Consider the following 202286-nt stretch of genomic DNA (forward strand, 5'->3'; position numbering starts at 1 on the left):
ACCGCGATCTGCACCGGTTGGCCGAGGGCCAGCTTCGGTGCCGACTGCTCCGGGACATAGAAGTCGGCGTAGAGGCTGCTCAGGTCCTGCAGGGTGGCGATCTTGGTGCCGCTGGCGAGGTAGTCGCCGACGTCGACCTGGCGGATGCCGATGGTGCCGCTGAACGGCGCGGCGATGCGTTTCTTCGCCAGCGCCGCGTTGAGCTGGTTGACCGTGGCCTTGTTCTTTTGCAGTTGCGCCGAGAGCCGGTCGTATTCGCCCTTGGAGATGGCGCTGCTGCCGACCAGCTGGCTGCCGCGGCCGAAGTCCAGCTGCGCCAGGCCCAGATCGGCCTTGGCGGTTTCGAGCAGGGCGGACTCCACCGCGCTGTCGAGCTGCAGCAGCGGCTGTCCGGCCTTGACCTTCTGCCCGGACTCGAACTTGAGCTCGGTGACGGTGCCGTTGGTCTCCAGCCTCAGTTCGACGCCCTGCAGCGCCTTGAGCGTGCCGACGGTGGGCAGGCGCATCTGCCACGGGCGCTCGGCGGCGGTGGCGACGGCGACGCTGATCGGCGGTTTCGGCTTGGCGAAACCCTGGATCATCGTGTAGATGGTGAAGGCCTTGTAGCCGGCCAGCGCCAGGACGATCAGCAGTACGACACCCAACATCTTCAGCATGCGGCGACGCAGCATATTCCAGTTCCTTGGAGAAAATCAGGCGAGACAGGCGGGCACATTACTCCGAGTCCGGCAGGGATTCCAACTGCCAGTTTTTACAGGGTATGAGGGGAGAGGAGGCAACGGGGAAGCGCCGCCGGCGGGGCCGGCGGCGGCAGGCTTCATGCCATCAGGTGCAGATGGTTGTCCCAGAGCCCCGCGGGCAGATCCAGCGGTTTGGCCAGGAGTTCGTCCTGGCGGCAATCGTAGTAGCGGCAGCGTCCCTGACCCGAGGTCACGACGAAGCCGTCCTTCACCGCGCCGACCCCGGCGCAGTCCGGCAGCGGCGCGTCGAGGCGCACCTCGCCGCTGTCCAGATCCCAGATGAAGAAGCGGTTGCCGCGCGGGGCGGTCAGCGCCACCAGCCGCAAGTCGCTGTGCACGGCGACGCTGGCGGTGTAATGGCCCATGGACTGCAACTGGTGGTCCGGCACCGGGAACGCCACGAACGGCTGGCCCGGACGCTTGATCGCCAACAGTTCCGAGCGCTCCTGCGAGGGGCCCATGAACTGCTGGCCGGCGACGATGGTGCCGTCGCTGGCGATGCCCAGGTGACGCACGCTGTTCATTTGCTGGGCGAGGGTTTCCTTGCTCAGCAGCGTGCCGTCGCGGCGCATCAGCACCAGGCTCGGCTCCATGGCGTCGAGGTTCATGTCCACCCGGCTTTCGGCCTCGGTGCGGATGCCGCCGTTGGCCACCACCAGGGTTTCGCCGTCGGGCATCCAGGACACCTGATGCGGCCCCAGGCCATGGGTGGAGATCTCGCCGCTGTGCACCAGCCGTTCGCCCTCGAACCGGTACACCCCCAACAGGCCGCGGCCCGGGTCGGTGGTGTCGTTTTCGGTGGCGTAGAGGTAGTCGCCGCTGTGGTGGATCACCGCGTGGCCGTAGAAATGCCGGTTCGGCTGCGAGGTCACGGTCTGCAGCAACGCACCGTCGCGCAGGTCGATCAGGTAGCTCTCGGTGCCCGGGCGGCGGGCGACGAACAGCGCGATCGGCAGCGTCGGGTGGTTGATGATGTCGTGGCAGCGCTGGCCGACTTCGGTGGCGAACAGCCGGGTGCCGTCCAGGCGGTAGCCGACGGCGTAGTGGCGGCCGTCGGCGTCGTCCCGGGCCGACAGCAGCAGGGGGCTTTGCTCCTTGCGCTTGAACAGCGTCCAGCCGCCCAGCGTCACTGCTCCCAGCAGCAAACTACCTAAAGTCAGAGCCTGGCGTCGCAGCATGGCACGTGCCCTCATCAGTCACCGTCGTTGGCGTTGAAGCCCAGTTGGATACCCAGCGCCTTGGCCAGTTCGCCTTCGTGCAGGCGATGGACGACGTTGAGGCTGTCGTAGATGTCGTTGAGCTGCTGGCGGCCGGCGTCGTCGCCGAGCATTTCGGTCAGCGAGCGCTGGGTGCTGCCGAACAGCTTGAGCGAGGCGGCGTAGGCGGCGTCGATCTTGTCCGCCAACGGCTTCTGCTCGGCCGGCAACAGGCCGCGCAGGCCTTTGTTGTCGACGCCTTCCCAGACGGTCTTGGCGGCGGCGAGGCTGGCTTCCATCGCCGTCAGCGACGACTGGCTGCGCCACGCATCGGCCTGGAACGGCTGCGGTACGCCCTTGGTCTGGCGGCCCATCGGCGTGCCGAGCTTTTTCTTCAGGGTGTCGAGGGCGGTGACCTGCACCCGCAGCAGATCGGCGATCGCTTCGTGGGAGTCGGCGTAGCGCTGGTTGGGGAACTTGCTCATCTGCGCGAGCATGCCGTCGGTGTTGTTCCAGGTCTGCAGGATCTCTTCGGCCAGTTGCTTCTGGCGCTCGCCGATGGCCACCAGCAGCGGGCAGTACTTGGCTTTCTGGGCGGCGTCGGCCACGTCAGGCTTGCTGTCGAACAGGATGTACTCGTAGGCCGACAGGCCCTGCACCACGACGCTGGACTTGGCCAGGGCGGCGGCGTCGATCTGCGGCTGGGCGGCGACGAGCTGCTCGACCTGGCGGCCGACGAGGTTCTTCTTGTCCGGCCAGAACTGCACCTGCCATGCGCGGTTGCCCTCGGCCAGCGGGCCGATCAGCAGCGGCTGCAGCTCGGCCCAGGCCTTCTGCGCGTGGAGGAAGTCGGCGCGGGCGGTGTCCAGGGTCTCTTTGCCCTGGCAGTAGGCGAGGGCGCTGATGGCGAGTTGCTTGTCGGCCTCGACCCAGCGGGTGTAGGTCGGCAGGATCACCGATTTGGCGATGGCCGCCGAAGTGACCGCTTGCGGATCCTGCGGCGAGCACGCGCCCAGGGCCAGGGCGGCAAGGCTGGTGAACAACAGCTTGGGACGGAACATGTCGGGCTCCCGATTCTTTTAAGTGTTTAAAGTGAGTTCAGAAACGCCAGCAGCGCGGCGCGCTGCTCGGCGTTGAAAGACAAAACCTGTTGCTGCGCCTTCTGCGCTTCGCCGCCGTGCCAGAGCACGGCTTCGAGCAGGTCGCGGGCGCGGCCGTCGTGCAGGAACCGGGTGTGGCCGCTGACCGTCTGCGTCAGGCCGATGCCCCACAGCGGCGGGGTGCGCCATTCGCGGCCGCTGGCCTGGAATTCGGTACGGTGGTCGGCCAGGCCTTCGCCCATGTCATGCAGCAGCAGATCGCTGTAGGGGCGGATCACCTGATTGGCCAGCTCAGGTTCCGCCGCATCGGCAGCGGTGGTGTATTTCGGTGTGTGGCAGGACTGGCAGCTGGCCTGGAAGAACAGGCTCTTGCCGGCCAGCACTTGCGGGTCGTCGACGCCGCGCCGCGCCGGGACGGCCAGGTTGCGGCTGTAGAACAGCACCAGGCGCAGGATGTTGTCGCTGACTTCCGGCTCGCCGTCCGGGCCGTTGCCGTTCGGCGCCTGTTTGCAGGCGGCTTGCGCGTCGGTGCAGTCATCGAAGGGTCTCAGGCTAGTGGTGAGGCCCATGTCACCCGAGAACGCGTGAACGTTTTGTTGATTGAGGCTCGGTTGCCCGGCTTTCCAGCCGAAGCGGCCCAGGACGGTCTTTTGCTGCGCGTCGTCCCAGACCCGGTTCGGCCGGCCGCTGATGCCGTTGCCTTCTTTGGCCTGGGCGGCGGCGTTGGCGAGGATCGCGTCCTCGGGGATCGCTTCGAGCAGGCCGAGACCGATCATCGGCGGGGCGACCCGGGCCGAGAAGCGGGTGTCGGGGTGCATCGGGCCGTAGCCGAGCTGGGTGAGCTGCAGGACGGGCTGCTGCAGTTCGACTTCGGTGCCGTCCGCAAAGCGCACCGGCACCGGGGTGTATTCGACCCGCACCTTGCCTTCCGGCGCGACGCCGGGCACGGCCATGTCCTGGAACTGGCCGCCGTAGACCGGCTCCGGCACCACGCCGGTCTGTTCGATGACCTTGGCGAATTCCGGCGCATCGGGGATCGACAGGCGCACCAGCATCGACACCGCATTGACCGCGTCGGGCGCAGGCGGGTGGCCGCGGCCGTCCTTGATGTGGCAACCCTGGCAGGCATTGGTGTTGAACAGCGGGCCGAGGCCGTCGCGGGCGGTGGTGGTCGACGGCGCGATCACCCAGGGGCTGCGGAAGAAGCTGTTGCCGACGCTGAAGTCCACCCGGCGCGACGGCGGCAGGTTGGCCGACGGCAGGGAAAACGCGTTCCGGTCGCTCTTGTTCACGGTAGCGCTGCCGCCCGAGCGGGCCTCGCCCGGTTCGGCCTTGGTGAAGCGCGGGGCGTCATCGCAGGCACTCAGGCCCAGGGCCAGACACAGTGCGGACAAGCGAAGAGGCAGCGAGGGCATCAGACTTCCTGCGGCAGCGGCAATTTTGAAGGCGCAAAGTCTAACAGGGCGAGGGGGATTGAATAAGAGGAATTATCGTTTGCTTGATGTGGGGCAAACAAAAAAAGGCGACCCGAAGGTCGCCTCTTTCATTCGTGCAACGCGGATCAGAACTCGTGGTCGGCGTTGTCCGGGTTCAGGTCGCTGATGCCCAGTTTGCCGGCGGCGGCCTCGATCGAACCGGTCTGCTTGACCAGGGATGCGATGGCGTCACGCACGATCTGGTTGCCGGCGGTGTTGCCGGCGGCGATCAACTGGTCGTAGTGCTCGCCCTTGTTGGCGTGATCGACCATGACCTGGATCTTGGCTTCGGTGGCGGCCAGATCGTTCTTCAGGGCGGTGTCGGCGGCCGGGTCGGCCTTGGCCACCAGGGACGACAGGCTCGGGCCGGTCATCTTGGTGCCGTCGACGCGGGTGTACTCGCCCAGGTAGACGTTGCGCACGCCCTTGGCGTCGTAGAAGTGCGAGTTGTGGGTGTTGTCGCTGAAGCAGTCCTGCTCGTCTTCAGGAGAGTTGGCCTCCAGGGACACCTTCATGCGCTCGCCCGCCAGTTCGCCGAGGGACAGGCTGCCCATGCCGAACAGCATCTTGCGCAGGCCGGCTTCGGCCGGTTCGGCTTCCAGGGTGGCGCGGTAGTTGTCGGCCACGTTCGGCTTCCAGTTGCCGACCATTTCTTCCAGGTCGCTGACCAGCAGTTGGGTCACGGCCTTCAGGTAGGCGCGGCGACGGTCATTGTGGCCGCCGGTGGCGCCGGCGCCTTCCAGGTAGTCCGAGGCCGGACGGTTGCCGGCGCCCGGGCCGGTGCCGTTCAGATCCTGGCCCCACAGCAGGAATTCGATGGCGTGGTAGCCGGTGGCGACGTTGGCTTCGGAGCCGCCCAGCTCGTTCAGGCTGGCGAGCTTCTCCGGGGTGATGTCCTTGACGTCGACCTTGTCTTCGCCGATCTGGATCTCGGTATTGGCGATGATGTTGGCGGTGGCGCCCGGGTTGCCCAGAGCGTGCTCGTAGGACTTGTCGACGTAGTCGATCAGGCCTTCGTCCAGGGGCCAGGAGTTCACCTGGCCTTCCCAGTCGTCGATGATGGTGTTGCCGAAGCGGAACACTTCACTCTGCAGGTAAGGCACGCGGGCGGCGACCCAGGCGGCCTTGGCGGCTTTGAGGGTGTCGGCGTTCGGCTTGGCCAGGAAGGCGTCGATGGCGGTCTGCAGGGTCTTGGCGGTGGATTCGGCATCGCTGTAGACGGCGTAGACGATGTCGGCGTAGTGCGAGACGACCGCTTTGCCTGCGGCTTCGTCGACTTTGCCGGTGACGGCCGGAGCAGGAGCGGCGGCAGTGCTGGCGGCCGGAACCGGCGCCTGGGCGGCCGCCTTTTCTTTGTCTTTGCCTTCGCCGCAACCGGCGAGGGAAATAGCGATGGCCAGCAGACTGGCGGTAGCCAGAGGCATACGAATCATGGCAAACATCCTGCTTCGGTGATTGAGTGGACTGGCGCGGAGCGCGCGCAAAACTGCGACATAATGCAAATCTTTCGCATTATGTGTAAAGGGCCGTGACTGGAAATATTTCTTGTTTGCGCAGGGTTTTCGCAGGATCTGTCGCTGGGGGCGGCACGGCCGCCTCGGCGCCGGGTTTCAGAGGATGGCCGCGTTGCTGCGCTGGGCTTGCTTGAGGTAGACGCCCAGTTCCCGGGCCGGCAGCGGCTTGCTGTAGTGGTAGCCCTGGCCTTCGTGGCAGCCCTCGGAAATGATGTAGGTCTCCTGCTCGGCGGTCTCCACGCCCTCGGCGATCACCTGCATGCCCAGGCTTTTGCCCAGCTGGATGATGGCGCGCACGATGGTCGCGTCATCGTCGTCGTCCAGCAGGTCCTGCACGAAGCTCTTGTCGATCTTGATCTTGTCCAGCGGCAGGCTCTTGAGATAGCTCAGCGAGGAGTAGCCGGTGCCGAAGTCGTCGATGGCGATCAGCGCCCCGGAGCGGCGCAGGCTCAGCAGGTGCTGGGCGGCGGTGCTGATGTCTTCCATCAGGCCGGTCTCGGTGACTTCCAGCTCCAGGCTGCGCGGCGGCAGGCGGTAGATCTGCAGCAGGTTGTTGACCACCCGCGGCAGCTCGGCGTGGTGCAGTTGCACGGTGGACAGGTTGACCGCCATGCGCAGGTCGGCGAAGCCCTGGTCATGCCATTCGCGCAGCTGCTTGCAGGCCTGGTCCAGCACCCATTCGCCGATGGCGATGATGGTGCCGTTCTGCTCGGCCAGCGGAATGAACAGGTCCGGCGGCACCAGCCCGTGTTCGGGGTGCTGCCAGCGGATCAGCGCTTCGACGCCGACCACACGGTGGTCGCGGTAGCTGATCTGCGGCTGGTAGACGAGGTGGAACTGGCCGCGCAGCAAGGCGTCGCGCAGGTCCTTTTCCAGTTCGCGGCGCCGGCGCATTTCGCTGTCGACGCTGGCGATGTAGAACTGATAGCGGTTGCGCGAGCGGGTCTTGGCCAGGGTCATGGTCTGCTCGGCTTTCTGCAGCAGCTTCTCGGTGCTGTCGCCGTCCTCGGGGAACAGGGTGATGCCGATGGTCGCCCGCAGGCGGATTTCCTGATGGTCGAGGGCGAACGGCGCTTCGAGGTCGTCGAGGATGCTTTGCGCCAGCTCCGCCGCCTCATAGGGCTGCTCGATGTCGGCCTGCACCAGGGCGAACTGGTCGCCGCCCAGGCGGGCGAGGGCGCCGAGGCGTCCGCTGTGGCCGCGCAGGCGGTCGGCCAGGGCCAGCAGCAACTGGTCGCCGGTCTGGTAGCTGAACTGCTCGTTGATGCCCTTGAAGTCGTCCAGGCCTACGCACAGCACCGCGACCCGGCGCTGCAGCTTGCCGGCGTCGACGAGGATCTTGTCCAGTTGCTGCTGCAGTTGCTGGCGGTTCGGCAGGCCGGTGAGGAAGTCGTACTGGGCCATGCGCAACAGGCTGTTTTCCGCTTCGTGGCGCAGGTGGGTGTTGCGTTCGATGGATTCGAGCAACTGGTTGGCGGTGTTGATCCAGATGCCCAGTTCGTTCTTCTCGTGGCCCTTGAGCTGCGGGATCTTGTGTTCGCTGGGGCGGTCGGGGTTGATTTCGGTCAGGTGCTCGATGATCCGCGACAGCGGCTTGGTCAGCAGCCAGTGATAGACCAGGTACAGCACCAGGCCCATGGCGAGGGCGCGCAGCACGCCGGAAATGAAGATGATCACCGAACTGACGATGAAGCCCTGCCCGTAGGTGGCGGTGTCGAGGGTGATGCTCAGGTCGCCGTAGTACTCGCTGTAGGGCCCGCGTCCCACCAGTTGGGTGGTGAACGTGCGTTCCTGGCCGAGGATCAGGTCGGTCAGCCAGCGGCTGTTGGACTGCTGCAGCTCCCGGGACTTCTGCGCGAGCATGGCTTCGTTGGGATGGCCGATGGACGCCTGACGCACGGCATCGTCCTGGAACAGGCCTTCGATCACCTGCATGCCCATCTCCTTGTCCAGGCTGTAGACCGCCTGGGTGGAAGGATCGCGGAACATGTCGAGGATGCGCTCGGCATCGCCGGCGACGGCCTGGCGTGTCTTATAGGCATCGAAGACGATCTGCGCGCAGCTCAAGACCACGCCGACGATCAATGCCGACAGAAGCACGACCCGGAGCAACTTCACCGACAAGCTGTTCTTGAGTTCCAGCTTCAAAGGGTTATTCCTTGTTCCGTGCGGGTAGCGTCAAGTTGCCATGAGTATTGGCAATCCGTTGTTGGCAGTCAAAGGGACAATCGGGCCGCGGGACATTTGTCCGTGGGCTTGGCCGGAATGCTGCCGTCTGGAGTCTTTGCCCTAGTGACACTGTGTCGGTTGGTACGACCTCCAACTTGAGGAACGGCGGTACAAATTTTCCTCTGTCTGATGTTAGTCCTCCGTGGCTTCGGGGCAAGGGGGCAGGGGCGGGTTTCATGGCGGGAAACGGCACCGGCTGTGACGCAGTGCCCGTTGCAGGCATAAAAAAACCCGGCGTGGCCGGGTTCTTTCTGTCTGGCGTGCAGCTTAAGCGGTGAAGGTCTTGCCTTCGAACTGCTCGGCCACGAACTTCCAGTTGACCAGGTTCCAGAACGCCTCGACGTACTTGGGACGCAGGTTGCGGTAGTCGATGTAGTAGGCGTGTTCCCAGACGTCGCAGGTCAGCAGCGGGGTGTCGCCGTTGGTCAGCGGGTTGCCGGCGCCGATGGTGCTGGCCAGGGCCAGGGAACCGTCAGCCTTCTTCACCAGCCAGCCCCAGCCGGAGCCGAAGGTGCCGATCGAGGTCTTGCTGAACTCTTCCTTGAACTTGTCGAACGAACCGAAAGCGGCGTTGATCGCTTCGGCCAGCGCGCCGGTCGGTTGACCGCCGGCGTTTGGCGCCAGGCAGTTCCAGTAGAAGGTGTGGTTCCAGACCTGGGCTGCGTTGTTGAAGATGCCGCCCGAGGAAGTCTTGACGATCTCTTCCAGGGTCTTGCCTTCGAACTCGGTGCCCGGCACCAGGTTGTTCAGGTTCACGACGTAGGTGTTGTGGTGCTTGTCGTGGTGGAACTCCAGGGTTTCCTTGGAAATGTGCGGCTGCAGGGCATCGTGGGCGTAAGGCAGCGGCGGCAATTCGAAAGCCATGATGATTCTCCTAATCAGGTCTGTTGCGGTGAGCGCAAGGCCGATCACGGGCGGCCGGAAATGCACCGGCGAGTTTTTACTCTTTGCGGCGCAGGGTTCGGATCATAGCACCGGGGGTGCGGCTTAACCACGCAACAACTGTGTGGGATAGAGGTTCCAGAGCCTTTCGCTATAAATCACGAAGCCAGGATCAGTTGTCCCGCCACCGCGAACATCATGACCGCCACCGTCAGGTCGAGGATCCGCCAGGTGCCGGGCCGCGCCAGCCACGGCGCCAGCCATGCCGCACCCAGCGCCAGGGCGAAGAACCACAGCAGCGAAGCGCTGGCGGCGCCGACCACGTAAGCGCCCGGCACCGATTGCTGGGCGCCGAGGGAGCCGATCAGCAGCACCGTGTCCAGGTAGACGTGGGGGTTGAGCAGCGTCACCGCCAGCGCGCTGAGCATCACCGCCCGCAGCGAACGCACGGTCTGGTTCTCGCCCTGTTGCAGGCTCTGTTTCGAACAGGCCCGGCGCAGCGCCTGGCTGCCGTACCAGATCAGGAAGGTTGCGCCGCCCCAGCGGGCGACGGCGAGCAGCGTCGGGTTCTGCGCCAGGATCGTGGCCAGGCCGAACACGCCGGCGGCCACCAGGATGGCATCGCAGGCCACGCACAGCGCCGCCACCGGCAGGTGATGCTCACGCCGCAAGCTCTGGGCGAGCACGAAGGCGTTCTGGGTGCCGATCGCCATGATCAGGCCGAAGGCCACCAGCAGGCCGTTCACATAGCTTTGCCACATATCGGGTCACTCCGCGTTGGCTGCGAGGTCGCGCAGGGTCTGCATGGCGCGCTCGGCGTCGGCCTGGCCGACGAACAAATGGTCGTGGTAATAGCCGGCGATCACGTTGCAGCTGATGCCGGCCTTGCCCAGCGCCGTGGCGAAGGCGGCGGTGAGGCCGACGGCTTCGAGCGCCGAGTGCACGTTGAGGGTGATCCACGCGGCGACGTAGTCGAAGCTCAAACCGGCCCGCACCGCGTGGGAACGTTCCAGGATCACCGTCAGGCCTTCCTGCTCGCGGAAACTGCCGACGATCTCCAGGCCGCTGGGCAAGCGGCCGTCACGCAGGGTGCAGAACACGTATTCGCCGGGGTTGAGCTGCGGGCTCATGCTGCGCAGCAGGGTGGTCAACGAGGTTTCGCCCGCCATGGATAGGATCCTTGATAAAGAGTGCTTGCTGGCTATTCTCCCGGCTGACGCTGTATAAGAAAAACCAATAGTGCTGATCGCTCATTAGGAAAACTGATGTTCGACTACAAATTGCTTTCTGCGTTGGCGGCGGTGGTGGAACAGGCCGGATTCGAACGGGCGGCTCAGGTGCTGGGCCTGTCACAGTCGGCGATTTCCCAACGGATCAAACTGCTGGAGGCCCGGGTCGGGCAGCCGGTGCTGGTGCGCGGCACGCCGCCCTCGCCGACGGAGATCGGCCGGCGCCTGCTCAACCATGTGCAGCAGGTACGTTTGCTGGAGCGCGACCTGCAGAGCCTGGTGCCGGCGCTGGACGAAGAAGGCCTGCCGGAGCGCCTGCGCATCGCCCTGAACGCCGACAGCCTGGCCACCTGGTGGGCCGAGGCGGTCGGCGACTTCTGCGCCGAGCAGCATCTGTTGCTGGACCTGGTGGTGGAGGACCAGACCGTCGGCCTCAAGCGCATGCGCGCCGGGGAAGTGGCGGCCTGCGTGTGCGCCAGCGAACGGCCCGTGGCGGGCGCCCGCAGTGTGCTGCTCGGTGCGATGCGCTACCGTGCGCTGGCCAGCCCGGCGTTCATCGAGCGTCACTTCCCGGACGGCGTGCGCGCCGAGCAATTGCCGCGCACCCCGGCGCTGGTGTTCGGCCCGGACGATTTCCTGCAGCACCGTTACCTCGCGTCCCTCGGCGTGGACGGCGGTTTCGAGCATCATTTGTGCCCCTCGTCCGAAGGCTTCATCCGCCTGACCGAGGCGGGCCTGGGCTGGGGGCTGGTGCCGGAACTGCAAGTACGCGAGCAACTGGAGCGCGGCACATTGCGCGAACTGTTGCCGGATAAACCGATCGATGTGCCGTTGTACTGGCATCATTGGCGCAACGGCGGCCAACTGCTCGGGCTTCTGACCGACCAACTGGTGCGCTCGTCGCCCAAATGGCTGGTGCCGTCGGGCTGACGGGCAGCGTCAAGACACACGAATCAGGCAAAACGAAAGACAGCGGAGCTCTACATGAAAATTCTGGTCACCGGCGCAAGCGGCTTCATCGGCGGGCGCTTTGCGCGGTTCGCCCTGGAGCAGGGCCTGGACGTGCGGGTCAACGGCCGCCGGGCCGAAGGCGTCGAGCATCTGGTGCGCCGGGGCGCCGAATTCGTCCAGGGCGACCTGAACGATCCTGAACTGGTGCGCGAACTGTGCGCCGACGTCGAAGCCGTGGTGCATTGCGCAGGCTCTGTCGGACTGTGGGGGCGCTACCAGGATTTCCACCAGGGCAACGTGCAGGTCACCGAAAACGTGGTCGAGGCCTGTCTCAAGCAGCGGGTGCGGCGCCTGGTGCACCTGTCCTCGCCATCGATCTATTTCGACGGCCGCGACCATCTCGGGCTGACCGAAGAGCAAGTGCCCAAACGCTTGCGGCACCCCTATGCCGCGACCAAGTTCCTGGCCGAGCAGAAAGTGTTCGGCGCCCAGGAATTCGGCCTCGAAACCATCGCCCTGCGCCCGCGCTTCGTGACCGGCGCCGGCGACATGAGCATCTTTCCACGTCTGTTGAACATGCAGCGCAAGGGCCGCCTGGCGATCATCGGCAACGGCCTGAACAAGGTCGACTTCACCAGTGTGCAGAACCTCAACGAAGCCCTGCTCAGCAGCCTGCTGGCCGCCGGCTCCGCGCTGGGCAAGGCCTACAACATCAGCAACGGCACGCCCGTGCCGCTGTGGGACGTGGTCAATTACGTGATGCGCAAGATGGAAGTCCCGCAGGTCACCAAGTACCGTTCCTACGGCCTGGCCTACAGCGTGGCGGCGCTCAACGAGGGCGTCTGCAAGCTGTGGCCGGGGCGCCCGGAGCCCACGCTGTCGCGCCTGGGCATGCAGGTGATGAACAAAAATTTCACCCTCGACATCAGCCGCGCCCGGCATTATCTGGACTACGATCCGAAAGTCAGCCTGTGGACCGCCCTCGATGAGTTCTGCACCTGGTGGAAGGCCCAGGACATCCGCTGACGTCACGGGCGGCACTGAACCGCGCCGCGGGTTGAGGGTCAATCCCTGCGGCTGCGGGGGTTATACTGCGCAGCAATCTGCTATTACCGCGTTTCACAAAGGTTGCCTCAATGTCCATGCGTAACGATGTCCACGACGACGATTTCGACGATGTCCCGAGCCTGCGCGCCGACACCCTCGATGACGACGACTTTCCGGCCACCGCCCGCACCTCCGTGCATTCGCGCTCGCCGCAGGCGGTCAAGGTCAAGGCCGCCAGCACCGGCCCGCTGTGGGCGCTGGTCGGCGCGCTGTTCTTCGCCTTCATTGGCCTGGCCTGGTGGAGCTTCCAGCAGATTTCGCTGATGGAGCAGCAACTGGTGGCCACCCAGGAAAGCTTCGCCCGCATCAGCGAGGAAGCGGCGGGACGCCTGCAGGACATTTCCGGCAAGGTCGTCGCCAGCCAGACCAACGTCACCACCGACAGCGAAGCCCTGAAGCTGCAGATCAAGCAACTTGAAAACCGGCTGCAGGATCAGGGCCGTCAGCAGCAGGGCGTGGCCGGCCAGGCCACGGACCTGGACAAGCGCCTGGCGCAGATCAGCGCCCAGGCAACCGAGCAGCAGAACGCCAATGCCCAATTGCAGGCCCAGGTCAAAGCCTTGGGCAGCGAGTTGGCCGCAGTCAAGAGCGCACCGGCCGACACCGGGAGGGTCGATGCCCAGCTAAAAGGCCTCGATGCCCAGATCAAGGGGTTCGACGCCCAGTTCAAGAGCCTCGGCGCCGACATCACGGCCCTGAAGAAGCAGGGCAACCCGAGCGCGGCCATCGACCGTCTGGAGCAGGATATCGTCGTGCTCAAGAGCCAGCAGGACAACCGTCCGGCCGGCGGGCAGGGTGGCGGCAACACCGCCGAGTTCGACGCCTTCCGCGGGCAGATGACCCGCAACCTCAACACCCTTCAGGCGCAGATCCAGAACCTGCAGCAGCAGATCAACGCCCGGCCCTGACAGGCGCTTCTTTGTGGCGAGGGAGGTCGTTCCCTCGCCACAAGCGTCCCGCAACATCCAGAACGATTGTGAATGTCCGTGCATGGGCCCAACCCGTCTACGCTCTTGAAACACCAACAAGAACGGGGGACGCGTCATGGGGATACTGCACAGGCTGGCCTGGTTCGGCGCGGTGCTGCTGTTGGGCGTCGGTCAGGCCGGCGCCGCCGCGCCGAAGGATGACGGCCAGGCTGCGAAGGCCTTGCTGGAAAAGGCCCTGGCCTATTACCACGACCACGGGGACAAGGCGTTTGCGGCCTTCAGCCGTCAAGGCGAGTTCGTCGACAAGGACCGTTACGTGTTCGTGGTCGACACCCAGGGCGTAATGCTCGCCAGCGGCGGTCCGTCGTCGGCGCTGATCGGCCGGGACGTGTCCGAAGTGCTGGGCCCGGATCTGCAGAAGGCCTTCAAGGACGCTTTGAAAGTACCGGAGGCCAATGGCATCCAACAGGCCGAGTACCGCTGGCAGAACTGGAGCGACGGCAAGGTCGAGCGCAAGCATGTGTTCTATCAGCGCATCGGCCAAAGGATCCTGGCGGTCGGCTATTACCTGCCCAGGGCTTCGGCGCAGCAAGCCCAGGCCCTGCTCGACAAGGCCGCCACGGACCTTGCGCAGAACGAGAAGGGCACGCTGACGGCGATCAATTCGCTCAAGGGCGGCTACCTGCAGGATGACCTGTACGTGTTCGTGGTCAACCTGGACAACCGACGCTATGTCGCCCACGGCACCAACCTGCGGTTGATCAACACCGACTTCGCCAAGGTCAAGGATCCGGAAGGCAAACCGGTGGGCGAACCGATCCTGGCCCTGATCGGCAAGCAGGACGAAGGCGAATACGAATACCGCTGGAAGAACCCGGTGACCGGCAAGGTCGAGGACAAGCACGCTTACCTTAAGAAGGTCGGGCCGTATCTGGTGGCGGTGGGTTACTACAGCCCTTGAGCGGGTGGCCGCGGCGCCTCCACTGACGCTATCGCCAGCAGGCTGGCTCCCTCAGGGATCGGCGGCGCCGAGGAATCTGTGGGAGCCAGCCTGCTGGCGATGACGTCAGTCAAGTCACCGCAGGTCAGGCGGATCTCAGCGGGCGCCATGCTCACGCCCGCGCAGCAACCGGTTGGGCATGGCCAGCGCCGCCGCCAGCCCCAGCAGCGAAACCCCGGCGCTGACCGTCAGCAAATGCCGGAACGTCACCAGCAGCTCGGCCCGCAGCGCATCCTGGGCGGCGCCGGGCGCCGCGTTCAGGCCGTCGAGCAGCGCATTGCCGGACTGCCCTTCGCCGATCAGCGAACCGCCGGCCAGGTGAGCGAAGCTGGAGTCCTGCAGCAGCGCCAGCAGCAACGCCGACATCAGCGCCACCCCCACCGCGCCGCCCAGGGAACGGAACAGGTTGGTGGTGCTGGTGGCGACGCCGATGTCCTTTTGCTCCACCGAGTTCTGCGTGCCCACCAGCGAGGTCGGGAACTGCATGCCGCCGGCGATGCCGCTGAGCAGCATGAACAGGCCGCTCAGCAGGGCGTCGGCCGGCGGGGTGAAGGCCATGCCGAGGATGGAGACCGGCATCAGCAGGGCGCCGGCCAGGATCTGCGGTTTGTAGCGCCCGGTCACCGAGGTGCGGCGGCCGGCGAAGTACGCACCGACGGGCAACCCCATCGCCAGCGGCAGCAGGTGCAGCGCCGCGCTGTCGGCGCCGGCGCCGGTGACGCTCTGAAAGCGCAGCGGCATCAGCACGATCAGGGAAATCGCCTGGAAGCTGCAGAAGAAGATCGTGCACCAGCACAGCAGGGCGCTGCGGTTGGCGAACAGGTGCATCGGCAGCAGGGGCTCACGGGCGCGGCGCTCATGCCAAGCGAACACCGCCAGCACCGCCACGGCGCCGGCGAACAGGCCGAGGACTTCGCGGCTGTGCCACAGGTGCCCCTGGCCGACCTGGGTGATGGCCAGCAGCAGGGCGGTCAGGCCGACGATCATCAGCAGCGTGCCCAGGTAATCGATGACCGGTTTGCGCTGCGGCACCGGCAGCCCCCGCAGGTTGCGTCGGGCCACCCACCAGGCGCCGAGCCCCAGCGGCAGGTTGATCAGGAACACCCAGCGCCATGACAGGTATTCGGTCATGTAGCCGCCGAGCACGGGGCCGGCCACGCTGGCCACCGCGTACATGCTGCTGAAGTAGCCCTGATAGCGCCCGCGCTCCCGGGGCGGCACGATGTCGCCGATGATTGCCTGGCTCACCGAGATCATCCCGCCGGCGCCGATGCCTTGGAAGATCCGCGCCAGCACCAGTTGCTCCATGCTCTGGGCCATGGCGCAAAACAGCGAGGCCAGGGTGAACAGGCCCATGCCGAACAGCATCAGTTTGCGTCGCCCGTACAGGTCGCCGAGCTTGCCGTAGATCGGCACCGCCACGGTCATCGCCACCATGTAGCCGGAGATCACCCAGGCGAGCAGGCTCACGTCCTTGAACTGCGCGGAGATGGCCGGCATCGACACGGCGACGATGGTCTGATCCAGCGCGCCGAGGAAGATCGCCATCATCAGCGCGACCAGCACGCTGCGGATGGCCGGTTTAGGCGTTTCGGGATGATTGAGGTTGGTCACGGGCGAAACCTGCGGGCAGTGAGGATCCCGCAGGCCGTGAAGCGAGCGGGGATGTTCGCCAGTGTAAGTCGGTAGGAAGCTATTCGATAGCCTCATAAGGAAGTCCGACGTAATTTTCTGCAATGGTTTTTCGGCCCGCTTCCGAGCTGACGAAGTAGTCCAGTTCCGACGCGCTGATGCGCTGGCTGAACGCATCGTGTTCGTCGAAGCGGTGCAGCATCGAGGTCATCCACCAAGAGAAACGCTCAGCCTTCCAGACCCGGCGCAGGCAGATGGCCGAGTACTTCTCCAGCAGGTCGGTGCGCTGCTCGCGGTAGACCTTCAGCAAAATGTCGAACAGGGTGCTGACGTCGCTGGCCGCCAGGTTCAGGCCCTTGGCCCCGGTCGGCGGCACGATGTGCGCGGCGTCGCCGACCAGGAACATCCGGCCGTACTGCATCGGTTCGACCACGAAGCTGCGCAGCGGCGCGATGCTTTTCTCCAGGGACGGGCCGGTCACCAGCTTCTGCGCAAGCGCCTGGGGCAGCCGGGTTTTCAGTTCCTCCCAGAAGCGTCGGTCCGACCAGTCCTCGACGCGTTCTTCGGCCGGCACCTGCAGGTAATAGCGGGTGCGGGTGGCCGAGCGCATGCTGCACAGGGCGAAGCCGCGTTCGTGGCGGGCGTAGATCAGTTCGTCGTGCACCGGCGGGGTGTCGGCCAGGATCCCCAGCCAGCCGAACGGGTAGACCCGCTCGAAGACCTTCAGGCATTCGGCGGGAATCGACTGCCGGGCTACGCCATGGTAGCCGTCGCAACCGGCGATGTAATCGCAGTCGACGCGCCAGGTTTCGCCGTCCTTTTCGAAGGTCACGAAAGGCGTGTCGCTTTTCATGCCGCCGGGAGCGACATGGGCGGCCCCGTAGATCGTCTGGCCGCCGGTCTCCCGACGAGCGGCCATGAGGTCGCGGGTGACCTCGGTCTGGCCGTAGACCGTCACGGTCTTGCCGCCGGTCAGGGCCTTCAGGTCGATGTGCACGCGGCGTCCGTCCAGGGCCAGTTCGAAGCCGTCGTGCACCAGGCCTTCGGCGTCCATCCGCTGGCCCACCCCGGCCCGGCGCAACAGCTCTGCCATGCCTTGTTCAAGCACGCCGGCGCGGATTCGGCCGAGCACGTAATCGGGTGTCTGGCGTTCGAGGATCAGGGTGTCGATGCCGGCGTTGTGCAGCAACTGGCCGAGCAGCAGACCGGAGGGGCCGGCGCCGATGATGGCGACCTGGGTTTTGCGCGTCTTCATTGTTTTTGTCGCTCGCAAGCTTCACGCGGCCTGGGCCGGTGAGTGATTTTTATGGTTCGGGCGCTTGCATTTTTCCCTTGCGGGTCTGTCAATTGAAGGTGAAAACTGAGCCGATGCCTGTACATTCTGCCAATCGGTGCGATTATCGCCCGCAACCTTCGAGGCCTGGATTGAAGTGATGAACAAGCCTGACCTGCCTTCGATTCCGGTGTTCAAGCTCTACGGTGAAAGCCTGGACTGGCCGACCCCCGACTTGCTGCACTGCGAAACCATTTCCAAACGCAGCCGCGAACACCAATGGGAAATCAAACCCCACCGCCACGCCGATCTGTGCCAGTTGCTCTTCGTATTCAAAGGTCAGGCAGAGCTTGAAATCGAAGGTCAGCGCACGCAACTCAACGAAGCCGCGATCCAGATCCTGCCGCCCCTGTCGGTGCACGGCTTTCGCTTTTCCGAGGACGTCGAAGGGTTCGTCGTCACGTTGGCCAAACCGCTGATCAACCATTTGCAGGCGCAACTGGGCAACTCGGTGCAGGCCCTGGCCCAGGCCGACAGCTACCCGGCTGGGCAGGACGCGGACTACCTCAACAGCCTGTTCGCCGCGTTGCAGGCCGAATACAACGGCCATGAGCCGGCGCGGGAAATGCTCATGCATTCGCTCGCCAGCGTGATCATGGTCTGGGTCAGCCGTCAGGCGATCCGGCGCCACACCGCCACGCAACGTCCGCAACGCCAGCGCGAATACCTCAACGGGTTCATTCAGTTGGTGGAGGAGACGTACCGCCAGCACGTCAAGGTCGAAGACCTGGCCCATCGCCTGGGCATTTCGGTGTCGCACCTCAACGGCACCTGCCGCGAGCTGGCGGGGCAGCCGGCGCTGCAGATCATGCACGAGCGGCAATTGCTGGAGGCCAAGCGCCTGCTGACCTACACCAGCATGACCATCTATGAGATGTCCGACTTGTTGGGGTTTTCCGACCCGACCAACTTCACGCGCCTGTTCCGGCGTCGGGTGGGGATTTCGCCGAAGGCTTTCCGCGACCGCCTGAAATCCGAACCGTAAACCTGTGCAGGAGCCAGCCTGCTGGCGATAGCGACCTGTCAGCCGACATCGACGGCGGCTCAGTCAGCAATCGCCAGCAGGCTGGCTCCTACAAAGGGAGTCGGGCTCAGCGCAGCGCGTTGAGGGTGGCGTTGTGCGGAATGCAGCGCTCGAAGTTGCAGCTGGCGTAGTCCCGGGGCAGTTGCCGCAACTGCTCCACCCGCCAGGCCGCGGTGCCGTACAGCGCCAGCGTGGCCGCACAGGTGATGAAAATCGCGAGGTATCTTCGTGTCCTGGTGTTCATGGCGGTGACCTCTGAACGAATACCCGGGGGGTACTGTTTTCAGCATAGGTCAGCGGTGGTGAGTTGCCACTGCGTTGGAAACGCCGCTGTCTGCGGCGCCTGGACGGACGCCATCGCCAGCAGGCTGGCTCCCGCAAGGACGGGCGGGGGTTACAGGCCTTCGTCCCAGGCGGGGTTCTCGGGAAAGCGCTGCACCAGGAAGTCCAGCATGCAGCGCAGCGCCGCCGGCATGTGCTTGCGCGAGGCGTAGACCGCGTAAATGTTCATCCGCCGCGGTTCGGCGTGGGGCAGCAGGCGCACCAGTTCGCCGCTGTGGATGTGCACCCCGGCCTGATAGGTCGGCAGCATCGCCACCCCCGCGCCGGCCAGGGTCGCCCGCAGCAGGGTGCTGGCCTCGTTGGCGCTGATGTTGCCCTGCACCGGCACCGACACCGGTTCGCCGTGCTCCTCGAAATGCCACAGGCTTTTGCCGAAGTAGGAATGGGTCAGGCAGTTGTGCCGGCTCAGTTCTTCCACCCGCTGCGGCCGCGGCCGGTCGTGCAGGTACGACGGCGCGGCGCAGACCACCGAACGGCACACGGTCAGGCGCCGGGCGATCAGGTTCGGGTCGAGGTCGTTGCTGGTGCGGATCGCCAGGTCGATGCGTTCGTCCACCAGGTTCACCGTGCGGTCGAGCATCTGCAGGTCGATGTTCACGCCCGGATAGCGCTTGACGAACGCCGCCATGGCATCGGCCAGCTGCGCCTGGCCGAACGAGGTGCTGACGCTGATGCGCAGCAGCCCGCGCGGGGCGTCGTCGGGCTCGCTGACGGCGGCCTGCATGTCGCTGGACAGTTCGAGCATCTGCCGGCAGCGCGGCAGGATTTCGTTGCCGGCGGCGGTCAGGCTCAACTTGCGTGTGGTGCGGTGCATCAGGCGTGCGCCGACCCAGTCCTCCAGTTCCGCCAGATACCGCGACACCACCGGCCGCGACAGCTCCAGGTGATCGGCCGCCGCCGACTGGCTGCCCAGATCCACCACCGTGACAAACACCCGCATTGCTTGGAGACGATCCATGATTTGCCCGCTTTCAGAAACAAACTATGTTCAAGCATCGCATTTTTTGTACCGACTCTGGCAACTAAGCTCTCTCCCATCGCCAAGCCTGGCATTTGAACAGCGGAGCAACCGATGATCGGCTTCACCACCCTCAAGCGTGTCCTACTCGCCACCGCCACCCTCGGCTTCGCCGCGCACGCCGCCGCAGCCAACCTGACCCTCGACGTCTACAACCCCGGCACCCACGCCATCTTCCCGGTGACCTCGGTGCTGGTCAGCGGCGAGAAGGACGCGATCCTGGTCGATGCCCAGTTCGGCAAGTCCCAGGCCGAGCAGGTGGTGGAAAAGATCCGCGCCAGCGGCAAGCACCTGACCGCCATCTACATCAGCCACGGTGACCCGGACTACTACTTCGGCCTCGACACCCTGACCAAGGCCTTCCCGGACGCCAAGGTGCTGGCCTCGCAGCCGACCGTCGATCACATCAAGCAGACCGTGGACGGCAAGCTCGCGTTCTGGGGCCCGAAAATGGGCGACGATGTGCCGGCCAAGACCATCGTGCCGGGTGTGCTTGAAGGCGACAGCCTGATCCTCGAAGGGCAGAAGCTGCAAGTGGTCGGCCTGGAAGGCAAGCAGCCGGACCGCAGCTTCGTGTGGATCCCTTCGCTCAAGGCCGTGGTCGGCGGCGTGGTGGTGGCCGAGAACATCCATGTGTGGATGGCCGACACCCAGACCGCGCAATCCCACGCCGACTGGCTGGAGACCCTGCACTCGATCGAGACCCTGAAGCCGAAGACCGTGGTGCCGGGCCATTACCTGGGCGACAGCGGCCGCTCGCTGGCCTCGGTGCGGTTCACCGCCGACTACATCAAGGCTTTCGACGAAGAGACCGCCAAGGCCAAGGACTCCGCCGCCCTGATCGCCGCGATGAAGAAGCGCTACCCGAAACTGGGCGAGGAAAGCTCCCTGGAGCTGAGCGCCAAGGTCGCCAAGGGCGAAATGAAGTGGTGAGCCGTTCCTGAACTTAGCAACACTCTCAAGCCAATTGGAGAATGTCATGAGCAAGATCGCAATCATCGGAGCCACCGGCCGGGCCGGCAGCCAATTGCTGGAAGAGGCCCTGCGCCGCGGCCACAGCGTCACCGCCATCGCCCGGGACACGTCGAAGATCGGCGCCCGTGCCGGCGTGACGGCCAAGTCCCTCGACGTGCTGGACGCCGCTGCGCTGCAAGCGGCGGTGGCCGGCCACGACGCGGTGATCAGCGCCGCGCATTTCGCCACCGTGCCGGCCGCTGCCGTGACCGGTCCGGTCAAGCGGGCCGGAGTCAAGCGTCTGCTGGTGGTGGGCGGCGCCGGTTCGCTGTTGCTGCCGGACGGCACCCGGGTGATCGACAGCGCGGGTTTCCCGGCCGAGTACAAGGCCGAGGCCAGCGCCGGTGCCGCGTTCCTCGAAGCGTTGCGTCAGGAGAAAGAACTGGACTGGACGTTCCTGTCGCCGTCCGCGGAGTTCGTCGAAGGCGAGCGCAGCGGTAAGTTCCGGGTGGGCAAGGACGATCTGCTGGTCAGCGCCGAAGGCCGCAGCTGGATCACCTTCGCCGACTACGCCATCGCCCTGATCGACGAGGTACAGACACCGAAGCATTCGCGCCAGCGTTTCACCGTCGGCTACTGATCCATCCCGCGTTGTGGGAGCCACTGTCCGGCTCCCGCTTCTGCGCTGCATTCACTTTCGCCATCGCCAGCAGGCTGGCTCCCACAGGGGCCGGCGGGGAGCCCGCTCGCGAAGGTGTCAGTTCAGAATGCTCAACGCTGAATGTTCCTCCGCCATCGCCAGCAACGGGTTCCCACAGACTTCTCGGCGCCGCCGATCCTTGTGGGAGCCAGCCTGCTGGCGATGGCGTCACTGAAGACGCCGCAAAACCCAGCGGCTCAGCGGGTATGCGCCTGCTCCACCAGCCACACCATCAGTTCCCGCAGCTTCGCCGACGGCTCTGGCCTGTCCGGCGCCACCACGTAGTAGCCAAGCCCTGTCTTGACCTTCAGATCGAACGGCGTCACCAGCCGTCCGGCGTTCAGGTCATCGCCGATCAACGACCAGTCACCGATCGCCACACCCGTGCCGTGGGAGGCCATCGACATGGCCTGGTCCAGCGTCTCGAAGTGCTGACCGCTGCCGATGTTGTTCAGCCGCAGGTCGGCGGCCTTCAGCCAGAGCGTCCAGTCCTGGTCGTCATGGGTGGGGTGCAGCAGCAAGTGTTGTTGCAGATCGGCCGGAGAGTTCAGGCCCGGTGCGCCCTTGAGCAGCACCGGCGAGCAGACCGGCGTCAGCTGTTCGTCGAACATGTGCAGCGCGGCCGGCAGATCGTGGGGCGCGGTGCCGTAGATCACCGCCGCGTCGAACTGTTCACGCTGGAAGTCCACCCCGTGCTGGAGCGAGGCGGTCAGCTTCACCGGCGCGTCCGGGCGTTCGCGCTGCCACTGCATCAGGCGCGGCAACAGCCAGCGCATCACGCAGCTCGGTGCCTTGAGTTGCAGGGTCTCGCGCTTGGCGCCGATCTGCTCCACCGAATCGCCGATCAGGTCGAACACCTGCTGCACCTTCGGCAGCCATTCGCGGCCTTCGGCGGTCAGTTCCAGCCCCCGGGCCAGGCGGATGAACAGCTCATAGCCCAAATGATCCTCGAGCCCTGCGATCTGTCGGCTCACCGCGCCCTGGGTGATGTGCAACTGCTCGGCGGCCCGGGTGAAGTTGCAGCACTGCGCGGTGACCAGAAACGTGTGCAGGGCGGGCAGGGGAGGCAGTCGTTTCATGTGGATCCAAGGTATGACGTGAGGACATGGCTAGTATGAGCTTTTATCGATTGTTGCGGCTATGGGGCGCCCGTTTCAATGAGGCCATTCCCGGACTCCCACAAAAGGAGGCCGGAGTCTCAATCGAACAAGAAGGGCATAACCATGGCGACATGCGGCGAAGTACTGGTCAAGTTACTCGAGGATTACGGAGTCGAGCAGGTGTTCGGCATCCCGGGGGTGCACACCGTGGAGCTGTATCGCGGGCTGGCCCGTTCGAGCATCAACCACGTCACCCCGCGCCATGAGCAGGGCGCCGGCTTCATGGCCGACGGCTATGCCCGCACCAGCGGCAAGCCGGGCGTGTGCTTCATCATCACCGGTCCCGGCATGACCAACATCACCACCGCCATGGGCCAGGCCTACGCCGACTCGATCCCGATGCTGGTGATCTCCAGCGTGCAGTCGCGCAGCCAATTGGGCGGCGGCCGCGGCAAGCTCCACGAACTGCCGAACCAGAGCGCGCTGGTCGGCGGTGTGGCGGCGTTCTCCCACACCTTGATGTCCGCCGCGGAACTGCCGGCGGTGCTGGCCCGGGCGTTCGCGCTGTTCCAAGCCGGGCGTCCGCGTCCGGTGCACATCGAGATCCCGCTGGACGTGCTGGTGGAAGACGCCGATGACCTGCTCGCCAGCGTGCCGGTGCACATCGACCGCGCCGGTGCCGCACCGTCTGCCGTGAACCGCATGGCCGAACTGTTGGCGGGTGCAGAGCGTCCGCTGATCCTCGCCGGCGGCGGCGCCATCGACGCGGCCGCCGAACTCACCGAACTGGCCGAACGGCTGGACGCGCCGGTGGCGCTGACCATCAACGCCAAAGGCATGTTGCCGTCGGGCCATCCGCTGCTGATCGGTTCGACCCAGAGCCTGGTCGCCACCCGTGCGCTGGTGGCCGATGCCGATGTGGTGCTGGCCATCGGCACCGAGCTGGCGGAAACCGACTACGACGTCACCTTCGCCGGCGGCTTCGAGATTCCCGGCCAACTGCTGCGCGTCGACATCGACCCGGACCAGACCGTGCGCAACTACCCGCCTCACGTGGCGCTGGTGGCCGACTCACGCAACGCGGCCCAGGCGCTGCTCAGCGCGATGGCCCATCACCCCCTGGCCGAGCGCCGCAACGATTGGGGCCAGGTGCGCGCCGCCCGCCTGCGCGAGGAACTGGCCGCCGGCTGGGACGCGCCGGCCCTGGCCCAGACCCGCTTCCTGGAAACCGTTCTGCACGAGTTGCCGCAAGCGGTGTTCGTCGGTGACTCCACGCAACCGGTGTACACCGGCAACCTCACCTTCAACCCCGACCATCCGCGCCGCTGGTTCAACGCCTCCACCGGCTACGGCACCCTCGGCTACGCCTTGCCGGCGGCCATCGGCGCCTGGCTGGGCGGCCGCCTGGAGCAAGGCGCGCGCCCGCCGGTGGTGTGCCTGATCGGCGACGGCGGCCTGCAGTTCACCCTGCCGGAACTGGCCAGCGCCGTGGAGGCGCGGGTGCCGGTGATCGTCCTGTTGTGGAACAACCAGGGCTACGAAGAGATCAAGCGCTACATGGTCAACCGCGCCATCGAACCGGTGGGCGTGGACATCTACACCCCGGACTTCATCGGCGTGGCTCAGGCCCTGGGCTGTGCGGCCCACTCGGCCGGCTCCGTCGAGCAACTGCGCGGCGCGCTGCGGGCGGCCACGGACCGTCAGGGCCCGACCCTGATCGAAATCGACCAGACACAATGGATGAAGGCGGTGGCGCAATGAGTTCGGCCCTGAATTTCCCGACGACCCTCGACGGTCTCTACATCAATGGCCAATGGTCGTCCGGCGGCGAACACCTGCGGGTGATCAACCCGGCCACCGAAGCGCTGCTGACCACGGTCAACGGCGGCGACGAGCGCGCGGTCGACCGGGCGGTGGCGGCAGCGGCCGAAGCCTTCAAGGCCTGGTCGAAGACCACCGGCGCCGAGCGTGCGGCGATCCTGCGCAACATCGCCAACGGCGTGCGCAACGGCCGCGAACACCTGATGAAGCTGCAGTCGAGCAACAACGGCAAGCCGCTGTTCGAGGCGGTCATCGACGTCGATGACGTGATCGCGACGTTCGAGTACTACGCCGGGCTGGCCGACAGCCTGGACGCCAAGAACGACGCGGAGGTGCCGCTGCCCAGCGACGACTTCAGCGCCCGCGTGCGCCGCGAGCCCTGCGGTGTGGTCGGGCTGATCGTGCCGTGGAACTTCCCGATGGTCACCACCGCGTGGAAGCTCGCCCCGGCCCTGGCCGCCGGCTGCTGCGTGGTGCTCAAGCCGTCGGAGGTCACGCCGCTGGCGGAGCTGGAGCTGGCAGCGATCATCGCCGAGTCCGGCCTGCCTGACGGCGTGTTCAACCTGGTCTGCGGCACTGGGCTGGCGGTGGGGGCGCCGCTGGCGGCGGATCCGCGCATCGCCAAGGTGTCGTTCACCGGCAGCAACGCGGTGGGGGTGCAGGTGATGCAGCGCGCCGCCGAGACCGTGAAGGGCGTGAGCCTGGAGCTGGGCGGCAAATCCTCGCTGCTGGTGCTGGCCGACGCCGACCTCGACCTGGCGGTGGAACTGGCCTGCGGCGGTGCCTTCTTCAACGCCGGGCAAATGTGCTCGGCCACCAGCCGGGTGCTGGTCGCCGATGAGCTGGCCGACGAATTCCTCACGCGGCTCAAGGCCCGCGCCGAGAGGATCCGCGTGGCCGACCCGTTCGACCCAGACGTGGAGATGGGCGCGCTGGTCAACCAGGCGCAGTACCAGCGGGTGCTCGGCCACATCGACCGCGGCCTGAGCGCCGGGGCGAAGCTGGTGTGCGGCGGCAACCGTCCCGCCGACCTCGCCCGCGGCTACTTCTTGCAGCCGACGGTGTTCACCGAAGTGCCCCTGGACAGTGCGCTGTGGTGCGAGGAGATCTTCGGGCCGGTGGTGTGCGTGCGCAGTTTCGCCACCGAGGCCGAGGCGATCGCCCTGGCCAACGACAGCCGGTTCGGCCTGGTGGCCAGTGTGGTCACCCGTGACGCCGAAGCCGCGGACCGGGTCGCCGACGCCCTGCAGGCGGGGCTTGTGTGGCTGAACGCGCCGCAGGTGATCTTCCCGCAGACGGCGTGGGGCGGCTACAAGCAGAGCAGCCTGGGCCGTGAGCTGGGGCCGTGGGGACTGGCCGCGTTCCAGGAGATCAAGCACGTGGTGCGGGCGCTCTGAACGCCCGAAAAAAGTGAACGCATGCCTCGCAATGAGGCATGCGCCGGCGTCATGGCTCCAATGAGTTTTTATCGATGGTCAGCGCTTGCGCCCGACCTCAGGATGAATCCGCCGACCTCGCCCAAGCCCTTTGAAACCGGGGCTTTGGCGGTTCCGGACGGTCAGCGCAAGGGTTGCGGTCAATCTCATACTTACAAGAACAAAGGGAGTCCTTCATGGGCGAGCACGATCTGAACAGGCGTCAATTCATCAAGACCGTCGGCGTGGCCTCGGTGGCTGCGGCGGCGTTGAGCATGCCCTTTATCCGGGCGAGCGCCAGCGACACCCGTTTCGCCGGCAAGACCCTGCGCCTGCTGACCTGGTCGGATGACACCGGCCTGGCCGCGTTGCGCAACATCGCCGCGACCTTCGAGGCCAAGACCGGCGCCAAGGTGATCGCCGACCGCACCGGCAGCACCTCGGAAATGGTCGCCAAGCTCAAGGCCGGCGGCGACCGTCCGCAGTACGACATCATCACCCTGGCCGGCGTCGGCGCCGAAGGCCTGGCCGCCGCCGGGCTGCTGGAAAAGCCCGACCTGAACCGCATCCCCAACCTGATCGACGTGCCGGAAAAGTACCGCACCGGCGCCAACGGCCACGGCATCGGTTACCTGCTGTGGTGCAACAGCCTGGTCTACAGCACCCGCACCCAAAGCACGGCGCCGGACAGCTACGCCGCACTGTGGGACGCTGACCTGGCGCCGAACATCTTCCTGCCGCCGCCGAACTGGACCGAGGCGATGGACCTGATCATCATCGCCGCCAAACTGGCCGGCGGCGACGAGCACAACATCGAGCCGGGCTTCAAGAAACTGGCCGAGCTCAAGGACCGCGTGGTGACCTTGGGCGAGAACCCCAACCAGATCGCCGAACTGTTCCGCACCGGCTCCCTGGACATGGGCGGGCTCTACGCCCCGGCGTTCTTCCCCAAGCAGATCCGCGACGCGAACTACGGCCTGGGCGCCACGTTCGGCATGAAGGAAGGGTTCTACACCGACCTGATGCTGTCGGTAATGCCCAAGAACCGTCCCGGCGACACCGACCTGGCCTACGCCTTCATCGATCACTCCCTCGACCCGCTGGTGCAGGGCAAGATGGCCGAAGACATCTTCAACGGCCCGGTCAACGCCAAGGCGATCATCTCCGCCGAGGCGCGCAAGAGCCCGTACATCCTGACGCCGGAGCAGATCGCCGAGAAGGCGATCATGCACGACAACGCCTTCCTGGCCACCGTGCATGACCAGTGGATCCGTCGCTACACGGAAATCTTTTCTTCCTGAGCCGAACGCAACCTTCAGAACACCGCAACCCCCTGTGGGAGCTGGCTTGCCAGCGATAGCAATCTGTCAGTGAGTTCATTTCGACAGGTCGGCCGTCATCGCTGGCAAGCCAGCTCCCGCAGGGTTCGCGGGGGTTTGGAAATCTGTGTTTGTCAGTTGTTTTTCCATTGACGAGATCATTGCCATGGAACATCAATCCCTGACCCACCCGGTCGGCGCGGCCGACGTGCGCCCGGCGCGCGGCGTTTCGCCCACCGTCCGGGCGTGGTTTTTCCTCACGCCGTCGATGCTGTTCCTCGGCGTGCTGATCGCCGCGAGCCTGCTGGTGCTGCGCATGAGCATCGGCACCAAGGGCGCGGAGTGGACGGGCTTCAGCCTGGCCAGCTACGCGCAGCTGCTCGAACCGTACTACCTCAAGTCGTTGCTGCTGACCCTGCGCCTGGCGCTGATCAGCGCGGTGATCGCCGTGCTGCTGGCGATCCCGGTGGCGTACACCATGTCGCGCCTGACGTCGCCGTTCGTGCGGCGGATCTTCCTGGCGGCGGTGCTGCTGCCGCTGTTGGTCAACCTGCTGCTGCAGAGCTACGGCTGGCTGGTGATCCTCGGCCCCGGCGGCATGCTCAACCAGACCCTGATGGGGCTGGGCCTGATCAAGCGGCCGATCATGCTGCTGTACAACCAGAACGGCGTGCTGATGGGGCTGGTGCAGACCGCGTTCCCGCTGGCCGTGCTGCCGATCGCCAGCGCCATGCGCGGCGTGTCCCGCAGCTTCGAAGAGGCCGCCGCGACCCTGGGCGCCAGCCGCTGGCAGGTGTTCCGCCAGGTGGTGCTGCCGATGAGCCTGCCGGGAATCATCACCGGCGCGACGCTGGTGTTCGCCTACAACGCCAGCAGCTTCGTGGTGCCGCTGCTGCTGGGCGGGCGGCGGGTGCCGATGCTGGCGGTGATGGTGCACGACCAGATCGCCCCGCTGATGAACTGGCCCGCCGCGTCCGCCGCAGGCGTGGTGCTGATCGCCACCACCCTGGCGATCATGACCCTGTCCGAATACGTCACCGGCCGCCGTCGCCGGTTGCTGGAGGCTTCGCAATGACTGCCCTGACCAAGAAGCGCCACGCGCTGCTGCCCGGCGACACGGGCAAGTTCGCCGGGATCCTGTCCGGTGTGATCCTGCTGCTGGCGGTGCTGCCGATCCTGACCATGATCGTGATGTCGTTCAGCGGCGCGTCGAACCTCGACTTCCCGCCGGCCAGCTACAGCCTGCAATGGTACAAGGCCGCGTGGCACACCTTCGTCTCGCCGGACGCCAGCGACGTGCTGAGCCTCGGTCAGGCCATGGCCACCAGCCTGCTGGTGTCGTGCCTGACCATGGTCTTCGCCACCCTGATCGCAGTGCCGGCGGCCTACGCGCTGACCCGCTGCGAGTTCCGCGGCAAGGCCGTGGCGCTGCAACTGATGTCGCTGCCGCTGGTGTTCCCGATGGTGGTGCTGGGCCTGGCGATGCTGTTGGTGTTCGACAGCCTGCCGTTCCACATGACCACCTCGCGGCTGGTGATCGCCCACGTGATCCTGGCGCTGCCGTTCGTGGTCAAGAACTGCACGGCGGCCATGCTCTCCATCGGCAGCGAGGTCGAGGAGGCGGCGCAGATGCTCGGCGCCTCGCCGCTGCGGGCGATCGTCGATGTGGTGGTGCCGCTGATGAAGTCGGGGATCCTGGCGGGCATGCTGCTGGCGTTCATCGTCTCGTTCAACGAATTCACCGTCACCTATTTCCTCTACACCATCGACGTCATGACCGTGCCGATCTGGATGTACAGCCGCACCGTGTCCTCGCTCGACCCCACCGTATTCTCGTTTGCCGTGCTGATCGTGCTGATCGACTTCGTCCTGATCTGGGCGCTGGAGAAGCTGGTGGGCGAGGGCGGCGTTTCCTTCTGATTTGAGGTGCAACATGTCTGGACTGATTCTGGAAAACGTCGAGAAGCATTACGGCTCGGCCTGCGCGGTGAAAGACGTCAACCTGCATTTGCCCCAGGGCAAGCTGGTGTGTTTCCTGGGGCCGTCGGGCTGCGGCAAGACCACCTTGCTGCGCATGATCGCCGGGCTTGAGACCCTCACCGGCGGCGAGATCCGCCTGGACGGCGAGGACATCGGCCACACCCCGGCGCACCTGCGTAACTTCGGCATGGTGTTCCAGTCGCTGGCGCTGTTCCCGCACATGACCGTGGGCGAGAACATCGCCTATCCGTTGAAGCTGCGCGGCGTGGGCAAGGCCGAGCAGCGGGCGCGGGTGGTGGAGCTGCTGGAGATGATCCAGCTGCAGGCGATGATCGACCGTCCGGTGGCCAAGCTCTCCGGCGGCCAGCGCCAACGGGTGGCGATCGCCCGGGCGATTGCCTCGCACCCCAAGATCCTGCTGCTCGACGAGCCGCTGTCGGCGCTGGACGCCAAGCTGCGCGAATCGATGCAGGTGGAGATCCGCCAACTGCAGCAGCGGCTGAACATCACCACCATCATGGTCACCCATGACCAGCGCGAGGCCATGACCATGGCCGACATCGTGGTGGTGCTGGGCGAGCACCGGGTGCAGCAGGTGGGCACGCCCATCGAGATCTACCGGCACCCGGCGAACGAATTCGTCGCGGACTTCATCGGCTCGGGCAACATTTTCCCGGCCACGGCGCTGGGCGACGGCAAGGTCGTGCTGCCGGGCGGCGATGCGCTTCAAGTGCCGATCTGCAGCAGCATCGTGGTGGGCCAGAAGGTGAAGATGCTGATCCGCCCCGAAGACCTGCAACTGTCGGCGCCCCAGGCGACGGCGGGCAACCGGCTGCTGGGCACGGTGACGTTCGTGCGCGACATCGGCGCGACCATCGAGACCACGGTGGAGTGTTCCGGGGTGACGTTCACCGCATTGAGCACGCCGTGCCAGGACATCGGCCTGGGGATCGGGCATCCGGTGTCGGTGACGCTGCCGTCCGAGGCGTGCCGGGTGCTGGGGGCTTGATCCGGCCGTGATGCCGGCAGCGCCGCCCCCATCGCCAGCAGGCTGGCTCCCACATGGAATCCGTGATCAACACACATCCTCTGTGGGAGCCAGCCTGCTGGCGATTGGGCCAGACGCAGCACCAAAAAACATGGATCAGACCGTGAGCCGCAACCGCGCCAGATCCCGCAGCGGCGGCGCGCCGAACAGCCGGCTGTACTCGCGGCTGAACTGCGACGGACTTTCATAGCCCACCCGATACCCCGCCGCCGAGGCCTCCAGCCCTTCGGTCAGCATCAGCCGCCGGGCCTCTTGCAGGCGCAGTTGCTTCTGGTACTGCAGCGGGCTCATCGCTGTCATCGCCTTGAAGCGGTGATGCAAGGTGGAGACGCTCAGGTTCACTTCCTTGGCCAGGTCATCGATGCGCAACGGCTGCTCGAAGTTGCCGTTTAGCCATTTGATCGCCTGGCTGATGCGGTGGCTCTGGCTGTTGGCGATGGCGATCTCGTACAGCCGGTGGCCCTGGGGGCTGCGCAGCAGGCGATAGAGGATCTCCCGGCGGATCAGCGGCGCGAGCATGGCGATGTCTTTGGGCGTGTCGAGCAGGCGCGCCAGGCGCAGCACCGCGTCGAGCATGGCGCTGTCGATCCGTTCGACGTACAGGCCGCGCCCGGTCGGCCGGGTCGGCACGCCCATGGGGCCGGCGTCGGCGATCAGCGCGGTGATTTCCGCCGGGTCGATGTCCAGGCGCACGGCCAGGATCGGCTCGTCGGGCGAGACGTTCACCACCCGCCCGCTCAGCGGCATCGAGACCGACACCACCAGGTAGTTCAAAGGATCGTAGTTGAAGTACTCGTCCGCCAGCCGCACCTCCTTGCGTCCCTGGGCCATGATGCACAGCGCCGGTTGCGCCAGCACCGGGGCGAAGTCATGGGACTGGGTGTGGCGGGACATGAACAGCGAACCGATGGCCGTGGCGTAGCTGCCGTCTTCCGAGGTGTTGCGGCGGATGAGCGTCGCCAGTTCCGCGCGCTGCTTTTCCATGTCGGCGTCCAGCGGGGCTGGGAAATGTTCGGGTGACGTCATGCACGACCTCCTCGGCAAGGGCGGTGAAGTGGGGCAGAGCATAAGTTTGTGCAAGCGTGAGCGGTAGACACATCCTGTCAAATGCTTGCCTGATCCTGCACGGGGTTGCCTCGGCCCCCAGACATGACAGGACGCAGGCGGGCAAACTTGCTCGAAACCTGTGTGACAGCACCGTGACAGGCCTTCACACTTTTTTACAGGGCCTTGAGGCAGTTTCGCAGGATCGTGCAAGGCAACGGCAGGAATCGACTAACGGCGCCCGGCAGGCAGCCCGTAACCTTGGATCCTGTCGCAGCCCGTCCCCGGCTGCCACGCGACTCCCTGGGAGGGATTGAACATGTCCAAGCAAATTCCCGTCAGTCATATGGCCTTCATCCGGGCGCGCGCCGGGCGCTCGGAAGAGTTGGGCGTGCGCCTGAGCGCGCTGATCGAGCCGTCCCGCGCCGCCCCCGGTTGCCTGAACTTCGCCTTGCAGCATTCGCAGTGCGATCCGCAGCTGTGGCTGGTGTCCGGCTTCTGGAGCAGCCAGCAGGCGATGACCGCCTATTTCGCCAGTCCGTCGATGGAGGTGTTCGGCGAGCTGGTGCAGGACCTGGTGGTCAACCAAGTGGATTTCCACACGTTCAAGGAAGTGTCGGCCGCCCAGGCGCTCGGCGCCTGCGGTGCACCGGTACACAAACTCGCCGGTTGAGGGTTTAATGGCCGGCCTATTTGACTGAGCCGGAACCTGAGACATGGCACGTAAAGAGTTCGCACACTTCGAAGCGGTTTCCGCTGTGGTCCCCGTCGAGCTGGGCGGCAACAAGGGCTATTACGCCGCCATTGCGGTCAAGGCCCTGGTCGATGGCGGCGCCCCGCGTTTCCACAAACTGCTGGATGAACAGGTGTTCCCCGGCGCCATCGCGGCCGACGACGCCGCGACCCGCGAGCTGAAACGCCTTCAGGGCGTCAGCGACGACGCCGAACTCATCTGGTGAGCCTCACTTGACCGCACCCGGTCGCCACATCTTGAACAACGCTTGCGGCCCCAGCTGGAAATAGTCCGCCGGCCCGCCGCCGCGCAGAATCGGTTCTGCGGCGGCGGTGTCGTAGATCCCGTCCTTGAGCAGCCATTTGGCGATGTGCACGGCGACCACTTCGCCGAGGATCAGCCAGCTCGGCACTGTCTCGCCATTCGCCCGTTGCAGCTGAATGATCTGAGTGACCTTGCATTCGAAGGACACCGGGCTTTCGGCCACCCGCGGCACCGCAATCACTTTCGACGCCACGGTGGTCAAGCCCGCCAGTTCGAACTCGTCGACCTCAGGCCCAACCGCCGCGCAGCTCTGGTTCATCTGCTCGGCCAGCGGCCGGGTGGCGAGGTTCCAGGCGAATTCGCCGGTCTGCTCGATGTTGTTCAGGCTGTCTTTGCGGCCCACGCTGGAGAACCCGATGATTGGCGGGATGTAGTTGAAGGCGTTGAAGAAGCTGTACGGCGCCAGGTTCAGCCGGCCTTCGGCATCCTGCGACGAGATCCAGCCGATGGGGCGCGGACCGACGATGGCGTTGAACGGATCGTGGGGCAGGCCGTGGCCGTTGGCGGGTTCGTAGAAGTGGATGTCGTCGGGCATGGTGGGGGTGTTCCTGGAAGGCTGTGTTCTGAGGGGGGCCATAGTGCAAGCGCGGGGCGCTGATTGCCAGTCCGGTGCAGGCGCCTGTGGGGCAACTGTCTTGATTCTGTCTCGTGGTGACTGGGCTGGCGCCATCGCCAGCAGGCTGGCTCCCACAGGGTTTTGCTTGGGACCTCGCAGCTGTGTCGCTGCAGAAATGAACAAGCCCGGCATTGGCCGGGCTTTGGTGTTTGCATCCGCGGTTCAGCTGATGGCAGCGGCGGTGCCGGTCTTGTCGAAGCCGTCGGCGGCGATGGCGTTGGCGGTGCCGGTCTTGTCGAAGCCGTCGGCGGCGATGGCGTTGGCGGTGCCGGTCTTGTCGAAGCCGTCGGCGGCGATGGCGTTGGCGGTGCCGGTCTTGTCGAAACCGTCAGCGGCGTAGGCGCCGGAGGTGCTGTGTTCGACCGAGGCGCTGGCGCCGGAGATGAAGTCGGCGGATTTGGTCTTGTCCGAACCGTCGGCGGCGAAAGTGTTGGCGGCCAGGAGGGACAGGGTCAGGGCGAGGATCAGTTTGGTGTTCATGGTCGTTTCTCCGTGTTCGTTGGCGTTGTGTCTTGCTTGAGTTGAATGCTACGCCAATAAAATTGATTAAAAAGCGCAAATTAATGCTGATAACAATCGATTAACTAGATGTTAAGGGCGACGCATCGGATTCGCTTCCGTCCTCGGGCGAACGTCGCGCAGTCAATCGATCAGGTGAGTGCAGGATGGGGCAGCGGCATTAACCGGTGATTAATCGCTGTTTTGGCCCGTGTGACAGATTTTTCATGGAACGCCGACCGGTTTTTCACCCCTCGGACGCCAGTCTGCCGGCGGCCAGAAATCGAACAACCGGCCGTCACACACGGGAGCTCTTGCGTTCATGAATAAACTGCCTCAAATCACCCTGGCGTTCTGGGTGATGAAAATCTGCGCGACGACCCTGGGGGAAACGGCGGGGGATCTGCTGTCGATGACCCTCGACGTCGGTTACGCGATCAGCTCGCTGATCCTGATCAGCGTGTTCGTCCTGACGCTGGTCACGCAACTGAAGGCCAAGACCTACAAGCCGCTGCTGTACTGGATCGTGATCCTGTCCACCAGCACCGCCGGCACCACCCTGTCCGATTTCATGGACCGCACCCTGGGCCTGGGCTATGCCGCGGGCTCGATGATCCTGATCTCGATCCTGCTGGCGATCTTTGCGGCCTGGCGCCTGAGCGGCGACTCGCTCAACGTCAACAAGGTGCAGACCTTTCGCGGCGAGATGTTCTACTGGATGGCGATCCTGTTCTCCAACACTCTGGGCACCGCGCTGGGCGATTACCTGGCCGACGACTCGGGCCTGGGCTTTGCCGGCGGCGCGCTGCTGATCGGCTCGGCGATCGCGTTGGTGGTGCTGCTCAGGTATTTCACCAAGATCTCGTCGGTGGCGCTGTTCTGGGTGGCGTTCGTGCTGACCCGGCCGTTCGGCGCGACACTGGGTGACCTGATGACCAAATCCCATGAGAAGGGCGGCCTGGACTTCGGCACCGTCGGCTCGTCGGCGGTGCTGGCGGGGATCCTGGTGGTGATGATCGCCGGGGCGGCGTTTGCGCAGAAGCGGTACGGCAGCCGGCAGCAGGTGGCCGAGTCCGCTTGATGCCGGGGTGATCCCCATCGCCAGCAGGCTGGCTCCCACAAGGATTGGCGGTGAACACGGGGTTGGTGGACACCGCCGACCCCCTGTGGGGCCACCCTGCTGGCGATGGGGCCATTGCAGTCACCCTTGCGGTGACTGCACGGACAGCTGTCAGTCAGTCAGTCACGATCCGCGAGTGCTTCTGGGTGTCCTTCATGGTGATGTACACCAGCAGCGACACGGCGATGCACGCGGTCACGTACCAGTAGTAGCCGGTCTCCATGCCGATGCTCTTGAACCACAGCGCGATGTACTCGGCGGTGCCGCCGAAGATCGACACGGTCAGCGCGTACGGCAGGCCGACGCCCAGGGCGCGGATTTCGGTCGGGAACAGTTCGGCCTTCACCACCGCGTTGATCGAGGTGTAGCCGCTGACGATGATCAGCGCCGCCATGATCAGGAAGAACGCGCCCCACCAGCTCTGGATGGTGTGCAGGGTCATCAGGATCGGCACGGTGAAGATCGTGCCCAGCACGCCGAAGGCGATCAGGATCGGACGCCGGCCGATCTTGTCCGACAGGCCGCCGATGACCGGTTGCAGGCACATGAACAGGAACAGCGTCGCCGCCGAGATGGTGGTGGAGTCGGAGATGCTCATGCCGACGGTGTTCACCAGGTACTTCTGCATGTAGGTGGTGTAGGTGTAGAAGGCCAGGGTGCCGCCCATGGTCAGGCCGACCACGGTCAGCAGTTCCTTCGGATGGCGGAGCAAGGTGCGCATGGCGCTTTCCTTGGACTTTTCCTTCTTCACGAACGACTCGGTCTCTTCCATGCCGCGGCGCAGGTACAGCGCGACGATCGCGCACAGGGCGCCGATGGCGAACGGGATGCGCCAGCCCCACGCGTACAGCTGTTCGGTGGTGAGGAACTGCTGCAGCACGATCAGCACGCCCAGCGCGATGAGCTGGCCGGAAATCAAAGTCACGTACTGGAAGCTGGAGAAGAAGCCGCGACGCTCCTTGGTGGCCATTTCCGACAGGTAGGTGGCCGAGGTGCCGTACTCGCCGCCGACCGACAGGCCCTGCAGCAGGCGGGCGAACACCAGCAGGATCGGCGCGCCGATGCCGATGGTTTCGTAGTTCGGGCTCAGGGCGATGATCAGCGAGCCGAAGCACATCAGGTACACCGATGCCATCAGCGCGGCCTTGCGGCCCTTGCGGTCGGCGTACAGGCCCATCAGCCAGCCGCCGATGGGGCGCATCAGGAAGCCCACGGCGAAGATCGCGGCGGTGTTCATCAGTTGCGCGGTGGTGGAGCCGGCGGGGAAGAAGGTCTTGGCGAAGTACAGCGAGAAGGCGGCGTAGACGTACCAGTCGTACCACTCGACCATGTTGCCGACGGAACCGCTGAAGATCGACTTGATCCGGCTGGCGGTGGTTCTTTCCTTGGCCGGCGCGGCAGTTGCCCCAAGCGGCAGGATGTTGGAGTTATCCATTGAAGGATCCTTCGGTTAATTGTTTTTGTGGAGCGCGTCGAAACGCAGCCTGCGGGGGCTATAGCAGGAGGTGTGCCAAGGGGCGGAGGGCCGGTTTAGAGGGGGTAGGCGCGGTTGTTGAGCGGAAATCCGCTTGTCGTGCGGCGGGTGATGAGCGGAAATCCGCCTATCTTGGCGCCCGCATGGAGGGCGTGTGCCCCGCTATCTGTGGGAGCCAGCCAGCCTGCTGGCGATGACGCCGGCAAGGGCACAATCTTGTTTGAGCCCTGCGGCGCCTCCACGGACGCCATCGCCAGCAGGCTGGCTCCTACAGTTTTGCCTGAGCCACAAATCCTGCAGTCGCCGGGCAATCAGCTGTCCTGCACAAACATCTCCCGGCTCAACCCATGCCGCTGCATCTTTTCGTTGAAGGTGCGCCGCGGCAGCTGCAGTTCTTCGAGCACCGCCTTCACGTCGCCCTTGTGCCGGGTCAGGGCGATGCGCAGGCACTGGGCCTCGAACGCCTCTTGCTGCGCCGCCAGCGATTGCCCCGGGTCGATTCCCGGCACCGGTTCGTCCAGCCCCAGCACCTGACGCTCGGCGACGTTGGCCAGTTCGCGCACGTTGCCCGGCCAGTCGTGGCTGAGCAGGTGGCTCAGCTGGGCGCCGCCCAGCGGCGGGAACGTCCGCCCGAGCCGTTCGGCGGCCTGGCGGGCGAAGGCGTCGAACAGCAGCGGGATGTCTTCGCGGCGCTCGCGCAGGGGCGGCAGGCGCAGCTCGGCCACGTTCAGCCGATAGGCCAGGTCTTCGCGAAAACGCCCGGCCCGGGCCTCGTCGAGCAGGTCGGGCTTGGTGGCGGCGACGATGCGCAGATCCACGCGGATGCTCTGGTTCGAGCCCAGCCGTTCCAGCTTCTGCTCCTGGATCACCCGCAGCAGCTTCACCTGCTGGGCCAGGGGCATGCTTTCGATCTCATCGAGAAACAGCGTGCCGCCGTCGGCGTATTCCAGCTTGCCGATGCGCTTGCCGGACGCCCCGGTGAACGCGCCGCTCTCATGGCCGAACAGTTCGGCCTCGAACAGTTGCTCCGGGATCGCCGCGCAGTTGAGCGCCACGAACGGTTTGTCCGCGCGCGGGCCGAAGTCGTGCAGGCAACGGGCGACCATTTCCTTGCCGCTGCCGGTCTCGCCGCGGATCAGCACGTTGACCGGCAGCGCGGCCAGGTCCAGCACCTGCCGGCGCAAGGTCTGCATGCCGCGGGACACGCCGAGCAGCGTGGCGTCGAGCCTGGCGCGGTTGTCGGCCTGCTCGTGCAGGGTACGGTTCTCCAGCACCAGCCGGCGCTTGTCCAGCGCCCGGCGCAGGCTGCCGAGCAGGATCTCGGGGCTGAACGGCTTTTCCAGGAAGTCGTAGGCGCCGTCGCGCATCGCTTCGACGGCCATCGGCACATCGCCGTGGCCGGTCAACAGGATCACCGGCAGGTCGGCGTCCCGGCGCTGCACTTCGGCCAGCAGTTCCAGGCCGCTCTGGCCGGGCATGCGCACGTCGCTGAGGATCACTCCGGCAAAGTGCCGGGGCAATGCGGCCAGGCAGTCCTCGGCGCGGCTGAACAGTTGCACCTCGAAACCCGACAGGCTCAGCCATTGTTCGACGGCGCTGCGGATGCTGCTTTCGTCGTCGACCACCATCACCGAATTGAGCATCAGATGTGCGCCTCCAGATCGATCGGCAAGGTCAAGGTGAACACCGCGCCGCCTTCGCCGTTCTCGGCGCTCAGGCGCCCGCCGGACTCGTGGGCGATGGCGAACGACACCGCCAGCCCCAGGCCCAGGCCGTCACCCACAGGCTTGGTGGTGAAGAACGGGTCGAACACCTGGCCAAGGTGCTCCTCGGCGATGCCGCCGCCGCTGTCGCTGACGCTCAGGTGCCACAGCTGCTGGTCGGCCTCCAGGCGGATCAGCAGGCGCTTGCACGGTTTGCCGTGCATGGCGTCGAGGGCGTTGCGCAGCAGGTTGATCAGCACCTGTTCCAGGCGGATCGCATCGCCGCGCACCCAGGCCGGGCGGGTCAGGTGCAGCACCAGGCTGACCTGCTCGTCGCGCAGGCGGGTGTCGAGCAATTGCAGGGCCTGATCGACCACGGTCGCCAGGTCGAGCCGTTCGCGCAGGCCGCTGGGGCTCTTGCGGGCGAAGGTCTTCAGGTGGCCGGTGAGGGCGGCCATGCGGGTGAGCATGTCGTCCACCGGCTTGAGCGCCTTGTAGGCCTCATCGACGCGGCCATGATCGAGCAGCAGGCGCAAGGTGGCCAGTTGCATGCGCTGGGCGGTCAGCGGCTGGTTGATCTCGTGGGCCAGCGCGGCGGACATCTGCCCCAGCGCCGCCAGTTTGGCCGACTGCACCAGGCCGTCCTGGGCGGTGCGCAGCTCGCGGGTGCGTTCTTCCACCAGCCGCTTGAGCTCGGCGCGGCTGCGCTGGCGCATCTTGCCCAGGCGCCAGCGCTGGTTGAGGAACAGCAGCAGGAACACCAGCGCCAGCCACACCCCGGCGGCGGCGAGCCCGGCGTTGCGCAGGTCCTCGAACGCCACCTGCGGGCGGCGCAGCAGGTGCAGCGTCCAGCCTTCGGCGGTCAGCGGCAGGGATTCCCACAGGTAGTCGGCGGTGCCCTGCGGGCCTTCGACCCGGCGCAGGTCGCTGGTGTCGTCGAAGCGGCGCAGCGACAGGTGCGTGAGCGGCACCAGCGCCTGTTTGTCGTATTGGCGCGTGGCCTTGATGTCGGCCAGGTCGGCGGCATCCAGCGGCCGCAGCGCGCGGTAGCGCCAGCCCGGCTGGTTGGCGATGAAGATGATGCCCCGCGCATCGCTGACCAGCAGGGTGTCGCTGCCCTGGCTCCATTCGCGTTCAAGCTCGGGGAATTCGAGCTTGACCACCATCGCCCCGAGGAATTCGTCCTGTTCGCCGAGCACGGCGCTGGAGAGGAAGTAGCCGGGAATCCCGCTGGTCACGCCCACGGCGTAGAAGCGTCCGCTGCCTTGGGTGCGGGTCTGGCTGAAGTATGGGCGGAACCCGTAATTGTGGCCGACGTAGCTGCTGGGCAGGCGCCAGTTGCTGGCGGCCACCGCCAGGCCGGTGTGGTCGAGCAGTTCGAGGGTCGAGGACTGCGCCGCGCCGTTGATCTTCTCCAGCTTCAGGTTGAGCGCCGCCTGCTGCTCGGCGCTCACCGGGCCGCCCAGGGCCGCGCGCAGCTGCGGGTCGAGCGCCAGCACGGCGGGCAGGGCGCGGTAGCGGTCGATCAGGGTGTGAAGGGAATTGGCGTACAGCGCCAGTTGCTGGCTGGCGCGGGCCGCGTCCTCCTCCAGGGCCTGGCGTTCGGCGTGGCGGATCGCCAGGGTCGCGGCCAGGACGGCGCCGGCGATGATCAGCAGGGTGTACAGCGACAGACGCAGGGTACGGGAAGTCGGCAGCATGCTGGGGCGAACGGATGGGGGACGGGCGGGCACGATAGCACGGGGCTGCGTGTCGTTCTCGCTTTGCACGTAACCTGATCCGACACCAAGAGACTCCGATTGAATGCGACGGTGCTCGGTCGCACGAACCGGCCGGCAATGCACAGTGCGGATAGGTGACAGGCCCCCCCGCGGGATCAATGCCTTTTGACGCTTTTCGAGGTTCGGCGCTCTTGTGCCAGCAGGAACTGATTGTCGGTGGTGCCTTGAATTTTGTATGCGCTCATCAGTTTCTGTGCACGGTCGATGATTGCATGGATGTCTTTGGTTCTTCCTTGCAGGTCTGCTTGTCGGATCGGTGCCAAGTCTTCCCGGGAGGTCATGTTGTTGACATTGGGCAGCACATCGCCAGGGTGGACGGTAGTCCTTTGCAGCACTGCATAGGCTTGCTGGACAGAGTCCCAGCGCTCGTCCAGCGCACTCCGCCAGTCGGCTAGCATGGTTTCGATTTTGTTGATCTTCACCGGACTCAGTCGGTTTTTGATGTCTTCGGCTTCCTGACTTCTGGAGCCCATGTTCAAGAACACATTCATGGCGGGAACCACGGTACCGACGACTCTGTTCAGGAAAAGGTTTGCGGTGTCGGTCGGGGACAAGCGGGCCTTGTCCGGCGTGAAACCCAGCCTGCGGTCGATGGCGGCGACCGACATGGCCGATGTCTGCGGAATGAGCGGCCGGATCCAGCGGGGGCTGGGAGTAGAAGCGTTTTGGGTATCTGTAGCGACGTCACCGCCGGCATTGCCGGTGATGATGCCGCCCACAAAGGGGATGGCGTTCACTTCAGGCGCCAGTGCACCGAAAATCTCGCCTGCGCCGAAGCCGCCATAAAATCCGGCCAACCCTGCAACGGATTCGCCGAGGAGGTTTTTCAGCATTTCCTTGCCCGTGCCGGACTGAGTGAACACGTTATAGATCTGATCCAGCGCGGTGGCGGCTTCGGTGCCGAGTTCGGTTATGAACTGCGAATATCTGATGATCTGCCATTCTTCCTTGCTCTGCCCGGCTGCATCGATGAACCGCAACGGATTGTTCTCGACAAACCCGTAGAGGTTCAGCCCGTCCACGCTCCCGGCAGGATCGGCGGCGACCCAGCGCTGCAGCCACGGTGCGTACTGGCGGGCGCCATAGTCGTACAACCCGCTCACGTCCATTTCCTTGCCCGAATAGCGGATCGTTCTGTAACCGACCTCAAGGCTTGAGCGGGCGGCCATCCAGGCGGTGGCGCCGAACGGGTAATAGCCTTCGTGGCTGATCAGCTGCGCTCGGGCGTCCAGTTCCATGACGCAGGAGCCCAGGTGGTCGCTCAAGGTGTAGCGCAATTGGTCGGCGTCGATGCCGGGCGGCTGACCGCTCTCCCAATGCAGGCAGCGCACGTTGCCTATGCCTGTGGCGAGGGTGATGACGTGCAGCGTTTCGCCGTTGTCCTTCGTGCGGATCTCCAGCCCCGGCAGGTAGCGCACCTCATGGAAGTGAAGGTTGGCGGCGTTGTGGAACTCATGGCGCTTGAAGACCCGCACGCCCTGGCTATAACGGTAGCGTTCCTCGTCGTCGGGCCCGGACGGGCGCTGCACCAAGGTGACCGTGTCCAGGCGGTCGCGGGCGTTCCATCGCAGCGGCTGGCCGGGTTGCAGCGCCAGCAGGTTGCCGTGGCGGTCGAACAGGCTGCCGATGGCCGGCTCAGGGTCGCCTTCGGCCCAGCGCACGCCGCGGTTGCTGGCGGGGTCGATGAACATTCGGCGGGTGTGGTTGGCGCCGTCGCGCACGTGGCGCAGCCGGATCAGGTTGTTGCCGTGATCGTAGTCGTAGGTCTGCACGTAAGGGCGCCGGTCGGCGGGGTCGGTCGGTTGCGGCAGGCCGGGAATGTCCGAGGGCGGTGCGTCGTCGTGACCGCTGGCGGTGTGCAGGCGGTACAGCGAGTCATAGGTGAAGGCGCGGTGGCCGTCGACCCGACGGTTGGCGAAGTGGCTGGGCGTGAAGGCGTGGTCGAGGAGGCGGGTGAGGTTGCCCGCCGGATCGTATTCGTATCCGAAGTCCTGCAGCGGAGCCTGCCCGCCGGCTTGTGCCTGCTGACGGATCAGGCGTCCGTCCGCCGGGTCGTAGGTCCAATGGGCTGCCGTTCCGTTGTCGGCCTGCTGTTCGACGATCTGCCCGGCGGCGTTGTACCGGGCATCGAGCAGCACCGTCTGCCAGGCGGTCTGGCCGTTGAGTCGCAGGCGCATCCGCCGCGGTTGGCCGGCGAGGTCGAAGTCCGTCTGTTGCCGGTGCCCGCCGGCGTCGGTCTGTTCCAGCCGGGCGCCCAGCGGGCCGTGGCGCCAGCGGGTGACGAAGGCGTTGTCGTCGCCGAAGGTGCGCGATTGCTCCAACGTCTCGCCGAGCAGGCCGAAGCTCGGCCATTGCACGGTGCCGGCCTGGTCGGTCTGTTCGACGGTCCTGCCGCGCAGGTTATGGCTGGCGTCGGCCGACGCATCGGCATGGACGAAGGTCTCGGCATCGGCGCCGTGGGTCTCTTCGTCTTTGACCAGACGCAGCTGCGGATCATAGGCGCTGCGCCAGTGAAAGCCGCGCGCATCCCAGCGCTGCAGAACCTGGCCGGCGGTCCCCGGCAGGATCAGGCGCCAGCCGGCGTCGACGCTGTCGGTCTTCACGGGGGCATCGTTCAGTCCGTACACGTGGACGAGGTTGGGCACCGCCAGGCGCGGATCCCTTTGCGCGATCACCCGTCCCGCCGCGTCGTACCCCAGGCGAGTCACCAGGCCAAGCGGCGTGTCTTCGGCCAGCGTGCGCAGGTAAGCCACCTGGCGAACCGCCAGGCCGCGGCTGTCGTTCACCGTGACGGCGGGCGTACGCCGATGCACATTCATGGCTGCGGCCCCGGCTCGTCGGTGTCGTTGAAGTCTTCGCTGATGTGATACCAGGGGTGATAGGTCTCACGGGAGAAATGGCCCTTGGCGTTGACCAGCCGGACCGGACGCCCGAGCACGTCATAGAACAGCTGATCGAAAAAACCGTGCTCGCGCAGCGACGCATCGTTGACGTAGCGGTGGGTGTCGGCGAAGAACGGCCGGAACCGTCTCACGGCCAGTCCTTTGTTGTTGTATTCGACCCGCTCGCTGATGCGCCAGCGCGGGTCGGCCGGCACCTCGACCGGTTGGCCGTCCTCGATGATCAGCGAGCCGTCGGCGTCCACCGCGTACGCGGATCCCGGCTCCACAAGCTGTTGGGTCTGCAAGGGGCGGCCGAAGCCGTCGACGCAGGTCTTGATGATCTGGATCTGCGCCGGCACCGGGTCATCGGGGTAGCGGTCGGCCCGGAGCAGGACGCTGTGCACCGGCTCTCGGGGGACAAGGGCGATGGCTTCGCCCAACGCGTGCTCCGCCGGCGTCAGTGCGGTGGCTTGCGCCAGACGTCGGCGGGCGCTGGCGCGGATGTGGCCGTCGGGCAGGATCAGGCCGCCGTCGACCCATCGGGCAAAGCGCTCGGCGTCAGCGGTCGCGGTCGGCGGCAACTGGCCCATCCAGCTGAACAGATCCTTGCGCAGGGTGCTGGCGGCTTGCTGCACGGCGCCCTCGGGATCTCCGATGGCGGGGGCCGGTCGGTGATCCTCCGGCCGCACGTAGTCGCTCAACGGGCTGAAGCCTGCCGGCAAGCCGTTCTCCGTGCCGTGGAAACTCAGGGCCAACGGCTGGCCGGAGGGTTCGTAGAGCGCCTCCTGCACGTTGTCGTTGGCGTCGACGATGCGCAGCGGCTGCAGGGCGTGGTAGTCGTATTCGATCCGGGTGGTGCAGCCGTCGGGCAACACCACGCGCTCCACCGCCAGGCGGTAAGGGTCGTAGGTGGCCCGGGTGATGCCGTGGCTCGCGGTTTCGTGGTAGTCGAGCACCCGGTGGAACCCTTCGCCGGCAGCATAGGCCGCGAACCCGTAACGGGCCGACCACAGGTTTTCCTCCGCATCGGCCAAGGGCGCTCCCTCGAACAGCAGCGGCATCGGGGCGTAGCCGATGGCGGCCAGTTCGGCACGGATGTCGAACGGCGGCGGCACGTCCGCATAGGCCTCCAGGGCGGTCTTGTCCATCTGCGCCAGTTCCAGGGGCGCGGCCAGGGCCTCGAAGTCCGCCTGACCGTCGGGCAGGAGCGTCTGGCCATCGGTCTTGAGGTAGCGTTGCACGGTCTGGCGGGTCAGGGTGCGCCGGGTGTTCCACTCGGGCGAGTCCTGATGCTGCAGCAGTCGTTCGAACGACACCTGCTCAGGCGTCAGCCCACCGGGCAACGGGCCCTTGGGCAGCGCCAGCGCATCGCCGCGCTGCTGATAGGGCAGGCCGAGGCGCCAGTGCTGCGGGTCGCCGTCCAGGTCGATGAAGCGCGCGCGGGTCTCGCTGAGGTAGAACGATTGCTGGGCCGGGTCATGGGCGTCGCGCCACCACTGTTGCTCATCGGGGTCGGTGAACGGCGGCGGGTCGGCCTCGGTGCGGCGACGGGCGTAATGCACGGTCAGGGCATGCAGCGGGGCGCCGTAGGCGTTGTGGCGCAGGGTCAGTTCGTGGCGGCTCAGCGGGTCTTCGATCACTTGCTCGTAGGCATGGTCGAGCTGTTCCAGCGTCAGCGGCAACAGCACCGCGTAGGCATCGTGGGAACCTTTGGCCCGGACCTCGCGCACCCGGTAACGGTGCTCGGTCACGGCAAAGGGCCGCGCCGTGGCCGGGTCGTCCGCCTCGGCATAGGTTTCGCTGCGGACCGGCAAACCGGCGAGCGCCCGGGCGATGGCGTGTTCGGTGTCGGCGTCGGGCGGTGCGACGGGCTCGTCGAACTCGTCGCCTTGGTGGAAACGGCTGAACACGGTGGGGCCCAGCGGCACGGCTTCGGGGTCGCGGTCGAAATAGCCTTCGCGCGGCCGGTCGATGGTTCGCCCGGTGTGGAACCAGGTGTGCAGTCGCACCGGTGCGGTGAAGCCTGCATCGTCGTCGGCGCCGGCCGACTCGCTGTCGCACTGCTGCAGGTGGCCGAACCCGCGGAACTCACGGTCTTCGCCGTCATAGAAACCCTCGCGGTAAGTGAACGCTTGGGTCAGGCGATTGCCGGTGACTTCGTCCAGCTGAAGCTGGCGGCTGACCGCTTGAACGGGGAAGGGCAGATGGCAGGCGGGAGGGACGGCCGGGTGCGCACCGAGCCGGTCGCGCTTTTCGTCCAGCCATTCCTGGGCGCTGCTGCGGTAGGTCACACGGGTGCTGCAGCCCATGTTGTTGTTGCTGGCCGTCAGCAGGTACGGCTTGGCGGACACGAAGTCATAGCGCCAGTGCCGGGGCGTCATGTGCGGCACAGTCAGGATCAGGCTGGCGCAGCCCAGGCCCTGAAGGTCCGCCAGCGTCACCTGGCACAAGGCGTCGTAACGCACGCCTTCGGGCCACGGCACCGTGACGGGCGTTTGCTCCAGTCCCCGGCCGCCGCGGTTGAGGTAGATCTCGAAGGCGTCGGACTTCAGGTAGACCAGCGCCGGCGCGCCGGAGCCGTCGAGGTCGGCGATGCGCACGTGCGCCACGTCGAACGAATCATGGGCAAAGGGCAACGCGCTGATGACCCGGCCTGCGCCGAACCGGCCGTGGCCCAGGTTCGGCCAGCATTTGATTTCGTTATGGCGGATGCGGCACAGCTCGGGCATGTCGCTGCCCAGCAGGTTGCCCAATAGCACCAGTTCGTCCGGCGCCGGGCCGAACAGCGGCAAGCGGTCGTCGTCCGGCAGGTGAGCGACGTCTTCGCCGGGGGCGAAGCCTGCCTCCCGCCGGTTGGCGTACAGACGCACCGAGCGGGGGCCGATCAGGGCCAGTGAGGCGAGGCCGTCCCCGGACAGGTCGCCCAATTGCGTCAGCGTATGGAAGAACTCCGCCGGGAAGGCGTTGAACGCAATGAAGGGGGCGAACGTGCGGTCGGCGTTCAGCGTACGGAAGCCGTTCATGCCTGGTCGGGCGGTGATCCAGTCCAGCCGTCCGTCGCCGGTCAGGTCGGTGAGCAGTTGACGTGCCGCGCTCCCGCCATCGGCCACGGGCGTGCTGTCCAGCAACGTCCAGGGGCCGTAGGCGATGGCCTGCGGGTCCGACTCGCCGCGCAGCGGTTCGCGATAGTGCCAGGCCTGATCGTAGCGGCAGAGGAACCCCGGCACGCCTTCGCCGTACAGATCGACGCACTGGTAGGCGCGGCCGTCCTCGATGCCGGGCTGGGGGCCTTGCATCGGCAGCGGCCTGGGCGTCTTGTCGAGGGTGAACGGTGAATGTTCGAACTCCACCGGCGGGGTGTGCTCGACCGCGCCGCTGGCGTCCCAGGCCTGGTAGTGGGCGGCGCTGATCTGGCTGTAGGACCAGGCGGGCGTGTCCGGGGTGTATTCGAGCAGCAGGCGGCGGACTAGCACGGGCGCAGCGCCCGTTTCCTCGGGAAAATGATGGAACATCAGCACTTGGCGGCACAGTCGCCGGGTGCCCAGTTCGAACCCCTGGGCGAAGGTCGAGAACGGATCCGGCCGCAGCGGCCAGGGCTGCAGCGAGGGATCGTCGTAAGGTGGCCTTTGCGTCAGGTCCCGGGTGCGCTCGCCGTAGTCGAACAGCAGGCGGAAATGCCAGTCCAGGGTTGCCGGATCGTCCGTGCGCCAGAGGTACAGGTCCTTGCTGGCGGTGACGTTGCCGTAGAGCACTTGATGCACGTAACGCTGGGCTCGGTAGTCGTGCAAGGGATCCGGATCCTGGTCGTCGGCCTTCCAGGTGACGCAGAGGTGTTCGCCCAGCGGGTTCATGCTTTCGCACAGCAGCCAGGCGCTCACCCGCGCCGGGTCGTCTGCGTCCGCTCGGCGCGACGCCGCGGTTTTGCCGTACATCTGCAGCGAGCCGTCGGCGCCGTGGATCAGCCAGAACGGCGGGCGGCCGTCGTCCGGCTGCCAGCGCTCGCGCAGGGCAAAATCGCTTTCGACCCGGGGCCAGAAACGCACGACGCTGTGCGGGCCGATGTCCAGGCCGTTGTAGCGGCGCTCGCTGCGCGATCGGATTCGGCCTTGCTCGTCGCGCTCCGGCATCCACACTTCGCCGTCGTGGCCGACGATCTCGTCGTGGTCGGTGTAGCGCGGCGTGCCCTTGTGGGTGCGTCGGGCGATCTGCAGGCCGGCCAGGCTCCAGCCGATGCCGAACGGGCCGTTGCCGGCCTGGCTGCTGTAGCTCAGCGTCAGTTGCGGGTCGAAGCCACGTCCGGCGGACAGCGGCAGCGGCAGTTCGAACGAGGCCGCCCCGGTGGGGCCGACGGCTCCCCAGCTCTTGCCGATCGTGGCGATCGAGGCGCTCTGGGCGATGGAGGGGGTAACGATGCTCAGGTCTTGATCGGCCATGATCCAGCGTTTCCTGGCGGGGAATGAACCGACGCTATCAGGAAAACGGATGGCCGTGACCTGTCAGGTCTGACAGTTGTGTGTTCACCCCGAATCCCTGTAGGGGCTTGCCTGCAAGCGATGAGGCCAGTACGGCCGGCATCTCAGTTGCCTGACCCACCGCCATCGCTGGCAAGCCAGCTCCCACAGGGGATCCCGGCTGCCCGCAAGATCCCGACACACCACAAAACCTGTGGGAGCTGGCTTGCCAGCGATGAGGCCTTCACTGCCATCATCCCTGTTGCCTGACCCGCCGCCATCGCCAGCAGGCTGGCTCTCACATTTTCAGCGGGACAAAAAAAGGCCGGCCCGTCATGCGACGGGCCGGCCTTCTCATGCAGCGGCGAAGCGCTTACTGCACTTCCACCGCCAGGCTTTCGCTGATCTTCTGCTGCCAGATCGCAGGCCCGGTGATGTGCACCGACTCACCCTTGCTGTCCACCGCGACGGTGACCGGCATGTCCTTGACCTCGAACTCGTAGATCGCTTCCATGCCCAGCTCGGCGAACGCCAGCACCTTGGACTTCTTGATCGCCTGGGCCACCAGGTAGGCGGCGCCGCCGACGGCCATCAGGTACACGGCCTTGCTGTCCTTGATCGCGTCGATGGCGGTCGGGCCGCGCTCGGACTTGCCGATCATGCCCAAAAGACCGGTCTGCTCAAGGATCTGACGGGTGAACTTGTCCATCCGCGTGGCGGTGGTCGGACCTGCTGGGCCCACCACTTCGTCGCCGACCGGATCGACCGGGCCGACGTAGTAGATGAAGCGGCCCTTCAGGTCCACCGGCAGGGTCTCGCCCTTGTTCAGCATCTCGACCATGCGCTTGTGCGCCGCGTCGCGGCCGGTGAGCATCTTGCCGTTGAGCAGGACGGTCTCGCCCGGCTTCCAGCTCTGCACCTCTTCCGGGGTCAGGGTGTCGAGGTTGACGCGACGGGCCGAAGGACCTGCTTCCCAGACGATTTCCGGGTAGGCGTCCAACGGCGGCGCCTCCAGTGCGGCAGGGCCCGAGCCGTCGAGCACGAAGTGCGCGTGGCGGGTGGCGGCGCAGTTCGGGATCATGCACACCGGCAAGGAGGCGGCGTGGGTCGGGTAGTCCATGATCTTCACGTCGAGCACGGTGGTCAGGCCGCCCAGGCCCTGGGCGCCGATGCCCAGCTGGTTGACCTTCTCGAACAGCTCAAGGCGCATTTCCTCGATGCGGTTCTGCGGGCCGCGGGCCTTCAGCTCGTGGATGTCGATGGATTCCATCAACACTTCCTTGGCCATGACCGCAGCCTTCTCGGCGGTGCCGCCGATGCCGATGCCCAGCATGCCCGGCGGGCACCAGCCGGCGCCCATGGTCGGAACGGTCTTGAGCACCCAGTCGACGATCGAGTCGGACGGGTTGAGCATGGCCATCTTCGACTTGTTCTCGGAGCCGCCGCCCTTGGCCGCCACGTCCACTTCCACGGTGTTGCCCGGGACGATGGAGTAGTGGATGACCGCCGGGGTGTTGTCCTTGGTGTTCTTGCGGCTGCCGGCCGGGTCGGCCAGGATCGAGGCGCGCAGGACGTTTTCCGGCAGGTTGTAGGCGCGGCGCACGCCTTCGTTGATCATGTCGTCCAGGCTCATGGTCGCGCCGTCCCAACGCACGTCCATGCCCACGCGCACGAACACGGTCACGATGCCGGTGTCCTGGCAGATCGGCCGGTGGCCGGTGGCGCACATGCGCGAGTTGATCAGGATCTGCGCCATGGAGTCACGGGCCGCCGGCGATTCTTCGCGCAGGTAGGCTTCGTGCATCGCCTGGATGAAATCCACGGGGTGGTAGTAGGAAATGAATTGCAGGGCGTCGGCAACGCTCTGAATCAGGTCGTCTTGCTTGATCACGGTCATGAGTCGCGCTCCTCTAAAAGTCGGGAACATTCAATAAGGTGCCTGCGGCTTGGGTGCATCGGTCGGTCGCAGACACCTTTCAAGGCACGCCGGGGCTGCTGGCGCGACGCTAAAAAGGCGCGGCAGTATACCGCGCCTCCCGGGAGCTGACACGCGCCGGCAGTCATTCGTTGGTCGCATGCCGTGGCGAGGGCGGATGCCGGGCCGGCGTGCCGGTCAGTTAGTGAATGTCAGGTTTCGCGTCTTGCCGCGCAGCCGGGCGGGAGCGAGCTTGCCCGCCGCAGGGCAGGGGGCGGGACACGCTTTTGACGCCAATTATCCGGCCCGAAAATCAATGGTCATTTATCGGCCGCGCCACTAAAGTGGCAGCCGGTCTGTAGAGTAGGACACTCGGTCAGCCTTCCATCGCACGGTGAGTCAACGATTGACCCATAACGCCATTCAACGTCTTTTGCTCAAACGCTTCGCCCTCGCCGCAGCCACCTACGGATTGGCTTTGCTGCTGCTGTGGCTGGCGTATTTCAGCGGTCTCTACGACGACTCCCTGACCGGCGTCGCCGTCGGCAGCGCCCTGGTGGTGATCAGCCAGGCGAGCCTGTTCGCCGTGTTCTTTTCCGGCTGCAACCTGCGCTTTCCCGACCCCAGCCTGACCGAGGCGCAGGTGCTGATCGGCCTCGGCTGGCAGACGTGGCTGATCGCCCACCTGAACCAGGCCCGGGGTTCGTTCCTGGTGTTCTATGTGCTGATCCTGCTGTTCGGCCTGTTCCACCTGTCGCGCCGGGCCTTCATCCGCTGCACGGCGTTCGTCTTCTTCAGCTTCTGCGCCATCACCCTGTGGGACGGCTATCACTTCCGCCTGCCGGATCCGGCGCTGGCGGCCCTGCAGGTGTGCGTGCTGCTGATGGTGCTGGTGTGGCTGGTGATCTATGCGCGGTTCGTCCAGACCTCCCGCCAGCGCATGCGCCAGCGGCGGTTCGCCTTGCAGGCGCACCAGGACACCCTGCGCGGGATGATGCGCCAGCTCGAGGACCTGGTGGCCACCGACGAACTGACCGGGCTGTTCAACCGCCGGCACTTCCTGCGCCTGGCCTCCCGCGAGCTGAACGCGATGGAGGCCGGGGTGGTGCATGGCCTGGCGCTGATCGACCTTGATCACTTCAAGCGCATCAACGACCTGCACGGCCACGCTGCCGGCGACCAGGTGCTGCAGGCGTTCGCCGGGGTGGCCGGGGCCTGCCTGCGCGACGGTGACGTGCTGGCCCGCTACGGTGGTGAAGAATTCGTGGTGCTGTTGCCCGACTGCAACGCCGAACGCCTGACCGCCTGCTGCGAGCGGCTGCGCCTCGCCTTCATGGACGTCGAGCTGGTGGGCCTGAGCGTGAAGAGCCTCAGCCTGTCGGCGGGCATGACCTTGCTGGAACTGGGCGACGACCTGGACGACGCCTTGCAGCGCGCCGACCAGGCGCTGTACCGGGCCAAGCGCGACGGGCGCAACCGCTGCGCGGCGGCATGGGAGAACGTCGATGCCTGAATTGCGGGTGGGAGAGCGGCAGTGGTCGGTGCCGGCGGGCAGCAACCTGCTCGATGCCTTGAACGGCAACGGCGTGGCGGTGCCCTACAGTTGCCGTGCCGGCAGTTGCCATGCGTGCCTGGTGCAATGCGTGCAGGGCCTGCCCGCCGACAGCCGCCCGGACGCGTTGAGCGCTGATCAGCGCCGCGAGGGCTGGCGCCTGGCTTGCCAATGCCAGGTGGTCGAGGACTTGCAGGTGCACGCGTTCGATCCTGTGGTGGACGGTCGCCCGGCGGTCGTCGAAGCGCTGGACTGGCTCAGCGACAGCGTCCTGCGCCTGCGCCTGACCCCGCAACAGCCGCTGCGCTACCGCGCCGGTCAGCATCTGGTGCTGTGGGCAGGGCCGGTGGCGCGGCCGTATTCGCTGGCGAGCCTGCCCCAGGAAGACCGCTTTCTGGAGTTCCACCTCGATTGCCGGCTGCCGGGCGCGTTCAGCGACGCGGCCCGCCGCCTGCGCCTCGGCGATCCGCTGCGCCTGGGCGAGCTGCGCGGCGGCGCGCTGCACTACGACCCGGACTGGCAGGCGCGCCCGTTGTGGCTGCTGGCCGCCGGCACCGGGCTGGCGCCGTTGTTCGGCATCCTGCGCGAGGCGCTGCGCCAGGATCACCAGGGCGCCATCCGCGTCATTCACCTGGCCCATGACGCGACCCAGCACTACCTCGCCAAACCGTTGCAGGCCCTGGCCGCGCAGCGGGAAAACCTGTCCGTCGAACTGTGGACGGCGACCGAGGCGCCCGCCGCTTTGGCGCAACTGCGGCTTGTTTCCCGGCAAACCCTGGCCTTAGTCTGCGGTTCGAGCGCCAGCGTCGATGCGTTTTCCAAGCGTCTGTTCCTGGCCGGACTGCCGCGCAACCAACTGCTGGCCGACGTCTTCCTCGGCCACGCTTGAGCGCGAGCCACAAGGATCCTCACCGACCGGGAGTCGCCATGACCGAAGCCGTCCTGCTGCAGCGCGAGTGCGGTTTGCTCACCCTGCGCCTCAACCGCCCCGACAAGAAGAACGCCCTGACCCGGGCCATGTACAGCTGCTTGGCCGAAGCGCTGAAGCAGGCGGACAGCGACCCGGAAATCAACGCCGTGCTGATCGCCGGCAGCGCCGAATGCTTCACGGCCGGCAACGACATCGCCGACTTCATCCAGCAGCCGCCGAACGACCTCGACAGCCCGGTGTTCCACTTCATGCTCAGCCTGCTGGAGTGCCGCAAACCGGTGGTCGCCGCCGTGGCCGGACCGGCGGTGGGCATCGGCACCACACTGCTGCTGCACTGCGATCTGGTGTACGTCAGCCGCGATGCGCGCTTGCGCATGCCGTTCGTCAACCTCGGCCTGTGCCCGGAGTTCGGTTCCAGCCTGATCCTGCCGCGTCTGCTCGGGCACGCCAAGGCGGCCGAACTGTTGCTGCTCGGCGAAGGCTTCACCGGTGAGCAGGCGGCGCAGTGGGGCATCGCCTGCGAGGCGTTGGGCAGCGGCGAAGCGGCGTTGGCCAAGGCACGGGAGATGGCCTTGCGGTTTGACGAGTTGCCGGCGGAAGCGGTGCGCATCAGCAAGCGGTTGATGAAGGCACCGGACCGCGAACGGATCCGCCAGGTGATCGAGGAGGAGGGTGCGCTGTTCACCCAACGGCTGCGCTCGCCGGAGGCCTTGGCGGCGTTGACCGGGTTCATCAAACGGCATTGAAATGTTGATCAGGGCATCCGGCCTCATCGCCAGCAGGCTGGCTCCCACAGGGGAACGCATTCCAACTGTAGGAGCCAGCCTGCTGGCGATAGGGTGGGTACAGCCAACACACCTTCCGGACCGGAAAACAAAAAGCCCCGGCACTCAGAGGCCGGGGCTTTTTGTTTTCAGCGAGCGGTCACTCAGACCTGCGGGTCGCCGACATGCAGGATCTTCATGCCGTTGGTGCCGCCGGTGGTGTGGTAGCTGTCGCCCTTGGTCAGGATGACCCAGTCGCCTTTCTCCACCACGCCGCGCTTGGTCAGCTCGTCGATGGCTTTCTGGCTGACTTCGCTCGGCGGCAGGGAGGCCGGGTCGAACGGGATGGTGTACACGCCACGGAACATCGCTGCGCGGGCCTGGGCTTCGCGGTGTGGGGTGAACGCGTAGATCGGCACCGACGAGCGGATGCGAGACATGATCAGCGGGGTGTAGCCGCTCTCGGTCAACGCGATGATCGCCTTCACGCCCGGGAAATGGTTGGCGGTGTACATGGTCGCCAGCGCGATGCTTTCGTCGCAGCGCTCGAACTCCTTGCCGATGCGGTGGCTGGAGGTCTTGCCGGTCGGGTGCTTCTCGGCGCCGACGCAGATGCGCGCCATCGCCTGCACGGCTTCCAGCGGGTACTGGCCGGCGGCGGATTCGGCCGAGAGCATCACGGCGTCGGTGTAGTCGAGCACGGCGTTGGCCACGTCGGACACTTCGGCGCGGGTCGGCATCGGGTTCTGGATCATCGACTCCATCATCTGGGTGGCGACGATCACGGCCTTGTTGTGGCGGCGTGCGTGCAGAATGATCTTCTTCTGGATGCCCACCAGCTCGGCGTCGCCGATCTCCACGCCGAGGTCGCCACGGGCGACCATCACCGCATCGGAGGCCTTGATCAGGCCGTCGAGGGTTTCGTCGTCGGCCACGGCTTCGGCGCGTTCGATCTTGGCCACCAGCCAGGCGGTGCCGCCGGCTTCGTCACGCAGCTGACGGGCGTATTCCATGTCGGCGGCGTCACGTGGGAAGGACACGGCGAGGTAGTCGACTTCCATTTCGGCGGCGAGCTTGATGTCGGCCTTGTCCTTGTCCGTCAGGGCCGGAGCGGTCAGGCCGCCGCCGCGACGGTTGATGCCTTTGTGGTCGGACAGCGGGCCGCCGATGGTCACCACGCAGTGCAGTTCGGTGGCGGTGGCGGTTTCGACGCGCATCACCACGCGGCCGTCGTCGAGCAGCAGCTCGTCGCCCACGCCGCAGTCCTTGACCAGGTCCGGGTAGTCGATGCCGACCACCTGCTGGTTGCCTTCGGTCAGCGGATGGCTGGTGGAGAAGGTAAAGGTGTCACCGATCTTCAGCTCGATGCGCTTGTTGGCGAATTTGGCGATACGGATCTTCGGGCCTTGCAGGTCACCCAGCAGCGCCACGAAGCGGCCGTGCTTGGCGGCCAGGTCGCGCACCAGCTTGGCGCGAGCCTTGTGCTCGTCGGGGGTGCCGTGGGAGAAGTTCAGGCGGGCGACGTCCAGGCCAGCCAGAATCAGCTGTTCGAGAACTTCCGGCGAGTGACTGGCCGGGCCAAGGGTAGCGACGATTTTGGTACGACGGACGGACATGCAAAGACTCCTCAGGTTCAAGCGCCAGCGAAGGCTACTATGCTCTTGGGGTGTAGTCATTGTTCGTTTGCACTACTTAACGTTTTCTTTTTTGAACGCGACAATCGGCACAAACGGTTCTGAAGATTTCCCGCCCCGGGTCGATACAGAGCTCAAGACAGGAGAACCCCCATGCGATTGTTGCCCATTGCCGCCCTTGCCCTCAGCGTCCTCGCCGTGACGGGCTGCACCCGTTGGTCGATGAACCACCACCTGAACAACGCCTACAGCGCCTACGACCGGGGCAACTGCGAGCAGGTGATGCTCGAGCTGTCCAAGGTCGAGCGCGCCAGCCGTGCCCGGCCTTACGTGTGGCCGGAAGTGTCGATGATGCGCGGCCAGTGCCTGGAACGGCAGAAGATGTTCATCGACGCGGCCCAGACCTACCAGTTCATCATCGCCTCGTACCCCAACAGCGAATACGCCTACCGCGCCCGCGCGCGCCTGGAGACCCTGCAGAGCCTGGGCCATTACCCGACCCGCAGCGCCGCTGCGCCGGTGCGTCCGACCCGCTTCTGATGGCGGTTGTCATACAAAAGCTGTCGGCGTGTACAACCTGAGCTATAGTCGAATCATTCCGGTCCGGCCATGGACCTGACCGGAGCAACACCTGCGACTGGCCGTAGTCAGGTGACGGCGATGCAGCGACCGTCACACCGGAAGCGGGGAGAGCGGGCCTTGGGCAGTGACCCGTTCCGAAGCACAGTGCGGCCCGGGCACAGGGCCTTGCGTGGCGATACGCTCATGTTTACCGAACGTCGGATCGAACGGCACCAATTGCCGTATTTCTTGCGGGTGTTCAACAGCGTCACCGACCGGCCCCTCGGCTTCCTCGGTAACGTCTCCGAAGACGGGCTGATGCTCATCAGCCAGTTGCCGATGATGATCGGGGCGGAATTCAGCCTGCGCCTGAAGATTCCCGCGGGCGACGGTTGCCAGCAGGTGATCGACCTCACGGGGTGTTGCCTGTGGTGCCATGAGGACGCCACCCCCCGGCACTACGACGCCGGCTTCAGCCTGCACCGGCCGCCGCCGGAGTACGGGCAACTGATCGAGGCCTTGAAGCAGTACTTCAGTTTTCAGCCGTTGCCGGCTTCGGTTTGATTCGCATCCCTTACTGAAAAGCTTCGCGGGCAAGCCCGCGAAGTCGTCAGCACACGACGCCTTTTCCATTCAACATCCCATTTCCTTCACTTTCTCATTCGGCATTGGAATTAGATCCATCGTCTTTTATGCGATTTTGATCTCAATTACTGTCACGTTTGACAGTAGTGATCGAGTCGGCTCGACCCTAGGCTTTGGGTAAACCCCAACAGTCCCTGAGTCGAGAACATCTGAAATGAGTGACGACAATGATGGTGCAAGAGGCAAAGGCTGGTTGGACGAGGGCGTTCAGACTATCAGCTATGCGCATGTCACAGAACTCGAAAAGGGTTCATTTCGCGAACATGGCGAAGGCGAGCAGTATTCCGAGATTTTTTGGGCGGATGCGGTCGAGACAACGCTTCATCAAACCCATCCGCGCGTGTCCACGCTAAAGACTCAGTTGGTGTGCCAGTACAAGTTCGAAAACGGCCGTATTTATGTGAAGACATTGCGTTACCACATGACGTCCCGTCCTGCAGATAAGTATTGGTACAGGGCCAATATCGATGTAGGGCTTCAGGCAGGACAATGGGTTCGCAAGAATTCCCAAGACTCAATGTCGCAAGACAACCAATGGCACAATTACGAGATCTATCTGGATTCGCCGTTGGGTGTTCCGGATTTCGGTGTAAGTCTGGCAATACGCGTTGACTACGACGGCACCAACAATGATGTCGAACCTCACGAGGGTTGGGGCATTAACATATATCCTTCACGAAAGCCGATCATTGAATTGCCAGCCTCCAATGCGGTGGTCGAAATGCCTTTTGCCGTCTCCGGAATAAACGGGTTGGTATGGCCCTTCCCCCCCACGGTTTATGGAAAGGTCAATTTGCTGTGCATCTACAACGGTCAAGTGATTCCACTCGGCTCCGGAACTGTGGGGAGAGACGGGCGCTGGGGGGCTTACATCAGTCTCCCTCCTGATGTCACCTCTTTTTATGCAGAACAGCTCATTGGTGACCAAAACTCCGGGCGGTCAGAATCCGTGTCCATTCGCAGGGCTGTCGCAGCACCTGTAATCACAGTCCCAACGCCGAATTCAACGGTATCCGTCCGGCGGCCTTATGTTGAGGGCACAGGTACTGCAAGTGCACTTGTCCGTATTTATCAGGCCGGATCCGATGCGATTCTTTATGGTCAGACAGTAGTCAGGCTAGACGGTGTCTGGTCGTTGATGTTGCAACATGACTTGCCCGACGGGGTCTTTACATTCACCGCCAAACAGTCACTTGGTGGTGTCGATTCTCCTTGGGCACGCTATGTCCCCGTCACCGTAAGGGTGCTGCCCAAGACACCGGCGATCACCAGCCCAACAGCCAACACTTTGCAGAGTTCAACGTTCACGGTTTCAGGTTCGGGTGGCGAGGCCGGTGCGAAGGTTGACGTCCTGCTCGATATCGCCGGCACTAGGGTCGGCCAAAGCGCGACGCTGACAGGGGATGCATGGAGCGCCTCGGTGACCGTCAGCCCTGGGCCCGTTTCGCTGGTGGCCAAGCAGATAAAAGGTCAGTTGGAGTCATTGCTCAGCGCCCCCCGCGCCTTCAAGGTCCGCCCCCCAGCCTTGACCGCCGTCTCCGCCACCCCCATCGGCACCCACGTCAAACTCACCGGCAGCGGCCACACCGGCGCTACGGTGCAGATCACTGTGGTCGACGGCGGAGCCGCCGCGCCGCCCGCCGTGCAAGTGACCAACGGCCGATGGGAAACCACCGCCGCCAACTGGCCCTTCGGCACCTACCGACTCAGGGCTATCCAGAAAGTCTCGGACAACGCCGGCGGTTGGATCGAATCCCAGCCCTATACCTTCACCGTCAATCATACGTTCCCGAATCCGTCCGATGTCGCGTTCACGGCGGACTATCAGCCGACCTGCTCGGGCAAGGGGCTGAACGGCGCGACGGTGAGGCTCTTTGACGTGGGCGGCACCGTGCCGTTGGCGCCCGATGCCGTTGTCGGCGGTGGCCAATGGTCGGTGCGGGTGTCGCAGGTGTGGGGACCGACCTGGGAGCGCTCCGTGCAGGTCAAGCAGTTCCTCGGCGGACAGGCATCCAGCGGGGTCACGGTCAAAGTCACCGTCCCGCCCAAGGCGCCGACGCTTGATGCTCCGGTCGAGGACGGCCTGTCGCCGCAATGGAACGGTACCTGCTGGCCCGGTGCGCAAGTGAACATCGAGTTCAGTGACAGCACCACTGTCCACACGGTGACCGGCGCCGGGGGCGTCTGGTCTTTCCGTCGCGCCACCGACTTCGCGCCGGGCATCACCTATACCGTCAAGGTCACCCAGACCGCCGCCAGTCAGACGTCGGCGATCGTGTCGCGCACGTTCACCGTCGATGCCCCCTTGCCCAAACCTGTCATCACCTTCCCGGCCCAGAACGCCGAGGTGGGGACTGAGGTGACCGTGCGCGGGGAAAGCGGCGTGGCCGGCGCGACGATGCAGTTGCGCGACGCCCAGTTCGGCAGACCGCTGGGGACGCCCAAAACGCTGACAAGCGACGGCGCGTGGTCCATCGACCTGACGGCGCTGGAGTTTCGCCAGTACACCCTCGACGCCAGGCAGGCGCGCAACGGCCGGGAGTCCGAGCGCAGTGACTTGCACATCTTCCGGGTGGTGGTGCTGCCGCCGGTCTTCGAGGCGCCGGAGCAGGGCGGCACGTTGCCGCGCACCGCGATTCTGTCGGGCACGGCCATGCCCGGCGGGAAGGTTGAGGTGCTGCTGGAGGGCGACAGCGCCCCCCTGCTCAAGGACATCACCGTGGATGCCGAAGGCCGCTGGCAAGGCGAGGTGAGCTTGCCCATCGGCCCCAAGACCCTGCGGGCCCGGCAAACGTTCGAGTCCCTGACGTCCCGGGACAGCCCGCCGCTGGCGTTCAGCGTCGTGCCCGCCGCGCCGTTCATCGAGACCCCGGTGACGGGCGAGCCCGTCGGGCGGCGGGCGGTGGTCTCCGGCTTCGGGGTGCCGGGCGATACGGTGTCGGTGAGCTTGGCCGGCGCCAACCGCTCGGTGTCGGCACAGGCCCCGGTGCTGGGGGATCGCACCTGGTCGGTGACCTTGCTCAGTGACCTGCCCGGCGGTGACGGCGAGGTGACGGCGGTGGCGTCGTTCGACGGTTTCGAGTCGGCGGGGGCCCGGCGCCGGGTGGTGCTGGCGACGTTCCTGCCGGGGATCGATCTGCCGGCGCCGGGGCAGTGGGTCGTTCATCCGGTTCTCTTCAAGGGCCAGGGGCAGCCGGGCAGCGGGCAGGTGACGAGCTGGTTCGACCCGGAGCAGGCCTGGACAGCGGTCATGCCGGTGACCGCCGCCGGCTGGCAGGGCAGTGCCGCTCAGGCCGTGCCGCCAGGAGGCCAATGGTGCCGGTTCAGGCAGACCCTCACCGGTGGCGCCGCCGGGCCGACGATGTCCGACTGGCAGGAGAGCGAGCGCTTCGAAGCGCTGCCCCCGCAGGCGACCCGCTCCTGATGCCAGCGAACCGATGAATGGCCTAAAGAGCTGTCATTTATGACAGTAGACGGTCGGCGATTCTTGGCGCCAAATCTCATCAAGCCCATGTTCAGCCTGGCGTGTTCGCCAGGCTGCTGCGGACAGTCCCTGCCAGAGGAGCCGGAAGATGCGCGACGCTGCCGAACGCCCCGCCCTGCAACTGTTTCAACAGGTCTTCAAGGAGCAGGGCGCTGCCGGTCTTGAGGATTACCTCAAAGCCGGCGGCTCGGTCTTCGCGCTGGTGGAAAAGGGTGCCCGGGCCCTGACCGTCGAGTACGGCATGAGCGACGAGTCGGCCCGGGCCTTCATGCGCAGGGCCAACAGCCTGGTCACCTATGTCCGGCGCCGCTACATCGAGGGCCGGTTGACCGGCGAGGGACAAGCGGCGGCGGGCGCCTCCAGCGGCTTGCTGTCGATGGTGACCGGGCCCACCTACGAGCGCCTGTTCAACACGCCGTTCGACGCGCTCTGCCCGGCGGATGCCCTGGAGTCCCTCGCCTCGCCGGTGGCGTACCTGATCGAACTGCTGCGCTGGATACGCGACCGCATCGAACCCCATGGCGTGGACACCTATCCGCTGCACGAGCGCCGGGCCGACCTGAAACGGCTGTCGGTGGATTTCAATGCCGTGCACCGGTCGGTGTCTTCGGTGGACATCATCGTGGCGGTACTGGAGACCTTCATCGCCGAACACGGTTCGGGTCAGCCGATAGAGCAAGCCCTGATCGAGTCGCGCTACCCCAACGGGCTGCCCTTTTACCAGCACTGGGCTTCGCTGGACGCCGTCGCCCGACGCAACGGCTTGCTGGTGGGCGACTTTGCGCACACGGTCGACCTGTCGTTTCCGTATTTCCTCAGCCCCCAGGCCTGGAGCACCGATGCCGGCCGTGCGCTGGCCCATGCCTCGCGGTTGGGGCCTTATCAGCGGCGGTTGCTGATGGAGCCTGCAGTGAAGTTCGAGGATCGGGAAGACTTCTACGCACGGAATTTCGGTGCCGAAGGCCTTTCCTGGCAGAACCTCAATCAGTTGCTGTTTTTCGGTGAGCGGACAAAGCTGGACACGCCGGGCGTCGAGGCCTTGCTCTCGACCCGCGGGTTTGCGCCTGTACGCTCCGCCAATGTGACCTACGCCGATGCGGCACCGGCCGCGGACGAAAGCGAACGCTCAGGCTCCGTCTACCTCAATGCCAACACGGCACCGGCCGTGAGCCTCACCAGGGCCGCAAACGGCTCCTCGTTCCTGCACCGCTTGTCCGCCAACCCGACGGACGCGGCCGGGCTGGCCCGTTACGACCGCATGAACCGCAAAGTGCGCCTGGACGCCTGGCTGGGGCTGCCCTGCGATCAGGTGGACGCCTTGCTGGTGGCCGCGATCAATGCCCAAGTGCGTGGGGGCGGCAAGGACGACCCCTGGTGGATCTCGGAAAACGTGGTGCATGCGCTGGGGCTGTTTCAGTCGTTGCGTGAGCGCTATGGCTGTACGGCGCCGGACTTTGCGGCGTTCATCGATGCGATGGGGATCTATGGCCGGGGAGAGGCCGCCTCTCACTTCGATCAGGTGTTCAATCGCCAGAGCGACTACCGCCGGCCCCTGCAGCTCGATGGCTTGCCCTTTGCGGTGCTGCCCGTCGAGGGGGGCACCGATTTGACGGTCAGCCAACTGTGCAACGGATTGGGCATCGATCCGCTGACCTACGGCTATCTGGCCGTGGCCATTGCCCAGGCCCGCGGGGCGGGCGATACCCTGGCGCGCAGCCCGGCGGTCGTGTCGGCGTTCTACCGTCTGGTGAGGCTGCCCAGGCTGTTGGGCATCACGCCGGTCGAAGGTCTGCTGATGCTGAACGCGCTGGGCGGCGAGGAATGGGTCAACGGCCTGGCGGGCGATCCCTGGATCAGCACGGGGGGGGAGGCGCCGAGCGTGCTGAACCTCATCCACGCCTTGCATGCCTGTGTGCAGTGGTGCCGTGACCGCGACCTGCCGGTGCTGTGGATGCTGCAGCAGGCTGCTGCGCCGCAGCCGTCGAGCGCGGTGTCCGATGCGCAGCGGCAACTGTTCGACAAGGTGGTCAGCCTGCTGCCGGCAGCCCTGTTTTCCAACAACGGGCTCTTGATGGCCGGCGTGCCGCCGCTGCCGGCGGCCGACTGGCTCGGATTGCTGGGGGCGCTGGCGGACGGCGACGGTCTGGTGCTGCCATTCCCGGGAACGGAGGAGGAGTACCTTACAAAGGCCCGCGAGGCGTTGGACCATGCGGTCACCGACGGTCTGGGCGAGATCGGAGCCGACGCCCGGGCGGTCATCGTCGAGCAGATGCTGGGGGTTCTCCTGCAGGCCAGGCAGGCGCAGGTGGCGCTGGTTCAGCATGCGGTGGCGGTGTACGCCACGCTTGAGGAGGCGCAGGTCCTGCCGGTGCTGGAATGGGCGGACGTCTCGGTTCACGGGTTTCTGCGCCAGGTGCGCGACCGGATCGCGGTGATGGAGGATCCGGTGCGCGGACTCAATGAGTCGCCGGATCCCTTGCTCGCCCTGCTGGCCGACATCCAGCGCCGCAGCGAGGTCGTGGCGAAGCTGGGCCTGAGTGTCGCCCTGCTGCGCGATTATCTGGCATACGGCCACAAGGCCTGGCTCAACCAGGACGACCGGCACGTGCTTTCGGTCAGGACGCTCTATTACCTCACATTGCTCAGCCGGGCCTTTGCGATGGGCGAGCAGCCTGAACAGAAGCTGCTCGACTATCTGTGGCAGGTCAATCATTTGCCTGACGTTACGGGCGATGCGTTGTGGCTGGCGCAGCAGGCCGCGTCGATCAGGCTGGCCGAGTTCTTTGGCTGGAGCCTTCAGGACGTTCGCGAGTGCGTCAGTCGAATCGATCCGTCGGGCCTCAAGGTGCTCAAGAATCTGGTTCAGCTGGATGTGCTGATGCGGGTGCGTGCGCTGTCGGCCGACAGCGGTATGGACGCCTTGACCATCTTTATGATCGGACGCCTGCCCGAAGAGTTGGACACCCAGGCCTATGCCGATGCCGCCGAACACGCGTTGCTGAGCCTCACGGAGAGCCGTGCCCCGGCGGGGCGCGTCGCCGGAGGGGTGAAGGAACTCGTGCAGATGAGCTGCGTCGCCGACAAGACTGAGGCCGTCGCCAACAAGCCGGGCGAAAGGATCAGGTTCACGGTGACGCTCAAGAGGGCCGACGGCCGGCCCTTGAGCGGGGTCATGGTGCACTGGCGGGCGGCCTTGGGCAGCGTGGCCGCACAAGCCACCGGAACGGACGGGACGGTCAAGGCGGACTATCTGCCGGGCAAGGTGACGGGCACCGATACGCCGGCCTATTGGCTGGACCTGTTCGACGAACAGCTGGCCCCCACCGTCCAGGTCACGTTCGAGACGGCCTCGCTGCAGTTCCCGGCCCCGCTCAAGTCACCGGTGCCGTTGGACACTGTGGAGCCCGGCGGTGAAGCGCAACTGTATGCCGTGCTCATGGACGCCTACGGCAATCCGGGCGCCAACAGCCTGGTGCAGTGGTTCGCTGAGCCGCAGGAAGAGGGCGGTCAAGCCGTCATCCGGCCCCGGCAGACCTTCACCGATCCGCAGGGGCTTGTGCGGGTGTTCGTCGCCAGCCCGACCGGCGGCACCTTCACCTTCAGCGTGCTCAGCGAGGCCAGCGAAAAGAGAACCTACTTCGACCCCATCACGTTTGCCGCCCCGACGGGCTCTGCATGACTTGGCCGGTCGAGCGAGTGTGTCTGGACGGATCATCGCTGCAGGAGAATGGCTCATGGAACAGGACACGATGGCTGCGTTGCAGGAAAAACGGCGTGCTGCGCTGGTGGAGTACTGCATCGGCCAGGTCAACGGCGCCGACGGGCGGGATTACGGCTTTCTGCGCACGCCGGCCGACCTGTTCGAGCTGCTGCGCATGGATCCGCTGGACAGCTATGCGGTACAGAGTTCCTGGGTGGCCGAAGCGACCAGTTGCGCCCAGCAGTACATCCATGCGGTGTACCGCAAGCTGGAGCCCGGGTTCAGCGAGCATCAGTTCGACAAGGACGATGTGGCGACCTGGGCGCTCTACGGCAACTACCCGGACTGGGCGGCGCTGCAGTTGATCGAGCTTTATCCGGAGAACTTCATCAACCCGTTCGTGCGCCGGCGCAAGACCAGCCTGTTCAAGACCCTGGAAAACGACCTCAACCAGACGCGCCTGGGCACCGACAGCGTGCAGGCGGCGCTGCGCGATTACCTGCAGGCCTTCGAGCAGACCTGCAACCTCGATGTCGTCAGCGGTTACATGGACTACAGGGCCGGCGGTTCCCCCGCGAAAGCGGACTACTACTTCATCGGCCGTCAGAGAACGGCGCCGTTCCAGTATTTCTGGCGCAAGGCGCAGGTCGAGCTGTCGCCGAGCTGCACCGCCATCAATCCGGCCGCGTGGGGGGAATGGCAACCGGTGGACATTCCCGTCGAGGCCAAGGTGCTGGATATGCGCCCGGTGTTCTGGAGCGGGCGCCTGTGCCTGGTCTGGGCCCAGTGGCGCGACAAGGTCGAGGGGCGGACGGCGGACGAGTACCTGCCGCACAGGCTGGACATCCGATTGGCCTTCATGACGCAGAACGGCCAGTGGACGGCGCCGATGGGCCTGGCCGGGCGCGAATTCGATGAGGACCTGTCCGCGGACTGCCGGCTGGTGGTGACCGTGTGGGCCGACCGTCACCACCCCAAGGGCAAGCTGGGGGGGCTGCTGACGAACGGGAAGAGCGACGCGGACTCGTTGCGGGAGGCCGCCGTGCGTGACGTGCTGATGCGGCCCGTGGCGGGCGATGACGCCAGTTGGCTGGAGCATGCGGCCAATCATCGGTTCTCGGATGCCCGGGTGGTGCAGCACCCGTTGCTGAACCAGCCGACCGTGGTGCCCACCGTGGTAACGGCCACCGACCTGACGCCCTTTCTGGACGTGCAGGCGCTGGCGTTCCGCGTCGGCGAAGCGGACTGGCTGGTGATCCAGGGGCTTTGCCGGGCGACGGGGCTGAGCGGGAATCCGGTGACGCTGAAGTTCGATCTGGTCAATGAAGCGGCGGGCGATCCTGCGCCTATCGAAAAGAGCTTTCCGCTCGCCGGAGGCTGGAGCACGGACTGGCAGGTCTTCAAACGCGCCAAGGGCTCGTTCGCCCAACCGGTGACCTTCACTTGGGGGGCCGGCACGGTCATCCACAAGAAATTTGATCTGACCCTCCTCAACGTTACGGGCTTCATGCCGGCGATCCTGCTGAAAAACACCTTGGATGCCGCGCAGTTCCTCTCCCTGCGGCAACCGGAGCTGGCCCTCAAGTTCGCCCGCCTGAACTCGCTGTTCGGGCCTGAGCTGGTGCAGCGTTCCAATGTGTCCGTCGATGCGGTGCTGGACTGGGACACGCAGTTTCTCGACGAGCCGCCGCCCGAGTCGGGCCCGATCACTGAGCTCAACGGCGCGTTCGACGGCGCCAATGGCCTGTTCTTCTGGGAGCTGTTCTTCCATCTGCCGCACCTGGTGGCGACGCGGCTGCGCGCCGAGGACCGGTTCAGCCAGGCGCAGGACTGGCTGCATTACCTGTTCGATCCGCAGGCAGCGGCCGACCCTGAGGATCCGCCGCCGGCCAATCCCAAGCCGCAGTATTGGCGTTGCCGGCCTTTGGTGAAGCCCGGCAACCCGGGGTGCGAGAGCCTGGATCCGACCGACCCCGACGCCATCGGTTACGCGGCGCCCAGGCACTTTCAGATTCTGGTGTTCACCGAGTACGTCAGCAACCTGATGGCCTGGGGCGACTGGCACTACCGCCAGCTCACCCGTGACAGCCTGGTGGCGGCGAAGCTGTGCTACGTGCAGGCCGAGTTCCTGATGGGCAAGGCGCCTTCGGCGCGTACGACGAACCAATGGCGGACCGACACGGTCGCCAACCTGTTGGGCAGGAGCGCATCGCGCCCGGCGCTCGAGCGGTTCGAGCGGGAACTGGACTTCAGCCTCGCCCAGATCCCTGCCGGCAGCGATGCCGTGCCCCGGCTCGGGCTGCTGGCCAATGAGCCTTTCGAGACGCCGATCAATCAGCCGTTGCTCGACTTGTTCGCCTTGCCGGGCCAGCGGCTGTTCAACCTGCGCAACAACTTGACCCTCGACGGCAAGCCGCTGCAGATCCCGCTGTTCAGCCCGCCCACGGATCCGAACCAGTTGCTGCGTGACCTGGCGAATGGGGGCGCCGGAGCGCCGCGGCCCATGGGCGGACGGCTGGCGGTGGGGGCGTTCCGCTGGCGGGTGACCTTCGAGGCCGCCCTGCGTGCCGTGCAGACCTTGCAGGAGTTCGGCAATCAGGTGCTGCGTTTCCTTGAGCAGCGCGACCGCTGCGAGCAAGAGGACCTGCAGCAAAGCCATCTGATCGAACTGGGCGCCTATGCCCAGACCGTGCAGGAACAGAGCATCAGCCAACAGGAGGCTGGCGTTGCCGCCCTGGTCCGCAGCCGGGCCGTCGCCCAGGAGCGGGCCGACGCCTATGCGCAACGGCACGCCGAGAACGTCACGGCGGTCGAGTACGACGTCATGGAAAGCCTGCATCTCTCGAAAGTCCTGGCGTTGGCCTCGTCGAGCATCAAGCCTGCCGCGGCGGCCGTGGCGGCCGTTCCCAACATCTTCGGCCTGGCCAATGGCGGGCACCGCGCCGATGCGTTGCTCGATGCCGTGAGTTTCGGGCTGGGCGTCGCCGCCCAGGTGAGGCAGATCGACGCCGACAAGCAGGCGGCCACCGAAGGCTACCGCCGCCGCCGTGAGGAGTGGGCGCTGCTGCGGGATCAGGCGTTGGCGGAAGTGCTCGCCATCGATGAGCAGATCACCGCGCAGACCCACGCCGTGCAGGCGGCGAAGGCCGGCCTGCAACAGACGCTGCGGGCCAACGGCCAGGCCCGGACGGTCTATGACTTCCTGAAAAAGCGCGCGGGCAACGCCGAGCTGTACGGCTGGCTGCTCGGCCAGCTCAAGGCCTTGCACTACCAGGCCTACGACGCTGTGGTCAGCCTGTGCCTCAACGCCCAGGCGTCGCTCAGCGCCGAAACCGGCGATTACGACTCGGTCATTCCCTTGCCGCAGGTCTGGCTCGACAACCGTCACGGTCTGACGGCGGGCGAGCACTTGCGCGGTCACCTGTTGCGCATGGAGCGCGAATACCTGCAACGGCACGAGCGCCGGCTGGAGTTGGTCAAGACGGTCTCTCTGCGCAGACTGTTCGACGACCGCGTCGAGCCCCAACAGGGACTCGACGGCTGGCAGGCCGCGCTGCAGCAACTGCTGGACACCGGGACGCTGGAGTTCCGACTCACCCAATTGCTGTTCGACCGCGACCACCCGGGGCATTACTGCCGGCAGATCGGTTCGCTTGAGGTGGATCTGCCGGTGCTGGCCGGGCCTTACGAAGACGTCCGTGCCACGTTGCTGCAGGTCGGCAGCATGACCGCGACCAAGGCCAACGTCCAGTCGGTGAAGTATCTGCACAATCCCCAGCAAGGCGTCGCGCCCGCCGATGTGCAGGTCAACCTGCGCAGCGGCCAGCAGATCGCCCTGTCGCTGGGCATCGCGGCCAACGGCATGCACGGAACCAAGGCGGACGAGGGCTTGCTCAACCCCTTCGAGTGCACGGGTGCGGTGTCCGCCTGGCGCCTGACGTTCCCGTGGCCGAAAAAGGAACCGCAGGTGTCCATGCTCGGTTCGCTGACCGACATCATCGTGCGCATCCGCTACACCGCCAGGGCAGGGGAACCGACGTTCCTGCGTACCGTGCAGGACATGGTGACCCAGCTCGAAGGCGCCACCGGCAACATCACTGCCGAAGAGGCACGCGGCCATGAATGAGTCAGGCGTTCAGGCGAACCAGAGCCTGGTGCTCAACGGGGCGTTCACCGAAGCGTTCACCCATTGGCGCAAAGGGTCGCTCAACCCGGACTGGCTGGCGATTGAAGCGGAGGCGTATCAGGAAGACGTGATCCGTCTCCTGGCGGCCGGCAACCAGTCGTCGGTGAGCCAGACCCTGTCGGTGCCCAAGACGCCTTCCCCCGGCGCACGCTATGTCTTGAGCTTTCTGTGCGAGACGCGGCACGCCGAAGCCGGGTGGCTGCGGGTCGGCATTCAGGGGCGTCCTGAGCGACTGGAGATTGCGCTGTTGCCGGGTGCGTCGCGCGACATCGAGGCGGATCGGGCGCGCCTGGCCGCCGGACAGCCGCTGGAGTTCCGGCCGCGCGAGTACCGCGAGGAACTGGCGCTGCCGTTCAGCGGCCAGGACACGCTGGTGGTCGAGGTGCAGAGTCCGGCCAACGCGCCCGGCGACTACCTGTCGAAAATCTGCATCACCCGTATCCGGCTTGAGGTGCACCTGGAGCCGGCGACGATGGTTTCGCTGATCCTCGATGAACAACCGCTGGCGCCTCTGCAAACAGTCTATCTGTGCAAGGGCGCCACGGCGGGCCTGGCCCACCGATTGGGCTTCAACGTGGCGCCGGACAGTGCCTGGCACACCACCCGGGCGGCGCTGACCAGCGACGACAATCCGCAGCAAGCGGTCGTGGCCTGGCCCGTCTGGGGTGAGGACCAACCGCTGGACCTGCCCTGGATCCTCGATTGCCCGGTGATCGGCGAAGACGGGGTCGAGTTGTTCACCGTCAACCTGGTCAACCAGTACACCGCCGATCCCTATCCGCTCACGGTGTCGCTGGGGCATCACCGCCTGGTGTTCCTCGGCAAGCTGGAGGCGGCCCATTTCCCGGTGCTGGCGCTCAAGCAGAGCGTCCGGCTGGGTGTGCAGGTGGCGTCGCACTACACCGGCCAGCCATTGAGCGGGCGGACGGTGACCTGGCGGGTGGCGGGGCAGACGCTTGCGGCCGCGGACTCGGATCCGCAGGGCTGGGCCTGGTTCGATTACCTGCCCACCGCCGCGGGGGATTTCACCGTAGCGGCCTCGGTGGACAGCCCCTACTACGCCAGCGGTGCGATCAGCGCCCTGTTTGAGGTGCGGGTGCTGGCGACGGATCCGTGGAGCGATGCATTGGTAGTGGTCGAAGACGCGGCGCTGCCCTGGGCGCAGAGCACCGGCTATCCCAACCGAGGTACGGATTATCCGCTCAGGGTGCGGTTGCCTGCGGGGAGCCCGATGCTCGGGACAGAGGTTTCATTGCATTGGAGCGGAGATTCGCACGAACAGCTGGGTGTGGGCGTCAGCCCGGCGCTCGGACAGCCGCAGCCCGTCGAAAGCACACACATCGACTGGACGCTGTCGAGCGAAGACCGGCTGGACGGGCAGTTCAGCCTGACACTGGCCTGCTCGAAGCTGCTGCACCCTTCACCGGCCAAACCCATGTCGCTGGCGCGCAATGTGGTGCGGATCGGCGAGGTGCGCGAAGCCGACCGGTTTCCGGTGGTGGACGAGGGCGAAAGCGTGCTGCTGCGGGTCCAGGTGATTCACGTGGTCGCCAGCGGCGACGGTGACCCGGTGAGCAATGCGCAGGTGGATTGGGTGACGCCCGAAGGCACGGTTTCGACCCGCTCGGGGGCGGGAGGCTGGGCGAGCGTGCTGTACCGTCCGGCGGGGGCCGGCGACCTGGTGGTGACGGCCCGGGTCAGGGCCCACGCCGAAGCCGTTGCCGTGGAGCGGCCGTTTGCCGTGAAGGCACTGGCGACCAGCCCGTGGAAAGACCGGATCAGGATCCTGTTCGATGAGCGCGACGTGGATCTGGTCGGCACGGGGTTGCTGTGCCGGCGCGGCGGTGAGCATGTGCTGAAGATCCTGCCGGTGGCGGGCAGTCCGTTCATCGGGCAATCCGTCACGCTGGACTGGCGCGCGGGCGATCCTGGCATCGGGCTGAGCGTCAGCGGGCTCGGCAGCGGCAGGATCCTGACCGCCGCGGGGCTCGAATGGACGTTCAGTTCCTCGGCGCCGCAGAGCTTCAGCGCATTGTTTGCCCTGCAACTGTCCACCGGCATCGCCGCGTCGCCCAGGGAACTGATCGGGCGACTGATCGCGGCGGACCTGGCGGACGAACTGACGGTGATGCTCGATCAGGTGACGCAACCGCCGGCGGGGCAACCTTTCTATCCGTGCCTGGGGGCCCGGCATGCCGTCAGGTATTTGCCCAATCCCCTGAGCCCGCTGGTGGGCCTGCAGGGCCGGCTGGTGTGGCTGGGAACCCCCGCCGACGACTTGCAGGCCGGGGTCGAGCCGCCCCCGGACCGTGCGCAGCCGATCGAGGACGGCGGTGTGGCCTGGACGCTGGACTTCACGTCGAGCCCGACGGCCGGGGACTTTTCCCTGGCCCTGGCGCTGCCGGCGTTGGGCGTGGCATTGCAGGCGGACGCGATGCATCTGGGGCACAACCGGCTGCGTATCGCAAACCGTCGTGATACGGCCGTCGATCCGGTGGTCGGCCAGGATCGGGCCTGGCTCTGGGTGCAGGTCGAATCGGTGTTCACCGGCCAGCCTGTGGCGCAGGCCCCCGTGGACTGGAGCGCTCAGGGTGAGGTGGCCAGCCGGACCTGCGACGAGACCGGCTGGAGCGGGTTCGGGTTCGCGCCGGTCCTGGCCGGCGAGCACACGGTCGAGGCGCAGGTGCTGAGCCGTTTCGACGGTTTTCAGGAGCGGCGTCCGTTCCCGGTGACGGCATTGGCGGACGATCCTTGGCGCAGCGTGCAGGTTCGCTTCGATGGCCAGCCTGCCAGCCGTTGGGGCGAGCAGACGTTCTTCCCGCGGCGCAAGGGCGAGCACCGGATCGAAGTGCTGGCCGAGGCGGGCAGCCCGTTGCTGGAGCGCAGCCTGACCCTGGGCCTGACGGGCACCGGTCCCGCCGAACTGGGCCTGCAGTTCCAGGCACCGGGGCTCGGGGCGCCGCGCCTGTTCTCCGGCATCGGCCTGCATTACCTGCTCAGGTGCGGCGACCTCAAGGACGGTGGCTTCGCCTTGCGCCTTGGGGCCGAGCGCTTGGCGAGCCTGTCGCCGGCCAATGCGATGTCGTTGGGGGAGGGCGCGCAGGTCATGGAGATCGAGGGGACGGGCCGTACCCGTCAGGTGCTCGACTGGGGAGAGGAACTGGTCGAGCAGGTGAGGGTGATTGCGTCTACCACGGGCAAGCCGATGGTCGGGGCGACGGTTGCCTGGGAACATCCGGACCTGGAGGGCGTGACCAGTCAGACTGATTTCTACGGAGTGGCCAAGGTTCGTTTCAGGCCGCATACGACAGGCACATCCGTGTTGGTGGCAACGGTGGGCAGCGAGCCGTTTTCAGTGTCTGTCGAGCTGGCGTTCACGCTCAATGAGCCCCGTGAAATCAGTGAGCTGTATGAGCCGGACGGCCCGCAACCGCTACCCGACAGATCCGGAGTCCTTGCCCGAGCCGTGGTGCTTTCGGCGTTTACGGGGTTGCCGCTGGCTGGGGTCGAGGTTTGGTGGGACTTCTCGGGGCACTTTGTTTCAACGTCGCTGACCGATGCTGAAGGCATTGCGCAACTGGCCTTTACGTATCCCGAACAAGGTGTATTGGGCGCTACCGTGAAGGGTGGACTGGGAGGCTGGGACTACACGCATATTCTGTTCGACAGAAAGGTGCCGACGATCACGTCGTTGACCAGTCCGGATCAGAATGTCGGGTTGGGCAGGAAGGCGCTGGCGCAAGTGACGGTGGCTTCCGCCCTGGACGGGCTACCCATCGGCGGCGTCAACGTGGAATGGAGCTTCCCGGGAGTGACGCTGCCGTCCACCTTCACGAACCCGGACGGACGATCACTGATCGAGTTCGTCCCTCCAGCGCTCGGCAAGTATTCTTTGCAGGCAACGATTGACGTGACCAAGCCTCATTCGCTGGATTTCAACATTGTCGAATCGGCTACGTTGCCTCAGATCTACACCATCGGAAAACTGCACGGACAGAGCCTGATCGGTGCGCAAGCGCATTGCTATGTCCTCGTCCGAAATCCCGCAGGTCTGCCCGTAGAGGGAGAGGAAGTCTTCTGGAGTTTTCCGAAGGCCAGAGTGGTTTCCACGATTGCCGATTCATCAGGACGTGCTGAGGTGAAGTTCGTTCTGCATAACCGGGGAACGTTAGTCGCACGTGTTCGGGGAGGCTCCGATCTCGCCCTTCCGTTGTAACGTTACTCAGCCCTGTCGTTGAGCCGGGTCAAAACGACCCGGCGCGCTTGTACTTCAAGTAGCGGGTCACCAGATCGGTTCCCAGCTCCTCAGGCCGTAGGTTCAGCATCGCCACCCCATGAGCCCCCAACCGCTCATGACATTCTGCCCGTGCATTGAGAAAGTCCACCGTGCCGCAGTAGGCCAACGCTTCATCCAGGGTCTGCACCGGCGAGCTGCGTATCCGATCAAGCGTTGCCTCGCGCAAGCTGGCCACCAGCACCTGATGTTGTTGGCTCAAATGTTTGACCGCCACGAGCAGATCATCGTCATCCTCATCGCGCAGGTTGGTCACCAGCACCACCAGGGCCCGACGCTTCTGCCGTGTCAGCAGTTTCCGGGCAGCGCTCTGGTAATCCGCCGAGCGCTGACCGCTTTCAAGGTCATAGGCGGCGTTGAGCAACACATTGAGTTGTCCGGGCCCCTTGATCGGCGCGAGGTAGTGTTCCTGATCGCCTGCAAACGTGCACAACCCCACCGCATCCCCCTGGCGCAACGCCACATAGCTGAGCAGCAGGCACGCATTCAACGCATGGTCGAAATGTGACAGCTCATCATCCTGGCTGCGCATGCGCCGCCCGCAGTCGAGCAGGAGCATGATCTGCTGGTCACGCTCATCCTGGTACTCGCGGGCGATCGGCGTGCGCTGGCGGGCGGTGGCTTTCCAGTCGATCTGGCGCAGGCTGTCGCCTTCGCGGAATTCGCGCAACTGGTGGAATTCCAGGCCTTGCCCGCGCCGTTGCCGCTGACGCACGCCGAGCTGGCTGAGCCAGTTGTCCACCGCCAGCAGTTGCCCGCCGTAGAGTCGGGCGAAGTCGGGGTAGACCCGGGTGTTGTCCATCACGGACAACAGGCGTTTGCCTGACCACAGGCCCAAGGGGCTCGGCAGGTTGACCTCGCAATGCTCGAAGCGGAAGTGGCCGCGCTTGAGCGGCCGCACGCGATAACCGACCTGGCTGGCTTGGCCCGGCTGCAGTTCGACCGTCAGCGGCAGGTGCTCGAAGTCAAGGCCGTCCGGCACATGGTCGAACAGTCGGATGCGCAACGGTTCGGCAAAGTCGTGACCGACCGTAAGGCTCACCTCGCCCCAGCGGCCGAGCGCCAGGCTGCCCGGCACTTGCCGCTGCACCCGGGGCAAGGGCAGGCGACTGAGGCGCACGGCATCCAGGATCGCCAAGGCCAGCAACGCCAGGAGCATGCCCCAGTTGACCGCCTGCAGGCTGGGTGGCGTGTCGATGTCCAACGCGCTCAGGCTGCCCAGCAGGACACCCAGGGCCAGCAGGGCCGACAGCCAGACCAGCAGCCGTTTCGACGGTTTCACGGGTGCCTCCCCCTTGTGGTGAGGGGCGGCGTCATTGGCGCGGCGCCGGCACTTGGTCGAGCAGTTGCTGGAGCACCTGATCCACTTGCAGTCCTTCGATGTCCAGCTCCGGGGTGATGCGCACCCGATGGCGCAGCACCGCCAGCGCACAGCCCTTGATGTCATCCGGGATCACGAACTCGGCGCCGCGCAGGACGGCACGGGCCCGGGCGCAGCGCACCAGCGCAATGGAGGCCCGGGGGCCGGCGCCGAGGCTCAGGCCCGGCCAGCTGCGGGTGCTGCGGGCCAGGCGCACGGCATAGTCGAGCACCTGGTCGTCCAGCGGCAGGTCGCTGGCGATGCGTTGCAGGGCCTGGACGTCCTTGGCCTGCAGCACCGTGCGCAGCGGCTGCACGTCGAGCATGTCGGCACGGCTGGAGCGGGTGACCTGTCGCACCATGTCCAGTTCCTGGTCGGCGTCCGGGTAGTCCATGCGCACCTTGAGCATGAACCGGTCGAGTTCGGCTTCGGGCAGCGGGTAGGTGCCTTCCTGCTCGATCGGGTTCTGGGTGGCCAGCACCATGAACGGTTGCGCGATGGGCAGGGCCCGCCCTTCGAGGGTGACCTGGCGCTCCTGCATGGCCTCCAGCAGGGCGGCCTGGGTCTTGGCCGGCGCACGGTTGATCTCGTCGGCCAGCAGCAGGTGAGTGAACAGCGGCCCCTTGCGCAGCTTGAACTGTTCGGTCTGCAGGTCGTACACCGCGTGACCGGTGACGTCGCTGGGCATCAGGTCCGGGGTGAACTGGATGCGCGCGAACTCGCCGCCGAACGTCTTGGCCAGGGCCCGGACCAGCAGGGTCTTGCCGAGCCCCGGCACGCCTTCGAGCAAGACGTGGCCGCCGGCGATCAGGGCGGTAAGCACGTCGTCGATCACGCTGTCCTGGCCGATCAGGGCCTTCTGCAGTTCGTTGCGCACCGCCTGGGCCAACTGGGTGGCCCGCTGGCGTTGCTGGGCGGCATGGCTGGCGGCGCCGGGCTCGGTCTGTTCGTTCATAGGGCGTTCCTCAAGGATTGCAGGTGGGCGACCTGCCGGCTGAATTCGGCGCCGGACAGGCGCTGCTTGCGCACCGGGCTCAGGGCCTGGCTGATGGCGCGGGTCGGCTGCCGGGTCAGGCGCGACAGCGCCAGCCATTGCTCGGCCACGTTCAATTGATCGAAGCCCGGATGGCGCCGCCGGGCCCGGCGCAGCACATCCTGCTGCAGGGCTTGCAGCAATGTCCGCTGCCCGTTGTGGCGCAGGATGAAACCGGCGCTGGCGCGCAGATGCTCCTGCAATTGCCGGCGTCCGCCGGGGGCGGGCGCAACGACCGGCCCGTGACGGACGCCGGCGTGCCACAGCCACAAGAGGATCAGGGCCGTCAGGGACACGATGGCTTGCGGAAAGTGGCGCCAGAGCAGGGTCGGCAGGCCGTCGCGGGCCGTGTTGAACAGCAGGGTCACCGAGGTGTCGGCGCTCAGGTACCAGAGCAGCCAGGCGTTGTCGTGCCGGGCGATGTCCGGGGTCTTCCAGAGCTCGGCATCGGTGACCACGGTGATCGTGCCGACGCCGTAGGGCAGTTGCATCATGTGGGTGGCCCTGCCGCTGTTGGCCCAGGCCTGGGCCAGGTTCTTCGGGTCTTCAAGGTGAAAGTCGGTGTCGAAGCCGACGTAGGCCGGGGCGTCTTCGTCTTCCAGGTACAGCTTGGTCAAATTGGGGTAGGGATCGTCCGCCGCGTCCGGCGCAGGCTCCTTGAGATCCTTGCTCAGCGACTGGTGAAGCTGCACACGGTCGAGCAACAGGTCGTTGCTTTGGCCGCTGCGTTCGTCCCACAGCGATTCGGCGACGAACACCAGCCGTCCGCCGGCACGGGCCCAGTTGAGCGTTTGCTCGACCTGGCGCGGCGTCATGTTCGAACGGTCGCCGAACAGCAGCAGTGTGTGCCGGCGCGGGTCGATGCCGGGCAACGCATCCAGGCTTTCGGCATGGGTGACGGACAGGCCGCGCCCGCGCAGGAACAGCTCCGCCGCCAGGTAAGGATTGGCCTGCGCGGCGGGAGAGGGGCCGTGGTCGATCACGCTCTGGTAGGGTTCGGCCTTGAGGTACAGCAAGAGGCACAGCGCGCCCAGCAGGGCGACGGCCAAGGCAGCGGCCAGCCTGACCGCGAGCCGGCTCAATGCGCCGCTCCCGGGCCGAACAGGGTGCGCCAGCCGTCGCACAGTTCCTGTTGCAGGTGCGCGGCGGGCAACCGGTGCCCGTAGGCCATGTTCTGCCAGTGCCCGGTCAGGCTGCGGCTGAACGCAAGCAGTTCCGGGCGCTGCAACCGCTCGATCTGCGCCAGCACCTGATATTCGGTGTCGGCGGGTTTGAGCGTCAGGCCGAAGTCGTGCAGCAGATGGCTGAGCAGCGCCCGGTAGAGCAGGCCCAACGCCGCCCGGGGTTGGCTGGCCCAGAGCTGTTCGGCGCTGGCGGCGATGTCGTCGGGCAGCGTTTCCCGGTTCAGGTCGAGGCCGAAGGCCTGCTGCGGCGCGGGGCGGTGCGGGCGTGACGGCCTCTTCGGACGACGGCCGGCGAATGCCTGCAGCCAATCGCGGTAGCGCCAGATCAGCCAGCCGAGCGCGGCCGACAAGGCGCCCCACAACAGCACTTCGATCAATTGCGCAAGGCCGTCGAAATGCCGGCTGTCGAGCCAGTCGAACAGCGTTTCCAGCCATTGCGGCACGCCGCCTTCGTGGGTTTTCTCTGACTGTTCGGGATCGTCGCCGAAGCGGTAGCGGGTGACGGTTTCCGGGTTCTTGAACGGCGGTTGCTCCAGCAATGCCTTGATGTCGTCGCGGGAGGCCTGGCTGGTGAGGGGTTGGTGCAGCAGGCGCGGCGCCTGCGGGGCGTCGGCCGGTTCCGCCGCCCAGGCGGTCGGCGGGGCGGACCACAGCAAGGCGAACGCCAGCAGCAGGACCGGCGCGACGCCGCTCAGGCGCTGGCGCAGGCGGCGGAACACCAGTTCGATGTCCCAGGCCTCCAGCACGGTGCGCCGGTTCAGGTAAAGGCTGAAGCCGCAGGCCACGTAGACCGGCTCCCATACCACCAGCACCAAGGCGTAGAAGGCGTTGGTCAGGTGTTCCAGCCAAAGCCAGTCCTGATCGGCGGCCAGGATCAGGCTCTGCCAGTCCCAATCGGTTTCTATTTGTTGCGGCAGCAGCAGGTAGAACAGCACCATCAGACCGATCCACAGCGCCGTTTCGAGATGGACGCCGATGATCGTCAGCCACTGCGCCGCCCCGGCATTGCGTTGCAGCAGCACCCGCAGACGCTGCTGGCGCGCGCTGCCGGACAGGCCTTCGAGCTGCACCACCGGCAGCAGGAAGCTGCGGCTCAGGCTCAGGCGGCGCCAGGTCAGGCTGGCGAGCAACTGCGGCTTGAGCAGGCGCGGCCATTCCCGCAGCGTCTGTCTCAGGGTCGGCGTTTCACCGAACAGGGCCCTGGAGAGGATATACAGCGGCAAGCGTTCGTAGGCCGGCTTCAGCCACCAGAAGATGAACAGGGCCAGCGACGGCGAACGCCACAGCGACAGGCTCAGCAGGGCGAACAACGGCAAGGTGACGAGGGCCCAACTGGTCATCAGCAGGCGCCGGTGCCGCTGGCTCATCAGCACGCCCAGATCCATGGCTTCCCAGGTCGAGCGCGGACGGATCGCCACGGTGGCGTCACTCAGGCGCATGGCGGGCCTTTCCGGCAAACAGCAGATAGGCGGCCACCAAGGCCCAAAGCCCTGCGCCGACCCCGTACTTGGTCAGCGGCGCCACGGTGGCGCGCGAGGACCAGTAGGCCTCGATGAGGGCCGCGATGAGCAGGAACAGCATGACCCCGCACACCAGCGACACGCTTTGGCGCGCCGCGTGCCTGAGCGCTTCGCCGCGGGTCAGGCGCCCGGGGGCGACCAAGGCCCAGCCCAGCTTCAGCCCCGCCGCCCCGGACAAGGCGATGGCCGTGAGCTCGAAGGCGCCGTGGCCGATCACGAACGACCAGAACGGCTGGCCGAAACCGATGGCGCTCAGGTGCCCGGCCACCGCACCGATGAACAGGCCGTTGTAGACCAGGTAGAAAACGCTGCCCAGCCCGAGCAGCAGCCCGCTGGCGAAGGTCTGGAAGGCGATGCCGATGTTGTGCATGACGTAATAGCCGAACATCACCCAGTCTTCGCTGGCCGCCCGTTCGGTCGGCCGCCCGAGATGACCGGCGGCCGGGTCGTACATGCTTTGCACTTCGCGCACCTGGTCGGCGGGAATCAGGGCGTACGCCAGGTCAGGGAACAGCCGCACCAGCACACCGAAGCCGATCAGGCTGGCGAAGAACAGCAGGGCGGCGGTCAGCACGAACCGCCATTCATCGCGCACCGTGCGGGGAAACCCGGCAAGGACGAACCCCGCCAGACCGGCGCCGGCCCGGCTGCGCTGACGGTACAATTGCTGATGACCGCGCAGCGCCTGCTGCTGCAGCGAGTCGATCAGGAAACTGCTGTAGCCCCGCTCCTGCGCCAGGGCCAGGTGCTGGCAGAGCCGGCGGTAGGCCTTGGGGAAACCGGCCACCTGCGACGTGTCCTTGCCTCGCTCCAGGCGTTCGAGCGTCAGCGCGAAACGCTCCCATTCGGCCTTGTGGCGGTTTTCGAAGAGGTTCTGCTTCATGTCGGGCCCAGCAGGCCGCGGGCGATGCCGTTGAGCTCGCCGACCGCCTTCGGTGCGCTGATGTGCAGCGGCTGGGCGAGCAGGGCGGCGAGTTCGTTGACCCGTGCCGGCGACAGCTCGCTTTGGCGTTCGGCGAAACCGAGCAGGGCGCGTTGCTCGCTCAAGGTGAGGGGCGCCGGACAACGGCGGGGAACAGCCTCAGGCAATGACGGAGGTCGGGGCGGGGTTTCGCCGTAGACCACCAGCGTGCCGGCGGCGATGTCGCCCAGGCGTTTGAAGGTCGGGTGCTGCAGGCAACTGAGGGCGCCGAGGAAGTAGCCGAACGGCATCAGGTCGACGACGCGCAGCAGGTTGCGCAGCAGCGAGGCCGACCAGCCGACCGGCGTGCCGTCGTCGTGCACCACCCGCAGGCCCATCCACTGCTTGCCCGGCGACCGGCCCTGGCGCAGCACCTCGAACAGCACCATGTACCACCAGCTCACCCCGAACAGCAGGAGCGAGCCCAGGCCCATGCCGAGCCTGCCCAATGCCGCCAGCGCCATGAACAGGACGCCGAGCGCCGCTCCCCGCAGGGCCAGGTCGATGGCGAATGCCACCGCGCGCACCGGCAGCCCTGCCGGGCGCAAAGGCAGGTCGATGCCTTCCGGCGTCTCGACCTGATGCCGGGTGTCCTGCGGCGTAACCAGCGGTGCTTTCCTTGGCGGTGCTGAAGGCTCGAACATGGGCTACCTGAGATGTCGCCGGATGGGGATACGAGTGCGTCCGATGCTAGCAGCCTCTTGGGGGAAAACGACATAACTATGTATTGCACACCGCGCCGCGAAATGTGCCTGAATGATGCCGCGCTGGTCGTGACGGCGGTCGAGCGCCTAGACTTCGCCGATCTTCAGTTCAGGAACACCCCGTGACTTCCATCTTCTGGTACGACTACGAGACCACCGGCATCAACCCGCGCAGCGACCGCCCGCTGCAGGTGGCCGGCATCCGCACCGACCACGCGCTCAACGAGATCGGCGAGCCGGTCAATCTCTATTGCCGGCCCAGCGACGACATCCTGCCGCATCCGGCGGCGTGCGCGATCACCGGCATCACGCCCGGCCGCCTGGCCAGCGACGGCCTGAGCGAAGCCGACTTCATGACCCGGGTGCATGCGCAACTGGCGGCGCCCGGCACCTGCGGCGCGGGCTACAACACTTTGCGCTTCGACGATGAAATGACCCGTTACAGCCTGTACCGCAACTTCTTCGATCCCTATGCCCGGGAATGGCAGGGCGGCAACAGCCGCTGGGACCTGATCGACGTGGTGCGCGCCGCCTATGCCTTGCGTCCTGACGGCCTGGAATGGCCCACCGACGACGAAGGGCGGGTGACGCTCAAGCTCGAACGCCTGACCGCCGCCAATGGCATCGATCACGGTCATGCCCACGAAGCGCTGTCGGACGTGCGCGCCACCATCGCCCTGGCGCGGCTGATCCGCGAGAAGCAGCCGAAACTGTATGACTGGCTGTTTCAACTGCGCAGCAAACAGAAGGTCATGGATCAGATCCGCCTGATGCAGCCGATGGTGCACATTTCCGGCCGCTTTTCGGCGGCGCGGCATTATGTGGGCGTGGTGTTGCCGTTGGCCTGGCATCCGCGCAACCGCAACGCGCTGATCGTCTGCGACCTGCACCTCGATCCGCAGGGGTTGCTGGATCTGGATGCCGACACCCTGCGCCGGCGCCTGTACACCCGGCGCGAAGACCTGGCCGAAGGCGAACTGCCGGTGCCGCTCAAGCAGATCCACATCAACCGCTGTCCGGTGGTGGCGCCGATGTCGGTATTGCGTGCCCAGGATCAACAACGGCTTGGCCTGGACATGGCGTTGTATCAGGCCCGTGCCTTGCGGCTAAGTGACGCACAGCAAGTTTGGAAAGATAAGATCCCGGCCATTTACGCCAGTGAGGAATTCACCCCGAGCGAAGATCCGGAACAACAGTTGTACGACGGATTTATCGGCGACCGGGATCGGCGTCTGTGTGAACAAGTGAGGGCGGCGGATCCTGCGCAATTGGCGCAGGAACAATGGCCTTTCGATGATGAACGTCTGCCGGAGTTGTTGTTTCGATATCGAGCGCGCAACTTTGCGCAGACGTTGAATTCCGAAGAACAACAACGCTGGACGGATTTCTGCCGGCAGCGGTTGTCGGACAGCGAGTGGGGGGCTCCCAATACCCTGACATCATTTGCCGAAGCCATGGAGCAATGGGCGCTTAGTGCGACGCCTGAGCAAAGTGCGGTGCTCGCGCAATGGCAGGATTATGTCCAGGTGTTGCGCAAACGTTTGAACCTGTGAATCCGGACAAGTCCCCATAAAATTGAAGGCATAAAAAAACGCCAGCGGATGCTGGCGTTTCTTCGTGTGTCGCGGACGTGTCTGCGACGAGGGTTGCAGCTTAGCCCAGCAGGGTGGACCAGCTCTCGACCACGTCACCGCCCCACTTGGCTTTCCACTCTTTCAGAGTCTTGTGGTTGCCGCCTTTGGTTTCGATGACTTCACCGTTGTGCGGGTTCTTGTATTGTTTAACTTTGCGTGCACGCTTGGTGCCGGTAGTTTTGACTGCGCCGCCGCGTGGGGCCTTGGTTTTGGACTCTGGATCCAGCAGCGCGATGATGTCGCGCAGGGACTTGGAGTACTCGCCCATCAGGGCGCGCAGTTTGCCTTCGAATTCCAGTTCTTTTTGCAGTTTGTCGTCTTGCGACAGGTTCTGCAGACGGGCTTGCAGCTCTTTGATGGCTTCTTCGGTGGCGCGGTATTCGTTGATCAAGGACATGGTTACTACCTTATGTAGGAGTGCTGGGTGGCAGGGACAGTGCCGCAATAATAGTCAGGCTGTTTCATCAAGTAAACATTTAACCGGGTCATTTATTTGAATTAGTTTCGATGAAAAGGCCTGAATTGAATATTCGGTTAAATAATGTGATGCAGTCTTCAGCGATATTCACGGTCGTCCGTTCGCCCATGGCTTTTGCGCCTGCGCCCCTGACGGCAGGCGGTGGCGAGCGTCCCGTCCGCCCCGGAAACGGACCGGGCGGTCATCAATACTGCAGTTTTTGCGCACAGTCGCTAGAATGGCCGCCTTTGCGAAGTTCTGGAGTTTCCCCCTCATGCGCACCTTTCGGTTGGTGATTTCCTGCCCGGACCGCGTTGGCATCGTTGCCAAAGTCAGTAACTTTCTGGCGTCCCACAACGGCTGGATCACCGAAGCGAGCCACCACTCGGACAATCAGGTCGGCTGGTTCTTCATGCGTCACGAAATCCGTGCCGACTCCCTGCCGTTCGGCATCGAAACCCTGCGCGAGAAGTTCGCGCCGATCGCCGAAGAGTTCTCGATGGACTGGCGCATCACCGACACCGAGCAGAAAAAGCGCGTAGTGCTGATGGCCAGCCGCGAGTCCCACTGCCTGGCCGACCTGCTGCACCGCTGGCACAGCGATGAGCTGGACTGCGAGATCGCCTGCGTGATCTCCAACCACGACGACCTGCGCAGCATGGTCGAGTGGCACGGCATCCCTTACTACCACGTGCCGGTGAACCCGCAGGACAAGCAGCCGGCCTTCGCCGAAGTCTCGCGCCTGGTTCGCCAGCACGAAGCCGACGTCGTGGTGCTGGCGCGCTACATGCAGATCCTGCCGCCGGAACTGTGCAGCGAGTACGCGCAGAAGGTCATCAACATCCACCACAGCTTCCTGCCGTCGTTCGTCGGCGCCAAGCCGTACCACCAGGCTTCGCTGCGTGGCGTGAAGCTGATCGGCGCAACCTGCCACTACGTGACCGAAGAGCTGGACGCCGGCCCGATCATCGAGCAGGACGTGGTGCGCGTCAGCCACAGCGACAGCATCGAGGACATGGTGCGTTTCGGCCGTGACGTCGAGAAGATGGTGCTGGCCCGCGGCCTGCGCTATCACCTGGAAGACCGCGTGCTGGTGCACGGCAACAAGACCGTGGTGTTCTGACCGGCCCCAAAGGCGTCGGTTGAAAAAGCAAGGGCTTGGGCGTTCAATCGTCCAGGCCCTTTTTTTATCCGCAGAATCCGTTCGAACCCCGAGGAGATGCCATGAGCGATCCACTGGACAAAGCCACTTCAAAAGCGCCTGCGACGTTGGGGGAGGGGTGTCTGGCCCGCTACGACCCGGATGACATGGGCCCGGAGGACGGGACGGAGTTTCCCGGCGCGGCTGAGCTGTGGGAGCGGCTCAAGGATCAGGAGGAGAACGACGAGCCTGAGGGGGAGTCGGTGGAGCGTTAGCGCCGCAGTGGTTTGCGTTGCACCATCACCTGACTGGCGGTGTTTGGGCTGACGCCATCGCCAGCAGGCTGGCTCCCACCGTTTTAGTGGGAGCGTTGGATCAGTCGCCAAAGATGTCGGTTGTTGCGGCCTCATCGCTGGCAAGCCAGCTCCCACAGGTTTTTGCGGCGTTTGCGGATTCTGTGTCCGCCGCAAAAACCGGTGGGAGCCAGCCTGCTGGCGATGACGGCAAACCAGCCCCCATCGGGGCCGGCAATCCCGCTGCGATCGCGAGCAGGCCGGTGAAGGCGCCTCAGATCCGGAAGGTGCCCACCAGATGCTTGAGCCGCGCCGCCTGCTGCTCCAGGTCCGAGCAGGCGCGCAGAGTGGCCTGCAGGTTTTCCACGCCTTCCTGGTTCAACGTGTTGATCTCGGTGATGTCGACGTTGATCGACTCCACCACGGCGGTCTGCTCTTCGGTGGCGGTGGCCACCGACTGGTTCATGCCGTCGATCTCGCCGATGCGCTGGGTCACGCTGCTCAGGCGTTCGCCGGCCTGGTTGGCGATCTCCACGCTGTCCTGACTGTGGCGCTGGCTGTCGCTCATGGTGCTGACGGATTCCCGGGCGCCGACCTGCAGCTCCTCGATCATGGTCTGCACCTGTTGCGCCGACTCCTGGGTGCGGTGCGCCAGGTTGCGCACTTCGTCGGCCACCACGGCGAAGCCGCGGCCCGCCTCGCCGGCACGGGCCGCTTCGATGGCGGCGTTGAGCGCCAGCAGGTTGGTCTGCTGGGAAATGCTGGTGATCACTTCCAGGATCTGGCCGATGTTCACGGTCTTGCTGTTGAGCGATTCGATATTGGTGCTCGACGCGCTGAGCATGCTCGACAATTGGTTCATCGCCTTGATGCTGCGGTCCACCACCTGCTGACCGTCTTCGGCCAGGTTGCGCGCGTCGCTGGCCTGGGTCGAGGCTTGCGCGGCGTTGCGGGCGATTTCCTGGGCGGCGGCGCCGAGCTGGTTGATCGCGGCGGCCACGCTGTTGGTGCGCGAGGCCTGCTGGTCGGAGTTGTACATCGACGAGTTGGACGCTGCGACCACCCGCAGGGCGACTTCGTTGACTTGGCCGGTGGCCGAGGACACTTCGCGGATCGAACCGTGGATGCGCTCCACGAAACGGTTGAACGCGGTGCCGAGCACGCCGAACTCGTCCTGGTTCTGGATGGTCAGGCGCTTGGTCAGGTCGCCTTCGCCGTCGGCGATGTCTTCCATGGCGCGGGTCATGACGTGCAGCGGCTGGATCAGGATGCGGATCAGCATGCCGAGCAGGGCGATGATGATTGCCACCGCGATCACGGTCGCGATCACGGCCGAGGTGCGGAACTGGCTGAGCATCGAGAACGCCTTGTCCTTGTCCACCGACAGGCCGATGTACCAGTTCACCGACGGCAGGCCCTTGATCGGGGTGAAGGTGACGATGCGGGTCTTGCCGTCGACGGTGACTTCGCTGAAGTCGCTGCTGATGCGCGGGGTGTCCTGCGGGTAGGCTTCCTTGAGCGATTTCATCACCAGGGCCTTGTCCGGGTGCACCAGGATCTTGCCGTCGGCGCTGACCAGGAACACATAGCCCATGCCGTCGAAGTCACGGGCGGCGAGGGTGTCGATCAGGGTTTGCAGGCTCAGGTCGCCGCCGACCACGCCCACGCTCTGACCGGCCTTTTTCGAGGCCGTGGCGATGGAAATGATCAACTGGCCGGTGGCCGCGTCGATGTAGGGTTCGGTCAGGGTCGAGGTGCTGCTGCCCTCGGCGCCCTTGTACCAGGGGCGGACGCGGGGGTCGAAGCCGTCCGGCATCTTGGCGTCCGGGCGGATGGTGAAGTGGCCGGTGGCATCGCCCAGGTAGGAAGCCATGAACGTCGACGTCAGGGCTTTCTGTTCCAGCAGACCGGCGACCGTCGAAGGTTCCGGGTTGATGGCGATGTTCTGGGCGGCGTTCTCGATCAGCAGGATGCGGCCGTTGAGCCAGGTCTGGATGTTGCCGGCGGTGACCTCGCCCATCTCGTTGAGGTAGTTGTTCAGGTCCTCGCGGATCGCGTTGCGTTGCAGCCAGTCGTTGTACAGCGTGAACGAGGCGAAGGCGGCGATGACGATGAGGGCGGCGGCAAGCAGGATTTTATGGCTGAAGCGCAGGTTTTTGTTCATGGCTTGGGGTTCCGCTAAGGTCTTAATGTCCAGGACGTGCTTTTATGGAAGCGCGCAGAATGGGCAAGGGTGAAAGTAAGCTGATATTTCCGTCTCTCCTTAGGGAAATGTCAGACCAAGCTTGTGGCTGGGTCTCTCGCCTTTATGTATCGGCCATGCAGAATCAAAGATTAACCATTAGGTGACAAAATGCCTGACTCTCTGCAACTCGTAATCGGCGCCGATCTCGCCGGGCAACCGATCGCCCAGGCCATGCGCCTGGCCAACCGCCACGGCCTGGTGGCCGGCGCCACCGGCACCGGCAAGACCGTCACCTTGCAGCGCCTGGCCGAAGCGTTCAGCGACGCCGGGGTCGCGGTGTTCGCCGCCGACGTCAAGGGTGACCTGTGCGGCCTCGGGGCCGCCGGCAATCCTCAGGGCAAGGTCGCCGAGCGCATCGCCGGCATGCCGTGGCTGAACCACACCCCTCAGGCCTATCCGGTGACGCTGTGGGACATCCACGGTCAGTCCGGTCATCCGTTGCGCACCACCTTGAGCGAAATGGGCCCGCTGCTGATCGGCAGCCTGCTGGAACTCACCGACAGCCAGCAGTCGGCGTTGTACGCGGCGTTCAAGGTGGCGGATCGCGAAGGGCTGCTGTTGCTGGACCTGAAAGACCTGAAGGCGCTGCTCAACCACCTCAAGGACAACCCGCAACTGTTGGGCGAGGATGCGGCACTGTTCACCACCGGCTCGAGTCAAGCGCTGCTGCGGCGTCTGGCGACGCTGGAGCAGCAGGGCGCCGAAGCGCTGTTCGGCGAGCCGGCGCTGCAGCTCGAAGACATCCTGCAGCCGGCGGCCGACGGGCGCGGGCGCATTCATCTGCTCGACGCCAGCCGCCTGGTGCACGAGGCGCCGAAGGTGTACGCGACCTTCCTGCTGTGGCTGCTGGCCGAGCTGTTCGAGCAGTTGCCCGAGCGCGGCGACGCCGACAAGCCGCTGCTGGCGCTGTTCTTCGACGAGGCCCATTTGCTGTTCACCGATACGCCCAAGGCCTTGCAGGATCGGCTGGAGCAGGTGGTGCGGCTGATCCGCTCCAAGGGCGTGGGGGTGTATTTCGTCACCCAGTCGCCGGGCGACCTGCCGGACGATGTGTTGGCGCAGTTGGGCCTGCGCATCCAGCACGGCCTGCGGGCCTTCACCGCCAAGGAACAGAAGTCCCTGCGGGCGGTGGCGGACGGCTTCCGGCCCAATCCTGCGTTCGACACCCTGACGGTGCTGACCGAGCTTGGCATCGGCGAAGCGCTGGTCGGCACCTTGCAGGAAAAAGGCACCCCGGAGACGGTGCAGCGCGTGCTGGTGGCGCCGCCGCAATCGCGGATCGGGCCGTTGACCGAGACCGAACGCACCGTGCTGATCGGCGGATCGCCGTTCAAGGGGCGTTACGACAAGCCCATCGACCGCGAGTCTGCCTACGAGATCCTGATGGGCCGCAAGGGGCTGGCGCCGGAGGCCGAAGCGGCGCCGGGCAAACCGGCGGCAGAGGAACCGAGCCTGGCCGACCGCGCCGGGGAATTCCTCGGCACGGCGGCGGGTCAGGCGCTGAAATCGGCGATGCGACAGGCGGCGAACCAGTTGGGCAAGCAATTGGTGCGCGGCTTGATGGGCTCTTTGCTGGGGGGCAGCAAGCGGCGCTGACCGGCGCCGCCATCGCCAGCAGGTCGGCGGTCAGCCTTTGGTCTTGGCGTGTGCCGCCAGCCGCTCCAGCGCCGCCCGCAGGTTCGGGTCGCTGATCCCCTCGGCGGTGGACTGAAGGGTCGCCGCCGCATCCGTCGACAGGTCGACGCTGTGTTCGCTCGGCCCGCGCTGGACGGTCGGTGGTTGCACCTTGAACAGAATCCGCGTCAGCCCGGCGAACTCGTCGAACATCTGCAATTGCCGTTGCAGGCGTTTTTGCTGATAGCGCAGGCGGGTCGCCCAGTGGCCGTCGGTGACAATCAGCAACAAATCCCCTTCACGCCACTTGGCCACATGGCAGTGCTCGCGGGCGGCGGGCTGCAACTGGGTTTCGAGCAGGCGCTGCAGGTGCCCCAGGCGTTGGGCGTGGTTGAGGATGGCCTTCAGCGGCCTGGCTTCGCGAAGCAGGACAGCGGGTGCCTTGGCTGTGTGCGGGCGAAATGCCATGATCGAACACCGAAATTGACGGGGGCACTATGTTAACAGGAAGGTTGTCAGGAAGCGGCTCACGCACTCGCCCCATTGCTTTTGCCTCTGCTTTGCCCCTTAAATCACCGACTGACTTAAGTGCCGTACGGCTTGAAGTCGAGCAAAACGCCCCTATTTTAAGTGAGCCCCGTCAAAGCGCAGTGCCAGCATCGTGGAACATCGCCACTTTCCTCACCACCGTTTCCGGGTAGAATGCTCGTTCGCATGCGGCCATGAGGGCTGCACGGGCGACTCACGGGGCCGCCCTCCATCCCTTTAGTGTGGAAGATCCTGCCGATATGTTTGCGCCTTTGTTAAAGAAACTTTTTGGAAGCAAGAACGAGCGTGAAGTCAAACGCATGCTCAAGACGGTGCAACTCGTCAATGCCTTCGAAGAGAAGATGGTCGCCCTTTCGGACGATCAACTGCGCGCCAAGACTGCCGAGTTCAAGGACCGCATCGCCAAAGGGGAAACCCTCGACAAGCTGCTGCCCGAAGCGTTCGCGGTCGCCCGCGAAGCCGGCAAGCGCGTCATGGGCATGCGTCACTTCGACGTTCAGCTGATCGGCGGCATGACCCTGCACGAAGGCCGGATCGCCGAAATGCGCACCGGTGAGGGCAAGACCCTCGTGGGCACCCTGGGCGTCTACCTCAACGCGCTGTCCGGCAAGGGCGTGCATGTGGTGACGGTGAACGACTACCTGGCCCGCCGCGACGCCAACTGGATGCGTCCGCTGTACGAGTTCCTCGGCCTGACCGTCGGTATCGTCACGCCGTTCCAGCCGCCTGAGGAAAAGCGTCTGGCCTACGCCGCCGACATCACCTACGGCACCAACAACGAATTCGGGTTCGACTACCTGCGCGACAACATGGCGTTCAGCATGGAAGAGAAATTCCAGCGCGAACTCAACTTTGCCGTGATCGACGAAGTCGACTCCATCCTCATCGACGAAGCCCGTACCCCGCTGATCATCTCCGGCCAGGCCGAGGACAGTTCCAAGCTGTACATCGAGATCAACAAACTGATCCCGAAACTCAAGCTGCACGTCGAAGAGGTCGAAGGCGAAGTCACCCAGGAAGGCCACTACACCGTTGACGAGAAGACTCGCCAGGTCGAACTCAACGAGGCCGGCCACCAGTTCATCGAAGACCAGCTGACCAGCATCGGCCTGCTGGCCGAAGGCGAGAGCCTGTACTCGGCGCACAACCTGAGCCTGCTGACCCACGTCTACGCCGGCCTGCGTGCGCACAAGCTGTTCCACCGCAACGTCGAGTACATCGTGCAGGACGGCCAGGTCGTGCTGGTCGACGAGCACACCGGCCGCACCATGCCGGGCCGCCGTCTGTCCGAGGGCCTGCACCAGGCCATCGAAGCCAAGGAAAACCTGAACATCCAGGCCGAAAGCCAGACCCTGGCCTCGACCACGTTCCAGAACTACTTCCGTCTGTATACCAAACTGTCCGGCATGACCGGTACGGCCGACACCGAAGCGTTCGAGTTCCACCAGATCTACAACCTGCCGGTGATCGTGATCCCGACCAACAAGCCGTTGGCCCGTAAGGACTACAACGACCTGGTGTTCCTGACCGCCGAAGAGAAATACGCGGCGATCGTCAACGACATCAAGGAAAGCATGGCGGCCGGCCGTCCGGTGCTGGTCGGTACGGCCACCATCGAAACGTCCGAGCACATGTCCAACCTGCTGGTGAAAGAAGGCATCGAGCACAAGGTGCTGAACGCCAAGTTCCACGAGAAGGAAGCGGAAATCATCGCCCAGGCCGGTCGTCCGGGCGCGTTGACCATCGCCACCAACATGGCCGGTCGCGGTACCGACATCCTGTTGGGCGGCAACTGGGAAGTGGAAGTCGCTTCGCTGGAAAACCCGACCCCTGAGCAGATCGCCCAGATCAAGGCCGACTGGCAGAAGCGTCACCAGCAAGTGCTGGAGGCGGGCGGTCTGCAGGTGATCGCCTCCGAACGTCACGAATCCCGCCGTATCGACAACCAGCTGCGTGGCCGTGCCGGCCGTCAGGGCGACGCCGGCTCCAGCCGCTTCTACCTGTCGCTGGAAGACAGCCTGATGCGCATCTTCGCCTCCGACCGGGTGAAGAACTTCATGAAGGCCCTGGGCATGCAGCCGGGCGAGGCGATCGAGCACCGCATGGTGACCAACGCCATCGAAAAGGCGCAGCGCAAGGTCGAAGGCCGCAACTTCGACATCCGCAAGCAACTGCTGGAGTTCGACGACGTCAACAACGAACAGCGTAAAGTGATCTATCACATGCGCAACACGTTGCTGGCCGCCGACAACGTCGGTGAGACCATCGCCGACTTCCGCCAGGACGTGCTCAACGCCACCGTCAGCGCCCACATCCCGCCGCAGTCGCTGCCGGAGCAGTGGGACGTGGCCGGCCTGGAAGCCGCGTTGCAGAGCGACTTCGGCGTATCGCTGCCGATCCAGAAATGGCTCGACGAAGACGATCACCTGTACGAAGAGACCCTGCGCGAGAAGCTGCTGAACGAGCTGGTCGCCGCCTACAACGAGAAGGAAGACCAGGCCGGCGCCGACGCCCTGCGTTCCTTCGAGAAGCAGATCGTGCTGCGGGTGCTGGACGACCTGTGGAAAGACCACCTGTCGACCATGGATCACCTGCGCCACGGCATCCACCTGCGCGGCTATGCCCAGAAGAACCCGAAGCAGGAGTACAAGCGCGAGTCCTTCACGCTGTTCTCCGAACTGCTGGATTCGATCAAGCGCGACTCGATCCGTGTGCTGTCGCACGTTCAGGTGCGCCGCGAAGACCCGGCCGAGGAAGAGGCCCGTCTGCGCCAGGAAGCCGAAGCGCTGGCCGCCCGCATGCAGTTCCAGCACGCCGAGGCCCCCGGCCTGGAAGCGCAGCCGGAAGAAGTGGGTGAAGAGGTCGACGTGGCCCTTGCCGCCGCGCCGGTTCGCAACGAGCAGAAACTGGGCCGCAACGAGCTGTGCTATTGCGGTTCGGGCAAGAAATTCAAGCATTGCCACGGGCAGATCCAGTAAAACCCGTTTCAATCGCTGAAATACCCGCGCCGCGACCGGCATCAGCCGTCGCGGCGTTTTGCCATTTATCCCGCCGCTTTTCCGTGTGGCGGTGCTGACATTACTGATTGAGGAGCGCATTCATGGCTGTTGGTCTTGGTCCTTTGCCAACGTTGCACCCGGTTGCCGGTTTTGAACTCGGTATCGCCTCGGCCGGCATCAAGCGCCCGGGGCGCAAGGATGTCGTCGTGATGCGCTGTGCCGAAGGCTCCACCGTGGCCGGCGTGTTCACGTTGAACGCTTTCTGCGCAGCGCCGGTGATCCTGGCCAAGCAGCGCGTGAAGAATCCGGTGCGTTACCTGCTGACCAACACCGGCAACGCCAACGCCGGCACCGGCGAGCCGGGCCTGGCCGCCGCCGAGCGCACCTGCGCGAAGCTGGCCGAACTGACCGGCGTGGACGCCAGCCTGGTGCTGCCGTACTCCACCGGCGTGATCGGCGAGCCGCTGCCGGTCGAGAAGATCGAAGGCGCGCTGCAGGCCGCCCTGGACGACCTGTCGGAAAACAACTGGGAAGCCGCCGCCACCGGCATCATGACCACCGACACCCTGCCCAAGGGCGCCAGCCGCCAGTTCCGGCATGACGGCGTGACCGTCACCGTGACCGGCATCAGCAAGGGCGCCGGCATGATCCGGCCGAACATGGCGACCATGCTCGGCTACATCGCCACCGACGCCAAGGTCTCCCGCGACGTGCTGCAGAACCTGATGCTGGACGGCGCCAACAAGTCGTTCAACCGCATCACCATCGACGGCGACACCTCGACCAACGACTGCTGCATGCTGATCGCCACCGGCAAGGCCGCGCTGCCGGAAATCACCCGGGCCGAGGGCGAGCTGTTCGCCAAGCTCAAGCAGGCGGTGTTCGAGGTGTGCATGGACGTGGCCCAGGCCATCGTGCGCGACGGCGAAGGCGCGACCAAGTTCGTGACCGTCGAAGTCAACGGCGGCGGCAACCACCAGGAATGCCTGGACGTCGGCTACACCGTCGCCCACTCGCCGCTGATCAAGACCGCGCTGTTCGCCTCCGACCCGAACTGGGGCCGCATCCTGGCGGCCGTGGGCCGTGCCGGCGTGCCGGACCTGGACGTGAGCAAGATCGACGTGTTCCTCGGCGAAGTGTGCATCGCCAGCCGCGGCGCCCGTGCCGCGACCTACACCGAAGCCCAAGGCGCGGCGGTGATGCAGCGTGAAGAGATCACCATCCGCATCGAGCTGGGCCGCGGCGATTGCAGCGAAACGATCTGGACCACCGACCTGTCCCACGAGTACGTGAAGATCAACGCCGAATACCGCACCTGATTCGGAACCGGGTCGCGGCCATCGCCAGCAGGCTGGCTCCCGCAACGGACATTCTGCGCATGCAGGTTCTGTGGGAGCCAGCCTGCTGGCGATGACGGCGGCCCGGCACTGAAAGTCCCGACGTTTTCCACTGACGAAAAGGCGCCAAACCATGTCCCTGCACCTGATCATCGGCGACAAACTGCTTTCCTCCTGGTCCCTGCGCGGTGCCCTGGCCCTTGAGCTGGCCGGTGCGGCCTACACCGAAGAACGGGTCAAGCTCGGCAAGCCCGACACCCGCGAGCGTCTGCTCAAGCACTCGCCGACCGCCAAGGTGCCGCTGCTCAAGACCCCCCACGGCACCATCGCCGACTCGCTGGCCATCGCCGAGTACGTGGCCGAGCAGTTCCCGGCTGCGCAGCTCTGGCCCGCCGACGTCGCTGCCCGCGCCCAGGCCCGCTCGGCCTGCGCCCAGATGCACAGCGGTTTCTTCGCCATGCGCAACCACATGCCGTTCGACCTGAGCCACGAAGCGCCGCTGAACCCGGTGCCGCCGGAAGTGAAGGCCGACATCGAGCGCATGCTCGCGCTGTGGGCCGAGTGCCGCGCCGTGGCTACGGAAACCGGTCCCTACCTGTTCGGTCGCGCCAGCCTGGCCGACGCGTTCTTCGCCCCGATCGCCGTGCGCCTGCGCACCTATCAGGTGAGCCTGCCGGCGGCGGACGAAGCCTATGTTGAAACGGTCTACCGATGGCCGGCCTTCCAGGCCTGGCAGAAGGCGGGCCTTGAGGAGTTGCAGTCGTGAAACGTGTACACGTCGCTGCGGCCGTCATCCGTGACGGCAGCGGCAAGATCCTGATCGCCAAACGGGCGGACAGCCAGCATCAGGGCGGGTTGTGGGAATTCCCCGGCGGCAAGGTCGAGGACGGCGAATCGGTCGAGGCCGCGCTGGCCCGTGAGCTGCGCGAAGAGCTGGGGATCGTGGTCGGCCAGGCGCGCCCGCTGATCAAGGTGCGCCACGACTATCCGGACAAGCAGGTGCTGCTGGATGTCTGGGAGGTCGCAGCCTTCACCGGCGAGCCCCACGGCGCCGAAGGCCAGCCGTTGGCCTGGGTGACGGCCCGGGAGCTGGCGAACTACGAGTTCCCGGCGGCCAACCAGCCGATCGTCGCGGCGGCACGGTTGCCCGGCGAATACCTGATCACCCCGGACGGCCTGGAGACGCCGGCCTTGCTGCGGGGCATCCAGAAGGCCATCGCCGGCGGGATCAAACTGATCCAGCTGCGCGCGCCAAACGGCTACGACCCCAAATACCGCGATCTGGCGGTGGATGCGGTGGGGCTTTGCGCCGGCAAGGCTCAGCTGATGCTCAAGGGGCCGTTCGAATGGCTGGGGGATTTCCCCTCCGCCGGTTGGCACATCACTGCGGCGCAGTTGCGCAAGCACGCGGCAGCGGGGCGTCCGTTGCCGGCCAACCGCTGGCTGGCGGCGTCCTGCCACAACGCCGAAGAGCTGGCGCTGGCCGAGCAGATGGGCGTGGACTTCGTGACCCTGTCGCCGGTGCAGCCGACCCTGACCCATCCGGACGCGCAGCCGCTGGGCTGGGAACAGGCCCAGGCTTTGATCGAGGGCTTCAGCAAGCCGGTGTTCCTGTTGGGCGGCGTCGGCCCTGCGGAGCGGGAGAAGGCCTGGGGTGTCGGGGCCCAGGGCGTGGCGGGGATTCGGGCGTTCTGGCCGCAGGCTTGAGCTTGCGGTGAGCTTGCCGGCCTCATCGCCAGCAGGCTGGCTCCCCCAGGGTTCTGTGGTGAACACAGAGGCTGCATTCAACCGAGATAACTGTGGGAGCCAGCCTGCTGGCGATGGCTTTTACTGCCCTGAAGGCTTGGCCGCCGGCTGCCAAAGGATCTCAGCGATCCCTTGGCGACGGGCAATCAGCCGCGCCGCCACAAACAGCAGGTCCGACAGCCGGTTGATGTACGCCAGCCCGACGCCGGCCAGCGGTTCCACGGCATTCAAGTGCTGGCACCGTCGCTCGGCGCTGCGGGCCAGGCTGCGGCAGGCGTGGGCCTGGGCGATCAGCATCGAGCCGCCGGGCAGAATGAAATTCTCCAGCGGCCCCAGCTCTTCGTTCCAGACATCGATGGCGGCCTCCAGACGCTCCACCTCGGCGGTGTCCAACGCCTGGTACGCCGGCATCGCCAGTTCGCCGCCGAGGTCGAACAGCCGGTGCTGGCAGGGCGCAAGCACCTCGATCAGTTCATTGAGCCCCGGGCATTGCCCGCGCTCGGCGATCAGCCCCGCCAGCAGCACGCCCATTTGGCTGTTCAGCGAATCGACTTCGCCGATGGCCTCGATCCGTGGGTGATCCTTGGGCACGCGACGGCCGTCGCCCAGGCCCGTCTCGCCCTTGTCGCCGGTGCGGGTGTAGATCTTCGACAGGCGAAAGCCCATGGTTTACCTCGCTATCTGATTCAGTTCGGGTGCATTGGCGGTCGGTTGCACGAGCGGCAGGCGCAGGGTGAAGCAAGTGCCTTGGCCGAGCGTGGACTGCACCTCCATCTGGCCCTTGTGGTTGTTGGTGATGATGAAGTACGACACCGACAGCCCAAGCCCTGTGCCCTGACCGATTTCCTTGGTGGTGAAGAACGGTTCGAAGGTGCGTTTGCGCACGTTCTCGCTCATGCCGATGCCGTTGTCTTCGACCTGGATCTCCGCCCACGGCGGGTTCAGCCGGGTGCGCAGGGTGATCCGTCCCGGCTCGCGGTCGTCTTCGCGCTGGTGGATGGCCTGGGCGGCGTTCTTCAACAGGTTGAGCAGCACTTGCTCCAGTTCGTTGGCGGTGCCCGGCACCGGGCCGAGCGCCGGGTCGAACTGGCGGACGATCGCCTGGCCCTTGAAGTCGAAGCCGATGGCCAGGTCGAAATCGTTGCCGGCGATCTCCACGGCCTGGTCGATCAGCGCCGGCAGGTCGCACGGGGCCATTTGCCGGGTGCTGCGGCGGCTGAAGCTGAGCATGTGGGTGACGATCTTCGCGGCCCGGGCGCCAGCCTGCTGGATGCCGTCGAGCAGTTGCGGCACTTCGCGGTTCTGCAGGTAGCGGTTGACCGCCTCCAGTTCCAGGCCCAGCAGTTCGGCCTGCTCCAGGTTCTTCGGCAGATCCGCCGACAGCCGCCGGCGGATGTTCTGCACGTTGTGCAGGATCGCCCCCAGCGGGTTGTTGATTTCGTGGGCCATGCCGGCGGCGAGGCCGCCGACCGAGAGCATCTTCTCCGACTGCACCATCATTTCCTCAAGCGACAGGCGTTGGGTGATGTCGTCGATCCGAATCACCACACCGCGCCCGGCGCCGCCCATCAGCGGGTAGAAGGTGAGGGCGTAGTGCTTGGGCTCGTCGTCCTTGAGCCAGGTCACCCGCTCGATCTTCGCCACGGTGTGCTGCTCGACGGTCTGCTTGAGCTGCGGCAGGAATGGCTTGAGCGGTTCGAACGCGAGGAAGATCGGCTGGTTCAGCGCTTCGTCCAGCCGCGTGCCGGAAAGGGCGCTGGCCTCCTGGTTCCACTGGGTGACGTAGAGCTGTTCGTCGAGGGCGATCAGGGCCGAGGGCATGGAGTCGATGATGCTGTTGAGGTAGTTCTGAAAACCCGTGAGCTTCTTTTCGATCTTGCTGCGCACCTGGACTTCCAGTTCCAGCTTGCGGTTGGTGTGGCGGGTTTCCTCGGCCAGGCCCTGGGCCTGGTCGTAGGCGGCCTGGGAGTCGTCGCGGGCGCGCTTGAGCTGCTGCTCGCGGGCCTCGATGCGCGACAACATGGTATTGAACGCCTCGGCCAGGCTGCCGATCTCGTCGTGGTTGCCGCGGGAGGCGCGCAGGGCGTAGTTCTCTTCGCGGGTCACCTGGCGCGACAGCTCTTCGAGCTGGTGGATGGGACGGGTGATCAGGCGTTTGATTTGCCGTGCGATGACCAGCCACAGCAGTACGCTGAAGATCAGGATGCCCAGGCTGGCGGTGAGGGTGCCGGTGTAGAACGCCACCGGCAGTTCGCTGCTGGCCACCAGCAACAGGTGGCCGGGGGCCGCGCCGGGGCGGGGCAGGGTGATCAGTTGGTTGCTGCGGAATTCGGTCAACTGCCAAGCTTCGATGTGCCGGTAGCGCTCGGGCAGGCTGAGCTTGTCGCCGCGCTGCACCTGGGCGATGCGTTCGCCCTTGCCGTCATACAGGGCGGCGGCGCGCAGCGGCGAATAGCTGTCGAGCTCCTTGAGCAGCCGCTCAGCGCTTTGCGGCGATTGCAGGGCATCGGCCACCAGGGCGGGGTTCGACACCAGCCGGCCGATGGTCTGCAACGCCTGGGGCGCCATGCTTTCCTGGGAAATGTAGTAGGCGGCGCTGATGAAGGTCAGGTTGGCGACCAGCAGGACGGTGGTCAACAGCACCAGCAGGGCGGCCAGCAGTTTCTGGCCGACCGGCAGGTTTTCGAGGCGCTGGCGCAATGGCATCGGGTTTATCGCAGCAAAGGAACAAGTGGCCAGCGTAGCCGCTGCTCAATCGCCGGGCAATCCGAGGCGTTGCAGATGGGTGATCAGGCGCTGCTGCAACTGATGCAGGTGAGGCAGGTTCACCCGGTGCCGCTCGGCGGCTTTGCAGGCGTGGCCCAGCAGGTAGCTGATCTCGGTGCGGCGCCGGTTCGCCACGTCCTGGTGCATCGAGGAGAAGTTGGCGGCCGTGGCCTGGATCACCCGTTCGACCTCTTGTTGCAGGTTGTCGGCCGCCGCCGGTTGGCCGCAGCGCTCCAGCAGGTCGGTCAGCTCGGCGCACAGGGTGGCGACTTCGCAGGCATGCTGCTGCAAGCCGCCGTTGCGGCAGTCGTGCAGCACCGTCAGGGGATTGATCGCGCAATTGAGCGCCAATTTGCGCCACAGGCGGGTGAGGATGTCGGTGCTCCACTCGTGGGGGATCTTCGCGGCGCTCAGGTCGTCCAGCCAAATGGGCGCCACCGGATGCGCGGCGTCGCCGAGCCAGGTGTAGCCATGGCCGGCGAACACCACGCGCCAGTCGCCGTCGCGGAAGGCGCCTTCTGTGCTGGAAGCGAAAATGCACCGTGCGTGCGGCACCCGGGCGGCGACCGCTTCCTGGCTGCCGAGGCCGTTCTGCAGCAGGATCAGCTCGGCATCCGGCGCCAGGCGCGGGGCGAGGCGGGCGACGGCGCTTTCGGCGTCATAGGCCTTGCAGGCCACCAGCAGCCGCCGGATGGGCTCAGGGTGATCCGGCGTCTGCGCCGGCACGGCCCAGGTGCCCGGCTCGCCGTGTTCCACCAGGGTCAGCCCGCCGGTCGCTTCGTAGTCGCGCAGGCGCGCCGCGTCACGCAGGATCAGCCGCACCGGCCGTTCCGCCCGGGCCAGCCGCGTGGCCCACAAGGTGCCGAGGCTGCCGGCGCCGAGCACATGCCAAGGGGTGGACATCAGTTTTTCGCTCGCTGGGGTAAAGGCATGCAAGGCTCGCCGTGTGGTGGGGAAAAGACCCGTTATAATGAGCCCGATTTTAACCGCAAGCCAAGCGCGCCGCGTCCTGTACGGGCGCGCCTTTTCATTGGAGAGATTACATGCCGTCGTTCGACGTGGTATCCGAGCTGGACAAACACGAAGTCACCAACGCGGTCGAGAACGCCGTGAAGGAGCTCGATCGTCGCTATGACCTCAAAGGCAAGGGCAGCTTCGAGTTCAAGGACAAGGACCTGACCGTCAACCTGACCGCTGAAGCCGAGTTCCAGCTGGAAGCGATGATCGAGATCCTCAAGCTGGCCCTGGTCAAGCGCAAGATCGATGTGCAGTGCCTTGAGGTCAAGGACGCTTTCGCATCGGGCAAGGTGATGAAACAGGAAGCCGTGCTCAAGGAAGGCATCGACAAAGAGCTGGCGAAGAAGATCGTCGCGCACATCAAGGACGCCAAGCTCAAGGTGCAGGCGGCCATCCAGGGCGAGCAAGTGCGCGTCACCGGCAAGAAGCGCGACGACCTGCAGGAAGCCATCGCGGCGCTGCGCGCCAAGGAATTCGGCATGCCGCTGCAGTTCAACAACTTCCGCGACTGAGCCATCATTGTGGAACCTCTCGGCGTTTAAGGCGTCCGAGGCCCAAGCAGCGGCAGAAACGATCCGGCCCCTTCGGCCCGGTCTTTCTGCCGCTGGTTTTTATAGCCCGGGTAGCCGGAAAATTCAGGAGATAGAACATGGATTTGAATGCTGAGGTGGACAACCTCGTCAAGGTGTCTCAGGCGTGGATCCCGATGATCATGGAGTACGGCAGCCGCGTCTTGCTGGCGGTCGTGACCCTGGCCATCGGTTGGTGGCTGATCAACAAGGTGACCCAGAAGCTCGGCGGCCTGCTGGCCCTGCGCAATGCCGACCTGGCGCTGCAAGGTTTCATCAGCAGCCTGGCGAACATCATTCTCAAGGTGCTGCTGATCGTCAGCGTGGCGTCGATGATCGGCGTCGAAACCACATCGTTCGTCGCGGCCATCGGTGCGGCCGGCCTGGCCATCGGCCTGGCGTTGCAGGGCAGCCTGGCGAACTTCGCCGGCGGCGTGCTGATCCTGCTGTTCCGTCCGTTCCGCATCGGTGACTGGATCGAGGCCCAAGGCGTGGCCGGCACCGTCGACAGCATCCAGATTTTCCACACCGTGCTGCGCACCGGCGACAACAAGACCATCATCGTGCCCAACGGCAACCTGTCGAACGGCATCATCACCAACACCAACCGTCAGCCGACCCGCAAGGTCGTGTTCGATGTCGGCGTCGACTACGAAGCCGATCTGCAAAAGGCCCGTCAGGTGCTGTTGGAGTTGGCCAAGGATGAGCGCGTGTTGCAGGATCCTGCGCCGCAAGCGGTTATTTCGACTCTGGGCGACAGTTCGATCACTGTTTCCCTGCGCGTCTGGGTCAAGACCGCAGACTATTGGGATGTGATGTTCATGTTTAATGAACTGTCCCGCGACCGTTTAAAGACCGCCGGCATTGATATTCCGTTTCCGCAACGGGTGATTCGTGTGGTTCAGGAATCGGCAGTGCAGTGAATGAACTGACAGTTCGGCAATTGACTCTTTGGTCAGTTGTCGGGTGTCGGGTTGTTCATTTGGAGTCAATGCCCAAGCAATAAAAAAGGCCCATCGAGAGATGGGCCTTTTTGTTTGTTATCGCAAACTAACAGGATGCGATTACAGGAGCGACAGCGGGTAGTCGACGATCAGACGGAACTCTTTCACGTCGCCTTCGCCTTCGTCGGCGTTGGCGAAGTGCCAAGCTTGACGAATACGGAAGGACAGGTCTTTGGCTGGACCGGATTGAACAACGTACTTGGCTTCGAAGTTGGTTTCGTTGTGCTTGCCGTCTTCGCCGTACAGACCGGTGTAGGCGCTGCCTGCCGGAGTGTGGGTGCCGTCGATGTCCCAGCCTTTCACGTAACGGGTCATGAAGCTCAGGCCAGGTACGCCGTACTCGGCCATTTTCAGGTCGTAACGGATCTGTGCGGATTTCTCGCCAGGGGCGTTGAAGTCGGAGTACTGGATGGAGTTGGCGAGGAAGATCGAGTCGCCGCCACGGTTGGATGGACCGTGACCGCCTACGCCGATGTAGTCGAACGGAGTATCGCCATTGACCTTCTGGAATGCGAGGGTCACGGTGTGTGCTTTCAGGAACGAGTAAGCGGCGGCGAGGGAGAAAGCAGTGTTGCTGATGTCGCCTGCTTTGGCCTTGCCGGTGTCGGTGGTGCGGTAGATGTTACCGTCCAGGTTCAGCGACTGATCACCACCCATTGGGATGGTGTAGTTCAGGTTGGCGTAGTACTGGTTCCAGATGTCTTCCAGCTTGGCGCCATACAGCGAAGCGCTGAGGTTGTCGGTAATGCCGTACTTGCCGCCGAAGTAGTCGATGGAGTCAGCTTGTACGCCGGCATAGGTTGCCCACAGTTCGCCATCACGGGCGTTCTTGTCCTGGCTGGTAGCCGAGTAGAAGTGACCGGCTTCGAGATCAAGGTCTTTGATTTCGCTGCTCTGCAGCTGAAGGCCGCTGGCGGTTTGAGGCAGGATGCGGGAGCCGCCGACAGCGAAGACCGGAGCGGTGCTAGGCTGCATGTCGCCGACTTTCAGCTCGGTTTTGGAAATGCGGAACTTGACGGCAGCGCCGGCTTTGCCCTGGCTGTCGTTGGCGTGGCGGATGCCGTTGGCGTCAGGAAGGTTGTCACGGCTCATGTTGCCGGAACCGCTGGTGCCGTCGCCGCCATCGAGTTTGATGGCCAGGTAGCCGAATGCATCGATGCCGACGCCTACGGTGCCTTGAGTGTAACCGGAACTGAAGTTGCCCCAGAGACCTTGAGTCCAGTCTTTCTGGTCACGTCCACCGTCTTTGTTGTCACGGTTGAAGTAATAGTTGCGAATCAGCAAATCAGCTTTCGCGCCTTCAACGAAGCCTTTGGCTTCTGCCTGGTCACTAACAAACGGTGCGGCCGTAGCCAACTGAGAACCGGCAGCTGCAGCAACTGCCAGTGCGATCATGCTCCACTTCATCACGCGCATCGTGATTTGCTCCTTTGGTTTTAGAAGAGTACTGCCGTCCCACCGGTTTTATTATCTGGGCGGCTCTTTCTTTTTGTGTCGGCGCAAACTTATATCACGCCGACCATGTTGGCGATACTTGCGCATCCAACCTTTCAGCTTCTTTACGACCCTGTCGCAATTGGCTTCGTAGATGTCGCAAATTTACAGTCCGAATGCAATGGGACTGGCAACTTCAGCACTGTTTTACAGGGCTTGAGCATCGGTAAAAAAGAGTCCCTTGGCAAAACGCTTGAATCTCCATCGGGCAACCCTGCCACTGTTTTTTTTGGCCTTGGGGTAGCCACTTCCCGTGGTGCGCCCATAGACCATATGAGTACGAATGCAACAAGCGTGCACAAACCGCATTTCTGCTGCGGATATTTTTCAAAACGCCCGCCTGTCGCTGTGAAAACCTTGTAAATACGGGCGTTCAAGCGCGTGTTTCACCGGGCTTGACGCCATTCATCCTATGGTGTTGCCACGGCTGTTTTGGCCCGCGACAACCAAAAACGTTACCGGTTCACCCCATCAGTGAGTATTCGGCGGATGCCCGAAGCAATGAGCGTAGACCCACTGTGCGGTTTTGGTGCAAAAAATTTTGAGGCCTTACCGGATTCATGCCGTTCAGCCCTGAACGCGGCTGCATTCTCCCGCCGTCCGGTTGCCTTGCGCGTCGCTTGCTGGTGCAAGGAAAGCGCAAATGCCGCATCTCGGGGCAGCGCAGCCGTCCCCCGATGCCGCGTCGTTCGCCGTGAAGGATCGGGCATTCGCAGGTATGCTGCCGTCCGGTCGCTTGGCGCGCCGCCCCCGGGACGGGCCGCTAAGCTGAATAATGTGATCAGCCGGGAGTGCGCGCAGTGTTTGCTTTAGATTCACGACTTCAACAGGACACCCTGACGATCGGCGACTTCCCGCTCTGCCGCTTGCTGCTGTCCAACGACTCCAACTATCCGTGGTTCATCCTGGTGCCACGCCGCGAAGATATCAGCGAGTTGTTTCAGTTGGATGTCGCCGACCAGCAACGGCTGTGGCAGGAAACCACCGCCCTGGCCGAGGTGCTCAAGGATTCGTTCGATGCCGACAAGCTCAATGTCGCGACGCTGGGCAATGTCGTCAGCCAACTGCACATGCACGTGATCGTGCGCAAGCGTGATGACGCCGCCTGGCCGGCGCCGGTCTGGGGCAAGCACCCGGCCAAGCCCTATGAGGCGGCGCAGGTGACGGCCATCCGCGAGCGGCTGCGCCTGGTGCTGGGTGATGAATTCACGTTTCTGGAGGCCTGAGCCATGAGCCTTGAACAACGGGTTACCGATCTGGAAAGCCGTCTGGCGTTTCAGGACGACACCATCCAGGCGCTGAACGATGTGCTGGTGGAGCAGCAGCGGGTGGTGGAGCGCCTGCAGTTGCAGATGGCCGCGCTGCTCAAGCGTCAGGAAGAGCTGGTCGGCCAGATCGGCTCCTTCGAAGAGGACGCGCCGCCGCCTCACTACTGAGTGTCGCCGTACTTTTCGGCGGGCAATAAAAAAACCGCGGGCAGCCTTGGCTGTCCGCGGTTTTTTTTGAGGCTTCGGATCAGCGGCGGGGGAGAGCTGCGATCACGTCCTCGGCTTGCAGGCCTTTGTCGCGGTTCATCACCGAGAACTCCACGCGCTGGCCTTCGACCAGGACGCGGTGGCCTTCACCGCGGATGGCCCGGAAGTGGACGAAGATATCGTCGCCGGAGTCCCGGGAGATGAAGCCGAAGCCCTTGGAGGTGTTGAACCACTTCACCGTGCCGGTATCGCGGTTGCTCATGTCGTAGCTCGGCGCTGCGGCGGCCGGCGAGGACTTGTGGAAGCCGACGGCCAAGTGCAGCGCCACGGCGGCCAAGGCGATGGCCAGGCTGAACAGCACGGCCGGCTGGCCGGCGATGACCGGCATCGGCGCGATCAGCGTCAGGGTCTGCAAGACCACGGTCAGCAGCAGCAAGGCGCTGGCCAGGTTTTGCAGGTGTTGGCGAGGGCCCTTGTTCCATTGCGGGATCACAGGCGCCAGCACCAGGTTCAGCAGGCCGAAAAGGGCCAGGTACAGGGCATCGGGCTGTTGCAGGTAAGGTACGGCTTCGGACCTCAGGCTGGGTATGAAGGACAGCAGCAAGGCTGCTGCGCCCATTAGCAGGTGGACGATTTTCAACATTTTTATTGACTCACGTTATGACGGCTCACAAGGAAGAGCTGAAGGCGCACGGTTCGCTTCGAAACGATAAAGAGGCGTTGGACACGCGCACGGCATCAGCCTATGCGCAACGCCCGGAAAACGGGGCGTAGCGACACACTGCCTATTTAACAGCAAAGATTGCGGGTTCTCAAACCGGCCCGGCCAATGGCGGGCGGCCGGACGTTTTGCCGCAGCCTGCGCCGGGATGCAGGGCTGCGGGGCATCGCCGGGCTTGCTAGAGTGGGTCTGCACCTGCTGGATGAACTCAATCGCCGTTAGGGGGTAAGCATGGCCATCGATATCGGTATCAGTGAAGCAGACCGCAAATCCATCGTCGACGGGTTGTCCCGGCTGCTGTCGGATACCTACGTGCTGTATCTGAAGACCCACAACTTCCATTGGAACGTCACCGGCCCCATGTTCCGCACGCTGCACCTGATGTTCGAGGAGCAGTACAACGAACTGGCCCTGGCCGTCGATCTGATCGCGGAGCGCATCCGCGCCCTGGGCTTCCCGGCGCCGGGGGCCTATTCGACCTACGCCAGGCTGTCCTCGATCAAGGAAGAGGAAGGCGTGCCGAGCGCCGAAGACATGATCCGGCAACTGGTTGCCGGGCAAGAGGCCGTGACCCGCACCGCCCGCGGCATTTTCCCGCTGCTGGACAAGGTCAGCGACGAGCCTACCGCGGACCTGCTGACTCAGCGCATGCAGGTGCATGAGAAGACCGCGTGGATGCTCCGCGCACTGCTCGAGGCCTGACCGGGCGGCGCGGACGCTTGCGCCGGGCGTTCGCGCCGGTCTGCTGTTTCTGACTTTTTCCGTTGGCTTATCCTACGGCGACGGTCAAATAGTCATCTGGATATAACTTTGCGGCTGCGTTTCTATGAGGGGGCAGAGATTGTCCCTGGCAAAACGTAGAGATGGCAAAGGAGTGTCAACGATATGGCAGATGGAGACAGGCGGAGCGACAGGACGGTCGCCGCGCAGGGGAAACTGAAGGTCGACCCGTTTGACGACGGCCTCGACATGGCATTGATCAGGCCGTTGTCCCGGTCCGTGCGTCTGAACGGATTCGCGACGTGCCTGAGGCTGGAGCAGGTCTACTGGAACATTCTCGGCGGCATGGCGCAGGACAACGCATGTTCGGTCAATGCGCTGCTCTCCCATGTGGACCGGGAAGTGCATCTGCGGCACGGCGGCGTGAAGAACTTCAGCGCGCTGGTGCGGGTGGTGTGCGTGATGCGCGGGCTCAAGGCCCCGACGGGCGCGGCATCGCCCCCGTGTTGAGAGGCTGATCCGCCCTGTGCAGTCTACGGCTGCACAGGGCGAATTTAATGGCTATAATCCCGCCCTTTCGCCGCACGGCCCTGCATGCGGCGGCAACCTGTTCGCCGAGACACCCCGCCATGCCGATGTACGATTACCAATGTGCTTCCTGTGGTCATCAGTTGGAAGCCATTCAGAAGATCAGTGACGCACCGCTGGTCGATTGCCCGGCCTGTCAGGCGCCGGCACTCAAGAAGCTGCTGTCCATGCCCGGTTTCCGCCTGAGTGGCAGCGGTTGGTACGAAACCGATTTCAAGACCGGCGCGAAGAAGAATCTGGCCGGTGGCGACAAATCTGACTAGGGTTTAGGGCCTGGGTCGAACGACACGCGCGAGTTTCCGGCGTCGGCACACCGCTTGGGTGCGGCAGGATCTCCACCGAATTTCGAATTACGAGAAGCGAAACCACTACCATGATGCGCAGCCATTATTGCGGCCAACTGAACGAAAGCCTGGAAGGCCAGGAAGTTACCCTTTGCGGATGGGTTCACCGTCGCCGCGACCACGGCGGGGTGATCTTCCTCGATATCCGTGATCGTGAGGGCCTGGCCCAGGTGGTCTTCGACCCGGACCGCGCCGAGACCTTCGCCGCCGCCGACCGCGTGCGCAGCGAATACGTGGTCAAGATCACCGGCAAGGTGCGCCTGCGTCCGGCCGGCGCCGGCAACGCGAACATGGCTTCGGGCATGATCGAAGTGCTGGGCTACGAGCTGGAAGTGCTGAATGAGGCGGAAACCCCGCCGTTCCCGCTCAACGAATACTCCGACGTCGGCGAAGAGACCCGCCTGCGTTACCGCTTCATCGACCTGCGCCGCCCGGAAATGGCCGAGAAGCTGCGTCTGCGTTCGCGCATGACCACCAGCATCCGCCGCTACCTGGACGAGAACGGCTTCCTGGACGTCGAGACGCCGATCCTGACCCGCGCGACGCCGGAAGGCGCCCGTGACTACCTGGTGCCGAGCCGTACCCACGCCGGTTCGTTCTTCGCGCTGCCGCAATCGCCTCAGCTGTTCAAGCAACTGCTGATGGTGGCCGGCTTCGACCGCTACTACCAGATCGCCAAGTGCTTCCGCGACGAAGACCTGCGCGCCGACCGTCAGCCGGAATTCACCCAGATCGACATCGAGACCAGCTTCCTCGATGAAAAGGACATCATGGGCCTGACCGAAGGCATGATCCGCGCCCTGTTCAAGGAAGTGCTGGGTCTGGAGTTCGGCGAGTTCCCGCACATGACCTTCGAAGAGGCCATGCGCCGCTACGGTTCCGACAAGCCTGACCTGCGTATTCCGCTGGAACTGGTGGACGTTGCCGATCAGCTCAAGGACGTGGAGTTCAAGGTGTTCAGCGGCCCGGCCAACGATCCGAAATGCCGTATCGCCGCGCTGCGCGTCCCTGGCGGGGCGAGCATGCCGCGCAAGCAGATCGACGACTACACCAAGTTCGTCGGCATCTACGGCGCCAAGGGCCTGGCGTACATCAAGGTCAACGAGCGCGCCGCCGGTGTCGATGGCCTGCAGTCGCCGATCGTCAAGAACATCCCTGAAGCCAATCTGAACGTGATCCTCGATCGCGTCGGTGCGGTCGATGGCGACATCGTGTTCTTCGGTGCCGACAAGGCCAAGATCGTCAGCGAAGCCCTGGGCGCGCTGCGCATCAAGCTCGGCCACGACCTGAACCTGCTGACCTGCGAGTGGGCGCCGATGTGGGTCGTCGACTTCCCGATGTTCGAAGAGAACGACGACGGCAGCTTCACCGCGCTGCACCACCCGTTCACCGCGCCGAAGTGCACGCCTGAGGAGCTGGAGGCCAACCCGGCCACCGCACTGTCCCGTGCCTACGACATGGTCCTGAACGGCACCGAGCTGGGCGGCGGTTCGATCCGTATCCACCGCAAGGAAATGCAACAGGCGGTGTTCCGCCTGCTGGGCATCAACGAAGCGGAACAGGAAGAAAAGTTCGGCTTCCTGCTCGACGCGCTGAAGTACGGCGCGCCGCCGCACGGTGGCCTGGCCTTCGGCCTGGACCGTCTGGTAATGCTGATGACCGGCGCCCAGTCGATCCGTGAAGTGATCGCCTTCCCGAAAACCCAGAGCGCGGCGTGCGTCATGACGCAGGCGCCGGGTCTGGTGGACGCCAAGGCGCTGCGCGAACTGCACATCCGTTTGCGCGAAACGCCAAAGGCTGAGTAAGACGGGCCTGAAGGCGCATCTTCGGATGCGCCTTTTTTCATTCTGCAAGGACTGGAAAACAGGTCGAAATTTTTGTTTGCCGGCCGGCGCGGCTTCGCGGGGCGGGCAATGTGTCAAAGAGAATTCGGAGCGAGATATGGCAGGTCATTCCAAGTGGGCGAACATCAAGCACCGCAAAGAACGCCAGGATGCCAAACGAGGCAAGATCTTCACCAAGTGGATCCGTGAGCTGACCGTGGCGGCCAAGCAGGGCGGCGGCGACCCGGGCTCCAACCCGCGTCTGCGCCTGGCCCTGGACAAGGCCCTGGGCGCGAACATGAGTCGCGACATCATCGATCGCGCTGTCGCCCGCGGCGCAGGCGCCACCGAGGCCGACAATGTCGAAGAGCTGACCTACGAAGGCTACGGCCCGGGCGGCGTGGCGGTGATGGTCGAGTGCATGACCGACAACCGCAACCGCACCGCGGCGGCCGTGCGCCATGCGTTCAGCAAGTGCGGCGGCAACCTCGGCACCGACGGTTCGGTGGCGTACCTGTTCGAGCGCAAGGGCCAGATCAGCTTCGCGCCGGGCGTCGACGAAGATGCCCTGACGGAAGCGGCGCTGGAAGCCGACGCCGATGACGTCGTCGCCCATGAGGACGGTTCCATCGAGGTGTTCACCTCGTTCTCCGGGTTCTATGCCGTGAAGAACGCGCTGGAGGCCGCCGGCTTCAAGGGCGACGACGCAGAAATCGTCATGCAGCCGACCACCAGCGCCGAGCTGGACCTGGAAGGGGCGGAGAAGGTGCTCAAGCTGATCGACATGCTCGAGGATCTGGACGACGTGCAGAATGTCTACTCCAACGCCGATATCCCGGAAGACGTGGCCGCACAGCTCAACTGAAATCCTGCATTGAATCCTGCGGGAGCTGGCTTGCCAGCGATGGCGCCGGCGCATCAAGCATTGATGTCGCCTGACACAACGTCATCGCCGGCAAGCCGGCTCCCGCATTCGTAATGCGTTATCTTGAATTTCGTGGATTTTTCGAACCCGCAGGCGTTATGACTTTAATCCTTGGAATCGACCCCGGCTCGCGCATCACCGGTTACGGCGTGGTCCGCGACACCGGACGCGGCTGCGTGTACGTGGCCTCCGGCTGCATCCGCACCGGCGGCGGCGAGCTGCACGAACGGCTGCAGATCGTTTACCGCGGTGTGCGGGAGATCATCCAGACCTACGGCCCCGTGACCATGGGCATCGAAAAGGTGTTCATGGCGCGCAACGCCGACTCGGCGCTGAAGCTGGGACAGGCCCGGGGCGCGGCGATCGTGGCCGGCGCCGAGGAAAGCCTGGAGATCGCCGAGTACACGGCGACCCAGGTCAAGCAGGCGGTGGTCGGCACCGGTGCGGCGAACAAGGAGCAGGTGCAGATGATGGTCATGCACATGCTCAAGCTCACCAGCAAACCGCAGATCGACGCCTCGGACGCCCTGGCCATCGCCATTTGCCATGCGCACACCCGTGCCAGCCTGCTGCCCCACGGGTTGGGGGCGGCACGCAGTCGTGGCGGGCGCCTGCGTCTCTGATAGCATCAGCAGTCAATTTTCCGGAATGGGGGCCGAGCGCCCGGGCCGTCGGCCCGCCTCCCCGGTTCCGGCCCCCGCCAGCCATGGGCTGGCCAACGCTCAAGGATCTGAAACGTGATTGGACGCTTGCGCGGCACCCTGGCTGAAAAGCAGCCGCCGCACCTGATTCTGGATGTAAACGGCCTCGGGTATGAGCTGGAAGTGCCCATGACCACCCTCTATCGCCTGCCGTCGGTCGGTGAACCGCTGACCTTGCACACCCATTTGGTCGTTCGCGAGGACGCGCAGTTACTCTATGGCTTTGCCGGCAAGCGTGAGCGAGACTTTTTCCGCGAGCTGATCCGTCTCAATGGTGTCGGCCCGAAACTGGCCCTGGCCCTGATGTCGAGCCTGGAGGTGGACGAGCTGATCCGCTGCGTGCAGTCCCAGGACACCTCGGCCCTGACCAAGGTGCCGGGCGTGGGCAAGAAGACCGCCGAGCGTCTGCTGGTCGAGCTCAAGGACCGCTTCAAGGCCTGGGAGACCGTGCCGGCGATGTTTGCGCTGGTGCCGAACCAGCCGGACGGCCCGGCGCCGGTCAACCACGCCGAGAACGACGCGGTCAGCGCGCTGATTTCCCTGGGCTACAAGCCGCAGGAGGCGAGCAAGGCGATTTCCGCGATCAAGGAGAAAGGCTTGAGCAGTGAAGACATGATCCGACGCGCCCTGAAGGGAATGATTTAAGTGATTGAAGCTGATCGTCTGATCGCCGCCACGCACAGTCCGCGTGAGCGCGAAGAAGTCCAGGATCGGGCGATTCGCCCCGTCAGTCTGGCCGACTACATCGGCCAGCCGACCGTGCGCGAGCAAATGGAGCTGTTCATCCAGGCCGCGCGCGGGCGCAGCGAGTCCCTGGACCACACGTTGATCTTCGGCCCGCCGGGATTGGGCAAGACCACCCTGGCCAACATCATCGCCCAGGAAATGGGCGTGTCGATCAAGAGCACCTCCGGGCCTGTGCTCGAACGGCCGGGGGACCTGGCGGCCCTGTTGACCAACCTTGAGCCGCACGATGTGCTGTTCATCGACGAAATCCATCGTCTGTCGCCGATCGTCGAGGAAGTGCTGTACCCAGCCATGGAAGACTTCCAGCTCGACATCATGATCGGCGAAGGGCCGGCGGCGCGTTCGATCAAGCTCGACCTGCCGCCGTTCACCCTGGTGGGCGCAACCACGCGGGCGGGCATGCTGACCAACCCGTTGCGCGACCGTTTCGGGATCGTCCAGCGCCTGGAGTTCTACAGCACGGCGGATCTGGCGACCATCGTCAGCCGTTCGGCCGGCATCCTGGGCTTGCCGCTGGATTCGGACGGGGCGTTCGAAGTGGCTCGCCGCGCCCGCGGCACGCCGCGGATCGCCAACCGGCTGCTGCGCCGGGTGCGGGACTTCGCCGAAGTGCGGGCCAAGGGGCACATCACCAAGGCCGTCGCCGATCTGGCGCTGAACCTGCTGGATGTCGACGAGCATGGCTTCGACCACCAGGATCGGCGGCTGCTGCTGACCATGATCGAGAAGTTCGACGGCGGGCCGGTGGGGATCGACAGCCTGGCGGCGGCCATCAGCGAGGAACGTCACACCATCGAGGACGTGCTGGAGCCTTACCTGATCCAGCAGGGCTACATCATGCGCACGCCGCGGGGCAGGGTGGTGACCCGGCATGCGTACCTGCACTTCGGCCTGAATATTCCGTCGCGGATGGGCGAAACCCCCGTGGCAGACGAGTTTCTCGATGCCCTGGACGATTGATACACATCGTGTGGCGATTTATTCCGCATTTGCGCTGTCCGAGGACGGTACTTTTGCGGTGAAGCCACCGTTCAACGAAAAACAGTTGCCTGCCCCGATTGGCAACCCGAGGAGTAAGCACTAGAGTATGCGCGCGCAAAACGGGCTTGAGCCGTTCGCACATCGTTGTCGCGTTTATTACGAGGACACCGATGCCGGCGGCATCGTGTATTACGTTAATTACCTCAAGTTTATGGAACGGGCTCGAACCGAGCGGCTCCGGACGCTGGGCTTCGCCCAGTCGGCGCTGGCCGGGGAGGACCTGTTGTTCGTCGTGCATTCCAGCGAAGCGCGCTACCACGCGCCGGCGCGACTGGACGACGAGCTTCTGGTAAGCGCTGATGTAATCGAATTGAACCGCGCCAGCCTGCGCTTCAGACAGCAAGTCAGGCGGGCGACGGATAATGCGCTGCTCTGCGAGGGGCAGTTTCTGGTGGCCTGTGTGCGCACTAACAGTTTGAAACCCCGGGCCCTTCCCGATGACCTGCGTGCGGCCTTCGCCGACGCGGTCGGCACGGGTACACACTCAAAGCAGGAGATAAAGCGTGGAAGCTAACGTCGTCGACCATTCCTCCATGTGGAGCCTGGTCAGCAATGCCAGCATCGTGGTGCAGTTGGTAATGTTGACCCTGGTGGCCGCATCGGTGACCTCATGGATCATGATCTTTCAGCGCAGCAACCTGCTGCGCGCCGGTCGACGCGCCCTGGAGACCTTCGAGGAGCGCTTCTGGTCGGGCATCGACCTGTCCAAGCTGTACCGCCAGGCCGGCAGCAACCCGGATCCGGACTCGGGCGTGGAGCAGATCTTCCGTGCCGGCTTCAAGGAATTCTCCCGCCTGCGCCAGCAGCCCGGCGTCGACCCTGAGGCGGTGATGGAAGGCGTGGCCCGTGCCATGCGTGTGGCGATCTCCCGCGAAGAAGAGAAACTGGAGCAGAGCTTGCCGTTCCTCGCCACCGTCGGTTCCGTCAGCCCGTACATCGGTCTGTTCGGCACCGTCTGGGGGATCATGAACTCCTTCCGCGGCCTGGCCAGCGCCCAGCAGGCGACCCTCGCCACCGTGGCACCCGGCATCGCCGAGGCCCTGGTCGCCACCGCGATCGGCCTGTTCGCCGCGATCCCGGCGGTCATCGCCTACAACCGCTTCTCCGCCCGCAGCGAAACCTTGCTGGGCCGCTACTACACCTTCGCCGATGAGTTCCAGGCGATCCTGCACCGCAAAGTGCACACCAGCGAAGACTGAGCAGGTAAATCCCAATGGCTTTAATCACTCGAGCCCGACACAAGCGCAAGCCGGTCGCCGAGATGAACGTGGTGCCTTACATCGACGTGATGCTGGTGCTGCTGGTCATCTTCATGGTGACTGCGCCGATGCTCAATCAGGGCGTGAAGGTGGATCTGCCGAAGGTATCCAGCGATGCCTTGCCGCAGGACAACAACACCCAGGTGCTGACCATTTCCATCAAGGCCGACAAGACCTACTACTGGAACCTGGGCAGCGAAGTGGACACCGAGAAGCAGCAGGACCGCGCCATGACCCTGCCGCAGATGACGGATGCGGTGACCAAGATCATCCGTGCCGGCAACGAAGGCGGCAAGCACACCCAGGTCTTCATCCGCGGCGACAAGTCCGTGGACTACGGCGCCGTCATGGGCGCCATGGGCGGGCTGCAGAAAGCCGGGGTCGGTAACGTTGGCTTGATCACCGAGGCCCCCTGATGCAGGCACAGCGAGAGCCGTCAGCCTCGGAAAGCTACTTCTGGCCCAGCGTCTGGGCAATCGGCTTGCACGTGCTGGTGTTCGGCATGCTGTTCGTCAGTTTTGCCCTGACGCCTGAGCTGCCGCCGGCCAAGCCGATCGTCCAGGCGACCTTGTACCAGCTGAAATCGAAAAGTCAGGCGACCACCCAGACCAATCAGAAGATTGCGGGTGAGGCGAAGAAATCCGCCGCGCGCCAGACCGAAGTCGAGCAGATGGAGCAGAAAAAGGTCGAGCAGGAAGCGGTGAAGGCCGCGGAACAAAAGAAAGAAGAAGCGGCTCAAAAGGCCGAGGAAGCCAAGAAGGCCGACGAGGCGAAGAAAGCGGAAGAGGCGAAGAAGGCTGACGAAGCCAAGAAGGCCGACGACGCGAAGAAAGCCGCCGAAGCCAAGAAGGCAGAAGAGAAACAATTGGCTGATATAGCCAAGAAGAAAGCTGAAGAAGAAGCTAAGAAGGCTGCTGAAGAAGAGGCCAAGAAAGCGGCCGCTGAAGAAGCCAAGAAGAAGATCGTCGAAGACGCGAAGAAGAAAGCCGCCGAAGACGCCAAGAAGAAAGCTGAAGCTGAAGAGGCGAAGAAGAAAGTCGCCGAAGAAGCGAAGAAGAAAGCTGCCGCCGACGCTGCGAAGAAGAAAGCGCAGGACGCCGCGCGCAAGTCTGCCGAAGATAAGAAGGCCCAGGCCTTGGCAGATCTGCTTTCCGACACGCCGCAGCGCCAGCAGGCCTTGGCCGATGAGCAGGGCGACGAAGTCGCGGGCAGTTTCGATGACCTGATTCGTGCGCGGGCAGCGGAAGGCTGGGCCCGTCCGCCTTCGGCACGCAAAGGCATGACGGTTGTGCTGCAGATCGGCATGTTGCCGGACGGCACCGTGACCACGGTCAGCGTGGCCAAGTCCAGCGGCGACGGTCCGTTCGACGCTTCGGCGGTGGCGGCGGTCAAGAACATTGGACGATTGACGGAAATGCAGGGAATGAAGGCGAGCGATTTCGCTCCGTATCGTTCCTTCAAGATGACATTCACACCTGAGGATCTAGCCTTGTGAGAAACCTTCTTCGAGGATTGCTGATCGCGGTCTGCTGCATGGCAGGGATCGCGATGGCGGATGAAAAGAACATTCTGGTCACCAGCGGCAGCGATCGGGCGACCCCGATCGCCGTCGTGCCGTTCGGTTTCCAGGGCGGTGCCGTCCTGCCGGACGACATGGCTGAAATCATTGGTAACGATTTGCGCAACTCGGGCTACTACTCGCCGATTCCGAAGCAAAACATGATCAGCCAGCCGAGCCAGCCGAGCGAAATCATCTTCCGTGACTGGAAGGCGGTGGGCGCCCAGTACATGATGGTCGGCAGCATCGTTCCGGCGGGCGGTCGCTTGCAGGTGCAATGGGCGCTGTTCAACGTCGCCACCGAGCAGAAAGTGGCCGACGGCAGCGTTTCCGGTACCACCGAGCAGTTGCGCGACATGGCGCACTACATCTCCGACCAGTCGTTCGAGAAGCTCACCGGCATCAAGGGCGCGTTCTCGACCCGTCTGCTGTACGTGACGGCCGAACGCTTCTCCGAGAAGAACACCCGCTACACCCTGCAGCGTTCGGACTACGACGGTGCCCGTGCCGTGACCCTTCTGCAATCGCGTGAGCCGATCCTGTCGCCGCGTTTCGCCCCGGACGGCAAGCGCATCGCCTACGTGTCGTTCGAGCAGAAGCGTCCGCGGATCTTCGTGCAGAACATCGACACCGGCCGCCGCGAGCAGATCACCAACTTCGAAGGCCTGAACGGCGCGCCGGCCTGGTCGCCTGACGGCAATCGCCTGGCGTTCGTGCTGTCCAAGGACGGCAACCCGGACATCTACGTGATGAACCTCGGTTCGCGCCAGATCACCCGCGTCACCGCAGGTCCCGGCATCAACACCGAGCCGTACTGGGGCAAGGATGGCTCGACCATCTACTTCACCTCCGACCGTGGCGGCAAGCCGCAGATCTACAAGACCAGCGCCGGTGGCGGCGGTGCCGAGCGCGTGACGTTCGTGGGCAACTACAACGCCAACCCGAAACTGTCGGCCGACGAAAAGACCCTGGTGATGATCCATCGTCAGGACGGTTTCACCAATTTCAAAGTGGCGGCCCAGGATCTTCAGCGCGGAAGCGTAAAAATCCTCACTGATAGCACTCTGGACGAGTCGCCTACTGTTGCGCCCAACGGCACCATGGTAATCTACGCCACCCGCCAGCAGGGCCGGGGAGTCTTGATGCTCGTGTCCATTAACGGACGCGTGAGGCTCCCGCTTCCTACCGCTCAAGGCGAAGTCAGAGAACCGTCCTGGTCCCCTTACCTGAACTGACGCGGCGCTTTACGTTTTACTTAACACACTGGGGTTCATTAGGAGTTTCACGATGGAAATGCTGAAGTTTGGTAAATTTGCTGCGCTGGCTCTGGCCATGGCCGTAGCTGTAGGTTGCTCGTCCAAGGGCGGCGACAACGCCGGTGAAGGCGCTGTCGATCCAAACGCTGGCTACGGTGCAAACACCGGCGCCGTTGACGGTTCCCTGAGCGAAGAAGCTGCTCTGCGCGCAATCACCACCTTCTACTTCGAATACGACAGCTCGGACCTGAAGCCAGAAGCCATGCGCGCTCTGGACGTTCACGCCAAAGACCTGAAAGCAAACGGCGCTCGCGTTGTTCTGGAAGGCAACACCGACGAACGTGGTACTCGTGAGTACAACATGGCACTGGGCGAGCGTCGTGCGAAAGCCGTTCAGCGCTACCTGGTACTGCAAGGTGTTTCCCCAGCTCAGCTGGAACTGGTTTCCTACGGCGAAGAGCGTCCAGTTGCCACCGGCAACGACGAGCAGTCCTGGGCTCAAAACCGTCGCGTCGAACTGCGTAAGTAATTCGATATGCGAACGTGCCGTCGTGCTGTAACTGTCCTGGCTCTCAGCCTCGCGCCGCTTGCGGCGTGGGCTGCGGTTCCTGTGGTCGATGACAACTCCGGTTACAACAGTAGCGGGAGCAGTTATCCGCCTGCGGGTTACGGTACGAACGGCGCCTATGCCGGGGGAGCGGCTACGGCCCCTGCCTCGGCACAAGGCATGCTGTTCAACCAACTGCAACAGATGCAGGATCAGATTTCGCGCCAGCAAGGCGTGATCGAAGAACTGCAGAATCAGGTTGCGCGCATGAAGCAGGAATCCCTGGAGCGATACCAGGATCTTGATCGGCGCATAGGATCCGGCGTTGCACCTGCCGCGACTCCTGAGAATTCTTCCGCCGGCGGCGATGCAAGTGCTGCCGCCGGTGCTGCTGCGGGTGCCGGGGCTGCTGCCCAGGCGCCTGCGGCCAGCAGCGAACCCGGTGATCCGGCCAAGGAAAAGCTGTATTACGATGCCGCTTTCGACCTGATCAAGGCCAAGGACTTCGACAAGGCCAGCCAGGCCTTCGCCGCGTTCCTGCGCAAGTACCCGAACAGCCAATACGCGGGCAACGCCCAGTACTGGCTGGGTGAAGTGAACCTGGCGAAGGGCGACCTGCAAGGCGCAGGTCAGGCGTTCGCCAAGGTTTCGCAGCTGTACCCCAAGCACGCCAAGGTGCCGGACTCGCTGTACAAGCTGGCTGACGTGGAGCGCCGACTGGGTCACACCGACAAGGTCAAAGGCATTCTGCAGCAGGTGGTTGCCCAATACCCGGGCACGTCCGCTGCTCAGCTGGCCCAACGCGATCTGCAGCGCATGTAAGGCTGCTGCCTGGGAAAGCGTTACCCGTTCAGAAGAAACCCGCGCCTGTCGCGGGTTTTTTCGTTAGAATTCACGCCCTTTTTTCATGAAACACGCTTTTGGCGATCTGCGCGTTGGCGGGGTGGCCTGAAGTGCCTGACGGAGGCGGACAGCCTGTTTAGCTGTTACGCCCGTGGCGACTATGCAAGACACATTGAGAATCACCGAAGTTTTCTACTCGTTGCAGGGGGAAACGCGGACTGCCGGGCTGCCCACGGTTTTCGTGCGCCTGACCGGATGCCCTCTGCGTTGCCAGTACTGCGACAGCGCCTACGCCTTCAGCGGCGGCACCCTGCGCACCCTCGACGACATCGCCGAGCAGGTGGCCGGCTTCCGTCCACGCTATGTCTGCGTGACGGGCGGCGAGCCCCTGGCGCAGCCCAATGCCATTCCTTTGCTCAAGCGATTGTGTGACGCCGGTTACGAGGTCTCGCTGGAAACCAGCGGCGCCCTCGACATTTCGGCCGTCGATCCGCGGGTCAGCCGTGTGCTGGACCTGAAGACGCCGGGCTCGAAAGAGGCCCACCGCAACCGCTACGAAAACATCGAACTGCTGACGTCCAACGACCAGGTGAAATTCGTCATCTGTTCGCGGGAGGACTACGACTGGGCGGTCTCCAAGCTGATCCAGTACGGCCTCGACCGCCGTGCCGGCGAAGTGCTGTTTTCCCCCAGCCACCATGACCTGAACGCACGGGACCTGGCGGACTGGATCGTGGCGGACAACCTGCCGGTACGCCTGCAGTTGCAGTTGCACAAATATCTTTGGAACGACGAGCCGGGGCGCTGAGATGACTGAACAACTGAACACCACTGAAGAACGCGCGGTCATTCTGCTGTCCGGTGGCCTGGACTCCGCGACCGTCGTGGCGATGGCCCGTGCAGAGGGCTACAGCTGCTACACCATGAGCTTCGACTACGGTCAGCGCTCCCACGCCGAATTGCATGCTGCCGCTCGGGTGGCTCGTGACCTGGGCGTGATCGAGCATAAGGTGATCGGCCTGAACCTGAACGGCATGGGCGGTTCGGCGCTGACCGACAGCAGCATCGACATTCCGGAGGAGTTGGGCGAGGGCATTCCGGTGACTTACGTGCCGGCGCGCAACACCGTGTTCCTGTCGTTGGCATTGGGTTGGGCGGAAGTGCTCGGGGCTCGCGATATCTTCATCGGCGTCAACGCGGTGGACTATTCCGGTTACCCGGACTGCCGTCCCGAGTTCATCGAATCGTTCGAGCGCATGGCCAATCTCGCGACCAAGGCTGGCGTGGAAGGCAACGGTTTCCGCATCCAGGCACCGCTGCAGAACCTGAGCAAGGCACAGATCGTTCAGGCCGGTGTGAAGCTGGGCGTGAATTACGGGCTGACCGTTTCCTGCTATCAGGCTGACGATGAGGGCCGTGCGTGCGGCAAGTGCGACAGCTGCCGCCTGCGCGCAGACGGCTTCGCAGCGGCCGGAATCAGCGATCCAACCCCTTATTTTTGATTTTTTTCAAATTAGGTGTTGAATAGTCCTTAAAAATCAGTATTATACGCGCCACAACGAAGCGGGTCGTTAGCTCAGTTGGTAGAGCAGTTGGCTTTTAACCAATTGGTCGTAGGTTCGAATCCTACACGACCCACCATTTTCGAAGTTTCAAAAAGTCTGGAAGGCCCACGCAAGTGAGGATTTCCGGATTTTTTTTTGCCTGCGATTCGGGCATGCCCGACCCGGTGCCGACCTGCCGTGACGCAGGTCAGAATCATCTTTTGCATCAACGGGATATTCTGTAGCCTTGCGCAGCTTCAATGCTGTCCGTGCCTGATGACACTCACTCTCCCGGCGGTGCCCTCAAGTGGTCCGGAGCCGGGTGTATACTCGACTTTCGCGCGAATGCGCCTGCAGGTCTTGCGAACATGACGCAGTTTTCCGAACGCCTTCTGGTTCAAGCCCACCTCGATGCCAAGCAGCCCAAGCCGCTGACGGCCGAGGAAGAGGCTCACTACCGTTCCGCCATCGCCGCCGAGCTCAAGGCTCAGGACGCCGTGCTGGTTGCCCACTTCTATTGCGATCCGGTCATCCAGGCCCTGGCCGAAGAGACCGGCGGCTGCGTGTCCGATTCCCTGGAGATGGCCCGCTTCGGCAATGCCCACCCGGCCAAGACCGTGGTGGTGGCCGGCGTGAAGTTCATGGGCGAGACCGCCAAGATCCTTAACCCGGAAAAGCGCGTGCTGATGCCGACGCTGGACGCCACCTGTTCCCTGGACCTGGGGTGCCCGGTGGATGAGTTCTCGGCGTTCTGCGACCAGCACACGGAGCGCACGGTGGTGGTGTACGCCAACACGTCGGCGGCGGTGAAGGCGCGGGCCGACTGGGTGGTGACGTCCAGCTGCGCGCTGGAGATCGTCGAGAGCCTGATGGACAACGGCGAGACCATCATCTGGGGCCCGGACAAGCACCTGGGCACCTACATCCAGCGCCAGACCGGCGCCGACATGCTGCTGTGGGACGGTGCCTGCATCGTTCACGAAGAGTTCAAGGCCAAGCAGCTCGAAGACATGAAGGCGCTGTACCCGGACGCGGCCATTCTGGTGCACCCGGAATCGCCGACGTCGGTCATCGAGCTGGCGGACGCCGTCGGTTCCACCAGCCAGTTGATCGCCGCGGCCAAGACGCTGCCGCACAAGACCCTGATCGTCGCCACCGACCGCGGCATCTTCTACAAGATGCAGCAGGTGTGCCCGGACAAGGTCTTCATCGAGGCGCCTACCGCCGGCAACGGCGCCGCCTGCCGCAGCTGCGCGCATTGCCCGTGGATGGCCATGAACACGCTTGAGCGCACGCTCAAGTGCCTTAAAGAGGGCACCGGCGAGATCTTCGTCGACCCGGCGCTGATTCCGCAGGCGATCCGCCCGCTCAAGCGCATGCTGGACTTCACCCAGGCGGCGCGCATGAAGCTGGCCGGCAACGCCTGAAACCTGAGTTCCGGCCGCCCGTGATGCAGGAGCGAGCCTGCTCGCGATTACGGTATGTCAGTCAAATAATCCATCGACTGACGCACCGCCATCGCGAGCAGGCTCGCTCCTGCAGTCGTTTCTGCGCCAAGGATCACTTGGCCTTTTTCGGGATCCGCACCACGCGGGTATCGGAATAGATGTCGTGCCAGGTGCGCTTTTGCTTGTCGAACAGCGACCAGAAGAACCCCAGCCCCAGGCACAGCCACGACGCCATCGACACCATGAAGCGCAGCAGCGCCTGCCACAGGCTGATGGCGGTGCCGTCGGCGTTCTGCACGCGGATGCCCCACACCTGCATGCCTAGGGTCTGGCCGGCGTGGGTCCAGAACTTGGCGAAGAAGCCGAACAGCACCAGCAACAGCACGGTGGAATAGAGGGGATCGCCGTCCAGCTGACCGGCATCGGTCATCACCCGCAGGCGTTCCTCGCCGATGAGGGCGGCCTGGATCATCTTGTAGATGCCGCCGGTGACGATCAGCAGGGCGGTGCAGAGCAGGAAGTCATAGAACATCGCTGCCAGGCGACGGCCCAGGCCGACGGCGGGAAAGTCGCCCTGGGGGGAGAGCAGGTGTTTCGACATGGCAGCCTCTGGACGGAAAATGAAGCGCCATTTTACGGATTCGCGCGCACAAAAAAGCCCCTGATATCAATATCAGGGGCTTTTTCGTTACAGAAGATCAGCCTTCTGCGATGACTTCATCAGCCTGCATGCCTTTCTGGCCTTGCACGGCAACGAAGGTCACTTTCTGGCCTTCTTTCAGGCTCTTGAAGCCGCTGCCCTGGATGGCGCGGAAATGCACGAACAGATCCGGACCGCTTTCTGGAGTGATAAAACCAAAACCTTTCTCGTCGTTAAACCACTTGACGGTGCCGCTCTGACGTGTGGACATTTCTTATTTCCTTTGACGCAAAAATTGATGACAGTCTCTTTCTCATGAAAGAGTACTGGGGCTGGTTGCAGGAGAGTAAGAAGACGTCGAACGGGATGTAGCTAACTTGTAGGCTACTGCCCAGGTCACGATTCCAAGCTGACCCATGCAAACACAGTGGGCAAACTCTACGCCAACTACGGGAGGAAAAACAAGCCCTGTGAAGCCCCCGGTTTTCCTGAGCTTGCCGCCACTTACCGGTACGCGGGCGCAGGCTTAGACGATTGCGTTGTTCAATTGTTTTCGATCGTTATAAGCCAAGTTCATATTCGAATCGGCTGTTAAATCAATGCACTGTTTTATGGCGATTGCGTTACACATTAGTGCACGCATAACGCAATCGCGTTACTTATAGAAACAGTCAATCAGCCGCGATAGTAGCGTTGTGGAACAAATGGCATTTTGCTTACAAGCATTGGCACCTTTTTCCCACGCACGATGGCCCAGACCGGCGTGTCGAGGGTGACATAGGCGCTGTCGAGGTAACCCATCGCCACCGGCCCGCCCAGGGTCGGGCCGAAACCGCCGCTGCACACGCTGCCGATGATTTCGCCCGCTTCATTGACGATTTCCGCGCCTTCGCGCACCGGCGTGCGCTCCTGGGGCAGCAGGCCGACGCGTTTGCGTGCCACGCCGTTCTGCTGCTGGGTGAACACGTTGTCCGCGCCCGGGAAGCCGCCGGCCCGTGCGCCGTCGGCGCGGCGGGGCTTGGAGATGGCCCACAGCAGGCTGGCTTCGATGGGGGTAGTGTCGGTGTTCATGTCGTGGCCGTACAGGCACAGACCGGCTTCCAGGCGCAGCGAATCGCGGGCGCCGAGGCCGATGGCCTGGACTTCCGGTTCGGCCAGCAAGGCGCGGGCGAGCTTTTCCGCGTCGGCGGCCGGCACCGAGATTTCATAGCCGTCCTCACCGGTGTAGCCCGAACGGCTGACGAAGCAGTCCACGCCCAGCAGGTTCACGCGGGTGAACTGCATGAAGGTCATTTTCGCCACCTCCGGCGCCAGGCGCGCCAGCACGGTCACCGCCGCCGGGCCTTGCAAGGCGAGGAGCGCACGCTCCTCGAACAGCGCCTCAATGGTGCATTGGCCGCCGATGTGTTTTTGCAGGTGGGCCAGATCCTGATCCTTGCAGGCGGCGTTGACCACCAGGAACAGTTCGTCGTTGCCCAGGTTGGCCACCATCAGGTCGTCCAGGATGCCGCCGGTTTCGTTGGTGAACATCGCATAGCGCTGCATGCCCACCGGCAGGTCGATGATGTCCACCGGCACCAGGCTCTCCAGGGCCTTGGCGGCGCCGGCGCCGGTCAGGCGGATCTGGCCCATGTGCGAGACATCGAACAGGCCGGCCTGTTCACGGGTGTGCTGGTGTTCCTTCATCACGCCCAGCGGGTACTGCACCGGCATGTCGTAGCCGGCGAACGGCACCATGCGGGCGCCGAGTTCCAGGTGCAGGGCGTGGAGCGGGGTTTTCGACAATTGTTCGGTGGACATCTTCAACTCCTTGGAAGGTGGGCTGCTGCCGATGCGCGCAGGCATCAGCATTCGATAATGTTGACTGCCAGACCGCCGCGGGCGGTCTCTTTGTATTTGCTTTTCATGTCGGCGCCGGTCTGGCGCATGGTGCGGATGACCTTGTCGAGGGAGACGAAGTGCTGGCCGTCTCCGCGCATGGCCATCCGCACGGCGTTGATCGCCTTCACCGAGCCCATGGCGTTGCGTTCGATGCAGGGCACTTGCACCAGGCCGCCGATGGGGTCGCAGGTCAGGCCGAGGTTGTGCTCCATGCCGATCTCCGCGGCGTTCTCCACTTGCTGCACGCTGCCGCCGAGGACTTCGCACAAGGCGCCGGCGGCCATCGAGCAGGCCACGCCGACTTCGCCCTGGCAGCCGACTTCGGCGCCGGAGATCGAGGCGTTTTCCTTGTACAGGATGCCGATGGCCGCCGCCGTCAGCAGGAAGCGCACCACGCCGTCGTCGTTGGCGCCGGGGATGAAGCGCATGTAGTAATGCAGCACCGCCGGGATGATCCCGGCTGCGCCGTTGGTCGGTGCGGTGACGACCCGTCCGCCGTAGGCGTTTTCCTCGTTGACGGCCAGGGCGTAGAGGTTGACCCAGTCCAGCACCGACAGCGGATCGCGCAGCGACGATTCCGGGTTCTTGCACAGTTGCCGGTGCAGCGCCGCCGCCCGGCGCTTGACCTTCAGGCCCCCCGGCAGGATGCCTTCGTTGCGGCAGCCGGCGGCCACGCAGTCCTGCATCACTTGCCAGATCTTCAGCAGGCCGGCGCGGGTTTCCGCTTCAGGGCGCCAGGCGCTTTCGTTGGTCAGCATCACCTGGCTGATCGACAGCCCGTAGGTGGCGCAGTGGCCGAGCAGTTCCTTGGCGGTCTTGAACGGGAAGGTCAACGGGGTGGCGTCCTCGACGATGCGGTCGGCTCCGGCGGCGTCCTCGTCGACCACGAAACCGCCGCCCACCGAGTAGTACTCGCGGCTGCGGATCTGCAGGCCGGCGGCGTCGAACGCGCGGAAGATCATGCCGTTGGGGTGGTAGGGCAGGGGCTTGCGGATCATCGCCAGGTGTTCTTTCTCGTTGAACGCGAGGCTGTGTTCGCCGAGCAGGTTGAGGCGGCCGCTGGCGCGGATGTCGGCCAAGCGGGCGCTGACGGTGTCGGTGTCGACGGTGTCCGGGTGTTCGCCTTCAAGGCCCAGCAGCACGGCCTTGTCGCTGCCGTGCCCCTTGCCGGTGGCGCCGAGGGATCCGTAGAGCTCGACCTTCACGCAGGCGGTGGCGGCCAGCAGGTTGTCCCGGCGCAGGCCCTCGACGAAGCGCGCGGCGGCGCGCATCGGGCCGACGGTGTGGGAGCTGGAGGGGCCGATGCCGATCTTGAACAGGTCGAACACGCTTAACGACATGGTTGTTCTCCGGTTTCTTGTTATGGGGTATCAGCGGAATCTGGGTTGCCGCATTCCCTTGCAGGAGCGAGCCTGCTCGCGATAGCGGTGCTTCAGTCGATGCATTGTTTGACTGACATACCGCTATCGCGAGCAGGCTCGCTCCCACAGGGGGCTGCGGTGCAGGCGGAACCGGCGAACCGGTCCCGCCCTGTCTCAAGCGTAGCTTTCGATCGACGGGCAGGCGCAGACCAGGTTGCGGTCGCCGAACACGTTGTCGACGCGGCCGACCGGCGGCCAGTACTTGGCCTCGACCAGCGACGCCACCGGGTACACCGCCTGCTCGCGGCTGTACGGGTGAGTCCACTCGCCGACCAGCTCCGCCGCGGTGTGCGGGGCGTTCTTGAGCGGGTTGTCGTCCTTGTCCAGGGTGCCGTTCTCCACCGCGCGGATCTCTTCGCGGATGCGGATCATGGCGTCGCAGAAGCGATCCAGCTCTTCCTTGGATTCGCTTTCGGTCGGCTCGATCATCAGCGTGCCGGCCACCGGGAACGACATGGTCGGGGCGTGGAAGCCGAAGTCGATCAGGCGCTTGGCGACGTCATCGACGCTGATGCCGCTGCTGTCCTTGAGCGGACGCAGGTCCAGGATGCACTCGTGGGCCACCAGGCCGTTGCTGCCGGTGTAGAGCACCGGGTAGTGCTCTTCGAGGCGGCGCGAGATGTAGTTGGCGTTGAGGATCGCCAGCTGCGAGGCGCGCTTGAGGCCGGCGCCGCCCATCATGCGGATGTACATCCAGGTGATCGGCAGGATGCTGGCGCTGCCGAACGGCGCCGCGCAGACCGCGCCTTCCTTGCGCGCCATCTCGGCGTGGCCGGGCAGGAACGGGGCCAGGTGCGACTTGACGCCGATCGGGCCCACGCCCGGGCCGCCGCCGCCGTGGGGGATGCAGAAGGTCTTGTGCAGGTTCAGGTGGGACACGTCGCCGCCGAACTTGCCCGGTGCACAGAGGCCGACCATGGCGTTCATGTTGGCGCCGTCGATGTACACCTGGCCGCCGTTGTCGTGGATGATCGCGCAGATTTCGCGGATGCCTTCCTCGAACACGCCGTGGGTGGACGGGTAGGTGATCATCAGCGCGGCGAGGTGCTCGCGGTGCTCGATGGCCTTGGCGCGCAGGTCTTCGATGTCGACGTTGCCGCGGGCGTCGCACGCGGTCACCACCACGCGCATGCCGGCCATGTGGGCGGTGGCCGGGTTGGTGCCGTGGGCCGACGACGGGATCAGGCAGATGTCGCGGCGCTCGTCGCCACGGCTCTGGTGGTAGGCGCGGATCGCCAGCAGGCCGGCGTATTCACCCTGGGAGCCGGCGTTCGGCTGCAGCGACACCGCGTCGTAGCCGGTGGCGGCGCAGAGCATCGCTTCCAGCTCAGCAGTCAGCTGCTGGTAGCCGGCGCTCTGCTCGGCCGGGGCAAACGGGTGCAGGGCGCCGAATTCGGCCCAGGTCACCGGGATCATTTCGCTGGCGGCGTTGAGCTTCATGGTGCACGAGCCCAGCGGGATCATGGTGCGGTCGAGCGCCAGGTCCTTGTCCGCCAGCTTGCGCAGGTAGCGCATCAGCTCGGTTTCGGAGTGGTAGCGGTTGAACACCGGGTGGCTGAGGATCGGCGATTGGCGCACCAGCGCCGCCGGCAGGGTGCCTTGCGCCGAGGTGGCGAGGGCGGCGAAGTCCGGCAGGGCCTTGCCGTCGGCGAACAGCGCCCACAGGGTCTCGATGTCGGCCTGGGTGGTGGTCTCGTCCACCGACAGGCCCAGGCGCTGGGCATCGACCACGCGCAGGTTGATCCGCTGGGCACGGGCCTTGTCGTGCAGCGCGGCGGTCTGCGCGCCGGTGGCCAAGGTCAGGGTGTCGAAGAAGTGCGCCTGCTCGACGTTCAGGCCCAGGGCGCTCAGGCCTTGGGCGAGGATAGCGGTCAGGTGGTGCACGCGGTTGGCGATCTGGGTCAGGCCTTTGGGGCCGTGGTAAACGGCGTACATGCTGGCGATGTTGGCCAGCAGCACTTGCGCGGTGCAGATGTTCGAGGTGGCCTTCTCGCGGCGGATGTGCTGCTCGCGGGTCTGCATGGCCAGGCGCAGGGCCGGCTTGCCGAAGCGGTCGACCGACACGCCGACCAGGCGGCCCGGCATGTCGCGCTTGAACGCGTCCTTGGTGGAGAAGTACGCCGCGTGCGGGCCGCCGAAGCCCAGCGGCACGCCGAAGCGCTGGGCGCTGCCGATGGCCACGTCGGCGCCGAACTCGCCCGGCGGGGTCAGCAGGGTCAGGGCCAGCAGGTCGGCGGCCACGGCCACCAGGGCGTTGGCGGCGTGGAAGCGCTCGGTCAGCTCACGGTAGTCGAACACGTCGCCGTTGCTCGCCGGGTATTGCAGCAGGGCGCCGAAGAACGGGGTCACGTCGGTCAGTTCACGCTCGTCGCCCACGACCACGTCGATGCCCAGCGGCTCGGCACGGGTGCGCAGCACGTCGAGGGTCTGCGGATGGCTGTGGACCGAGGCGAAGAACTGGTGGCTGCCCTTGTTCTTGCTCAGGCGCTTGCAGAAGGTCATGGCTTCGGCGGCGGCGGTGGCTTCGTCGAGCAGGGAGGCGTTGGCGATCGGCAGGCCGGTGAGGTCGCTGATCAGGGTCTGGAAGTTCAGCAGCGCTTCGAGGCGGCCCTGGGAGATCTCCGGCTGGTACGGGGTGTAGGCGGTGTACCAGGCCGGGTTCTCCAGCAGGTTGCGCAGGATCGGCGACGGGGTGTGGCAGTTGTAGTAGCCCTGGCCGATGTAGGTCTTGAACAGTTGGTTCTGGCCGGCGATGGCCTTGATCGCGGCCAGGGCCTGGGCTTCGCTCAGGCCGTCGTCCAGGCCCAGCACGCTGGTGCCCTTGATGCTTTCCGGGATGACGCTGGCGCTCAGGGCTTCGAGGGAGTCGAAGCCGAGGCTGTTGAGCATGGCCTGCTCGTCGCCGGCGCGCGGGCCGATGTGACGGGCGATGAATTCGTTGGCGGTGGTCAGGTTCACTTGAGTCATGTCCGGTCTCCTCAGGCGTCGGCGTTGGCTTTGAGCAAACGGTCGTAGGCGTCCTGGTCCAGCAGTTTGCCGACGGCGCTGGCGTCGCTCGGCTTGAAGCGGAAGAACCAGCCGTCGCCCAGCGGGTCTTCGTTGACTTGTTCCGGGCTGTCGTTGAGCAGTTCGTTGACGGCGACGACGTCACCGTCCAGCGGCATGTACACGCCGCTGGCCGCCTTCACCGATTCCACCGTGGCGGCTTCGGCGCCCTTTTCGTAGGCCTGAAGCTCCGGCAACTGAACGTAGACCACGTCGCCCAGGGCGTTCTGCGCGAAAGCGGTGATGCCGACCGTGACGGTGCCGTCAGCTTCGGCGCGCAGCCATTCGTGATCTTCAGTGAAACGCAACTCGCTCATGGAAACTCCTAGGGGCCGGACTCGTCCGGTGGACGCGGTGGAAGGCTGGGGCAATAAAGCCCTTGTTTATGGATGGGTACTTAGCAAGAACGCGGCCAATGTTTATTTATCGTTTTAAATCAATGAGTTAGATAGATGTAAGGAAGTCTGGGATCGACTCGCTGTAGCGAAATCGCTACAGCTGGGGGCGGGGAGAAAAGCTGAACCGGATCAAAGCCTTGCGCGGCGGTGGCCGCAGGCGGGTGTATCGATATCGTTCCGCTGTAGCGCTTTCAGTACAGTTGGAGGTCGCTTTTGGGCTGCGGAGGCCTTTGGTGGCGCCATCGCCAGCAGGCAGGCTCCCACAAAGTTTTGCTGTGTCCAGGCTGTTGCGCACAGCCTGGATTCCTGTGGGAGCCAGCTTGCTGGCGACGGCGTGCGCAAGAACGCCGCACCGGCTCAGGGCTTGTTGGGAATGCCGTACTTGCGCAGGCGATGGGCGATGGCCGTGTGGGAGGTCTGCAGGCGGCTGGCCAGTTGGCGGGTCGAGGGGTAGCTGACGTAGAGGGTTTCGAGCAGGGATTTCTCGAAGGCTTCGACGGCCTGTTCGAGGCTGTCGACGTCGGTGTCGGCCTGGCGCGCCACCGAGGTGCCGGCGATGTCGAGGTCGCCGATGTCCACCAGGCTGCTTTCGCAGATCGCGGCGGCGCGGAAGATCACGTTCTGCAGTTGCCGCACGTTGCCCGGCCAGCGGTTGCCGAGCAGGGCCGGATAGGTGCCGGGCGCCAGGCGGCAGACCGGGCGCTGGATCTGCGCGCAGGCCTGCTGCATGAAGTGGCGGGCCAGCAGCAGGATGTCCTGGCCGCGCTCGCGCAGCGGCGGCACTTCGACGTTGAGCACGTTGAGACGGTAGAACAGGTCTTCGCGGAACAGGCCTTCGCTGACCATTTTCTCCAGGTCGCGGTGGGTGGCGCTGAGGATCCGCACATCGACCTTCACCTCGCGGTCGCCGCCGACCCGGCGGAAACTGCCATCGTTGAGAAAGCGCAGCAGCTTGGCCTGCAGGTACGGCGACATCTCGCCGATCTCGTCGAGGAACACCGTGCCCTGGTTGGCCAGTTCCATCAGCCCCGGCTTGCCGCCGCGCTGGGCACCGGTGAAGGCGCCGGGGGCGTAGCCGAACAGTTCGCTCTCGGCGAGGTTCTCCGGCAGCGCCGCGCAGTTGAGGGCCAGGAACGGCGCGCTGTGCCGGGCGCTGATGGCGTGGCAGGCGCGGGCCACCAGTTCCTTGCCGGTGCCGGTCTCGCCCTGGATCAGCAGCGGCGCATCGAGGGCCGCCACCCGCTGCGCCCGGGCCTTGAGGGTGCGGATGGCGGGGGAATCGCCCAGCAGCGCGTCGAAGCCTTCGGCGTGGTCGTGGTGCAGGGCCGAGAGCTGTTCGCCGATGCGGTTGGGTTGGTACAGGGTCAGCAGGGCGCCGGCGTCGGTGATCGGCGTGGCGTCCAGCAGCAGGGTCTGGCCGTTGACGGTGATTTCCCGCAGCGGCAGGCGGAAACCGTGTTCGAGCAGGGCGTCCAGCAGGCCCGGGTCGTTGAACAGTTCGGCGACGCTCTCGCCCGCCGGCTCCCGGCCGTACAGCGCGATCAGCGCCGGGTTGGCCAGCAGCACCTTGCCGGCGCTGTCCAGGGCCAGCACCGGGTCGGTCATCGCGGCGAGCAAGGCGTCGAGCTGCAGGTGCCGGCGCTGGCCGGGCAGGATGTCGACCACCGTCACCGCCTCCACGCCGCGCACGCGGAACAGCGCGTCCTTGAGCTCTTCGAGCACTTGCGGGCTGAGGGTCGGCGCGTCGATGTAGACGTTGGGCGGCACCATCTCCACCGCATCCAGGTTGAGGTTGCGCCCGCCGAGCAGGGCCAGGACTTCCTGGGTGATGCCGACGCGGTCGATGAAGCTGACGTGGATACGCATGGGGCGGTTCAGTGTTCTGCGGTGCGGAGGGTGGCAAGTATGCCTTGGGGCGGGGGGATGGTGAAACCTGTCGCAGCGGTCGGGACGACGCCGGTCCCTGTAGGAGCGAGCCTGCTCGCGATTGCGGTTCGACAGTCGACACGGATGTCGCCTGACATTGCGCCATCGCGAGCAGGCTCGCTCCTACAGGGATTTGGGGTGTCCTGAGGATCGGGGCTATTCGAAATGCTCGGGGTTCACCGCGTCGCCGGACTTCATGTTCAGTTGCTTGCGCACGTCCTCGAACATGTCGTCGTACATCTTGTGCATCGAGCCAATGCTGCTGTGGGTCTTGGGAATGCCGTACTTCTCGGCGATCTGCGTCACGTTGCGGGCGAAGTTGTAGGCTTCTTCCTTGGGCAGGAAGAACGGCTCGTCCACCGTCTTGCCCTGGATCGTCCCGTGCATCCTGAACTGCATTCCCTTGCCTTTGTGCGGATCCTGGAAGACCTCGTAGGTCAGGCTGATTTCGTAGCTGACGTCGTTCTTGTCCAGCGCGTGCCGCTCGATGTGCAGACGGCCGGGTTCGAATTGGGCCATGGTTCTCTCCTTTCAAGGCATGGGAGAAGGGCAGACCTTCGATCTGCCCCGCCGTTTCTTTTTATCGGTAGGTGATGCCCGGCGCTGCCGTGCTGACCCGCGTACCGGCGGTGCCCTGGACGATGGCTTCGATGTCCGCGAGCGAACCGATCACCGCGACCTTGCCAGTATGGCGCGCGAATTCGCAGGCTGCCTGCACCTTCGGCCCCATGGAGCCTGCGGCGAAGCCCAGGCGTTCCAGTTCGTCCGGGTGGGCCTGGGCGATGGCCTTCTGGGTCGGCTTGTTGAAGTCGATGTAGGCCGCGTTGACGTCGGTGGCGATCACCAACAGGTCGGCGTCCAGCTGTTCGGCCAGCAGCGACGAGCACAGATCCTTGTCGATCACCGCCTCGATGCCCTTGAGGTTGCGGTTTTCGTCGTACATGGTCGGGATGCCGCCGCCGCCGGCGCAGATCACGATGCTGCCCTTGTCCAGCAGCCACTTGATCGGGCGGATCTCGAAGATGCGCTTGGGCCGCGGGCTGGCCACCACGCGGCGGAACTTGTCGCCGTCCGGGGCGATCGCCCAGCCTTTTTCGGCGGCCAGCTTCTCGGCCTCCGCCTTGCCGTAGACCGGGCCGATGGGTTTGGTGGGATTCTGGAAGGCCGGATCCTTGGCGTCCACCTCGACCTGGGTGAGCAGGGTGGCGAACGGCACTTCGAAGTCCAGCAGGTTGCCCAGTTCCTGTTCGATGATGTAGCCGATCATGCCTTCGGTCTCGGCGCCGAGCACATCCAGCGGGTAAGGGGTGACCGAGGTGTAGGCCGCCGCCTGCAGCGACAGCAGGCCCACTTGCGGGCCATTGCCGTGGGCGATGACCAGTTGGTTGCCGGGATGGATCTTGGCGATCTGCTCGGTGGCGATCCGGATGTTGGCGCGCTGGTTGTCCGCGGTCATGGGTTCACCCCGGCGGAGCAGGGCGTTACCGCCCAGAGCAACGACGATACGCATGGTGCGAGTCCTTCTGAATAGCAATAAGGTCAGACGGAACAAGTGCGGTCACTGTAGGAGCCGGGCTTGCCCGCGATGGCGACGGGGCAGTCAGCATTGTCTTTGGCTGACACACCGCTATCGCTGGCAAGCCAGCTCCCACAGTGACCGTGTCGCGTCAGTGGGAGCTTCGCCGGTTTACAGGTCGGCCAGGGTCGAGACCAGGATCGCCTTGATGGTGTGCATGCGGTTTTCCGCTTGCTCGAAGGCGATGCAGGCCGGCGATTCGAACACGTCGTCGGTCACCTCGATGCCGTTGGCCAGGTGCGGGTACTGCTCGGCGATCTGTTTGCCGACCTTGGTGTCGCTGTTGTGGAACGCCGGCAGGCAGTGCATGAACTTGGTGCGCGGGTTGCCCGAGGCCTTCATCAGTTCGGCGTTGACCTGGTACGGCAGCAGTTGCTGGATGCGTTCGCCCCAGGCTTCGACCGGCTCGCCCATCGACACCCAGACGTCGGTGTGGATGAAGTCCACGCCCTTGACCGCCGCTTTCGGGTCTTCGGTCAGGGTGATGCGCGCACCGCTTTCTTCCGCGTATTTCTTGCAGCGGGCCACGAGGTCGTCATGGGGCCACAGGGCTTTGGGCGCGCTGATTCGCACGTCCATGCCCAGCTTGGCGCCGATCAGCAGCAGCGAGTTGCCCATGTTGTTGCGGGCGTCGCCCAGGTAGGCGTAGCTGATTTCGTGGATCGGCTTGTCGGCGTGCTCACGCATGGTCAGCACGTCGGCGATCATCTGGGTCGGGTGGTATTCGTCGGTCAGGCCGTTGAACACCGGCACCCCGGCGAACTTGGCCAGTTCTTCGACGATCTCCTGCTTGAAGCCGCGGTACTCGATGGCGTCGTACATGCGGCCCAGCACGCGGGCCGTGTCCTTCATGCTTTCCTTGTGGCCGATCTGCGAGGAGTTGGGGTCGATGTAGGTGACGTTGGCGCCTTGGTCATAGGCGGCGACTTCGAAGGCGCAGCGGGTGCGGGTCGAGGTCTTTTCGAAGATCAGGGCGATGTTGTTGCCCTTGAGGTGCTGCTGTTCGGTGCCGGTGTACTTGGCGCGCTTGAGGTCGCGGGAGAGGTCGAGCAGGTAGCGCAGCTCGCGGGCGGTGTGGTGTTCCAGGCTGAGCAGGTTACGGTTGTGGATGTTGAACGCCATGATGATTCTCCTTGGATTCGGTGATCGGCCCGGCCGCGCCGGGTGGGGGCGGCCGGGAAAATGGTCGTTTAGTAGTCGATGGGGTCGCGCACGATCGGGCAGGTCATGCAGTGGCCGCCGCCGCGTCCGCGGCCCAGTTCGCCGGCGCTGATGGTGATGACCTCGATGCCGGCCTTGCGCAGCAGGGTGTTGGTGTAGGTATTGCGGTCGTAGCCGATGACCACGCCCGGTTCCAGCGCCACCACGTTGTTGCCGTCGTCCCACTGTTCGCGCTCGGCGGCGAAGCTGTTGCCGCCGGTCTCGACCACGCGCAGCTGCTTGAGGTTGAGGGCGTCGGCCACCACTTCGATGAACGATTTGTTCTCGCGGCGCACGTCCATGCCGTAAGGCTTGCTGCTGTCGGGGCGGATGATGAACGGCACGATTTCCTTGACCACTTCCGGGAAGACCGTCACCAGGTCGCGGTCGCAGAAGCTGAACACGGTGTCCAGGTGCATCGCCGCGCGGGATTTGGGCAGGCCGGCCACCACGACCTTCTCCACCGCGCCCTTGGCGAACAGCGATTGCGCCAGTTGGCCGATGGCCTGGCGCGAGGTGCGCTCGCCCATGCCGATCAGCACCACGCCGTTGCCGATCGGCATCACGTCGCCGCCCTCAAGGGTGGCCTGGCCGTGGTCTTTGTCCGGGTCGCCGTACCAGACTTCGAAGTCGGCGTTGGCGAACTCGGGGTGGAACTTGTAGATGGCGGTGGCCAGCAAGGTTTCCTGGCGGCGGGCCGGCCAGTACATCGGGTTGAGGGTCACGCCGCCGTAGATCCAGCAGGTGGTGTCGCGGGTGAACTGGGTGTTGGGCAGCGGCGGCAGCAGGAAGCTGGAGTGGCCCAGGTAGTCGCGGTACATCTTGATCACGCTGGCGCCTTCGCTGTCCGGCAGGTCCTCGCCGGCCACGCCGCCGATCAGGAACTCGGCCAGCTTGCGCGGCTCCAGGCCTTCGAGCCAGCTGCGCACTTCGTTGGTCAGGCCGACGCCGACGGTGTCAGGGGTGATCTTGCGGTCCAGGATCCATTTCAGCGCTTCGGGGTTCTGGACGGTCTCGGTCAGCAGGTTGTGCATTTCCAGGACTTCGATGCCGCGCTCGCGCATCTTGGTGACGAAGTCGAAGTGGTCGCGCTTGGCCTGGTTGACCCAGATCACATCGTCGAACAGCAGTTCGTCGCAGTTGTTCGGGGTCAGCCGCTGGTGGGCCAGGCCGGGGGAGCAAACCATGACTTTGCGCAGTTTGCCGGCTTCGGAATGGACGCCGTACTTAACTTTTTCCGTGGTCATTACTGTGATCCTCCAGAGATGGTTATCTCGCGGTTACAGGGTCAGGAAGCCGTCGTAGAGACCGTAGGCAGCCACCAGGGCGCCCGCGACCACTGCGGCGAAAATCAGCTTCTCGACAGGGGTGAAAACCGGTTTCTTGACTTCAAGCTTGGCCTTGGCGAACAGGATCGCGCCGGGGGCGTAGAGCAGGGCCGACAGCAGCAGGTACTTCACGCCGCCGGCATAGAGCAGCCACACCGCGTAGAGCAGGGCGATGGCGCCGATGATCAGGTCTTTCTGCCGCTCGCCCGCCGCGCCCTCGTAGCTTTCGCCGCGCACCGCCAGCAGCACGGCGTAGGCCGCCGACCACAGGTAGGGCACCAGGATCATCGAGGTGGCGAGGTAGATCAGCGACAGGTAGGTGCTGGCCGAGAACAGGGTGATCACCAGGAACAGCTGCACCATGGCGTTGGTCAGCCACAGGGCGTTGGCCGGCACATGGTTGGCGTTCTCGCGGCGCAGGAACTCCGGCATGGTGTGGTCCTTGGCGGCTGCGAACATGATCTCCGCGCACAGCAGCACCCACGACAGCAGCGCCCCCAGCAGCGAGATGATCAGGCCGACGCTGATCAGCACCGCGCCCCAGTGGCCGACCACGTGCTCGAGCACGGCGGCCATCGACGGGTTCTGCAGCTTGGCCAGTTCCGGCTGGGTCATGATCCCCAGCGACAGTACGTTCACCAGCACCAGGAACAGCAGCACGGTGATGAAGCCGATCACGGTGGCCTTACCGACGTCGGTGCGCTTTTCCGCCCGGGCCGAGAAGATGCTCGCGCCCTCGATGCCGATGAACACCCACACGGTGACCAGCATCATGTTGCGCACCTGGTTCATCACGTTGCCGAGGCTCGGGTTCTTCGCGCCCCAGATGTCGGCGGTGAAGATGTCCAGCTTGAAGGCGAACAGCGCGATCAGCACGAACAGCAGCAGCGGCACGACCTTGGCGACGGTGGTCACCAGGTTGATGAACGCCGCTTCCTTGATGCCGCGCAGCACCAGAAAGTGCACCGCCCACAGCAGCACGGAGGCGCCGATGATCGCGGCGACAGTGTTGCCTTCGCCGAAGATCGGGAAGAAGTAGCCCAGGGTGCTGAACAGCAGCACGAAGTAGCCGACGTTGCCCAGCCAGGCGCTGATCCAGTAGCCCCAGGCCGAGGAGAAGCCCATGTAGTCGCCGAAGCCGGCCTTGGCGTAGGCGTACACCCCGCCGTCCAGGTCGGGTTTGCGGTTGGCCAGGGTCTGAAACACGAACGCGAGGGTCAGCATGCCGACGGCGGTGATGGCCCAACCGATCAGCACGGCGCCGACATCGGCGCTGACGGCCATGTTCTGCGGCAATGAAAAGATCCCGCCACCGATCATGGAACCGACGACCAGTGCAGTCAGCGCACCGAGTTTAAGTTTTGCGGAGGACTCAGACATTGCATGACTCCATTGCAGGAGAAGAGAGACGTCAGGTTAAGTCTGTTGGTCGGTCAAACAGCTGACTTAGATCAGTTCATGGGCACATTCCATTGCTAAATGAATGACTTATGAATTCGCCTAGGGCATAAGGTCGCTCGCCTGGAAGGCCCGTGGCAGAAGGGTCTGCAAGAGAAAACGGGAATAACTCGTATTCCCTTGGGATGTTGAAGCTAGTCCGTTTTGCCGGTTTGGCAAATTTTCCGCATCTGTTTTCAGTACAGAAATGATTTATTACGAATGGCGCACAAAATTGATTTTCGGCACTCGCCGTTAGAGTCAATGGCTATATATAAAAGGGGTTTATTGGCGATATCCAATAAACGTTATTACGCTTGAATCCGTTTGATTAACGACGGTTACATGACGCTGTTTACGGCCTTCGACCCACGGGAACCTGGAGACGCTGGAATGTCGCAACCGACGCAAAAACTGCGCCTTGGCGCACTGATCGCCCTGGTGGTGGGCTCGATGATCGGCGGGGGCATCTTCTCCCTGCCGCAGAACATGGCGGCCCGGGCCGACGCCGGCGCGATCCTGATCGGCTGGGCGATCACGGCGGTCGGCATGCTGACCCTGGCGTTCGTGTTCCAGACCCTGGCCAACCGCAAGCCGGAACTCGATTCCGGGGTGTACGCCTACGCCAAGGCCGGCTTCGGCGACTACATGGGGTTCTCGTCGGCCTGGGGCTACTGGATCAGCGCGTGGCTGGGCAACGTCGGTTACTTCGTGCTGCTGTTCAGCACCCTGGGCTATTTCTTTCCGGTGTTCGGCCAGGGCAACACGCCGGTGGCCATCGGCTGCGCGTCGCTGCTGCTGTGGGCGGTGCACTTTCTGGTGATGCGCGGGATCAAGGAGGCGGCGTTCATCAACCAACTGACCACCGTGGCCAAGATCGTCCCGCTGGTGATGTTCATCGTCATCGCGGCGGTGGCGTTCAAGGCCGACGTCTTCACCCGCGACATCTGGGGCCGCAGCAACCCCAGCTTCGGCGGGGTGATGGATCAGGTGCGCAACATGATGCTGGTGACGGTGTTCGTGTTCATCGGCATCGAAGGGGCCAGCGTGTACTCGGCCCGGGCGGAGAAACGCAGCGACGTCGGCCGGGCCACGGTGATCGGCTTCATCGGCGTGCTGGCGCTGCTGGTGCTGGTGAACGTGCTGTCGCTGGGGATCATGAGCCAACCGGAACTGGCGACCCTGCAGAACCCGTCGCTGGCGGCGGTGCTGGAGCACATCGTCGGGCCGTGGGGCGCGCTGCTGATCAGCATCGGCCTGGCGGTGTCGCTGCTCGGCGCGTTGCTCTCGTGGGCGCTGCTGTGCGCCGAGATCCTCTTCGCCACGGCCCGGGACAAGACCATGCCGGCGTTCCTCAAGAAGGAGAACGCCAACCACGTGCCGGTCAACGCGCTGTGGCTGACCAACGTGATGATCCAGATCTTCCTGCTGATCACCTTGTTTTCCGCCGGCACCTACACCAGCCTGATCTATCTCGCCTCGTCGATGATTCTGGTGCCGTACCTGTGGTCGGCGGCCTATGCGGTGCTGCTCAGCGGCCGGGGCGAAACCTACGAGCACGCCTCGGCCGAGCGCACCAAGGACCTGCTCATCGGCGGCATCGCCCTGTGTTACGCGGTGTGGCTGCTGTATGCCGGCGGGGTGAAGTACCTGCTGCTGTCGGCGCTGCTGTACGCGCCCGGCGTCATCCTGTTCGCCAAGGCCAAGCATGAGCAGGGTGAGCCGCTGTTCACCACGCTGGAGAAGGGGATTTTCACCTGCGTGATCGGCGGGGCCGGGCTGGCGGCGTATGGGTTGTACAGCGGCCTGCTGTCGCTGTGAGGCTGCGGCTGGACGTTCAGGCGCCCTACGACTGGCCGGCGATGCTCGGATTCCTTGGGGCACGGGCGGTGGCCGGCATGGAGACGGTCGAGGCCGGCGTGTATTCGCGGATCATCGGCTTGAACGGGGTCGGCGGCAGCGTGTCGGTCCGGCCCGGTGACGGGGATGGCCTGGACGTGGAACTGGATTTTCCCGAGCCGGCGGCGGTGCCGGAGATCGTCGCGCGTTTGCGTCGATTGTTCGGCCTGGATGCGGATGTGGTGCGGATGCAGCGGCACCTGGCGGCGGACCCGCTGTTGGCGCGGTTGATCGCCGAACGGCCGGGACTGCGGGTGCCGGGGGCGTGGGACGGGCTGGAGCTGGCGTTCCGTGCGGTGCTGGGGCAGCAGATCACGGTGACGGCGGCGATCCGTCTGGCGGGGAAACTGGTGGCGCGTTACGGCGAACCGATCCATTCGCCGGTGCCGGGGTTGACCCATGCCTTTCCCGAGGCTGGCGTGTTGGCGGTCGCCGATCTGGCGGCGTTGGGCATGCCCAAAAGCCGGGGGCGGACGTTGTCCGGCGTGGCGCAGGCGCTGCTGGACGATCCGTCGCTGTTCGAATCCGGGGTGACGCGGCTGCTGGCCTTGCACGGCATCGGCGACTGGACGGCGCAGTACATCGCCTTGCGCCAATTGCGCGACATGGACGGGTTTCCGACCGGGGATGTGGGGTTGCTGCGGGCGCTGGAGGTGCTGGAGGGCCGGCGGCCGACGGCGCGGGAACTGACGGCGCGGGCCGAGGCCTGGCGACCGTACCGGGGGTATGCGGCGCAGGTGCTGTGGACGTCGTTGGGGCGGGGGGATTGATCGCGGGTTTTGTGTCGGCTGCACCGGCCTCATCGCCAGCAGACTGGCTCCCACAGTTTTTGCGGTGAGCACAAAATCTGTAGGCACCGTCAGTCCCTGTGGGAGCCAGCCTGCTGGCGATGGCGCCGGTGAAGGCCCTCGGGCAGCGAGCCGGCGAGGTCACAGCCAATGCGGGGAATGCGAACCCAGTTCGGTGGCCGGCAACGCCCAGCGCAACGGCGTCCCGCTGATGTTCAGCGACGCCTTCAGCCGATGGGCCGGCCCCCACGGCGTCTGCTCCACCCGCGCGTCCTGATCCTGGCCGTCCTCGGCCCGCAACGGTTCATCCGTCCCCGGCCCCTGCTCGATCAACAGCTTCGCCGTGCGCGCCAAAGACAACCGTGCCGAGCCGGCCTTGCCGCTGTGCAGGCGCTCGGTCAGCAGGCGGATCACGCTGGCCGCCATCAGATACCCGGTGGCGTGATCCAGCGCCTGCACCGGCAGCGGCGTCGGCGTGTCGCTGCGCCGCCAGCGCTGCCCGGCCTCGGCGATGCCGCTGCTCATCTGCACCAGGCTGTCGAAGCCCCGACGGTTGCGCCACGGGCCGCTCCAGCCGTAGGCGTTGAGGCTGACGTCGATCAGCCCCGGCGCCCACTTGCGCCGGGATTCGGCGCCGAAACCGAGGTTTTCCAGGGCATCGGCCCGGTAGCCGTGCACCAGGATGTCGGCGCCCTTGAGCAGCGTCTCAAACACCGCGCGATCCGCCGGAGCGTGAAGATCCAGTCGCGCGCAGCGTTTGCCGAGGGTGAGTTCCGGCACCACACCGGGCTCGTTCCAGGTCGGCGGATCGATGCGCAGCACCTGGGCGCCCAGGCCGGCGAGAAAACGGGTGGCGGTCGGCCCCGCCAGCACCCGGGTCAGATCCAGCACCTTGAGCCCGGCCAGCGGTTGCGCCGCCGAACCTGTCCAGGCGCAGGGGCTTTGCGCTTGACCGTCGAAGACATGCACCAGCGGCTCGGCATTCACCGCCAGGCCCTGCGGGTGCTGCTGCCACTGGGCCCAACTGCGCATCTGCGCCGCGCAGCCGTTGGCCTCGACCACCGCGTGCTCCAGCTCCGCGGCGGTCCACTGCGCGACCTTCGCAGTCATGGCGGCGCGGTCGGCGCAGGCTCCGAGCACGCGTTCGGCGGCGGCGCGGTGGTGCGGGGCGTTGGTGTGCAGGCGGATCCAGCCGTCCTGTGTCGCGTAGTCGCCGGCCACCGGATCCCACAACGGCGGCACGTTCCAGCCGTCCGGGCGCAGCGAGGCGGCGAACCAGAACGAGGCGAGGCGGCGGTCGACTTCGACGGCGGGCCGGTGGCCGGTCTGCCGGAGCAACAGTTCGCTGACCGCTTGGCCTGCGGCGGCGATGCTGGCGCAGGCCAGGTCGGTGACGGCGAAGGCCGAGGGCAGGGCGCCGACGGCGGTGAAGGGGATCGGCGTGCGGGGCAGGCCGAGCGCGGCTTGGATGGATGCGAGCAGATCGGTCATCGAAGGCCCTCCGGAAGGAGAGCGCAGCATAGTGCAAAAGGCGCACCCGGGAACCCTGTGGGAGCCAGCCTGCTGGCGATGACGCCAGCAGGGGCACCGCATGGCAGGGGTCAGACGCGGAACTGATCCATCAGCTTCATCTGCTGGCTGGCCAGGGCGTTGAGCTGGCTGCTGATGGCCGCCGATTCGCTGGCCTGTTCGGTCAGGGTTTCGGTGACGGTGCGGATCGCCGAGACGTTGCGGTTGACCTCTTCGGCCACGGCGCTCTGCTGTTCGGCGGCGCTGGCGATCTGCAGGTTCATGTCGCTGATCACGGTGACCGCTTCGCTGATCTTGCCCAGCGCGTCCACGGCCTGGCGGATCTGCCCGGCGTTGCTCTGGGCCTGGCTCTGGCTGGAGTGCATGGTCGCGACCACGCCGCGGGTGCCGGACTGGATGCGTTCGATGACCACGCGGATCTCCTCCACCGAGTCCTGGGTGCGCTTGGCCAGGTTGCGCACTTCGTCGGCCACCACCGCGAAGCCGCGGCCGCTCTCGCCGGCGCGGGCGGCCTCGATGGCGGCGTTGAGCGCCAGCAGGTTGGTCTGTTCGGCGATGCTGCGGATCACTTCCAGCACCGAGCCGATCTGTTCGCTGTTGAGCGCCAGTTCCTCGACTTCGGCCACCGCCTTGCTGACTTCATCGGCCAGTTGGCTGATGTCGCGGGTGCTGCGCTCGATGATCGACATGCCGTCCCGGGCCGACTGGTCCGCGCCCTTGGCGGCGTTGGCCGCGTTCGAGGCGCTGTTGGCGACGTCGTGGGCGGTGGCGCTCATTTCGTTGGAGGCGGTCGCCACCTGGTCGATCTCGCGGAACTGCACCTGCATGCCTTCGCTGGTCTGGCGGGCGATGGCCGACGACTGGTCGGCGGTGCCGCGGGCGTCGGTGATGCTCTGCTTGATCTGGGCGATGGTCGGCTGCAGCTTGTCGAGGAAGCGGTTGAACCAGTTCACCAGTTCGCCCAGTTCGTCTTTTTTCCCGTAGTTCAGGCGTTGGGTCAGGTCGCCTTCGCCGCTGGCGATGTTCTTGAGCATGTCGGCGACGCTGTTGATCGGCCGGGTCACGCCCGAGGCGGTGAGCCAGATCAGCAGCAGCCCGAGCAGGCCGGCCACCACGGCGACCGACAAGGCGGTGATCGTGCCGGCCTCCTGGGCGTCGTCGAGCACCGCCTGCAGTTTGACCGAGTCGGCCAGCAGCACTTGCTTGGGCAGGTCGATGACCACGCCCCAGGCGCGGGCGTCGCCGATCGGGTTGACCGGGTACACGGCGCGGATCAGGTCGCCCTGTTCGAGGATCTTCGGGCTGCCGCCGCCGAGCAGTTGCAGGATGTCCTTGCCTTCGGCGCCCAGGGTGTCGGCGATGCCTTTGCCGACTTTGCTGGCGTCGGCGCTGTAGGCGGCCAGCACGCCGCTGCCGGAGACGATCAGCATGTGCCCGGCGCTGTTGAACAGTTCGCGCTGGGAATCCACCGCCGCCGCTTGCAGGGCGTCGAGGGCGATGTCGACGCCGACCACGCCGATGGCCTTGCCGTCCACCAGCAGCGGCACGGAGATGGTGGTCATGAGCATTTCCTTGCCGCCCACGGTGTCGGCGTACGGGTCGAGCAGGCAGGTGCGCTTGTTGTCGCGGGGGCAGGTGTACCAGCTGTTGTACGGCGTGCCGCTGAGGCTGAGGGTGGTCTTGGTCATGTCCTCTTCGACCATGATCGTGTTCAGCGCGGTGCCGGCGGCGCGGCTCCAGTAGCTGGCGAAGCGGCCGGCCTCGTTGGATTGGCGGGCGGCGTCGTTCTTGAATTCGCTGTCCTTGCCGTCCAGGCCGTCGGGTTCGAACGCCAGCCAGATGCCGAGCACCTTGGCGTTGCGCTCGAAGGCGGTCTTGAGGCTCTGGTTCAACTCTTCGCGCAGGGCGCCGGCATCCATCGAGCGTTTGGCGGCCATCACCCGCATGTCCTTGATCTGGTCGGCCAGGGCGGTGACCGCCAGCAGGCTTTCGCCGAAGGTCTTCTGCACCCGCACCGCCTGTTCGGCGGCCTTGGCCTGCAGCAGGTCCTGCACGCTGGCGATGAGCATCTTGCTGCTGGAGTCGCTGACCAGTTCGTCGTTGCGGTTGGTCTGGTGAATGTTGATGCCGACGATCAGCGCCACCACGCCGAGCAGGCACAGGCCGGAGAGCAGGACGATTTTCAGGCGAATGGAAAGAGAGTCGAACATGGGGCGATCTCGCGAATGAATGAAAGGTTGGCCACGGGGCGGACTCACCCGTTTCGCCAAATCCATTCAGCGCCATGCCTTGCTCATCGGCTTGGGGCACAGCCGCATGAGGCGTCGACCGACGAACGGTCATGGCTAAACGTTTGCGCAGGAAAATGCCCTGAAAAGGGCAGAAAATTCAGGAGATCTTCGGCAACGGTTCCGGTCGTGACCAGATCCACAGGTTGCCCAGGGTCATGCCAGCGATGGCGAGGTAGACCGGCCAGCCGTGATCGAGCATCACCAGCATCAGCGTGGCGCACAGCAGCATGCTGGCCGTGGCGCTGAGCTTGGCCCGGCGGGCGATGAGCTTGCCGTTGCGCCAGTTGCGCAGGATCGGGCCGAACAGCCGATGGTTCTCCAGCCAGGCGCTCAGGCGCGGGGAACTGCGGGTGGCGGCCCAGGCCGCGAGCAGGATGAACTCGGTGGTCGGCAGGCCGGGCACCACGATGGCGATCAGGCCGATGCCGAGGCTGACGTAGGCCAGCAGGCCGAACAGCAGGCGGGCGAGTTTCGAGGAGGCGGGTCGGGGCATGGAGTCGGTGGGGCACGTGAGGCGGAAGGGGATCTTACAGGCTTGTGCGGTCTGGGGTTGAGGCAACTGCCTTGCGGCGCCTGCACGGACGCCATCGCCAGCAGGCTGGCTCCCACAGTTTTGTGTGCTGCACATCACTTGTGGGAGCCAGCCTGCTGGCGATAACGCCCTTGAAGGCACAGTTGCCGTTCACAGGGAGACGGCGGCCGGTCAGGCCGGTTCGGCTTCGGTCGAGTAGGCCTGTTCCAGCAGCACGGTGAAGCGGTTGAAGGCGTCGAGGGCGCCTTGCTCGGCTTCGGCTTCCTCTTCGGCAGTGAACGGCAGCGAATCGAGGGTCTTGACGAAGCGCTTCCAGCCTTCGGCGCGGCCGCCTTCCGGTTCGCCCAGGTGACGGGCACCGAAGGTTTCGCTCAGGTCCAGTGCGACGGCGCGCTTGATCAGGAAGGCCGCACCGAGCTTCGAACCTTCGGAGACGAAGATCCAGCCCAGGGCACGGGCCTTGCTCGGGTTGTGCACCGCACCGGCCACCGGGGCCGGGACGTCGGTGCCGAGGTCGGCGAGGTCGGCCTTGGCCGCTTCGGCGCGGCAACGGGCCGGCAGGTCAGGGACGATGGCGGTCAGTTCGGCATCGTTGTACAGCGCCACCAGTTCCGACTGGAACAGGTATTGGGCGACCACGAAGCGGGCGAAGCTTTCGCGGGTCTCGAAGGGGGCGTGAGCCTTGACCAGCGCATCGAGCTTGCTGTGCGGCTCGTGGGTGATCTGGTTCAGGCGTTGCGAACGCAGGGATTTTTCCGGGGCGATCATGGGATGTCCTTGAAAAGCAGTGGCACTTGATAACGAGACGTACAAGAAGACGCATGAGCGTAAAAAAACCTCACTGCGCGGCGATGCACGCGCGCAGTGAGGCGGGCCGGGTCAGATGTCCCAGACCAGGTTGACCGCGAAGTTGCGGCCCGGCTGGGTCAGGCGGTCGAGGTTGGCCGGGCTCAGCACCGCGGCTTCGCCGACGCTGTCATAGCCGCGCACGTCGTCCCACAGCCAGTACTTTTTGTCGGTCAGGTTGTAGATGCCGCCGCTGACGGTGACGTCGTCGGTGACCTTGTAGAACCCGGTCAGGTCGAGAATGCCGAAGCCCGGCGACTTGAACTGGCTGCTGACGCCGTCCGGCGACTTGAACTGGCTGTCGTCGACGCGATCCTTTTTCTTCACCACGGTCCAGCTCAGCAGGCCGCCGTAGTTGTCCTGGTCGTAGCCCAGGCCGAACACGCCGGTCAGCGGGTTGACGCTGTTGAGCGGCTCGCCGGTGTCGTTGTTGCGACCGTAGGCGTAGGCGACCGAACCCTGGGTGTACAGGCCCTGCGGCGCGCCGAACGCGTCCAGGTTCAGGCGGCCCTTGACCTCGGCGCCCTTGATGGTGGCGTGCTTGATGTTGTTGGTCTGGAAGGTCAGCTCGCTGTAGCCGGGCGTGACTGCGTCTTCGTTGATGAAGTCGCGGTACTTGTTGTAGAAGACCGCCACATCGAACGAGCCGGATTCGAAGTTGCCGCGCAGGCCGGTCTCGTAGCTCTTGCTTTTCTCCGGCTCCAGATCCGGGTTCGGCGCCACGTTGTAGCCGGTGGTGCTGTTCTCGAAGCGGCCGTACAGCGCCTTGGCGGTCGGGGTGCGGAAGCCTTCGGCGTACTGGCTGTACCAGGTGTAGTTCTCGGTCAGGGCGTAGGTCAGGCCGAACTTGGGCGAGACTTTGTGCCAGGTCTTGTTCGAATCGCTGACCGTGCCTTTGCCGTCGGCGGCCACGGTGTTGAGGAACTCCTGGGTGATGTGCGGCTTGAGCTGGGTGTAGTCGTAGCGCAGGCCCGGCAGGAAGGTCCAGTCGTTCCAGCTGATCTGGTCCTGGGCGAACAGGCTGTAGGTATTGATGGTCGGGTCCGGGAAGTCGCTGGACTTCTTCAGCACGTCGGCCGCGCTGGTGGCGCCGATGGCGGTGCAGCCGCGGCCGACCGCCAGGCACTTGCCGTCGCCGCTGCGCGAGCCGGTGACTTCCTGCCGCTTGATCGTGGTGCCGTAGGTCAGGACATGGTCGGTGGCGCCGAGGCTGAAAGCCTTGTCCAACTGCGCGTCGAACACCCACTGCTTTTCTTCGTAGACCGTGTCGCGGGTGCGCAGCACCTTGCGGGTCATCGGGTAGTAGAACTCCTCGGTGCTCTGGTCGGTCTTGGCGGTCTGGTGGTTGAGGCTCCACTTCACGTTGTCCGCCAGCAGGCTGTTGAGCTCGAAGCTGTGCTCCAGGCCGAAGCGCTCGCGGGTGATGGTGTCGTTGCCGGTGCGCCACTGGTACATGCCGCCGGGCAGCACGCTGTTGGGGAGGGTCGGCGCGCCGTTGAAGTAGGGGCCGCCGTAGGCGCTTTTCTGGTCGGTGTCGCGGTCGTCCTTGTATTTCTCGTAGGTCAGGCCCAGGCGCGAGCCCTCGGCGTAGTTCCAGCCGAGCTTGGCCAGCACGTTGCTCGCCTTGACGTCTTCCGGGTTGGCGGCGGTGCGGTCGAGGCCGGTGCCGTTGTTGCTGCCGTAGGAGTCGGTTTCATGGCCGTCGCGCTGGCTGTAGTGCAGCAGGCCGTCGAACCGGTCGGCGCGGCCGGCGACGGTGGCGGACTTCAGCCAGCTTTCGTCGGCGGAGCTGTAGCCGGTCTTGAGGCGGGCGCCGACGTCCTTGCCGGGCTTGATGATGTCGTCCGCGTCGAGGGTGTAGTAGCTCACGGCGCCGCCGATGGCGTTGCTGCCGTACAGCACCGAGGCCGGGCCGCGGAGGATCTCCACGCGCTTGACGATTTCCGGGTCGACGTAGTTGCGTTGGGTCTTGGCGTAGGGGCCGTTGAAGAAGCCGTCCGGCACTTCGACGCCGTCGACCTGGGTCAGGATGCGGTCGCCGTCGATGCCGCGGATGTTGTAGCCGCTGATCCCGCCGCGCTGGCCGGCGCCGCCCACGGAGACGCCGGGCTCGTAGCGCACCAGGTCCTTGATGGTGTTGACGTTGCTGCGGTCGAGCTCTTCACGGGTGTGCACGGTGACGGTGGCGGGCACGCTGTTCACCGACTGTTCCTGGCGGGTGGCGCTGATGGTCACCTGATCCAGGTTGAGCGCGCCGGCGGTGCTGCGTTTCTCCAGCACGACGTTGTTGTTGCCGATCTTGCGAAAGCTCAGGCCGGTTCCCGCCAACAGGCGCTCCAGGGCTTTTTCCGGCGGCAGCGAACCGCGCACGCCCGGCGACGACACGCCTTCCCCCAGTTGCGCCGGCAGGCCCACCTGCCAACCGGTGACGGCGGTGAACGCATTGAGCGCCGACACCAGCGGCTGCTGGGCGATGGCGAACGAGTAGTCGCCCATGTTGCGCGCTGGCTGTTCGGTGGCCGCCATCAGCGGTGCGGTGCCGGCCATCAGGATGGCGGCCGTCAGCAGCGACAGTACGCGGGAAGGGGAAGCGGTCTGGCGGGTAAGGCGTGATGACATCGATAGCGCTCCGTGTCGCACGAATCTTTATAGGTGCTGATCCGCGTCCGGAGATGCGAATCAATTGCATTGGCTATAACGAGACGTACGAGCTTCGGCTATCGAGTAAAAATAATTCTCATTTAGTTCAGGATCACCAGCGCCGGGAATTCCTTCAGGCGCGCGGAGGTGATGTGGGCCAGGGAACGCACCACGTCCAGCGGCTGGTCGAGGCGGTAGTTGCCGGTGACGGCGACGTCGGCCAACTGCTCGTTGGTGTTGATGATCCAGCCTGGATAGTAGCGGCGCAGCTCCGCCAGGACCTGGCTGAGCGGGCAGTTCTCGAAGATCAGCCGGCCCTGCACCCACGCAAGGTCGGTGGCGGCGTCCTGTTTGGCCGGGCGGTCGAAGCCGTTGGGGCCGATGCGGATGCTTTCCCCGGCCGACAGGCGCACCCGGGCGTCGTCCCCGGTGGCGCGCAGGTCGACGTCGCCGCGCTGCACGCGCACCTGGGCCACGCCGTCCAGGTAGCGCACGGCGAACGCGGTGTCGTGCACGCTGGCCTTCACGGGGCCGGCGTCGATCTCCAGCGGCTGGCTGCGGTTGGCGGCGATCTCGAAGAACGCTTCGCCCTGGTACAGCCGCGCCACCCGCTGGCGGTCGTTGATGGTGCTGGAAAATGCCGAGTTGGTGTTGAGCAGGACTTTGGAACCGTCCTCCAGTTGCAGGCGCTGGCGCTCGCCGACCACGGTCAGGTGGTCGGCCTGCAGGCGCATCGGCAGGTTGCTGAAGCTGAACAGGCCCAGCACCAGCACGGCGGCGGTGGCCAGCGGTTTCCAGTGCGGGCGCAGGCGGGTGAGGACGGTGACTTTCTGCGGTTTGGCGGCCAGCGCCTGGGCGCACTGCGCCACTTGCGGGCCGTCCCAAATGGCCTGGGCCTTTGCGAAGGCTTCGGCGTTGCGCGGATCGGCCGCCAGCCAGGCGTGGAACTGCCGGGTCTGCTCTTCGTCCGGACTGCCGAGCGCGATGAGCCAGTCCAGGGCCTGGTCCATTGCGTTGGCGGCGTCCTGCGCCGTATCGGGCGAAGGCGGGCGGTGGGTGTCCGTCACGGTGTTTCCTCGGCAGTGTCGTTGCACGGCTGTTTTTTTAGTGAAGCGTAAAAGTCGGGCAAGGGTAACAAAGCCCGATGATCCGTGCAGTCGCTGCTCGGACTTACAGACCTTTCCTACGGCTTCAGTCGCCGTTCAAGCGTTCGGCGACGCCGATGCAGATGGTCATGATCAGCTTGAGTTCTTTCTGCACGGTGCTGAGGGACACGTCCAGCTCGTCGGCGATCTGCTGGTAGCTGTGGCCGTGCAGGCGGCTGAGGATGAAGATCTGCTGCTGGCGGGGGCTGAGTTCACTGAGGCTCACGTTCAGGCGTTCCAGCAGTTGTTCGGCATGGGCGGCGTCTTCGGCGCTGCTGGCGGGGGCGGCGACGCTGTGCACCACCTCCTGCGGGACGTCGTCGACCATGGTGCGCGCGTGGATCTTGCGGGCGCGCAGATGATCCAGCGCCAGGTTGCGGGCGGTCTGGAAGACGAAGGGTTCGAGGTGATCGATGGCCCGCTCGCCCAAGGCCCGGGTCACGCGCAGGTAGGTCTCCTGCAGCAGGTCTTCGGCGGTGCTGGGGTTGTTGACCATCCGTTGCAGCGTGCGCAGCAGCGAACTGCGCTGGGCAAGGAAGACGTGGTTGAACTGTGCCTGACTCACGGGAGGACCTGATCCGTTTCGATCAAATGATAATGCTTATCATCCAGTAGAATGGTCAAGCTCTGATTTCAGATTGAAATCAGGCACTTCATGCGGGAGCGGTGGCATCCCCCTGTCCCTGTGAGAGCCAGCCTGCCGAAAGCAGTCGCTCCCACAGAACGATCCGGGGTCACTCGGCGTTGCACAGCGCCAGGCAGTTGTCCAGCATGCGGTTGGAGAAGCCCCACTCGTTGTCGTACCAGGCCAGCACCTTGAGCAGCTTGCCGCTGACCTTGGTGTGGTTGGCGTCGAAGATCGACGACAGCGGATTGTGGTTGAAGTCGCTGGAAACCAGCGGCAGGGCGTTGTAGCCGAGGATCTTCGAGTGCTGGCTGGCGGCCTTGAGCAGCGCGTTGACCTCGTCGGCGGACGCCTCGCGCTTGAGCTGCACCGTCAGGTCCACCAGCGACACGTTGATCACCGGCACGCGCACGGCCATGCCGGTCAGCTTGCCGGCCAGTTCCGGCAGCACCAGGCCCACCGCTTCGGCGGCGCCGGTCTTGCTCGGGATCATGTTCTGGGTGGCCGAACGGGCGCGGTACGGGTCGCTGTGATAGACGTCGGTCAGGTTCTGGTCGTTGGTGTAGGCATGGATGGTGGTCATCAGGCCGCTTTCGATCCCCAGTTCGCGGTGCAGCACCTGAGCCACCGGGGCCAGGCAGTTGGTGGTGCACGAGGCGTTGGAGATGATCTGGTGCGAGGCGCGCAGGATGTCGTGGTTCACGCCGTAGACGACGGTGGCGTCGGCGCCTTTGGCCGGCGCCGAGATGATCACTTTGCGGGCGCCGGCGCTGATGTGCGCGGCGGCCTTGGCGCGGTCGGTGAACAGGCCGGTGCATTCGAACACCACGTCGATCTTTTCCGCGGCCCAGGGCAGGTCGGCCGGATTGCGGATGGCGCTGACGGAAATGCGGTCGCCGTTGACGGTCAGGCTCTCGTTGTCATGGGCGACTTCGGCATCGAACGTGCCGTGAACGGTGTCGTACTTGAGCAGATGGGCGTTGATCGCGCTGTCACCCAGGTCGTTGATGGCGACGATCTGCAAGTCCTGCCGATAGCCTTGGGTATACAGTGCGCGCAGGACGTTACGGCCGATGCGGCCAAAACCATTGATTGCGATTCGAAGAGTCATTGAACAGCGCCGCCGTCGTTTTGTTGTTGGAATTACAAGATTATTCGCAAAAAAATAGAAAACAAGCCCTTTTGGTGGCAGTATTTTGTTTTATCTACAACGAGTGACCTGAATCAACTGGTCCGAATGATCAAGAAAACCGTCCGTCATCCCGAGCGCGCGGGCCTTTGATCAGCATAGACAATCAGGTCGCCACATCCGTTAGCCTGGAGTTCTACACATGCATCCCCGCGTTCTTGAGGTCACCGAACGGCTTATCGCCCGCAGCCGCGCCACGCGCCAGGCTTACCTTGCATTGATTCGCGGCGCAGCCTCCGACGGGCCGATGCGCGGCAAGCTGCAATGCGCCAACTTCGCCCACGGCGTGGCCGGCTGCGGCAGCCAGGACAAGCACAGCCTGCGGATGATGAACTCGGCGAACATCGCCATTGTTTCGTCTTACAACGACATGCTCTCGGCGCACCAGCCGTACGAGGTCTACCCGGAATTGATCAAGAGCGCCCTGCGCGAGATCGGCTCGGTGGGCCAGTTCGCCGGCGGCACCCCGGCCATGTGCGACGGCGTCACCCAGGGCGAGCCGGGCATGGAGCTGAGCCTGCCGAGCCGCGAAGTGATCGCGATGTCCACGGCGGTGGCGCTGTCGCACAACATGTTCGACGGCGCGCTGATGCTCGGCATCTGCGACAAGATCGTGCCGGGCCTGATGATGGGCTCCCTGCGCTTCGGCCATCTGCCGACGATCTTCGTGCCGGGCGGGCCGATGGTCTCGGGCATCTCCAACAAGGAGAAAGCCGACGTGCGGCAGAAGTACGCCGAAGGCAAGGCCACCCGCGAAGAGCTGCTGGAATCGGAGATGAAGTCCTACCACAGCCCCGGCACCTGCACCTTCTACGGCACCGCCAACACCAACCAGTTGCTGATGGAAGTCATGGGCCTGCACCTGCCGGGGGCGTCGTTCGTCAACCCGAACACGCCGCTGCGCGACGCGCTGACCCGCGAAGCCGCGCACCAGGTCACCCGCCTGACCAAGCAGAACGGCCACTTCCTGCCGATCGGCGAGATCGTCGACGAGAAGGCGCTGGTCAACTCCATCGTCGCGTTGCACGCCACCGGCGGCTCCACCAACCACACCCTGCACATGCCGGCCATTGCCATGGCGGCGGGCATCCAGCTGACCTGGCAGGACATGGCCGATCTCTCCGAAGTCGTGCCGACCCTGAGCCACGTCTATCCGAACGGCAAGGCCGACATCAACCACTTCCAGGCCGCCGGCGGCATGGCGTTCCTGATCCGTGAACTGCTCGACGCCGGCCTGCTGCATGAAGACGTCAACACCGTGCTCGGCCACGGCCTGCGCCGCTACACCCAGGAGCCGTTCCTCGACAACGGCGAGCTGGTGTGGCGCGACGGCCCGACCGAGAGCCTCGACGAAAACATCCTGCGCCCGGTGGCCCGCGCGTTCTCGCCGGAGGGCGGTCTGCGGGTGATGGAAGGCAACCTCGGTCGCGGCGTGATGAAGGTCTCCGCCGTGGCGCTGGAGAATCAGATCGTCGAAGCGCCGGCCATGGTGTTCCAGGATCAGCAGGACCTGGCCGACGCATTCAAGGCCGGCCTGCTGGAAAAGGATTTCGTCGCCGTGATGCGCTTCCAGGGCCCGCGCTCCAACGGCATGCCGGAGCTGCACAAGATGACGCCGTTCCTCGGCGTGCTGCAGGACCGCGGCTTCAAGGTGGCGCTGGTGACCGACGGGCGCATGTCCGGCGCCTCGGGGAAAATCCCGGCGGCGATCCACGTCAGCCCCGAAGCTTATGTGGGCGGCGCTTTGGCGCGGGTGCAAGAGGGCGATATCATCCGCGTCGACGGCGTCAAAGGCACCCTGGAACTCAAGGTGGACGCCGCCGAATTCGCAGCGCGCGAACCCGCCAAAGGCCTGTTGGGCAACAACATCGGCAGCGGCCGCGAGCTGTTCGGCTTCATGCGCATGGCCTTCAGCTCGGCGGAGCAGGGCGCCAGCGCCTTCACTTCTGCCCTGGAGACGCTTAATTGAAACTGGCTTTGGTCGGTGACATCGGAGGCACCAACGCACGGTTTGCGTTGTGGAAAGATCAGCAGCTCGAATCGGTGCAGGTGCTGGCCACGGCCGACCATGCCAGCCCGGAAGAGGCCATCGGCCTCTACCTGAGCCGGCTGGGCCTGGCGCCGGGCGCCATCGGGTCGGTGTGCCTGTCGGTGGCCGGTCCGGTCAGCGGCGACGAATTCAAGTTCACCAACAACCACTGGCGCCTGAGCCGCCAGGCGTTCTGCCAGGCCTTGCAGGTCGAGCGGCTGTTGCTGGTCAACGACTTCTCGGCCATGGCCCTGGGCATGACCCGCCTGCAGCCCGGCGAATTCCGCGTGGTCTGCGAAGGCACGCCGGAGCCGCTGCGCCCGGCGGTGGTGATCGGTCCGGGCACGGGGCTTGGGGTCGGCACGTTGCTGGACCTGGGCGAGGGCCGGTTCGCCGCGTTGCCGGGGGAGGGCGGGCACGTCGACTTGCCGCTGAGCAGCCCGCGCGAGACCCAACTGTGGCAGCACATCCACAGCGAGATCGGCCATGTCAGCGCCGAGACCGCCCTGAGCGGCGGCGGTCTGCCGCGGGTCTACCGGGCGATCTGCGCGGTGGACGGGCATGAGCCCACGCTCGACACGCCGGAGGCGATCACCGCAGCCGGCCTGGCGGGGGATCCGGTGGCGCTGGAGGTGCTGGAGCAGTTCTGCCGCTGGCTCGGCCGCGTGGCCGGCAACAACGTGCTCACCACCGGCGCCCGGGGCGGGGTCTTCATCGTCGGCGGCGTGGTGCCGCGCTTCGCCGATTTCTTCCTGGCCAGCGGTTTCGCCAAGAGCTTCGCCGACAAGGGCTGCATGAGCGACTACTTCAAGGGCATCCCGGTGTGGCTGGTGACGGCGCCGTATTCGGGCCTGACGGGCGCCGGTGTGGCGCTCGAACAGGCTTAGGGCCGAGTCGGCTTCATCGCTGGCGAGCCAGCTTCCACGGTGTTGTGATCAACGCAGACCCCTGTGGGCGCTGGCTGGACAGCGATGGGATCAGAGTCGGTGACAAATTTCCAAGGTTCATCAGGCATAATCCGTCCCAATTCCAATAATCAGGATGCCTTCGAAGTGAGCTCAGTCAACAAGTCGATTTTGTTGGTCGATGACGACCAGGAGATACGCGAGTTGCTGCAGACCTACCTGACCCGCGCAGGGTTTCAGGTACGGGCCACGGCTGACGGCGCCGGTTTCCGCCAGGCGCTCAACGAGGCGCCGAGCGATCTGGTGATCCTGGATGTGATGCTGCCCGACGAGGACGGCTTCAGCCTGTGCCGCTGGGTGCGCCAGCATCCGCGCCAGGCCCAGGTGCCGATCATCATGCTCACCGCCAGTTCCGACGAGGCCGACCGGGTGATCGGCCTGGAGCTGGGCGCCGACGACTACCTCGGCAAACCGTTCAGCCCCCGTGAGCTGCAGGCGCGGATCAAGGCGTTGCTGCGTCGGGCCCAGTTTGCCCAGGAGCGCAGCGCCAGCGAGGTGCTGAGCTTCGACGAGTGGCGGCTGGACATGGTCAGCCACCGGCTGTTCCACACCGACGGCGAAGAAGTGATCCTGTCCGGCGCCGACTTCGCGCTGCTCAAGCTGTTCCTCGACCACCCCCAGGAAATCCTCGACCGCGACACCATCGGCAACGCCACCCGCGGCCGCGAGCTGATGCCCCTCGACCGCATCGTCGACATGGCCGTCAGCCGTCTGCGCCAGCGCCTGCGCGACACGGAAAAGCCGCCGAGGCTGATCCGCACCGTGCGCGGCAGCGGTTATCAACTGGCGGCCAATGTGGTTGCCGGCAATGGCCACTGAGTTTTTGCGCAACCTGGCCGGCAAGGTGCCGATGCCGCGTTCGTTGCTCGGGCGGATGCTGCTGCTGACGCTGTTGGCGGTGCTGTTCGCCCAGACCCTGTCCAGCGTGATCTGGGTCTCGCAGCTGCGGGCGACCCAGCTCGAAGGCCTGGTCACCAGCGCCCGCAGCCTCGCCCATTCGATGACCGCCAGCGTCAGTTACTTCCGCTCGTTGCCGGTGGCGTACCGGCCGCTGGTGCTCGATCAGTTGCGCAGCATGGGCGGCACCCGCTTCGTGGTGACCCTCAACGACAAGCCGCTGGACATGGACGTGCTGCCGGTCACGCCGCGCAAGGCTGCCGTGATCACGGCGGTGGACGAAGTGCTGCACCAATCGTTGGGGCACGACACCGACATCCTCGTGACCTTCGTCAGCCCCGAAGACCTGCGGATCTTCAACGCCGGGCTCAAGCTCGACGAGTTGCCGCGGTCCTGGGCCCACTACGCGCTGACCCTGGAGCCGGTGAACCCGCCGGTGCTGGTCACCCAGATCCAATTGGCGCCGGGCGAATGGCTGTACATCGCCTCGCTGTTGCCCGAGCCGTACACCAGCCTCGAAGAGCAGGGCCTGCCGACGCAGCAGGTGTGGTTCATCGTCTTCACCAGCGGCTTTTTGCTGCTGTTCATCGGCTTGCTGGTGCATTGGCAGAGCCGCCCGCTCAAGCGCCTGGCACGGGCGGCGCGGGAACTGTCGCTGGGGGCCGACGTGGAACCGGTGGCCGAAGGCGGCGGCAGCGAAGTGGTCGAGGTGGGCCGGGCGTTCAACACCATGCGCGAGCGCATCAGCCGTTACCTGACCGAGCGCAGCCAGTTGTTCAGCGCGATCTCCCATGACCTGCGCACGCCCATCACCCGACTGCGCCTGCGGGTCGAACTGCTGGAGGACGAAGCGCTGCAGGCCAAGTTCGGCCGCGACCTGGATGAGCTGGAGATGCTGGTCAAGGGCGCGCTGCAATGCGTCAAGGACACCGACATCCACGAAAACATCGAGCCGGTGGATCTCAACCATGTGCTGGAATGCCTGGTGGAGCCGTACCTGGCGCCCAACGGCAATGGCCGCGTGACCCAGCACGGGCGGGCGCTGGCGACATACCCGGGCAAGCCGCTGGCGCTCAAGCGCTGCATCGGCAACCTGATCGACAACGCCCTCAAGTACGGGCAGAACGCGCACCTGCACATCGACGACGATGAGAGCGCCTTCGTGCTGCACGTCGACGACGAAGGGCCGGGGGTGCCGCAGCAGCGGCTGGAGCAGGTGTTCGAGCCGCATTTCCGCCTGGCCGGGCAGCAGCAAGGTTATGGGCTCGGGTTGGGCATTGCGCGCAACATCGCCCACAGCCACGGCGGCGAGGTGACGCTGCAGAACCTGCGCGAGGGCGGCCTGCGGGTGACGTTGCAGTTGCCGCGCAGCGCCGATTAGCCGGGCCGCGTCAGCTTTTTTCGCGGGCTTGCCCGCGAAGGCGTCCTGCGAAACGACACAAATGTCACCGGTCGGTGACAAACCCCGTCCCCTTCGTTACAAGCCCGCCCCGGCCCGTTGTTTAGACTCCCCGCAGTCATAACAACAAAAAAGGCCACCCATGGATCACTTCAATCCAGGCTTCAGCAGTTGGCTGAACGCCCCTGCCCACCAGCGCTGGCTCGCCGACGAAGGCTTGCGCCTGCTGGACTTCGCCAAGGCCTCGTGGCTGCCGGAGGGCTTCGGCAACCTCGACGGGCGCGGTCGCCTGCCGGCCGGTGCGCACGCCGAAACCATGAACACCGCCCGCATGACCCACAGTTTCGCCATGGCCCACATCCAGGGTCTGCCAGGCTTCGCCGAGCTGGTCGATCACGGTGTCCGCTCGCTGCGCGGCCCGCTGCGCGACGCCGTGCACGGCGGCTGGTTCGCCACCGCCGAGCACCGCGACGGCAACACCGGCAAGAACGCCTACCTGCACGCGTTCGTCGCCCTGGCCGCCAGTTCGGCGGTGGTCGCCCGACGCCCCGGCGCCGAAGCGCTGCTCGACGACGCCATCGACATCATCGACACCTGCTTCTGGAGCGACGAAGAGGGCGCGATGCGCGAATCCTTCAGCCGCGACTGGCGCGAAGAGGAAGCCTATCGCGGCGCCAACAGCAACATGCACGCCACCGAGGCCTTTCTCGCCCTGGCCGACGTCACCGAAGACCCGCGCTGGCTGGTGCGCGCCCAGCGCATTGTCGAACGGGTGATCCACGGCCACGCCGCCGCCAACGGCTACCTGGTGATCGAGCACTTCGACCGCGACTGGCAGCCGCTGCGCGAATACAACCGCGACAATCCTGCCGACGGTTTCCGCCCCTACGGCACCACGCCGGGCCACGGCTTCGAATGGGCACGGCTGATGCTGCACCTGGAGGCGGCGCGGGTACGGGCCGGCATGCTCACCCCCGGCTGGCTGGCCACCGATGCGCAGAAACTGTTCGAGGAAAACTGCCGTCACGGTTGGGCGGCGGACGGTGCGCCGGGCATCGTCTACACCCTCGATTGGGACAACAAGGCCGTCGTGCGCCATCGCCTGCACTGGACGCACGCCGAAGCCAGCGCCGCCGCCAGCGCCTTGCTCAAACGCACCGGCGAAGAGCGCTACGAAGCTTGGTACCGGCTGTTCTGGGAATTCTGCGAATTGAAGTTCATCGACCGCTGCGACGGCAGCTGGCACCACGAACTCGATCCGCTGAACCGCCCCAGCGCCGACATCTGGCCGGGCAAGCCGGATCTCTACCACGCGTGGCAGGCCGTGCTGATTCCCCGCCTGCCCCTGGCGCCGAGCATGGCCACGGCCCTGGCGCAGTGGTCCCAGAGCGTTCCTGTGTAACCATGTCGTGACATTCGCGCGTCCCTTCGTTACCTGCGCAGGGATGCGCGCTGTTTAAACTCGTGTGCAGCGCAAGCTCCAGACTTGCATGCATAACAACAAGAAAGGTACCTCTCAGATGAATGCGATTTCTCGCCTCGCCACTGTCATTTCTGTTGCCTCCCTGTTCCCGCTCGCTGCGCTCCCTCTGAGTGTTTCCGCCGCCGAATCCAAAGGATCGGTGGAAGTCGTGCATTGGTGGACGTCCGGCGGCGAGAAGGCAGCGGTCGATGTGCTCAAGGCCCAGGTCGAAAAAGACGGCTTTACCTGGAAGGACGGCGCCGTGGCCGGCGGTGGCGGCGCGACCGCCATGACCGTGCTGAAAAGCCGCGCAGTGGCCGGCAACCCGCCGGGCGTGGCCCAGATCAAGGGCCCGGACATCCAGGACTGGGCCTCCACCGGCCTGCTCGACACCGACGTGCTCAAGGACGTCGCCAAGGCCGAGAAGTGGGACAGCCTGCTCGACAAGAAAGTCTCCGACACCGTGAAGTTCGAAGGCGACTACGTGGCCGTGCCGGTGAACATCCACCGCGTCAACTGGCTGTGGATCAACCCGGAAGTCTTCAAGAAGGCCGGCATCGAAAAGGCCCCGACCACCCTAGAAGAATTCTACGCCGCCGGCGACAAGCTCAAGGCCGCCGGCTTCATCCCGCTGGCCCACGGCGGCCAGCCATGGCAGGACAGCACCGTGTTCGAAGCGGTGGTGCTCTCGGTCATGGGCGTGGACGGCTACAAGAAAGCCCTGGTGGACCTCGACGACGCGGCCCTGACCGGCCCGCAGATGGTCAAGGCCCTGACCGAGCTGAAGAAAGTCGCGACCTACATGGACGCCGACGGCAAAGGCCAGGACTGGAACCTGGAAGCCGCCAAGGTCATCAACGGCAAGGCCGGCATGCAGATCATGGGCGACTGGGCCAAGTCCGAATGGACCGCGGCCAAGAAAGTCGCCGGCAAGGACTACGAGTGCGTGGCCTTCCCGGGCACCGACAAGGCCTTCACCTACAACATCGACTCCCTGGCCGTGTTCAAGCAGAAGGACGCGGGCACCGCGGCCGGTCAGCAGGACATCGCCAAGGTCGTGCTGGGCGAGAACTTCCAGAAGGTCTTCAGCATCAACAAGGGCTCGATCCCGGTGCGCAACGACATGCTGGCCGACATGGGCAAGTTCGGTTTCGACTCCTGCGCCCAGACCGCCGCCAAGGACTTCCTGGCGGACGCCAAGACCGGCGGCCTGCAGCCGAGCATGGCGCACAACATGGCCACCACGCTGGCGGTGCAGGGCGCGTTCTTCGATGTGGTGACCAACTACATCAACGACCCGAAAGCCGACCCGGCCGACGCGGCCAAGAAGCTGGGCACCGCCGTCAAGTCGGCCAAGTAACGCTCGCCCCTGCAGGGGCGAGCCCTGCTCGCGAAAGCGGTGGAGCAGCCGGCCGATGTGTCGGCTGACGAACCGCGACCGCCGGCAGGCTGGCTCCCGCAGCTTGCGATCCTCAATCCCTGTACTGGATTTCCCCATGAGTTCTGTCGCTGTGTTCAGCAAGGCCTCGCCGTTCGATGCGTTGCAGCGCTGGCTCCCCAAGCTGGTGCTGGCGCCGAGCATGTTCATCGTGCTGGTGGGCTTCTATGGCTACATCCTGTGGACGTTCGTCCTGTCGTTCACCACCTCGACGTTCCTGCCGACCTACAAGTGGGCGGGGCTGGCGCAGTACGCGCGCCTGTTCGACAACGACCGCTGGTGGGTGGCGAGCAAGAACCTTGCGGTGTTCGGCGGCCTGTTCATCGGCATCACCCTGGTGATCGGCGTGCTGCTGGCGGTGTTCCTGGATCAGCGCATCCGCCGCGAAGGGTTCATCCGCACCATTTATCTGTACCCGATGGCGCTCTCGATGATCGTCACCGGCACGGCGTGGAAATGGCTGCTCAACCCCGGCATGGGCCTGGACAAGCTGCTGCGCGACTGGGGCTGGGAAGGCTTCCGTCTGGACTGGCTGATCGACCCTGACCGGGTGGTGTATTGCCTGGTGATCGCGGCGGTGTGGCAAGCCTCGGGCTTTATCATGGCGATGTTCCTGGCGGGCCTGCGCGGCGTCGACCAGTCGATCATCCGCGCCGCCCAGATCGACGGCGCGAGCATGCCGACCATCTATTGGAAAGTCGTGCTGCCGAGCCTGCGTCCGGTGTTCTTCAGTGCGGTGATGATCCTGGCCCACATCGCGATCAAGAGTTTCGACCTGGTGGCGGCGATGACCGCCGGCGGCCCGGGCTACTCCTCGGACCTTCCGGCGATGTTCATGTATTCGTTCACCTTCAGCCGCGGCCAGATGGGCATGGGCTCGGCCAGCGCCATCCTGATGCTCGGCGCGATCCTCGCGATCATCGTGCCGTACCTGTATTCCGAGCTGAGGACCAAGCGCCATGACTAACCTCGCCGACAAACCTTCCGTCAGCCTGAGCCGCATCGCCATCCACGCCGTGCTTCTGCTCGCCGTGGTGCTGTACCTGGTGCCGCTGGTGGTCATGCTGCTGACCAGCTTCAAGACCCCGGAAGACATCAGCACCGGCAACCTCCTGAGCTGGCCGGCCGTGGTCAGCGGCATCGGCTGGGTCAAGGCCTGGGGCACGGTGGACGGCTACTTCTGGAACTCGATCAAGATCACCGTTCCGGCGGTGCTGATCTCCACCGCCATCGGTGCGCTCAACGGCTATGTGCTGTCGATGTGGCGCTTTCGCGGCTCGCAACTGTTCTTCGGCCTGCTGCTGTTCGGCTGCTTCCTGCCGTTCCAGACCGTCCTGCTGCCGGCCTCGTTCACCCTCGGCAAGATGGGCCTGGCCAGCACCACCACGGGCCTGGTGTTCATCCACGTGGTCTACGGCCTGGCGTTCACCACGCTGTTCTTCCGCAACTACTACGTGACCATCCCCGATGCGCTGGTGAAGGCGGCGCGGCTGGATGGCGCCGGGTTCTTCACGATCTTCCGGCGGATCATCCTGCCGATGTCCACCCCGATCATCATGGTCTGCCTGATCTGGCAGTTCACCCAGATCTGGAACGACTTCCTGTTCGGCGTGGTGTTCTCCAGCGGCGACTCGCAGCCCATCACGGTGGCGCTGAACAACCTGGTCAACACCAGCACCGGGGTCAAGGAATACAACGTTGACATGGCAGCGGCGATGATCGCCGGGCTGCCGACCCTGCTGGTCTATGTGGTGGCAGGCAAGTATTTCGTGCGCGGGCTGACGGCCGGCGCGGTCAAGGGGTAATCATGGCTACGCTCGAACTTCGCAATGTAAACAAGACCTATGGCGCCGGCCTGCCGGACACCCTGAAGAACATCGAACTGTCGATCAAGGACGGCGAGTTCCTGATCCTCGTCGGGCCTTCGGGCTGCGGCAAGTCGACTTTGATGAACTGCATCGCCGGCCTTGAGACCATCACCGGCGGCGCGATCATGATCGGCGACCAGGACGTCAGCGGCATGAGCCCCAAGGACCGCGACATCGCCATGGTGTTCCAGTCCTATGCGCTGTACCCGACCATGAACGTGCGCGAGAACATCGAGTTCGGCCTGAAGATCCGCAAGATGAGCCAGCCGGCCATCGACGAGGAAGTCGCCCGGGTCGCCAAGCTGCTGCAGATCGAGCACCTGCTCAACCGCAAGCCGGGCCAGCTCTCCGGCGGCCAGCAGCAGCGCGTGGCGATGGGCCGGGCGCTGGCGCGGCGGCCGAAGATCTACCTGTTCGACGAGCCGCTGTCCAACCTCGACGCCAAGCTGCGGGTCGAGATGCGCACCGAAATGAAACTGATGCACCAGCGCCTCAAGACCACCACGGTCTACGTGACCCACGACCAGATCGAGGCCATGACCCTGGGCGACAAGGTGGCGGTGATGAAGGACGGGATCATCCAGCAGTTCGGTACGCCGAAGGAAATCTACAACGACCCGGCCAACCAGTTCGTGGCCAGCTTCATCGGTTCGCCGCCGATGAACTTCATCCCCCTGCGCCTGCAACGCAAGGACGGCCGGCTGGTGGCGCTGCTCGACAGCGGCCAGGCCCGCTGCGAACTGCCGCTGGGCGTGCAGGACGCGGGGCTTGAGGATCGCGAAGTGATCCTCGGCCTGCGCCCGGAGCAGATCGCCCTGGCCAACGGCGACGCCAACGGTGCGCCGACCATCCGTGCCGAAGTGCAGGTCACCGAGCCCACCGGTCCGGACACCCTGGTGTTCGTCAACCTCAACGACACCAAGGTCTGCTGCCGCCTGGCGCCGGACGTGGCGCCGCAGGTGGGCGAGACCCTGACCCTGCAGTTCGATCCGGCCAAGGTGCTGCTGTTCGATGCCCAGACCGGGGAGCGCTTGGGCACTGCGGGTGTTGCGAAGGCCGAAGCGCATTCGGCCAATGTCGCCCAGTTCAAGGGGCGCTGAAGAACAAATGTGGGCGCGGGCAAGCCCGCTCCCACAGGGGTGTAAACCGCGTTGGAAAAAAACAGTTAATAACAATAAAGACGAGGATGTAGGGATGAAAATGAAACACGTCAATGCCCGTTTGATCTGCCGGATGTCGGCCGCCGCCGCACTGGTGCTGGCCGGCAACGCGATGGCCGCCGATGCGTTCAGCTCCGATTCCAAGTGGATGACCGGCGACTGGGGCGGCGAGCGCACCAAGCTCATCGAGCAAGGCATCGACATCAAGATGGACTACGTCGGCGAGATGGGCGCCAACCTGCACGGCGGCTACAACGACGACAAGACCGGCCGCTACAGCGACCAGTTCGGTCTGGGCGTGGCCCTGGACCTGCAGAAACTGTGGGGCTGGGACAACACCCAGGCCAAGATCCAGCTGACCAACCGCAACGGCGAAAACATCTCCAACGACCGCATCGGCGACCCGCGCGCCGGCACCCTGAGCTCCTCGCAGGAAGTCTACGGCCGCGGCCACATGGTGCGTCTGACCCAGTTGTGGATCCAGCATCAGTTCTTCGACAACAAGCTCGACGTCAAGGCCGGTTACTTCGGCGAAGGCGAAGACTTCAACACCTTCCCGTGCGACTTCCAGAACCTGGCGTTCTGCGGCTCCCAGGTGGGCAACTGGGCGACCAACATCTGGTACAACTGGCCGGTCAGCCAGGCGGCGATCCGCGTGAAGTACAACATCAACGACGAGCTGTATGCGCAGATCGGCGCGTACAACCAGAACCCGTCGCAGCTGGAGCACGGCAACGGCTTCAAGCTCAGCGGCAGCGGCACCGCCGGCACCGTGCTGCCGGTCGAGCTGGTGTGGTCGCCGAAGGTCAACGGCCTGCCGGGCGAATACCGCGTGGGTTACTACAAGTCCACCGCCGACGCCAACGACGTGCGTGAGGACGGCAACGGCCTGGACGCCGCGACCACCGGCGACGCCTACCGCGTGCACAGCAGCAAGCACGGCTACTGGTTCGTGGCCCAGCAGCAGCTCACCAGCCACAACGGCGACGCGTCCCGTGGCCTGAACATCGCGGCCAACGCCACCTTCCACGACAAGGACACCAACTTCATCGACAACTACCAGTCGCTGATGTTTGTCTACAAGGGCCCGTTCGACGCGCGTCCCAAGGATGACGTGGGCATCGGCTTCGCGCGCATCCACGTCAACGACGACGTGAAGAAGAACGCCGAGCTGCTCAACGTCGCCAACGGCGTTTCGGACTACGACAACCCAGTGTTCTCGCCGCTGCGCGAAACCGAATACAACTACGAGATCAACTACGGCTTCCACGTCACCAACTGGCTGACCGTGCGCCCTAACCTGCAATACATCACCCATCCGGGCGGTGTGGATGAAGTCGACAACGCTTTGGTCGCCGGCCTGAAAATTCAGTCGGTGTTCTGACGCGTCTGCGATAAGCTCCTCTCCATGTGCGCATATTTGCGGACGGCCCTGGCTGTCCGCTTTTTTTTGGGGCCGGCGCCGCCCTGTGACACGTGATTTTCAGGACCGTGGCCCATGCATGAGCATCCGCTGCAACGCTTCTTCAGATCCCTGCGCGAACGGCCGGTGTTCGCCTGGGAGCGCTATCAGATGCGCGACGTGCTGGTGATCGACCATCCGCTGTGCCAGGCGGTGTTCAGTCGTCAGGGCGCGCAGTTGCTGCACTTTCAGCCGCGCGGGCAGAAACCGTGGCTGTGGTGCGCGGCGAAGTGGCCGCACGTCGGTGCGATCCGCGGCGGGGTGCCGGTGTGCTGGCCGTGGTACGGCCGCCATCCGAGCGAGAACGCCTGGCCGTCCCACGGTTGGGCGCGGCTGCTGGACTGGAAGCTGCTCGACAGCGCCAGCGCCGAGGACGGCGTGCGCCTGCATTGGCGACTGCAGCTGTGCGACTGGCAGGTGGACCTGCATGCGCACCTGGGCGAGCGCATGGACCTGCGCCTGAGCACCGAGCATCAGGACGACATGCCGTGCCAGTTGAGCCAGGCGTTGCACGCTTACTGGCGCATTGGCGACGTCAGTGAGATAGCGCTGTCTGGGCTGGAAGGGGCGCAGGGCTACGACCAGTTGAGCCGTGAGGCTTGCCAGCAGGAAGGCGAGCTGCGGGTCGATGGTGGCTGCCAGCGGGTGTTCCAGCACGACGGCGAACTGCAGCTCAAGGATCACGCCTGGCAGCGCGAGCTGTGCATTGACACCGGCGAGAGCGCCGACACCGTGGTGTGGCACCCCGGTTCACGGCCGTTGCTGGGGGTGAGCTGGGACGAGGTGACGGAATTCGTCTGCGTGGAAGCGGCGGCGGGGGGCACCGACAGCCTGCACCTGGCGCCGGGGGAGAAGGCGCACCTGAGCCTGCAGGCCTGGGCGGCGGCCTGAGCCGGGTTTTGCGCTGCCTTTGCTGGCGCCATCGCCAGCAGGCTGGCTCCCACAGGGGATCGTGGGTGCCTGCGGTATCTCACCGAATCCTGTAGGAGCTTGCCTGCAAGCGATGACGCCGCAGCTGCCGACATCTAGGGTGCTGACACTCCGCCATCGCCAGCAGGCTGGTTCCCACAGTTTGATTGGCGCCACGGCTCCTTGTGGGAGCGGGACGGTCAGGGAAGTTGCGGATCAGTCGAACTCGTCGCCCACCGGATAGCGGCTCGCGTTCAGGCTCTCCTTGATCTTGCGCAGGTGCGGCTGGAAATCCACTCCGCGGCGCAGCGTCATGCCGGTCGCCAGCACATCCAGCACGGTGAGCTGAATGATCCGCGAGGTCATCGGCATGTAGATGTCGGTGTCTTCCGGCAGCGGAATGTTCAGGCTCAGGGTGCTGGCCTTGGCCAGCGGCGAGTTCTCGGCGGTCAAGCCGAGCACCGAGGCGCCGTTCTCCCGGGCGATGCGCGCCACTTCCACCAGTTCGCGGGTGCGCCCGGTGTAGGAAATGATCACGAACAGCTCGCCGGTGTGCGCCACCGACGCGATCATGCGCTGCATCAGCACGTCGGCATGGGCGGAGACCGCAAGGTTGAAGCGGAAGAACTTGTGCTGCGCATCCAGGGCCACGGGGGCCGAGGCGCCGAGGCCGAAGAAGTGGATCTGCCGGGCCTGGATCAGCATGTCGACGGCGCGGCTGATGAGGTTCGGGTCCAGGGCCTGGCAGGCGCTGTCCAGCGAGGCGATGGCGCTGCCGAAAATCTTTTGCGTGTAGGCCTCGGGGTTGTCGTCGGCCTCCACTGCACGGCTGACGTAAGCGGCGCCGCTGGCCAGGCTCTGGGCCAGTTGCAGCTTGAGTTCGGGGTAGCCGCTGACGCCGAACGAACGGCAGAAGCGGTTGACGGTCGGCTCACTGACCGAGGCCGCCTGGGCGAGGGCGGCGATGCTGAAGCGGGTGGCCTGCTGTGGGTTGAGCAGGATCACTTCGGCGACTTTGCGTTCGGCCTTGTTCAGCTCTTCAAGGCGACTCTGGATCTGTTCCAGTAAATTTCGCACGCGGTCCATATGGGGTTCCTAATTCACCGGCGCGGGTAGGCGCGCGGCTATGCAAATTGGGCCTTTGATGCGGCCCGTGACGGTGGCCTATCCTACTGTCGGCTCCGATCGACCACCACTCGGAATCTGCATTTTGCGAAAATGTTGTGGTTATTACTACATTTTCCCTTGAGTGATGCCTTGAAAAAAGGTATTTGTAGCTTAACTTGATAAAAGAACAAACATCATGCCTTCGATTACGGTAGAACCGTGCACCTTTGCCTTGTTCGGCGCCCTCGGCGACCTGGCCCTGCGCAAGCTGTTTCCTGCCCTTTATCACCTGGACGGCGCCGGCCTGCTGCACGAGGACACGCGCATCATCGCGCTGGCCCGTGAAGCCGGCGCCGTGGAGCAGCACTTGGCGTTCATCGCCGCCGAGCTGCGCCGCTACGTGGGCAAGGAGCTGGACGAGGCGGTAGCCGAGCGCTTCCTGGCGCGCCTGAGCTACCTGCATGTCGACTTCCTCAAGGCCGAAGACTATGAGGCGCTGGCCGAGGCGGCCGGCACCGCCCAGCGCATGATCGCCTACTTCGCCACCCCGGCGGCGGTGTACGGCGCGATCTGCGAGAACCTGGCCAAGGTCGGCCTGGCCCAGAACACCCGCGTGGTGCTGGAGAAGCCGATCGGCTCGGACCTGGAATCCTCGCGCAAGGTCAACGACGCCGTGGCCCAGTTCTTCCCGGAGAACCGCACCTACCGAATCGACCACTACCTGGGCAAAGAGACCGTCCAGAACCTGATCGCCCTGCGTTTCGCCAACAGCCTGTTCGAGACCCAGTGGAACCAGAACTACATCTCCCACGTGGAAATCACCGTGGCCGAGAAGGTCGGCATCGAGGGCCGCTGGGGCTACTTCGACAAGGCCGGCCAACTGCGGGACATGATCCAGAACCACCTGCTGCAGCTGCTCTGCCTGATCGCCATGGACCCGCCGGCCGACCTGTCCGCCGACAGCATCCGCGACGAGAAGGTCAAGGTGCTCAAGGCCCTGGCGCCGATCAGTCCGGAAGGCCTGACCACCCAGGTGGTGCGCGGCCAGTACATCGCCGGCCACAGCGAAGGCAAGTCCGTGCCGGGCTACCTCGAAGAACCCAATTCCAACACCCAGAGCGACACCGAAACCTTCGTCGCCCTGCGTGCCGACATCCGCAATTGGCGCTGGGCCGGCGTGCCGTTCTACCTGCGCACCGGCAAGCGCATGCCGCAGAAGCTGTCGCAGATCGTCATCCACTTCAAGGAACCGTCGCACTACATCTTCGCGCCGGAGCAGCGCCTGCAGATCAGCAACAAACTGATCATCCGCCTGCAGCCGGACGAAGGCATTTCCCTGCGTGTGATGACCAAGGACCAAGGCCTGGACAAAGGCATGCAACTGCGCAGCGGGCCGCTGCAGCTGAATTTCTCCGACACCTGGCGCAGCGCGCGGATCCCCGACGCCTACGAGCGGTTGTTGCTGGAAGTGATGAACGGCAACCAGAACCTGTTTGTCCGTAAAGATGAAATCGAAGCCGCGTGGAAGTGGTGCGACCAACTGATCGCCGGGTGGAAGAAGTCCGGCGATGCGCCCAAGCCGTATGCGGCCGGGTCGTGGGGGCCGATGAGCTCCATCGCACTGATCACGCGGGACGGGAGGTCGTGGTATGGCGATATCTGATGTGAAACTGCCGGCGGGCGTCAGCGCCCATGCCTTCAAGAGCCCGGTGCTGCTGGCCGAAGGCCTGGCGCTGAGCGTGGCCAAGCAACTGGGCGATGCCATCGCCGCCCGTGGCCACGCGGTGCTGGTGGTGTCCGGCGGGCGCAGCCCGGTGGCGTTTTTCCAGCACCTGGCCAAGCAGGACCTGGACTGGGCGAACGTCACCGTGACCCTGGCCGACGAGCGCTGGGTGCCGGTGGAACACGCCGACAGCAACGCCGGCCTGCTCAAGCAGTACCTGCTCAAGGGCCCGGCGGCCAAGGCGCAGTTCCTGAGCCTGTACAGCGCTGCCGCCAGCGTCGAGCAGGCCGCCGAACAGGCCGACCGCCTGCTCGGCGAGCTGCCGGCCATCGATGTGCTGGTGCTGGGCATGGGCGACGACGGGCACACCGCCTCGCTGTTCCCCGACAGCCCGAACCTCGCCCAAGCCTTGCAGGCCGACGGCGCGCGCCGATGCTGGCCGATGCTGGCGCCGAGCGTGCCGCGTCAGCGCCTGACCATGAGCCGTGCGCTGCTGGCCTCGGCCCGGCACAAGATTCTGTCGATTTCCGGCCAGTCCAAACTGGCCACCCTGAACGCCGCAGTGGCCGGCGACGATGTCGCCGCCATGCCGGTCCGCGCGTTTCTGCAACCCACGTTAGAGATCTACTGGTGCCCATGAGCCAAGGAACAGCCGCTATGACAAACCCATCCCCGACCGTTTCCATGGCGGACAAAGTTGCCCTGATCGACAGCCTCTGCGCCAAGGCGCGGATCCTGCCGGTGATCACCATCGCCCGCGAACAGGACGTGCTGCCGCTGGCCGACGCCCTGGCCGCCGGTGGCCTGACGGCGCTGGAAGTGACCCTGCGTTCGCAGTTCGGCCTCAAGGCGATCCAGATCCTGCGCGAACAGCGTCCGGAACTGGTGACCGGCGCCGGCACCGTGCTCGACCGGCACATGCTGGCCGCCGCCGAAGCCGCCGGCTCGCAGTTCATCGTCACGCCGGGCATCACCCGCGACCTGCTCGAAGCCAGCGTCGCCAGCCCGGTGCCGCTGCTGCCGGGCATCAGCAACGCCTCCGGCATCATGGAAGGCTATGGCCTGGGCTACCGCCGCTTCAAGCTGTTCCCGGCCGAAGTCAGCGGCGGCGTGGCAGCGATCAAGGCCCTCGGCGGCCCGTTCGGCGAAGTGAAATTCTGCCCGACCGGCGGCGTGGGCCCGGCCAACATCAAGAGCTACATGGCGCTGAAGAACGTCATGTGCGTGGGCGGCAGCTGGATGCTTGATCCGGAGTGGGTCAAGAACGGCGACTGGGCCCGCATTCAGGAATGCACCGCCGAGGCCCTGGCGCTGCTGGACTGATTCCGCTTCACCCGACACTTCGTTGTGTGTTCTACGGCTTTACGGTGCGCTTGGTCGGTGCACCGTTTTTTTTTGCCCGGCGAAAAGCGGCGGGGGACATCCCGCAGCACATCCCGCGATACATCCCGCGATACATGCCGCGATACATGCCGCGATACATAGTTACCGCACGACCGATCACCAGCGGCGCTAACCTGCGTGCTTCTTACGCAAAGGAGAACGCGTCATGGATGATCAGTCTTCAGCGCCGTCGTCTTGCACGGTTTACCAGTTGGCCCCCGAGCAAGTCGCCGGGCCGTACTTCCGCAATCCGAAACTGCTGCGGCGCAACATCAGCGAAGGCGCCGAGGGCCTGCCGTTGCTGCTGCGCCTGACCATCGTGGACGCCATGACCGGCGAGCCGGTCAACGGTGCGCTGGTGGACATCTGGCACTGCAATGCCCGCGGTGCCTATTCCGGCTGGAGCCGGGTCGATCCGGATGTGGAGGTCGACGCGGAGGCCGTCGGTTCGGTGCCGCGCACCGACGACGACACTTACTTGCGTGGCAGCCAGTTCAGCGACCCCAAGGGGCGGGTACGCTTCACCACCATCTATCCCGGCTACTACGCCGGGCGCACGCTGCACATCCATGTGGCGGTGCGCATCCCCAGCGGCCACGCGTACCTGGAGGAACGTCATGTCGCCTGGGTCGGCCAGCTGTACTTTCCCGAGGTCGTCTCCCGGGCGGTGCTCAACGCCAAGGCCTATCGCGGACGCGCCTCGTCACCCCTGGGCAACGATCAGGACGCCTACTTCAGCGGCATGGGCGGCGAGGCCTCGACGCTGACCGTCTGGCCGGTGGGGCGCGACAGCCACGAAGACGGGTTCTTCGGCCATTTGACGATCGGCATCGACACCTTTGCGGTGTCGACGCAGATCAAGCCCGAGGACTTCGACAAGTACACGGTGCAGGAGGTCAGCGCAGTTCGTTGAGGGCGACGACCAAGCGCTGCATGTCGGCTGCGGTGGTGGTCAGCCCCGGCGTGATGCGGATGCAGGGGCCGCACGCCGAGCCGTTGCGCGCCACGGTGAACAGGTTGAACTCGTTGAGCAAGCGATCAACCAGCACCTGCTGGTCGGGGTGACGGGTGAAGCGCATCGAGGTGATGCCGCAGTACAGGCGCGGGTCGTCCGGGGTCATCACTTCGATGCCCGGCAGGTTGCGCACGGCCTTCACCCACAGGTCGCGCAGGTGGTTGAGCCGCGCGCCCTTGGCGGGTGCGCCGCCCAGTGCCCGGTGTTCCTCGAACACCAGGGGCAGGGTCATCAGCGCCGGAAAGTTCGGGGTGCTGTAGGGGGTGCGCGAGCGGATGTCGGTGACCGGGAAGTGCGCTTCCGCCATGTCCGGATCGATGTCGGCCAGACGCTGCGGCGCGATGTAGAGGAACCCGAGGGTCAGCGGCGAACCGATCCATTTGTGCAGGTTGAAGCCGGCGAAGGCGATGCCCAGCGCCTCAAGGTCGAAATCGATCTGGCCGAGGGCATGGGCGCCGTCGAGGATGATGTCCACCCCGTGCTCCTTCGCCTGCGCGGCGATGGCCTGCACCGGCATCACCAGGCCGGTGCGGTGGGTGACGTGGGTCAGCGCCATCAGCTTGAGGTTCGGGTAGCGGACGAACGCTTCGCGGTACGTCGCCAGCAAGCCGTCGAAGCTGGCCGGGTGCGCATGCTCGATCTCGATCACCTCGACCCCGCGGCTGCCGGCGAGCCAGCGCATGGCGCTCTTGACCGTGTCGTACTCCAGGTCGCTGATCAGCACCTGGTCGCCCGGCCGCAGCCGGTTGTAGTTGCGGATCAGCGACTGCAGGGCGGCGGTGGCGTTGCAGGTGAAGGCGACGCTCTGTGCCCGCACGCCGATCAGCTCGGCCAGATGCGCGCGGATCTCAAGGCTGTCGTGCTGCTCGAAACGCTGGCGCACGTAGACCGAGTTGCTGTTGTTGATCAGCTCGATGTTGCGCTGGTATTCCTCGACCACGGTGCGCGACATGCGTCCGAAGTAGCCGTTTTCCAGGTTGATCGGGCCGGGCTGGACATCGTAGCGGTCGGCGAAGGTTTGCCAGAAGGCTTCGTCTCGGGCGCGGCGGGTGTTATCGGGCATGGTCGGCTCGCAACAGGGGGGGCGCCTCAGTGGCGCGGGGCGGGTTTGCCGTGTTTGGCGCGCAGCGGTTCAAGCAGGTCCGACAGACCGTTGTGATCGATTTCGTGCATCAGCGCCAGCAGGCCACCGAGCTCGCCGTTCGGGAAGCCCTCACGGGCGAACCAGTTCAGGTACGGGCCGGGCAGGTCGGCGATGATGCGTCCCTTGTACTTGCCGAAAGGCATTTCGCGGGTGATCAGCAGTTCGAGTTTCTCAGGGTTCATCGGGGGTAGATCCGGATTCGTTACGCTTCGGAAAATACAGGCATTCTGCATGCAGGCCAAATGACAGATCATGCAAATAAAGGGGATACAGATTTTGCCTTTCTTTATAACTCATTGATTTTTAATGGGTTAATTCAGAATCTGGCGCTGGCACGGCCGCTGCAACACCTCCTTGCATCTTCCATCGAATGTGAGGAATCAAAAAATGACCGACATGAACAAAGAGGCCATCTCCGTACTCAACGACCTGATCGAAACCAGCAAGGACGGTCAGGAAGGGTTCAAGACCTGTGCCGAAGACATCAAGCATCCGGAACTCAAGGCGCTGTTCGTCAAACGCTCCGGCGACTGCGCCGCGGCGGCCGCCGAACTGCAGGCGACCGTGCGTTCGATGGGCGGTGATCCGGAAACCTCCACCAGCGTCAGCGGCGATCTGCACCGCCGCTGGGTCGACGTCAAGGCGATGTTCACCGGCAAGGATGAAGAAGCGGTGCTCAATGAGGCCGAGCGCGGCGAGGACCACGCCCTGAAGGCGTACCGCGACGCCATCGACAAGATCAACAAGCACAATCTGGTGGGCATCCGTGACCTGGTCGAACGCCAGTACCACGGTGTGCAGCGCAATCACGATCAGGTGAAGGCCCTGCGCAATCAGGCCCGCGCGCGCTCATGATCCAACACCGCTAAAGCCGGAACTGTGGGAGCGAGCCTGCCCGCGATGGCGTCAGAACAGTCAGCATCGGTATCGACTGTCAGACGGCTTTCGCGGGCAGGCTCGCTCCCGCATTGTTTTGGGCCATGCCGGTTCGCGTCAGCCGATGCTGATCGCCGGCAAGGTCGGCAGCGTCACGGTCTGCTGCTTGCGCGGCGCCAGGATCTCGGCTTCGCCGTCCACCACCAGCTCGTCGCGCTGGTTGAAGACGCGGGTGGCGATGCGCACGCGGAATTTCGGCAGTTTCTCAAGGATCTCCAGGCGTACGGTCAGGGTGTCGCCGATCTTCACCGGCTTCTGGAAGCTCATCTGCTGGCCGATGTAGATGGTGCCGGGCCCAGGCAGCTCGCAGGCGACGGCGGCGCTGATCAGCGCACCGCTGAACATGCCGTGGGCGATGCGCTCCTTGAACATGCTGGCGGCGGCGAACTCGGCGTCCAGGTGCACCGGGTTGTGGTCGCCGGACATCGCGGCGAACAGCTGGATGTCGCGCTCTTCGACGGTCTTGCTGTAGCTGGCGGTCTGGCCGACTTCAAGGGCTTCGTAAGGGATGTTGGTAACCTGGGTCATCGGTTTCGGTTCCTGTGACGGATGGGGTGAATCCAGAAAGATTACTCGGACCGGTGCGGCCGGCGGTGGCTCAGGGCCTGGTCGATCCAGGCCAGCACATCGGCGGTCACTTCGTCGCGGTTGGTCTCGTTGAACAATTCGTGCCGCGCCTGCGGATAGATCTTCAGTTGCAGGTTCTGGCTGCCGGCCGCGCGCAAGGCATCGGCCAGATCAGTCAGACGCTTGCCTTCGCTCACCGGATCACATTCGCCGCCGATCACCAGCAGCGGCAGGCCCGGATCGATCTGGGCGAGATTGGACGCTTTGCTGATCTGCTGCAACCCGCCGAGCAGGTCGATCCACAACTGGTTGGTGCAGCGGAAACCGCACAGCGGATCGGTGGCGTACTTGTCGACTTCGGCCGGATCGCGGCTCAACCAGTCGAAAGCGGTGCGCGCCGGCTTGAAGCGCTTGTTGAACGAGCCGAACGACAGCCATTCGATCAGCGCGCTGCGGCCCTTGGCGCCCTGGCGCAGTTTCTCGAAGCAGGCGATCTGCCGTGCCGCGCGGTACAGCGCCACGGGCTGGAAATTCGAGCCGCTGAGGATAGCCCCGTGCAGGCTGGCGCTGTGGTGCAGCAGATAGGCCTGGGTCAGGTAGCTGCCCATGCTGTGGCCGAGCAGCACGATCGGCACGTCGGGGTGGGCCTGGCCGATGTGCTGGTTGAGGCTGGCCAGGTCGCCGACGACCTTGCACCAGCCGTCGTCGTCGGCGAAATGCCCGAGGGTGCCGGAATCGGCGGTTTTGCCATGTCCGCGCAGGTCCGGCGCGTACACGCCGTAGCCTTCGGCGCACAACCGATCCGCCAGCCGGGCGTAGCGGGCACTGTGTTCGGCCATGCCGTGGGCCAGCAGGATCACCGCCTTCAGCGGCGCGGCGGGCAGCCACTGGTTGACGAAGAGACGGGTGCGGTCATTCGCGTCCAGCCAGAAGGTGTCGTGGATCATGGCGATTCCTTTGCAGAGCTGCCCGGTTCGAGGTCGTTGCATTGTATAGCGCGTCCGATCCGCCCGCGCCACGGCCGCAAGATTCACGGGATCAATGGGGACGCTGCCCGTATTTGCCTGATTGACCATAGCTGCTAGTGTCCGGGGAGCCCCGCTTTTCGCGCTGCGCATTCAAAAGTGACAGAGAGGCGGCCCCGGAACGGCTCAGGTAAAGAGGACAAGAACAATGCAACCTGATTTCTGGAATGACAAACGCCCGGCGGGCGTGCCCCTGGACATCGACGCGGGTGAGTTCAAGTCGGTGATCGAGGTGTTCGAGCGTTCCTGCAAGAAATTCGCGGACCGCCCGGCGTTCAGCAACATGGGCGTGACCCTGACCTACGCCGAGCTCGAACGTCACAGCGCGGCGTTCGCCGGCTACCTGCAGGCGCACACCGATCTGGTGCCGGGGGACCGCATCGCGGTGCAGATGCCCAATGTCCTGCATTATCCGATCGCCGTGTTCGGCGCGTTGCGGGCCGGGCTGATCGTGGTCAACACCAACCCGCTGTACACCGCGCGGGAGATGCGTCACCAGTTCAAGGACTCCGGCGCCCGGGCGCTGGTGTACCTGAACATGTTCGGCCAGAAGGTGCAGCAAGTGCTGGCGGACACCGACATCCAGTACCTGATCGAAGCGAAGATGGGCGACCTGTTGCCCACCGCCAAGGGCTGGCTGGTCAACACGGTGGTCAGCAAGGTGAAGAAGATGGTGCCGGCCTATTCGCTGCCCCAGGCGCTGTCGTTCAAGAGCGCGCTGCGCCTGGGCCGGGGCCTGGGCATCAAGCCGCTGAAGGTCGGCCTGGACGACATCGCCGTGCTCCAGTACACCGGCGGCACCACCGGCCTGGCCAAGGGTGCGATGCTCACCCACGGCAACCTGGTGGCCAACATGCAGCAGGTGCGCGCCTGCCTCGCCCAGCTGGGCAGCGACGGCCAGCCGCTGCTGCGCGAAGGGCAGGAGGTGATGATCGCGCCGCTGCCGCTGTACCACATCTATGCGTTCACGGCGAACTGCATGTGCATGATGGTCTCCGGAAACCACAACGTGCTGATCACCAATCCGCGGGACATCGGCGGCTTCATCAAGGAGCTGAAGAACTGGCGCTTCTCGGCGCTGCTGGGGCTCAACACCCTGTTCGTCGCGCTGATGGATCATCCGGACTTCAAGTCCCTGGACTTCTCCAGCCTCAAGCTCACCAACTCCGGCGGCACCGCGCTGGTCAAGGCCACCGCCGAGCGCTGGGAACAGCTCACCGGCTGCCGCATCACCGAGGGCTACGGCCTGACCGAAACCTCGCCGGTGGCCTGCACCAACCCCTATGGCGACCAGTCGCGGCTGGGCACGGTGGGCCTGCCGGTGCCGGGCACCACCTTGAAGGTCATCGACGACGCAGGGGTCGAGCAGGCGACAGGGGAGCGCGGCGAGCTGTGCATCAAGGGGCCGCAGATCATGAAGGGCTACTGGCAGAAGCCCGAAGCCACCGCCGAGGTGCTCGACGCCGACGGTTGGTTCAAGTCCGGCGACATCGCCGTGATCGATCCCGACGGCTTCGTGCGCATCGTCGACCGCAAGAAGGACATGATCATCGTCTCGGGCTTCAACGTGTACCCCAACGAAATCGAAGACGTGGTGATGGCCCACCCGAAGGTGGCCAACTGCGCGGTGATCGGCGTGCCGGACGAGCGCTCCGGCGAGGCGGTGAAGCTGTTTGTGGTGGCCCGGGAAACCGGCGTGAGCCTGGAAGAGCTCAAGGCCTACTGCAAAGAGAATTTCACCGCCTACAAGGTGCCCAAGCACATCGTGCTGCGCGAGTCGTTGCCGATGACGCCGGTCGGCAAGATCCTGCGGCGGGAGCTGCGGGACATCGCCTGACGAACTGCGTCTGACGCCATCGCGAGCAGGCTCGCGCCTACAGAGGCATGGACACTTCTGTAGTCGCGGGCCTGCTCGCGATTTTTTAGGGGGATGTCCCCGAAAACCGGGGCTTTCAAGGGTGTATAGGTTTTTTGCTCTAAAATGACTTTTAAAGGGTCTTGAGTCATTTAAATGACTGTGGCGACCACTTTTGGCTCTAGTCGCCCCTTGGCAAAGCTGCTACTCTCGGCGCGCTTTGTGACTTCTCGGCCTTGAAGAAAAGCCAGACTCACCACAATAAACACACACCAATAACAATCGCATCGAATGCGGTGTTGAATTCGCGTTGCTGAGGAGTGGGCTTCCATGATCGAAGACTTTTGGAAGGATAAGTACCCCGCTGGAATTGCTGCCGACATCAATCCAGACGAGTACCCGAATATTCAAGCAGTGCTGAAGCAGTCCTGCCAGCGCTTCGCCGACAAACCGGCTTTCAGCAACCTGGGCAAGACGATCACCTACGGTGAACTTTACGAATTGTCCGGTGCCTTTGCCGCGTACCTGCAACAGCATACCGATTTGCAGCCCGGTGATCGAATCGCCGTGCAGCTGCCCAACGTCCTGCAGTACCCGGTGGCCGTCTTCGGTGCCATCCGCGCCGGGCTGATCGTAGTCAACACCAACCCGCTGTACACCGCGCGGGAGATGGAACACCAGTTCAACGACTCCGGCGCCAAGGCCCTGGTGTGCCTGGCGAACATGGCCCACCTGGCCGAGGCCGTGGTGCCCAAGACCGGCGTCAAGCACGTCATCGTCACCGAGGTCGCCGACCTGCTGTCGCCGTTCAAGCGCCTGCTGATCAACAGCGTCATCAAGTACGTGAAGAAGATGGTGCCGGCCTATCACCTGCCCAAGGCCGTCAAGTTCAACGACGTGCTGAGCAAGGGCCAGGGCCAGCCGGTGGCCGAGGCCAGCCCGGCCAGCGGCGACGTGGCCGTGCTGCAGTACACCGGCGGCACCACCGGCGTGGCCAAGGGCGCGATGCTGACCCACCGCAACCTGGTGGCGAACATGCTGCAGTGCAAGGCGCTGATGGGCTCCAACCTCAACGAGGGCTGCGAGATCCTGATCACGCCGCTGCCGCTGTACCACATCTACGCGTTCACCTTCCATTGCATGGCGATGATGCTGATCGGCAACCACAACATCCTGATCAGCAACCCGCGCGACCTGCCGGCGATGGTCAAGGAACTGTCGAAGTGGAAGTTCAGCGGCTTCGTCGGCCTCAACACCCTGTTCGTGGCGCTGTGCAACAACGAAGGCTTCCGCAAGCTGGACTTCTCGGCGCTGAAGGTCACCCTGTCCGGCGGCATGGCCCTGCAACTGGCGGCGGCCGAGCGCTGGAAAGCGGTCACCGGCTGCCCGATCTGCGAAGGCTACGGCATGACCGAAACCAGCCCGGTGGCCACGGTCAACCCGATCCAGAACATCCAGATCGGCACCATCGGCATTCCGGTGCCGTCGACCCTGTGCAAGGTCGTCGACGATGCCGGCGTCGAGCAGCCGATGGGCGAGATCGGCGAGCTGTGCGTCAAGGGCCCGCAAGTGATGAAGGGCTACTGGCAGCGCCAGGAGGCCACCGACGAGATCCTCGACAGCGAAGGCTGGCTCAAGACCGGCGACATCGCGCTGATCCAGCCGGACGGCTACATGCGCATCGTCGACCGCAAGAAAGACATGATCCTGGTCTCGGGCTTCAACGTGTACCCGAACGAGCTGGAAGACGTGCTGGTGACCCTGCCGGGCGTGCTGCAGTGCGCGGCCATCGGCATCCCTGACGAGAAGTCGGGCGAGGCGATCAAGATCTTCATCGTCGCGCGGCCGGGCGTCACCCTGACCAAGGAACAGGTGATGGAGCACATGCGCGCCAACGTCACCGGCTACAAGGTGCCGCGTTCGGTGGAGTTTCGCGATTCGCTGCCGACCACCAACGTCGGCAAGATCCTGCGCCGCGAACTGCGCGACGAAGAGCTCAAGAAGATCAAGGCCAAGAACGCCAGCGCCGCGTAAACAAGAAGCCCCGCAGATGCGGGGCTTTTTTTTGCCGGTGGCCGTGGCGAGGGCGGGTTCTGCCTTACTGGCGGAACCTGGCGAAGTTCACGTTCGTGCCCGCCGGGCGCATGTCCTGCAGGAACGAATCCTTGTCGGCGCTCAGTTCCAGGCTCAGGGCGGCCTTGCGCTTGCCCTGGTTGCGCACCACCAGGCCGTCGAGCTGTTCGCGCAGGAACGCGGTCGGCACCTTAACGTGCAGCAACTCGTCGGTGGCCGGGGTGTGCATCAGCAGGTGGATCCACGGGTATTGGCCGATCGCCAGGCGCGACATCGGGATGTCGAACCACCAGATGTTGCGGTTGCGGTTCAGTTCGGTGAAGTGGCAGTTGTTGACGCCGAGCACGGCTCCGCCCAGTTGCTGGTTGATTCGGGCGATGGCCTGCGGTTTGTCGAGTTTCATGGGAATCCTGCGGGTCGGTCTTGGGCGCGTGGCGCCCGTCAGGTGGCCATTCTCGGGGCAAACCCGGCAAACATAAAGCCCGGCATGCCCGGCGCGACGAATGAAGGCCGCCGAAAATAAATGAAACCTTGGGCGAACGCGGTCAGTCCACCGTTGCGTAATGACATTTCCCCGTCAATGTTCCAAGGAGAATCACCATGGGCAGCACGAGCGATAAAGTGAAAGGCATGGCCAACGAAGCGGTCGGCAACGTCAAGCAAGGCGTCGGCAAGGCCACCGACAACCAGCGTCTGCAGGCTGAAGGCAAGCTGCAGGAAAAGAAAGGCGAAGCCCAGCAAGCGGTCGGCAAAGCCAAGGACGCGATCAAGAAAGGTGTCGACAAGGCGTGACCCGGCCTTGAACGATTCACCCCGGCGGCCATCCAAGGATGGCCGTTTTTTGTGCCGTTCACCTGCGGTCACGGAACACGGTGTTTCAACGGCGCCAAGTAAGCTACCTTGATGAAAGAGCACGGCCCCTGAGTCGCCACGACTTGAACCTGTTTGCGGCGAAAGGAGACGCGAATGATTTTTCCGGACATGAAAGGTCTGCCCCTGCACCGGGTGATGGTGCGCACGGTCACTGAATTCATCGCCGACGAGATGTCGACCTATGCCTCGGCGCTGGCCTACCAGATGCTGTTCTCGCTGTTCCCGTTCATCCTGTTCCTGATCGCCCTGATCGGTTTCCTGCACCTGCCGGACTTCTTTTCCTGGCTGCGCCTGCAATCGGAGCTGGTGCTGCCGCCCCAGGCGTTGGAGCAGGTCAACCCGGTGATCGACCAGTTGCAGCAGTCCAAGGGCGGCTTGCTGTCGGTGGGTATCGTGGTCGCCCTGTACACCGCGTCCGCCGGCGTGCGGCTGATGATGAGCGCGATGAACGCCGCTTACGACGTCGTCGAGGGCCGGCCGATCTGGAAGCGCTTTCCGCTGTCGGTCATCTACACCGTCGGCATCGCCGGGATGCTGCTGGTGGCCGCCGCGCTGATGGTGCTCGGGCCCCAGGTGATGGGCTGGATCGCGTCGCAGGTGGGGCTGGAGGAAGCGGTCGTCACGGTGTGGACGATCGCCCGCTGGCCGGTGATCGTGATCCTGATGATGGTCGCGGTGGCGGTGATCTACTACGTGATGCCCGACGTCAAGCAGGAGTTCCGCTTCATCACCCCCGGCTCGGTGCTGGCGGTGGTGGTCTGGATCGTCGCCTCCCTGGGCTTCGCGTTCTACGTCAAGACGTTCGCCAACTACAACGCGATGTATGGCAGCATCGGCGCGATCATCGTGCTGTTGCTGTACTTCTACATTTCCGCGGCGGTGCTGCTGCTCGGCGCGGAGATGAACGCGGTGATCGAACACATGTCCAGCGAGGGCAAGGATCCGGGCGAGAAAGTCCCCGGCGAGCTCGCCGAACATCCCAAACAACACGTTTCCGGCCTGGGGCGCGACCATTCGCTCAAGCCGAACGCAGACGAAGCCTGACCATGATCCGTGAAATCCTGAAGATGGGCGACGAGCGCCTGCTGCGCATCGCGCCGCCGGTGCCGGCCGAGATGTTCGACACCCCTGAACTGTGGCAATTGATCGACGACATGTTCCAGACCATGGAAAGCGTCGGCGGCGTCGGGCTGGCGGCGCCGCAGATCGGCGTCGACCTGCAGCTGGTGATCTTCGGCTTCGAGCGCAGCGAGCGTTATCCGGACGCCGAAGCGGTGCCGCAGACGATCCTGATCAACCCGCTGATCACGCCGTTGAGCCCGCTGACGGAAGAGGGCTTCGAGGGCTGCCTGTCGGTGCCCGGCCTGCGTGGCGCGGTGGACCGCTATCAACAGATCCGCTACGAAGGCGTCGACCCCAAGGGCCAGCCGATCGTGCGCACGGCGTCGGGCTTCCATGCACGGGTGGTGCAGCATGAGTGCGACCACCTGATCGGCCGGCTGTACCCGTCGCGCATCACCGATTTCAGCAAGTTCGGTTTCACCGAGGTGATGTTCCCCGACCTCGATCCCAACGCCGACGACTGATTCTGGACCTGCAGGCGCCCGCCTGCCGGCGATGGCGGCGCGTCCGTCGAGGAAGAGGTGGCTGACATTGCGCTATCGCCAGCAGGCTGGCTCCCACAGGAGAATCCTGGCCAATCAGCCAATCAGCCCGCCGGTCAGCTCCGACGCGGCTCAAGCCCCATCGCAATCATCGGCTTGCTTCGCGCATAGCGGCTCAGGCGTTCGGCCAGGGCGTAGGGCAGGGCGGTGTCGACGCTGAACCCGTGCCGCTCGTAGAAACCCCGCAAGTCCGGATGGCAGAACAGCCACACCGGTTCATCCACACCGCTCACCGCTTGGGCCATCAGCCGGGCCGCCAGGCCCTGTGCGCGGCAGTCGGGAGCGACGAACAAGCCGGTCAGCCAGTGCCCGCCGGCCACCGGCCGCAGGCACAGCGCGGCGACGATCTCTTCGCGCCGGGCCACCCACAGCTGCGCTTCGCGCACGGCTTTCATCGACGAGCCGTGGGTACGGTAGAACTTGTTCATCAGCGGCCAGGACAGGGCGTCGAGCCGGGCGTACAGGGTGTCGGGCATGGCGGGGCACCGGGCTGGCGAAAGGGGCGGATTATACGGCGCGCATCCCTGAAAAAATAATCTGCAAGATTGGCGAGGGCCGTTGCACAGAAGGAGGTGAATCCTGTGCCGAGCCTTGCCATGACCCACTATTTCGACGATGACCATCGCCAGCAGATCGAAGCCCTGCGCCGACGCTTCACCGCCCGCACCGAATGGCCGACCTGGCTGCTGCTGATCGGCGTTTACGGTGCCTGGTTCGCGGTGGTGCTGGGCAGCGGTCGGCTCGGTCTGTGGTGGAGCACCGCGCTGCTGATCCCGTTGCTGGTGCTGTGGCTGTCGGTGCAGCACGAACTGCTTCACGGCCACCCGACCCGTTGGGTGGCGCTGAACAAGCTGCTGGGCTATGCGCCGTTCGCGGTCTGGTATCCGTACACCCTCTACCGCGACAGTCACCTGCAGCACCATCGCGACGAACACCTGACGACCCCCGGCATCGACCCCGAGAGCCGCTACCTGAGCGCCGAACATTGGCGCGGCAGTTCGCTGCTCGGGCGCAGCCTGCACTGGCTGAACAAGACCGTGCTCGGCCGCTTCATCCTCGGCGCGCCGCTGGCGTTGCTGGCGCTGGCCGGCGAAGAGCTGCAACGCCTCAAGCGCGGCGAGCGGCAGGCCTGGCGCATGTGGCTGACCCACGGCGCCCTGACCGTGCTGATGCTGGTGTTCATCGCCCGTTGCAGCGTACTGCCGGTATGGCATTACCTCTTGCTGATCAGCGTGCCGGCGCTGTCGGTGGCGATGATCCGCTCCTACTACGAACACCGCCCGCACGTGCGACCGGAGCAGCGCACCGTGCTCAACGAGGCGGGATGGCCATGGCGCTGGCTGTTCCTGAACCTCAACTTTCACTTGGTGCACCATGACCTGCCGAAACTGGCGTGGTACGACCTGCCCCAGGCTTACCGGATGCGCCGGGCGCAGTGGGTGGCGCGCAGCGGCGGGTTCGTGGTGCAGGGGTACGGGCAGTTGTGGCGCAGGCATGGGCTCAAGCCGATCGACAGCCCTGAGCATCCCTTTCACTGATCCACCGCCATCGCGAGCCGGCTCGCGCCTACACAGGAAACTCGCTGAATGGATGACCGTTCATGACCCGACGCCACGCCGAACTCTTGATGTACACGGCCCCGGAACCGATCCGCGCCGCCAACGAACGCTGGTTGGCGCAGATCCTCGACCACCTGGGCCATAGCCGGCTCAGCGCCGAAGGCCTGTCGCTGCCTGAGCTCTGGCTGTCCCCCGATTTGCTGTTGGCCCAGACCTGCGGCTATCCGTTGATGACGGCGTTGAACGGCCGGGTGCGCCTCGTCGGACGGCCCCGCTACGAACTGCCCGACAGCGGCGCCGGCCACCATTGCAGCCTGATCCTCGCCCGGGCCGCCGATCCGCGCAGCACACTGGCGGACTTTCGCGGCAGTCGCGGGGTGATCAACAGCGACGATTCCAACAGCGGCATGAACCTGCTGCGCCAACGCCTGGCGCCGCTGCAACGTGAGGGAAGGTTCTTCGGATCGGTGGGGCACAGCGGCGGCCACCGCGAGAGCCTGCGCTGGCTGCGCGAGGAGCGCGCGGATCTGGCGGCCATCGACAGCGTGACCTACGCCTACCTGGCGCGACATGCCGCCGTCGAGGTCGAGGGGCTGCGGGTGGTGGAGCGCAGCGAACCGAGCCCGACCTTGCCTTTCATCACCCGGATCGGCGCCACGGACGAACAGGCCGAGAACCTGCGTCAGGCAATGAACCGGGCGCTGAGGGCGTTGCCGGACGTGGCGCAGACCCTCGGCCTGCCGGAAGTGCTGCCGGCCAACGAAAGCGATTACCGGATCCTGCTCGGCTATCGGGACGAGGCGCAGGCGTTGGGTTATGGCCATGTGCAGTAGCGGGTTCATCAATTCAAATCTGGAATATAAAAATTCTTTTTGAGTATTTTTAACGCATAAGGCGCCTTGCTAGGATCGCGCCACCGGACAACCGGACATACCGCGACCCTAACCCAAGGAGCCCACATGTCCGGCGCCGTCCTGTCCCGTCGTCACCCCGTCGAAGGCCTGTTCCGGGCCCATTACCGCTGGCTGTGCGCTCGCCTGCGGCAGCACCTGAGCGACGATGCCGGCGTCGAGGACATCGCTGCCGAAACCTTCGCCCAAATGCTCGAGTCCTCCGGCCCCGACGCGATCCGCGAACCCCGGGCCATGCTCACCACCATCGCCCGGCGCCTGCTGTACCAGCGTTGGCGGCGGGCCGACCTAGAGCGGCGTCACCTCAATGCCCTGCACCTGTGCGAGCCGCAGGCCTGCGCGTCTCCCGAAGAGCTGGCGCAGCTGTCGCAGGCTCTCGGCTGTCTGGACCGCAGCCTCAAGCGCTTGCCGGGCAAGGTGCGCTCGGCCTTCCTGCTGGCCCGCGTCGATGGCCTCACCTACCCGCAGATCGCCGCCGAACTGGGCATTTCCCAGCGCTCGGTCAGCGACTACATGACCCGTTCCCAAGCCCTGTGCGACCGCCACAGCGCCAACCAACCCCTGATCCGCCCCCTACAGAACAAGAGGTTCGCATGAGATCGATCAAAACACTGCTCGGTGGTTCGCTGCTCGCCCTGAGCCTGACCGTCGGCCACGCCGTGGCCACCGAGAAAACCGCGCCGATCCATTTCGGCGACATCACCTGGGAAAGCGGCAGCTTCATCACCGAAGTGCTGCGCCTGATCGTCGAGAAGGGCTACGGCTACCCGACCGACACGTTGCCGGGCAGCACCGTCAGCCTGGAAGCGGCGCTGGCGAAGAACGATATCCAGGTGATCGGCGAAGAGTGGGCCGGGCGCAGTCCGGCGTGGGTCAAGGCGGCCGCCGAAGGCAAGGTGTTCGGTCTGGGCGACACGGTCAAGGGCGCCACCGAAGGTTGGTGGGTGCCGGAATACGTGATCAAGGGCGACCCGGAGCGCGGCATCAAGCCATTGGCGCCGGAGCTGAAGTCGGTGGCGGACCTGCCGCTCTACAAGGACGTGTTCCGCGATCCAGAGGATCCGAACCGCGGGCGTTTCCTCAACAGCCCGACCGGTTGGACGTCGGAGATCGTCAACAGCCAGAAGCTCAAGGCGTACGCGCTGACCGACAGTTTCGTCAACTTCCGCACCGGTTCCGGCGCGGCGCTGGATGCGGAAGTGGCGTCGTCGATCAAGCGCGGCAAGCCGGTGCTGTTCTACTACTGGTCGCCCACGCCTTTGCTGGGCCGCTACAAACTGGTCAAGCTCGACGAGCCGCCGTTCGACGCCGAAGCCTGGAAGACCCTGGCCGACGCGAGCAACCCCAACCCCAAGGGCACCCGTTCGATGCCGGCCAGCCTGGCCATCGGCGTGTCGGCGCCGTTCAAGGCGCAGTACCCGGATCTGGTGGCGTTTTTCGAGAAGGTCGATTTTCCCATCGATCAGTTGAACCGCACCTTGGCGGGCATGAGCGAGAAACGCCAGCCGCCGCGCCAGGTCGCCGAAACGTTCCTGCGCGATCAGCCGCAGGTATGGACACCGTGGGTGCCGGCGCAGGTGGCCAGCAACGTGACGGCGGGCCTTTGAAGTTCACTGACGGGCAAATAGGGTGGGCGCCGGCCTGCTGGCGATGGCTTCCGTCAAAACGCCCCTTGGCCTGATCCATGTTGTCGCTCCGGCAGGTCTGGAGCAGGGGCGACACACTTCACCCGGTTTCCTTCTCCGCGTCCCTTGCGCTGAACCGTTTCTTGTTCATTTCGCCCTCGGTACTGGCCGACTAATGGCCTTGCGCCGGGTATTGCCCTGTCTATGCTCACGTGTAACTAACTATGTCGATCGCAACTCAATGCGATTCGACCGCAAACAGTTAGTGGCTGAACAATAGCTGCCAGAGTGCGCAATTAAAGGCACCGACACTGTACCGACAAGGAGCATCTGTTAAATGGAAGTTCTCGTGCATGTTAGGGTTGGCCCGCGTGCGGGCTATCAAGAGAAGGATGTCTTGATAAGAACGTCGCCACAGGGACGCTCGGATTAAACATCATTTATCACCTGACAACTTCCTCCCGTGGAGGAAGGCGTGTGCCTGTTCTGTGGAACGTAGTGGTGGATCTTGAAAGACCTGAACTTTCATCAAATCAAAAGACCGCGCGGAAGGTGACAGAAACATGTTCAACCTACATCACAAGGCTGACCTGCAGGAAATCGAACGTTTCAGTTGTGCCCTGACCGAAGCCAACGCCAAGTTGGCGGCCATCAGCGGGTCGATGGCCATGATCGAATTCACCCCCGAAGGCATCGTGCTGGATGCCAACGAAAACTTCTGCCGGACCATGGGCTACGGTGCCGACGAGGTGCGCGGCAAGCATCACCGGATCTTTTGCGAGGAAGCGTTCTACCGCAGCGAAGAGTACGCGAAGCTGTGGCGCGACCTGGCCCGTGGGGAGCCGATCAGCGGTACGTTCCTGCGCTTGCACAAGAGCGGTCGGGAAATCTGGCTCGAAGCCAGTTACATGCCGGTGTACGGCCCGGACAAACAAGTGCGCAGCGTGATCAAAGTGGCGTCGGACATTACCGACCGCGTCAACAAGGAGCACGAAGAGGAAAACATGCTCGCGGCGATCGGCCGATCCATGGCGGTGATCGAGTTCACGCCCGAAGGCAATGTCATCACCGCCAACGAAAACTTCCTCAAGACCATGCAGTATTCGCTCAATGAGATCATCGGCCACCACCACAGCCTGTTCTGTCACCGGGCCGAGGCCGAGTCGGCGCAGTACAAGGCGTTCTGGGCGTCGCTCAACCGCGGCGAATATCACTCGCACCGTTTCGAGCGCAAGAACAAGTCCGGGCAGACGGTGTACCTCGAAGCCTCCTACAACCCGCTGTTCGACGCCAAGGGACGGTTGTACAAAGTGGTGAAGTTCGCCAGCGACATCACCCACCAGATGAACACGTTGCAGACCGCTGCGGAATCGGCCCACAGCACTTCGGTGCAAAACGACGCCTGCGCGCAAAAGGGTTCGCAGGTCGTGCAGCAGACCGTGCAGATCATTCAGGACATTTCCCGCGACCTCAACGAGGCGGCGCTGAGCATCGATGCGGTGAGCAAGCAGTCGGACATCATCGGCACCATCGTCCAGACCATCCGCGGCATCGCCGACCAGACCAACCTCTTGGCGCTCAACGCGGCCATCGAGGCGGCGCGGGCGGGGGAGCACGGGCGCGGGTTCGCGGTGGTGGCGGACGAGGTGCGCAGCCTGGCGGCGCGGACCAGTCAGGCGACCCTGGAAATCGTCGAAGTGGTGCGCAAGAACCATGACCTGTCGTTGAGCGCGGTGTCGAGCATGCAGTCGAGCCTGAGCCGCACCGGGCTGGGGGTGGAGCTGGCGAACGAGGCGGGGGATGCGATCCGCGAGATCCAGCAGGGGTCGCGGCATGTGGTGGATGCGATCAGTCAGTTCAATGAGACCCTGCAACTGAACTGACCCGTCAGTTGCCAGGTTCGACATTCGTTGAACCAAAAACCAAGGGCAGCGGAGGCTGCCCTTGTTGAAGTGACGCAGAGCGATGGTGGCTCATCCTCTATATTCGGCTTTGAAGCTACCTTCGAACACCGTTAACCCAAAGTCCCCCAGATAAGTCCCCTTGAATGTCCCTTCTTGAGATACAGGATTGGTACCAATGGTGACGGTTCCTGTGCCACTGATCTGAAACGTTCGGCCTCCAACTCGGTATTGGAGGGCGGGCCCGGTCCCGCTTTCGGGTTTGAAACTCAATTCATGCGTGCCGGGTGAAAGATCCCCAGCGTAAGCAATCTGTACAAAGGACTCATCGTTATCGGCAAACGCAGAAAAGAGATTCGATCCGAAGTTGACCTGTTCTGAAAGAAAGTCTGTTCCAATGGGGTCACCATTGTAGGTGGACTTGGCGCTGCATTTACCTTCGAAAGCTAGGGTAGCCATAATGAACTCCTGTTCAGTTGGTCTGCGATCACGGATGTGATCACAGGCCGAGTGAACAGGTTTTTCTTTGGCAGCAGTACTGTCAGATCTGACAGGGCAGGCTGTTTTTCGGATTAACGGTCGTCGGCAGAGTGGCTGGGTTCACTCTTTGATCAGAGTGCCGCGAGGAACTTGTCCGCCATCTTGTCGCTGTCCTTGATGTCGTTGACGTTCTCCTTGTCCGATTGCGCCAGTTTCATCTTGTCCTGCAGGCGCTGGGCGATTTCCTTGGCCACGGCCAGTTGCTTCTCCGGCGGCATGGCTTTGATGTCCTCCTCGGTCAGGCCCATTTCCTGCAGGATGCTGTCGCGCAGGCGCTGCTCCGGCGACTTGCTCATGTAGTCCTTGAACTCTTCGGTGGCGGTCTTGGCGCCGATCTTGGCGTTGGAGGCGTCGGTGGTCTGCAGGCCGACGCGGGTCTTGGCGAAGGCTTCGTCGACGTTGTCGCTGATGCGCGCGGCCTCGCTGACTTGCTGGGTGGCGACCTGGGTCGCCGAGTCCTGCACCTTGGCGGTGGTTTCGGCATTCTGCGCCTGAGCCTGGGCTTGCAGGGTCTGCAGCATCGGGGCGAGGCCGCCTTGCAGACCGGCGGCCGCAGTGGTGGTGGCATCGTCATTCAAATGCTTGGGCAGATGGATGATTTGCTGTTGTTTGGCACTGACCAACATGATGGATTGACCTGTAGGTAATGACTGTCGGGTTAACTTCAGCAATTACCGTGCCTTCTTTTAAATTCAATATTTTCAATGGGTTGAGTGCGGCTGCAGCCTTCTGGGCGGTCAGCCTTTGCCGGTCGGCGGCAGTGGCTGACCGTTGCCCCTCACGCCACCGGATCCGGCAACGCCGAGGCCGGCAGGCCGAACACCCGGTCGAACAGCCAGTTGAAGGCAAACGTGTAGCAGGGGATGAACACGATCAGCGCCAGATCCAGCAGGAAAGCCTGCACCAGGCTGATGTCCATCCACCAGGCGATCAGCGGAATCAGGAACACGATCAGCGTCAGCTGGAAACCCACGGCATGGGCGATGCGCCGTTTGACCGTGCGCGTGCGGGACGTCTGCAGGCTTTCCCAGCGCTCGAAGAGCGAGGTGTAGATGAAGTTCCAGGTCACGGCGATGGTGGTGATGATTACCGCCAACGGCCCGGTGCTGCCGGGGGAGGTGCCGGACAATAGCGCCAGGCCGAGGGCGGAGAAGGTCATGCCGATCACTTCGTAGAGCGACACGTAGACCAGTTTGCGTTTGACGCCTTGCATGGGGATTGCCTCTTTCTTGCGACTGACGGCCAGCGGGGCTGGCCAAGTCGGCGAAAGATAGCTTCAATGTTAGTGACAGAAAAAGTCAGAAGCTTTCAGGTTTATTGATAGGTGATGGGTTTGAATTTCAGCAGCGACAGCATCGAACTGTTCCTGGCGGTAATCGAGCGCGGCTCGTTTTCCGCCGCCGCCCGGGCCTTGGGCAAGGTGCCCTCGGCGGTGAGCATGGGCATCGGCAACCTGGAGGCTGAACTTGGCTATCCGCTGTTCGACCGCCATCACCGCGAGCCGCAGCCCACGGCGATGGCCCTGTCGCTGGTGCCCCACGCACGTCTGATCGCCGAACAGCTCAAGCAGTTGCAGGTGCACGCGGTGCAGTTGTCGTTGGGGCTGGAGAGCAGGCTGTCGATCGGCGTGGCGGCGGACATCGACCGGCGCCGGCTGATGGCGGCGATCAAGGTGCTCGCCGGACGCCATCCGCTGCTTGACGTCGAAGTGCTGACCGCCCCGCAGGATGACGTGCTGGCGATGCTGCACAGCGGACGGGTCAGTGTGTGCCTGGCGTTCGCCGGGCTGAGCATGAACGTGCTCGAGCGGTTTCAGTTCGTCGGCAGCGAACGGATGATCGCCACCCTGGCGGCGGACAGTCCGCTGTGGCAAGGGCAGGATCTGTTTCTGGAGGATCTGGTGCACGTGCGGCAGATCGTCGTCGCCAGCCGCGACCTGCCGGTCAGCGACACCCGCCCGCTGGTGGCCGAGTCCCACTGGCGCACCGACAGCCTGGCCACGGCCCTGGAGATGGTCGAGGCGGGGTTGGGCTGGGGCAACTTCCCGTTGTCGGTGGTGCAGCCGTGGCTCGATGCGGGGCGGCTCAAGCGGCTGAACTTTCGCAACATCGAAAACGGCCTGGTGCTGCCGGTGCATGCGGTGTGGCTCAAGCGCCAGCCCTTGCAGAAGGGGGCGCTGGCGCTGGTCGAGTTGTTGGGCTCCTGAGCCCGGCGGATTGCCCCTGTAGGAGCGAGTCTGCCCGCGATGGCGATCGGTCAGTGACCGATGCCGCGCTGACGCGCCGCTATCGCGAGCAGGCTTTTCGCGGTCAGGTGCTTTCGCGGACCTTCAGTTCGAAGCCCATGTCTTCCACCGGCCGGGCGACGCTGTTGCCGGCCATCAGGGTCAGCATCTGTTCTGCCGCGCGCCGGCCGATCGCCTCGCGCGGGGTGCTGATGCTGCTCAGGCGCGGCACCATGTGTTCCGAGGCGGGCAGGTCGTTGAAGCCCAGGATCGCCACCTGTTCGGGCACCTTGATCCCGTGCCGCAGGGCTTCGAGCAGGGCGCCCTGAGCCAGGTCGTCGTTGCCGAAGAAGATCGCGTCGACGTCCGGGTGCGTCGCCAGCAGCTGCAGGAACAGCTCTCCCCCCAGGCCCACGGACGAGGCGCGCGGGGTCAGTACCTCCAGGTCCGGGTCGTACAGGCCGGCCTTCTGCACGGCGCGGCGGAAGCCTTCGCCGCGCAGCAGCGTGCGCTGGTCGAGCTGCGCGCCGATGTAGGCCAGGCGCTTGCGCCCGCGGGACAACAGGTGCTCGGCGGCGGTCTCGCCGGCGCTGAGCTGGGAGAAACCGACGCAGTTCACCCCGGCGGCGCTGTCCAGTTCCATCATGTAGACGCAGGGGATGTTGCTGGCCTCGATCATCCGCCGCGAGCTTTCGGTGCGGTCGAAGCCGGTCAGCAGCAGGCCGCGCGGCTGGTAGGCCATGTAGTTGCGCAGCAGTTTCTCTTCTTCGTCGCGGGAGTAGTGGAAGTTGCCGATCAGCACTTCGAAGCCCTTGGGCGTCAGCACCCGATGAATGGCTTCCAGGGTGTCGATGAACAGCAGGTTGGACAAGGAAGGCACCAGCACCACCACCGAATGGCTCTGGGCCGAGGCCAGGGCGCGGGCGGCGGGGTTGACCACGTAGTTGAGGTCGAGGGCGGCTTTCTGCACCTTTTCCACCAGTTCGGTGGCGACGGTGCTGACCCCGCGCAGCGCGCGCGATGCGGTGATCGGGCTGACCCCGGCCAGGCGGGCGACTTCATTGAGGGTGGGACGGCCGGTGGTGCGGGTGTTTTTATCGTTCTTGGGGGTGGTCATCGGGCGGCTTGCCAAACAAAAATCAAGGCACTAAGGTAGCGCTGTCCTTTTGCAGCTGCAAATGCGTGAGCGAGGCTTGCCTGATCCTCGCTCTTTGGCGTGGGGCATCAACCTGCTGCAACCCAAAAAAACGACAAGAAGGCGTCGGCAATGTCTGCCTGTGCACTAGAGTCATAGCTAGCAAAGGTAGCGCTGTCTGCGCGCTGAGGTGTTACATGAATCATCCCATCACCGCCCTGGTCATCATGGGCGTTGCCGGTTGCGGCAAGACGTGCGTCAGTCAGGCCCTGTGCCAGTTGAGCGGCGCCACTGCCATTGAAGGCGATACTTTCCATCCGGCCGCGAACATCGACAAGATGAGCGCGGGGATCCCCCTGAACGATGAAGACCGCGCCGGCTGGCTCGACAGCCTGTGCGAAGAGCTGCGCCGCGTCGACGCATTGGGCGAGCGCCCGGTGCTGACCTGCTCGGCCCTCAAGCATGCCTACCGCGAACGCTTGCGCAGCGCCTTGCCGGGCCTGGGCTTCGTGTTCCTCGAACTGACCCCCGAAGTGGCCGCCGACCGCGTGTCCCACCGGCCGGGCCACTTCATGCCGGCCACGCTGATCGAAAGCCAGTTCGCCACGCTCGAATCGCCCAAGGGCGAACCGCTGACCCTGGCGCTCGACGCCTCGGTGCACAGCGTCGACGAGCTGGCCGCCCAGGCCCACCAATGGTGGCTGGCCAACGGTCTGAAACAGGCGGTATGACTGTGTTCGAAGAGATAGCGCTGTCCTCCCGACTTCTGATCAACCCGCTTTAATAACAACAACAAACCAGGAGACACCCCCTATGTTTGGCATGTCCCACGACGCCTACCTGCTGCTCGATGCAGTGGTCACGGTGATCGGGCTTATCGTCCTGATCACCAAGTTCAAGATCCACCCCTTCATCGCCCTGACCATCGCCGCCGCGTTCCTCGGCCTGACTTCCGGCATGCCCATCGGCACCATCATCAAGGCGTTCCAGGACGGCTTCGGCGGCGTGCTCGGTTTCGTCGGCATCATCCTGGCGCTGGGCACCATGCTCGGCAAGATGATGGCCGAATCCGGCGGCGCGGACCAGATCGCCCAGACCCTGATCCGCGCCTTCGGCAAGGAGCGGGTGCAGTGGGCGATGATGTTCGCCGCGTTCCTGGTGGGCATTCCGCTGTTCTTCGAGATCGGCTTCGTGCTGCTGATCCCGCTGGTGTTCATCGTCGCCCGGCGCACCGGCGTGTCGATCATCAAGATCGGCATCCCGCTGCTGGCCGGCCTGTCCGCCGTGCACGGCCTGGTGCCGCCGCACCCGGGCCCGCTGCTGGCCATCGGCGTGTTCGGCGCCGACATCGGCAAGACCATCCTTTACGGCCTGATCGTCGCGCTGCCGACCGCCATCATCGCCGGCCCGATCTTCGGTACGTTCATCGCCAAGCACATTCCGGGTCACCCGAACCAGGAACTGGTGGACCAACTGGCCCGCGAGACCGATTCGACCGACCTGCCGAGCTTCGGCATCACCTTGCTCACCGTGCTGCTGCCGGTGTTCCTGATGCTGCTCAAGACCTTCGCCGACGTGGCGCTGCCGGACGGCCATTTCTTCCGCACCTGGATGGACATGATCGGCCACCCGATCTCGGCCTTGCTGCTGGCGCTGCTGCTGTCGCTGTACACCTTCGGCTACAAGCAGGGCATCGGCTCGAACCAGATGCTCAAGTGGCTCGACGCGAGCCTGGCGCCGACTGCCGCGATCATCCTGATCATCGGCGCCGGCGGCGGCTTCAAGCAGATGCTGGTGACCAGCGGCGTGGGCGACGTGATCGGCCACATGGCGGTCAGCGCGCAGATCTCGCCGATCCTGCTGGCTTGGCTGGTGGCGGCGGTGATCCGCATCGCGACAGGTTCGGCCACCGTGGCGACCATCACCGGCGCCGGCATCGTGGTGCCGGTGGTGGGGATGATCCCGGGCGTGAACCGTGAGCTGCTGGTGCTGGCCACCGGCGCCGGTTCCCTGATCCTGTCCCACGTCAACGACGCCGGTTTCTGGCTGGTCAAGCAGTACTTCAACATGACCGTGGCGGAAACCTTCAAGACCTGGACGGCGATGGAAACCATCCTGTCGGTGGTCGGCCTGGGCTTCATCCTGCTGCTGTCGCTGTTCGTGTAAACGATCCGGCAGGCACAAAAAAACCGCAGCGATGCGGTTTTTTTGTGCCTGAAGCCATGGGACAGGGATCTTTCGCGGCGAGGGAGCAAGCGCCCTCGCCACATTGAGTGCCGCCAGATCAGGCGCCGGTCTTCGGGGCCAGCCCGTCCGCCCGGAACATCCCGCGGATCCCGCGCACGGCCTGGCGGATCCGGTCCTGGTTCTCGATCAGGGCGAAGCGTACGTGGTCGTCGCCGTACTCACCGAAACCGACGCCCGGCGACACGCAGACCTTGGCCTCGGCCAGCAGTTTCTTGGCGAACTCCAGCGAACCCAGGTGCGCGTAGGCCTCGGGGATCTTCGCCCAGACGTACATCGAAGCCTTCGGGTTCTCGACCATCCAGCCCAGTTCGTGCAGGCCCTTGACCAGCACGTTGCGCCGCTGGCGGTACTGCTCGGCGATGTCGCGCACGCATTGCTGGTCGCCTTCCAGCGCCGCGATGGCCGCCACCTGCAGCGGGGTGAAGGTGCCGTAGTCGTGGTAGCTCTTGATCCGCGCCAGGGCGCTGACCAGTTCCGGGTTGCCGACCATGAAGCCGATGCGCCAGCCGGCCATGTTGTAGCTCTTGGACAGGGTGAAGAACTCCACCGCGATGTCCTTGGCGCCGGGCACCTGCATGATCGACGGGGCCTTCCAGCCGTCGTAGACGATGTCGGCGTAGGCCAGGTCGTGCACCACCAGCACGTCGTACTGCTTGGCGAGGGCGATCACCCGTTCGAAGAAGTCCAGTTCCACGCACTGGGCGGTGGGGTTGGACGGGAAGCCGAGGATCATCATCTTCGGTTTCGGGATCGAGCCGCGGATGGCCCGCTCAAGCTCGGCGAAGAAGTCCACGCCGGGCACCAGCGGCACCGAGCGCACCTGGGCGCCGGCGATCACGGCACCGTAGATGTGGATCGGGTAGCTCGGGTTGGGCACCAGCACCGTGTCGCCCTGGTCCAGGGTCGCCAGCATCAGGTGCGCCAGGCCTTCCTTGGAGCCGATGGTGACGATGGCTTCGCTTTCCGGATCGATGTCGACCTCGTAGCGTTCCTTGTACCAGTTGGAGATCGCCCGGCGCAGGCGCGGAATGCCCTTGGACGTCGAGTAGCCGTGGGTGTCTTCGCGCTGGGCGACGGTGACGAGTTTCTCGACGATGTGCGGCGGCGTGGCGCCGTCGGGGTTGCCCATGCTCAGGTCGATGATGTCTTCGCCACGGCGGCGGGCGGCCATCTTCAGCTCGGCGGTGATGTTGAAGACGTAAGGGGGGAGTCGATCGATGCGCGCAAAGCGGCGCGGCGAACCTTGTTCAGCCATTGTTGCCTCGGATAACGTAAGCGCCCGGAACCGTCCGAGCGACGCTGGTCACTGCGGTGACCTGTGGCGGAAGATAAGGGCAGCGGTGGCAGACTGTCCAGCGTGCACGACAACAATTTTTTCCCAAGGAAAACGGTCAATGGAATTCACCAGCGGCTTCTTGCTGAGCCTTTCGCTGTGCCTGGATATCGGCGTGGCCAACATCGCGATGATCACCCTGGCGATGCAGCGCGGCTATTTTCAAGGCTTCGCGCTGGGCCTCGGCACTTGCGTCGGCGATTTGGTCTACGCGGTGCTGGCGCTGGCGGGGATGACCGTGCTGCTGCAGTACGAAACCGTGCGCTGGACGCTGTGGATCGGTGGCTCCGCGCTGTTGGTCTACTTCGCGGCGAAGATGATTTATTCGGCGATCCATCACGAAGCGCTGCTGGCCGAGACGGCGCAGGTGAGCCAGAACTCCCACCGCAAGGAATTCTTTCGCGGGATCTTTCTCGCCATGTCGTCGCCCAGCGCCATCCTCTGGTTCGCGGCGGTGGGCGGCACGTTGATCGCCCGCTCCGGTGGCGGCGGCCCTTTGAGCTCGGCGCTGTTCCTCGGCGGTTTCCTGTGCGCCGGGCTGTTGTGGTCGGCGGGGCTGTGCTTCGCCGCGAGCCATGGCGGCAAGCTGCTGGGTGACAAGCTGTTGCGCTACTCCTACCTGGCATCTGCAGCGATCTTCTGCTATTTCGCGGTCTACGTGATCGTATCCGGCTATAACGAATTCGTCGGTTCCGGCGCCGCCGAGGCCCTGCATTCGCTCTGAATGTGCGAATCGGGTTTGGCTTCTATACTCCCAGCCGAACCCACTTTTTTCGTTCAAGGAGTCGAGTCATGGATGAGCAGAAACGCGTCGAAGTGGCTGAACCTCGCTTCGAACATGGACACTTCCTGCTGATTGCAGGTTTTCGCGATCGCTTCACCAAAGAGACTGTTCAAGACATCCCCGCGCTATGGGAAAAACTGATTCCGCACATCGGAAACATTCCGGGGCAGAAGGGCGAAGTCACCTACGGCGTCTGCAGCAATTTCGACGGCAACGGCGGTTTCGATTACATGGCCGGGGTCGAAATCCGCAAGCTGGATGACTTCCCGCAGGAAAAGTATCCGTGGATCGAAATCCTTCCGCGCCAGTACGCGGTGTTCGAACACAAGGGTTCGCTGGATCTGTTGCCGCAGACCATTGACTACATCTACAACACCTGGCTGCCGGCGTCCGAGTACAAAGGGCTCAACGCCCCGGAGCTGGAACGCTACAGCGCCGATTTCAATCCGAAGCTCAAGACCGGCAAGCTGGAAATCTGCGTCCCGGTCGAAAAGAAGACCTGATCGGCCATCGGCAGCGCGAATCCGATTCGCGCTGCCGGTCGAGCCTTACTTGCCCTTGATCCGTCGTGCCCGCCACAGGTCGATGCCCAGGGTGACGAAGCCGAAGAAGCTGATGCCCAACACCATCAACAAACCGATTTCCACGCTGCTCATAAACGGTTCCCCCCCTCGGGTGATCAGAGACAGGCGTCAGGAATAGACCGTCCCGAATCCGAAGAAAAGCGCTTTTACGCAGGCTTTACGGCGCCCATGCGGATCGATATGAACACCTTATTCCTTTATTCTTGGCGGCCCTGTCTTCACTGATTCCGAGCCGCCATGAACCCCGTCATCCGCCACGTCACCGCTGCCGACCTGGATCGCTGCTACGCCATCGAAACCCTCGCCTACGAAGGCGATGAGGCCGCCACCCGCGAGAAGATCGCCACGCGCATCGCCACCTGGCCGGACGGTTTCATCGTCGCCGAGGTGGACGGCGTCGTGGCCGGGTTCGTCAACTCCGGTGCGGCGTTCGAGGTGCAGATGTCGGACGAGGCCTTCAAGGAACTGATCGGCCACGACCCGGCCGGCCCCAATGTGGTGATCATGTCGGTGGTGGTGCACCCGGACTATCAGGGGCAAGGCCTGGCCAAGCTGCTGATGACCGCCTTCATCGAGCGCATGCGCGGCCTGGGCAAGGCGACGATCCATCTGATGTGCAAAGAGCGGCACATCCCGCTGTACGCCGGGTTCGGTTTTGCCTACATCAAACCGTCCGAGTCCGACCACGGCGGGATGGCGTGGCATGAGATGATCCTGACGCTCTGAGAGCGGTGTTGGCTGACAGGCCGCTATCGCGGGCAAGCCCGCTCCCACAGGATTTCTTTGTGGGAGTGACGATGCGTTGATGCCATCGCCAGCAGGCTGGCTCCCACATTGGATCGGGGTGATCGCAGACTCTGCATCCGGCCGAGTCCCCTGTGGGAGCGGGCTTGCCCGCGATGGCGTCATTGAAGACACCGCATGACTTCGCTCAGTACAGCGTGCTCTGCACCCGCGCCGGCGCTTCCCGGTCGTAGGCTTCGGCGTCGAACTGGCCATCGTTCAGGCGCTTGTGGAAAGCCCCCGCACTGGGCAGCGCCGAGCGCGGCAGGTGGGTGTCCGGGTTCCACGCATCCGAGCGCACGAACGCTTTGGCGCAATGGAAAAACGCCGCCTCCACCGTCACCAGCAGGACCGTGCGCGCCGGCTTGCCGTTGACCGCGAAGCTGGCCAGCAGGTCGGGATCGGCGCTGATGGCGGCCGTGCCGTTGACCCGCAACGTCTCGCCGATGCCGGGAATGATGAACAGCAGCGACACCCGCGGGTCGTGCAGCACGTTGCGCAGCGTATCGATGCGGTTGTTGCCCGGCCGGTCCGGCAGGGCCAGGGTGCGCTCGTCGAGGATCCGCACAAAGCCTGCGGTGTCGCCGCGCGGTGAACTGTCGAGGCCGTCGGCGCCCACGGAGCTGACGATCACCAGCGGCGAGAGCCGCACCATCGCCTGGTAGTCCTCGTTGAGAAAGCCAATCTGCTTGCGCACCGCACGTTCGTGAGGCAGGCCGTAAAGGGCTTCCAGGGCTTCAATCGAATCGATCATCGTGCATCCCTCCACGGTTTCAGAACACCAGGCCCATGCGCCGTTCGTAGCCGACCCGGCCCAGGATCGCCTGACCGCTGTCGACGAAACCGTGCCGGGCATACAGCGCGATGGCCGCATCGTTGTCGGCGTCCACCGCCAGTTGCAGGCCCTTGATCTGCGGCCAGGCCTGGCGCGCGGCCTCGGGCAGCGCTCGCAGGCAGGCCTTGCCGTAGCCACGGCCCTGGGCGCGGTGGTCGACCTGAAGCGCATGCAGGGTGGCGCTGTGCTCGTCGGCCCATTCCGGCATCGCCGGCGGGCGCTTGAGCAGCAGGAAGGCGACGGGCACGTCGTCGTCCAGCAGGGCAAAGCCCTTCACGCCGGCATTCGTGCGCAGGGTCTGCAGGGCGGTGTGGATGTCGCCGGAAAACTTGATCTGCCCGGGGTGGATTTCGATCGTCTCGATCTGCTGACGCTGGGCGGCATTCAGGCTGTCGTACGGCACGAGTTTGGCTGACACGGGAATTTCCTTTTTCCTACGAAGTTGAGCAACGGATTCTACCGAGCACGGTGAGGGCGAAACATTTAATTTTCGTGCCTTGTCGATCCGGCGGATCGCCGTACGACTAAGGGTGTCTTCCAACAACAATCACGGAGAACACCCATGAACGCACAAGCGCAGATCCAGACCCTGATCGACACCTACCGCCAAGCCGTCATGTCCAAGGACGTGGACAAGGTCATGGCCCTCTACGCCGACGACATCGTCTCCTTCGACGCGATCAAGGCCCTGCAATTCAAGGGCAAGGCCGCCTACCGGGCGCATTGGATCGCCTGCATGGAAATGTGCCCCGGCCCGCACATCTTCGAGTTCCACGAAGTCGCCATCGAGACGGCGGACACAATCGCCTTCGCCCATTGGGTGGCCAATTGCGGCGGCACCAACGACAAGGGCGAAACCCAGAGCTGCTGGATGCGGGTCACCGCGTGCTACCGGCAGGAGGGCGGCGCATGGAAGATCGTCCACGAGCACTGGTCGGCCCCGTTCGATCCGATGAGCGGCGCGACCTTGTTCGACGTGCAGCCGTAAGCGGCGCACGGTTCGCCAAAGCGCCGATCTGCGGCCATAGTTGATCCGTCCGGTTCAGGAGTGAGCGATGAAATACCTATGCCTGGTGTACAGCGACGAGCGCTTGCTGCACTCGTCGCCCGACAGCCCCGAAGACGCCGAATGCTGGGCGTATGCCGAGTCGATCCAGGGCAGCGGCCGGATGGTCGCCGCCGAGGCGCTGGAGTCGGTGCAGACCGCCACCACGGTGCGCATGCGCAACGGCAAGGTGTCGGTCACCGACGGCCCGTTCGCCGAAACCAAGGAACAGTTGGCCGGCTTCTACCTGATCGACGCCCGGGATCTCAACGAAGCCATTCAGGTCGCCGGCCACATTCCGGCGGCCCGGGTCGGTTGCGTCGAGGTGCGCCCGGTTCGTCAGCTGAACGTCTGACCCATGGCGGACGCAGAGGTCAAGGCGCGGGTCGAGCAGGTCTACCGCGAAGACTCGCGGCGGATCCTGGCGACGCTGATCCGTCTGCTGGGGGATTTCGACCTCGCCGAAGAAGCCTTGCACGAGGCGTTCTTCGTCGCGGTCGAGCGCTGGCAGCGCGACGGCGTGCCGGACAATCCGCGCACCTGGCTGGTGTCCGCCGGGCGCTTCAAGGCCATCGACGTGTTGCGCCGCCGTGCGCGGTTCAAGGCGTCGCGGCCCTGGCTGCTGGCCCAGGTGGAAGAACTGGAACAGGCCCAGTGGAGCGACGATGACGTGGAAGACGACCGCCTGCGGCTGATGTTCACCTGTTGCCACCCGGCCCTGGCGGCGGATGCGCAGGTGCCGCTGACGCTGCGGGAAGTCTGCGACCTCACCACCGAAGAGATCGCCCGGGCGTTCCTCTGCGCGCCGGCGACGATCGCCCAGCGCATCGTACGGGCCAAGGCCAAGATCCGTGACGCGAAGATTCCCTATCAGGTGCCGAGCCTGAGTGAGCTGCCCGAGCGGCTGGACAGCGTGCTGCGGGTGATTTACCTGGTGTTCAACGAAGGCTATTCGGCCTCCGACGGCGCGCAGGTCGTGCGCGAAGACCTGACGCGCGAAGCGATCCGCCTCGGCCGGCTGCTGATGGAGCTGTTGCCGGAGCCGGAGGTCATGGGCCTGTTGGCGCTGATGCTGCTGCATGAGTCGCGGCGGGCGGCGCGGACGTCGCCTGAAGGCGAGCTGATTTTGCTGGAGAACCAGGATCGTACGCGCTGGGATGCGCAATTGATCGCCGAGGGCGGCGCGCTGGTCGAGCGGGCGCTGACCACCCGGCGGTTCGGGCCGTACTGCCTGCAAGCGGCGATTGCGGCGGTGCATGCCGAGGCGCCGACGGCGGACGAGACCGACTGGGCGCAGATCGTCGGCCTGTACGACGTGCTGCTGCGGGTGACGCCGTCGCCGGTGATCGAGCTGAACCGGGCGGTGGCGGTGGCCAAGCGCGACGGGGCGCTGGCCGGGCTGACGCTGATCGAAGGGATCCTGGAGCGCGGCGAGCTGCAGGATTACCACCTGGCGCATTCGGCGCGGGCGGAATTCTGCCGGCAGTTGGGGCGGACCGACGAGGCGCGGACGGCGTATGCCCGGGCACTGGAACTGACCCGGCAGGCGCCGGAGCGGCGGTTCATCGAGGGGCGGTTGCGCGAGTTGGGTTGAGCCTTGTGTACCGGTGCCGGCCTCATCGCTAGCAGGCTGGCTCCCACAAGATGTTGCGGTGTGCATCGCCGTTGTGGGGGGGCAGTGCCGGCCCCATCGCTGGCAAGCCAGCTCCCACAATGATCGCCGGTGTCCGCAAGATCCCCGCCCACCACAAAATCCTGTAGGAGCTTGCCTGCAAGCGATGAGGCCGGCACTGACGGCATCCATGCTGCTTGATACGCAGCCATCGCCAGCAGGCTGGCCCTCACAAAGTGATGCGGTGCACATCGTCCTCCTGTGGGAGCCAGCCTGCTGGCGATGGGGCCCTCAAGGCCGGCAGCGCGGCAATCAGGCCTGCTGCCGGGTCGCGGCCATGACGATTTCGCGGATGCACACGCCCTGGGGCTGTTCATAGGCATAGGCGATTGCCGTGGCCACGTCCTCGGCGCTGAGCACGGTGCCGCCCATTTCCTGTTTCCACGCCTGGTAGCCGGTCTTGATCGCTTCGTCCGTGGTGTGGCTCAGCAGCTCGGTCTCCACCGCACCCGGCGCAATGGTGGTGACGCGCACGTTGTGCGGCGCCAGTTCCTCGCGCAGGTTCTCCGACAGCCCGTGCACGGCGAACTTGGTGCCGACATACGCCACGTGGTTGGGGAACGTCTTGCGCCCGGCCACGGAACTGACGTTGATGATCGTGCCGCGCTTGCGCTCGATCATGCCGGCCACCACGGCATGGATGCCGTTGAGCAGGCCCTTCACGTTCACATCGAGCATGCGCTCCCACTGGGCCGGATCCTGCTGGCTGATCTCGCCCAGCAGCATCACCCCGGCGTTGTTGATCAGCGCATCGGCCGGACCGAACTGCGCTTCGGCCTCGGCGACGGCGGCCAGCAGCGCGGTGCGGTCGGTGATGTCCACCCGACGGCTGAGGGTGTTCGGCAGCGCGAGGGCCTCCAGGCGTTCGATGCGCCGGGCCAGCAACAGCAGCGGGTGGCCGGCGGCGCTCAGGCGGCGGGCGGCGGCTTCGCCGATGCCGGAACTGGCTCCGGTGACGATGATCAACGGTTTGCTCATGACTGCACTCCTGAAGCAAAAAAACGAATGGCTGGATGTGCGGCGCAGTATATTTAGCCCGTTTCAGGCTGAAAAATGCCTTATTTCTCTGTCTGGTATCGGAACGGTCTATGGATATCCGCCATCTCAAAGCCTTTCTCGCCGTGTTCGAGGAACGCAACATCACCGCAGCGGCGCAGCGCCTGTTCATCAGCCAGCCGACGCTGTCGGTGACGGTCAAACAGCTTGAGGAGGAGCTCGGCGCCACCTTGTTCCTGCGCCAGCCGCGCGGGGTGGAGGTCAGCGACGAGGCGCGCCTTTTGTACCCGCAGGCCCGGCGCATGGTGGCCGAGGCCCAGGCCCTGAGCCGGATGTTCCGCAGCGGCGAGCACCGTGTGCCGCTGACCTTGGGCATCGAAGGCGACATCGCCGCCAGCCACATCGAAGCCTTCGTGCGCATGGCCCGCCAAGCCTTGCCTCATCTGCTGCTGACGCTGGAGGAGGGGTGCCTGGGCGACGGTCGGCTGGCGGTCGAAGAGATGTGCTGCGAGGACGAACTATTCCTGCCGCTGTGGGAGGAACCCTACGTGCTGGCACTGTCGGCCGATCACCCGATGGCCGCTGCCGAGACGGCGTGGGCCCCCATCGAAGACTGGATCACCTGCCCGCAGCACCCGTCCCATCAGCGCCTGATGGCGCTGTACGGCCGTTCGCCTCAGGCCGTGGCCGGGCATGCCGGATCATTGCGTCAGGCGCTGCACATGGTGGCGGCAGGCATCGGCGCGGCGATGCTGCCACGCTCCTTGGCGGCGGGGCACGAGCGGGTGGCGGTGCGGGCGCTGCACCTGCCGGCACCGACCCGGCGGGTGGGCCTGTGCTATGCGGCGCAGGCGCTGGAGCTGCCGGCGATGCGTGGCCTGCATGAGTTCTTTCAGGTGAACGGGCCTGCGGTGATCGACGCGGCTTGAGCGGTTGTTTGCGGGGACGCCATCGCGAGCAGGCTCGCTCCCGCAAGGGCGCTCATTCCTCTGTAGGAGCGAGCCTGCTCGCGATCGGCCGCGCCGCTATTCCAGCATCTGGCTGAGCATCCAGCTGCCCGCCGGTCCCGGCGGAAACTGCCGCGACCACAGCGCATCGACGAACACCGGTTTCGGCCAGCCGCGCACGTTCAGCTCCGTCAACGTGCCGTTGCCGAAGCGCCCCACCAGCCAGCGCGGCAGCGGCGCCCAGCCGAACCCGCGCTGGGCCATCTCCAACAGCATCAGGTAGCTGGGCGCCGACCAGACGCGGCCCTTGGCCCGGGAGCCGTAGGGATTGACGATGGTCGCCAGGCGCAGTTCGCGGTGTTGCTCCAGCGTCTGCGGATCGATGGATTCCAGCGCCGCCAGCGGATGCCCGCGTCCGACGAACAACGCGATCTCAGTGCGCTCGTTCACCGTGGCGGTCTCCAGGTCCGGCGGGTAATGGTCGCGCATCTCGACGAACGCCAGATGGGCCCGGCCCCGTTGCACCAAGGCGATCAGGTCGTCGCATTCGGCGATCAGGCATTCGAGCTCCAGATCCGGGTAACGCTGTTCGAACGCGCTGAGCGACGCTTCGAAGCGGTCGGACTGGTAGGTGTCGGAAATCGCCACCGTCAGCTTCGGCTCGACCCCTTGGGCCAGTTGCCGCGCGGTCATTTCCAGGCGGCTGCCGGCCGCCAGGATCGCCTCGGCCCGCTGCAGCATCACATGGCCCGCCGGGGTCAAGGTCGGCTTGCGGCTGCTGCGGTCGAACAGGACAAGATCCAGGTCGATCTCAAGGCTCGCCACTGCGGCGCTGACGGTTGACTGGCTGCGCCCCAGCTTGCGCGCCGCCGCCGAAAACGAGCCTTGGGTCGCGGCCTGGACAAACGCCTGCAGCACTTCTTGAGAGGCCATGAACTATCGCCTTGATCGATGGTTATTGATTATGAAGTATCGATGCGGGGTTGGATGATGGCAACCATCATCACTCAAGGAGTCAGGTCATGACGGCCCCTAAATCCATCACTGAACGCATTTGCCAGGCCATCGGTTTCGAGGTGCTGGCGATCCTCATCTGCACGCCGCTGCTGGCCTGGATCATGGGCAAGCCGCTGCTCGACATGGGCGTGGTCACCGTGGTCGTCGCCGTGCTGGCGCTGGTGTGGAACGTGGTGTTCAACGGTGCGTTCGACCGTGTGCTCAAGCGTTTGCGCATCCGCCACAACGCCTGGGTGCGGGTGGTGCACGCGCTGCTGTTCGAGGGGGGACTGGTGCTGATGGGCGTGCCGCTGATCGCCTGGTGGCTGTCGGTGAGCCTGTGGCAGGCGTTCCTGCTCGACATCGGCGTGCTGCTGTTCTTCCTGCCCTACACCTATGTGTACCACTGGGCGTATGACGTGGTACGCGAGCGGCTGGTGCTGCGCAGTGCCTGCGAGGGCTGAAGGGAACGGCGCCGGCCGGCCCGGGGCCATCGCCAGCAGGCTGGCTCCCACAAGGTTCTGCGGTGAACACAAAGGTTGCGTTCACCCGGATCCCCTGTGGGAGCCAGCCTGCTGGCGATACATCAGCGAGGGCAGCGCAAGGCAACTGCCCCCGCTACGCGATCAAACGTGGAAGTAACCCACGCACGAATCGAACGGCAGGCGCTTGAGTTCGATCTTGTTCAGGTCCAGCACTTCGCGCAGGGCCTTGGTTTCGCCCGGGAAGTTGCGGTAGGCCACTTCGTCCAGCACCACGATGGCGCCTTTGGGCATGTACGGCAGGAAAGTCTCCAGGGCGACCTTGGTCGACTCGTACAGGTCGGTGTCCAGGATCAGCATGGCCACGACCAGGTCAGGACGGGTCTTGACCCATTCCGGCACGGTCTTGACGATGTCGCCCTTGACCAGTTCGCAGCGCGGGATGCGGTTGACCGGGCGCAGCAGGTCGTTGGCGTCGATCATGTCCTGGATCAGCGACTGGTCGGTGTCGGAGAACATGGTTTCGTTGACGTCGGCCGGATCGTCGGTCTTGCTGATGCTCTGGAAGCCTTCGAAGGTGTCGAAGCCGACGATGGAGCGGTTGATCGCGTACGGCTCCAGGATCATCGACAGGTGCATGTAGAGCATCAGCGAGTTGCCCTTGTACACGCCGCACTCGATGATCGCGCCCGGGATCTCGGCGACTTTCTTGAACAGTTCCATGCGCGACAGCGCGGCGGTGACGCCGATGCGGTTGGCGAACACGAACGGGGCGTCGGCCACGTATTCGGCGTCCACGCGCTTGAGGACGCCGGCGCGGGTTTCGTTGTATTGGGCTTCGGCAGGCGTGATGCGACGCTTGGTCATTGCTGGATTCCTTGGAAATTCGAGAAGTCGTGGGCGTGGAAGTAGTCTTTGAAGCCGGCGCCGACGTCCGGGCACGCGCTGTCGACGTTGATCGCGCCGCGGTTGTGCTTGAGGTCATCGAGGTGCATCAGGCGGAAGTCGACGCTGAAACGGGTGTGCTGCGTGTGGTTGGCGACCGTGCCGTGCAGGTGCGAGCCGGAGAAGATCAGCATGTCGCCGGTGTTGCCGGCCACGCGCAGTTCGGCTGCGGTGTCGATCTCTTCCAGCGGCACCGGGTGCACGCGGACTTCTTCCTTGAGGTTGTCCTTGGCCTTGTGGCGCTGGTTGTTGATCCAGTCGTTGAGGCTCCACTGGGCGGACGAGTTCTTCACCGGCACATCGAAGTAGCCGGTGTTGATCATCATGGTCTGGTCCGGGGAAATGGTGTGCACCGGCATCCAGGTGTTGATCTGGCAATCGACGCTGCCGTACCAGGTGTCGCGGTGCGGCTTGTAGGCGTAGCTGACGCCGGCGTGCAGGTAGTCGTAGTTCGGCACCACACGGATGCGCGGCACGTCGAAGATGTATTCGTGCGGGTCGACGCCGATCTCGTCGATGAAGCTCAGGATCAGCTCCTTGGCGCGCAGGCTGTTGGTGAACTGGCCCTTGAGGCGGGTCACCCGCACCACGAACTCTTCCACCGGCATCAGCGTGTGCAGCGCCTGGTGGCGGGTTTCGCCGTCGAACGCTGCGGTGATGCTTTCCTGGGCGAATTCGCACAACTGGCGGGCGGCGCGCAGTTGGGTGTTCAGGAAGATGTCGCCGGCGTAGATGGCTTCTTTGAAGTCAGCCTTTTGCTGCAGCTGATTGATATACAGGTTCACGGTTCTTTTCCCTGAATGCATCGAATGACTTATGAGTCGGCATCATGCCGGCAAACTGAAGCGCAATCTGAGCGGTCGGTGTCCGATGGCAGGGTTATCGGACGGCCGGGCGCCCGGCAGGCGGGCACGAAAGAATCCCGGCCCTGAAGCGGGCCGGGATTTTACGGTGACGGGCGGTTCAGAAAATCAGGGTGAACAGCCAATACAGGCTGCCCGACAGCACGATCGCCGCCGGCAGCGTCAGCACCCAGGCCATCAGCAGGTTGCGGATGGTCTTCATCTGCAGGCCGCCGCCGTTGGCGACCATGGTGCCGGCCACGCCCGAGGACAGCACGTGGGTGGTCGACACCGGCAGGCCGAACATGTCGGCGGCGCCGATGGTCAGCATCGCCACGGACTCGGCCGAGGCGCCTTGTGCGTAGGTCAGGTGGGTCTTGCCGATCTTCTCGCCGACCGTCACCACGATGCGCTTCCAGCCGACCATGGTGCCCAGGCCCAGGGCGATGGCCACGGCGATCTTCACCCACAGCGGAATGAAGCGGGTGGCGTTGTCGATCTGCTGCTTGAACAGTTGCAGCTTGCCGGTGGTGTCGGCGTCGAAGCCGCCGACCTTGTTCTTGTCCATCAGGCGGATGGTTTCGCTGGCCAGGTACATGTCGTTGCGCACGTTGCCCATGGCCTCGGCGGGCACCTTGGACAGCGAGCCGTAGCCTTTCACTTCTTCACCGATGTGGCCGGTCAGCGCAGCGAGGGCCGGGACCAACTGCGGCGTCGTTTCCTTGCTGCGCACGTAGTCCGACAGCACCGGGCGCGGGTCGGCCGGGGCCGGCAGCGGCGCGCTCTTGACCAGCGCCTGTTGGGTGACTTCGGCCACCGCCGCGAACTGCAGGGTCTGGTCGGCGGGCATGGTGCGGTTCAGCGCGTAGGCCATCGGCAGGGTGCCGACCAGGATCAGCATGATCAGGCCCATGCCTTTCTGGCCGTCGTTGGAGCCGTGGGCGAACGACACGCCGGTGCAGGTCAGGATCAGCAGGCCGCGGATCCACCATGGCGGCGGGGTGTTGCCCTTCGGCGCCTTGTACAGCGAGCGGTTCTTGACGAACGCGCGCAGGGCCAGCAGCAACAGCGCCGCGCAGCCGAAGCCCACCAGCGGCGACAGCAGCAGCGCGTAGCCGATCTTGGTCGCCTGGGCCCAGTCCACGCCGCTGGTGCCGTCGCGCCCGTGCATCAGGGCGTTGGCCACGCCGACGCCGATGATCGAGCCGATCAGGGTGTGCGACGAAGAAGCCGGCAGGCCCAGCCACCACGTGCCGAGGTTCCACAGGATCGCGGCGATCAGCAGGGCGAAGATCATCGCGAAACCGGCGGAGGAGCCCACCTGCAGAATCAGCTCCACCGGCAGCAGGGCGATGATGCCGAACGCCACCGCGCCGCTGGAGAGCAGCACCCCGAGGAAGTTGAAGAACTCGGACCAGATCACCGCGAAGTGCGGCGGCAGCGAGTGGGTGTAGATCACCGTGGCCACCGCGTTGGCGGTGTCGTGGAAGCCGTTGACGAACTCGAACCCCAGCGCGATCAGCAGTGCCACGCCCAACAGCAGGAACGGTGTCCAGGTGGTGACCACCGTGCCCAGCTCGTGCATGTCGTGCACCAGGCTGTAGGCGGTGAACAGCAGCCCCAGGGCCAGCACCGCGAAAAACACCACGTAGGTAAAGGGGCCGGTTTTCTTGTCGAGTGTCGGCCGGCCGCTGGAGGCAGTCGGTTGGCCGGCGGTCAGGGAGGGCGTCGCCATGGGAGGACAATCCTGAGCGGGGGAAGGAGTGTCGCCCATGATCGTTGCTGAATATTACAGAGAGACTGCGGCAGATCAGTGTTTGGTGGATTGGCTGCGCCGTTGGTCCGGATCATCGCCAGCCTGCTGGCGATGGCGGCGACTCAGTAATCGCGCCGTTTGCGAAACGCCCAGCGTCCGGCGATCAGGGTGAACGTCGCCACCAGCGCCACCAGGATCCAGAACCCCTCCGGATCCTGCGCCAGGGGCACGCCGCCGACGTTCATGCCGAAGAAACCGGCGATGATGTTGATCGGCAGCGCCAGCACCGTGACCACGGTCAGGGTGAACAGCGTGCGGTTGCTCTGTTCGTTGACGTTGGCGGCGATCTCTTCCTGCAACAGTTTGATCCGCTCGCCCAGGGCCGTGAGGTCGTTGATGATCAAGGCGAACTCTTCGGTGGATTTGCGCAACTCTTTGACGTCCTCCTTCTGCAGCCACGCCGGCGGGCGGTTGAGCAGGCGCAGCAGCGAGCCCGGCTCCAGCGCCAGCAGCCGTTGCAGGCGCACCAGCACCCGGCGGTTGGCGCCAAGCTCGGCGCGGTTGGTCGACAGCCGCGAGGACAGCAGTTCGTCCTCGACCTGATCGACGCTGAGGCTGGTCTTGCGCACGATCTGGGTGAGCACTTCGCCCTGGTCGCGCAGCAGGTGCACCAGCAGCTCCAGCGGCGAGCGGAAGCATTCGCCGGCCTTCACCGAGGAGCGCAGCTTGTCCACCGAGTGCAGCGGTTGCAGGCGCGCGCTGACGATCAGCTTGCCGCGCACGCAGACCCACAAGGTCGAGACGTCCGAGGACACCATGCTGCTGAGGTTGAACACCACGTCGTTGACCACCGCCAGCAAGGCCGAGTCGACGTGTTCGATGCGGGTCGAGCGTGAACCTTCGTGCAGCGCTTCGAAGAACTCCTCCGGCAATTGCAGGTGGCTCTTCATCCAGCGCTCGCACGCGGCGTGGGCCAGGTTCAGGTGCAGCCAGAGGAACTCGTCGCGTTCGCCGTCGTTCTGCAGGCAGCGCAGGGCGGTGGCCGAATCGACTTCGCGGCCGCGTTCGCCGGGGCGGAAGCGAAAACCGTAGAGCAAACCGAACAGGTCGGGGTCGCGATGACCGAGGTCGAGGCTGTGGTTCATGGAGACTCGCAGGGGAGGGCGTCTGTCGCGGGAGAGACAGGCTCACGTGTGCCCCATCATGGCGAGGCTTTGTGACCGTTGCGTGACGGTAAAGTGACGGCGGGTCAAGGGCTTACCGGCGGTCGGATCTTTCTCAAGAAGCGCGCTGGCGCGCCGATCACGCATGGGTTAGGTTGCGCGCCTTCGGCCAAGAGCCAAGGCCCGCCGACACGGATGTCCGGCACCATTCACGTCTTACCGGGCGTGCCTCATCCCTGTCATGAGTACCTTGCGATGCTGCAAAAATCCCTGAGAGCGCAAATTCTCGCCCTGCTGAGCGGCAGCCTGCTGGCGATGCTGTTGATCGCGCTGTCCTGCTTCCATTTCCTGTCCAACGGCGTGCAGAGCTACAGCCAGCTGATCGCCGGCCCGCTGCACACCTCGCAACTGATCGACGAAGCCAACCTGCAGTTCAAGGTGCAGGTGCAGGAGTGGAAGAACGTCTTGCTGCGCGGCAAGCAGCCGGCGGACCTGGCCAAGTACTGGGGCCAGTTCGAGGAGCGTCAGCGTGACGTCCAGACCATCCTGGGCGAACTGGCGAGCCAGTCCGGCATCGAGCCTTCACTCAAGAGCCGCATCGAACGCCTGCGCGAAGAGCACCGTCTGCTGGGCGCCGCCTACCAGAAGGGCCGTGACGCCTACGTGGCCGCCGGGGCCGATCCTGCGGCCGGCGACGCCGCCGTCAAGGGCGTGGACCGCGCCGCCAGCGACCAGATGAGCGAGCTGGTGGTCGAACTGCGCAAGCAAGGCACCGAGCAATCGGCGCTGATCAGCGCCAGCGCCGACCGCACCGTGTGGCTGGGCCTGTTGGTGATGCTCGCCTCCGGACTGCTGATCGGCTTGCTCAGCCTGTGGCTGGTCAACCGCAACCTGGTGGAGCCGATCCGCAAACTGATCGACTACGTCAGCCTGTTGAGCCAGGGCAAGTTCGCCGAGCGGGTGGCCAGCAACCGCCAGGACGAGCTGGGCAACCTGGCCGCGGCGGCCAACACCCTGCGCGACTTCCTCGCCGAGACCTTCAGCCACCTGCAACGCAGCGCCAAGGATCTGGACAGCGCCAGCGGCGAGCTGAACGCCATCGCCACCCTGATGGCCGGCGGCACCAACGAGCAGTTCAGCCGCACCGACCAGGTGGCCACCGCGATGAACGAAATGTCCGCCACCGCCCAGGAAGTCGCCCGTCACGCGGCGGACGCGGCGCGGGCCGCCGACGATGCCGACCAGTCCGCCCAGCAGGGCGAGAAGGTCATGCAGAACACCATTCACGCCATTACCCAGATGCGCGGCGAGATCGCCAACACCGCCACGGTGATCCGTCGCCTGGAGGCCGACAGCGGCCGCATCGGCAAGGTGCTGGAAGTGATCCGCGGCATCGCCGAGCAGACCAACCTGCTGGCGCTCAACGCCGCCATCGAAGCGGCCAGGGCCGGCGAGGCCGGACGCGGTTTCGCGGTGGTGGCCGACGAAGTGCGCAACCTGGCGCAGCGCACGGCGGAGTCGATCATCGAGATCAACCAGATCATCCACAGCGTGCAGACGGGCGCGGTGGACGCCGCCCACGCCATCGACAGCGGCCAGACCCGCAGCGACGAAAGCGTCGAGCAGGTGACCCAGGCCGGCGCCATGCTTGAGCGCATCACCCACGCGGTGGAAGCGATCCGCGACATGAACCGTCAGATCGCCACAGCGGCCGAGGAACAGACGTCGGTGGCCGAAGACATCTCGCGCAACCTGACCGAAATCACCTCGATCGCCAGCACCAACCTCGACAACGTCCAGCGCACCGAAAGCGCCAGCCAGAACCTGCACGGGCTGTCGGGGCAACTGAACGAAGTCACCGCCCGCCTGAGCGCCTGACGCCTGCGAACCTGTGGGGGTCAGACTGTTGGCGGTGGGCAGGCACTGGAGATGTCAACAGTGCCGGCCCTATCGCTGGCAAGCCAGCTCCCACAGGTTCCGGGGCGTTCACAGATGCAGGGTTGAACCCAGACACTGTGGGAGCTGGCTTGTCAGCGATGGGGGTGGGTCAGGCAACAGGGATATCGACTGGGTTGGCCTCATCGCTTGCAGGCAAGCTTGTATGTTTAGACTTGAAGGGGTGGGCGGGACTAAAAGCAAGAATCCGACTCTAGCCAGTACGGACCGTGGGAGACTTCTCGTCCCGCCCTTTCT

The 202286-nt window shown here is 64.9% G+C and carries 172 protein-coding genes, 1 tRNA gene and 4 pseudogenes (1 of these 177 only partly in view); 97 read left to right on the plus strand and 80 right to left on the minus strand.

The genetic code is table 11. The annotated features are described in order from the left end of the window. From CAG31_RS09620 to CAG31_RS09660, 9 genes are all read right to left on the minus strand, one after another. Positions 1-671, minus strand: partial view of an efflux RND transporter periplasmic adaptor subunit gene (locus tag CAG31_RS09620; protein ID WP_085580294.1) — the 5' portion only. The gene continues 478 nt to the left of window position 1, outside the view; 671 of the gene's 1149 nt are visible here — the first part of the coding sequence; its start codon is at positions 669-671; its stop codon lies beyond the left edge, outside the window. Between the two features lie 146 nt (positions 672-817). Next, a complete protein-coding gene (locus CAG31_RS09625) occupies positions 818-1918 on the minus strand; it encodes a DUF1513 domain-containing protein (protein ID WP_085580297.1) in 1101 nt (366 codons plus the stop codon). Between the two features lie 14 nt (positions 1919-1932). Then, complete coding sequence (locus CAG31_RS09630; protein ID WP_085580299.1) at positions 1933-2997, minus strand: imelysin family protein; 1065 nt, start codon at positions 2995-2997, stop codon at positions 1933-1935. Positions 2998-3023: 26 nt separating this feature from the next. Next, on the minus strand, positions 3024-4451 hold the full coding sequence (locus CAG31_RS09635; protein ID WP_085580301.1) for a di-heme oxidoredictase family protein: 1428 nt from the start codon (positions 4449-4451) through the stop codon (positions 3024-3026). Positions 4452-4597: 146 nt separating this feature from the next. Beyond that, on the minus strand, positions 4598-5944 hold the full coding sequence (locus tag CAG31_RS09640; RefSeq protein ID WP_085580303.1) for an imelysin family protein: 1347 nt from the start codon (positions 5942-5944) through the stop codon (positions 4598-4600). A 177-nt stretch (positions 5945-6121) separates the two neighbouring features. Continuing rightward, the gene (locus tag CAG31_RS09645; protein ID WP_085580305.1) at positions 6122-8173 is read right to left on the minus strand and encodes a bifunctional diguanylate cyclase/phosphodiesterase; all 2052 of its coding nucleotides are present in this window, start codon (positions 8171-8173) and stop codon (positions 6122-6124) included. Positions 8174-8521: 348 nt separating this feature from the next. Then, positions 8522-9118, minus strand: a complete 597-nt coding sequence (locus CAG31_RS09650; protein ID WP_008022038.1) for a superoxide dismutase — start codon at positions 9116-9118, stop codon at positions 8522-8524. 176 nt (positions 9119-9294) lie between these two features. Beyond that, positions 9295-9897, minus strand: coding sequence for a LysE/ArgO family amino acid transporter (locus CAG31_RS09655; protein ID WP_085580307.1), 603 nt, complete (start codon positions 9895-9897; stop codon positions 9295-9297). Positions 9898-9903: 6 nt separating this feature from the next. Next, positions 9904-10305: an ACT domain-containing protein gene (locus CAG31_RS09660; protein WP_085580309.1), complete on the minus strand. Its 402-nt coding sequence runs from the start codon at positions 10303-10305 to the stop codon at positions 9904-9906. A 96-nt stretch (positions 10306-10401) separates the two neighbouring features. On the opposite strand from CAG31_RS09660, the gene CAG31_RS09665 reads away from it, so the two are divergent. From CAG31_RS09665 to CAG31_RS09680, 4 genes are all read left to right on the plus strand, one after another. Further along, the gene (locus CAG31_RS09665; RefSeq protein WP_085580311.1) at positions 10402-11295 is read left to right on the plus strand and encodes a LysR family transcriptional regulator ArgP; all 894 of its coding nucleotides are present in this window, start codon (positions 10402-10404) and stop codon (positions 11293-11295) included. Between the two features lie 54 nt (positions 11296-11349). After that, positions 11350-12342, plus strand: a complete 993-nt coding sequence (locus CAG31_RS09670; protein WP_085580313.1) for an NAD(P)-dependent oxidoreductase — start codon at positions 11350-11352, stop codon at positions 12340-12342. Positions 12343-12452: 110 nt separating this feature from the next. Further along, a complete protein-coding gene (locus CAG31_RS09675) occupies positions 12453-13331 on the plus strand; it encodes an ATPase (protein WP_170930263.1) in 879 nt (292 codons plus the stop codon). Positions 13332-13467: 136 nt separating this feature from the next. Further along, positions 13468-14313, plus strand: a complete 846-nt coding sequence (locus CAG31_RS09680; RefSeq protein ID WP_085580315.1) for a cache domain-containing protein — start codon at positions 13468-13470, stop codon at positions 14311-14313. Between the two features lie 135 nt (positions 14314-14448). On the opposite strand, the gene CAG31_RS09685 is transcribed toward CAG31_RS09680, so the two are convergent. Both CAG31_RS09685 and pobA read right to left on the minus strand, forming a co-directional pair. Beyond that, positions 14449-15966 (minus strand): MDR family MFS transporter, encoded by a 1518-nt coding sequence (locus tag CAG31_RS09685; protein ID WP_085580317.1) that lies wholly within the window; start codon positions 15964-15966, stop codon positions 14449-14451. Between the two features lie 79 nt (positions 15967-16045). Further along, positions 16046-17239, minus strand: a complete 1194-nt coding sequence (pobA, locus tag CAG31_RS09690) for a 4-hydroxybenzoate 3-monooxygenase (RefSeq protein WP_085580319.1) — start codon at positions 17237-17239, stop codon at positions 16046-16048. 178 nt (positions 17240-17417) lie between these two features. Here pobA and CAG31_RS09695 point away from each other — a divergent pair, with 178 nt between their 5' ends. After that, on the plus strand, positions 17418-18302 hold the full coding sequence (locus tag CAG31_RS09695) for a helix-turn-helix domain-containing protein (RefSeq protein ID WP_085580321.1): 885 nt from the start codon (positions 17418-17420) through the stop codon (positions 18300-18302). 106 nt (positions 18303-18408) lie between these two features. Here the strand turns inward: CAG31_RS09695 and CAG31_RS28410 are convergent, their stop codons facing one another. Further along, positions 18409-18585 carry a hypothetical protein gene (locus CAG31_RS28410; protein WP_167360513.1) on the minus strand — a complete coding sequence of 59 codons (177 nt, stop codon included), beginning with the start codon at positions 18583-18585 and terminating at the stop codon, positions 18409-18411. A 150-nt stretch (positions 18586-18735) separates the two neighbouring features. Then, a complete protein-coding gene (locus CAG31_RS09700; protein ID WP_085580323.1) occupies positions 18736-19641 on the minus strand; it encodes a LysR family transcriptional regulator in 906 nt (301 codons plus the stop codon). Positions 19642-19755: 114 nt separating this feature from the next. Here CAG31_RS09700 and CAG31_RS09705 point away from each other — a divergent pair, with 114 nt between their 5' ends. Both CAG31_RS09705 and CAG31_RS09710 read left to right on the plus strand, forming a co-directional pair. Then, on the plus strand, positions 19756-20634 hold the full coding sequence (locus CAG31_RS09705) for an MBL fold metallo-hydrolase (protein WP_085580325.1): 879 nt from the start codon (positions 19756-19758) through the stop codon (positions 20632-20634). 46 nt (positions 20635-20680) lie between these two features. After that, entirely contained in the window at positions 20681-21295 is a 615-nt protein-coding gene (locus tag CAG31_RS09710) for an NAD(P)-dependent oxidoreductase (RefSeq protein ID WP_085580328.1), read from the plus strand. 257 nt (positions 21296-21552) lie between these two features. Here CAG31_RS09710 and CAG31_RS09715 read toward each other — a convergent pair whose 3' ends face one another. Then, complete coding sequence (locus CAG31_RS09715) at positions 21553-22434, minus strand: LysR substrate-binding domain-containing protein (RefSeq protein WP_085580330.1); 882 nt, start codon at positions 22432-22434, stop codon at positions 21553-21555. Positions 22435-22578: 144 nt separating this feature from the next. Here CAG31_RS09715 and CAG31_RS09720 point away from each other — a divergent pair, with 144 nt between their 5' ends. From CAG31_RS09720 to CAG31_RS09745, 6 genes are all read left to right on the plus strand, one after another. Continuing rightward, complete coding sequence (locus tag CAG31_RS09720) at positions 22579-24216, plus strand: 5-guanidino-2-oxopentanoate decarboxylase (protein ID WP_085580333.1); 1638 nt, start codon at positions 22579-22581, stop codon at positions 24214-24216. A gap of 8 nt (positions 24217-24224) precedes the next feature. Then, complete coding sequence (locus CAG31_RS09725) at positions 24225-25673, plus strand: aldehyde dehydrogenase family protein (protein ID WP_170930266.1); 1449 nt, start codon at positions 24225-24227, stop codon at positions 25671-25673. 215 nt (positions 25674-25888) lie between these two features. Further along, on the plus strand, positions 25889-26992 hold the full coding sequence (locus tag CAG31_RS09730) for an ABC transporter substrate-binding protein (RefSeq protein ID WP_085580338.1): 1104 nt from the start codon (positions 25889-25891) through the stop codon (positions 26990-26992). A 184-nt stretch (positions 26993-27176) separates the two neighbouring features. Beyond that, the gene (locus CAG31_RS09735; protein ID WP_085580340.1) at positions 27177-28085 is read left to right on the plus strand and encodes an ABC transporter permease; all 909 of its coding nucleotides are present in this window, start codon (positions 27177-27179) and stop codon (positions 28083-28085) included. Then, a complete protein-coding gene (locus CAG31_RS09740) occupies positions 28082-28930 on the plus strand; it encodes an ABC transporter permease (protein ID WP_085580343.1) in 849 nt (282 codons plus the stop codon). The genes CAG31_RS09735 and CAG31_RS09740 overlap by 4 nt, the downstream gene beginning before the upstream one ends. Positions 28931-28943: 13 nt before the next feature. Then, positions 28944-29999, plus strand: a complete 1056-nt coding sequence (locus tag CAG31_RS09745) for an ABC transporter ATP-binding protein (protein WP_085580345.1) — start codon at positions 28944-28946, stop codon at positions 29997-29999. Positions 30000-30134: 135 nt separating this feature from the next. Here the strand turns inward: CAG31_RS09745 and CAG31_RS09750 are convergent, their stop codons facing one another. Then, a complete protein-coding gene (locus CAG31_RS09750; RefSeq protein WP_085580347.1) occupies positions 30135-31064 on the minus strand; it encodes an AraC family transcriptional regulator in 930 nt (309 codons plus the stop codon). Positions 31065-31401: 337 nt separating this feature from the next. Between CAG31_RS09750 and CAG31_RS09755 the strand changes: the two genes are divergently transcribed. Together CAG31_RS09755 and CAG31_RS09760 are read left to right on the plus strand one after the other, a co-directional pair. Further along, a complete protein-coding gene (locus tag CAG31_RS09755) occupies positions 31402-31755 on the plus strand; it encodes a putative quinol monooxygenase (protein ID WP_085580349.1) in 354 nt (117 codons plus the stop codon). Positions 31756-31798: 43 nt separating this feature from the next. Next, a complete protein-coding gene (locus tag CAG31_RS09760; RefSeq protein WP_085580351.1) occupies positions 31799-32041 on the plus strand; it encodes a hypothetical protein in 243 nt (80 codons plus the stop codon). 3 nt (positions 32042-32044) lie between these two features. Here CAG31_RS09760 and CAG31_RS09765 read toward each other — a convergent pair whose 3' ends face one another. Next, on the minus strand, positions 32045-32674 hold the full coding sequence (locus CAG31_RS09765) for a flavin reductase family protein (RefSeq protein WP_085580353.1): 630 nt from the start codon (positions 32672-32674) through the stop codon (positions 32045-32047). A gap of 243 nt (positions 32675-32917) precedes the next feature. Further along, positions 32918-33235, minus strand: a complete 318-nt coding sequence (locus CAG31_RS09770) for a hypothetical protein (protein WP_085580355.1) — start codon at positions 33233-33235, stop codon at positions 32918-32920. Positions 33236-33575: 340 nt separating this feature from the next. Between CAG31_RS09770 and CAG31_RS09775 the strand changes: the two genes are divergently transcribed. Then, positions 33576-34334 carry a hypothetical protein gene (locus tag CAG31_RS09775; RefSeq protein ID WP_085580357.1) on the plus strand — a complete coding sequence of 253 codons (759 nt, stop codon included), beginning with the start codon at positions 33576-33578 and terminating at the stop codon, positions 34332-34334. Positions 34335-34488: 154 nt separating this feature from the next. On the opposite strand, the gene CAG31_RS09780 is transcribed toward CAG31_RS09775, so the two are convergent. The 6 genes from CAG31_RS09780 to CAG31_RS09805 form a co-directional block, all read right to left on the minus strand. Further along, on the minus strand, positions 34489-35808 hold the full coding sequence (locus tag CAG31_RS09780) for an MFS transporter (RefSeq protein WP_085580359.1): 1320 nt from the start codon (positions 35806-35808) through the stop codon (positions 34489-34491). Positions 35809-36158: 350 nt separating this feature from the next. Continuing rightward, positions 36159-37490, minus strand: coding sequence for a sigma-54 dependent transcriptional regulator (locus tag CAG31_RS09785; RefSeq protein WP_085580362.1), 1332 nt, complete (start codon positions 37488-37490; stop codon positions 36159-36161). Beyond that, the gene (locus tag CAG31_RS09790) at positions 37490-39250 is read right to left on the minus strand and encodes an ATP-binding protein (RefSeq protein WP_085580364.1); all 1761 of its coding nucleotides are present in this window, start codon (positions 39248-39250) and stop codon (positions 37490-37492) included. The genes CAG31_RS09785 and CAG31_RS09790 overlap by 1 nt, the downstream gene beginning before the upstream one ends. A 176-nt stretch (positions 39251-39426) precedes the next feature. Next, a complete protein-coding gene (locus tag CAG31_RS09795) occupies positions 39427-42150 on the minus strand; it encodes an RHS repeat domain-containing protein (RefSeq protein ID WP_085580366.1) in 2724 nt (907 codons plus the stop codon). Beyond that, a complete protein-coding gene (locus CAG31_RS09800) occupies positions 42147-46646 on the minus strand; it encodes a SpvB/TcaC N-terminal domain-containing protein (RefSeq protein ID WP_085580368.1) in 4500 nt (1499 codons plus the stop codon). The genes CAG31_RS09795 and CAG31_RS09800 overlap by 4 nt, the downstream gene beginning before the upstream one ends. A gap of 391 nt (positions 46647-47037) precedes the next feature. After that, positions 47038-48561 carry a fumarate hydratase gene (locus tag CAG31_RS09805; protein ID WP_085580370.1) on the minus strand — a complete coding sequence of 508 codons (1524 nt, stop codon included), beginning with the start codon at positions 48559-48561 and terminating at the stop codon, positions 47038-47040. 424 nt (positions 48562-48985) lie between these two features. On the opposite strand from CAG31_RS09805, the gene CAG31_RS09810 reads away from it, so the two are divergent. Genes CAG31_RS09810 through CAG31_RS09820 form a run of 3 tightly spaced genes read left to right on the plus strand, consistent with a single transcriptional unit; the run spans position 48986 to position 51808 of the window. Next, on the plus strand, positions 48986-50092 hold the full coding sequence (locus CAG31_RS09810) for a diguanylate cyclase (protein ID WP_085580372.1): 1107 nt from the start codon (positions 48986-48988) through the stop codon (positions 50090-50092). After that, entirely contained in the window at positions 50085-51020 is a 936-nt protein-coding gene (locus tag CAG31_RS09815) for an iron-sulfur-binding ferredoxin reductase (protein ID WP_085580374.1), read from the plus strand. The genes CAG31_RS09810 and CAG31_RS09815 overlap by 8 nt, the downstream gene beginning before the upstream one ends. A gap of 38 nt (positions 51021-51058) precedes the next feature. Continuing rightward, complete coding sequence (locus tag CAG31_RS09820; protein WP_085580376.1) at positions 51059-51808, plus strand: enoyl-CoA hydratase-related protein; 750 nt, start codon at positions 51059-51061, stop codon at positions 51806-51808. Between the two features lie 182 nt (positions 51809-51990). Here the strand turns inward: CAG31_RS09820 and pyk are convergent, their stop codons facing one another. Continuing rightward, positions 51991-53442, minus strand: coding sequence for a pyruvate kinase (gene pyk / locus CAG31_RS09825; protein WP_085580379.1), 1452 nt, complete (start codon positions 53440-53442; stop codon positions 51991-51993). Positions 53443-53613: 171 nt separating this feature from the next. Here pyk and CAG31_RS09830 point away from each other — a divergent pair, with 171 nt between their 5' ends. The 6 genes from CAG31_RS09830 to CAG31_RS09855 all read left to right on the plus strand — a co-directional run bounded on the left by CAG31_RS09830 (position 53614) and on the right by CAG31_RS09855 (position 70252). After that, positions 53614-54000 carry a tol-pal system YbgF family protein gene (locus tag CAG31_RS09830; RefSeq protein ID WP_085580382.1) on the plus strand — a complete coding sequence of 129 codons (387 nt, stop codon included), beginning with the start codon at positions 53614-53616 and terminating at the stop codon, positions 53998-54000. Positions 54001-54225: 225 nt separating this feature from the next. Then, positions 54226-54585, plus strand: a complete 360-nt coding sequence (locus CAG31_RS09835; RefSeq protein WP_085580384.1) for a PilZ domain-containing protein — start codon at positions 54226-54228, stop codon at positions 54583-54585. Positions 54586-56086: 1501 nt separating this feature from the next. Beyond that, positions 56087-58090, plus strand: a complete 2004-nt coding sequence (locus tag CAG31_RS09840) for a hypothetical protein (protein WP_085580386.1) — start codon at positions 56087-56089, stop codon at positions 58088-58090. Between the two features lie 148 nt (positions 58091-58238). Then, a complete protein-coding gene (locus tag CAG31_RS09845; RefSeq protein WP_085580388.1) occupies positions 58239-61829 on the plus strand; it encodes a Tc toxin subunit A in 3591 nt (1196 codons plus the stop codon). 55 nt (positions 61830-61884) lie between these two features. Beyond that, on the plus strand, positions 61885-65976 hold the full coding sequence (locus CAG31_RS09850; RefSeq protein ID WP_085580390.1) for a neuraminidase-like domain-containing protein: 4092 nt from the start codon (positions 61885-61887) through the stop codon (positions 65974-65976). Beyond that, positions 65969-70252: a hypothetical protein gene (locus tag CAG31_RS09855; protein WP_085580392.1), complete on the plus strand. Its 4284-nt coding sequence runs from the start codon at positions 65969-65971 to the stop codon at positions 70250-70252. Before CAG31_RS09850 ends, CAG31_RS09855 begins: the two co-directional genes overlap by 8 nt. 28 nt (positions 70253-70280) lie before the next feature. Here the strand turns inward: CAG31_RS09855 and CAG31_RS09860 are convergent, their stop codons facing one another. The 6 genes from CAG31_RS09860 to CAG31_RS09885 are packed head-to-tail and all read right to left on the minus strand — an operon-like array spanning position 70281 to position 77032. Next, positions 70281-71612 (minus strand): DUF58 domain-containing protein, encoded by a 1332-nt coding sequence (locus CAG31_RS09860; RefSeq protein WP_085580394.1) that lies wholly within the window; start codon positions 71610-71612, stop codon positions 70281-70283. Positions 71613-71643: 31 nt separating this feature from the next. Continuing rightward, entirely contained in the window at positions 71644-72645 is a 1002-nt protein-coding gene (locus CAG31_RS09865) for a MoxR family ATPase (protein ID WP_085580396.1), read from the minus strand. Beyond that, positions 72642-73805 carry a DUF4350 domain-containing protein gene (locus CAG31_RS09870; RefSeq protein WP_085580399.1) on the minus strand — a complete coding sequence of 388 codons (1164 nt, stop codon included), beginning with the start codon at positions 73803-73805 and terminating at the stop codon, positions 72642-72644. The genes CAG31_RS09865 and CAG31_RS09870 overlap by 4 nt, the downstream gene beginning before the upstream one ends. Then, positions 73802-75346 carry a DUF4129 domain-containing protein gene (locus tag CAG31_RS09875; RefSeq protein ID WP_085580401.1) on the minus strand — a complete coding sequence of 515 codons (1545 nt, stop codon included), beginning with the start codon at positions 75344-75346 and terminating at the stop codon, positions 73802-73804. The genes CAG31_RS09870 and CAG31_RS09875 overlap by 4 nt, the downstream gene beginning before the upstream one ends. Next, a complete protein-coding gene (locus tag CAG31_RS09880; protein WP_085580403.1) occupies positions 75333-76310 on the minus strand; it encodes a stage II sporulation protein M in 978 nt (325 codons plus the stop codon). The genes CAG31_RS09875 and CAG31_RS09880 overlap by 14 nt, the downstream gene beginning before the upstream one ends. Beyond that, complete coding sequence (locus CAG31_RS09885) at positions 76307-77032, minus strand: RDD family protein (protein ID WP_085580405.1); 726 nt, start codon at positions 77030-77032, stop codon at positions 76307-76309. Before CAG31_RS09885 ends, CAG31_RS09880 begins: the two co-directional genes overlap by 4 nt. A gap of 182 nt (positions 77033-77214) precedes the next feature. On the opposite strand from CAG31_RS09885, the gene sbcB reads away from it, so the two are divergent. Next, positions 77215-78645 carry an exodeoxyribonuclease I gene (sbcB, locus tag CAG31_RS09890; RefSeq protein ID WP_085580407.1) on the plus strand — a complete coding sequence of 477 codons (1431 nt, stop codon included), beginning with the start codon at positions 77215-77217 and terminating at the stop codon, positions 78643-78645. A 100-nt stretch (positions 78646-78745) separates the two neighbouring features. Here sbcB and mvaT read toward each other — a convergent pair whose 3' ends face one another. Then, positions 78746-79123 (minus strand): histone-like nucleoid-structuring protein MvaT, encoded by a 378-nt coding sequence (mvaT, locus tag CAG31_RS09895; protein WP_085580410.1) that lies wholly within the window; start codon positions 79121-79123, stop codon positions 78746-78748. Between the two features lie 334 nt (positions 79124-79457). On the opposite strand from mvaT, the gene purU reads away from it, so the two are divergent. Both purU and CAG31_RS09905 read left to right on the plus strand, forming a co-directional pair. Further along, complete coding sequence (gene purU, locus CAG31_RS09900) at positions 79458-80306, plus strand: formyltetrahydrofolate deformylase (RefSeq protein ID WP_085580412.1); 849 nt, start codon at positions 79458-79460, stop codon at positions 80304-80306. 101 nt (positions 80307-80407) lie between these two features. Further along, positions 80408-80599 carry a hypothetical protein gene (locus CAG31_RS09905; protein ID WP_085580414.1) on the plus strand — a complete coding sequence of 64 codons (192 nt, stop codon included), beginning with the start codon at positions 80408-80410 and terminating at the stop codon, positions 80597-80599. Positions 80600-80891: 292 nt separating this feature from the next. On the opposite strand, the gene CAG31_RS28935 is transcribed toward CAG31_RS09905, so the two are convergent. Both CAG31_RS28935 and CAG31_RS28940 read right to left on the minus strand, forming a co-directional pair. Next, positions 80892-81656, minus strand: coding sequence for a methyl-accepting chemotaxis protein (locus tag CAG31_RS28935; protein WP_371856095.1), 765 nt, complete (start codon positions 81654-81656; stop codon positions 80892-80894). A 93-nt stretch (positions 81657-81749) separates the two neighbouring features. Then, a pseudogene (locus CAG31_RS28940) lies at positions 81750-82781 on the minus strand (cache domain-containing protein); the annotation flags it as partial. Between the two features lie 189 nt (positions 82782-82970). On the opposite strand from CAG31_RS28940, the gene CAG31_RS09915 reads away from it, so the two are divergent. Further along, on the plus strand, positions 82971-84458 hold the full coding sequence (locus CAG31_RS09915) for a helicase HerA-like domain-containing protein (RefSeq protein ID WP_085580418.1): 1488 nt from the start codon (positions 82971-82973) through the stop codon (positions 84456-84458). 30 nt (positions 84459-84488) lie between these two features. Here the strand turns inward: CAG31_RS09915 and CAG31_RS09920 are convergent, their stop codons facing one another. After that, the gene (locus tag CAG31_RS09920; RefSeq protein ID WP_085580420.1) at positions 84489-84944 is read right to left on the minus strand and encodes a DUF721 domain-containing protein; all 456 of its coding nucleotides are present in this window, start codon (positions 84942-84944) and stop codon (positions 84489-84491) included. A 320-nt stretch (positions 84945-85264) separates the two neighbouring features. Here CAG31_RS09920 and secA point away from each other — a divergent pair, with 320 nt between their 5' ends. The 4 genes from secA to CAG31_RS09940 all read left to right on the plus strand — a co-directional run bounded on the left by secA (position 85265) and on the right by CAG31_RS09940 (position 91068). After that, positions 85265-88003 (plus strand): preprotein translocase subunit SecA, encoded by a 2739-nt coding sequence (secA, locus tag CAG31_RS09925; protein WP_085580422.1) that lies wholly within the window; start codon positions 85265-85267, stop codon positions 88001-88003. Between the two features lie 122 nt (positions 88004-88125). Continuing rightward, positions 88126-89343, plus strand: a complete 1218-nt coding sequence (argJ, locus tag CAG31_RS09930) for a bifunctional glutamate N-acetyltransferase/amino-acid acetyltransferase ArgJ (RefSeq protein ID WP_085580424.1) — start codon at positions 88126-88128, stop codon at positions 89341-89343. A gap of 151 nt (positions 89344-89494) precedes the next feature. Beyond that, positions 89495-90127: a glutathione S-transferase gene (locus CAG31_RS09935; protein WP_085580426.1), complete on the plus strand. Its 633-nt coding sequence runs from the start codon at positions 89495-89497 to the stop codon at positions 90125-90127. Beyond that, the gene (locus CAG31_RS09940; RefSeq protein ID WP_085580428.1) at positions 90124-91068 is read left to right on the plus strand and encodes a Nudix family hydrolase; all 945 of its coding nucleotides are present in this window, start codon (positions 90124-90126) and stop codon (positions 91066-91068) included. Before CAG31_RS09935 ends, CAG31_RS09940 begins: the two co-directional genes overlap by 4 nt. Positions 91069-91188: 120 nt before the next feature. Here CAG31_RS09940 and CAG31_RS09945 read toward each other — a convergent pair whose 3' ends face one another. The 3 genes from CAG31_RS09945 to CAG31_RS09955 are packed head-to-tail and all read right to left on the minus strand — an operon-like array spanning position 91189 to position 94776. Further along, positions 91189-91773: a cob(I)yrinic acid a,c-diamide adenosyltransferase gene (locus CAG31_RS09945; protein WP_085580430.1), complete on the minus strand. Its 585-nt coding sequence runs from the start codon at positions 91771-91773 to the stop codon at positions 91189-91191. A 3-nt stretch (positions 91774-91776) separates the two neighbouring features. Continuing rightward, positions 91777-93813 carry a HAMP domain-containing sensor histidine kinase gene (locus tag CAG31_RS09950; protein WP_085580432.1) on the minus strand — a complete coding sequence of 679 codons (2037 nt, stop codon included), beginning with the start codon at positions 93811-93813 and terminating at the stop codon, positions 91777-91779. A 45-nt stretch (positions 93814-93858) separates the two neighbouring features. Beyond that, positions 93859-94776, minus strand: a complete 918-nt coding sequence (locus CAG31_RS09955) for a putative 2-dehydropantoate 2-reductase (RefSeq protein ID WP_085580434.1) — start codon at positions 94774-94776, stop codon at positions 93859-93861. Between the two features lie 140 nt (positions 94777-94916). On the opposite strand from CAG31_RS09955, the gene CAG31_RS09960 reads away from it, so the two are divergent. Both CAG31_RS09960 and CAG31_RS09965 read left to right on the plus strand, forming a co-directional pair. Beyond that, the gene (locus tag CAG31_RS09960) at positions 94917-95402 is read left to right on the plus strand and encodes a YajQ family cyclic di-GMP-binding protein (protein ID WP_085580436.1); all 486 of its coding nucleotides are present in this window, start codon (positions 94917-94919) and stop codon (positions 95400-95402) included. Between the two features lie 137 nt (positions 95403-95539). Beyond that, on the plus strand, positions 95540-96382 hold the full coding sequence (locus CAG31_RS09965; RefSeq protein ID WP_085580438.1) for a mechanosensitive ion channel family protein: 843 nt from the start codon (positions 95540-95542) through the stop codon (positions 96380-96382). Between the two features lie 141 nt (positions 96383-96523). On the opposite strand, the gene CAG31_RS09970 is transcribed toward CAG31_RS09965, so the two are convergent. Continuing rightward, complete coding sequence (locus CAG31_RS09970; RefSeq protein WP_085580440.1) at positions 96524-97879, minus strand: OprD family porin; 1356 nt, start codon at positions 97877-97879, stop codon at positions 96524-96526. 878 nt (positions 97880-98757) lie between these two features. On the opposite strand from CAG31_RS09970, the gene CAG31_RS09975 reads away from it, so the two are divergent. Together CAG31_RS09975 and CAG31_RS09980 are read left to right on the plus strand one after the other, a co-directional pair. Then, positions 98758-99183, plus strand: coding sequence for an HIT domain-containing protein (locus CAG31_RS09975; protein ID WP_085580442.1), 426 nt, complete (start codon positions 98758-98760; stop codon positions 99181-99183). 3 nt (positions 99184-99186) lie between these two features. After that, the gene (locus CAG31_RS09980) at positions 99187-99393 is read left to right on the plus strand and encodes a SlyX family protein (protein ID WP_085580444.1); all 207 of its coding nucleotides are present in this window, start codon (positions 99187-99189) and stop codon (positions 99391-99393) included. A 79-nt stretch (positions 99394-99472) separates the two neighbouring features. Here the strand turns inward: CAG31_RS09980 and CAG31_RS28845 are convergent, their stop codons facing one another. Next, the gene (locus CAG31_RS28845; RefSeq protein WP_085580446.1) at positions 99473-100075 is read right to left on the minus strand and encodes a cold-shock protein; all 603 of its coding nucleotides are present in this window, start codon (positions 100073-100075) and stop codon (positions 99473-99475) included. A 309-nt stretch (positions 100076-100384) separates the two neighbouring features. Here CAG31_RS28845 and CAG31_RS09990 point away from each other — a divergent pair, with 309 nt between their 5' ends. The 19 genes from CAG31_RS09990 (at position 100385) to nadA (ending at position 115476) form a co-directional block, all read left to right on the plus strand. Next, positions 100385-100855: a Dps family protein gene (locus tag CAG31_RS09990; protein WP_085580448.1), complete on the plus strand. Its 471-nt coding sequence runs from the start codon at positions 100385-100387 to the stop codon at positions 100853-100855. Positions 100856-101038: 183 nt separating this feature from the next. After that, positions 101039-101383, plus strand: a complete 345-nt coding sequence (locus CAG31_RS09995) for a ribbon-helix-helix domain-containing protein (RefSeq protein WP_085580451.1) — start codon at positions 101039-101041, stop codon at positions 101381-101383. A gap of 119 nt (positions 101384-101502) precedes the next feature. Then, positions 101503-101724 carry an FmdB family zinc ribbon protein gene (locus tag CAG31_RS10000; RefSeq protein ID WP_085580453.1) on the plus strand — a complete coding sequence of 74 codons (222 nt, stop codon included), beginning with the start codon at positions 101503-101505 and terminating at the stop codon, positions 101722-101724. Positions 101725-101834: 110 nt separating this feature from the next. Then, a complete protein-coding gene (gene aspS, locus CAG31_RS10005) occupies positions 101835-103610 on the plus strand; it encodes an aspartate--tRNA ligase (RefSeq protein ID WP_085580455.1) in 1776 nt (591 codons plus the stop codon). Positions 103611-103746: 136 nt separating this feature from the next. Further along, positions 103747-104493 carry a YebC/PmpR family DNA-binding transcriptional regulator gene (locus tag CAG31_RS10010; protein ID WP_085580457.1) on the plus strand — a complete coding sequence of 249 codons (747 nt, stop codon included), beginning with the start codon at positions 103747-103749 and terminating at the stop codon, positions 104491-104493. A 158-nt stretch (positions 104494-104651) separates the two neighbouring features. Then, positions 104652-105176 (plus strand): crossover junction endodeoxyribonuclease RuvC, encoded by a 525-nt coding sequence (gene ruvC, locus CAG31_RS10015; RefSeq protein WP_085580459.1) that lies wholly within the window; start codon positions 104652-104654, stop codon positions 105174-105176. 114 nt (positions 105177-105290) lie between these two features. Beyond that, complete coding sequence (gene ruvA, locus CAG31_RS10020) at positions 105291-105899, plus strand: Holliday junction branch migration protein RuvA (protein ID WP_085580461.1); 609 nt, start codon at positions 105291-105293, stop codon at positions 105897-105899. Then, the gene (gene ruvB, locus CAG31_RS10025; protein WP_085580463.1) at positions 105900-106961 is read left to right on the plus strand and encodes a Holliday junction branch migration DNA helicase RuvB; all 1062 of its coding nucleotides are present in this window, start codon (positions 105900-105902) and stop codon (positions 106959-106961) included. A gap of 127 nt (positions 106962-107088) precedes the next feature. Next, the gene (gene ybgC / locus CAG31_RS10030; RefSeq protein WP_085580465.1) at positions 107089-107556 is read left to right on the plus strand and encodes a tol-pal system-associated acyl-CoA thioesterase; all 468 of its coding nucleotides are present in this window, start codon (positions 107089-107091) and stop codon (positions 107554-107556) included. Then, the gene (tolQ, locus tag CAG31_RS10035; protein ID WP_085580467.1) at positions 107546-108241 is read left to right on the plus strand and encodes a protein TolQ; all 696 of its coding nucleotides are present in this window, start codon (positions 107546-107548) and stop codon (positions 108239-108241) included. The genes ybgC and tolQ overlap by 11 nt, the downstream gene beginning before the upstream one ends. Before the next feature lie 23 nt (positions 108242-108264). After that, on the plus strand, positions 108265-108717 hold the full coding sequence (gene tolR, locus CAG31_RS10040) for a protein TolR (RefSeq protein WP_170929939.1): 453 nt from the start codon (positions 108265-108267) through the stop codon (positions 108715-108717). Then, positions 108717-109796 carry a cell envelope integrity protein TolA gene (gene tolA, locus CAG31_RS10045; protein ID WP_085580472.1) on the plus strand — a complete coding sequence of 360 codons (1080 nt, stop codon included), beginning with the start codon at positions 108717-108719 and terminating at the stop codon, positions 109794-109796. Before tolR ends, tolA begins: the two co-directional genes overlap by 1 nt. Positions 109797-109834: 38 nt before the next feature. Further along, a complete protein-coding gene (tolB, locus tag CAG31_RS10050; protein WP_225927298.1) occupies positions 109835-111094 on the plus strand; it encodes a Tol-Pal system beta propeller repeat protein TolB in 1260 nt (419 codons plus the stop codon). A gap of 52 nt (positions 111095-111146) precedes the next feature. Then, positions 111147-111644, plus strand: a complete 498-nt coding sequence (gene pal / locus CAG31_RS10055; protein ID WP_003178634.1) for a peptidoglycan-associated lipoprotein Pal — start codon at positions 111147-111149, stop codon at positions 111642-111644. A 6-nt stretch (positions 111645-111650) separates the two neighbouring features. After that, a complete protein-coding gene (ybgF, locus tag CAG31_RS10060) occupies positions 111651-112484 on the plus strand; it encodes a tol-pal system protein YbgF (RefSeq protein WP_085580476.1) in 834 nt (277 codons plus the stop codon). 181 nt (positions 112485-112665) lie between these two features. Beyond that, a complete protein-coding gene (queE, locus tag CAG31_RS10065) occupies positions 112666-113313 on the plus strand; it encodes a 7-carboxy-7-deazaguanine synthase QueE (RefSeq protein ID WP_085580478.1) in 648 nt (215 codons plus the stop codon). A gap of 1 nt (position 113314) precedes the next feature. Beyond that, complete coding sequence (queC, locus tag CAG31_RS10070) at positions 113315-114007, plus strand: 7-cyano-7-deazaguanine synthase QueC (RefSeq protein WP_085580480.1); 693 nt, start codon at positions 113315-113317, stop codon at positions 114005-114007. 63 nt (positions 114008-114070) lie between these two features. Further along, a tRNA-Lys gene (locus CAG31_RS10075) sits at positions 114071-114146 on the plus strand. Between the two features lie 271 nt (positions 114147-114417). Next, positions 114418-115476 carry a quinolinate synthase NadA gene (nadA, locus tag CAG31_RS10080; RefSeq protein WP_085580483.1) on the plus strand — a complete coding sequence of 353 codons (1059 nt, stop codon included), beginning with the start codon at positions 114418-114420 and terminating at the stop codon, positions 115474-115476. A 133-nt stretch (positions 115477-115609) separates the two neighbouring features. Here the strand turns inward: nadA and CAG31_RS10085 are convergent, their stop codons facing one another. From CAG31_RS10085 to arcD (CAG31_RS10140), 12 genes are all read right to left on the minus strand, one after another. After that, positions 115610-116098 carry an RDD family protein gene (locus CAG31_RS10085; protein WP_085580485.1) on the minus strand — a complete coding sequence of 163 codons (489 nt, stop codon included), beginning with the start codon at positions 116096-116098 and terminating at the stop codon, positions 115610-115612. 97 nt (positions 116099-116195) lie between these two features. Continuing rightward, positions 116196-116408 (minus strand): cold-shock protein, encoded by a 213-nt coding sequence (locus tag CAG31_RS10090; RefSeq protein WP_085580487.1) that lies wholly within the window; start codon positions 116406-116408, stop codon positions 116196-116198. A 404-nt stretch (positions 116409-116812) separates the two neighbouring features. Further along, a complete protein-coding gene (gene gcvT, locus CAG31_RS10095; protein WP_085580489.1) occupies positions 116813-117937 on the minus strand; it encodes a glycine cleavage system aminomethyltransferase GcvT in 1125 nt (374 codons plus the stop codon). Positions 117938-117981: 44 nt separating this feature from the next. After that, complete coding sequence (locus CAG31_RS10100) at positions 117982-119358, minus strand: L-serine ammonia-lyase (RefSeq protein WP_085580491.1); 1377 nt, start codon at positions 119356-119358, stop codon at positions 117982-117984. Between the two features lie 195 nt (positions 119359-119553). Continuing rightward, positions 119554-122406, minus strand: a complete 2853-nt coding sequence (gcvP, locus tag CAG31_RS10105) for an aminomethyl-transferring glycine dehydrogenase (protein WP_085580493.1) — start codon at positions 122404-122406, stop codon at positions 119554-119556. Positions 122407-122417: 11 nt separating this feature from the next. Then, entirely contained in the window at positions 122418-122801 is a 384-nt protein-coding gene (gene gcvH, locus CAG31_RS10110; protein WP_085580495.1) for a glycine cleavage system protein GcvH, read from the minus strand. Between the two features lie 438 nt (positions 122802-123239). After that, positions 123240-124748, minus strand: coding sequence for a sigma-54-dependent transcriptional regulator (locus CAG31_RS10115; protein ID WP_085580497.1), 1509 nt, complete (start codon positions 124746-124748; stop codon positions 123240-123242). 216 nt (positions 124749-124964) lie between these two features. Next, positions 124965-125327, minus strand: coding sequence for a DUF5064 family protein (locus tag CAG31_RS10120; protein WP_085580499.1), 363 nt, complete (start codon positions 125325-125327; stop codon positions 124965-124967). A 61-nt stretch (positions 125328-125388) separates the two neighbouring features. Then, positions 125389-126318, minus strand: a complete 930-nt coding sequence (gene arcC, locus CAG31_RS10125) for a carbamate kinase (protein ID WP_085580501.1) — start codon at positions 126316-126318, stop codon at positions 125389-125391. Positions 126319-126495: 177 nt separating this feature from the next. Continuing rightward, a complete protein-coding gene (locus CAG31_RS10130) occupies positions 126496-127506 on the minus strand; it encodes an ornithine carbamoyltransferase (protein ID WP_085580503.1) in 1011 nt (336 codons plus the stop codon). Positions 127507-127574: 68 nt separating this feature from the next. After that, entirely contained in the window at positions 127575-128831 is a 1257-nt protein-coding gene (arcA, locus tag CAG31_RS10135; RefSeq protein ID WP_085580505.1) for an arginine deiminase, read from the minus strand. Positions 128832-128864: 33 nt separating this feature from the next. Next, entirely contained in the window at positions 128865-130292 is a 1428-nt protein-coding gene (gene arcD, locus CAG31_RS10140; protein ID WP_085580507.1) for an arginine-ornithine antiporter, read from the minus strand. 450 nt (positions 130293-130742) lie between these two features. Here arcD (CAG31_RS10140) and arcD (CAG31_RS10145) point away from each other — a divergent pair, with 450 nt between their 5' ends. Together arcD (CAG31_RS10145) and CAG31_RS10150 are read left to right on the plus strand one after the other, a co-directional pair. Continuing rightward, positions 130743-132170, plus strand: a complete 1428-nt coding sequence (arcD, locus tag CAG31_RS10145) for an arginine-ornithine antiporter (RefSeq protein WP_085580509.1) — start codon at positions 130743-130745, stop codon at positions 132168-132170. Continuing rightward, positions 132167-133018: a DNA-3-methyladenine glycosylase gene (locus CAG31_RS10150; protein WP_085580511.1), complete on the plus strand. Its 852-nt coding sequence runs from the start codon at positions 132167-132169 to the stop codon at positions 133016-133018. The genes arcD (CAG31_RS10145) and CAG31_RS10150 overlap by 4 nt, the downstream gene beginning before the upstream one ends. 159 nt (positions 133019-133177) lie before the next feature. Here the strand turns inward: CAG31_RS10150 and CAG31_RS10155 are convergent, their stop codons facing one another. The 9 genes and pseudogenes from CAG31_RS10155 to gap all read right to left on the minus strand — a co-directional run bounded on the left by CAG31_RS10155 (position 133178) and on the right by gap (position 143756). Further along, positions 133178-134527: a CoA transferase gene (locus tag CAG31_RS10155; RefSeq protein WP_085580513.1), complete on the minus strand. Its 1350-nt coding sequence runs from the start codon at positions 134525-134527 to the stop codon at positions 133178-133180. 110 nt (positions 134528-134637) lie between these two features. Beyond that, positions 134638-135393 (minus strand): methyl-accepting chemotaxis protein, encoded by a 756-nt coding sequence (locus tag CAG31_RS28945; RefSeq protein ID WP_371856096.1) that lies wholly within the window; start codon positions 135391-135393, stop codon positions 134638-134640. Positions 135394-135543: 150 nt separating this feature from the next. Continuing rightward, positions 135544-136842, minus strand: a pseudogene (locus CAG31_RS28950) (chemotaxis protein); the annotation flags it as partial. Between the two features lie 112 nt (positions 136843-136954). Then, entirely contained in the window at positions 136955-137350 is a 396-nt protein-coding gene (locus CAG31_RS10165) for a YbaN family protein (RefSeq protein WP_085580517.1), read from the minus strand. A 210-nt stretch (positions 137351-137560) separates the two neighbouring features. Then, on the minus strand, positions 137561-138157 hold the full coding sequence (locus tag CAG31_RS10170; protein WP_085580519.1) for a biliverdin-producing heme oxygenase: 597 nt from the start codon (positions 138155-138157) through the stop codon (positions 137561-137563). Between the two features lie 111 nt (positions 138158-138268). After that, the gene (locus CAG31_RS10175) at positions 138269-140854 is read right to left on the minus strand and encodes a TonB-dependent receptor (protein WP_085580521.1); all 2586 of its coding nucleotides are present in this window, start codon (positions 140852-140854) and stop codon (positions 138269-138271) included. A gap of 122 nt (positions 140855-140976) precedes the next feature. Beyond that, positions 140977-141942 (minus strand): FecR domain-containing protein, encoded by a 966-nt coding sequence (locus CAG31_RS10180; protein WP_085580523.1) that lies wholly within the window; start codon positions 141940-141942, stop codon positions 140977-140979. Positions 141943-142066: 124 nt separating this feature from the next. Further along, entirely contained in the window at positions 142067-142585 is a 519-nt protein-coding gene (locus tag CAG31_RS10185; protein WP_085580525.1) for an RNA polymerase sigma factor, read from the minus strand. 169 nt (positions 142586-142754) lie between these two features. Continuing rightward, on the minus strand, positions 142755-143756 hold the full coding sequence (gene gap / locus CAG31_RS10190) for a type I glyceraldehyde-3-phosphate dehydrogenase (protein WP_085580527.1): 1002 nt from the start codon (positions 143754-143756) through the stop codon (positions 142755-142757). A gap of 220 nt (positions 143757-143976) precedes the next feature. Here gap and edd point away from each other — a divergent pair, with 220 nt between their 5' ends. The 11 genes from edd to CAG31_RS10245 all read left to right on the plus strand — a co-directional run bounded on the left by edd (position 143977) and on the right by CAG31_RS10245 (position 157405). Beyond that, positions 143977-145803, plus strand: a complete 1827-nt coding sequence (gene edd / locus CAG31_RS10195) for a phosphogluconate dehydratase (protein ID WP_085580529.1) — start codon at positions 143977-143979, stop codon at positions 145801-145803. Beyond that, a complete protein-coding gene (locus tag CAG31_RS10200; protein ID WP_085580532.1) occupies positions 145800-146750 on the plus strand; it encodes a glucokinase in 951 nt (316 codons plus the stop codon). The genes edd and CAG31_RS10200 overlap by 4 nt, the downstream gene beginning before the upstream one ends. Before the next feature lie 165 nt (positions 146751-146915). Beyond that, a complete protein-coding gene (locus CAG31_RS10205) occupies positions 146916-147647 on the plus strand; it encodes a response regulator (protein WP_085580534.1) in 732 nt (243 codons plus the stop codon). Continuing rightward, positions 147637-149106, plus strand: a complete 1470-nt coding sequence (locus tag CAG31_RS10210) for an ATP-binding protein (protein WP_085580536.1) — start codon at positions 147637-147639, stop codon at positions 149104-149106. The genes CAG31_RS10205 and CAG31_RS10210 overlap by 11 nt, the downstream gene beginning before the upstream one ends. A gap of 160 nt (positions 149107-149266) precedes the next feature. Next, positions 149267-150526, plus strand: coding sequence for an AGE family epimerase/isomerase (locus CAG31_RS10215; protein ID WP_085580538.1), 1260 nt, complete (start codon positions 149267-149269; stop codon positions 150524-150526). Between the two features lie 118 nt (positions 150527-150644). Further along, the gene (locus CAG31_RS10220) at positions 150645-151946 is read left to right on the plus strand and encodes an ABC transporter substrate-binding protein (protein ID WP_085580540.1); all 1302 of its coding nucleotides are present in this window, start codon (positions 150645-150647) and stop codon (positions 151944-151946) included. 136 nt (positions 151947-152082) lie between these two features. Next, positions 152083-152991, plus strand: a complete 909-nt coding sequence (locus CAG31_RS10225) for a carbohydrate ABC transporter permease (RefSeq protein WP_085580542.1) — start codon at positions 152083-152085, stop codon at positions 152989-152991. Further along, positions 152984-153829 carry a carbohydrate ABC transporter permease gene (locus CAG31_RS10230; protein ID WP_085580544.1) on the plus strand — a complete coding sequence of 282 codons (846 nt, stop codon included), beginning with the start codon at positions 152984-152986 and terminating at the stop codon, positions 153827-153829. Before CAG31_RS10225 ends, CAG31_RS10230 begins: the two co-directional genes overlap by 8 nt. A gap of 2 nt (positions 153830-153831) precedes the next feature. Continuing rightward, on the plus strand, positions 153832-154992 hold the full coding sequence (locus tag CAG31_RS10235) for an ABC transporter ATP-binding protein (RefSeq protein ID WP_085580546.1): 1161 nt from the start codon (positions 153832-153834) through the stop codon (positions 154990-154992). A gap of 94 nt (positions 154993-155086) precedes the next feature. Then, entirely contained in the window at positions 155087-156436 is a 1350-nt protein-coding gene (locus CAG31_RS10240) for a carbohydrate porin (protein WP_085580548.1), read from the plus strand. A 114-nt stretch (positions 156437-156550) separates the two neighbouring features. Beyond that, positions 156551-157405, plus strand: coding sequence for a D-hexose-6-phosphate mutarotase (locus tag CAG31_RS10245; RefSeq protein ID WP_085580550.1), 855 nt, complete (start codon positions 156551-156553; stop codon positions 157403-157405). Between the two features lie 234 nt (positions 157406-157639). Here the strand turns inward: CAG31_RS10245 and CAG31_RS10250 are convergent, their stop codons facing one another. Next, positions 157640-158500, minus strand: coding sequence for a MurR/RpiR family transcriptional regulator (locus tag CAG31_RS10250; RefSeq protein ID WP_170929938.1), 861 nt, complete (start codon positions 158498-158500; stop codon positions 157640-157642). 226 nt (positions 158501-158726) lie between these two features. Between CAG31_RS10250 and zwf the strand changes: the two genes are divergently transcribed. The 4 genes from zwf (at position 158727) to CAG31_RS10270 (ending at position 162549) form a co-directional block, all read left to right on the plus strand. Further along, positions 158727-160193, plus strand: a complete 1467-nt coding sequence (gene zwf, locus CAG31_RS10255; RefSeq protein WP_085580555.1) for a glucose-6-phosphate dehydrogenase — start codon at positions 158727-158729, stop codon at positions 160191-160193. Beyond that, the gene (pgl, locus tag CAG31_RS10260; protein ID WP_085580557.1) at positions 160180-160893 is read left to right on the plus strand and encodes a 6-phosphogluconolactonase; all 714 of its coding nucleotides are present in this window, start codon (positions 160180-160182) and stop codon (positions 160891-160893) included. Before zwf ends, pgl begins: the two co-directional genes overlap by 14 nt. A gap of 17 nt (positions 160894-160910) precedes the next feature. Next, positions 160911-161576, plus strand: coding sequence for a bifunctional 4-hydroxy-2-oxoglutarate aldolase/2-dehydro-3-deoxy-phosphogluconate aldolase (locus tag CAG31_RS10265; RefSeq protein WP_085580559.1), 666 nt, complete (start codon positions 160911-160913; stop codon positions 161574-161576). Between the two features lie 226 nt (positions 161577-161802). Beyond that, entirely contained in the window at positions 161803-162549 is a 747-nt protein-coding gene (locus tag CAG31_RS10270) for an intradiol ring-cleavage dioxygenase (RefSeq protein ID WP_085580561.1), read from the plus strand. Here CAG31_RS10270 and CAG31_RS10275 read toward each other — a convergent pair. Together CAG31_RS10275 and CAG31_RS10280 are read right to left on the minus strand one after the other, a co-directional pair. After that, a complete protein-coding gene (locus CAG31_RS10275) occupies positions 162533-163714 on the minus strand; it encodes an aminotransferase class V-fold PLP-dependent enzyme (RefSeq protein ID WP_085580563.1) in 1182 nt (393 codons plus the stop codon). The genes CAG31_RS10270 and CAG31_RS10275 overlap by 17 nt on opposite strands. Before the next feature lie 26 nt (positions 163715-163740). After that, a complete protein-coding gene (locus CAG31_RS10280) occupies positions 163741-163977 on the minus strand; it encodes a DUF3820 family protein (protein WP_085580565.1) in 237 nt (78 codons plus the stop codon). A gap of 205 nt (positions 163978-164182) precedes the next feature. Between CAG31_RS10280 and CAG31_RS10285 the strand changes: the two genes are divergently transcribed. Then, positions 164183-164650, plus strand: a complete 468-nt coding sequence (locus CAG31_RS10285; protein WP_085580567.1) for a PA2169 family four-helix-bundle protein — start codon at positions 164183-164185, stop codon at positions 164648-164650. A gap of 138 nt (positions 164651-164788) precedes the next feature. Here CAG31_RS10285 and CAG31_RS10290 read toward each other — a convergent pair whose 3' ends face one another. Further along, positions 164789-165259 (minus strand): MaoC family dehydratase, encoded by a 471-nt coding sequence (locus CAG31_RS10290; protein ID WP_003227420.1) that lies wholly within the window; start codon positions 165257-165259, stop codon positions 164789-164791. 41 nt (positions 165260-165300) lie between these two features. Beyond that, positions 165301-166245 (minus strand): alpha/beta hydrolase, encoded by a 945-nt coding sequence (locus tag CAG31_RS10295; protein ID WP_085580569.1) that lies wholly within the window; start codon positions 166243-166245, stop codon positions 165301-165303. Between the two features lie 226 nt (positions 166246-166471). Between CAG31_RS10295 and fadD2 the strand changes: the two genes are divergently transcribed. After that, positions 166472-168160: a long-chain-fatty-acid--CoA ligase FadD2 gene (fadD2, locus tag CAG31_RS10300; protein WP_085580571.1), complete on the plus strand. Its 1689-nt coding sequence runs from the start codon at positions 166472-166474 to the stop codon at positions 168158-168160. A 348-nt stretch (positions 168161-168508) separates the two neighbouring features. Next, on the plus strand, positions 168509-170212 hold the full coding sequence (fadD1, locus tag CAG31_RS10305) for a long-chain-fatty-acid--CoA ligase FadD1 (protein ID WP_085580573.1): 1704 nt from the start codon (positions 168509-168511) through the stop codon (positions 170210-170212). A 64-nt stretch (positions 170213-170276) separates the two neighbouring features. Here the strand turns inward: fadD1 and CAG31_RS10310 are convergent, their stop codons facing one another. Further along, positions 170277-170654 (minus strand): hypothetical protein, encoded by a 378-nt coding sequence (locus CAG31_RS10310; RefSeq protein ID WP_085580575.1) that lies wholly within the window; start codon positions 170652-170654, stop codon positions 170277-170279. Positions 170655-170851: 197 nt separating this feature from the next. Between CAG31_RS10310 and CAG31_RS10315 the strand changes: the two genes are divergently transcribed. From CAG31_RS10315 to def, 3 genes are all read left to right on the plus strand, one after another. Then, on the plus strand, positions 170852-171043 hold the full coding sequence (locus CAG31_RS10315) for a CsbD family protein (RefSeq protein WP_085580577.1): 192 nt from the start codon (positions 170852-170854) through the stop codon (positions 171041-171043). Positions 171044-171217: 174 nt separating this feature from the next. Next, the gene (locus tag CAG31_RS10320; RefSeq protein ID WP_085580580.1) at positions 171218-172168 is read left to right on the plus strand and encodes a YihY/virulence factor BrkB family protein; all 951 of its coding nucleotides are present in this window, start codon (positions 171218-171220) and stop codon (positions 172166-172168) included. Between the two features lie 2 nt (positions 172169-172170). Continuing rightward, positions 172171-172710, plus strand: a complete 540-nt coding sequence (def, locus tag CAG31_RS10325) for a peptide deformylase (protein WP_085580581.1) — start codon at positions 172171-172173, stop codon at positions 172708-172710. 134 nt (positions 172711-172844) lie between these two features. On the opposite strand, the gene CAG31_RS10330 is transcribed toward def, so the two are convergent. After that, the gene (locus CAG31_RS10330) at positions 172845-173264 is read right to left on the minus strand and encodes a GNAT family N-acetyltransferase (protein ID WP_085580582.1); all 420 of its coding nucleotides are present in this window, start codon (positions 173262-173264) and stop codon (positions 172845-172847) included. 120 nt (positions 173265-173384) lie between these two features. Between CAG31_RS10330 and CAG31_RS10335 the strand changes: the two genes are divergently transcribed. The 6 genes and pseudogenes from CAG31_RS10335 to CAG31_RS28960 form a co-directional block, all read left to right on the plus strand. Beyond that, positions 173385-174326, plus strand: a complete 942-nt coding sequence (locus CAG31_RS10335; RefSeq protein WP_085580583.1) for a fatty acid desaturase — start codon at positions 173385-173387, stop codon at positions 174324-174326. 62 nt (positions 174327-174388) lie between these two features. Then, on the plus strand, positions 174389-175180 hold the full coding sequence (locus CAG31_RS10340) for a phosphate/phosphite/phosphonate ABC transporter substrate-binding protein (protein WP_085580585.1): 792 nt from the start codon (positions 174389-174391) through the stop codon (positions 175178-175180). 126 nt (positions 175181-175306) lie between these two features. Next, positions 175307-175855 (plus strand): sigma-70 family RNA polymerase sigma factor, encoded by a 549-nt coding sequence (locus CAG31_RS10345; protein WP_085580587.1) that lies wholly within the window; start codon positions 175307-175309, stop codon positions 175853-175855. Further along, positions 175852-176865, plus strand: coding sequence for an ABC transporter substrate-binding protein (locus CAG31_RS10350; RefSeq protein ID WP_085580589.1), 1014 nt, complete (start codon positions 175852-175854; stop codon positions 176863-176865). The genes CAG31_RS10345 and CAG31_RS10350 overlap by 4 nt, the downstream gene beginning before the upstream one ends. Positions 176866-177551: 686 nt before the next feature. Further along, positions 177552-178217 (plus strand): annotated as a pseudogene (locus tag CAG31_RS28955) (PAS domain-containing protein); the annotation flags it as partial. Positions 178218-178334: 117 nt separating this feature from the next. Further along, a pseudogene (locus CAG31_RS28960) lies at positions 178335-178766 on the plus strand (methyl-accepting chemotaxis protein); the annotation flags it as partial. 90 nt (positions 178767-178856) lie between these two features. On the opposite strand, the gene CAG31_RS28115 reads toward CAG31_RS28960, so the two are convergent. From CAG31_RS28115 to CAG31_RS10365, 3 genes are all read right to left on the minus strand, one after another. Next, positions 178857-179243, minus strand: a complete 387-nt coding sequence (locus tag CAG31_RS28115; protein WP_139831415.1) for a hypothetical protein — start codon at positions 179241-179243, stop codon at positions 178857-178859. A 152-nt stretch (positions 179244-179395) separates the two neighbouring features. Further along, a complete protein-coding gene (locus CAG31_RS10360) occupies positions 179396-179950 on the minus strand; it encodes a hypothetical protein (RefSeq protein ID WP_085580593.1) in 555 nt (184 codons plus the stop codon). Positions 179951-180102: 152 nt separating this feature from the next. Then, positions 180103-180537, minus strand: a complete 435-nt coding sequence (locus CAG31_RS10365) for a PACE efflux transporter (RefSeq protein ID WP_085580595.1) — start codon at positions 180535-180537, stop codon at positions 180103-180105. A gap of 120 nt (positions 180538-180657) precedes the next feature. On the opposite strand from CAG31_RS10365, the gene CAG31_RS10370 reads away from it, so the two are divergent. Next, positions 180658-181530, plus strand: coding sequence for a LysR family transcriptional regulator (locus CAG31_RS10370; protein WP_085580644.1), 873 nt, complete (start codon positions 180658-180660; stop codon positions 181528-181530). A 103-nt stretch (positions 181531-181633) separates the two neighbouring features. On the opposite strand, the gene CAG31_RS10375 is transcribed toward CAG31_RS10370, so the two are convergent. After that, positions 181634-182665 (minus strand): LacI family DNA-binding transcriptional regulator, encoded by a 1032-nt coding sequence (locus CAG31_RS10375; protein ID WP_085580597.1) that lies wholly within the window; start codon positions 182663-182665, stop codon positions 181634-181636. 215 nt (positions 182666-182880) lie between these two features. Between CAG31_RS10375 and CAG31_RS10380 the strand changes: the two genes are divergently transcribed. Beyond that, the gene (locus CAG31_RS10380; protein WP_085580599.1) at positions 182881-183414 is read left to right on the plus strand and encodes a gluconokinase; all 534 of its coding nucleotides are present in this window, start codon (positions 182881-182883) and stop codon (positions 183412-183414) included. Between the two features lie 82 nt (positions 183415-183496). Further along, complete coding sequence (locus tag CAG31_RS10385; RefSeq protein WP_085580601.1) at positions 183497-184849, plus strand: GntP family permease; 1353 nt, start codon at positions 183497-183499, stop codon at positions 184847-184849. A gap of 118 nt (positions 184850-184967) precedes the next feature. Here the strand turns inward: CAG31_RS10385 and alaC are convergent, their stop codons facing one another. Beyond that, a complete protein-coding gene (alaC, locus tag CAG31_RS10390) occupies positions 184968-186185 on the minus strand; it encodes an alanine transaminase (protein ID WP_085580603.1) in 1218 nt (405 codons plus the stop codon). Positions 186186-186324: 139 nt separating this feature from the next. Between alaC and CAG31_RS10395 the strand changes: the two genes are divergently transcribed. The 3 genes from CAG31_RS10395 (at position 186325) to CAG31_RS10405 (ending at position 188357) form a co-directional block, all read left to right on the plus strand. Continuing rightward, positions 186325-186987, plus strand: a complete 663-nt coding sequence (locus CAG31_RS10395; RefSeq protein WP_085580605.1) for a LysE family translocator — start codon at positions 186325-186327, stop codon at positions 186985-186987. A gap of 68 nt (positions 186988-187055) precedes the next feature. Beyond that, positions 187056-187550: a GyrI-like domain-containing protein gene (locus CAG31_RS10400; protein WP_085580608.1), complete on the plus strand. Its 495-nt coding sequence runs from the start codon at positions 187056-187058 to the stop codon at positions 187548-187550. Positions 187551-187868: 318 nt separating this feature from the next. Next, positions 187869-188357 carry a GNAT family N-acetyltransferase gene (locus CAG31_RS10405; RefSeq protein WP_085580610.1) on the plus strand — a complete coding sequence of 163 codons (489 nt, stop codon included), beginning with the start codon at positions 187869-187871 and terminating at the stop codon, positions 188355-188357. Positions 188358-188562: 205 nt separating this feature from the next. On the opposite strand, the gene CAG31_RS10410 is transcribed toward CAG31_RS10405, so the two are convergent. Together CAG31_RS10410 and CAG31_RS10415 are read right to left on the minus strand one after the other, a co-directional pair. Continuing rightward, positions 188563-189168: a pyridoxamine 5'-phosphate oxidase family protein gene (locus CAG31_RS10410; RefSeq protein WP_085580612.1), complete on the minus strand. Its 606-nt coding sequence runs from the start codon at positions 189166-189168 to the stop codon at positions 188563-188565. A gap of 19 nt (positions 189169-189187) precedes the next feature. After that, positions 189188-189667 carry a GNAT family N-acetyltransferase gene (locus CAG31_RS10415; RefSeq protein WP_085580614.1) on the minus strand — a complete coding sequence of 160 codons (480 nt, stop codon included), beginning with the start codon at positions 189665-189667 and terminating at the stop codon, positions 189188-189190. 144 nt (positions 189668-189811) lie between these two features. On the opposite strand from CAG31_RS10415, the gene CAG31_RS10420 reads away from it, so the two are divergent. The 3 genes from CAG31_RS10420 (at position 189812) to CAG31_RS10430 (ending at position 191888) form a co-directional block, all read left to right on the plus strand. Further along, a complete protein-coding gene (locus tag CAG31_RS10420; protein WP_085580616.1) occupies positions 189812-190237 on the plus strand; it encodes a nuclear transport factor 2 family protein in 426 nt (141 codons plus the stop codon). Positions 190238-190304: 67 nt separating this feature from the next. After that, positions 190305-190649: a YciI family protein gene (locus tag CAG31_RS10425; RefSeq protein ID WP_085580618.1), complete on the plus strand. Its 345-nt coding sequence runs from the start codon at positions 190305-190307 to the stop codon at positions 190647-190649. A gap of 3 nt (positions 190650-190652) precedes the next feature. Then, entirely contained in the window at positions 190653-191888 is a 1236-nt protein-coding gene (locus tag CAG31_RS10430) for an RNA polymerase sigma factor (RefSeq protein ID WP_085580620.1), read from the plus strand. Positions 191889-192218: 330 nt separating this feature from the next. On the opposite strand, the gene CAG31_RS10435 is transcribed toward CAG31_RS10430, so the two are convergent. Further along, entirely contained in the window at positions 192219-192944 is a 726-nt protein-coding gene (locus CAG31_RS10435) for an SDR family oxidoreductase (RefSeq protein ID WP_085580622.1), read from the minus strand. Between the two features lie 110 nt (positions 192945-193054). Here CAG31_RS10435 and CAG31_RS10440 point away from each other — a divergent pair, with 110 nt between their 5' ends. Then, positions 193055-193891, plus strand: a complete 837-nt coding sequence (locus tag CAG31_RS10440; protein ID WP_085580624.1) for a LysR family transcriptional regulator — start codon at positions 193055-193057, stop codon at positions 193889-193891. Positions 193892-193987: 96 nt separating this feature from the next. Here CAG31_RS10440 and CAG31_RS10445 read toward each other — a convergent pair whose 3' ends face one another. After that, a complete protein-coding gene (locus tag CAG31_RS10445) occupies positions 193988-194842 on the minus strand; it encodes a LysR family transcriptional regulator (protein ID WP_085580626.1) in 855 nt (284 codons plus the stop codon). Positions 194843-194931: 89 nt separating this feature from the next. On the opposite strand from CAG31_RS10445, the gene CAG31_RS10450 reads away from it, so the two are divergent. Next, positions 194932-195369: a multidrug/biocide efflux PACE transporter gene (locus CAG31_RS10450; RefSeq protein ID WP_085580628.1), complete on the plus strand. Its 438-nt coding sequence runs from the start codon at positions 194932-194934 to the stop codon at positions 195367-195369. Positions 195370-195531: 162 nt separating this feature from the next. Here the strand turns inward: CAG31_RS10450 and CAG31_RS10455 are convergent, their stop codons facing one another. The 4 genes from CAG31_RS10455 to CAG31_RS10470 all read right to left on the minus strand — a co-directional run bounded on the left by CAG31_RS10455 (position 195532) and on the right by CAG31_RS10470 (position 200075). Further along, on the minus strand, positions 195532-196254 hold the full coding sequence (locus tag CAG31_RS10455) for a TylF/MycF/NovP-related O-methyltransferase (protein ID WP_065259304.1): 723 nt from the start codon (positions 196252-196254) through the stop codon (positions 195532-195534). Beyond that, positions 196251-197117: a hypothetical protein gene (locus CAG31_RS10460; protein WP_085580630.1), complete on the minus strand. Its 867-nt coding sequence runs from the start codon at positions 197115-197117 to the stop codon at positions 196251-196253. Before CAG31_RS10460 ends, CAG31_RS10455 begins: the two co-directional genes overlap by 4 nt. Before the next feature lie 178 nt (positions 197118-197295). Next, entirely contained in the window at positions 197296-198909 is a 1614-nt protein-coding gene (locus tag CAG31_RS10465) for an inorganic phosphate transporter (RefSeq protein WP_085580632.1), read from the minus strand. A 143-nt stretch (positions 198910-199052) separates the two neighbouring features. Continuing rightward, on the minus strand, positions 199053-200075 hold the full coding sequence (locus CAG31_RS10470) for a transporter (RefSeq protein ID WP_085580634.1): 1023 nt from the start codon (positions 200073-200075) through the stop codon (positions 199053-199055). Between the two features lie 273 nt (positions 200076-200348). Here CAG31_RS10470 and CAG31_RS10475 point away from each other — a divergent pair, with 273 nt between their 5' ends. Further along, complete coding sequence (locus CAG31_RS10475; protein WP_085580636.1) at positions 200349-201971, plus strand: methyl-accepting chemotaxis protein; 1623 nt, start codon at positions 200349-200351, stop codon at positions 201969-201971. Positions 201972-202286: the final 315 nt, after the last annotated feature.

This window comes from Pseudomonas sp. R25(2017) (assembly GCF_002112565.1).
Taxonomy (GTDB): domain Bacteria; phylum Pseudomonadota; class Gammaproteobacteria; order Pseudomonadales; family Pseudomonadaceae; genus Aquipseudomonas; species Aquipseudomonas ekonensis.

Bases quoted from the DNA above. Each gene is read 5' to 3' on its own strand.
- CAG31_RS10240 (WP_085580548.1), top strand. From the start codon at position 155,087: ATGAAAATGAAACACGTCAATGCCCGTTTGATCTGCCGGATGTCGGCC.
- CAG31_RS10090 (WP_085580487.1), bottom strand. From the start codon at position 116,408: ATGTCCACACGTCAGAGCGGCACCGTCAAGTGGTTTAACGACGAGAAA.
- CAG31_RS10375 (WP_085580597.1), bottom strand. From the start codon at position 182,665: ATGACCACCCCCAAGAACGATAAAAACACCCGCACCACCGGCCGTCCC.
- CAG31_RS09640 (WP_085580303.1), bottom strand. From the start codon at position 5,944: ATGATTCGTATGCCTCTGGCTACCGCCAGTCTGCTGGCCATCGCTATT.
- CAG31_RS10435 (WP_085580622.1), bottom strand. From the start codon at position 192,944: ATGAGCAAACCGTTGATCATCGTCACCGGAGCCAGTTCCGGCATCGGC.
- CAG31_RS28115 (WP_139831415.1), bottom strand. From the start codon at position 179,243: ATGGCTACCCTAGCTTTCGAAGGTAAATGCAGCGCCAAGTCCACCTAC.
- CAG31_RS09795 (WP_085580366.1), bottom strand. From the start codon at position 42,150: ATGAATGTGCATCGGCGTACGCCCGCCGTCACGGTGAACGACAGCCGC.
- CAG31_RS10430 (WP_085580620.1), top strand. From the start codon at position 190,653: ATGGCGGACGCAGAGGTCAAGGCGCGGGTCGAGCAGGTCTACCGCGAA.
- CAG31_RS09670 (WP_085580313.1), top strand. From the start codon at position 11,350: ATGAAAATTCTGGTCACCGGCGCAAGCGGCTTCATCGGCGGGCGCTTT.
- CAG31_RS10120 (WP_085580499.1), bottom strand. From the start codon at position 125,327: ATGGCCCAATTCGAACCCGGCCGTCTGCACATCGAGCGGCACGCGCTG.
- CAG31_RS10220 (WP_085580540.1), top strand. From the start codon at position 150,645: ATGAATGCGATTTCTCGCCTCGCCACTGTCATTTCTGTTGCCTCCCTG.
- CAG31_RS09820 (WP_085580376.1), top strand. From the start codon at position 51,059: ATGACCGAAGCCGTCCTGCTGCAGCGCGAGTGCGGTTTGCTCACCCTG.
- CAG31_RS09945 (WP_085580430.1), bottom strand. From the start codon at position 91,773: ATGGGCTTTCGCCTGTCGAAGATCTACACCCGCACCGGCGACAAGGGC.
- CAG31_RS10425 (WP_085580618.1), top strand. From the start codon at position 190,305: ATGAAATACCTATGCCTGGTGTACAGCGACGAGCGCTTGCTGCACTCG.
- CAG31_RS28945 (WP_371856096.1), bottom strand. From the start codon at position 135,393: ATGCAGGTGCAGTTCCGCGAGATCGACCAGGTGGCGACCGCCTCCAAC.
- CAG31_RS09675 (WP_170930263.1), top strand. From the start codon at position 12,453: ATGTCCATGCGTAACGATGTCCACGACGACGATTTCGACGATGTCCCG.
- CAG31_RS10230 (WP_085580544.1), top strand. From the start codon at position 152,984: ATGACTAACCTCGCCGACAAACCTTCCGTCAGCCTGAGCCGCATCGCC.
- CAG31_RS09680 (WP_085580315.1), top strand. From the start codon at position 13,468: ATGGGGATACTGCACAGGCTGGCCTGGTTCGGCGCGGTGCTGCTGTTG.
- CAG31_RS09880 (WP_085580403.1), bottom strand. From the start codon at position 76,310: ATGAAGCAGAACCTCTTCGAAAACCGCCACAAGGCCGAATGGGAGCGT.
- CAG31_RS09760 (WP_085580351.1), top strand. From the start codon at position 31,799: ATGGCACGTAAAGAGTTCGCACACTTCGAAGCGGTTTCCGCTGTGGTC.
- CAG31_RS10155 (WP_085580513.1), bottom strand. From the start codon at position 134,527: ATGACCGATCTGCTCGCATCCATCCAAGCCGCGCTCGGCCTGCCCCGC.
- CAG31_RS09715 (WP_085580330.1), bottom strand. From the start codon at position 22,434: ATGAAACGACTGCCTCCCCTGCCCGCCCTGCACACGTTTCTGGTCACC.
- CAG31_RS09745 (WP_085580345.1), top strand. From the start codon at position 28,944: ATGTCTGGACTGATTCTGGAAAACGTCGAGAAGCATTACGGCTCGGCC.
- pobA (WP_085580319.1), bottom strand. From the start codon at position 17,239: ATGAAGACGCGCAAAACCCAGGTCGCCATCATCGGCGCCGGCCCCTCC.
- tolA (WP_085580472.1), top strand. From the start codon at position 108,717: ATGCAGGCACAGCGAGAGCCGTCAGCCTCGGAAAGCTACTTCTGGCCC.
- CAG31_RS09775 (WP_085580357.1), top strand. From the start codon at position 33,576: ATGAATAAACTGCCTCAAATCACCCTGGCGTTCTGGGTGATGAAAATC.
- CAG31_RS10330 (WP_085580582.1), bottom strand. From the start codon at position 173,264: ATGCCCGACACCCTGTACGCCCGGCTCGACGCCCTGTCCTGGCCGCTG.
- CAG31_RS09965 (WP_085580438.1), top strand. From the start codon at position 95,540: ATGGATTTGAATGCTGAGGTGGACAACCTCGTCAAGGTGTCTCAGGCG.
- CAG31_RS10405 (WP_085580610.1), top strand. From the start codon at position 187,869: ATGAACCCCGTCATCCGCCACGTCACCGCTGCCGACCTGGATCGCTGC.
- CAG31_RS09855 (WP_085580392.1), top strand. From the start codon at position 65,969: ATGAATGAGTCAGGCGTTCAGGCGAACCAGAGCCTGGTGCTCAACGGG.
- gcvH (WP_085580495.1), bottom strand. From the start codon at position 122,801: ATGAGCGAGTTGCGTTTCACTGAAGATCACGAATGGCTGCGCGCCGAA.
- CAG31_RS10345 (WP_085580587.1), top strand. From the start codon at position 175,307: ATGTCCGGCGCCGTCCTGTCCCGTCGTCACCCCGTCGAAGGCCTGTTC.
- CAG31_RS10115 (WP_085580497.1), bottom strand. From the start codon at position 124,748: ATGCGTATCCACGTCAGCTTCATCGACCGCGTCGGCATCACCCAGGAA.
- CAG31_RS09915 (WP_085580418.1), top strand. From the start codon at position 82,971: ATGCCTGACTCTCTGCAACTCGTAATCGGCGCCGATCTCGCCGGGCAA.
- CAG31_RS10290 (WP_003227420.1), bottom strand. From the start codon at position 165,259: ATGACCCAGGTTACCAACATCCCTTACGAAGCCCTTGAAGTCGGCCAG.
- zwf (WP_085580555.1), top strand. From the start codon at position 158,727: ATGCCTTCGATTACGGTAGAACCGTGCACCTTTGCCTTGTTCGGCGCC.
- CAG31_RS10445 (WP_085580626.1), bottom strand. From the start codon at position 194,842: ATGGCCTCTCAAGAAGTGCTGCAGGCGTTTGTCCAGGCCGCGACCCAA.
- CAG31_RS09700 (WP_085580323.1), bottom strand. From the start codon at position 19,641: ATGGATCGTCTCCAAGCAATGCGGGTGTTTGTCACGGTGGTGGATCTG.
- fadD2 (WP_085580571.1), top strand. From the start codon at position 166,472: ATGCAACCTGATTTCTGGAATGACAAACGCCCGGCGGGCGTGCCCCTG.
- CAG31_RS09980 (WP_085580444.1), top strand. From the start codon at position 99,187: ATGAGCCTTGAACAACGGGTTACCGATCTGGAAAGCCGTCTGGCGTTT.
- CAG31_RS10455 (WP_065259304.1), bottom strand. From the start codon at position 196,254: ATGACCAAGCGTCGCATCACGCCTGCCGAAGCCCAATACAACGAAACC.
- CAG31_RS09770 (WP_085580355.1), bottom strand. From the start codon at position 33,235: ATGAACACCAAACTGATCCTCGCCCTGACCCTGTCCCTCCTGGCCGCC.
- CAG31_RS09960 (WP_085580436.1), top strand. From the start codon at position 94,917: ATGCCGTCGTTCGACGTGGTATCCGAGCTGGACAAACACGAAGTCACC.
- CAG31_RS09905 (WP_085580414.1), top strand. From the start codon at position 80,408: ATGAGCGATCCACTGGACAAAGCCACTTCAAAAGCGCCTGCGACGTTG.
- CAG31_RS10010 (WP_085580457.1), top strand. From the start codon at position 103,747: ATGGCAGGTCATTCCAAGTGGGCGAACATCAAGCACCGCAAAGAACGC.
- pyk (WP_085580379.1), bottom strand. From the start codon at position 53,442: ATGTCCGTCCGTCGTACCAAAATCGTCGCTACCCTTGGCCCGGCCAGT.
- CAG31_RS10315 (WP_085580577.1), top strand. From the start codon at position 170,852: ATGGGCAGCACGAGCGATAAAGTGAAAGGCATGGCCAACGAAGCGGTC.
- CAG31_RS09730 (WP_085580338.1), top strand. From the start codon at position 25,889: ATGGGCGAGCACGATCTGAACAGGCGTCAATTCATCAAGACCGTCGGC.
- CAG31_RS09995 (WP_085580451.1), top strand. From the start codon at position 101,039: ATGGCAGATGGAGACAGGCGGAGCGACAGGACGGTCGCCGCGCAGGGG.
- queE (WP_085580478.1), top strand. From the start codon at position 112,666: ATGCAAGACACATTGAGAATCACCGAAGTTTTCTACTCGTTGCAGGGG.
- CAG31_RS09755 (WP_085580349.1), top strand. From the start codon at position 31,402: ATGTCCAAGCAAATTCCCGTCAGTCATATGGCCTTCATCCGGGCGCGC.
- CAG31_RS10360 (WP_085580593.1), bottom strand. From the start codon at position 179,950: ATGTTGGTCAGTGCCAAACAACAGCAAATCATCCATCTGCCCAAGCAT.
- CAG31_RS09630 (WP_085580299.1), bottom strand. From the start codon at position 2,997: ATGTTCCGTCCCAAGCTGTTGTTCACCAGCCTTGCCGCCCTGGCCCTG.
- CAG31_RS09950 (WP_085580432.1), bottom strand. From the start codon at position 93,813: ATGCCATTGCGCCAGCGCCTCGAAAACCTGCCGGTCGGCCAGAAACTG.
- CAG31_RS10170 (WP_085580519.1), bottom strand. From the start codon at position 138,157: ATGATCGCCCCGGAAAAATCCCTGCGTTCGCAACGCCTGAACCAGATC.
- gcvP (WP_085580493.1), bottom strand. From the start codon at position 122,406: ATGACTCAAGTGAACCTGACCACCGCCAACGAATTCATCGCCCGTCAC.
- CAG31_RS09665 (WP_085580311.1), top strand. From the start codon at position 10,402: ATGTTCGACTACAAATTGCTTTCTGCGTTGGCGGCGGTGGTGGAACAG.
- CAG31_RS09885 (WP_085580405.1), bottom strand. From the start codon at position 77,032: ATGTTCGAGCCTTCAGCACCGCCAAGGAAAGCACCGCTGGTTACGCCG.
- CAG31_RS10265 (WP_085580559.1), top strand. From the start codon at position 160,911: ATGACAAACCCATCCCCGACCGTTTCCATGGCGGACAAAGTTGCCCTG.
- arcC (WP_085580501.1), bottom strand. From the start codon at position 126,318: ATGCGTATCGTCGTTGCTCTGGGCGGTAACGCCCTGCTCCGCCGGGGT.
- CAG31_RS10210 (WP_085580536.1), top strand. From the start codon at position 147,637: ATGGCCACTGAGTTTTTGCGCAACCTGGCCGGCAAGGTGCCGATGCCG.
- CAG31_RS10165 (WP_085580517.1), bottom strand. From the start codon at position 137,350: ATGCCCCGACCCGCCTCCTCGAAACTCGCCCGCCTGCTGTTCGGCCTG.
- aspS (WP_085580455.1), top strand. From the start codon at position 101,835: ATGATGCGCAGCCATTATTGCGGCCAACTGAACGAAAGCCTGGAAGGC.
- CAG31_RS09920 (WP_085580420.1), bottom strand. From the start codon at position 84,944: ATGGCATTTCGCCCGCACACAGCCAAGGCACCCGCTGTCCTGCTTCGC.
- CAG31_RS10395 (WP_085580605.1), top strand. From the start codon at position 186,325: ATGGAATTCACCAGCGGCTTCTTGCTGAGCCTTTCGCTGTGCCTGGAT.
- CAG31_RS09705 (WP_085580325.1), top strand. From the start codon at position 19,756: ATGATCGGCTTCACCACCCTCAAGCGTGTCCTACTCGCCACCGCCACC.
- CAG31_RS10385 (WP_085580601.1), top strand. From the start codon at position 183,497: ATGTTTGGCATGTCCCACGACGCCTACCTGCTGCTCGATGCAGTGGTC.
- CAG31_RS09785 (WP_085580362.1), bottom strand. From the start codon at position 37,490: ATGCTCAATTCGGTGATGGTGGTCGACGACGAAAGCAGCATCCGCAGC.
- CAG31_RS09625 (WP_085580297.1), bottom strand. From the start codon at position 1,918: ATGCTGCGACGCCAGGCTCTGACTTTAGGTAGTTTGCTGCTGGGAGCA.
- CAG31_RS09720 (WP_085580333.1), top strand. From the start codon at position 22,579: ATGGCGACATGCGGCGAAGTACTGGTCAAGTTACTCGAGGATTACGGA.
- nadA (WP_085580483.1), top strand. From the start codon at position 114,418: ATGACGCAGTTTTCCGAACGCCTTCTGGTTCAAGCCCACCTCGATGCC.
- CAG31_RS10380 (WP_085580599.1), top strand. From the start codon at position 182,881: ATGAATCATCCCATCACCGCCCTGGTCATCATGGGCGTTGCCGGTTGC.
- ruvC (WP_085580459.1), top strand. From the start codon at position 104,652: ATGACTTTAATCCTTGGAATCGACCCCGGCTCGCGCATCACCGGTTAC.
- argJ (WP_085580424.1), top strand. From the start codon at position 88,126: ATGGCTGTTGGTCTTGGTCCTTTGCCAACGTTGCACCCGGTTGCCGGT.
- CAG31_RS09815 (WP_085580374.1), top strand. From the start codon at position 50,085: ATGCCTGAATTGCGGGTGGGAGAGCGGCAGTGGTCGGTGCCGGCGGGC.
- CAG31_RS09800 (WP_085580368.1), bottom strand. From the start codon at position 46,646: ATGGCCGATCAAGACCTGAGCATCGTTACCCCCTCCATCGCCCAGAGC.
- CAG31_RS09780 (WP_085580359.1), bottom strand. From the start codon at position 35,808: ATGGATAACTCCAACATCCTGCCGCTTGGGGCAACTGCCGCGCCGGCC.
- fadD1 (WP_085580573.1), top strand. From the start codon at position 168,509: ATGATCGAAGACTTTTGGAAGGATAAGTACCCCGCTGGAATTGCTGCC.
- CAG31_RS10440 (WP_085580624.1), top strand. From the start codon at position 193,055: ATGGATATCCGCCATCTCAAAGCCTTTCTCGCCGTGTTCGAGGAACGC.
- purU (WP_085580412.1), top strand. From the start codon at position 79,458: ATGCGCACCTTTCGGTTGGTGATTTCCTGCCCGGACCGCGTTGGCATC.
- CAG31_RS10450 (WP_085580628.1), top strand. From the start codon at position 194,932: ATGACGGCCCCTAAATCCATCACTGAACGCATTTGCCAGGCCATCGGT.
- CAG31_RS10130 (WP_085580503.1), bottom strand. From the start codon at position 127,506: ATGGCGTTCAACATCCACAACCGTAACCTGCTCAGCCTGGAACACCAC.
- queC (WP_085580480.1), top strand. From the start codon at position 113,315: ATGACTGAACAACTGAACACCACTGAAGAACGCGCGGTCATTCTGCTG.
- CAG31_RS10295 (WP_085580569.1), bottom strand. From the start codon at position 166,245: ATGATCCACGACACCTTCTGGCTGGACGCGAATGACCGCACCCGTCTC.
- def (WP_085580581.1), top strand. From the start codon at position 172,171: ATGATCCGTGAAATCCTGAAGATGGGCGACGAGCGCCTGCTGCGCATC.
- CAG31_RS10245 (WP_085580550.1), top strand. From the start codon at position 156,551: ATGCATGAGCATCCGCTGCAACGCTTCTTCAGATCCCTGCGCGAACGG.
- CAG31_RS10320 (WP_085580580.1), top strand. From the start codon at position 171,218: ATGATTTTTCCGGACATGAAAGGTCTGCCCCTGCACCGGGTGATGGTG.
- CAG31_RS09660 (WP_085580309.1), bottom strand. From the start codon at position 10,305: ATGGCGGGCGAAACCTCGTTGACCACCCTGCTGCGCAGCATGAGCCCG.
- CAG31_RS10285 (WP_085580567.1), top strand. From the start codon at position 164,183: ATGACCGACATGAACAAAGAGGCCATCTCCGTACTCAACGACCTGATC.
- CAG31_RS09850 (WP_085580390.1), top strand. From the start codon at position 61,885: ATGGAACAGGACACGATGGCTGCGTTGCAGGAAAAACGGCGTGCTGCG.
- CAG31_RS09970 (WP_085580440.1), bottom strand. From the start codon at position 97,879: ATGCGCGTGATGAAGTGGAGCATGATCGCACTGGCAGTTGCTGCAGCT.
- CAG31_RS09655 (WP_085580307.1), bottom strand. From the start codon at position 9,897: ATGTGGCAAAGCTATGTGAACGGCCTGCTGGTGGCCTTCGGCCTGATC.
- CAG31_RS10235 (WP_085580546.1), top strand. From the start codon at position 153,832: ATGGCTACGCTCGAACTTCGCAATGTAAACAAGACCTATGGCGCCGGC.
- CAG31_RS10470 (WP_085580634.1), bottom strand. From the start codon at position 200,075: ATGAACCACAGCCTCGACCTCGGTCATCGCGACCCCGACCTGTTCGGT.
- CAG31_RS09935 (WP_085580426.1), top strand. From the start codon at position 89,495: ATGTCCCTGCACCTGATCATCGGCGACAAACTGCTTTCCTCCTGGTCC.
- ybgF (WP_085580476.1), top strand. From the start codon at position 111,651: ATGCGAACGTGCCGTCGTGCTGTAACTGTCCTGGCTCTCAGCCTCGCG.
- edd (WP_085580529.1), top strand. From the start codon at position 143,977: ATGCATCCCCGCGTTCTTGAGGTCACCGAACGGCTTATCGCCCGCAGC.
- ybgC (WP_085580465.1), top strand. From the start codon at position 107,089: ATGCGCGCGCAAAACGGGCTTGAGCCGTTCGCACATCGTTGTCGCGTT.
- CAG31_RS09695 (WP_085580321.1), top strand. From the start codon at position 17,418: ATGAACAAGCCTGACCTGCCTTCGATTCCGGTGTTCAAGCTCTACGGT.
- CAG31_RS28410 (WP_167360513.1), bottom strand. From the start codon at position 18,585: ATGAACACCAGGACACGAAGATACCTCGCGATTTTCATCACCTGTGCG.
- CAG31_RS10280 (WP_085580565.1), bottom strand. From the start codon at position 163,977: ATGAACCCTGAGAAACTCGAACTGCTGATCACCCGCGAAATGCCTTTC.
- CAG31_RS09835 (WP_085580384.1), top strand. From the start codon at position 54,226: ATGTTTACCGAACGTCGGATCGAACGGCACCAATTGCCGTATTTCTTG.
- CAG31_RS09740 (WP_085580343.1), top strand. From the start codon at position 28,082: ATGACTGCCCTGACCAAGAAGCGCCACGCGCTGCTGCCCGGCGACACG.
- CAG31_RS09955 (WP_085580434.1), bottom strand. From the start codon at position 94,776: ATGTCCACCCCTTGGCATGTGCTCGGCGCCGGCAGCCTCGGCACCTTG.
- CAG31_RS10475 (WP_085580636.1), top strand. From the start codon at position 200,349: ATGCTGCAAAAATCCCTGAGAGCGCAAATTCTCGCCCTGCTGAGCGGC.
- CAG31_RS09635 (WP_085580301.1), bottom strand. From the start codon at position 4,451: ATGCCCTCGCTGCCTCTTCGCTTGTCCGCACTGTGTCTGGCCCTGGGC.
- CAG31_RS10000 (WP_085580453.1), top strand. From the start codon at position 101,503: ATGCCGATGTACGATTACCAATGTGCTTCCTGTGGTCATCAGTTGGAA.
- CAG31_RS10085 (WP_085580485.1), bottom strand. From the start codon at position 116,098: ATGTCGAAACACCTGCTCTCCCCCCAGGGCGACTTTCCCGCCGTCGGC.
- CAG31_RS10215 (WP_085580538.1), top strand. From the start codon at position 149,267: ATGGATCACTTCAATCCAGGCTTCAGCAGTTGGCTGAACGCCCCTGCC.
- CAG31_RS10410 (WP_085580612.1), bottom strand. From the start codon at position 189,168: ATGATCGATTCGATTGAAGCCCTGGAAGCCCTTTACGGCCTGCCTCAC.
- mvaT (WP_085580410.1), bottom strand. From the start codon at position 79,123: ATGTCCTTGATCAACGAATACCGCGCCACCGAAGAAGCCATCAAAGAG.
- CAG31_RS10350 (WP_085580589.1), top strand. From the start codon at position 175,852: ATGAGATCGATCAAAACACTGCTCGGTGGTTCGCTGCTCGCCCTGAGC.
- CAG31_RS09990 (WP_085580448.1), top strand. From the start codon at position 100,385: ATGGCCATCGATATCGGTATCAGTGAAGCAGACCGCAAATCCATCGTC.
- CAG31_RS09865 (WP_085580396.1), bottom strand. From the start codon at position 72,645: ATGAACGAACAGACCGAGCCCGGCGCCGCCAGCCATGCCGCCCAGCAA.
- arcD (WP_085580507.1), bottom strand. From the start codon at position 130,292: ATGTCTGAGTCCTCCGCAAAACTTAAACTCGGTGCGCTGACTGCACTG.
- secA (WP_085580422.1), top strand. From the start codon at position 85,265: ATGTTTGCGCCTTTGTTAAAGAAACTTTTTGGAAGCAAGAACGAGCGT.
- gcvT (WP_085580489.1), bottom strand. From the start codon at position 117,937: ATGTCCACCGAACAATTGTCGAAAACCCCGCTCCACGCCCTGCACCTG.
- CAG31_RS09875 (WP_085580401.1), bottom strand. From the start codon at position 75,346: ATGCGCCTGAGTGACGCCACCGTGGCGATCCGTCCGCGCTCGACCTGG.
- CAG31_RS09710 (WP_085580328.1), top strand. From the start codon at position 20,681: ATGAGCAAGATCGCAATCATCGGAGCCACCGGCCGGGCCGGCAGCCAA.
- gap (WP_085580527.1), bottom strand. From the start codon at position 143,756: ATGACTCTTCGAATCGCAATCAATGGTTTTGGCCGCATCGGCCGTAAC.
- tolB (WP_225927298.1), top strand. From the start codon at position 109,835: ATGGCAGGGATCGCGATGGCGGATGAAAAGAACATTCTGGTCACCAGC.
- CAG31_RS28845 (WP_085580446.1), bottom strand. From the start codon at position 100,075: ATGTTGAAAATCGTCCACCTGCTAATGGGCGCAGCAGCCTTGCTGCTG.
- CAG31_RS09805 (WP_085580370.1), bottom strand. From the start codon at position 48,561: ATGACCGTGATCAAGCAAGACGACCTGATTCAGAGCGTTGCCGACGCC.
- CAG31_RS09790 (WP_085580364.1), bottom strand. From the start codon at position 39,250: ATGCTGCCGACTTCCCGTACCCTGCGTCTGTCGCTGTACACCCTGCTG.
- CAG31_RS10100 (WP_085580491.1), bottom strand. From the start codon at position 119,358: ATGTCGTTAAGCGTGTTCGACCTGTTCAAGATCGGCATCGGCCCCTCC.
- CAG31_RS28935 (WP_371856095.1), bottom strand. From the start codon at position 81,656: ATGTACAACTCCGACCAGCAGGCCTCGCGCACCAACAGCGTGGCCGCC.
- alaC (WP_085580603.1), bottom strand. From the start codon at position 186,185: ATGGCTGAACAAGGTTCGCCGCGCCGCTTTGCGCGCATCGATCGACTC.
- pal (WP_003178634.1), top strand. From the start codon at position 111,147: ATGGAAATGCTGAAGTTTGGTAAATTTGCTGCGCTGGCTCTGGCCATG.
- CAG31_RS10340 (WP_085580585.1), top strand. From the start codon at position 174,389: ATGACCCGACGCCACGCCGAACTCTTGATGTACACGGCCCCGGAACCG.
- CAG31_RS09650 (WP_008022038.1), bottom strand. From the start codon at position 9,118: ATGGCTTTCGAATTGCCGCCGCTGCCTTACGCCCACGATGCCCTGCAG.
- CAG31_RS10420 (WP_085580616.1), top strand. From the start codon at position 189,812: ATGAACGCACAAGCGCAGATCCAGACCCTGATCGACACCTACCGCCAA.
- CAG31_RS10310 (WP_085580575.1), bottom strand. From the start codon at position 170,654: ATGAAACTCGACAAACCGCAGGCCATCGCCCGAATCAACCAGCAACTG.
- CAG31_RS10225 (WP_085580542.1), top strand. From the start codon at position 152,083: ATGAGTTCTGTCGCTGTGTTCAGCAAGGCCTCGCCGTTCGATGCGTTG.
- CAG31_RS10465 (WP_085580632.1), bottom strand. From the start codon at position 198,909: ATGGCGACGCCCTCCCTGACCGCCGGCCAACCGACTGCCTCCAGCGGC.
- CAG31_RS10335 (WP_085580583.1), top strand. From the start codon at position 173,385: ATGACCCACTATTTCGACGATGACCATCGCCAGCAGATCGAAGCCCTG.
- CAG31_RS10275 (WP_085580563.1), bottom strand. From the start codon at position 163,714: ATGCCCGATAACACCCGCCGCGCCCGAGACGAAGCCTTCTGGCAAACC.
- CAG31_RS09830 (WP_085580382.1), top strand. From the start codon at position 53,614: ATGCGATTGTTGCCCATTGCCGCCCTTGCCCTCAGCGTCCTCGCCGTG.
- arcD (WP_085580509.1), top strand. From the start codon at position 130,743: ATGTCGCAACCGACGCAAAAACTGCGCCTTGGCGCACTGATCGCCCTG.
- CAG31_RS09735 (WP_085580340.1), top strand. From the start codon at position 27,177: ATGGAACATCAATCCCTGACCCACCCGGTCGGCGCGGCCGACGTGCGC.
- CAG31_RS10365 (WP_085580595.1), bottom strand. From the start codon at position 180,537: ATGCAAGGCGTCAAACGCAAACTGGTCTACGTGTCGCTCTACGAAGTG.
- pgl (WP_085580557.1), top strand. From the start codon at position 160,180: ATGGCGATATCTGATGTGAAACTGCCGGCGGGCGTCAGCGCCCATGCC.
- CAG31_RS09845 (WP_085580388.1), top strand. From the start codon at position 58,239: ATGCGCGACGCTGCCGAACGCCCCGCCCTGCAACTGTTTCAACAGGTC.
- CAG31_RS10400 (WP_085580608.1), top strand. From the start codon at position 187,056: ATGGATGAGCAGAAACGCGTCGAAGTGGCTGAACCTCGCTTCGAACAT.
- CAG31_RS09750 (WP_085580347.1), bottom strand. From the start codon at position 31,064: ATGACGTCACCCGAACATTTCCCAGCCCCGCTGGACGCCGACATGGAA.
- CAG31_RS10270 (WP_085580561.1), top strand. From the start codon at position 161,803: ATGGATGATCAGTCTTCAGCGCCGTCGTCTTGCACGGTTTACCAGTTG.
- arcA (WP_085580505.1), bottom strand. From the start codon at position 128,831: ATGACCACGGAAAAAGTTAAGTACGGCGTCCATTCCGAAGCCGGCAAA.
- CAG31_RS09765 (WP_085580353.1), bottom strand. From the start codon at position 32,674: ATGCCCGACGACATCCACTTCTACGAACCCGCCAACGGCCACGGCCTG.
- CAG31_RS10175 (WP_085580521.1), bottom strand. From the start codon at position 140,854: ATGTCATCACGCCTTACCCGCCAGACCGCTTCCCCTTCCCGCGTACTG.